Genomic DNA, 230,686 nt, shown 5'->3' on the forward strand with positions numbered 1-230,686 from the left:
CTCACGAAGAGGCTGGAGCATTCAGCTATTTTCTGTGGTGACTCAGCATCAGTCTTCGCGAGCAAGCTCGCTCCCACAGGATCTGGGTTGACTCGACATCTCGAGCACGCCGCTGCACTCGTGGGAGTGAGCTTGCTCACGAAGAGGCCTGAGCATTCAACTATTTCTTCTTCCTCGGCTTCAAATACTTCGTCAGCCCCTGGAACCACATCACCAGTCCCGCGTTGCCGGCGACCAGGATGTCCTTGTCCTGAATGCCCTGCATGAATGCGAGCTGCTTGTTCCGGGCCTGCATTGTGGCGAAGCCGTAATCGGCGTCTTTGAAAGAGATCACGAACGCAGGCGCCGCAAAGGTGCCAGCGCGACTCTTGACGCGCTGATCGCGCACGATGAAGTGCCGGGCGATCTTGCCGTCAGCCGTCTGCAACTGGAAAGCCAGATCCTTCCCCGCGAGTTGCTGCTGAAACGCGGGATTATTGCGACTGGCGCGGGCCATCAACAGGCCCAACATCCAGAGTAGAAAACGAAACTTCATGCGTGGGCCTCATGGGATCAGCGGCGGTCAGGGTGACCAGCCGCAGTGTAGCGAGCTTGATTGTCCGGCGCGCAGGCAGAACCGGTCAGTCGCAAAGTGGCGGGCTAGACGGGACGCGCAGGTCGGCGCCGGTCGATTCACAGCCCATAAAAAAATGGGCACGCCGACTGATCGGTATGCCCATTTCCATGCTGCTCGCCCTCCGCAGAGCGCTCAGCGAATTACTTTTTCTTTGCTGCGGGTGCCTTGGCCGCTGCGGCCTTGGCTGGCTTGGCATCTTTGGCGGCTGCAGCCGGCTTGGCTGGTTTGGCTGGCTTTGTCGAGTCCGGATTGACGCTGTCTTTGAGAAACTTGCCCGGCTTGAATGCCACCGTGTTGCTGGCCTTGATCTTGACGGGCTCACCGGTCTGAGGGTTCTTGCCGGTGCGGGCGCCACGATGACGTTGCAAGAAAGTGCCGAAGCCAACCAGCGTGACGCTGTCCTTTTTGTGCAGCGCGTTGGTGATTTCGTCGAGCACCGCGTTGAGTACGCGATTGGCTTGTTCTTTGGTGAGATCTGCTTTCTCGGCAATAGCCGCTGCGAGTTCTGGTTTACGCATATAAAGCCTCTTTTACGGTTTTTTGTTTTTATGTCCCGTGCAGCCCTTGCGGACAGCGAGCAGGTGCCGCAACAGCTCTACGTTGCGGCAGACAGGAATGAGAATGGCACGCCACCGGGACCCGCGCCAGTACGTGGGCCACGTTTGTTTCAACTAAAAGATGGCTTATCCGACAGAACGACTGTTAATCATGCCAGCAGCGGGGGCAAAGCCTTGTTCAGGGCGAGCTTGTCCATCACCGCCGCGCCTGTCAGCGCGTAACCCAGCAGGTTGCCGTCGCTGTCCAGACACAGTGCCTTGATGTCGGCGCCCTCACCTTCCACGGTCCAGACACCTACCGAGCCCTTGGGCGGCGGCGACACTACCAGCGGGCAAACCGGCGTTTTCACCGTGACCGGCATGGGGCCATATTTGACGGGTGTGAGCGTGCCGGCGAGGGTTTGCGCCAATGCCCGGGCGCAGTTCATCAGCGGCATGACGTAAAGCAGATTCAGGCCATCAACTTCAGCGCAGTCGCCCAGTGCATAGATATTGGCGTGGGAGGTCTGCAAATGCCGATCGACCACAACGCCACGCCCGATCTCCAGGCCGGCCGCTGCGGCGAGATCAGTGCGGGGGCGCAGGCCGATCGCCGATACCACCAGATCGCAGTGAAGCACCTCGCCATCCGACAGGTGCGCCTCGAGCCCGTCGTCGGCACGATCAAGCCGTGTCAGCAAGGGGCCGAGATGAAAACGCGCGCCCAGGCTTTCCAGCCCGGCCTGTACCGCTGCGGCAGCCGCAGGGTGCAGCAACGTCGGCATCACCTGCTCGCACGGCGCAACCAGGTCGATTTCGTAACCGCCCAGGATCAGATCGTTGGCGAACTCGCAGCCGATCAGGCCTGCGCCCAGAATCAGCACTCTCTTCTTGCCGGCGGCTGCAGCACGGAAACGCGCGTAATCCTCCAGATCATTGATCGGGAATATGGCATCGGCGGCATCACCGGCCACCGGCACGCGCACAGTTTCCGCGCCCCACGCCAGAATCAGATCGCGGTACGGGACCGCTTCCTCGCCGATCCACAGACGCTTGTGACCCGGATCGATGCCGCTGACACGGGTGTGCGTGCGCACCTCGGCCTTGAGCTGCTCGGCCATGGCGCCTGGCTCGGCCATGCTCAAGCCGTCGGCTTCTTTATTTTTGCCAAAGCCGGTGGACAGCATGGGTTTGGAGTACGAACGGCCGTCATCGGCGGTGATCAGCAACAGCGGCGTCTCGCCATCCAGCTTGCGAAATTCGCGGGCGAGGTTATAGCCCGCCAGCCCGGTACCGATGATCACGACAGGTGCGTTCATTCATTTCTCCAGAGGGGTCGTGGAAGTCGGCGGATCAGCCGATTTCGATCATCTCAAAATCCATTTTGCCAACGCCGCAGTCAGGGCACAGCCAGTCTTCCGGCACATCCTGCCAGAGCGTGCCCGGCGCGATGCCGTCATCCGGCCAACCGTCGGCTTCGTTGTAGATCAGGCCACAGACTATGCATTGCCACTTTTTCATTGGTCGGTTCTCTTGGTTTCAGGCTAGACGTCCCAGACGCTCCGCTGTCATCGCGAAGTTTATCGAATGGGTCAGGCCTTTTACTGATCACAAGGCGATGACGCAAGTTTCATTGATGCGCGACTCGCGCGCTTTTCGGAGGATTGGCTCCACCTGCGATGGCGTCGAGCGTCATGCCGCAAGATTGATAGCGCCCAAACCGGCCTCTTCCCGGCTGAAGCCGGTCCTACGAACACCGCATATGCCTGTAGGACTGGCTTTAGCCGGGAATGCGTCAAGTTTCTCAGCGCAGCAATGGGGGTGCTCCGGTCGTCGGTCAAAAATCGCAATCATGCTAAGCTCGCCGCCTCGATTGCCGCCTGTGTTTGTCTCCCGTGATTCAGCAAACCCCTGCATTTCCAGCGCCCGAGTGGCTTTTGCGCGATCAGTTGATCGAAGTACCCTCGCCTGTCGTTCTTGAGTGGCTGTTCCACGAAGATTCCCTGACCCGACGCCTGACTCGGTTCTCTGACAATCATTTCTGCGTGCAGCCGCAGTTCGAAGGCTGGCAACGCCTGCGTGATGATGAGTGCGCCGCGTTGCACTTGCCTGAGGGCAGCGAAGGCTGGGTGCGTGAAGTCTATCTGCTGGGCCGTGATGAACGATGGGTGTTTGCCCGCAGTGTCGCCGCCCGCAGCGCGCTAGAGCATGACGGCCTGCACATGGACGAACTCGGCACCCGATCGCTGGGCGAACTGCTGTTCAGCGATAAAGCCTTCGCCCGCGGCCCGCTGCAGGTCTGCCGCTATCCTGCGCAATGGCTGCCCGTGATTGACGCACAGCCGGGCTTGTGGGGACGCCGCTCCTGTTTCAGCCGGGGGATTTTGAGCATTCTGGTGGCGGAAGTGTTTCTGCCCACCGCATGGCGCGCCATCGAAGCCAACCTTCCACTGCATGCCCAAGAGGGCCGCTGATGTACCTGTCGTTGCTCAAATCCCTGAACCGTCTGCACCCACGCGCCTGGGACTTCATCCAGCTCACGCGCATCGACAAGCCCATCGGCATTTATCTGTTGCTTTGGCCGACCTTGTGGGCGGTCTGGATTGCAGGCAAAGGCTCGCCTTCCCTGAGCACGCTGCTGATTTTCGTCATCGGCGTGTTCCTGATGCGCGCGGCGGGCTGCGTGATCAACGACTTCGCCGACCGCAAGGTGGACGGCCACGTCAAACGCACCGAGCAACGGCCGTTGGTGAGTGGCAGGGTGACGTCAAAGGAAGCGCTGATTCTGTTCGCCGTGTTGGTGGGGCTGAGCTTTGTGCTGGTGTTGTTCACTAACGCGACGACGATCTGGCTGTCGTTCGGCGGTCTTGCCCTCGCGGCATGCTACCCGTTCATGAAGCGCTATACCTACTACCCGCAAGTGGTATTGGGCGCTGCGTTTTCATGGGGCATGCCGATGGCGTTTACCGCAGAGACCGGCGAGCTGCCCGCTGCCGCGTGGCTGCTGTACATCGCCAATCTGCTGTGGACGGTGGGATATGACACGTATTACGCGATGACGGATCGCGAGGACGACTTGAAGATCGGCGTAAAATCCACGGCCGTGCTGTTCGGCGACGCGGATCGGGTGATCATCCTGACGCTGCAATGCCTGGCGCTGTTCTGCCTGATGCTGGCGGGTACACGCTTTGAGCTGGGCCTGTACTTCTTCATCGGCCTGCTGGTGGCCGCGGGATGCTTTGGCTGGGAATTCTGGTCGACGCGGGACAAAGACCCGCAGGCCTGCTTCAAGGCTTTTCTGCACAACCACTGGGCGGGGCTGGCGATTTTCATCGGTATCGTTCTGGACTACGCGCTGCGCTGACCGATTCGGGCCGACGCAGCGCGCGAAGGCTCAGATCATGGCTTGGCGATGTGCCAGACGTCGCCCTTGCCGTCGCCGGTTTTGTCGCCAGCAGCCTTATCGCTTTTGAAAAAGTACAGCGGCTTGCCCTTGTAAACCCACTGCGAGGCGCCGTCATCGCGCTTGATAATGGTCCAGTCGCCCTCAGGCTTGTCGCTTGCTGTGGCAGTCAGCGGCGGCCAGTTGGTTGCGCACTGATCGTTGCAGACGGACTTGCCTGCAGAGGTGTCCTTATCAAAGGTATAGAGCGTCATGCCTTTGTGGTCGGTAAGCATGCCGTCACTGGTCATCGCCGGCGCAGCAGCGAATGCCATGCCGGAAGATGCTAACGCTGCCGCCGCCAAAAGGCGCATCAGAGCAGAAGAAATTTTAGCCATGGATGAATCCTCTTCTTGTTTGTCGTTGTATGGACATTTCTTGTAGGACAAGTCGCCAGCTTAGCGCTAGACCGGCGAATACGCCTAGCTCGAACTAACCTGTCACACGACTGCAATAATTCCGTTATCTAATGCGCCCCAAGACAGTTAAATGACATGAGGTTCGAGGCATGGTTGGCAGGAGCATTCTGATCGTCGACGACGAGGCGCCCATTCGCGAAATGATTGCCGTCGCACTGGAAATGGCCGGCTATGACTGCATTGAGGCTGAGAATTCGCAACAGGCCCACGCCGTTATCGTCGACCGCAAGCCGGACCTCATCCTGCTGGACTGGATGCTGCCGGGCACATCCGGCATCGAGCTGGCACGCCGCCTGAAACGTGACGAGCTGACCGGTGACATCCCGATCATCATGCTCACGGCCAAAGGCGAAGAGGACAACAAGATTCAGGGCCTCGAAGTCGGCGCCGACGACTACATCACCAAACCCTTCTCTCCCCGCGAACTGGTCGCCCGCCTCAAGGCCGTGCTCCGCCGGGCTGCCCCGAACGATGGCGAATCCCCGATCGAAGTCGGCGGTCTGCTGCTGGACCCGATCAGCCACCGCGTGACCATAGACGGCACACCTGCCGAGATGGGCCCGACCGAATACCGCCTGCTGCAATTCTTCATGACCCATCAGGAACGCGCCTACACCCGCGGGCAGCTGCTCGATCAGGTCTGGGGCGGAAATGTCTACGTGGAAGAGCGCACCGTGGATGTCCACATCCGGCGTCTGCGCAAAGCCCTCGGCGAGGCTTACGAAAATCTGGTACAAACCGTCCGCGGTACTGGTTACCGTTTCTCCACCAAAAGCTGAAAAAGCGTTTGGCAGCGATTCAGACCGCTGAAGACAAGGACGCGTTAATTGAATCACAACTGGCATGGCACCCTGATCCGCCACTTGCTGATGTTGGTCACAGCCTCGCTGCTGGCCGGTTTGATCAGCGGACATTACGGCGGGTGTCTGGCAATCGGTCTGGGGCTTTATCTGGCCTGGACCCTCAAACAGCTGCTGCGCCTGCATGACTGGCTTCGCCATCACAAACCCGACGAGCCGCCGCCCGATGGCTATGGCTTGTGGGGTGAAGTCTTCGACAGCATTTACCATTTACAGCGTCGCGATCAGCGCGTGCGTGGCCGCCTGCAAGCGGTTATCGACCGTGTCCAGGAATCCACCGCCGCGCTGAAAGATGCCGTGATCATGCTCGACAGCGACGGCAACCTGGAATGGTGGAACCGCGCGGCAGAAACCTTGCTGGGCCTGAAGACGCCCCAGGACAGCGGTCAGCCGGTGACCAACCTGGTGCGCCACCCGCGCTTCAAGGAGTACTTCGCGCACGCCAACTATGCCGAGCCGCTGGAGATCCCGTCGCCGGTCAATGACCGCCTGCGCATTCAGATGCTGATCACCCGCTACGGCAACAACGAGCATTTAATGCTGGTGCGCGACGTGACGCGTATGCATCAGCTGGAGCAGATGCGCAAAGACTTCGTCGCCAACGTGTCCCACGAGCTGCGCACACCGTTGACGGTCATCTGCGGGTACCTGGAGACGCTGCTGGATAACGTCGAAGAAGTGAATCCGCGTTGGGTCCGTGCGTTGCAGCAAATGCATCAGCAAGGCGGACGCATGCAGACGTTGCTTAACGATCTCCTGCTGCTGGCCAAGCTGGAAGCCACCGATTACCCGTCCGACAATCAGCCCGTCGCCGTGTCGTCGCTGCTGCAGAGCATCACCAATGATGCCCAGGCGCTGTCGGGGAGCAAGAACCAGCAGATCACCCTGGAGCTGGAAAGCGACGTCAGCCTCAAGGGCAGCGAGGCGGAGCTGCGCAGCGCGTTCTCCAACCTGATCTTCAACGCGGTCAAATACACGCCCGCAGAGGGCAAGATCCGCATCCGCTGGTGGAGTGACGGGCGTGGCGCGCACCTGAGCGTGCAGGACTCCGGCATCGGCATCGACAGCAAACATATCCCGCGCCTGACCGAGCGCTTCTACCGCGTCGACTCCAGCCGCGCGTCAAACACCGGCGGAACAGGCCTGGGCCTGGCGATCGTCAAGCACGTGCTGCTGCGCCACCGCGCGGTACTGGAAATCAACAGCGTCCCCGGCAAGGGCAGTGTGTTTATCTGCAACTTTGCCCCGGCCCAGATGACCAAAGCCTAGGCAAGCCTGTAGATAGCCGTTAAATTGCGTCCCTTGTGCCCTCCAATTGTGAGGGCTTGTTTCATTCCACACTTCAAAACGGAACCTGCAAAACCCCATCATGGACCCTTCCCCTGGTATCAGCCTGGCTTCACTCTTCGCCGATTTCGGCATGATTCTTTTCGCAATGGTGTTGGTTCTGCTCAACGGATTTTTCGTTGCGGCCGAGTTCGCCATGGTCAAACTGCGCTCCACCCGTGTCGAGTCCATTGCCGAGAAAAACGGCTGGCGTGGACGCATTCTGCGCACCGTTCACAGTCAGCTCGATGCTTATCTGTCGGCCTGCCAGCTGGGTATTACGCTGGCGTCGCTGGGGCTGGGCTGGGTCGGCGAGCCGGCGTTCGCGCACCTGCTGGCGCCGTTGCTCGAGACGGTCGGCGTGGAATCGCCTGAAGTCGTCAAAGGCGTGTCGTTCTTCAGCGCCTTTTTCATGATTTCGTACCTGCACATCGTGGTGGGTGAGCTGGCCCCGAAATCCTGGGCCATTCGCAAACCCGAGTTGTTGTCGCTGTGGACGGCAGTGCCGCTCTACCTCTTCTATTGGGCGATGTACCCGGCCATTTACCTGCTCAACGCCAGTGCCAACGGCATTCTGCGCATCGCAGGCCAAGGCGAACCCGGCCCCCACCACGAGCACCATTACAGCCGTGAAGAGCTCAAGCTGATCCTGCACTCAAGCCGCGGTCAGGACCCAAGCGACCAGGGCATGCGCGTGCTGGCCTCCGCCGTGGAAATGGGCGAGCTGGAAGTGGTGGACTGGGCCAATTCCCGCGAAGACATGGTCTCGCTGGAATTCAACGCCCCGCTCAAAGAAATCCTCGCGATGTTCCGTCGGCACAAGTTCAGCCGGTACCCGGTGTACGACTCGGACCGCAATGAATTCGTGGGCCTGTTGCACATCAAGGACCTGCTGCTGGAGCTGGCGGCGCTGGACCACATCCCCGAGTCGTTCAACCTCGCCGAGCTCACGCGGCCGCTGGAGCGCGTGTCCAAGCACATGCCGTTGTCGCGCCTGCTCGAGCAGTTCCGTCAGGGCGGCGCGCACTTTGCGCTGGTCGAGGAAGCCGACGGCAAGATCATCGGTTACCTGACGATGGAGGACGTTCTGGAAGTGCTGGTGGGCGACATTCAGGACGAACACCGCAAGGCCGAGCGCGGGATCCTGGCCTATCAGCCGGGCAAGCTGCTGGTACGGGGGGATACGCCGCTGTTCAAGGTCGAGCGCCTGCTGGGCATCGATCTGGACCACGTTGAAGCCGAGACCCTCGCAGGCCTGATCTACGACAGCCTCAAGCGCGTGCCTGAGGAAGAGGAAGTCATGGAGGTCGAAGGCCTGCGCATCATCATCAAGAAGATGAAAGGCCCGAAGATCGTGCTGGCGAAGGTGTTGAAGCTGGATTGACCTGCCCGCCAGCAGATCATCAATTGCCGCCAATCGCGAAGTTAGGCAGGCTCTGGACCGGTTGCGAGAATTCGTACGGGATCGACTCCAGCGCCAGCCCGACATTGCGCTGCACCACGAAGTGCAAATGCGGGCCGGTGCTGTTGCCGGTGTTGCCGGACCGTCCGAGCGGCGCGCCCACTGCCACATGCTGGCCTTCCTTGACGCTCACCGATCCCTGCTGCAGATGCAGATAAACGCCCATCGTGCCGTCGTCGTGCAGGATGCGCACGAAGTTGCCCGTTGGATTGGCGCCTCGACCTGACTGGGCATTCTCGGTCTTGATCACGGTACCGCCCCGCGCAGCGATGATCTGCGTGCCTTCGGGCATGGCGATGTCGATCGCGTAGCGGCTCTTGGCGCCTACGTGGCTGTAGGACCCATTGGCACCCTGACTGATGCGAAACGGCCCGCCCACCCATGGCAACGGATAGCGATAGGCAAATCCGTTCGCTGACACGCCGCGCTGCGGGTCGCCGACGATGGATCGCAGACTGGGCTTGTAGGCCATGGCCTTGCTGGCGACTTGTGGGCTGAGGGCGATAAGGCGTTCGTTGCTGCGCGCTGGAATTGTGCGGCGAATGACTTGGTCCGACACGCCCACCACGTTCTTCACCCCGGCCAGACGCAGCTCGACTTCCACGGGCGCGTAGAGATCATTGCGAACATAAAGGCTGTCACTGCCATTGGCTTTCTTCACGCTCAGGCGCACTTGGGAGTCGATGCGCTCGACCATACGCTCGCGAAGCTTCATCACCTCCGCGCCACGCACAGGCTGGTCGGTAAACGACACGACGCCATTGGCATCGGTGAACCGATAGATCGTGACGGCCCCGGCGGTCTGCGTGGCCAGCAGTAAGGCACAGACAACCAGCACGCGCTCTAACATCGGGATAGACCTGGTGAGTGGACGATTGGCGCCCAGCCTAACAGCGATGCCGACGCAATTGGACTCATCCGAATCAATCGGTAATAGACGAAGCGTCAAGGAAATCGCGTCAGCACAGGGCGCGATCGGAATTGCAATTTCTATGCTGGATAGAGTGGGAGTGAGCTTGCTCGCGAAGATGGACGCCCGACCGCACCAAATTTAGCGGATGTACCGGTCTCATCGCGAGCAAGGTGGAGCGCCATCCCGGTCGCTCCCCCAGGTGAATGCGCAGCGGATCAGGCGCCCGGCACGAAGTGCTTCTGCGCGGTGCCACGGGCAATCAGGCGCGACAGGTAATCAAGCTTCTGGGTGTCCTTGTCGACGAAGCGGAAGGTGACCTGCAGCCACTCGCTGTCCGGCTTCTGCTCGAACGCGGCAATCGCGTGCAGATAACCATTGAGACGCGCCACCTCGGCGTTCTCGCCCTGCTCCAGATCGAGCACGGCGCTTTCGAGGATCTGCGGCAGGACATCGCCGCGGCGGACCAGCAGCGAGGCTTCCTTGAGGGTCAGCGCTTTGATAACGCAGGGCTGGTTCCCGCTCGGAAGACGCAACTGACCCTGACCACGACCGGTGGGTGCGGCGGCAGGAGCCGCCTTTGCGATCGGCTGGACCATAGGCTGAGCAGCCTGGGGTGCTGCCGACGCAGTGGGTGAAGCGCTGACGGTTTCAGGGCGGTTACCTGTCAGTGCGCCAAGCGAGTCATTGGCAAACGCCGCATTGACGCGGGCCGGGCCACTGGACATCAACGCGTCGAGTTTGCCGACCTTGTGCAGCGCTTTCTTGACCTTGGTCAGCAGTTGCTCGTTGGTGAACGGCTTGCCGATGAAGTCGGAGACGCCGGCCTGGATCGCCTGGATCACGTTTTCCTTGTCGCCACGGCTGGTGACCATGATGAAAGGCATGGTCTTCAGGTTGTCCTGCTGGCGGCACCAGGTCAGCAATTCGAGCCCGGACATTTCGGGCATTTCCCAATCACAGAGCACCAGATCAAACACTTCACGGCTGAGCAGCACTTGCGCCTTGCGACCATTGACTGCGTCTTCCAGAGCGATTCCCGGGAAGGCATTGCGCAGGCCTTTCTTGACCAGATCACGGATGAACGGCGCGTCATCCACCACCAATACACTGACTTTACTCATCGACGCTCCTGATGGCGTGTTCACCGTAAATGGCGAGCATTCGCTGGCGGGTGGCCAGCTGCCAAACTGTTTGACGACACCGGGACTTTTATTCGCGGGTGACTTGAAAAATATGGGCAGACCGGAGAAACAAAAACGCCCGGCGGTCGCCAGGCGTTTTTTCTCAGGCAATCTTATTTATCGTCAGGCGTGTCCAGAACATTAATCCTTTCGGCGGTCAGGCCTTTCACTTCTTCCTGCATGCGCTTGAGGCCCAGGTGGCGGACATCGGTACCGCGCACCAGGTAGATCACCAGTTCGGAGATGTTGCGCGCATGATCACCGATACGCTCCAGGGAACGCAGGACCCAGATCACATTCAACACGCGGGATATCGAGCGCGGATCTTCCATCATGTAGGTGACCAGCTCACGCAATGCGGTCTTGTACTCGCGGTCGATGTTCTTGTCGTACTGCGCAACCGACAACGCCAGATCGGCGTCGAAGCGGGCGAACGAGTCCAGTGCATCGCGCACCATCTTGCTGACTTGATCGCTGATGTGGCGCACTTCGACGTAACCACGCGGCGACTCACCCTCTTCGCACAGCTGAATCGCACGGCGAGCGATCTTGGTGGACTCATCGCCAATGCGCTCAAGGTCGATGACCGACTTGGAGATGCTGATGATCAGACGCAGGTCGGACGCGGCAGGCTGACGACGGGCCAGAATGCGCAGGCACTCTTCATCGATGTTGCGCTCCATCTGGTTGATGCGGTCGTCCACCTCGCGCACCCGCTGGGCCAGGCCCGAGTCGGCTTCGATCAACGCGGTGACCGCATCGTTGACCTGCTTCTCGACCAGACCACCCATTTCCAGCAGGTGGCTGCGAACTTCTTCCAGTTCAGCGTTGAACTGCTGGGAGATGTGATGTGTATGGCTGTCTTTGATCATGAGTGTCCGTCCGATTGATTGCGCGGTGGTTCAAGGCTGACGAAACACGTACTAGCCGTAACGACCGGTTATGTAGTCTTCAGTCTGCTTTTTGGTCGGATTGGTGAACAACGTATCGGTGTCCCCGTATTCGACCACCTTGCCCATGTGCAGAAACGCGGTGTAATCCGACACGCGCGCCGCCTGCTGCATGTTGTGGGTAACGATCACAATGGTGTATTTGGATTTCAGTTCGTAGATCAACTCTTCGACTTTCAGGGTCGAAATCGGGTCGAGCGCGGAGCACGGCTCATCGAGCAGCAGCACTTCGGGTTCGACGGCGATGGTGCGGGCGATCACCAGACGTTGCTGCTGACCACCCGAAAGTCCGAGCGCCGACTCATGCAGGCGGTCCTTGACCTCGTCCCACAGTGCGGCGCCACGCAAGGCCCACTCGACGGCCTCATCGAGCACGCGCTTTTTGTTCACGCCCTGAATACGCAGCCCGTAGACCACGTTCTCGTAAACGGTCTTGGGGAACGGGTTGGGCTTCTGGAACACCATGCCGACCCGGCGACGCAACTCGGCGACGTCTTCACCTTTGGTGTAGATGTCGTGGCCATAGAGCTTGATCTCGCCCTGTACGCGACAGCCGTCCACCAGATCGTTCATGCGGTTGAAGGTGCGCAGCAAGGTGGACTTGCCACACCCGGACGGCCCGATGAACGAGGTCACGCGCTGTTTCGGGATGTTCATGCGGATGTCGAACAGCGCCTGCTTCTCGCCATAGAAGAGATCCAGCCCCGGCACTTCCAGCGCAACGGCTTCGTTCGCCAGATCCAGCACCTGGCGCTTGCGACCCAGGGCCGACATGTTGATGCCGTGGGCGTGGGGTTCGTGTTGCATGGTCTCTCTCCGTTCGTAGCTGCAAGCCTCTAGCCGCAAGCTGCAAATGTGGTGCTGATACGGTATGCGGCTTTTCAGCGTGCCGCTTGAAGCGTGTGGCCGACTCAGTCTTCGAAAGCCTTGTACTTGTCGCGCAGGCGGTTGCGAATCGTCACCGCCGACAGGTTCAGCAGCGCGATCACCAGCACCAGCAGCAGCGCCGTGGCGTACACCAGCGGGCGCGCGGCCTCGACGTTGGGGCTTTGAAAACCGACATCGTAGATATGAAAACCCAGGTGCATGATCTTCTGGTCGAGGTGCAGGTACGGGTAATTGCCGTCCAGCGGCAACGACGGCGCCATCTTGACCACACCCACCAGCATCAGCGGCGCCACTTCACCGGCCGCTCGAGCGACGGCCAGGATCAGACCGGTCATCATGGCCGGGCTGGCCATCGGCAAAACGATCTTCCACAGCGTTTCGGCCTTGGTCGCGCCCAAAGCCAGCGAGCCCTCGCGCAGCGTCAGCGGGATGCGCGCCAGGCCTTCTTCGGTGGCAACGATCACCACCGGCACGGCGAGGAGCGCCAGGGTCAACGATGCCCACAGCAAGCCCGGTGTGCCGAACGTCGGCGCCGGCAGGGCTTCGGGGAAGAACAGCTGATCCAGAGATCCGCCCAGCACGTAAACGAAAAAGCCCAGCCCGAACACGCCGTAGACGATGGCAGGGACGCCCGCGAGGTTGTTCACCGCGATGCGGATCAAGCGCGTCATCACGCCCTGGCGCGCGTACTCACGCAGATACACAGCGGCGAGCACGCCAAAGGGCGTCACGATGACGGCCATGATCAGCGTCATCATCACGGTGCCGAAGATCGCCGGGAAAATCCCGCCCTCCGTATTGGCCTCGCGCGGGTCGTCGCTGAGGAACTCCCAAAGCTTCTGAAAGTAGAACCCCAGCTTGGTCATCGTGCCCATGGCGTTGGGTTGATACGCGTGAACCACCTTGCCGATGCTGATCTCGATTTCTTTGCCGTTGGCGTCACGGGCCGTCAGGCTGTCGCGATTGTATTCGGCGTGCAACGCGCCCAGCCGCGATTCGACGTCCTTATAGCGCGCGTCGTATTCAGCGCGCTCAGTGGCCATGTCGGCCTGTGCGGCGGCATCGAGTTCGCCGTTGAGCTCAAGCTTGCGCGCCTGCAGCCGCAGCCGCTCGATGCCGTGGTTGATCGCGCCGATCTCGCCCTTCTCCAGGTCGTCCAGTTGATCGGAAATGCCCTGCACCCGCTCGATACGCGCCTGCAGTTGCGGCCATGCGGCTGCACCCTCGGCGACAACTTTGCCGTCTTCCTTGACGTTGACCAGATAGCCGTAGAAGTTGCCCCACTCGCGGCGCTCGAGGGTCATCAATTCCGCAGGCTTGCGCGGGTCCTTGAGCCACTCGCCAATGACCCAGTTGAAATCGCTGGGGCTGATATCCCGGTTGCCTACCTTGAACAGATCGCGGGTCATGAACTCGGGCCCCTGATCAGGAACCGGCAACCCGGCGGCCTTGAGCCTGGCGCGCGGCACTTGTTCAGACTGAACCAACTCGCCCACCAGCCCGTGGCTTTCCTGCCCGGGAACATCGTACCGGGCGGAAATGACATCGGCGGGCCAGAAATGCCCCAGCCCGCGGACGGCAATCACCGCCAGCAGGCCGATGGTCATGATCACCGCGATGGACACCGCACCCGCGCTCAACCAGACGCCGGGGCCGCCACTGTTGAACCACCGCTTGAGGGAGGTCTGCTTCATCGGTTTCAACCTGCCCTAGAGAGACGAATACTGCTTGCGCAGGCGCTGACGAATCAGCTCTGCCAAGGTATTCATGACAAATGTGAACATCAGCAGCACCAGGGCGGCGAGGAACAGCACGCGATAATGACTGCCGCCCACTTCCGACTCGGGCATCTCCACCGCCACATTGGCCGCAAGGGTGCGCATGCCTTCGAACAGGTTCATGTCCATGATCGGCGTGTTACCGGTGGCCATGAGCACAATCATGGTCTCGCCCACAGCGCGGCCCATGCCGATCATCAGCGCAGAAAAAATCCCCGGGCTGGCCGTGAGAATCACCACGCGAACCAGCGTCTGCCACGGCGTGGCGCCGAGGGCCAGTGAGCCGAGGGTCAGGCCACGCGGCACGCTGAACACAGCGTCCTCGGCAATCGAGTAAATGTTGGGGATGACCGCAAAACCCATCGCGATTCCGACCACCATTGCGTTGCGCTGGTCGTAGGTGATGCCCATATCGTTGGTGATCCACGCGCGCATGTCGCCGCCGAAGAACCAGTTCTCCAGATGCGGGCTCATGCTCAGTGAGACCCAGCCAATCAGCAGAATGACCGGAATCAGAATCGCACTTTCCCAGCCGTCGGGTACCCGCAGGCGAATCGAGTCAGGCAAGCGCGTCCAGCCAAATCCCGCCAGCAGAATGCCAATGGGGGTGAAGATCAGCAGGCTAAAGATGCCCGGCAAGTGCCCTTCCAGATACGGCGCCAGGAACAGCCCGGCGAAGAAGCCGAGAATGACCGTCGGCATCGCTTCCATCAGCTCGATGACCGGCTTGACCTTGCGACGCATGCGCGGCGCCATGAAGTAAGCCGTGTAGATAGCAGCGGCAACGGCGATCGGCGCCGCCAGCAGCATGGCGTAGAAGGCGGCTTTAAGCGTGCCGTAGGTGAGAGGCGCGAGGCTGAGCTTGGGCTCGAAGTCGCTGCTGGATGCGGTGGATTGCCAAACGTATTTGGGTTCGTCGTAGTTCTCGTACCAGACCTTGTCCCACAACGCGCTCCAGGAAATTTCCGGGTGCGGATTATTTAGGCTCAAGGGCAGCAGCTTGCCGCTGTCTTCAACGATGAGGCGATCCGCCCTCGGCGAAAGCCCCATGACAGCAGGGCCGCTGGCGATCGGGTCGATCAGCAGCGTGCGGTGGGCGGTGCTGTGAAATACGCCGAGCTTGCCGGAGGTGTCCATGGCAATGAACCCTTTGCGGCGCTGCTCGGCGGTGATCTGAGAAATCGGCGCGCCGCTCATTTTGAAGTCACGAATGTGCTGCAGACGCATCTCGCCATCGACGTCCCGCGCCATGAACCACTGCGCGACATTGCCTCTGGAACTGCCGATCACCAGCGAGATGCCGCCCACCAACTGCGTGCTGGCGGTGGTTTCGGCGTTGGCGTCTTCAAGCAGTTTGTAGCGGCCGTTCAGCGTGCGATCGCGCAGGTCGAACACATCCACCAGCGCGCGACCGTTGATCACGTACAGCCACTGCTGGCGCGGATCGACGTAGATGGCTTTGACCGCCGCCGACAGTTGCGGCAAGTCGATGCGGCTTTGCTCGCGATCGGTTTCGCCGGTCATCAGGTTTTCGGATTGGGTCAGCGACAACACGTGCAGCTCGGTACCGGTTGCACCGGCCAGAATCAGGGTCGTGTCGCTGGCATTCAGATTGACGTGCTCAAGCGCCCGCCCGCCTTCGTCCAGTACCAGCGGCGTCTCGCCGTAGGGATAGGTAATCGTGGGGGTGATGGTTTTCTTGTTGTCGGGATAGCTGATCGGATAAGCGTGCTTGAACACCAGTACCTGTCCGTTGGACAGGCCGACCGCGATCAAAGGCTTGCCGGGCTGATCCTGGGCCACCGACGTCACCTTCGCACCAGCGGGGATCGGCAAGGCCACGCGGGAAATTTCGCCGCCATCCTTGAGGTGGAAAAACAGCGCTTCGCCTTTGTCGGACACGCGCATGGCGACCTGATTCTGCTCTTCGATGACCAGCACCATCGGCTTGCCGGCATCTTGCAGCCAGGCGGGTGTTTGAGCATCGCTGCGCGTCAGTTTCGCCCCCTGAAACAACGGCGCGACGACGTAAGCCAGGTAGAAGAAGATCAGGGTGATGGCGGCCAACACCGCAAGACCGCCCACTAACACGTACCAACGCGTCAGGCGGTCTTTGAGCGCACGGATCCTGCGCTTGCGTTGCAGCTCGGGCGCATTGAAATCGATGCGCTCGGGACGGGGTTTTTCGGTCATTGATGAATTGGCCAAATCATTCATGCGCACACCGTAGCCACTCTGTATGACAAATACATGACAGCGAGGTGACGCAAAAAAGCCCGCCGCTCCTGAATCGGGGCAACGGACTGTTCAGTGTTCTGCGAGCCTCGTTCCATAAGGCCTTTGTCGTTTGTGGCGGGACGAACCTGTCACCCCGCATCAGGGTTGTCTGGGCAGCGCGCTCGCTACCGTTCTTGTAGCCCCAGATCAGCCAAGGCTTTGCTGACGACCTTGGCTGGTAACGGAATGTACCCGTCTTTCATGACAACTTCCTGACCTTGTTTTGACAAGATCAATCTGACGAACTCGGCTTCGAGCGGATTCAATGGCTTGTTCGGCGCCTTGTTGACGTACACATAAAGGAAACGCGCCAGTGGGTAAGTCCCATTCAGCGCGTTGGCTTCGTTGTCTTCGACGAACTCGCCGCCCTCTTTTTTCGCGAGGGGTACGGTGCGCACGCTGGATGTTTTATATCCAATGCCCGAGTAGCCAATGCCGTTCAGCGAATTGCTGATGGAGCTGACCACCGAAGCAGAGCCGGGTTGTTCGTTGACGTTGGGTTTGAAGTCGCCTTTGCACAGCGCCTCTTCCTTGAAATAACCGTAGGTGCCGGACACCGAATTGCGTCCGAACAGCTGGATTGCCTTTCCGGCCAGATCTCCTGTCACGCCCACATCGCCCCAGGTTTTTGCATCGGTCCTGGCGCCGCACAGCCGGGTCGCGGAGAAAATCGCGTCGACCTGCTGCAGCGTCAGGCCCTTGATCGGATTGTCCTTGTGGACAAACACCGCCAGCGCATCCACCGCCACGGGAATCGCCGTCGGCTTGTAGCCGTGCTTCTGCTCAAAGGCCGACAGTTCGCCGTCCTTCATCTTGCGGCTCATGGGTCCCAGCGTCGCAGTGCCCTCGGTCAGTGCGGGCGGCGCTGTTGAGGAGCCGGCGGCCTGAATCTGAATGTTCACGCTTGGGTATTCTTTCTTGTAGGCCTCGGCCCACATCGTCATCAGATTGGCGAGGGTGTCGGAGCCCACGCTGGATAGATTCCCGGAGACACCGCTGGTTTTGACGTAGGGCTTGATTGCCGGATCCACCGCCGCAACCGCATGGCCGGTGGCGACCCCGGCTGCCACGAGGGTGAACGCCGTCATCAAACGCTTGAGTGTCATGCCTGGTTCCTGGTGAATGGCTGGCTACGTGGATCGTGCCCGATGGCGCAATCGTATGACCGAATTATGACAAAAAAATGAATTCGCGCAGCTTTCTTGTGGGTTGAGTTATCGGCGGGTCGCATCCTCTGAACTAGCGCATGACCATATTATTCGAAATAAGGACACCGTGTTTATTTCGAATGAATATAGCCTGTTAAAAAACGCTCATCTATTATCATGAAGTGCTAACGCTATTATTTAAACTCGTTTGTTTCAGGAGATTCATCATGGACAAGGAAATGGTTGAAAAAATTCGACTGAAAGTTAAAAACTGGGAACTTGACTCTGTCGATCCTGGCAAATCAGGAAGCCATAAGACGCCGGGGGCAAAAAAACCTGACCCTTCAATTCCGTACCTTAGGCGCGATGAGACATTTGGCGATCAAGGGAAGTTGGAACTACGCCCATCACCAGAGCACTCACTTTTGACTGCGACAAGCATCGTACGTACAAATACAGATCATTCGAAATTCTGGGTAGCGGCTTTTGGAAGCATTCCAGCAACCGGAGCAAATTACGCTGCCATTGCGCGAATTACAGCAGAAGGAACAATGGATTCTAGTTTCATGCCAGAAACCAATGGATTCGCCCAAGTAAAATTTGACGATGAAAACTCCACTCGTACTGAATCGGTGCACGAAACGCAAGATGGTAGCTTGCTAGTCTTTGGCCAGCAAGTTACGGTTGCAGGTGCGACTTCGTATAGAAAGCCCATGATTACTAAAATATTGACCAACGGGCAGCCGGACAATAATTTCGGGACTGACGGAGTTGTTGATGTGGATCAAACGATCACCGAAGTTGGGCCTATCGGTTCGACTTGGTGCATAGTAGACAAAGACGATGGCATTTTAGTATTGGGACAGGTTGATAAAGAAGATTACACGGATACGGATGCTTTTTTAGCTCGTCTGACTCCGACAGGTCAAATAGATGAGAACTTCAAAATTGTCAGAATACATAAAGATGACAATTCCGTTGATCCGGTAGACATGGTAAAGGATGGTACTGGAAGAATAATCATAACTTGCAATAGCCTCAACCATCGTTACTTGTTAGGCCTGAAAAGTAACGGCACGTTAGACAGAGAATTTGGCGAGCAAGGATTCGTAGATATATCGGCCCACTTTTATGGGGTGGAAAGCAGCACTCTAACGCAAGGAAGTAGCCATGTTTTTTTATCTGGATCAAGATTCGATCCAAAGATGATGCATGCAGTGCTGGCCAACTATACGACCGAAGGCAGACTCGAACCAACCTTCAATGACGGAAAACCGGCTGAAGCAAACTTTGGGAAAGGATACGTTGAGCGCGTTTGGTATGGTGCACATGAATCAGCCAGCGCTCCTTACACAATTAAAGTTTTGGGATGGTATGCGGACAACGACGGCAGATATCAGGTTGTAGGCCGGTATCTACCTAACGGAACGGCTGATTACAGCTTTGTAAATAATCATGCGATCGGGCAGGTACCCGCCGAAGCGTATTTCGAATTTGGCAAGCAAAACTTAGTTAACGATACGTCCGGCAGATTTTTGGTAGCTGGGAGGTGGTCTGGTACGGCGGCCATATTCGCCTTTAAGGACTAGGCTGGGAACGGCGATGAGCATAGCTGTGGCATGAGCTGATTATCACCTACCTATCGGGCTAACAATCGCGGGCCAGACTATCTGGCCCACGATTATTCAGGGGCTATATCCCTTAACCTACGACTGCAGACCCGGTTTTGCTTTCAGCAAATACACGCCAATCCCGATCCCCAACACGCACAGAATCGCCACGTACCAAGCCGGGCCCATCGGGTTGGCGGCGAACATCAGGCTGACGACCATTGGCGTTAAACCGCCAAAGATGGCGTACGCCAGGTTGTAGGAAAACGACAGCCCGGTGAAGCGAATCACAGGCGGAAAGGCCTTGACCATCACGAACGGCACTGCGCCGATGGTGCCGACAAACAAGCCGGTTATTGCGTAGAGCGGATACAGCAGATCCGGGTGCGTGCCGATCATGTGGTAGAAGGTCCACGAACTCACCAGCAGACCAAGCGAGCCGAACAGGAAGACCAACCCCGCGCCGACTCGGTCCGCCAGCGCGCCAGCCCCGATACATCCCAGACTCAGCAAGACAATGGCGAGGCTGTTGGCTTTGAGGGTGTCGGCAGGTGCGAACCCGTAGGCCTTCTGCAGCAGGGTCGGGGTCATGAGGATAACTACCACCACGCCGGCGGAGAGCAGCCAAGTCAGCAACATCGACAGCACAACGGCGCCGCGATGATCACGCAATACCGCTTTGAGCGGCACTTCTTCAGCCAGTTGCTTGCGCAATTGAAGCTCGGCGAACACCGGGGTTTCGTGCAGCCAGCGGCGCAGGTAAACCGACATCAGACCGAAGACGCCACCGAGCAGGAAAGGAATCCGCCAGGCGTAGTCCGATACCTCAACGGGCGAGTACACGCTGTTGATCCAGGTGGCGACCAGCGAGCCGAGCAAAATCCCGGCCGTCAGGCCGGACGTGAGGGTACCGCAGGCGTAACCGACGTTACGGGCGGGAACGTGTTCGGAAACGAATACCCACGCGCCAGGCACTTCGCCACCGATTGCGGCGCCCTGAATGACGCGCATCAGCAGCAGCAACATGGGGGCCCAGATGCCGATCTGCGCGTAAGTGGGCAGCAAGCCCATGATCAGCGTCGGCACGGCCATCAGGAAAATGCTGAGGGTGAACATTTTCTTGCGGCCCAGCAGATCACCAAAATGCGCCATGACGATGCCGCCCAGGGGCCGAGCCAGATAACCGGCGGCAAAAATGCCAAACGTTTGCATCAAACGCAGCCATTCGGGCATGTCGACGGGGAAAAACAGCTTGCCTACCACTGCTGCGAAGAACACGAAAATGATGAAGTCGTAGAACTCCAACGCTCCGCCCAAAGCAGACAGTGAAAGGGTTTTGTAATCGTTACGGTTCAACGGGCGCGAAGGCTGGGTGGCGCTTAAAGGCACAGAGGACATGACAGTGGCTTCTCTTTTGAGGCTCTCTTTGGGCGAAAAATCAACGGTGACTCAACCGTGGGTAACGGCTTCACACGCGATTTCTCGACTCGAAAAGTTAATCGGGCATCAAAATTGCGTGCCAAAAATGGCGTAGTGCGCCAAGTCGGTCCGGCACGATAGCAAATTGCGTACAAATGCACATGGATTGCAATGACGAGAAGGCATCATGAAAAAGCGGCGGTCGTTTCATGACGGCGCGCCCGATATACTCGCCGGCCACGACTCAGCCGGTCTCTTCAGGGAAGTTGTGCGAAGCCATTTGCCCAAGTCGTTTTCGCAGAGTTTCCCTTTAAACGAAATGAAGACTACCTAGAGTCATGGGTCAGAGGGACCCAATAATGATTGAGCTCGAACAAGAAGATCCGATACCGCAGGGCGATCTTGCCCTGCAGATTACCGCCCTGCCCCGCGAAACCAACGGCTTTGGCGACATTTTCGGCGGCTGGCTGGTTGCCCAGATGGACCTCGCCGGCACTGCCATGGCGAGCAAGGTGGCCGGCGGCCGTGTGGCGACTGTTGCCATCGACCGCATGGCGTTTCTGGTGCCCGTCGCGGTGGGCGCGCAGTTGTCGTTCTACACCCAGACCCTGGAAATCGGCCGCAGCTCGATTCAGATGATGGTCGAGGTGTGGAGCGATGATCCCCTGTCCAGCGAATGGCGCAAGGTGACCGAGGCGGTGTTCGTTTTTGTCGCCATCGACGGCAGCGGCCGTACCCGTTCGGTGCCGGCTCGACGCTGATCATCAAGCCCGGGTGGGCGCCGATGTGCCCGCCCTTGGCTTTGCGCAACAAACTCATCAAGCTTGGCGCAGTCTGATTCAGTCACTGTCCTTCGAGTGAGAACCCCCATGCCTACGTCAAACGTCGAATCTTTCCAGCTCGGTGAGCTTAATTGCTGGCGCATCCGCCACGGTCAGGCCGAACTGGTGATCGCCCAGCAAGGCGCGCACATCATCAGTTACCAGGTGGACGGCGATGAGCCGCTGATCTGGTCCAACCCGGGCGCGTTGTTCAAATCGGGCAAGCCTATTCGCGGCGGCATGCCTATCTGCTGGCCGTGGTTTGGCAATTTTCAGAAAAACCCGTCCAGCGTGCAGGCCATGCGCGAGAGCGACGAGCCGGCGAAGGCCCACGGCGAAGTTCGGGCGATCGACTGGGAGTTGATGGGCGTCGGTGAAGACGGCGACGCATTGATCGTCGAATTCATCCAGCCCCAGGCCGAAGGACTTTTGTCGGGGTGGCCGCACACCGTTGGCCTGAAGCTGCACATCCGCCTGGATGCGGCGCTGAATGTCAGTCTGGTGAGCTTCAACGCTGGCGCCGAAGACGTCACGCTGAGTCAGGCGCTGCACAGTTATTTCGCGGTGAGCGATGTGAGCCGGATCAGTATCGAAGGGCTGGATGGCGTCGAGTACCTGAATACACTGGAAAGCTGGGATACCCAGAACGTACAGATGGGTGACATCACGTTCACTGGCGAGACGGACCGTATTTATCAGGACACGCCTGACCTGATTTCAGTGGTCGACCCGCAGTGGAAACGCCGGATTCAGATTCAGACGACGGGTTCGCAATCGGCCATCGTCTGGAACCCGTGGATCGACAAGACCAAAACCTTCGACGACATGCAGCCTGATGGCTGGAAGGGCATGGTGTGCGTTGAGACGGCCAACGTCCTGACCGACGTCGTGACGCTCAAGCCTGGTGATATGCATGCGCTGAGCGTCAGCATCTGGGCCGAGCCGTTGGCAGAGGCCTGACAACACTGCGCTATTTGTAGGACCGGCTTCAGCCGGGAAAAGGCCTGCGTGAGCACCTTCAACTTTGTGGTGTGACACCCGACGCCTTCCCGGCTGAAGCCAGTCCTACAATGCATCGAGCCGGACCCACCGAATATGCGCGGTGTGTAAGCGCCCTATAAATCCGCCTCAACCACCACACGCACTTTCGATGCGTCCAGCGCATAGGCGGCGTCGGCGAGATCATTGCTGACCTTCTCCACCTTCAACGTGCCGATGACCCACAACGGTGTGTAGATGTCGGCGATTTTCAGGCCTTTCGGATAACGCACCAGCACCATCTGATTCGGCGGCGGTGGCGGCACGTGGATGCAGGCGCCCGGGTACGGGACGAGGAAGAACAGCGTGCTGTGACCCTTCGCATCAGTCTCCAGCGGAACCGGATAGCCACCCAGGCGGATGGTTTTGTCGTTCATCGACGCGACGGTTTTGGTGGAATACATGACGGCAGGCAAGCCCTTGCTCTGCTTCAAACCGCCTTTACTGTCGAACGTGCCCTGGCCTTCCGGCGAGTTGTGGTCGATTTCGGGCATGGCTTCGAGGGCTTTCTGATCCGACTTCGGCATCAGTTCAAGCCAGTCGGTTTCGGGTAATTCAGCGGCGCGTACCAGTCCGCAGACCAGCAGCAGTGAAACGAAGAGGAGATGACGCATTGGAGATGCTCGGCGGGAGGAGTTGAGTGCCGGGCATTCTAGCCCTCTGCGCCGCAATAGCGCAGAGGGCCAGGCGTGCTTAACGCTTTTTAATCATGCCGTAGATCACCAGCAGGATGATCGCGCCGACAAGCGCACCGAGGAAACCTGCACCCTCGCCTGCGCGGTAGATACCCAGCGCCTGACCACCATAAGTGGCGGCCAGCGAGCCGCAGATACCGAGCAGGATGGTCATGATCCAGCCCATGCTGTCGTCGCCTGGCTTCAGAAAGCGCGCCAGCAGACCTACGATCAAGCCGATGAAGATGGTTCCGATGATTCCCATGCCATGTCCCTCTGTTTGAATGAATATGCCAAAGCCTAGCTGGCTATTGGCAACACGCTATGAGAGGTGTGGCCCGGCGAAATGGTTCAACAGGATATGAAGGACACTGTAGGAGCGAGCTTGCTCGCGATCACGCTGGGCCAGACAGCAATGATGTCGCGGACAAATGCTATCGCGAGCGAGCTCACTCCTACGGAGGCGGTCAAGACTGGCCACCGCGATGATCAGTTTTTGATCAGTGCCTCGACCTGCATCACCTGACGATCCAGCGTCGCGCGGTCTTTGCTGCGCACGGTGGCGTGGCCGACCTTGCGTCCGGCCTTGAAGGCCTTGCCGTAGTGATGCAGGTGGCAATCTTCGACGGCAATGACCTGCTCCACTGCAGGCACTTCACCGATGAAGTTAAGCATCGCGCTTTCGCCGACCTTGGCCGTCGAACCCAGCGGCAGCCCGGCAACGGCGCGCAGATGGTTCTCGAACTGGCTGCACTCGGCGCCTTCGGTGGTCCAGTGACCTGAGTTGTGCACGCGCGGGGCGATCTCGTTGGCTTTCAAGCCGCCATCGACTTCGAAGAATTCAAAGGCCAGCACGCCCACATAATCGAGCTGCTTGAGCACGCGCCCGGCGTAATCCTCAGCCAGCGCCTGCAGCGGGTGATCGGTGCTGGCGATGGACAGGCGCAGAATGCCGCTGTCGTGGGTGTTGTGGACCAGCGGATAGAAGCGGGTCTCGCCATCACGGGCGCGTACGGCGATCAGCGAGACTTCGCCCGTGAACGGCACGAAGCCTTCAAGCAGGCATGGCACGCTGCCCAGCTCGGCGAAGGTGTCGACTACGTCTTCGGGCGTGCGCAGGACTTTCTGGCCCTTGCCGTCGTAACCCAGCGTGCGGGTTTTCAACACGGCCGGCAGACCAATGCTGGCCACCGCAGCGTCCAGATCCGCCTGGGACTGGATGTCAGCGAACGCCGGCGTCGGGATGCCGAGGTCCTTGAACATGCTCTTTTCGAACCAGCGATCGCGGGCGATGCGCAGCGCTTCGGCACTCGGGTAAACCGGCACGAACTGCGAGAGGAAGGCGACGGTCTCTGCCGGCACGCTTTCGAATTCGAAGGTGACCAGATCAACATCATTCGCCAGCTGGCGCAGGTGTTCCTGATCGCCGTAATCGGCGAGCAAATGCTCGCCAAGCGCAGCGGCGCAGGCGTCCGGCGCGGGGTCAAGGAAGGCGAAGTTCATCCCCAGCGGGGTCCCCGCCAGTGCCAACATGCGACCCAACTGGCCGCCACCGATTACGCCGATCTTCATGAAAACCTCAGGCCTCGCGTGGGTCTGGATTGTCCAGAACGCTGTCTGTCTGCTCAGCGCGGAATGTCTTCAGCACTGCGTGGAAGTGTGGATGCTTGGCGCCCAGGATACTGGCCGACAACAGCGCGGCGTTGATCGCGCCCGCTTTACCGATGGCCAGCGTCGCGACCGGAATGCCGGCAGGCATCTGAACGATGGAGAGTAATGAATCAACGCCCGACAGCATGGAAGACTGCACCGGCACACCCAGAACGGGCAGATGAGTCTTGGCGGCGCACATGCCAGGCAGGTGAGCGGCGCCACCGGCACCGGCGATGATCACCTCGATGCCACGGCCTTCGGCTTCCTCGGCGTACTTGAACAGCAGATCAGGCGTGCGGTGCGCCGAAACCACTTTGACTTCGTACGGAATGCCGAGCTTTTCAAGCATGTCGGCGGTGTGGCTAAGGGTGGACCAATCGGACTTGGAGCCCATGATCACGCCAACCAGTGCGCTCATCGTCGTGCCTCTCATCGGGCGCCCGCAGGCGCGGCTAAAAACAACAAGCCACGCGGGAAAACCGGCGTGGCTTGTCGTACAAATTATGACCAGTCGAACCGGCCGAAGGCCGCGGAGTATACCGCAAAGACTCTCGTTTGACAGACTGCCCGCGACCTCCTGTCAGCCTACCAAACCGGCCCACGGAAGCCCGGGTTTACTGACTCCGAAGTCAGGCGGCTGGCGAGCTGCCGCCCGCTTCCAGCTTGCGCCACAACAGCCGGACATTGGCCTTGCGAACCAGCGCGCATCGGTACAGCCGAATCTCCAGCGGGACGTGCCACTGAGTGCCGCCACAGATCACCAGTTCTCCCCGTTCGAGCTCCGCCGTCACGCTCAGGCGCGGCACCCACGCGATACCCAGCCCCTGGAGCGCCATGCCCTTGAGGCTGTCGGCCATCGCCGTTTCGTAAATCGTCGTGAAGCGCACGCTGCGCTGGCGCAATAGCAGGTTCACCGAGCGACCCAAGAACGCACCCGCGCTGTACGCCAGCAGCGGCACGCTCTGTTCCCCTTCCAAGTCGAACAGCGGACGCCCCTCTTCATCGGTTGAGCAGACTGGCAGCATTTCGGTCACGCCCAGGTGCAGCGAAGGGAAGATCTCGGCGTCCATCTGCAGCGCGGCGTCGGGGTCGTAGAACGCCAGCATCAGATCGCAACCGCCTTCACGCAGCGCATGTACCGCGTCGCCGACGTTGGTAGCGACCAGGCGCGTGGCGATGTTCAGCCCTTCATTGCGCAGCTGCGCGATCCAGCGCGGGAAGAAGCTCAGCGCCAGCGAGTGGGCAGCGGCGATCTGCATGACCTCGCCCTGCCCGCTTTCCAGATGGTGCAAATGACGCAGCACCTCGCCGAGCTGGTCGACTACCGTCCTCGCGGTGACAAGGAATAACTGCCCCGCCGCCGTCAGCTCGATCGGCGTACGCGAGCGATTCACCAGCGTCAGCCCAAGCGCCGCTTCGAGGCTGCGAATGCGCCGGCTGAAGGCCGGTTGCGTGACGAACCGACGCTCCGCCGCCTGGGAAAAACTGCGGGTCGCGGCCAGCGCACTGAAGTCTTCCAGCCATTTGCTTTCCAGGTTCATCGTTTCTCCAGCCGTATAAGTTGCGCATTCGCGGGTACGAACGGGAGCCTCATACACTGATTCACACGCTCGTCACAATCCCCGCGTCACAGCGACATTATGCCGATTGTGCATAGGGCAGCGTTTTACAGCATTGGTCCAGAATAGCCCACAGGCCTAGTATCAAGGGCGTTCCGGCTTAGTCCGTGCCCATCTTGAGACTTTCTCTATCATGTCCTCCGCTGCATCATTTCGCATCGAAAAAGACTTGCTTGGCGTTCTCGAAGTACCCGCTGAAGCGTATTACGGCATCCAGACCCTGCGCGCAGTGCACAACTTCCGCCTCTCTGGCGTTCCGCTTTCGCACTACCCCAAGCTGGTCGTAGCGCTGGCGATGGTCAAGCAGGCAGCAGCGGATGCAAACCATCAGCTGGGCCATTTGAGCAACGAGAAGCATGCGGGCATCAGCGAAGCCTGCGCACGACTGATCCGCGGTGATTTCCACGATCAGTTCGTCGTCGACATGATTCAAGGCGGCGCCGGCACCTCCACTAATATGAACGCCAACGAAGTCATCGCCAACATCGCGCTCGAAGCGATGGGCCATGCCAAGGGCGAATACAAATACCTGCACCCGAACAACGACGTGAACATGGCGCAGTCCACCAACGACGCCTACCCGACGGCCATTCGCCTGGGTTTGCTGTTGGGCCACGACGCGCTGCTCGCCAGCCTCGACAGCCTGATTCAGGCCTTCGCAGCCAAAGGTCACGAGTTCAACCACGTGTTGAAAATGGGCCGTACCCAATTGCAAGACGCGGTGCCAATGACCCTGGGTCAGGAATTCCGCGCCTTCGCCACCACGCTGACTGAAGACCTCAATCGCCTGCGGAGTCTGGCGCCTGAGCTGCTGACCGAAGTCAATCTGGGCGGCACTGCCATCGGTACCGGCATCAACGCCGACCCCGGTTATCAGCACCTGGCCGTTCAGCGTCTGGCGACCATCAGCGGCCAGCCGCTGGTGCCGGCTGCCGACCTGATTGAAGCCACCTCCGACATGGGCGCTTTCGTGCTGTTCTCCGGCATGCTCAAGCGCACTGCAGTCAAGCTGTCGAAGATCTGCAACGACCTGCGCCTGCTCTCCAGCGGTCCGCGCACCGGCATCAACGAAATCAATCTTCCTGCGCGTCAGCCAGGCAGCTCGATCATGCCGGGCAAGGTCAATCCGGTGATTCCGGAGGCGGTGAACATGTGCGCCTTCGAAATCATGGGCAACGACCTGGCGCTGACCATCGCGGCCGAAGGCGGCCAGTTGCAGCTCAACGTGATGGAGCCGTTGATCGCCTACAAGATCTTCGACTCGATTCGCCTGCTGCAGCGCGCCATGGACATGCTGCGCGAGCACTGCATCGTCGGCATCACCGCCAACGAAGTGCGCTGCCGTGAACTGGTCGAGCACTCGATCGGCCTCGTCACTGCGCTGAACCCGTACATCGGTTACGAAAACGCCACTCGTATCGCCCGCGTCGCCTTGGAAACAGGCCGTGGCGTGCTGGAGCTGGTGCGCGAAGAGGGCTTGCTCGATGACGTCATGCTGGCGGACATCCTGCGCCCCGAGAACATGATTGCGCCGCGACTCGTGCCCTTGAAGGCTTGATCCGTCCGGCCCCTTGCGACACTTGCAACACGATCACCAGGCTGAGGGTCTAGACACCCCTCACCCTTTTGAGGGCCGGGAGCACACGCTTCCAGGCCCTTTTTTTTGCCCGGCGTCATTTGGGCATGAAACAAACCGGATAAAGACTCCAATAACGCGCGCCGGTATAGTGCGCACCCTCTAAGAAAGCGAGGAAACACCAATGCTTGAAGTCATCAACGACTTCCTCTCGGGAAAAGTACTGATCGTGCTCATTGTTGGGCTCGGTGGATATTTCACGATTCGCTCGCGTTTCGTTCAGTTCCGTCACTTCTTTCACATGTTCGCGGTGTTCCGCGACAGTCTGCGCAGCAGCGCGGGCCAATTGAGTTCGTTCCAGGCCCTGATGCTGAGCCTTGCCGGCCGCGTCGGCGCCGGTAACATCGCAGGCGTCGGCATCGCGGTCACCCTCGGCGGACCCGGTGCGGTGTTCTGGATGTGGGTCACTGCCCTTGTCGGCATGGCGAGCAGCTTTTTCGAATGCTCCCTCGGCCAGCTGTACAAACGCTGCGACGCCGAAGGCCAATACCGCGGCGGCCCGTCTTATTACATTCAGCACGGCCTGGGCAAACGCTGGCTGGGCATGATCATGGCGGTGCTGTTGCTGGTGACCTTCGGGTTCGCCTTCAACGGCCTGCAATCCCACGCCGTGACCCACTCGCTCAACGACGCCTTCAAGATCTCGCCAAGCTACGCTGGCGTCGGTCTGGCGATTCTGCTGGGCTTGGTGTTCGTCGGCGGGATCAAGCGCATCGCCAAGGTCGCCGACCTGCTGGTGCCGATCAAGACGCTGGTTTACATCGCCGTCACGCTGTATGTCATCGGCGTGCAGTTCGAACACGTTCCGCACATGCTGATGACCATCGTCAAAAGCGCGTTCGGCATGGATGAAGTGTTCGGTGGCCTGATCGGCAGTGCCATTGTCATGGGCGTCAAACGTGGCGTCTTCGCCAACGAAGCCGGCCTGGGCAGCGCACCCAACGTGGCAGCGGTGGCTCAGGTCGAGCACCCGGTGGCACAAGGTGTGGTTCAGGCGTTCAGCGTGTTCCTCGACACCTTCGTCATCTGCACCTGCACCGCGTTGCTGATCCTGCTGTCGGGTTTCTATACCCCCGGCTTCGAAGGTGATGGCATTGCCCTGACGCAGAACTCCCTCGCCGCCGTCGTCGGTGACTGGGGCAAGCTGTTCATCAGTGTGGCACTGGCGCTGTTCGTGTTCACCTCGATTCTCTACAACTACTACCTGGGCGAAAACAGCCTGCGCTTCTTGCTGGGCGAGAACCGCAAGGCGATCTTCGGCTACCGCGTGTTGGTTCTGGCGTTGATCTTGTGGGGTGCGGTCGAGGATCTGGGCACGGTGTTCGCCTTCGCCGACATCACCATGACGCTGCTGGCCTTCGTCAACCTGATCGCGCTGGCAATGCTGTTCAAAATCGCGCTGCGGGTCCTGAAAGACTACGATGCCCAGCGTAAAGCCGGCATCAAAACGCCGGTTTTCGACTCCAGCCAGTTCCCCGATCTGGACCTGGATCTGAAAGCCTGGCCAAAGCCCGATGCTGCGCAGCCTGCAGCGCACGCGGCAGCGATCGGCGGCAAACCGGTCACGGACGCGCGTTGATCATTTGAACGTCAATCAAGGGAGACAGGCATGAATCGCGAAAACCACGCATCAGCCCGCCAGGTAATGGTCCTGTATACCGGGGGAACCATCGGCATGCAGGCCAGCGAAAACGGGCTGGCACCCGCTTCCGGCTTTGAAGCGCGCATGGCTGAGCAGCTGGCTGCACTGCCCGAAATGGTGGTGCCCCAGTGGTCATTCCGCGAAATGTCCCCCCTGATCGACAGCGCCAACATGACGCCCACCTACTGGCAGCGATTGCGTGAGGCGGTGGTCGATGCAATTGAAGCGCAGGGGTGCGACGCCGTGCTGATCCTGCACGGTACCGATACCCTGGCTTACAGCGCAGCGGCCATGAGTTTTCAACTGCTGGGCCTGAGTGCCCCTGTGGTGTTCACCGGGTCCATGTTGCCAGCGGGCGTGCCGGACAGCGATGCCTGGGAAAACGTCAACGGCGCCTTGCAGGCCTTGGGTCAAGGGCTCGCGGCGGGAGTGCATCTGTACTTCCACGGGGAGCTGCTGGAACCGACTCGTTGCGCAAAGATTCGCAGCTTCGGCCGTAATCCTTTCGCGGCGCTTAATCGCGCCCGGGGTGGTGAGGCCGTATCGACATTGCCTACGGCACTGGACTATCGCCAGCCCAAGCAACTGGCGAACGTTGCGGTGCTGCCGCTGTTTCCCGGCATCGGCGCTGCTCAGCTAGACGGTTTGATCGACAGCGGTATTCAGGGGCTTGTGCTGGAATGCTTCGGCAACGGCACAGGGCCTAGCGATGATGTCGACTTCCTTGCCAGCCTTCAGCGTGCTCACCAGAAAGGCGTCGTAGTCGTGGCGATTACTCAATGCCACGAAGGCGGCGTCGAACTGGATGTGTATGAGGCCGGCAGCCGGCTGCGGGGCGTCGGCGTGTTGTCCGGCGGCGGCATGACCCGCGAAGCCGCGTTCGGCAAGCTGCATGCGCTGCTGGGGGCTGGACTGGAGGGGGATGAAGTGCGGCGGCTTGTTGAGCTGGACATGTGTGGCGAGTTGCGTTGAGCGAGTAGTGCCGCTCAGACAATCGTCTGCAGGCCTTTGTCGGCGATGAGCAAAGACATATCGCAAGGTCGGTAACCCGCAACGGGCCGCAAATTACCCGGCGTCCAGACACTTTGCTCGCGCAGCAAACCCAATCCTGTGGGAGTGGGCTTGCTCACGAAGATGGCATTTCGGCCGCTGAAGATTCAGCGCACCTTCCCACCTCTTCGCGAGCAAGGTGGAACGCCACCCCGGTCGCTCCCACAATTAGTGTATCGGCAGGTGCATTTGCGGTGGTTTCATGTTTGATGAGAGTGAGCTTGCTCGCGAAAGCGGCCTTTCAACCGCTGGATATCTCGTGGGTAGACCGTGCTCTTCGTACAGATGCGTCTCGTCAATCATGCCCTCTTACAGCAAGGGCATGACCTCATCACGAATAAGCCACCTCAACCGGCCGCTTGTCCATCGCATCCTGCAGCATTGAATTCAGATTGCCGGAGATGTTTTCGCACAGCGCTTTCATCTGGATCTCATGCTCGGAGGCTTTGAACGGGCTTTGCAAGTCGGTGCCGATTTTCTCGATTGCCAGCAGCATGAAGCCGACCACGGTGGACGCCAGCGGCGTGAACCAGCCAAGCGTTTCGACCAGACCGATCGGCACGATGATGCAGAACAGCGTGATGAACAGGCGCGGAAACGTCACGTACGGGTAAGGCAACGGGGTATTGGCGATGCGCTCCATGCCGCCTTGGTTGTTGGAGATTTCCACCAGCGTCGCTTCGAGCCGTTCCAGACGAATGCTGTCCAGGCGGCCGGCTTTATATTCCTGAGCAATGATCGCCGCGGACTCATTGAGAATCGCGTTGGGGAAGTTGTTGGTGCGCGTGCGGCGCTCATACTCTTCTCGGGAAATCATCGCAGTGACCTGCTCGCCACAATCACTGCCCTTCAAATGGGCCGACAGGCATTCGACAAAAGCGACGTGCCGGCGCAACAGCGTGGCCTTGACCGGGTTCAGGCCGCCTTCGTCATCGATGAAGGTCAGCACCTGCCGGGCGAAGCTGCGGGAGTTATTCACCAGCGCACCCCATAACGTGCGCGCCTCCCACCAGCGGTTATACGCGCTGGTGTTGCGGAAGCTGGTCAGCACGACCAGCGCAGAACCCAACAGGGTCAGGGGCATCGATGGGAGGGTGATCTTGCGATCCAGAAACAGCATGAAGTCGACGGTGACGACGACGTCCCAAATCAGCAGCCAGAACAAAGACCAGCCGATGTAGGTAAACGTCCGGATCATGGCCCGGTACTTCTTGACGATCAATTCCTGCAAAAGCCACCTCCGCAATGCGCTTAAACCGGTCGGCAAAGGCTCGACCCAAGGCTTCGAATACGTGAGAACAACTTCGTTCGTTACGCCCACAGGCTATATGTAACCAAATACGAGCGGAAAGCTGAATCGCTTCTCCACCGGGTCGACTGACAGATTGTTCATGGAACGATCACAGCCTCCGAGGGCTCAACACCTATCTGGATGCTTCCGCTACCCGTCACGAGGAGAACGTTAATGAGCTCGTCTGCCAACTCTCACTCCACCGAACGATCAGGCGCAGTGCGCACGTTTACGCCGCACACCGACCGCGACCAACTGACCATCAACACCATTCGCACCCTGGCCATGGATGCGGTGCAAAAAGCCAATTCCGGGCACCCCGGCACGCCGATGGCGCTTGCCCCTGTGGGCTACACGCTGTGGAAAGATTTCCTGCGCTACCACCCGGAACACCCTGACTGGCCAAACCGCGACCGCTTCGTGCTATCGGTCGGTCACGCTTCGATGCTGCTTTATTCACTGCTGCACCTTGCCGGTGTGATCGAGATCGACGAACACGGCAAGCCGTCGGGTAAACCTGCGGTGAGCCTTGAGGACATCAAGCAGTTTCGCCAGATGGACTCCAAAACCCCGGGCCACCCCGAATACCGCATGACCACCGGCGTGGAAACCACCACTGGCCCGCTGGGTCAGGGTTGCGCCAACAGCGTCGGCATGGCGATGGGCGAGCGCTGGCTGGGCGAACACTTCAACACGCCGGGCGCGACGCTGTTCGATTACAGCGTTTACGTGCTGTGCGGCGACGGCGACATGATGGAGGGCGTAACCGCAGAAGCGGCCTCACTTGCCGGTCATTTGAAGCTGTCGAATCTGTGCTGGATTTACGACAACAACACCATCAGCATCGAAGGTCATACCGAGCTGGCTTACAGCGACGATGTGCAGAAGCGTTTCGAGGGCTACGGCTGGAAAACCCTGCACGTCAAAGACGCCAATGACGCCAGTGCGCTGGCAAAAGCGCTGCAGATCTTTCAGCAAACCAGCGATGCACCAACCCTGATCGTGGTCGACAGCGTCATCGGCTTTGGCTCGCCCAACAAACACAATACGTCTGCCGCCCACGGCGAACCGCTGGGCGATGACGAAATCAAGCTGACCAAAAAAGCCTACGGCTGGGACGAAAACAGCAGCTTCCTGGTGCCGGAAGATGCCCGCCATTGCCTGCGTGATGCACTGCTCGACCGCAGCGGGAGCGATTACGACGCCTGGCTTGAGACCTTCAACCAGTTTGAAAAGGACCAGCCCGACCTCGCCGATCAGCTCAAGCGCATGCGTGCCGGTGAGATGCCCGAAGGCTGGCAAGACAAGCAGATGAATTTTGAAGCCGACGCCAAAGGCATTGCCTCCCGCGCGTCCGGTGGCAAAGTGCTGAACGCCTTCGCCGAGCAGATTCCTTGGCTGATCGGTGGCTCCGCAGACCTTTCGCCGTCGACCAAAACCAATCTGACGTTCGACGGAGCCGGTAGCTTTGAAGCGGGCAATTACAGCGGTCGAAACCTGCACTTCGGTATCCGCGAACATGCCATGGGCTCAATCGCGAACGGCTTGGCCCTGTCCTATATCCGCCCGTATACCTCAACGTTTCTGGTGTTCAGCGATTACATGAAGCCGCCGATTCGTCTGGCGTCGATCATGGAATTGCCGGTTATTTTCGTCTTTACCCATGACTCCATCGGCGTCGGCGAAGACGGCCCGACACACCAGCCCATCGAGCAACTGACTCAGCTGCGGGCAACACCCGGTGTGCTGACGATTCGTCCGGGCGATGCCAACGAAACGGCCGAAGCCTGGAAAATAGCGCTGGCGCAAACCAGCAGACCGTCCTGCCTGGTGCTCTCCCGCCAGCCGTTGCCGACCCTTGATCGCTCGAAATACGCCGCCGCCGAGGGCCTGACTAAAGGCGCGTACGTGCTGGCCGATGCGATAGAAGGCAAAGTGGACGTGATCTTGATCGCCACTGGCAGCGAGGTCGGCATGACCGTCGAAGCGTTCGAGACGCTCAAAGCCGAAGGGGTTGCGGCGAGAGTGGTGTCGATGCCGAGCTGGGAATTGTTCGAGGATCAGGACAAGGCCTACCGCGACGGCGTGCTGCCGCCGGACGTGAAAGCCAGGGTGGTGGTGGAACAGGCGGGGCCGGTGGGCTGGGATCGGTATGTCGGCCAGACCGGCGCGAAGGTTGTGATGAACACCTTCGGTGCGTCGGCCCCGATCGAGAAGCTGCAGGCCAAGTATGGATTCACGGCGGAAAACATCGCCAAGCTGGCGAAGGAGCAAATCGCCGGTTAATCCTGTGTAAGAGCGCTTGCCCGCACCTCGCGGGCAAGCGCCCTCCCTCCTTCAGATCCCTCGATCAGCACCCTGTCAAAACAGCCGGACGACGCTCGCCCTCAAAGAATATCGGCCGAATCCGCACACCCACTGCGTTGCCCGCAAAGGCAGCGACCAGCCAGAGCCAGCCGTGCAGGCTGCCTGAGGCGATCCCGCTGAAGTACGCGCCAATGTTGCAGCCGTACGCCAGGCGCGAACCGTAACCCAGCAACAGCCCGCCAATCACTGCAGCGATCAACGAGCGCGTCGGGATTTTCAGACTCGGAGCGAATCGTCCTGCAAGGCCTGCCGCCACCGCCGCGCCCAACATGATGCCGATGTCCATGACGGTGGTGATGTCCTCCCACACCGGCGCGGCCAGCGCCTTGGCATTCGCTGGCATCTGCCAGAACGGCCAACTGCCCACGTCCACCCCCAGACCACCGGCGACTTTCGCACCCCACAGCGCGAAGGCCGAGGTGATGCCCCAAGGGCGACCCGCCAATGCCAGCGTGGCGTAGTTGAGCAGCGCCAAGCCGACCGCGCCCCACACCAGCGGCCACGGCCCGCGAAAGAAACGGCGCACGCCAACATGCTCACTGGTGACGGCCGCTTCCAGCTGTCCGTGCCGACGCTTTTCCAGCTTGACGGTGACAAGGGAAATGATCGCAAACAGCGCCAGGCTCATCAGCAACGCAGGGATCACGCCGAAGGTTTTAACGATGGAAGTGGCCGGTAACGACGGCAACGAGAACCACCAATCGACGTGATGCGTGGCGATCAGCGAGCCAATGATGAAGAACAGCAAGGTCACGAGCATCCGCGCATTGCCGCCGCCGACGGTGAACAACGTGCCGGACGCACAGCCGCCGCCCATTTGCATGCCGATGCCGAAGATGAAAGCGCCGAACACCACGGACACGCCCGCCGGGGCCACAAGGCCGGTGACCGGCGTGCCGAACAGCGTACCGGCACCCAGCGCGGGGAAGAACAGCACCACCGCGACGGTCAGCATCACCATCTGCGCGCGCAAGCCGGCGCCGCGCCGCTCGTTGATGAATACCCGCCAGGCCGAGGTGAAGCCGAAGGCGGCGTGATAGAGCGTGAGGCCCAGCGCCGCGCCAACGATCAGCAACAGCACTTGCCTGCCGCCAACGGCGGATTGCAGAAACAGAGCGCCGACCACCAACAAGAGGAAGGCGATCAGCGGCGCGCCGAGCTTGCGCTGCGGCGCCGCGGAGAGAGGAAGACTCATGGGCGTATCTCGAAGAAGGATTGCGATGGGCGCGAGTATACGCCGGTACCTGCTGGATGACGCGCCAGGCCGCCATCGGGCTCACCAAGATCAAACCCGCCATGCACTTCGCAATCGCCCCAGCGCCGAGGCGATATCGGCCTCAGGCACCGCTGCAAACCCCAGGACCAGACCGGCCCGATCATCCACCGGCGTCTCTGACCCCGGCAGCCAATACTCACTCAACGGCGCGACCTCGACGCCGACATTTTCTGCCTTGGCGACCAGTTCCGTTTCACGCTCTAACGTATCCACTGCGACGGTCACATGCAGCCCTGCAACGGGCTTGATCATCGGGCTGCAACCCGCAAGTTCCTGGGGCCAGCCGGCCAGTAATGCATCGCGTCGACTCAACGCAGCCCGGCGCATGCGGCGGATGTGCCGCTGAAAGTGACCCGCTGCGATGAACTCGGCCATGACCATCTGCGTGCCCACCTCGGAATGACGCATGTCCACGGCCCGGCGCCGACTGAACGGCTCAACCAGGTTGCGCGGCAACACCAGATAACCCAGGCGCAGCGCCGGAAATGCGACCTTGCCGAATGTCCCGACGTACAGCACGCGACCGCTGCGATCCAGCGCTGCCAACGGCGCCAGCGGGGCGCCGCTGTAGCGGTATTCGCCGTCGTAGTCGTCTTCGACGATCCAGCTTTGATTGCGCTCGGCCCACGCGAGCAGTTCCAGGCGCCGCGCCAGAGTCATCGTCACGCCCAGCGGGTATTGGTGAGAGGGCGTCACGTACGCCAACTTGCAGCCAGAGTCACCCAGAGCCGGACTGCGCATGCCCTCGTCGTCAACCGCCATGCCCTGCAACCTGGCGCCAGCTACCCCGAAGGCATGACCGGCCGCGCGATAGCCCGGATTTTCGATCGCCACCACGTCGCCCTGCTCAAGCAGCAGCTGTGCACAAAGGGTAATCGCCTGTTGCGCGCCATTGGTGATCACAATTTGCTCAGGTGCGCAGCGCAAGTCGCGGGAAGTCCTCAAATAGGCAGCGATCAGCTCCCGCAGCCGCCATTCGCCAGCCGGGTCGCCGTAGCCAAGATGCTGGAGGCCCGGCTTACGCCAGAAAGCCGCGTGGAGCTTGCCCCACGTGTCGAAAGGGAACAGATCAAATGCCGGAACACCCGTGCGAAACGCCCTTGGCAGGCCGCTTTTCGGAGGTCGCAAATGATGCTGATCCAGCGTATGCATCGCTGTGCTGTGGATAACATTGTTGGACGATTCGGCCGCCATTATCAGGGGTTTTGTGGATAAACCTGTTGATAAGCCTGGTGATAACCCTGTGGACAGGTGTGTGGATAGTTTTTTTGCAGCCGGCGGTTTCTCTCTCAACAGTGCGACGTAAGTGCCGTCCCCGACGCGGCTTTCGGTAAAGCCTTCGGCGTAAAGCTGGTCATAAGCGCGCACCACGCTGTTGCGGGAGATGCCGAGGGATAACGCTAGATCCCGGCTCGCCGGCAAGCGCGTGCCACCGGACAAGCGACCGTCGAGGATGCGCTCGCGCAGTGTCTGATAGAGCTGGCGGCTAAGACCATGGCGGCGGTTCAGCTCAATGCCGGCAAAATCGAACGTCAGCGCGGGCGTGGGTGCGTGCATGGGATTGGCCCTATGAGATAGACCATTAATGGCTCTTACAACGAACCAATAGGCTGCCTAGGATTGACTCAGCCGCCAAGGAAAATCTCATGTACACGCCCAGTTATTTCAAAGACGAAGACTTCGCCAGCCTGCACGGACAGATAGAAGCCACACGCCTGGCTACTCTGGTCACGTTTGACGAGACCGGATTGCAGGCGAGTCATATTCCCTTGTTGCTCGAACCGACTCAGGGTCCGCAAGGCACGCTGTACGGGCATCTGGCCAAGGCCAATCCGCAATGGAAAGCCCTCGAAACGGGGGCCGAAGCGCTGCTGATTTTCCAGGGGGCGGACGCCTACATCAGCCCGTCCTTCTACGCAGCCAAGGTTGAGCACGGCAAAGTGGTGCCCACTTGGAATTACCTGGCGGTGCACGCCTACGGCCGTGCCGATGTGTTCACTGATCCCGAGCGGCTGTTGCGGATTGTCACCGGCCTGACCGATAAGCACGAAGCCAGCCGCGCCGAGCCTTGGGCTGTCAGCGACGCACCCGCCGATTACATCGAAAAAATGCTCAACGGCATCGTCGGCTTCGCGATCCCCATAGAGCGGCTGGAAGGCAAGCGCAAGCTCAACCAGAACCGCAGCGCCGCAGACATCGCCGGCGTGAGCAAAGGCCTGGCACTCAACCAGGACCCATCCGATCAGAAAATCGCTCAGTTGATGAGCCAGGGAGCACCGCGTGTCTGACCTCCACATCCGCCCGTCACCGCCGAAGATCACGACGCCTGGCTGCCGTTGTGGCACGCCTATCTGACCTTCTACAAAACCACGCTGGCCGATGCGGTTTCACAGAGCACCTGGCAGCGGTTTGTGGACAGCAGCGAGCCCACCAACGCTGCTCTCGCCTGGCAGGACGGCAAGGCGGTGGGCATGGTGCATTTCATTTATCACCGCTCGAACTGGAGCATCAGCAATGCCTGCTACTTGCAGGACTTGCTGGTGGTGCCGGAACAGCGCGGCACGGGCGTTGGCCGCCAATTGATCGAATACGTCTACGCGACCGCCAAACGGGACGGCGCCGACAAAGTCCACTGGCTCACCCACGAGACCAACGCAATCGCCATTCAGCTCTACGAGCGCATCGCTGAGCGCCCGGGCTATATTCAATTTCGCAAACCGTTGTAAGACAGGGACTCTCGACATGTCGGATCTTGAAAACTGGCAACCGGCCAAGCTGCCGGATACCCGCACACTGCAAGGACGCTTTATTCGTCTGGAAAAATTGAACGCCGCCCGCCATGGCGATGGGCTGTGGGATGCACTGGAAGGCCCGGCTGCTGACCGCAAATTGTGGGATTACCTGTTCGTGGGCCCGTTTCCAGAGCGCGGCGCATTCGATGACTATCTCGCAGGACTGGAAGGCTCGACCGATCCTTGGTTCTACACCGTCATCGATCAACAGACCGGCACCATCCACGGGTTTCTGGGCTTGATGTCGATTTTCCCGAGCGCGGGCCGCATCGAAATTGGCCATGTGACCTTCGGCGCCTCAATGCAACGCACCCCCAAGGCAACGGAAGCGGTTTACCTGCTGGCGAGGGAATCCTTTGCGCTGGGCAATCGTCGTCTGGAATGGAAATGCAATGCCAACAACGCCCGTTCCAAGCGTGCGGCGGAGCGTTTCGGATTCAGCTTCGAGGGCTCCTTCCGCCAGCATTCCGTGTTCAAGGGTCAGAATCGGGATACGGCCTGGTACTCGATCATCGACAGCGAATGGCCTGCAATACAACAGGCGTTCGAAGCATGGCTGGCTGTGGATAACTTCCAGGACGGTGAGCAAATCAGGACGCTGGAGCAACTGCGCCACCGCTGAGAGCGTCGAGTCCCACAGCCGGAGACGCTTGGCTGAAGCAAAAAAAAGAGGAGCCACGAGAGCTCCCCCAGAGGTAACTGTTCAGCCTGCCGCATCTGTGCGCGGCGGGCTGTTATCTATGCAGTGGGTTATCAGCCCTCGATCTCGACCAGAATCTCGCCCGGGTTAACCCGATCGCCTTTCGCGACATGGATGGCCACGACCTTGCCAGCGACTGCCGCCTGAACTTCGGTCTCCATCTTCATCGCTTCGGTAATCAGTACCGCCTGACCGGCGCGAACGCTGTCGCCCTTCTTCACCAGCACGTCGACGATATTGCCCGGCATCGAAGTGCTGACATGGCCTGGCTTACTGGCCTGGGCACGCTTGCCAATACCGCTGCCGACAAACTCGTTGAGCGGCTCGAACACCACTTCTTCCGGCATGCCGTCGATGGACAGATAGAAGTGACGCTTGCCCTCGGCCTTGACGCCCACACCGGTGATATCAACGCGGTAGCTTTCACCGTGAACGTCGATGACGAATTCGGTCGGGACGCCCTCGCCGCCGGCCTTCGCCACTGCGCCCGGCTCTGGAATCGGCAGCAGAGGCTCTGGCGCCAGCGTGCCCGCCGCACGTTCTTCGAGAAACTTGCGGCCGATGTCCGGGAACATGGCGTAGGTCAGCACGTCTTCTTCGCTGGTGGCCAACGCGCCGATCTCGCCGCGCAGCTTGGTCATCTCCGGCTTGAGCAGGTCGGCCGGGCGCACGTCGATCAGCTCTTCGTTGCCGATGGCCTGACGGCGCAGCGTCTCGTCCACCTGCCCCGGCGCCTTGCCATAGCCGCCAGTGAGGTAAAGCTTCACTTCGTTGGTGATGGTTTTGTAACGCTCGCCGGCCAATACGTTGAAGAACGCCTGGGTGCCGACGATCTGTGAAGTCGGCGTCACCAGCGGCGGGTAGCCCAAGTCTTTGCGCACTCGCGGAATCTCGGCCAGCACTTCGCCCATGCGGTTCAACGCGCCCTGCTCTTTGAGCTGGTTGGCGAGGTTGGAGATCATGCCGCCCGGCACTTGATTGACCTGCACGCGGGTATCGACCGCCGTGAATTGGCTTTCGAACTGGTGATACTTCTTACGCACCGCATAGAAATACAGGCCGATTTCCTGCAGCAGTTCCAGGTCCAGGCCGGTGTCGAATTCGCTGCCTTTAAGGGCCGCGACCATCGACTCAGTACCCGGATGGCTGGTACCCCAGGCGAAACTGGAGATCGCGGTGTCGATGTGGTCAGCACCGTTTTCGATGGCCTTCAACTGGCACATCGCGGCCAGGCCGGCCGTGTCGTGGGAGTGAATGAACACCGGCAGCGATTGCTCGGCCTTCAGCGCCTTGACCAACTCGCCCGTGGCATAGGGAGTCAGCAGACCGGCCATGTCCTTGATCGCGACGGAATCACAACCCATCGCTTCCATCTCTTTGGCCTGCGCCACAAACGCGCCGATGGTGTGCACCGGGCTGGTGGTGTACGCGATCGTGCCCTGGGCATGTTTGCCGGAAGCCTTCACCGCTTCCACCGCCACCCGCAGATTGCGCACGTCGTTCATGGCATCGAAGATGCGGAACACGTCGATACCGTTGTCCGCCGCCTTGGCGACGAATGCCTTGACCACGTCATCGCTGTAGTGCCGATACCCCAGCAGGTTCTGACCGCGAAGCAGCATTTGCAGACGCGTGTTGGGCAGCGCCGCGCGCAACTGGCGCAAACGCTCCCACGGGTCTTCCTTCAGAAAGCGCACACAGGCGTCGAAGGTCGCGCCGCCCCACACTTCCAGCGACCAGTAGCCGACTTTGTCGAGCTTGCCGCAGATCGGCAGCATGTCCTCGGTGCGCATGCGGGTCGCCAAAAGAGACTGGTGGGCGTCGCGCAGAATGGTGTCGGTGACGAAGATTTTCTTGGACATGTTCGGATCTCCTTTTAGCTTCAAGCGGCAAGCTACAAGCGGCAAGTCACAGCGGATCGGCTTCAACTTGCAGCTTGCGGCTTAGCGCTTGCAGCTGGCTTTTTATAAGCCCGCGTGGGCAGCGATGGCGGCGGCGATGGCCAGGGCCAGCTCTTCGGGTTTGCGCTTGATCGAGTAATTGGTGAGCTCGGGATGGCTCTCCACGAAGCTGGTATTGAACTGGCCGCTGCGGAATTCCGGGTTACGCAGGATTTCCTGGTAATACGCGGCCGTGGTCTTCACCCCTTGCAGACGCATGTCATCCAGCGCACGCAGGCCGCGGTCCATTGCCTCCTCCCAGGTCAGCGCCCAGACGATCAGCTTCAGGCACATGGAGTCGTAATACGGCGGAATGGTGTAGCCGGTGTAAATCGCCGTATCGGTGCGCACGCCGGGGCCGCCGGGCGCGTAGTAACGGGTGATCTTGCCGAAGCTCGGCAGGAAGTTGTTCTTCGGGTCTTCCGCGTTGATGCGGAACTGCAACGCGAAACCACGATGGATGATGTCTTCCTGCTTCACCGACAGCGGCAGTCCTGAGGCGATGCGGATCTGCTCGCGGACGATGTCGATCCCGGTGATTTCCTCGGTGATCGTGTGCTCGACCTGTACGCGGGTATTCATCTCCATGAAGTACACCTCGCCCTCGGCGAGCAGGAACTCCACGGTGCCGGCGTTCTCGTAGCCCACGGCCTTGGCGGCGCGCACGGACAAGTCGCCGATGTAGGCGCGCTGCTCCGGCGTCAGTTGCGGGCTTGGGGCGATTTCGATGAGCTTCTGGTTACGGCGCTGGATCGAGCAATCACGCTCGAACAGGTGCACGACGTTGCCGAAGCTGTCACCAAGGATCTGCGCTTCGATGTGCTTGGGATTGACGATGCACTTTTCGAGAAATACCTCAGCCTTGCCGAATGCCTTGGTGGCCTCGGAAATGACTCGAGGAAACGCCTGCTCCAGCTCTTCCCGGCTGTTGCAGCGACGAATGCCGCGCCCGCCGCCGCCCGAGGTGGCTTTGAGCATGACGGGGTAACCGATGCGATCGCCTTCAACCAGTGCTTCGGCGATGTCGGCCACGTTGCCTTCCGTGCCGGGCGTCACCGGCACGCCGGCCTTGATCATGCTGCGGCGAGCTTCGGTCTTGTCGCCCATGCGGCGGATCACTTCAGCGGACGGGCCGATGAACTTGATACCCCGTTCGGCGCAGATATCTGCCAGCTCTGCGTTTTCCGACAGAAACCCGTAGCCGGGGTGCAACGCGTCGCAGCCGGTTTCAACGGCAAGGTTCACCAGCTTGCGGGGGTTCAAATAGCCTTCAAGGGGCTCCGAGCCGATGCCATAGGCTTCGTCGGCACGCTTGACGTGGAGCGCGTGCCGGTCCGCGTCGGAATAAATCGCCACCGAGCGGATGCCCATTTCGGCGCAAGCGCGCACGATCCGAACAGCGATTTCCCCACGGTTGGCGATCAGGATTTTTTTTATCACTGGTATTTCCTCGACCGATTAGCAGACGGACCAGATGGCTGGCCAATACCGCGCGACATTCCGTTACTGCATGTTGCTCGCAGGTGAAGCCACCCTATGACGAATCAGCGATTAACAAAAATGAGTAAATATTGGGTGAACCATAAGCAAAACCTTATAGTTCCCGATATCAACTAAACGGCTAGGGCTGGAAAAATGCGTAAGTCATTGATGCGAATGACATTGCGTCAATTGCGGATCTTTAATGAGGTCTGTGATTTGCGCTCTTACAGTCGCGCAGCTGAGGAAATGTCGCTGACCCAGCCGGCGGTGAGCCTGCAGATGCGCCAGTTGGAAGAGTTGGTCGGCCAGCCGCTGTTCGAATACGTGGGTAAGAAGCTCTACCTGACGGAAGCCGCCGAAGCGCTGCAGCTTGCCAGTCGCGACATCTTCGGTCGGCTGGAGAGCCTCGACATGCAGCTCTCCGACATGCAGGGCTCCCTGCAGGGGCAGCTCAAACTGGCGATCGAGTCCAGCGCGAAGTATTTCGTTCCCCACCTGTTTGCAGCTTTCAAGCGCAAATACCCGGAAGTCATGCTCAACCTTACGGTCGTCAATCGGGCGCAGGTGATTCGGCGGCTGTCGGATAACCGTGATGATCTGGTCGTCATGTCGATGGTCCCACAGGACATGGGCCTGGAGTTTTTGCCCTTCCTGAATAACCCGATCGTTGCCGTAGCGCAGCCGGACCATCCGTTGACGCTATTGCACAATCCGGCACTGAAGGATCTGGAGGCAGCAACGCTGGTGGTTCGCGAACAGGGTTCAGGGACGCGCAAGGCCTGCGAGGAGTATTTCAAGGAGAAGCGCATTCATTTCGAGCACACGCTGGAGGTGTCCTCGGCCGAGGCGCAGCGCGAATGCGTGGTGGCGGGGCTGGGCGTTGCGCTGCTGACCCGCCATGCGCTGAGCCTGGAACTTGCCACTGGCACGCTGATTGAGCTGCCAGTGGCCGAATTGCCGCTGTACCGAAGCTGGTGCGTCGTACAGGCACGGGACAAACGTCTGTCGCCGGTGGCTCACGCGTTCCTGTCATTCATTCGGACGGAGCGTACCCAGATCAGCGAGCTGGTCGCGCGCTTTGATGGCCACCTTCCGAAGCGCTAGCGCTCTGCCAGAAATGGGCGCTGGCGCTGTCCAGGTAGCTTGAGAGCTCCTGATTCAGGCGGCGTTCTTCGGAATGGCTTTCGATCGCACGCCGGAACGCCATGCGGCGCTGGTCTTCCTGCTGACGGCGAGTCTTTGTGGAGGTGCTGTGCTGCTGCGAGTCATCGTAGTGCCGAGGCATATCCTGTCTCCCATTCGTGTGCGGGAGTACAGAGTGGCGGGATGCGGTGACGATCAGACGTCGGAAGCGTTACAGGTTGGTGAAGGTTTCGGCGCTACGCGAGTTCAGATCAATCTTCAGACGACTTGATCGACTTCGGCGACAACCGCAGGCTGCGCAAGCTGCGCTTCACGCTCTTGAGGTGATTGACCAGGCTCGGACCGCGCGCCATCGCAACGCCCATCGCCAGGACATCTATGACCACCAGATGCGCAATACGCGAGGTCAGCGGCGTATAGATTTCGGTGTCTTCGTGCACGTCGATGGCGAGATTGACCGTGGACAGCTCGGCCAGTGGCGTCTGACTCGGGCAAAGGGTGATCAGGTTGGCGCCGCTTTCGCGCACCAGGTTGGCGGTGATCAGCAAGTCCTTTGAGCGACCGGACTGGGAAATACACACCGCGACGTCCGTAGGCTTGAGCGTCACAGCCGACATCGCCTGCATGTGCGGATCGGAGTAAGACGCTGCCGTCAGTAACAGACGGAAGAATTTGTGCTGGGCGTCAGCCGCGACTGCGCCCGATGCGCCGAAGCCGTAGAACTCGACACGATGCGCCGCCGCCATGACCGTCACCGCCGCCTGCAAGGCATGGGGGTCGAGCTTTTCGCGCACTTCTATCAGCGTGTGCAGCGTGGTGTCGAAAATCTTCAGGCTGTAATCGGCGACGGAATCGTCTTCGTGGATGGCGAACTGGCCGAAGCTCGCGCCAGCAGCAAGGCTTTGCGCCAGCTTGAGTTTCAGGTCCTGAAAGCCGGTGCAGCCAATGGCGCGACAGAAACGCACGATGGTCGGCTCGCTGATACCGACCGCATGCGCGAGATCGGCCATGGAGCTGTGCATCACGGCCGCCGGATCGAGCAGCACGTGATCGGCTACTTTCAGCTCCGACTTGCGCAAGAGATGGCGTGACTGGGCGATGTGCTGCAACAGATTCAAAGGACAGGACTCAAGTGAAGGATGGGCCGGGCTGTAGCTTTCTTGTAGTTATACTACATGACCTGCAAACCGCACAGTTAAACGATCTCGCCGTGGCCAACCGATCGTTGCTGAAGCTCAGGTCGCTTTGTAGTGTAGGGCTTTTCGCACAGGACTCCAGGCTTCGGTCAGCCGACTGCGCAGGATGCCGCCCATAACGCTGGCCTCCACTGGCCGACTGATCAAATAGCCTTGCACCTCGTCGCAACCGTGAGACCTGAGAAACTCCAACTGTTCGCAATCTTCCACGCCTTCGGCCACCACCTTGAGGTCAAGACTGTGGGCCATCGCGATGATCGCTCGGGTAATCGCAGCGTCTTCTGCGCATTCATTCAGACCACGAATAAAGGCCTGGTCGATCTTCACGCAGTGCACCGGAAAACGTTTCAGGTAGCTCAACGATGAGTAGCCGGTGCCGAAGTCGTCGATGGCCAGTTTTACGCCGAGTGCGCGCAGTTGCTGAAACGTGGTGATGATGTGCTCGACGCTTTCCAGCAGTTGACTCTCTGTGAGCTCAAGCTCCAGGTATTCGGGCTTGAGCCCGGTCTCTTCGAGCACTTGCCGAACGAGGCTGACCAGCTTGCCCTGACGCATCTGATGCACAGAGAGATTGACTGACACCCTGATAGGAGCGAGCCCCTCCCGCTGCCATTCGCAGGCCTGATGACAGGCTTTGCGCAGTACGAACTCGCCGATGTTGGCGATCAGGCCGGTCTCCTCTGCCAACCCGATAAACTCGCCGGGCGAAATCAGACCGCGCTCGGGATGACGCCAGCGCACCAGCGCTTCCGCCGAATTCAGGCGACCACTTTCCAGCTCCAGCTTCGGCTGATAGAAAACCTCCAGCTGCCCTTCTGCAATCGCGCGACGCAGCTGGATTTCCAGCTGCAAACGACCCGGCGTGCCCGCCTCAAGGCTTTCGGTAAAGAACTGAAAATTGTCGCCGCCCAGGTGTTTGGCGTGTTGCATGGCCATATTTGCCTGGCTGACCAACGCGGCGATGTCCCGTGCAGAACCCGGCAGCAACGCGATGCCGATGGAGGCGCTGACCACCAACTCATGGCCGCAAACTGATATCGGCGAGCGCAGTTTTGCCAGCAGGCGCGTCGTGATCCGCGCCAGTGTGGTCAGGTTGCCGTGGCTGTCGAACAGCACGGCAAACTCGTCCGCCGACAAACGCGCGACGGTGTCGGCATCGGTCACATGGGCGTTGAGCCTGCGCGCGACAAGGCGAAGCAACTGGTCAGCGGTATCGTGACCCAGGCTGTCATTGAGCAATTTGAAGCGATCAAGGTTGATGTGCAGCAAAGCCAGCGTGCGCCCGCCATGACGCGCACGCTGATTGGCGTCACGCAGCCGCTCATTGAACAGCGCGCGATTGGCGAGGCCGGTCAGCTCATCGTAATGGGTCAGATAACGCGTACGTTCTTCGTACTGGCGGGTCAGTTCGCGGTTGAGCTCGTCGCTTTCGGCCTGGGCCTGTTGAAGGTGCTCGATGAGCGCCACGTTCTGAAATCGCCGGATAAGACCCCGCTCGATCAAACGGTTGACCTGCGCAGCCACCACGATAAGCGCCAGCAGGAGAATCAGTCCGAGCCAGCCCCAACCATGGCATTGGGGGTCGCCGGTCCAGAACAGATAGAGAATGGGCGGCAGCAGACACGGCAGCGTGAACGTGAGAAACGCCGGAATGCTTACCGCGTAGGCCACACTGGCAGACAGCGTCGCAGCGCCGATCAGGCCGAATACCCACGCCTGCTGGGCCAGGCTTTGCGCCGGCATCAACACCAGCGCGGCGCTGGAAAGGGTGAACCCACTGACGCAGGCGCCGGCCAGAAACATGCGGTTCCAGATCGGCTGCGATCGACGATCGAGTGATGCTGACCTGAACGCTGCGACTTGCAGCACGCGCAGACACACCAGCGCTGACAGCCAGCCCAGCCAGACGCCCACCAGCACGTAACGCTCGGGACTCCAGAGCAGCCACGCGCAGAGCAAACCATTGATGAACATGAACAGGGTCGGCAGCAGCGATCCCTGATAAAGAAGGCGGGTGCGCTCGGCGGCAAGCTGGGTCGCGAACTGCTTGCAGATGACACGACGTGTCGCCACGGAGTCTGCCGGGGCTTCGGAACTGAAGGTCATGGCGTTTCTTATAATTGGGGGCCTTGAACGTTCGCGGAGGATACACAAGGGATCGTCGAGACCAAACAGTCATCAATTAAAATCTACAGACGGCAAAAATGGGACCGGCAACATCACGACCGGCCAGCGTTAGGGTTTGCCCATGCCCTCACGGCACCCTAGAATGCCCCGATGCGCGATGACCTCTCCCTTCTGCTTAACTCCCTCAACGATGCCCAACGCCAGGCCGTAGCTGCCTCCGTGGGTCGTCAGTTGGTCCTGGCCGGCGCTGGTTCCGGCAAAACCCGTGTGCTGGTGCACCGTATCGCCTGGTTGATCCAGGTCGAGAACGCCTCGCCGCACTCGATCCTGTCGGTGACGTTCACCAACAAGGCCGCCGCCGAGATGCGCCATCGCATCGAGCAGCTGATGGGTATCAACCCGGCCGGCATGTGGGTGGGCACTTTCCACGGCCTGGCGCACCGCCTGCTGCGGGCGCACTGGCAGGAAGCGGGTCTTAATCAGAGCTTCCAGATCCTCGACAGCGATGACCAGCAGCGACTGGTCAAGCGCGTCATGCGCGAGCTGAATCTGGATGAGCAGCGGTGGCCGGCACGGCAGGCGCAGTGGTTCATCAATGGCCAGAAGGACGAAGGGCTGCGCCCCAAGCACATCCAGGCCTCGGGCGATCTGTTTCTGACGACCATGAAGTCGGTCTACGAGGCATACGAGGCGGCGTGTCAGCGCGCCGGCGTCATCGACTTCTCCGAGTTGCTGCTTCGCGCGCTGGACCTGTGGCGCGACAACCCGAGCCTGCTTGCGCACTATCAGCGTCGTTTCCGTCACGTGCTGGTAGACGAATTCCAGGACACCAACGCCGTTCAATACGCCTGGTTGCGCTTGCTCGCCCAAGGTGGCGACAGCCTGATGGTGGTCGGCGACGACGATCAGTCCATTTACGGCTGGCGCGGCGCGAAGATCGAGAATATTCATCAGTATTCCGAAGATTTCCCTGACACCGAGACCATTCGCCTGGAGCAGAACTACCGCTCCACCGCGAGCATCCTCAAGGCCGCCAACGGCTTGATCGTCAACAACACCGGGCGTCTGGGCAAAGAACTGTGGACGGACGTCGGCGATGGCGAGCTGATCAATCTGTATGCCGCGTTCAACGAACACGACGAAGCGCGCTACGTGGTCGAGACCATTGAGAGCGCGATCAAGACCGGACTAGCGCGCAGCGACATCGCCATTCTGTACCGTTCAAACGCCCAATCGCGGGTCCTCGAAGAGGCCTTGCTGCGCGAGCGCATCCCGTACCGTATCTACGGCGGCCAGCGATTCTTCGAGCGCGCCGAAATCAAGAACGCCATGGCGTATATGCGCCTGCTGGACGGGCGCGGTAACGATTCGGCGCTGGAGCGGGTCATCAACGTCCCGCCGCGCGGCATTGGCGAGAAAACCGTCGAAGCGATTCGCGAGCATGCGCGCCATGCCGACGTGTCGATGTGGGAGGCCATGCGCCTGCTGGTCGCCAACAAAGGCTTGGCCGGTCGTGCGGCTAGCGCGTTAGGCGCGTTCATCGAACTGATCGAAAACCTCGCCGCCAAGGCCGCAGACATGCCGCTGCACCTGATGACCCAAACGGTCATCGAGCAGTCCGGCCTGATCACGTACCACAAGGAAGAAAAAGGCGAGAAAGGCCAGGCCCGGGTGGAAAACCTTGAGGAACTGGTCAGCGCCGCGCGCGCCTTCGAGAACAGCGACGAGGAGGAAGACCTGACGCCACTGGCTGCATTCCTCGGCCATGCCTCCCTGGAGGCCGGCGACACCCAGGCGGATGAGCACGAAGACAGCATTCAGCTCATGACGCTGCACAGCGCCAAGGGTCTGGAGTTCCCGTACGTGTTCCTGGTGGGCATGGAAGAAGGCCTGTTTCCGCACAAGATGAGCCTGGAAGAACCGGGCCGCCTGGAAGAAGAGCGCCGTCTGGCATACGTGGGCATCACCCGCGCCATGCAGCATCTGGTGATGACCTACGCAGAAACCCGACGCCTGTACGGAAGCGAAACCTACAACAAGGTCTCGCGCTTCGTACGGGAGGTCCCGCCTAATCTGATTCAGGAAGTGCGTCTGTCCAACAGCGTGACCCGTCCGTTCGGCGGTTCCAAAACCATGGCACCGAGTCGTCTGTTCGACGGCGAAGCCATTCCGCAGAGCCAGTTCTCCCTGGGTCAGCATGTGCAGCACGCGGTGTTTGGCGAAGGCGTGATCCTCAACTTCGAGGGTTCAGGCGCTCAGGCGCGGGTGCAGGTGAATTTTTCGGAAGGCAGCAAGTGGCTGATGCTGGGGTACGCGAAGCTCGAGCCGGTGTGAGCGGTAACGGAGGATGCGTTGATGCACCCCTTGCATTCCCACATCCACCCCCCATCTTTCCTACAGAACTTTCTTCACCTGCCTACAACCCAAATAGGACAGGCAGGTGAAGATTCACGCAAAAGCCGGAAACATATGGCCGCTGGTCATCCCCATTTGTCCTGTGCAACATGGCGCGCGTGCAATCCACAAACGGGAATTCCCTTATGCAACGTTTTCTTAGCATCGCTTTGGCACTGATGATCGGGCTCACCATGAGCCTCGACGTCAATGCTGCGCGTTTCGGTGGTGGCAAGAGCATGGGCTCGGCGCCAAGTCACCAGGCGCGTCAAACAGCTCCTTCCGCTCCTGCCGCTGCACCTAACGCCGCCGGCCGTCCTGCGCCTGCTGCGGGCGGTGCTTCCAAATGGCTCGGCCCATTGGCCGGTCTCGCCGCCGGTGGTCTTCTGGCCTCCATGTTCATGGGCGGTGGCTTCGAAGGCATGCAGTTCTTCGACATCCTGATCATGGCGATCATCGCCTTCGTGATCTTCCGCTTCATCGCGGCGCGTCGACGCAAACAGCAGCCACAGATGGCTCCCGCTGGTGCTCCTTATCAGCGTGAAACCTTCGAGCAACCACAACCGGCACAGAATTCGATCTTCGGCGGTTCCGCTCCAGCAGCGGCAGCCCGTCCGGTGATCAACGCGCCAGCCTGGTTCAACGAAGAACGCTTTATTGAAGCGGCCCGCAGCCACTTCCAGTCGCTGCAACAGCACTGGGACGCGAACGAGATGGACAAGATCTCCGAGTTCGTGACCCCGCAAATGCTGCAGTTCCTGAAAAAAGAACGTGCCGATCTGGGCGACGGTTTCCAGTCCACCTTCATCGACAACCTCACCGTGCAACTTGACGGTCTGGATGATCGCGCCGACAAGACCATCGCCACGCTGACGTTTAGCGGTGTGTCGAAAACGTCGCGCTTCGATCAGGGCGAAGTGTTCAGCGAGAGCTGGAACATGGAACGCGCTCAGGGCGACAACCAGCCTTGGCTGGTGGCAGGTATCCGCCAGAACGGCTAATACCGCTGAGCTGCTGCAACTGAACCCCGGACTTGTTCCGGGGTTCTGCTTTTTATAGAAGCCAAGTTAATTTGGCGATGCCTTTGAGCTACTGTATAACCCGCGCAAATCGTTAGAGGATCCACGTCGTGGAAGAAGTCATCGAACAACTCCGTGAAGCCAATGAACCGGTCCCTGTCCCGCTTGAGCTGCCTGATGAAGATCAGTTGGTCGAGGTTGAAGAGCAGCTGTTCATCAATATCCCCTTCGTCTTCAAGGAGTTCTTGCTGACCGTCAGCGACGTGGTCTACGGCAGTCTTGAGCCTGTCACCGTCACTGACCCGGTCTCCCATACGTATTTGCCGGAAGTGGCAGCGACCGCCTGGGATATCGGCGTACCCCGCGAGCTGATCCCGATCTGCCAGGACGGCGAGGATTACTACTGCGTTGAAGAAGACGGCACTGTGGTGCTGTGGTCTGGCGAAGAAGAACTCGTCACCGAAGAAAGCTGGGAATCCGTCTGGCACTGGGCGCGGGACGTCTGGCTGGAAAGCTGAGAAGCACAACCGCTCCCCTGAATCAGCGTTGAGGCAAGCACCTCAACGCTGATTTACAACTCAGGGCTCAGGATGATTGCCCAAGGTTTCGAGCAACGCGATCTGCATGCGCGTATGCACCCGGATGAACCAGCGCCACAGGACGGCAGCCACCACAGCCGCCACAACGACAATGAGCATTAGCCATTCGCGCGTTGGCAGCATGCTGGATGACAGCAATGCGATGAGCAGAAAAATCACCAGCAAAGACAGCAGCGGGATCACTTCGGCAATCACCCGACGGACGCGCGCTGTGTGCCTGCCCGCCATCTCCGGCTTCACGCTCATCTCTGCCAGCAGCATCGACAGCGCCTTTAACTTGCGATAAGCCGCGATCAGAAACGGCAGTGAAAGCAGCAACGACGCACCCCAGATCCAGGCTTTTTGCTGCCCGAGATCGCTGACCCAGTCGCTGAAATACACGCCAATCCGCTCCGCAAAGAATGCTCCTGTAAAGAAGATGGCGATGACCAATGCCAGATTGATTCCGACTTGCAGCAGAATCTTCCGGATCATCGCTGCCAGCACTGCGCCCTGCCCCTGGGGCTGAATGCTGCGCAGCCACTCCCCGTACATTCCAAACACACGCGCCATGCGTGCAGGAACAATGGCGCCCAGCGTGTGGGACAGAGGGTCTGCTGCGCGGATGAGATAAGGGGTCAAGAGCGTCGTGATCGCGGAGACCGCCACGGCGACCGGGTAGAGAAAATCGCTGGTGACCTGCAGCGTCATCCCCAGCGCTGCGATGATGAAGGAGAATTCGCCAATCTGTGACAGCCCCATCCCCACCCGCAGCGAGGTCTTACCGTCGTTGCCAGCGATAAAAGCGCCAAGCCCGCAGGAAATCATCTTGCCCAGCACCACAGCGACGGTGATCACCGCGATGGGCCAGGCGTAATCGAGCAGAATCTTCGGATCGATCATCAAGCCGATCGCGACGAAGAAGATCGCGCTGAACATGTCACGGATGGGCTCGACCAGGTGCTCGATCTTCGCCAGTTGCCTGGATTCGGCCATGATTGCGCCGATGAGAAACGCCCCCAGCACCATGCTGTACTCAAGCTTCACCACCAGCAGGCAAAACCCGAAGCACAAGCCCAGCACGGTGATCAGCAGCATTTCGTTGCTCTCGAACTTCGCCACGTAGGCCAGCAATCGCGGCACGACGAGAATGCCGATGACCAACGCCACGATCATGAACAGCGACAGCTTGCCGACCGTTGAAAACACCTCCCCGGAACTGACCGTGCCGCTCACGGCGATCCCCGATAACAGCGCGATGATGCCAATGCCGAGGATGTCTTCAACGATGAGCACGCCGAAGATCAGCTGGGCGAAGCGCTGGTTTTTCATCTTCAGGTCATTGAGCGCCTTGACGATGATGGTGGTGGACGAGATCGCCAGAATGGCACCGAGGAACAGCGAGTCCATGGTGTTCCAGGCGAAGAACTGGCCGATTTCGTAACCGATCCAGGTCATCAGCATGATTTCGAGAAACGCGGCGATGAACGCCGTCGCACCGACCTTGAACAGTTTGCGCAGGCTGAATTCCAGGCCGAGGCAGAACATCAGAAAGATCACGCCGAGTTCGGCTAGGGTCTTGATGGTGTCCTCGTCGTGAATGAGGCCAAACGGCGGGGTGTGCGGACCGATGATGAAGCCGGCCACGATGTAGCCCAGCACCACCGGTTGCTTGAGCCGATGAAACACCACCGTTACAACGCCAGCCACGAGCATGATCACTGCCAGGTCCTGAATGAAACTGATGGCATGCATGGGCGCTGCTCCTGCTGGCAATCGATGAAATACGCGTATCCGTCTGAAAGAGAGACGACTGCTGTACGAAAACTCGCCAACGAAGCCTGAATATTCTGACTGAGACGCAGGATTTACCCCATCCAAGGGCTTCCGCAGGTTAACACCGCACAAAAGCGGGAGAAGCCAGTGCAATATATGGAAACAGATGGGTACAGGGCGTGACGGCGGAGCGGCCGTTGGCGTCCCGGTATCGATGGTTTTGTCGCCAATCTGCATTCGAGCACCCGAGCAAGGTGCCTTCTGACCCTTTCAGACCGTGAGCAACGCTATGGAACCCGGAAACGCCCAGCTGTCGATGACTGTATTGATGACCCCGGACATGGCCAACTTCTCCGGCAACGTGCACGGCGGGACGCTGCTGAAGTATCTCGACGAAGTGGCTTACGCGTGCGCCAGCCGTTACGCAGGGCGCTATGTGGTGACGCTGTCGGTGGATCAGGTGATTTTCCGTGAGCCGATTCACGTCGGCGAGCTGGTCACGTTCCTGGCGTCGGTCAACTACACCGGCAATACGTCCATGGAAGTGGGCATCAAGGTGGTGACCGAAAACATCCGCGAGCGCTCGGTTCGTCACACCAACAGCTGCTTCTTCACCATGGTGGCGGTGGATGACCAGCGCAAACCTGCCAGCGTACCGCCGCTGACACCGGCCAACAGCGAAGACAAGCGCCGTTACGTGCAGGCACAACAACGCCGCCAGATCCGTCAGGAGCTGGAGAAGCGTTATCGTGAAATCAAGGATGAGCCGGTTTAAGCAAGCACCGGTTTGGCTTACAGCCGGACCGCTTCGAACTTGACCCGCGGGTGAGCGATTCGGTCCTGCGCGCGCACCAGCTCCAGCTCGTAGCTGCCGCAGGCCTGGGTCTCCAGCAGCACTTCATGCACCGCTGAAGCCGCGAATTCGAAGGCGCTGCGCAGGTCGTCACCGAGCAGAATCCGGGACAGGAACAGCCCGGACGTCAGGTCGCCGACACCAACTGGCTGTCGAGGGAACGCCAGAAGCGGCCGGCGCAGGTGCCAGGTTTCGTCCTCGGTCACCAGCAGCATTTCAAAGCCATCCGCAGGTTTCTCCGGATAGGCCAGGTGCTTGACGACTACCGCCTTGGGACCTCGGGCCAGCAACGCCCGCGCCATGGCCACGCAGTCAAGCAACGATTCGGGTTTGCGGCCGGAGAAGCTGTCCAGCTCCAGCTGATTCGGGCAAAGGAAGTCGGCGACTGCAGCGGCTTCGTCCAGCAGGAAATCGCTCACTTCCTGCGGCACGATGCAGCCCTTCTCCGGGTGCCCCATCACCGGATCACACAAATACAGCGCGCGTGGATTGGCGCGTTTGATCTGCGCAACGGCGCTCAGAATCGCGCGTCCCTGCGCTGCGCTCCCCAGATAACCCGACAGCACCGCATCGCAATTGCCCAGCTCGCCTATCGCCGCAATCCCCTCGACCAACGCCGGAATCTGCTGCGGCGCCAGGACTTCCCCCGCCCAGTGGCCATACTGAGTGTGGTTGGAGAACTGAACGGTATTAAGCGGCCAGACATTGATGCCGATACGCTGCATAGGGAACACGGCTGCGCTGTTGCCGGCGTGACCAAACACGACATGCGACTGGATGGCGAGTAGATGGGGCGTACGTTTCATGGCAGGTTCCTGAGACCGGGAAGGCACAGTAGTGGCGATGCCGGACGAAGTGAAGCGAAATTAAACTTTAGGGCTATGGCTGTCTGTCACCCGACGCAGTTAAGCTGCAAGCCTTCTGTTGGAGTTCCTTTTCCATGCTGACCCTGGGCAACATTTTCGTCCTCATGCTGCTGGCGACTGCCGGCGCCTGGCTGTGGCACGCCCATGGCCTGCGTGAACGGGCGCTCGAACGCGTCAAACAGCACTGCGCCAAACTTGATCTTGAGTTGCTCGACGGCAACGTGGCGCTGAAGCGACTCGCGTTCAAGCGCGACAATGAGGGTCGCAAGCGACTGGCGCGGGTGTATAACTTCGAGTTCACGGTCACCGGTGAGCACCGGCATCCCGGCACGATCACCATGTTCGGTGCCCACGCGGCGCAGATCGAGCTGGCGCCCTACCCGTTCGAGATCAAAGACCCGAAACCGACCGCCGAGATCATTCAGCTGAGCCAATGGCGTCAAGAACACAACAAGTGGAAGCAGTGATCCTCTGTGGATAACTCGTTTCAGAGCAGACAGGCCGCCAGCGCTGTCTGCAAAGCGGCCTCGTCCTGAGGACCATCGAAGATCAGCTCGAGGCGAGAGTCCTTGCGCCACTCACTCGACGCCCATTCCAGCACACTCCCGTTCACCGCATTGCCTGAGATCCACCCCTTTTCGCTGTGGATAACCAGCTTGGCACGCCGCCAGTTCAAGGTTTGCAGCCAGGACTGGACTTTCGCCGCATCAAATACTCGCTCAGGGTGCCAGCGCCAGCCGATGCTCCAGCCCTCCGCCTGCTGCTGACTGAGGCATACCGGCGTGGCTGGATCCGCCCACGTTGCGGGGAGTTGCGGCAATGATTGGGGGATGGCCGGATTGGCCGAGCCAGCGTGAGCGTTGACCTCAACGCCAGGCAACGAATCCAGAGACAATACGCCGTGGTCGGTCCAGTACAGCCTGCGAGAAGGCAGCGCATCGGCGATCGCCTTTCGCGTTATGGCGTCCAGCCCTTCAGACTTGTTCAGCACCAAAAAACCCACATGGGCCAAGGCTTCTCGTTGCGTCTCAGGCAGCACTTTGCCGTGGGCGAGTGCCTGGGCGTCGAGCACCATGACACTGGGCTGGACCGACAGCACCCCGACCCAGGGCGCCTCGTGTAATTGCTTGATCAACTGAACCGGATGCCCCAGCCCGGAGGGCTCGATGAGCAAGCGGTCCGGCCTGGCCTTTCGCAAGAGCCGGCCGAGGCCAATCTGAAAAGGCGCGCCATTGACGCAGCACAGGCAGCCACCAGCCACTTCGCCAAGTGCGATACCATCATCGCCGGTCGTCAGCAGCGCAGCATCCAGGCCGATCTGGCCGAACTCATTGATCAGCACAGCCCAGCGCTCGCCCGCCGGTTTCTGCTTCAAAAGATGCCTGATCAGACTCGTCTTGCCAGCACCTAAAGGGCCCGCAATGACATGAGTGGGGATGTTCTGCAGCATGTCGGCCATTTTGAGATCGCTCCTGAATGAGCGCTGACGGAGGTAAATGATGCGAGCAATCTGGCTGCCTATGGGGCTGGCATGGGCGCTGATGGCAATGACGTCGACGCAGGTCCGCGCTGAGTCGTGCGTGGTGCACAGCCAAGGCGAGCGAGTGGACGTCAAAGTCTGTCAGGAAAATCTGAACATCCCGCCAGACCTGTTCCACGACGGATTCTGCAAACCTCAGCTCAAGGATCAGAAAACCGAGGTCACGTACTCGGAGCAGTGCCCTGCCGGGTCATTTGGCCAGTGCAGCAACGCGCAGGTGGCCAATATGCCTTATCGGCAGAACATTCACTATTACGGCGTTGCCAGCGACGCCGCGTTTCTCAAACCGTTCTGCGAGCAGCAGAGCAAGGGCATCTGGAAAACGCAGTGAGTCAGACGGGTGCTACGCCGCGTCGCCATACCAGTCGCCAAACGGATCAGGCATCGAGCGCCAGTCCGCAACGCCGCCCGCCATCTCGGCGTCAGTCAGCAGGCATTGATCAAGCTCTGCCGCCAGCCGGGCAAAGTCGATGTTCTGACCGATGAACACCAGTTCCTGACGGCAGTCGCCGGTCTCGGCTTCCCAGCTGCGCATGATCACCTGGGTGCTTTCGTCGTCCTGCGGCCACTGCGCCTTGGGCACGAACCGCCACCAACGACCGGCGAAACCGTGACGAATCAAGCCGCCGGCCTGGGACCAACTGCCGGCGTCCTCGTGCTTGCTGGCGAGCCAGAAAAAGCCCTTCGAGCGCAGCAGTCGGCCGTTTTCCCACGGCGCATTCAGGAAGTCGAAAAATCGCTGTGGATGAAACGGCCGACGCGCCCGATAAGCCGTGGACGCGATGCCATATTCTTCGGTCTCTGGCGTGTGCTCGCCGCGCAACTCCTTGAGCCAGCCCGGTGCCTGAGCCGCACGTTCGAAATCGAAACGGCTCGTGTCCAGAATCTTGCTGAGGGGCACGGCGCCCATAACCATCGGCAGAATCTCTGCCTGGCTGTTGAGCCGCCGCAAAATTGCCATCAGCTCTCGCCGGTCGGTTGAGCTGATCAGGTCGATCTTGCTGATCAGGATCACGTCGGCGAACTCGACCTGCTCAATCAGCAGATCAGTGATCGCGCGCTCGTCCTCCTCGCCCAGGGTCTCTCCGCGCGAGGCCAGACTCTCTGCAGCGTTGAAGTCCTGCAGAAAATTAAGGCCATCGACCACCGTCACCATGGTGTCGAGGCGGGCGACATCGGCCAGGCTCCGGCCCAGCTCATCGCGAAAGGTAAAGGTCTCCGCCACGGGAAGCGGCTCGGAAATGCCCGTGGATTCGATCAGCAGATAGTCGAACCGGCCTTCATGGGCCAGCCGGCTGACCTCTTCCAGCAAGTCTTCGCGCAGGGTGCAGCAGATGCACCCGTTGCTCATCTCCACCAGTTTTTCTTCCGCCCGATTGAGGCTGACGTCCCGCTGAACTTCGCTGCCGTCGATGTTGATCTCGCTCATGTCGTTGACGATCACGGCGACGCGCAGATTGTCGCGATTGCGCAGGATGTGGTTCAGCAGCGTGCTTTTACCAGCGCCAAGGAAGCCGGAGAGAACGGTAACGGGAAGGCGGTTCATGAAGGTTTCACCAGAGTACGGATGATATCGCTTTTTACGTTATAGTATAACGATACGCACACGCTAATCTTTTTTGAGGCCGCTTCATGACTCGGTTGTTTTGGCTTTTGTCAGGGTGCTTACTGGCGTTGAGCACGCAGGCCATCGCCATGCCGCCCTCGCCCAGGCTGGACAAGGCGCTATGCACACGCAGCGCGACGCTGTTGGCCTGCATCGATGCCGGCAACAACACGTACAGCGTGGCGGTCGCAGGGAACACGATGTTTGTGCGCGGCGTTGAAAGCGTGGGCAATCGCCGCTGGGCGCAGACCAACAGCCGATACGGTTCGCTGACGTTTTTTACCGGGCTCGCATCGGACGGCGAGACGTGGGTGGGTTACATCCAGAAAGTGGGCTGGACGACGATCAGTCGGGTGTCGAGCTCAAATGGAAGCCGTACCAAGATCACCTGCGACCGGGTGATGGGTTGTCGGTAAGCTGACCCCTGCAGGCATCAGGGAAGATTTCGTCGTCCATACGCCGTGCTGGCTCCCTGGCAAACACTGTCCATGTGGGAGTGAGCTTGCTCACGAAGACGGTGTTCCAGGCGCTATATATGCAGCGGATGTCGACCTGTTCTCGAGCAAGCTCGCTCCCACAATGGGCGTTTAGGCAGGTGCATCTGCAGTGGTGTCACGTTTGATGAGAGCGAACTTGTACATCCTGCGTCACGACTGAGTCCGTCAGACGACCGCCTGATTCGCCTTTTGCTCTTGCCGCCACGCCACATAAGAGCCTGCCGGCGGATTGCGCTCGAAGTAGCGCTTCATGCCGTCAAACAACCCATCGGCCACGGCCTGTTGGTGGCGCGCGGTGACAAGGCGCTGACTGTCGCGGCTGTTGGAGATAAAACCGGTCTCGACCAGAATCGACGGCACATCGGGTGATTTCAGTACCGCAAACCCGGCCTGTTCCACGCGCTTCTGGTGCAGCGTCGTGATCCCTTCCAGGCTACCCAGTACGGTGTGACCCAAATCCAGACTCGCGGCGATCGTGGCGTTCATCGACATGTCGAGAATCACGCCGGCCAGCATCGGGTCCTTGTCTTTCAGGTTCAACAGGCTGGTCGCGCCGATCAGGTCGGCGCCGTTTTCACGCTGGGCCATGAAGCGCGCCGTGGCAGATGTCGCGCCGTTCTCCGACAAGGCAAACACCGACGCGCCGGAAGCCGTCAACCGAGGGGCTGCGTCGGCATGGACCGAGATGAACATGTCAGCGTTGTATTTGCGTGCGACGTCGACGCGCTTGCGCAGCGGAACGAAGAAGTCGTCATTGCGGACCAGGCGCACATCAAAGCCCTTTTCGCGCTTCAAGCGTTTGGCGAGCAACTGCGCGATGGACAGCACGACGTCTTTCTCGCGCTCACCCTTCGAGCCAACGGCGCCCGGGTCCTTGCCACCGTGCCCGGCGTCGACGACCACCATGATGTCGCGCTTGGATCGATCTCTCCCTGCTGTCTGCACGGGTGGCTCTTTCGCCAATGGCGCAGCGGCGGCCAACTGCACCGGAGGACGGGAAAGCACGTCATGGCCCAGATCCAGCACCAGCCGGTTACCTTGGGCACCTTCGGGACCCAGCAGGAAACTGTTGAGCTGCACGGGCGATGCGAGGTCAAGGACGATGCGCGTATCACTCTGACCGAAGTGGCCGGAGCGGATGGATTTGATCGGCGTGTTTTCGAGCGCCAGCTGACTGAAGTTGCCTTCAAGCCGCGCGCCGCTGACATCGATGATGATCCGTTCAGGCGCGCTCAGCGTGAAGGTCTTGTATTGAACCGGGCCACTGAGATCAAACACGAGCCGCAGCTTGCTGTTAGTACGCCACAGGCGGGCGTTTCGGATCTGCGTCGCATTGACTGAGAATGGCAGCGTAAAGGCGGCGCTGGCCAAAAGCATGTTAAGCAGCATTTGACGTCGGTGCATGGCACGTTCCGAAGGCGAAGAGCATCCCGGCTCAGAGATGAAGGGCGATGGTTACAATATAACAGCCGGAATATCGGACGAAGATGAAGCTTTTTATAAGATCGGCGGGATTTTAGTGAGGATCTTCAACGCCTAAGGCGGAAAAGCTCATGTGAAACAACAAGATGTTCCACGTGGAACACGACTCGCTGTCAGTACAGACAAAAACGCCCTGACAAGTCAGGGCGCTTAGTAAGCAGAGAATCAGGTCCTTGGTTTTACAGTGCCGCATTGCTGACCGAGCCATACAGCGCGCGTGTCCATGCTGCCGTTCTGCTGCTGGCCTGTGGCGTTGAACGAGCCAATGACGTGGGTGTTGAACTCGCGGTCACTGAGGAACTGTGCAGTCCCAGTGCCTTGAGCGCGAGGGCAACTGAATTTGAATTTCCAGGTGGCGCCGGTGCGTTCGGTGATCTGCTGGGTGCAGCCAGACTTCGGATCTGTCAGCGGAATCTGCTCATTCTTGACCTGCTCTTGGGTCAGGCAAATACGAACGCCCTTCCCGCCCAGAGTAACGCCTTGTTTTTCCAGCATTTGTTCCATGGCTGCGCGCTGCTGCGGCGCCATCATTTGCAATTGCGACAGCATCACTTGCAGGTCCGGCATCTGTTGGCCATCTACCTGCATGTTGCTGGAGCTCAGTTCCCACAGTCCGGGCTGCAGAACCTCCGCCTGGGCGAAGGGCGCAGTCATACAAACCATCAACGCCAGTACGCGCTTTTTCATGAATCGGGTTTCCTTTAATGACTCTTGGGCATCTTGGTGCGGCCTGCACGCAGGCCACTGAACGATGACGTTTAGACGGTGGATCGAGCAGCCAGTTGCAGCCTCAATAAAATAGCGACAATCCCGGCGCCTTGTGGTCTGTTAGACACCAATAAGCTTATGGCACAAGGTTGCGCATGGATTACCACAGCCCGTATTTCTTTGGCTATTTGCTCGGTTTCACTCACTTGCTGGGCATTGTCGCAGCTATCCACGCCTTACTCACGGTGCGTACGGCTCAGGGCTCAATCGCTTGGGCGATGCCTCTCATCTTCATCCCTTATGTCGCACTGATTCCGTATCTGGTTTTCGGCAGGAGTACGTTTGATGCCTACATCAAGGCGCGGCGTCAGGCGAACACCGAAATGCGCGTGGCGATCGCCGACTTCAACTGGAAGCCATGGATTGAAGAGGCGGTAGCGGCGCGGCGCTCGGACGCTTATCGCTCCCTGCGCGCGATGCCGAAGCTGGGACGCATGCCGTGCCTGGCGAACAACGAAGTGAAGCTGTTGATCAACGGCGATGAAACATTCGACGCGATCTTCGAGGCCATCAAAAGCGCCCGGCAAGTGGTGTTCGTACAGTTTTTCATCATCCACGACGATGATCTCGGTCGACGTCTGCAAGGGTTGTTGCTGGAGAAGGCCGCTGAAGGCGTGGCGATTCATGTGCTTTACGACCGCATTGGCAGCCATGCGCTGCCGGCGCGTTATATCGAGAAGCTCCGCGATGGCGGCGTGCAGATCAAGGCCTTTGCCACACGTGGCGGCTGGCTGACACGCTTCCAGATCAACTTCCGTAACCACCGCAAGATCGTCGTGGTGGATGGCATCAAAGGCTTCGTTGGCGGCCACAACGTGGGTGATGAGTACCTCGGCCTCAAGCCGCCGCTGGCGCCATGGCGCGATACCCATGTGAGCGTCGTCGGACCTGTCGTGGCGTGTCTGCAGGAATCGTTTGCCGAGGACTGGTTCTGGGCGACTCGTGAAATCCCGCCGCTGATCCTGCCGGACAGTTACCCGGAAGACGGCGTGCTGTGCCAGTTACTGGCCAGCGGCCCGGCCGATGCGCAGGAAACCTGCTCGCTGTTCTTCGTCGAAGCCATTCACGCGGCGACCGAACGGGTCTGGATCACAACCCCGTATTTCATTCCCGATGAGCCTGTCTCCGCAGCGCTGCGATTGGCGGTGCTACGCGGCGTTGATGTGCGCCTGCTGCTGCCGTCGCGCCCTGACCACTACACGGTGTACGCCGCCTCCAGCCTGTTTGCCTTTGAAGCCGTGCGCGCGGGCGTGCGTATCTTTCGCTATAAGCCCGGCTTTTTGCATCAGAAGGTGGTGCTGGTGGACAACGCGATCTCGGCGATCGGCAGCGCCAACCTGGACAATCGTTCGTTCCGGCTCAACTTCGAACTCATGCTGCTGACCGTGGATGAAGACTTCGCTCGGGAGGTGGAAAACATGCTGATCGACGACTTCGCCCTCTCTCACGAGATCTCCAGCGAAGAGAGCAAAGAGACACATCACTTGCAGCAGCTGGGAATGCGGGTTGCTAGGCTGATTTCGCCGATTCTGTGAGTGGTATTGAAGGCCTGTGGAAGTCAGCTGACTCCCACAGGCTTGGGGCACTCACCGGTACAAATCATCCCGCGTCAGCGGCAAATGATGGCTGCCGTCTGCATACGGCTTCACCGCCAATATCTGGTGCAGGTTGATCCAGCCCTTGGAAAACGCATAGGCACAGCCGGCCAGATACAACCGAAAGATCCTTAGCGCCTGCTCCGGCACCATAGCCGCGGCGACGTCGAGTTTCTCTTCCAGACGGGCGCTCCAGTGTTCGAGCGTCTTGGCGTAGTGCAGGCGCAGACTTTCCACATCGACCACTTCCAGACCCGCCTCGCTGATGAACCCGGTGATCATCGACAGGTGCGGCAGTTCACCATTGGGAAACACATAGCGATCAATAAAGTCACCCGCGCCGCGCCCGACAGGACGCCCGTCGGTGTGCTTGGCGGTGATGCCGTGGTTCATCACCAGACCGCCCTCCTTGACCGCATCGAACAGGCATTTTGCGTAAAGCTCGAGATTGGCGTGGCCGACATGCTCGAACATGCCGACGCTGACGACCTTGTCGAAGCGGCCGTCTTTGGGCAGATCCCGGTAATCGAGCAGCTGCATTTCGACACGGTCCTGCAGACCGTCTGCGCGCACCCGCGCCTGGGCCAGCGCCAATTGCTCGCGGCTCAACGTGATGCCGAACACCTTGACGCCGTATTCACTCGCGGCGAAGCGGGAAAGCCCTCCCCAGCCACAGCCGACATCGAGCAGGTATTCCCCGGGTTTAAGGCGCAGCTTGCGGCACAGGTGGTGAAACTTGTCCTGTTGGGCCTGATCGAGCGTCTCGTTGCCGGTCTTGAAATACGCGCAGGAGTAGACCATCTCCCGGTCCAGCCACAGGCGATAGAAGTCATTGGAGAGATCGTAGTGGTAGGAGATCGACGCAGCATCGGTGGCCTTGTCGTGCTCGGTGCGCACAGGGAGATTGTCGTCGTCCTCATCCACCAGTGCCTTGGTCAGCTCGTCGCACACCCGGACCACTTCGCTGATCGAGCCTTCCAGCTCAAGCCGGCCTTCAACGAAGGCGCTGCCAAGGAGGCCAAGACTAGGGTGGGTGAAATCGGAAACGAGGGACGGGTCCTTGACCACGATCGTGACGCGGGGATCACTGCCCAAATCAAGCTCGTTGCCGTCCCAGAGCTTGAGACGCAACGGCAGATGAAGGTTCTGTAACGCCGGTGGAAGTTGCGCGAGCATATGAAATCCCCCTGATCCAGCTACATGGAAAAGGGTAGTCCATAACCGGCTCCAGATCAGGAGCCGTCAGGCGATTGGCTGGTTTGAACGACGACGAACCTACAACGGGTACGACGCTGTGCCCCCAGAATTCGAGCCAGTGTGTCGCCTGTAAATGGAGCACCCCGAAACGAGACTGGAGTTAATTTGTAACAGAGTTCTTCAAAGCTCAAGCGAATTTTAATACTTAGTGGGAGCCTCTAACCCGGCGCTTTCGGTACAAGCGCCGGGGAATCTGGCTCAGGAGGGATTGTGAAACTTCGCGATGGGCTCGTGAAAACGCAGCAGCCGCCCGGCGTTGCCCAGTACCAGCAGCGTGCTGAGGTTATGCAAGACCGCAGCGATCATGGCGCCTGCCGCGCCCAGCACGCCAAAAGCCGCCATGGCGACAATGGCCAGCGTCCAGCCGAGTCCGATGATCACGTTCACCTGCAAGGTGTGGCGGCACTGGCGGCTCAACCGCACACAGGTGCCCAGGCGGCGCAGGTCACTGCCGATCAAGACGATGTCGGCGGAGGCCAACGCGATGTCCGCCCCGCCCGCCCCCATCGCGACGCCGACAACGCCGGCCTTTAGCGCCAGGGAGTCGTTGATGCCATCGCCGACGACCATCGGGCGAAAGCCTTTTTTGATTTCGCTCATGACCCGATTGAGCTTGTCCTCGGGCAACGCCTGGGCGTGGATATCACTGATGCCGACCTCGTGGCCCAGGCTGTCGGCGACACTCTGGCGATCACCGGTCAGCAGCAACTGCCGGCCCAGGCCCAGCTCGCGCAGCTCACTCAAGGCCTGACGAGCCTCGGGCTTGAGGCTGTCCGCCAGCAGCAGCCAGGCCAGAAAGTGCCCGTTTACCGCGAGCCCGGCAATCGGGCCATCGTGGTCGGGAACCGGCGACGTCGCGATGCCCAACTGCGCGAACAGCTCAGGCCGCCCTAACGCCGCTTCACCCCGGGCGGTCTGTGCAACGACGCCCAGCCCCTGGCGCTCCCGAATGTCGTCCAGAGCAAGCAGATGATCCTTGCCGACCAACGTCGCCAGCGCGCGACTGACCGGGTGGCTGCTCGCCGAACCCAGGCTTGCCGCCAGCGCAATGACGTCGTCACCCGCGCCCTCCTCGGCCTGAACCGACTGCAAGCGCAAACTCCCATAAGTCAGTGTGCCGGTCTTGTCGACAACCAGCGAAGTGAGGTCAGCCAGCTCTTCAAGAAAGGCCGAACTGCGGATCAGAATGCCGTGGCGCGCGGCGACTGCAATACCGGCGATGGCGGTCGCCGGCGCCGACAGCACCAACGCGCAGGGACACGCAGCCACCAACACGGCCAGCATGGCCTGGGCGTTATTAGTGATGAACCAGGTCACGGCCGCAATCAGCAGCACCAGCACCATGTAGCTGCCGGCGTACTTTTCCAGCAGTCGGGTGATGGGCGGTTTGGAGCGTTCGGCGCTTTGCATCAGCGCGATGACTTTGCCCAGGGTCGACTCGTTGCCGATACGCGTCACTTCGATACGCAGCAGACCGTCGAGATTGATCGCGCCGCCAAAGACTTCCATGCCTGCACGCGCTTCAAGCGGGACGGACTCGCCGGTAATGGGCGCCGTGTCGAGGCTGGCCTGCCCCGAGATCACCAAGCCGTCAGCCGGTACGCGATCGCCAGCGCGCACTTCGACGCGATCACCTGCCACCAGCGTCCCGTTGTCGACTTCGCGGATCACGCCATCCTTGTCGATCAGCCGGGCATGGCTGCGGGTCAGACGGCCCAATGCCTGAATGGCTTCCTGGGAGCCAATCACGCTGCGCTCCTCCAGCACGTGGCCGAAGATCATGATGATGGGCAGCAACGCGGCGGTCATCAGATCGCCCGTCGCCCAGGCGCCGAGCATGGCCAGGGCAATCAGTTGATCGGTAATGCCGTGCAGGCTGGGATAACGCAGGCTGTGCCAGCCGGCGCTGACCACCGGGATGGCCACCAACAGCGAGGCGGCGCCCAGCAGCAATTGGCTGACGCCGACTTGCTCGGGCGAGACGAATCGCCAGACCAGCCCCAATGCAAGCAAGCCCAAGGCAAGCATCGCCAGCGTCAACTGACGGGCTGCGCTGCGCTGTTCGCGGCTGGTGAGCATGCTGCCGGCCGCGACTGGCGCGGCACGCGTGTGAGAAGGATCGTGGGAATGGTTATGCACGGCTTCGCCACTCATTTGTCAGCTCCCTGGATGATCAGGCGGGAATCGTCGCGGGGATCGACCGTGGTCACTGAACCCGCCTGTCTCAGGATGGCAGGCACCCGCTCGCGGTAGATACGCAGCAGCAATCCGGGATCGCTCTTGTTCTGGATCGACATCGCCAGGCCGGTCACCGCGGCGGTGTCGGTCTGCGCCTTGGCCAGCCGTTCGGACGCCTGGGCATGGGCGACCTGCAGGGTACGGTCAGCCTGCTGATTGGCGGTCTGGTTGAGTTTTTCCGCATCCGTCCGCGCGTTCGCCACGGCCTGATCGGCTTGCTGACTCGCAGTCAGTACCGCGTTGAACGCATTCACCGCTGCCGCCGGCAAACTGGACTGCACGTCGACCCGTACCACCTCGAAGCCCAAACCGACGCCGGTGGCCGTCAGCTCGCCGAGCCGCATATTGATGCCCTGCACCAGGTCTCCACGCAGGCGTTCGCGACGCTCGGCAGACTGGCTGTCGGAGCCCACCAGTTCGGGACGCGCCACCAGAATGGTGTCCAGATCCCGCGCTGCGGTGAGGCTGACGGCGCTGCGATTGACCAGACGATCCAGCGCCGGTAGCACGTGCTCGCCTTGCAGCACGAACTCCCGTGGGTCCGTCACTTTGTAGTACGCCGTCACGTCGAGTTGTACGACGCCGGCGTCGCCCGTGAGCAGATAGCCTGACCCTGCCAGCGCGTCGCTCATCGGCGTCGCGAAGCTGGTGATCTTGTCGGCCGCCAACGCAGTGGGTGAGCGCAATAGCGTTTCGACGTGCCGCTCGATCACGCGATCAGCGGAAGGCAGCAGCACCACCTGCTCGAACGGTTGCGGCCAGGCCAGCAGCAAGCCGGCGTTCTGCACACGGTCCAACTCGCCAAAGCGAAACACCACCGCACGGTTCTGTGGATCGATTTCCCGCACATTGGAGACCGCCCAGCCAAGCGCCGCCAGCAGGGTCACGACATACAGACCCAGAAACGCCAGGCGACTGGCCTGCAGCCAAGGGCTGTTCACCACCGGCCGCTCGATGTGCGCCGCGTCTTGCTCGGTCATGGCTGGGTCCCAGCCTTGCCATCAAGGGTCGGCGGGCCATCGACGAGCACCCGGAACGGTGCGGCATCGGTGCGCAGAATCAGTTTTGTGCTCGGCCCCACCACGGTCCCGAGGGTGTCCAGCGAGCGCAGCAAGTTGTACAGCTGGGGCGAACCGGCGTAGGCGCGGCCGTAAATCTGCGCCGCTTCGACGCGGGATTGCGCCTCGATGTCGGCAGCTTTCACGGTTGCATCGGCCTCGACAATCCGCGCGTCGCGTTCCGCAGCGGAGCGGATCTGCGCCGCCTCGCGCTTGCCGATGGCGGTGCGCTCGGTGGCGATCGTCTCACGCTCGGCGCGCATCCGGTCGACCGTCGCGTTGAGTGTCACCGACGGCAGCGTCAGACGCTCAACCCCCACTTGCAGGACGCGAACGCCGTAAGTGGTCAGCAGTTGCTTGTCGATCTGCTGACGCAGCTGGTTTTCGAAATCGGCGATGCGCACCTGATTGGCGTCGGTGTTGATCAGGCTCGACAGATCGAAGCTGGCGGCGGTGGTCTCCAGTGCCGAGCCGACGAAGGTGCGGATCTGTCGGGCTGCTTCGTCCGGCTGGTTTTGCACGGCGCGCATGAAGCGCTTCACGTTGTCCGGATCGCCCTGCACCTGCCAGGCCACGTACGCCTGAACGATGATGCGCAGACCATCACGGGTACCGACGTCCTGCAAGCCACTTGAGGTCGTGCGCAAACGCAGGTCGACGGGGATCGCCGCTTCGAATGGCGCCGGCCAGCGCCAGCTCAGGCCGGGATCGAGCAGCACTCGCGCCGGATTGCCGAAGCGCGTGATGACCGTTGCCTCGCCGGAGCGCACCTGCACCAGACTCGCCGCCGCGACCGCGAAGGCAATCAGCACTGCCGCCAACGCAGCACGACGCCACGGAAATACGGCCGGGCCGGAGGCTTCGCCATGGTGATGACCGTGATGATGGCCGCCATGACCGTGACCGCTGTGGTCGTGGCCAGAATGGTCGTGATGATCGTGGGAATGAAACAGGCTCAAGGGAAGACTCCTTATTCAGCCGAGGGCTGGTCAGCTGATCGGGTCGACGCTGCGGGGTCGACCGGGAGGGTAAAAGATCGCAAATCAATGGTCGGCGCGCTGGTGCCGCCGAGCCGATGATCCAGCACCAGCAACTTGGCGTGGGTCAGCCCCTGGGTCAGCTGACTGAGGTACTGCTCGAGCAGGAATGCCTGGCCCGCCTTGGCGTAGCCCTGCTGTTCAGCGCTGAAGCGCAAATCCGCCCCTTGCGCCGTGGCCATGACTTCCCGCGAGGTCGCCGCCGCCTGATCGTGGGCCATGCTGGCGTGCAGCTGCGCCACATTGGCCTGATCGGCCGCCGCGCCACGTTCCCGGGCAATCAACGCCTGAGCGCTGATCTGCGCGGCCTGGACAGCGTGATAGGCGTTGGCCGCCCCTGCTGGCGGATGAATCGACTCGACCACGGTCGCGAGAATTTCCACGCCGCTGTCGAGTTTTTTCAGGTCGCGCTGCACGGCGTCGCCGATGTCGGCCGCCAGATCGTTGCGCTGCTCACCCAGCAATTCGTCGAGGGTGCGCGAGGCAAAGTCATGCACCAGCACGCGGCTGGCGGTGCTGCGAATCAGGCTGGGAATGTCGGCGCTGTTATAGGTCGCGGCCAGTGCGGCTTCGTCCGTTAAACCGATGCGATACACAAAGCGCACGTCCATGTTGACGATCTGAAAGCTTTGCTTGTCTCCCGAGCCACTGGCGATCACTTGCGACTTGTCGTTGATGTGCGTGGCGTCCCACAGACGGTTGGCGATGGCGGGTGGCGGACCTTCGGCAGGGTCAACGGTCTGCTCGGCACCGGCTCCCTCTGAGACGCTGGTCGCCAGCTCGTGGACCACGCCATTTTCCACCGCTAGCACCGTTCCGAAAGGCCAAGGCAAACCGGCATGCAGACCCGGCTCCAGGACTTCAACCGGCTTGCCGAAGCGCTCGTAAATGCCGCGGCCCTGCATGGGGATTTCGTGAACACCGCTCAGCAACCAGCCGAGGCCGACGATGACCACCAGCACCGGCAGAAAGGCGCGGCGCATGTAGGTAAACGCCCAGATCTGACGCAGGTCGATGCCGAAGCGGTTGTGCAACTCGTTTTGCAACGCCAGCAGCGGGCGCGGCGGCCAGCGCAGCAGACCGGCGACAAAGCTGGTGGCGATCAAGCGCGGCTCAAGGCGTTCATTGCATGGACTAAAAACGGACAGCAACGCGCGGGTGAGCAACTCGACAGCAACCAGCCCTGGCAAGAGTCCGATCAACACTGCGAGCCGGGCGGGCCATACGCGGTCAACGGAGGAGAAAAACAGGCAGAACGCCGTGACCAGTAGCGTACCGATGGCGACCTTGGTCATCTGCGCCAACTGCTCGGCTTCAGGCCAACTGGCCTCGGATTCGTTGCTGAATTGCCGCTCCAGCACCAGCAGCGCAAAACCGATCAACAGGAGCAAACCGCCGACCACGTTACCGACGAGGCCGACATTGCTGCCCGACAGCGCAAGGTTCCAGATCAGGCCAATGCTGATCAGCGACAGCAACGCCCAGCCTGCCAGCCAGAACACTGGCAATCCGACCTGGCCGACCATTGAGGTGCCGGCGCCGCTGATGCGTCCGAGCACGCGGTCGTACCAGCCCTGCTCTTCGCTGTGAAGCAGCGCTTCTTCGTCTGTTCGAATCGACTCAGGCGGTGAGATGACGCCTACGCGCCATTGGCTGACCACGTGGGCCGACTGCAACGCCGCCGCCAGCACAAGCAGGCTGGCGGCGCTGTTCGTCAGCACCGCCGTCCACAGCGAGTTGGGGGAAAAGAGGTCGACGAACAGCGACACCACCAGGCCGATGACGCCCATCGCTCCTGTCAGGTACGTCAGCCGTGAAAGACGTCTCGATTGAACAACCGCCTGCTGAAATCGCGGCAGGCTCGCCGGTGCAACGCCCTCATCATCCAGATCAACCCGCATTGCAACTCCAAAGCCCGTTTAACGCTGCCATTCATCACCCTTCCCGCCCACCCACCGGCGTTGCAATTACGCGGCACAAGTGACGCTGAGACAGGGCGTTACGATATAACAGAAGTCGTGAAATTTTCGTCTGATTATTCGTTTGCGTAACGCGAGATGCGGGGTCAGACAGGCAGCAGACAGGTAGATATCGCCTGCCGTCGTATCGAGTTTAGTCACTGCACAGACGGGAAGGCGCCTACCCGGCTAAAGCTGGTCCTGCACACTTCCCGCGAGGCAGTGACCAAACTCGCTCGCTTGACTTTGAAGCGCTTCCAGGAGAAATATTACATCCATCATTTAAGCCGCCAAGTGACGCGCGACATTTGTCCAGACGCGGCTACGCTTCCCTCCATTGCTGGATTCCTTGAGGAGTACGTTCATGAGTCACTACGACGTTGTCATCATCGGTGGCGGCCCCGGCGGCTACAACGCGGCGATCCATGCGGGCCAGAAAGGCTTGAAAGTGGCGTGCATCGAAGGCCGTGGAACATTAGGCGGGACATGCCTCAACGTAGGCTGCATTCCTTCCAAATCGTTGCTTCACGCCTCGGAGCTGTATGAGGCGGCGACGGGCGAGGAATTCAAGAAGCTCGGCATCGAGGTCACGCCGACGCTGAACCTGCCCCAGATGATGGCGCAAAAGGCCGAAAGCGTGACCGGCCTGACCAAAGGCATCGAGTTTCTGTTTCGCAAATACAAGGCCGACTGGATCAAGGGCTGGGGCCGTCTCGCAGGGCCCGGCAAGGTCATCGTCACCGACGCTGAAGGTGCCGAGACCGAGCTGACGGCCAAAGACATCATCATCGCCACCGGTTCCGAGCCAACGCCCCTGCCCGGCGTGACCATCGACAACAAACGTATTCTCGACTCCACCGGGGCGCTGTCGCTGAGCGAGGTGCCGAAGCATCTGGTGGTGATCGGCGCGGGGGTCATCGGTCTTGAGCTGGGCTCGGTCTGGCGCCGGTTGGGGGCAAAGGTGACGGTGGTCGAATTTCTCGACCATGTGGCCCATGGCACTGACCTGGAGGCCGGCAAGACGCTGCACCGCTCGCTGTCGCGTCAGGGCATGGCGTTCAAACTCGGCTCGAAGGTCACCTCTGCCGTCGCCGCGGACACCGGCGTCACCCTGACAGTTGAACCCGCCGCCGGTGGCGAAGCCGAGCAGATCGAAGCGGACTACGTGCTGGTGTCCATCGGCCGCCGCCCGGTGACGAAAGGGCTGGGTCTGGAAACCGTCGGACTGGAAGTGGACACGCGCGGCGTCCTGCCCAACACGGGGCATCGCACGGCGGTGGAGGGCATCTGGGTAATTGGCGACGTGACGTCAGGCCCAATGCTTGCGCATAAGGCGGAGGACGAAGCCGGCGTGTGTGTCGAGCGGATCGTCGGCAAGAAAGGCGAGTTGAATTACAACCTGATCCCCAACGTCATCTACACCCAGCCCGAGCTGGCCAGCGTCGGTAAAACGGAAGAGCAATTGAAAGCGGAAGGTCGCGCTTACAAGGTGGGCAAATTCCCGTTCAGCGCCAACAGCCGCGCCAAGGTCAATCACGAAACGGAGGGCTTCGCGAAAGTGCTGGCGGATGAGCGAACCGATGAGATTCTCGGTGTACACCTCGTCGGCCCAAGCGTGAGCGAGATGATCGCGGAGTATTGCGTGGCGATGGAGTTCGCCGCGTCAGCCGAGGACATCGCCCTGACCTGCCATCCCCATCCGACACGGTCCGAGGCGCTGCGTCAGGCGGCAATGGCTGTCCGTGGACATACCACGCAGGCCTGAAATGCGCCGCCAAAATCGGCCGATCAAGCAGCACGTTGAAGCGAAATCGGTGATGCCCTGAAACGATTTTTTTCCCTTTGCGCGAACAAGATGCCGAGATTGTTATCTGTTTGTTGGTAATTTGCGTTCGGCAAGGATTGGGAAAGCGCACTTTTTTGTGCAGGAAGGCACAGCATCTTCAGAGGCTTCACCATATGAATCGCAGGAATCTCTTGAAAGCGTCCATGGCGCTGGCAGCCTATAGCGCGCTACCCGCCTCAGGTCTTTATGCGGCACGCGCGCTGGCTGCGGCGGCCGATGGCGACATCGAACACTTTGACTTCAAGACCTTGCAGGACAACGCCAAGCAGATGGCCGGCAAGCCTTACGTCAGCACCAAGCAGAACCTGCCGCCAACCTTGGCGAACATGACGCCCCAACAATTCAACGCGATCAAGTACGACGCCGGCCATTCACTGTGGAATGACGTGAAAGGCCAACTGGACGTGCATTTCTTCCACGTCGGCGCGGGCTTCAAGACCCCGGTGCGCATGTACAGCGTCGACCCGGCCACCCAGCAGGCGCGTGAAGTGCATTTCCGTCCCGAACTGTTCAACTACGAAGCCAGTCGCATCGACCAGAGTCAGCTCAAGGGCGACCTGGGCTTTGCTGGTTTCAAATTGTTCAAAGCCCCCGAGATTGCCATCAACGACATCCTGTCGTTCCTGGGCGCCAGCTACTTCCGCGCCATCGACAGCAACAAGCAATACGGCCTCTCCGCACGGGGTCTGGCGATCGACACCTACGCCCACAGTCCTGAAGAATTCCCTGACTTCACACAGTTCTGGTTCGAGAAGCCGACCAAAGATGCCACACGCTTCGTGGTCTACGCGCTGCTGGACTCTCCCAGTGCGACGGGCGCATACCGCTTCGATATCGATTGCCAGGCTGACCGCGTGGTAATGGACATCGACGCGCACATCAATGCGCGGGCGGACATCGAGCAGTTGGGCATTGCGACCATGACCAGCATGTTCAGCTGCGGCACCCACGAACGCCGCATGTGCGACACGCTCCACCCGGAAATCCACGACTCCGACCGGCTGGCGATGTGGCGCGGCAATGGCGAATGGATCTGCCGCCCGCTCAATAATCCGGCCAAGATCCAGTTCAACGCCTTCGCCGACAAAGACCCGAAAGGCTTCGGTCTGGTGCAGACCGACCACGACTTCAAGACCTATCAGGACACCGTGGATTGGTACCACCGCAGGCCTAGCCTGTGGGTCGAGCCGACGACGGCATGGGGCGAGGGCTCCATCGATCTGCTGGAACTGCCGACCACGGGCGAAACCCTGGATAACATCGTCGCGTTCTGGAACCCGAAAGTGCCAGTCAAGGCCGGCATGTCGATGAACTACGGCTACAAGCTCTACTGGAGCCCCCTGCCCCCGGTCAGCACACCGCTGGCTCAAGTGCACGCGACGCGTTCAGGCATGGGCGGTTTCATCGAAGGCTGGGCTCCGGGCGAGCATTACCCGGAAGTCTGGGCGCGGCGTTTTGCCGTGGACTTCAATGGCGGCGGGCTGGACCGCTTGCCGGAAGGTTCGGGCATCGAGCCGGTGGTCACTGTGTCACACGGCAAAGTCCAGGATTTCAATGTGCTGGTGCTGCCGGACATCAAGGGGTTCCGCGTGACCTTCGATTGGTACCCGACCAGCGACTCCGTAGAGCCCGTGGAGATGCGCATGTTCATCAAAACCGGTGATCGCACGTTGAGCGAGACTTGGCTGTACCAGTATTTCCCGCCCGCACCGGACAAGCGCCGCTACACCTGAGTTTGATCGACTAAGGACGTAACGGGATTCAAGCTTGCTCGCGAAACGGCGTATCAGCCGCTGGATATCCAGCGGTGGATACGCCGTACCTGTAACGAAAATGAGTCATAGATAGTGGCCAGCAAGCTAGGATTTCTTCTCCTTTTAACAGCGTCAATTTTCTATCCGCTATATAAATCAATAAGTTACGAATACAGATATTTAGCCATCATTAAATATGTCCGTAAATTTGACTAATTGATTGACAGCCCTCCAATCTGCGGCTGATATATCCCTGTCGCACCGCTCGCGAGGGGACCGAAACGCCCTCCTCCTCCCCCGCTGCGATCACCCAAATCATCGCCACTGCACGCCATCGACGGTTATCGCTGCTTGGCCGGGCGGTAGCTTTTCTTCGCCTGGCGGCCTGCTCGCACGCTGACGCTTATCACACGTACAAATGCTCCCGAGGGGCTGCACATGATGTCGACTTCCCCCGTCTACGTTGAAAAACCTTCTTTACTTTCATTCGATAAATCCACGGCGATCGCGCTGGTCGCGATCAGCCTGATGCTGGTCGAGACCTTCAACGGGGCTTTGCGTTTCTATCTGGATCAGGCAGGGATCTCCGTATTGCTCTACGCCCCGAAGGTCGCCTGCCTGCTGTTCTTCGCACTGGAGCTGCGCAGCTTCAAAGCCGGGCCGGGCGTCTGGTTGAGCCTGCTGGTGCTGTTGCTGTCAGCGGGATGGGCAGCGTTGAATGGCGCTCAGGCCGGGAATTTCGCATTTGCGCTGTACGGGATCAGCCCGCTGCTCTTCGGGATCGCCTGCGGTGACCAGATCATTCGCCACAAGCGCCTGTTCATGTGGGCGATTGCCTTCTGTCTGCTGGCTTCGCTGGGCGGCATTGCCCTCGACCGGTACGTCAATCTGCCGTGGAAGGGCTACAGCTACACCGTCGGCGGCACCGAGCTAAGCGCCAATACCGCATGGACCTCCGAAGACATGGACCGCCCGGCCGGATTTGCGCGAATCTCCAGCTCACTGGCCATCATCATCTCGATTCTCAGTCTGTACCTGATGGCGACCCTGCGCTCGAAGTTGCTGGGGCTGGTGGTCTGCGTGATCGGTCTGGCCGGGGTGATATTGACCACCAGCAAGGCGCCAGCATTAGCGTTCATCGGCGGAACGGGTCTGCTGGTGATGTTGCGGTTTCGCTGGACAGTACGGGCGACCATCGTTGTTGCGGTTGTACTCGGCATGTCACTGCCCTTCGTGGCAATGATGACCGACTTCGATGCCAACAAGATCTCGGCCACCAGTTCGCTGGCGTCCATCTACGACCGGCTGATCAACACCTGGCCCAACGTCATTCGGACGCTGATGGAGGAGGACCGAACGCTCACGGGTGTGGGCTTCGGGCTGGTTGGCAGTGCCGTCGCCGCTTTCCCCGTTGTCGGCGCCGACATCTTCATGGTGTCCGACAGCACCGTGGTGTACCTGTGGGCGACGTTTGGCCTGGTCGGACTGTTTCTCTACGCCCTGCACATCCCGTTGTTTTTCATCCTGGCCGACAGTGTCAGCCGTTATGGCAAGGCGTTGCTGGTGACGAGTTTTTGTATCTGCATTGTCAGCTGGACGACCGATACGCTGGAAGTTACCCTCGCGAACATGTTTCTGGGCATGGCAATCGGCCATGCACTGGCCATGAAATCGCGGGGCAGACTGCGGGCCCCAAAGCCCCATGAGTTGCCCACGTGGAACGGCCTCCCGGGCCTGAGTTGACCGAGGCAATCCCATGAGCTTTCGCAGCATCGGCCTGAGCGGCCTGGCACTGATGGCCGCCCTGTGCGCGGCCAATGTCGCCGTGGCCGAGCCGTTTATCGTCGGCGTCGCTACCCATTCAATGAATAACACCGGGCAACCGCTGCGCAGCCTTCAGATGGCAAGCGTGGCGGGCGTCACGTCCATTCGCGATGACGCCTTCTGGTCTACGGCCGAACCTGTGCGCGGCCAGATGCAGATCATTGCGCCTTGGCGCGCATGGTTGAGCACTGCCAAGGGACTGAATCTCACACCGATGGTCATTCTCGGCTACGGCAGCTCATATCAAGGGGGCGCAAAGCCGCGCATACCTGCGGTCAAGATTCCGTACCTGAAATACGTGGACTACCTCACCCGCCAGTTGGGCAGTCCGGTCAGGTTCTATGAGGTCTGGAACGAGTGGGACCTTGACGGCCCGACCGATCCGCGCCTGAGCAATGACTACGTCACGCTGGTCCGTGACGCGGCACCGATCGTTCGCAAGAACAATCCCCAGGCGCTGGTACTCGCTGGCGCCGTAACGACCATGGGCATCAAGAGTGGCTTCGTCGACCGTATCCTGGCTGCAGGGGTGATGAAGTACGCCGATGGCATCTCCCTGCACCCATACGTGCACTGCGAAGGCAGCTACCGCAACACGCCGGAAAGCTGGATCGGCTGGATGCGTGATCTGGACCGTCGAATCAGCACCAAGGTTGGGAGGCCGGTGCCGCTGTATCTGACCGAGATGAGCTGGCCGAGCCACAATGGCAACTGCGGCGTCAGCGCCGAGCGCCAGTCTGCGTACCTGGCCCGCGCGTACTTCCTCATCCGCACGCTGCCGAATGTCAAAGGCATGTGGTGGTATGACCTGATCAACGATGGCACCAACCGCAACGAGCAGGAGCACAACTTTGGCCTGCTTGAGGCCGATCTCCGTGCGAAACCGGCTTATTCCGTGCTGAAGGCCATCAGCCCTTATCTGCCTCAGTACACCTACGAGCCGGCAAACAGCCTGCAGTCCGACGGCGTCTTCCAACTGGCATTCAGCAATGGCCGCGAGCGCATTCTGGTGGCGTGGGTCAGCGGTCGCGAGCACGAAGTCACCATCAGCGCCCCCGCTATGAAGAACAAGCCGGTGCGCATCCTCGACACGCAGATGCCGGACAAAGGGATGACCGACTCCCCGCAGCAGTGGGTGTGCGACGCCCAGCGCTGCTCGGCCCGGCTGACGCTGACGGAGTTTCCGAAAATCATTCGCCTAAGCCCTGACGCCTGAGGTGCGACGCCTTAAGACCGCACCTGTTCCAACCCGCCTGACCTGTCAGCGCGGGTTTTTTTATGTGCGGTAGATTCAGATAGTGGCAATACGACATTTACTGGACATGTCTTACTGCTACCTTACGGCTTGGGGCAGACACGCTGCCGGAGGAACGTATGGGGCTTCGGGGAAGATTCATCGTTGGCAGTCTGCTCGGGCTGCTCATGCTGCCAGCCGTGGCTGAGCCGTACGTCGCGGGCGGAGCTCAGTGGAAGCCGTATGCCTACGAGGACAAGGACGGCCATCTGGCGGGGATCTCCATCGACATCGCGCGACGCGTGACGAAGCTGGCCAGCCTGGACGTTACCTTCGTCAGCTACCCGGTCAATCGCCTGCAGTCGATGCTGCGCAAGGGCGAGATCGATATCAATTACGCCGACGCACTGATCTGGAACAGCCCCGAGGAGCAACGTCGATACGTGTTCTCCAAGCCCTATTCCACGGTCAGGGAGCACCTGTACTTTCTGGCCGACCACCCTGCCCGCAGCCAGACCATCGCACAACTGGAACACCTGACCATCGGCATGGTTCGGGGCTACAACTACCGGGCACTCGACCCGGCCATCGAGCAGCGCCGCCTGACCCGGCTGGAAACCTCGAAGGACGAAGCGCTGATCAAGCTGCTCCAGAGCAAACGCGTCGACGCCATCGCCATGGTCGACGACATCTTTGATGAGCTGATTTCAAGCAATGATCTTGATCCCGGCCAGTTCGTCCAGGGCGCACGACTCAGCGAAGCGCCGCTGCTGTTCAAGCTTCAGCCGCAATACGCATCGTGGTTGCCGCGGATCAACAGTGCGATCGACAGCCTGAACAAGACGGGGGAGCTGGAGCGCATTCGACGCAAGTATTTGCCGGGGATGCAGGGGGCGAAGTGAAAGCAGCCCGATCGATGAGCCAGCCATTTTGTAACCTTGGAACAGTAGGCAGCGCGCATCCCAGATCTGGAAAGTACAATGCCGACCTCAAAAAAAACCCCACCGTGAGGTGGGGTTCTTGTTACTTCGTCTGTCCTCGGGGGGAGGTGCATGCACCCGCGTGTCCCGTGGCTAGTGAAAAAACTATATGGACATAGGTTTATCAAGTCAATGCAAAAAGCCTGCGCTGTCTCGACCGCCCTCTCATCGGCTCGGATGGCAACGTATCGAAGTGCGGCTGCGGCTGCCGGGTTCGGGGGTGAAGAGGCTTTGGCACTTTACGCCTGGAACGCTCGCGTATCGGGCGCACTGCTCACACCCCTGCATATATGTGAAGTCGTTGTTCGCAACGCCGTTGCTGACGCATTAGAACTAATTCACGGACCCTCCTGGCCATGGAGTTCTGGCTTCGAACGCAGCCTTCCTCGGTGCGCAGGCCCCGGCTATAACCCGCTAACAGACCTGCAGCGCCTTAAGTCGAAGCGCAGCACTGCAGGTCAGATTGTCGCCGAACTAAAATTCGTATTCTGGGAGAAAATGTTTACCAGCCGACATGACGATCGAATCTGGAACTCGTGTCTTATCCAAGTCTTTCCCAACCTGGAGCCCGCCAATACGACCTCAGAAAACCGCAAGAAGATATTTGAAAACCTGAACAACGTGCGACTGCTCAGAAATCGCATTGCCCACCACGAACCTATTTTCAGTCGAGATCTCCAAGCCGACTTCTGCATCATCATCGGACTGGTAGAAGCTCGGTGCAGAGCATCCGCCTCGTGGATGTTGAAGCAGCAGCATGCTCTAGAGGTCATCGCCACCAAACCTTTCTAGGCGTCTCTCATTCGCGGATGCGGGAGAGCGCTGAAAATAGCCTCTAAACCGTCGATTTGACCTCAACATTCAACCCCAACATCTCGCGGGCGATTCGGTCGGCGTCGACGAAGGCACGGGAATAGCTGCCCGAAGACGGGATGTAGTGGTTGTAATAAGTGGAGCCTTCGACAAGAGGGCCGGTTATCCACAGATTCGGTTGTGCTTTGCCTTCACTGTCGACGAGCACGCCCTCTCCATCTTCGGTCAGGCTGTGGATAATTCCGATGCTCTTTAACGAGCGAATGATCTTTGGCAGCGACGATTTGTCACAGGCGGCGCTAACGTGGGCCCTAATAATACAATGCAAGGGCACCGATAGATTGTCCGCGAGAACCACCTTGGGCCCTGCCCCGTCTGCACTGTGGATAACTTGAGAATGCCGCACCCAGTGGACAACTCCCGCGTCGGCCAACGCCAGCAGCTCCTGATGACGTTCCTTCTGCGGCCCGGCCACCATTCGATTGACGTGGGGCGCGTACTCTCCGAAGAAGACACGGCTTGAAGCAGCTGTAAGTCCGCGGTTGTCCACAACCCGACGCAGCTGCTCACGGCAACTTCTCCACACTTCGATCGCGGCTTTGATGGGGCTTGCATCAAGTCCTGAACAGCTCTGCCCGATATCGCGCTCGATAAAAGCGCGCATGGCCTGGGGATAATCCACAGACTCAATGGTCGACACGCGTGGGTTATGCACAGCCTCGTCCAGCGGAGGCGCATCAAAACGGGATGCCATTTCTGCCGATACGGCTTCAAGCCGGCCTGCGTGATACGCGCGCGCAACTTCCGCTTTGATCCTCACTGCCGATTCGCCTTTTTGGAAGGCGATCATCCCGAAGTATTCTGCGAGCATTTCAGCCTTTATCAACGGCAGGACCTGCTGCTCGAAATCCAATCCGGCAGGGTTTTCCGCTCGCAGATTAGCGACAGTCGACAATGTAAAAATCAGCGCCGCATTCGAGGTTCGATGGGGCACGATGTCCGGCCGTGTGCGGTACGGCAGACCGCTGCGCGAGAACATATAGATACGCGGCTCTCGTCCACTGGGCTTATAACGTAAGCCTTCCGCCCGTTTGGTGAATTGGCCTCCGCGACCAACCGTCAGATCGGCAACGACGTCCATGGCGGTCAGGCCTAATCCCTCAATGCCAACCGCCTCTGTGGATAACTTGGAACCACGCGAATTACGGTGTGCGTCCTTTGCGAACGCTCCGGGCAGTTCGTTATCATCATCCTGCAACCGCCGCGCATGACCCACTGTGATTGCCAGCCAATCCACAGAACACTCGACCTCGGCTGTGGACAGAACAAACTGGCCCATGTCGGTGTGCTCAATGTTATCCACAGCGTGCGGATGATGAACGACGCGCAAGTTCCCCGGCAGACTGCGAATGACCTCCTCGTAAGTCCACGCCAGATACTCTCCTAGCCAGCGGCGCGGCAGGAACTCATTGGGCTGTACGCTGCGTTCTTCAGGTTTATGACGCAGGCACCATTCGTAAAAATTCGGCCCTTGTCGTCCCGTATGCCCATTGAGGGCGGCCGTGTCTGGAAACATCGAGATCTGCGAGGCAACAGTGTTGAGCATCAGGTATTCAGGCTGGTCGACGGCATGGAGGCCTGGCCCCGGGGACTTCGGCTCAAATACGTTTACCTCGATGCGCCGAGCCGTGTTAATCGCCAGCGCACAGATACGCTCCAGCACTGTCAGCCCGCGTGAGCCACAACCGACGATGCCGATCCTGACGACGGGTTTGTCCAAGGTTGGGGATAACTTTTCGCCGGCCAGCGCTGCGCTCAGTTCCATCTCAGGGTTTCTCCGAAGAACGAGTCAATGGCGATGCCTCGGGATTCTGCCAGTGCGGTGTCGACGATGAATTTGCTCAAGGCCAGGTCCAACACGCCCAGGCCGAAAGGCGAGAAGATCGAGGGCTTTGAAGGATCAAGCTCGACCTCGCCACGGATGAGGCCGGCCAGCGTGCCGTTCACGAAAGCGCGGCTGCCGGTCAATTGCTCGGCCAGATGCGGCGATGTGTTGGCCTTCATGCAGTGCTCGATGTCGTCGCACAGGTTGTTGGCCTCCAGCAGCAACTGCGGCGCGATGTCCCGCAACGAAATGTTCAGCACGACCTGCCCAGCGCGAAACGCCATGGGTGGTTTGACGTATGGCTCGCCCGCTGTGGTGGCGAAGATCACCAGATCTGCCGCCAGCGCTTGCTCCAATGACCCAGTCCGGGCTGTGCATAAGTCGTTACGTTCGATAAAGCCAGTCAGAGCGTCCGCCGATGCCGCATCGAAATCATGCACAACGGCGTGACCGATGCCCCACCCTTCGACGCCGAGCATGCGCGCGATGTTGCGGGCAATGACCCCTGCGCCGATAAATCCTACCGACGCAGCCTTACGTGACTGACCGTTGAGCCAGTAAGCACCTGACACCGCCGAGGCGGCCGTTCGCACCGCGCTGATCTGCGCGCCTTCCAGGCAGGCATAGGGATAGCCGGTTTCGCGGTCGTTGAGGATCACAACGGCTGACGCCCTCGGCTTCTGCTGCGCGACATTGCCGGGAAAGCTGGAGATCCACTTGATTCCCGCCACGGCGTCCTCTCCGTCCAGCGCCGCAGGCAGGGCGATGATCCGGTTGGCAGGCTGTTGAGGAAAACGCAGGAAGTAGCTGTCCGGGTTGAGCGTCTGGCCGTCATGGTGCTGCAGATACACCTGCTCGATGCGCCGCACCATGTCGTGGGCGTGGCTGTCGAGGATGTCTTTGATGACTGCGCCGGGGATCACGTGAAAGTCAGACATTCAGCGCTTCTCCCTCGAACGTGTGGACGTACTGCTTCAGATACCGGGTGATCGGTTGCGAGCTGAGCGCAGTCAGCTCGGCGCGGCCGAACTTCTGCATGACCCACTCATCGTTGTAGATGGTTTCCAGGTAACGCTCGCCGGCGTCCGGGGAGATCGCCACGACAACGGCGTCTTTGGGAATCCCCAGCGAGGGCGAGGCCAACCCGGCCACCACGGTCCCGGTGGAGCCACCGGCCAGGACGCCATTGGATTTCGCCAGCCAGCGACACATGGCCACCGTGGCGCGCTCATCCACCACTTGCTGCTTGTGCAAGTGATGGGCGCGGAATATCGGCGGCATCTGGCTGGAGCCAAGTCCCGGAATGAAGCGCGGGCCGGGTGCCTGACCGAAAGTCACCGAACCCGCGCTGTCTACCGCGATGATCTTGGTGCGCGGCGAATGCTTGCGGAAGTACTGCACGCAGCCCATCAAGGTGCCGGTGGTGCCAGCGCCGACGACCAGGTAGTCCAGCGCCGGAAACGCAATATGAATCGAACGCGCCGTGGTGTGTTCATGGGTGCGCGCGTTGGCCGGGTTGCTGTACTGGTTGAGCCACAGATGACGGGGATCGCGGGCCACGGCATCACGGATGTAACGAATGCGCGTGCCCAGATAACCGTCGTTATCATCGCGCTCGGTGACGATGACGATCTGTGCGCCAAAGGCTTCCATCATCTTGATGTTGTGCAGGTTGGTGTTGGGGTCGACGACGCAGCAGAACTTGTAACCGCGCTCGGCGCAGATCATCGCCAACGCTACGCCGAGGTTCCCGGACGAGGACTCGATCAGCACGGTGTCCTTGTGGATAAGTCGGCGTTCGGCATAGGAGTCGATCAAGCCTATGGCGGTCTTCATCTTGATCGAGCCCGCAGGGTTGCATGACTCAAGCTTCAAATGCAGGTTTTCAAAACCCAGGCCTTTTACCCTGACGAAGTTCGAATCGCCGACGATGTGGGAGATGAAATTCATGGCCGCGCCTCGACGTGTGCGGGCCGGGTGTAGCTCGGCATGGTCACCACCGGCGCGCGCTGCCGGGGCTGGGTCGCCAGCAACGCATCGGTCAGGTGCTGCGCACGTAGGGCGACCATGGAAAACGACTGAGCGTCGCTGATGCCATGGGTCTTTTCCGACGTGCCGTTCGCCAAAATCTGCATGCCCTCGCTGTGCTGCAGGGCGACGCGGTAATGCCGGTCGACCGCAAGGGTGCCGTCCTCGTCGCGGACCAGCCAGGGTTGCAGCAGGGTCAGCAGAGGTGGCACTGCAAGCTGCTCGTAGCCTGTGCCCAAGACAATGCCGTCAACGTACAGCACGGTTTCAACGCCGGTATTGCTATCACGCAGCACCACCGAATAGGCATCGCCCACTTGTTCCACTGAGGCCACTTCGGACCAGGCATGCAGGTTCAGACGTCGGTGCCCCGTGACCTCGCCTTCGTACAGGAAGGAGTAAAGCGCCTGACTCTCGTCGACGTCGATGCCTGCGTAATTGGTCGACCGGATCTCTTCGAATACCCGATTGCGTCTGCCGGGCTCAAGGTCGTGGAAATAGTCGATGTGCTCCGGTAGGAACGCCATATTGGGGAACTGCCCCAGTTGTCCCACCTTAAAACCCACGCCGCGGTGCACCGAATGCACTTGCGTGGTGGGCGCTGCACCGAGCAGGTGGGTGACCGCCTCCCCCGCGCTTTGACCCGAGCCCAGCACCAGCCAGCGCTGCGCGATAGGACCGCCACCGAGGTGGATGTTTTTCAGATACTGGGATGTGTGGAAGACACGGCCGCCGAGATGCGGGCTGAACGCCTCCGGTATCCGGGGCAGGCTGCCGTGGGAAAGCACAAGCCGTTTGGTGCGATAAGTGCCCTTGGCCGTGACGACATCAACACCCTTCAGGATGCCCTTTTCCGCCACCGGTAATACGTCGAGCACGCCTTCGTCGTAGGCCACGTAATCCTTGAGTTGCGCAGCGACCCAGGCGATGTAGTCGGACCATTCCACCCGGCTGGCCGGACGCCCAAGCAGGCCGAACGTGTGCAGACGACCCTTCTCCTTCAGGTACATGGCGAAGGAGAACCGACTGCGCGGATTGCGCGGCGTCACCAAGTCTCGAAACACATGGTGGTTGATGTCGGTGCCCGCCAGCAGAAACGCACCATGCCAGGTCGAATCACGCCCTTTTTCGAAGAACCGCACGCGCTGGAAAGGCTTTTTGCCGTTGTCTTCCGCGTCATCTTCCAGCGCACAGGCCAGTGCGATACCGGCCGGGCCGAACCCGATCGAAACGACGTCAAGCGTTTCACGCACACCTTCGATTTCATACTGAGTCATGGTCATTCTTCCTGAAAGTTGCAAAAGATGTGGCGAGCTTTTGGGCAGGCCGCTTCAACACAGCAGACGTCGCTCGTGGACGTGCTCGTCGGTGTAGACCCACAGCGAAACCCGGGCGTGATCGTTCTCCCCGTCGCTGAAACTGACAGGGCCGGCAGGGGTGGCAAATTGATCGAAGCGCAGCGCATCAAGCAGTCCGCGCTGATCAGCGGCGGCTCGGTCGACCAGAGCAAATGCCGCAAGCGTCTCGACGGCGTAAACCGGCGCCTGTTCGGCGTAGATCTGTTGATAAGTCGCATCGAACGACTGCGCCTCAGCCAGATCTCCCGCGATGGGGAAGCTGATGACATACACCATGCCGGTTTGCGCCATCCCTTCCACCAGCGCAGGAGATGCGGCGTCGTCGGTGAAGAAGATCGGCAATTCACAGCCAGCAGCGCGGTTATCCACAAGGAACTGGCGGCTGGCTCTCAAACGTCCGCAAAACACCAGAGCGTCGGGGTTATTCACATCGTCTACCAGCTCGACGGTGGATAACTGCGCGGCTGCATGCAGCTCCTGCATCTGCTGGCGCCCGTGCAGGCTCGGGTCAGTGAACACAGCGAGCCGGCGCAAGCCTTCAGATTCGGCAAACTCGATCAACCGCGTGGCAAGGAGTCGGTCAGACGCACAAATGCGGAACGTGGTTTCTCCAGCGCGAGTCAAGGCTGCGCAGGTAGACGCGGGCAAGATCAGCGAAATCCCCGCCTGTGCATAACTTTCCACTGCTGCTGCAGCGGAGTCCGAAGCGAAGTGACCAATCACAGCATCCACTTTCGCGTCGATGAAATGCCTCGCCGCCGCCCGGCCGCCCGCTGCGCTCGCGCCGTCATCAAAGTAGAAATGTCGCGCGCGGCGCACGTGGGGAAACAGATGGCTGGACAGGTACACGCTGCGCAAGAAACCACGCGCGTGCAGTGTGGTGCCGACGTTGAGTGCCGCGCAGATACCCAGGCGCATCATGACAAGGCGACCTCGGCAAACCGCGAAGGGCGGAACGCTTCCATGACCGATCTATAAGCCGCATCCATCGACACGCCGCACATCAATCCGCTCAGCTCGAACGCCAGCAGCTCGGCAACATTAGGTGCCATTTTGAAACCGATGCCGCAAAACCCGGTGGCGAGAAACACATGGCTGTTGGCGCTGGAACGGCCGATCAGCGGGCGGCCGTCTTCGGTGTACGCGTCCCAGCCGACCTGTGTGACCACCGGCAAACTGTGGTGCCGGTCGTAGCCCAGACGAGAGACGCGGTCCATGACGTCCAGCTCGTTATCCAGCGGCGACATGTTCAGTTGGTCCGCATGTTCTGCACGCTGGCGCCGCTGGCCGCCCACTTGCACGAGATTGCGTCCCAGCGGCAGCAGGTAGGTATTCAGATGGTGAGCAATGATCGGCATGCTCGGGGCCTGATCGCAGCCGAAGCGCGTGAATGGAATCGTCCGCGCGTGCACGGCATTGTGCGGCCGGGGCAACGGGCCACTGGCGCCACAGGCATCGACGACCCACGTCGCTTCCAGGCACAGCTTGCCAGCATGAACCTGAACATAGCCGTCCAGTTCGACGCAGCGGTCGACAGCCAGGTGATCGAGGTACGTCGCTTTTTCACTGACGTAGCGGCACAGATTCGACACCGTGACGCGGGCATCCACCGTGCCGCCACTGCGTTCGATAAGCAGGCATTCGCCGACACAAAATGGCGAGAAACGCCCGTTATCCAAAGCGTCGACGCAAGCGTGCAACTCAATGCTCTCGGACCCTTCGCTGTCCACCGCTTCCAGGTATTGCCCACACACCTCGGCGCTGGCGATGTAAGCGACGCCACTGCGATTCAGTGCGCTCTCGTAGAGGGCGTGGACGATGCCGGAATTGCCGTGAAGTGATACGCGCCGGGTCAACGGACGCAGCGCGGCGTCCAGCTCCAGACCGCGAACAATGCCGCCGGTGTCCCGCGTAGCGCCCTGGGCGCCAGCGATGCCTTTCTCCATCAGCGCGACGTCGAGGCCGCTTTCGACCAGCGCCGCTGCAATCGAAGCGCCCATGATGCCGGCTCCGATCACGATCACATCAAATGAAGTTTTCATCGTCGTCGCGCGCCTCTCGGTCAGATTTCGTACTCGACCGCACTGACATACACCAGCTGCTGCAGGACTTCGTTTTCAGTGAAGCGGCAATAGCGCAGGATCTGTTTCGCCAAGTCCGGGAACACCGGCGCGCCGATGGCACCGATCAGCGCCATGTACGGCAGAATCCGCTTGCCGAGGGTCTGACGATCACGGGCGGCGTTGATGATGTCCGACAGCAGCACCGCGAGCCCCTTCATGCTGAAGTGATCCACCGACGTCACTTCGAACCAGCGCGCTACCAAAATCTTGAGGGCCGCCGCGTCCGCCGCACTGACTTTCAGGCTGTCGCCGTCCACCCGCTCGCGCTCGGCCTGGGCGGCCAGCTTGACCAGCACCTCGTTGAAGGTTTGCTCACGCCAGGCGGAGAACTTCTCGACATCGAAGTCATCGGTGTCCTGCTCCGGCGCGATCAGCGCCAGATAGAAGCGCGCGCTGTCGGTACAGGCGTCTGCCACCAGGTCTCGCGCCCAGATCGCATAGTTGCGGCTGGTGGAAAGGTTCTTGCCGTTCAAGGTCAGGAACTGGTTGGTGTAGAAGGTCTGGCGCATGCGATAGCCGTGCATGGTCTGCAGCAGCGAGGGGTAAACCATCATGTGGCTGAAGGCGCAGTCATAACCCAGAAAGTGCACCAGCCGGCCTTTGCCGGAGCGGCAGTATTCGTCGTACTCCCACGGCGCAAGCTTGTGTTCGTTCAGGTATTCGCGAAAGGCCGCCAGGTAACCGGACAGGCCCATGACCCAGGTATGTATGCGCCGGCTGCCATCCGGCTTGAGATCCAGCCCGCCGTCGTGAGGCCGGGTGATGCCCCAGTCCACCGGACCGATTTCGAATTCCTCCTCCAGGAAACGGCGGATGAAAGGCCGCAGCGGCGCATGTTCGAACGAGCTTTTGAGGTGGTTGCGAAAATTCGACAGCGCCAGAAATTCACGCTCAATGGGACGCCAGATCATGGGCGTCGCACATAACTTGCAGCGGAAGTTGCTCATCTTCGAGGCATTGGGCGTGTGCGCGCACTCTTCGCACTGGCTGGCATCCGAGTCCGAGCCACAGTGATCGCAGTTACCCCGGCCAAATGCTTCGTAACCCCACTTGTCACAGTGTTCGCAGTACGGTTCCTGGCTGACCTTTTTATAAATGGCCCCCGCCTTCACCGCGTACTCGTACATCTCCTCGACGGCGTTCTTGAAGTAACTGTTGCGATCCGGGCGCATCCAGAAGTCCACCTGGATGCCCATCTTCTTCAGCGTGTCGTTGATTTTGTCAGTGTTTTCCAGCGCCAGCGCTTGAGGCGCACGGTCCAGTTCGATACCTCGACGCAACATGTAGGACTGATAGTCATCGGAGTATGAAACGAGGGTGCAATCGTGGCCGCGTTGACGTTGGGCACGGGTGTAGATATCTGCCGCGAGAAAAGGCCCCGCCATATGACCAATATGCAAATCACCATTTGGCGTCGGCGGCGTGATCGTGACGAGTAACTTGCCCATCACGACGCCCTCTGATCGGACACGTCATGAATGGTCGCTTTGTGCAGGGCGAACTCATCGGCAGCCATTGCCTGCTGGGCATCTTCATCGAGGAAGCGGTTGGCGGAGTCACGGTCCCACCACACGACGTAGAAGTGGAAGTCTTCGTCGGTGTCGTTGAACACATAGTGATCGGTGTGTTTGGGAATGGCGGCGATGTCACCCATGGTGAACGGGTACGTCTGATCCCCCACAATCAACTGGGCGGTGCCTTTGATGCCGATAAAGAATTCCTGGTCTATCTGCGTATGCGACAAGGATTTGGTGTGCGGGCGCACGACGCACCAGCCACCACCAATGGGCGTCGGATAGCCGTTCCACGGCAGTAACCTCGCGCCATCCAGGTCATATTCATGAACCAGTTTGTCCCACGCCATCGGGCGAAAAATATCGAAATCAGTCATGAGGGTTTCCTTCAGCCAGAGCATCCTGCTCGCTGTTTTATCGGCGCCAGACTGAGCTGACGGGCACGTGCCAGTTAAGGGATAAACTGAAGAAAAGCGCGCGACGGGGCAAACTAGAAATCCGCAATCAACGGTTAAGTTTGACTTAACGGGTCTTGGCTTAATTGTCTTGATAATCAGCGAGTTGCCTGGTTTTAAAGGCGTGGGTGTATCACCCGTGGACACTGAAGCAGGACTTAACTGCCTTGATAACTAACCAAGACTTCATTACCCCGCAGAAATTGAGGGTGTAGGCACTGGCCTATTCCCGGCTGAAGCCAGTCCTACTGACACACCGCGTACACACTGTAGGACCGGCTTTAGCCGGGAAAACGTCGGTGGCTACAACGCAGACTCGGCGGTACGTAAAACACGAACTATCGCGTGGTGAATTCACGCTGACTGGCGTTGGCCTGGGACAGCAGCCAGTCCCGAAATAGTTTGCTGGATTTGGGAAGAATGGCCGTCTCGTCATACACCAGGTAATAGGCGATGGGCGTGTCGATCGTCGCGCGAAACGGCACGACCAAACGACCAGACGCCAGCTCTTCCCGAATCAGCGAACGGCGCACCAGCGCAATGCCCATTCCCGCCAGCGCTGCCTCGATGACGCCGTTGGAATCCACGAACACCGAACCTTTGTGTACGGCCGCCTCGCCGTCTTCGATACCCACTGCACGGAGCCACAACGCCCAGTCCTCGCGGTGTTCGTCGTGCAAGAGGTTGTAGCTTTTCAGGTCAATGGGCGAGGAAAGATACCGGGAATCCGGCAGCAGAGAGGGGCTGCAGACAGGCTGCAGTCGGTCGTTGATCAGCATCTCCACTTCCAGACCGGGGTAACGCCCGAGGCCGTGGCGCACGGCGAAGTCGACGCCGTCGCCGAGCAAATCAACCAGCCGGTTGGTGGTGCTGATCAGCACTTCGATGCCGGGGCAGATGGCCTGGAAATCAGGCAGGCGGGGCAGCAGCCATTGCATCGCAAAGCCGCTGGTGCAGCTGACAGTGATTGTATTGGGGCCGTTGTCGCTCATCAGACGCTGGGTGGCGTCGGATATCTGCCCGAGCGCGGGACGAATGGCCCGCAGGTAGATCTTGCCCTCGGCAGTCAGCTCCAGGCGCTTGGTGTTGCGGATGAACAGCGTGACGCCCACGGCTTTTTCGAGCTTGGCGATCTGTTGGCTAATGGCCGCAGGGGTTACGAACAGCTCACCTGCCGCGCCTTTCATGCTGGCGTGGCGCCCCGTCGCTTCAAAACACAACAGCGCGTGCAGGGGCGGGAATTTCATGCCTGACCTCGGTTAAGAAAATCTAATGTGCTTAAGAAAAGCTCGCTTGAGCACCACCCCAGACACTGCTCAAATCATCACACCCTGACTCGACGAGCGTCAATCAACAACTTTTCGGTCAGCGGATCGGCGATACGGATCAAGAAAGGAAGCGCAATGAAAGTCTCCGACTATGTTCGACTGATTGTTCTGGCTGCCATCTGGGGAGCCAGTTTTCTGTTCATGCGCGTCGCTGCCCCCGTATTGGGCGCGTTGCCTACCGCCTTCTTCCGCGTGTTGCTCGGCGCCATTGGCTTAATGGTGATTCTGGCCATTTTAAGAACCCGGCATGAGTTCAACGGCAAGTTCAAATCCACCTTGATCCTGGGCATCATCAATTCTGGCATTCCGTTTTTGATGTACAGCATGGCGGCCTTGCTATTACCCGCAGGTTATTCCGCCATCTTGAATGCGACGACACCATTGATGGGCGTGTTGATAGGCTCAGTGTTTTTCAATGATTCGCTGACACCCAAAAAAGCCGTTGGCGTATTTCTCGGTTTGCTAGGGATAACGTTGCTGACCACGACAGGCCCGGTGACTTTCACCACGTCGGTGGTCATGGGCGCAATTGCTTGCCTGGTCGCGACCAGTTGCTACGGCGCCGCAGGATTCCTGACCCGTCAGTGGATCGGCGACCGGGGAGGCCTGGACGCGAAACTCGTGGCGTTCGGCAGCCAGATTGGCGCGACGCTGTTTCTGCTGCCCTTCTTCGCTGTCTCCGCGACCGTCAACCCGCCGGCCACCTGGGGCGACTCAACCGTGTGGCTGTCCCTGGCGGCCGTCGGTTTCGTGTGCACGGCCTGCGCTTACATTTTGTACTTCCGCCTGATCGCCGATATCGGCCCGGTCCGCTCGCTGACCGTCACTTTCCTGATTCCGCCATTTGGCGTCCTTTGGGGTGTGATGTTCCTCGGTGAAAAGGTCTCCGCCGGACACCTTTACGGCGGCGGTCTCATCTGCCTGGCGGTCTGGTTCGTGTTGAGCCAAAGCAAGCCGAAGCCGGCACCTGTTCCTCAAGACCGCGCCGCCACAACCTGACAGCAACGTTATCCACAACTGTTTTCGGCGCCGGGTAAATACCCGGCAGAGCCCGGCTGTGCCTGAAATATCCAAGCTCGGGTGATAAGAACGCTTTGGGGATTCATCCGATGGCAACTCCAACACGCTTTTCCGTCAATTGGCGCACTGGCAGCACTCTCATGGCGAGGTATGCAGGATGAGCAGAGCGATCCCGTTGATAGCCCTCCGCACGTTCGTTGAGGTGTGCAAGGCCGGGAGCATGAAACGTGCAGCGGACCAGCTGTGTGTCTCACCGGCCGCCATCAGCCAGCAGATCAAAGGGCTGGAAGACCAGATCGGCAGGCGGCTGTTCGAGCGAGACGCCAAGGGCATCCAGCTTACCCCTTCCGGACGCAGCCTGTTCGACGAGCTCGCCGGCACCTTTGACGTCATCGAAAAAGCCTGGTCGCGCGCTGCACTCAAGGCGCCACGTCAGACGCGCTTGGTGATCAGCACGACGTCCACCATCGCAAGTTCGTGGCTGATCCCGGCACTGGGTGGTTTCAAGGAGCGTTGCCCCAACGTCGAAATCTCGATTCAGATTTGTAACGGTCTGTCGGAGCTCAAGCACGGCCATGTGGATATCTGCATCCAGCGCGAGATGGCCGCCAGTTGTGAAAACCACGCCACGCACTTGTGGTCGTCCTACTTGATCCCCGTGTGCAGCCCGCATCTGCTCAGCACCCAGCGCAATATCGAGAGCCCGCAGGATTGCCTGACTTTCCCGCTGCTACAGGACACCGAGCGCAACTACTGGAAGGTCTGGATGAACGCCTTCGGCATGAGCAACCGCAAGATGATTCAGGGCTCCAGTTATGGCGACGAGTCTTTGTTGATCAGTGCGGCCTGTGCGGGTCAAGGGATCGCACTGGTCAACAGCGTGTTCGCGTCCGAGGCCCTGCAGAGCAAACGGCTGGTGCAGGTCACCAATGCCACGGCGGAGCTCAAGTTCGACTATTTCGTCTATTGCGCGAAAGAGCGGCGGGAAGAATGGGCGATTGCCGAGTTCATGAAATGGGCTGTGCAGCAGGCGGGCAAGACAGCGAAGGGGCATGCCCGGGAGATTGAAAGCGCGAGCCAGGTGGCTTGATTCATGAGGCTCGGCGGGTGGGTTTCACTGGGTCATAGGTGTTGAGCTGACGCCGATCGAGCTTGTGAGATCAGCTTGGCGCAAGCCTGCTGATAAGCGTCGGGCCTTCACCAGCAGCGCGATTCTAGCAAGGCTGTCGGCGCACGCGACGGGGAAGAAGTCAGTCATAACACTCACCTGGGTTTACCTTAACTGACTTAAGGTAAACCCAGCGGAGTATTAGCGCGATGTGAAAGTCAATTAATACGCACTTAAATGCGTTTTAGGCCGCCTAAAGCTTACTGTGGTGAGTTTTATGTGTGGGTGCCTACGACTCGCACGATTTTCCGTCGGCTTGGGAATCTGCGATCCGCCGCTGGCCTGCGCTGCGAAAGCACCTTGAACGTTCGTTGCGGACATCATGGATAGCACTGCAGAGATCATTACTGCCCGGCTTGACCCGAGAACTGCTCAACGGCGACCACAACACTGTTGGCACCTTGCTGAATGTCCTTGATCACCTCGTCCGCCTCACTGGCGAAATCCAGCGCCGCCCCGGCCTGCTGCCTGCTTTTTCCGATCATGGTCACAGCGCTGGACGCCAGAACCTGATTGTTTTTCACGACCTCGAATATCTCCGCCGTCGCCTTAGTGGTTCGAAGGGCCAGGTTTCTGACCTCGTCGGCGACCACAGCAAAACCCCGGCCCTGTTCACCGGCACGTGCGGCTTCGATTGCTGCGTTCAAGGCCAACAGATTGGTCTGGTCCGCGATGCTGCCGATGGTTTTGACGATGGTGCCGATTTCCTGGCTCTGGGCATCCAGTGCTTCTATGCCATGGGCAGCATCTTCCATCAAAGCCGACAGTGTATTGAGGGTCGTCACGGTGTTCTGAATGACTTCGCGGCCTTGCTGTGCGCTGGCATTGGTTCGAACCGACGTGCCGTGGGCCATGCCGGCTGCTTCGGATACAGCGCGCTCACGGGTGACCTGGTCGGTGATAACGGTGGCTATTTTGGCAATCTTGTACAGCTTGCCATTGGCATCCACGATTGGATTGTAGGAAGCCTCCAGCCATACCTCGTTGCCATGTTTATCCACTCGGCAAAACCTTCCCGCGACATAGGATGCCTGTCTAAGGGTCTGCCAAAACCGATCATATTCTTCCGACTGAGCGTCGGATGGCATGCAAAAGATTCGGTGGTGCTTGCCCAGGATTTGGGGAAGCGTATAGCCCATAGCGTCCAGAAAATTCTGATTGGCTGCCAGCACTAACCCATCCAGAGAAAACTCGATGACGGCAGTGGAGCGCATCAGAGCCCCCACCAGCGCTTCATTCTCCCTGGAGGCCTCAATGGTCCTCGTCAGCACGCTTGAATACAAAACGATGCGTTCGACCCGCCCGCTGTCACCTGCGAAGGGTATGACCATTGCCCGTAGCCAGACGTGTCGACCTTCACGGCTGCACAGACGCAACGTGCCGCTGTAATGCTTGCCCTGGGCAACAGCATCAAGAGCCCGGCGCTGATGGACGTCTCCGCTCAGCTCTGAAGGACTGAATTCACGGAGGGCACGACCAGACAACTCAGCCTGGGTGAATCCCAGCTCTGTTTCAAACAGAGCATTCACCTCAAGGATGACGCCTGCCGCGTCCAGGGTGACCGACACGGTTTCGAGATCCAGCGTCGCCTTGACCTGCTCAAGAGCCCCCAGCCGTTTTTCCAATTGCTGGATTTTATCTTTTAACCGGGTATTGAACATGGAGGCCGCTCGCATTGACTTGACAAGCTATCGACGCGGCGAGGGAAACCTTGAGAAGCATGGCCAGCAGTCTGATGGCTGGTGCAGATCAAGCATTCGGTCCAACGTGTAGGCCCTCCTTTGCCTACACATTAACAACCTGCGACTGCTCTGATTCCCTAAGAACCAGCTGGGTCCCCACAACCTAGTTTGTCCTGAACTCTCCCAAAACGCTGGGCGAAATCGCGCCTCAAGGGTGCCTGGCATACCATCATAGTTTGTCTCGAATGCCCAATCCGCGCGAATAAAGCCATAAGCGTAAGACAACATAGTTTGTCCTAACAATTGAAAACCTCTTCCTCCGGTCCTCTCACTTATCAGAAATCGCTCAGTTGGGCTATCAGTGCCCCATGGCCCATCATGGCTAACAGATTGTCTTTATAACGAGTACAGGTTAAAGCTTGAGCAACTCATTTCCAGGTCTGGCAGAGATTAGGAAGGAAATAACCTAAGGGGTGAACCGGCTGCGCCTATGTCCCGACGTGGCTGATAAAACGGGACTAGCGCATCTATCTGACGCTTACCAAACAATTGATCACAGCGTCCGCAGGAGGTCATCCGCAAAGGCGTGGAGCGTCGTGTAGCTGCCGCCTCCCTCCCGAGCTAAGTAGAAGCCTCGCATGCCAAAGGTGGTCGGACCATCGCAGTCACATCTCTTGGAGTCGCCAACCATCCAAGCTTCGTGAGGTAGAGCACGCACTGACTGCGTAGCATGCTCATAGATTCTGCTCGAAGGTTTGATAGCCCCGACAGAAAAGCTGAAGGAGTAACCGTCCAGCGTCGGATAAATTCTTTTGATCGCTGACGCATACGGTTTCGCGAGATTCGAACACACCACCACCTTTATCCCCGCGGCCTGTAGGGCAGCGACCGAAGCTATGCCATCAGCGTACGCTTCGATGCTCGCCAACTCATCGTGAAGATCGGCCTCAAGTTGTTCCATACAGGCACGTTCGACTCGGATGCCAAACAAATCGGCAGCTTCCTTTAAGTCCAGGGGTGCGGACATCAAGACTTCTGCGTCATCGGCTTTGGGGCGTCGACCTTGCTCAATGCCAAGCCTGAAAATTTTGCGATAGGGGTGAGTGCCCTCTCTGATCTGGAGCAGTGTGCCAAAAGCGTCAAAAATAGCAGTCGTAATAGGCATGAGGGAATCTCATTGAGCGTCGCTTCGCGAACTATCTAAGACTATCATTTTCCGCTTCATCGTAGCTTGGAGCAAAGCCAACTTGATTACGCTCCTCAGAAGCAGGAACAGGCGAATCAGGTCGCCGGTCGGGTGCTTCTCGTGTTCATTTGAACCGGGACCGGCGAATTGATCACTTAACCTTGCCAAGCAACCAGCGGATGCAAGGTGTGCACCTAAGGCTGAGATTGAGCTTGAAGTGGTGGGTGATACGGTGGTCAAGCCTTCGGCCTACTCATGGCAGTCATGCGATGAGACGTACAAACACATATTTGACCTATCCCCGGACCAAAAGCTTGCGGGCATACACTCCCCCTCGCCACACTATGCTGGAGGCCTATTTCTTGGCCAGAATAGCCAGACGCAAATCTGCCTCAACATAAATATCGTCTTTTTTATTCTTGAGAGTAGTCGTTAGCTCGTACGGGCGCCCGTTATACACAAAGGTTGACGTCTTTGGAGCATTGAATTTATTAAGTGAAAAACCGTATGGCGAAGAGTCCGCGAAGCTCGCCTGAAGTCGTGCGCTAGGGCCAAATTCACCCTCAATGTAATCCTCAAACTTGAGATAAAACTCTGGATTTTTTGGATGCCACAATTGCCCAGGTATGAGCTCTTTGGTGAAGCGGTTCAAGGCAGAGTCTATGAGATCTGATTTTTCTTTTAGCTTAATGTTTTCCGTCTGAAGCTCTTGAAATTTCGCGACGGGCACATAAAGCCTAGCAATTTCTAGCCTGGAGACATATTGATCATTCACGACCTCCTTATTGAGATAACGTTCTTTCATCTCTTCGTTTGTTACATAACTTCCTTTTGGCAGTATCTTCGAGTCACTGTGGTCAATCATCCATTCTGTTTGTTTTAGCCCGGCAAAGTATGCCCCGCCAATACTTGTCATCAGGAGAAGTAATATCGCTCTTTCGGTATCTGTTGAAAACTTGTGAAGTAGACTCGTATTGCTGATACTTGATTGGTTAGCGAAGCATTGCGCAAGTTCATCTCGAGCGTGGCTGTCTTGGCGACATACATGAGATGGATAACCCGCGGCCCCCAATGCATGGTTGGATGGGCCATGACGTTTACGGCCCTCTCCTGCGCTAAGCAGATGTGACCTCTGCCGTGATGGCCGCACATGAGTCACGAGCATCTCATGGCGAGCATAGAATAGGGTTAATCTACGAAGTGTGACATTCATCACAGAGTCTTGTCGAGAAGCGCGTTAGCGCTACTACGTCACGAAAGAGCTTGCTGCATGGCGCGGTTAATTGCTTGCCTCTTGGCGCCTCAAACAGCTCGCCTGAATAGAGCCAGGCGCGGAGTACATCTTAGGGCCCTGCCAAAAAAATCAAATGACGAGGTTTTTGAGTTTCTCATGCCCCTAAGCGGTGCGTCCAAGGGCGCTCAGGTTACATAATTCTTCTAATCCTCCAAGAGTTGAGGGCGACGTCTTCGACTGTGCCAGCTACCTACTGGGAGCGGTTTACGCGAACGGCAGTTTAGTGATCGTGGTGAGCGCACCTAGACTGGTGGGATTTGCGGTTTAGCTTTCATCTCCAGCCAGGCTTTCTCGATACCGGTAGGTTTCTGAAACGAAATCAATGAACGCCACGGCAGAAGCGACAGCCAGCCTGGCATGCCTTGGCTGCAGGCCGCGATGCTGTCCATCACGGCCATGCCCGGTACCGTAGAGGCCGCGAAGCTGCGCCAGATTGCTGGTCAATTGAGAAAGGTTGCGTAGGATCATTTTGATATTCTCGGCCCCCTTGGCCGTCTCGCTAATGCCTTCTGGGACTAGCTGCAGCGCCTTCGTAACCTTCTTGGTGAGATCGCCCAAGTCGTCGGACTTCGTAAACGGGATTTCACGCTTCGTGAGGATTGACTTACAGCACGTTTCTACTAGTTCCTTAGCCGTACCAATGGCCAGAGCGGGATCTCGTTCAACCGCATTCTCCAGCCGCTCGATTTCCTTCGCCATCCAGCCGGCATTGAGCGCATCAGCTACAGTCTTGGCTCGAAGAACAGCCCGGGCCGAATTATCACGCACAGCGCGGAAAGAAAATCGGGGTCGCCCGGCGATGTGCTCTTCCTCAAACAGCTCCCAACCGGCCGCTCGGAGCTGTTGGTTAAAATGAAGTACTAGCTTGAGCGCTTCATCCCGTACGGGGCGCACCACCGGGTGAACGATCTCACACAGGAAGCGCATGAACTGCTCAGCGCTTCCATCAAGAAGCTGGAAGCGACTGTCGCTGAATACCCAATCGCTATCCCAATCATCGTTGTTGAAGCGATGCTGGTAGATATCACCTGCTGCATCTTTGTAGCGAGCGTCGGTGGACGGGAGCTTTTGAAGATCGTACATGCGGCCTAGAAACTCAATGTCGTCTAACTGGCCATACCAATTCACTTCTTCTAGGCGGAGGCCATCCAAGATATTCTGCCTAACATTCCTAGGAAGCTCGGATTTGTCCGATCGCCAATCGGCTCGGAACTCTTTGGCTGGCACAAGCCGGGCTGAATACCAATCTTGGGTCTCATGCTCCAGGATGGCTTTGAGCCTGGTGGTTATCTGCTCTTCTAATTGACTACGTCTGTTACCAAGGCGGGCAAATTCTGGTGCGGGGATTCGGAACTGGATCTCCCAAATATCTGTGCCGCCGTTCCAATTATCGTGTCCAGTCAATTCGGATTGAGCCGGATAGTCGCGCACTATAGCTGCGGCGTCGTCAGCACCCTCAGCACGCAGGAGCGCATGCGCAGTCGCGAGAAGGAGCTCCAGTTGATTGGTGTTCTCCATAGCCTTCATCCATCCTGTGTAATGACGATGAGAATAACCCAGCCTCGACACGCCGATGCATCGTCTGTGCACCCCATCAGAATTTACATTCACCGGAGCGCGGCTTCAGGCAGCAGTAGCCCAGACAAAAATAATCGGCCATTAGCGAACCTAGAGGATGCCCGCTATCGACCCATTCAGCCCTTCGCGGATGATCGCTGTTGGCTATAAACATACTGACGACGCGTTGTGGCTTCGCCCGTTGTGAATGCCTGCATCATGCCTAAACATGCCCGGACGGACCGGCAGCGAGGGGGCAAGTGCGCGACTTCTTGATCGGCTCCGCTGGGTCTTCAATTTGCAATACTACTGACTACAACTCTCGCTGCACCCAAGCCTTCGGCCTGAAAAGGCAGAGCAGAGGAAGCAGAGAAGCAGGCTTTAGCACTCCACGGATGAGCAGGAACCGACTTCCGCTGTACTCCGCAAGCCCGCCTCATTTTGGGCTCGCTCATTAGGATGGAAGCGCATGGTTCGGGTTGGGCAGTGAGGCCGTTGTTCAATTGCAACTGAAGATTTCAAAAATGATAAGCACGAGGAACATCTTCGGAGGCTAGACGAAATCGATGCCAACAACGACGAGGATTAACAATTCTGACTCAGTTCTTCTTACGTAGGCGCGTTCGAAGGACCGCTACTGGCCGAAAGCTGCCTTTCGTATTCGGCCGCTTTGGAACTTCATGCAGCCTTTGGAGGATCAGACGGATTTTGGCACATGGGAATAGGACGTGCTCTGAATCCCTCAAGGCCTCTGAGTTTCGCGAGACAGACGACCCGGCTTGCAGGACCAACAGCCGTGGTAGCCAATCACGAACTCATGAGATAATTACGAAACATCGCAGCGTTAAGCCTGGCTATGCGTTGCGGTTTCCAGAGCGTGGAATCGAAAATTGGAGTCTATCGCCGCGTAGCTGATAGATAGAAAATGTCGCTAAAACTTAATCAATGAGTGGCGTTTTTTTAGAAACTTTGAGGAGAGCCAAGCATGGCTGATGAGCCGAAAAAATTTCCCATCAGCGACGAAGAGCGTCAGCGTCGCAAAAAGGCTGCCAATTATGCGCGGGCTTCGGTTGGGCTGTCGGGTTTCGTCCTCAGCGCTGAGGCCGAGGCTCATGCAGAGCGTTTTATCAACGGTGAGATCGATCTAGCCGAGTTTGTAACGCCCAAGCCCTGACGCTCATTGCCACGCGACCCATCCTGGATACTCCATGCCGACTACCACTAGCTTCCGTGAGGACGCCGTCGCAAACGCTCTTGCAAACCAACGCCTGGAAGGCCTCGAGCCCGATGCGAAGGTAGTTCTCGATCTTCAGCGTTTTGCACGCGGCGAATGTGACATCAATGAAGTGTTGAACAACTTCAAAGCAAGGATTGCCTGTGGTGAGCTAATAAAAATGCGGTAACGATTTTACACCTGTCCAGGGTGAGATCTTTTCCGCAACGGGCCTAGACAGTACCAGGGCGTGGTTTACGCACTCGCTAGGAGAGAGCCGTTGCCCCCACCCCTGGCCTAATAGACTTTTGACCGACTAGTTTCTGTAAAGCCGTTTGAAATATGTATTGTCTTTGTATCTATTTTTGCAATATTTCATAGTCTTGATTACGATCGGTATGAATATCGCTAAAAAAACCACTGCTAGTAAGGTATCGTGACTGAACAAGTATTTATTGATGACCTGTGTGACAGACCAAGCGATTATTGTTGGTATTAGAAGTGCAATAGCTTGAGCTATCAAAGGAGGACCATAAGTGATTTCAGCATTGCACCCCCGACATACACGGGCTCCCCAAGGCACATTATTCAAGCAGTGCGGGCATGTAACGGTTCGATCATTTTGCACAGGTCATTCCCTTGATTAGCTTTCAAAGAGTCATTCTACGGCAAGTTAGCGGGCTACGCACTTCCCCGATAGGCGTAGGCTATATTTCAATTCGTATGTCGTAGGATCCTCGGGCCTTTTCTGCCGACGATCATAGATCCTAATGGTACTGATGTTCGCATGGCCAAGCCAAGCCTGGAGGTTGGCAGGTCCGCCTCATCCTCCAGGCATCAGTCGCAGCCGTTGTGAGCACTCCATGTACGCCCATACCGGCGACTTAAAGTCCCGACCAGTCCATTATTGGGTTGGGCGCGTGGGTTACACGCAAACAATGGTATGGTTTTGAGCGTATAAATCTGGTCCTGCACGGCTGTACTGTCAACCTCTGCCCATGCACGTTGAGGAATAGGACTGTGAAGAATGAACGACGGATTGAGGAATGGAACGTCCGATGGATGATCGTCGCCGGTCGCTCGGTGTGCACGGTATGCTTGGAAAGCCAAGCCCTGGAGGACTGCGAAATCCCTTTTTCACATGGCAAGACCTGTCCAGCCCGCGACGCGGAATGCCTGAATCCGTGGACAGCGCTGCATGACATTCTCGACAGTGCGCGAGGTTGAGCTATCGCTTAGGCCTCAATCCCCTCTGTTAATACTTCACTTTTGTAGGTCGGTGAATCCTCCGGCCGGTTCTCCCGGCGATCATAGATCTTGGTTGTGCTGATATTGGCATGAGCCAGCCAAGCCTGGACCTAGGCGATATCGGCTTCATGTTCCAAAGCATTGGTGGACGCAGTAGACCTGAGTCCATGGACGCCCAGGCCGTCGACCTGAATCCCAGCCATGTTTGCGTATGCCGCCACCACGGTGTAGATGCCGTTGGCCGTGATGCCGGCACCGGTCAGCTTGCCGCGTAATGGGATGAAGAGCGGCACCTTCCTGTCCGCCCAATGATGCCCTGAGCTTTCCAGGTACTGGAGAACGTGCCCGGCGGCCACTGGATACAAAGGCAGATCCGCACTTTCCCGCCCTTGCCCTGCACCTTAAGGTGCTGGATCCTGCAGCGCTTGAATGTCACACAATAAAAAACCCGCCGAAGCGGGTTTTGGTCATGTGCGCCGGGTCGCGGCCTCATACACCTCATTGTCTCGCCTAGGGCCCACACATAGGACTAGGACAACTTCGGTGCCGTTAATTCGGTAGACGATGCGCACATCGCCTGCCCGAATCCGGCGGTGACCGGCGAGAACCCCGCGAAGGGGCTTGCCGATTTTATCTGGCTCTCCGTCAGCGATACGCTCGCGTATCACCTTCAGGATCCTCCTCGCTTCAGCCGTCCCCAGCTGTTTGAGGTCTTGCTCTACTTCGGGATGAAACCGGACGCTCCAACTCATTGGTTTTGCCTACTTGAAGTTCGCCTCCATGTCCTCAAGGCTCACTGTGTTCATTTCGTTCAAGGTGGACAGGCGTTCGATGGCCATGCGCTCGGCGCGAAGGTCTTCAAGCTCATCTTGCAAGGCCTGATAGGCATCTACACCTACTAATACCGCTGCTGGCTCGTTGTCCTTGAAGATCACCAGGTGAGTTGTTATCCCACTGGTGACCTCCTTCAATTTCGCGCTGAAGCCGCGGACCATTGCTGTTGCGGACACAGCCTGTTCAGCTCGGTCAAGGAGTGCACTCATGCGCTTGATGCCTCGGTTCGGTAGTCAAATTCAGTGTCAGATTCGGTAGTCAGATTCGGTAGTCAGATTCTGTAGTCAGATTCAGTAGTCAGATATTGGCAGCGCCGTTCTATTATGCGCATTTCTATACGCATAACAATGCGCACGTCGCTGGAGTGACGAACGGTCTAATCCCGCGGCTGTGACTTGGGCCCACGATTAAGCGACAAGAGAGCAGGTGGGTTGTCTAGATCAACGTTGAAGGATCAACGCCGTTCAATTTCAACGATGGGCTGGGCGAATATACTTTTGGAGACGGTCGAGAGACTCGCGACCGAGTGGGGCTGTCACCAAGGCGTGGTGTGGCGATTACCTGAGTAGCGTTGGTCCATGTGAACGTCAACATTCGACCCATTGCAGCATTTCAAGCAATCAATGCCTCAATGTCGCGTCTCCCCTCATTGTGATGTATGCTCAGACCAGCCACTGAGCAGACCACTCCAGGCATTTTTTTCTATCAGAAATAAGCCCGCAGCACATGCAGCTCCCTTCGGGGGGTGTGTTTCGAGCATTCGTAGCTAACGCACTAACCGGTCATGCGAATGCTAACCAGCCCAGCTGGTGAAGCACATCTACGCCTGGACAAACCTATGTCCTGGAAAACCGAATTGGGAGTCTATCAATGAGCAGAACCATCATCACCGGCCCGTCCTCCGACGCGCTCGCATTCTTCAAAAATACTCCGCTAGGCAGCCTTCACTTCCGGCAATAGCACGAGCTTTTTGCTTCCTGCCTCGGATTCAACACTCTCGCTGCTGCAATCAGTTACGAGAAAGGTGCTGGCACATGCATGGATGACATGACCCGCTCCGCAGCGGTCATCCTCGATCCATCGCAAGCGTTAACTTGGCTCGCGCGAAAAGGCATCCAGGCCAACCACCAAGACCTCTCTCTGATATCTCGGTTTCTGAACGAGTATTGGTCTCATAAATGTAATCCGGCGCCAAAATTCTATTGGTCGATCCGCGACTACCTTGACGTGATCGAGATCAAGATAGCGGAAAGGACTACTGCGGGCTTGCCTCTCATTTTTCAGGCATCCTCCGTGCCGGAGTTACCGTCAGGCCCAATGCGCCCAGTTCACTCCTTGCTACTTCAAGGGAAGACTCGATGTATTGATTTTCCACTGGCGCTTCTCGAGGCGGCGGGATCATCTGAGGCTCAAATTTTGACAGGAAAAGCTAATGTCACGTTCAACTGGCCAAGAGGATTGACGCTGCATTCGGTTCGGGCTGCGCGCGAACCTGAGCAAGCCACTGATATCAGCCCCTTCTCATGGGACCATTTCATCACGAGCAGGACGGAGCGAGGAGTTAAAGGGGGCGGCATAGGCTATCAACAGATTTTTGCACGCCCAACGCTGACTACTGGATACCCGATGGTCACAATGGCGCGCGGGCCAGTCGTAGAGTGGAAAGAGGCTGTGCCAACCCCTGAACTACGTGGTGTGATCCTGGATCTAGCTCTTAGCTACATAGGCAGGCGATTTGATCGGGTGACGCTTCATTTCAACGGCGGGCTGATGCCAGATCACATACAAACGCACACTCGCGATGGTCGCGAAATCCATTGGCACCCGTCCCGCGATCGTGACCAGGCAGCAATGTTGCTGAACGTCCCGTCTGAGGAGTTGGCTGGAACCAACTGGGGGGATTTGCTGCGGGATCTTGTTTTAGTTACGGTCGGCCCTGGAATCCACGTGCCGTTTTATGGCCACCAATCAGATCTGGATACCCGGCGGGAGCAGCTTACGAATAGACCAGAGGCGTGAACCTCAAATCGTCTTGACGGCATGCAAAGCGAAGCCTTTTAAATAGATACACTTGCCCCCAGACCCCGCAATGCAGGGCACCACGTGATGGTGCCTCTCTTCGCTAAATCCGAGTTCTAGGGCTTTAGAAGCCTGCCATTAGATCGATAAAAGCCATTCGTGAGTGACCGCTTGTGGCCGGGAGCGGACGTCGGTGACAAGCCGATATAGGCCGATAACGGTCAGTCACGACCGGCTGCTATCGACCCATAGCGGCCTGTCGGCAGCCAGCAGGTGAAAACCGCTGAGAGGAAGCGAGAAAGCATCCGTCACAGGGCATTTTCAATATGCCTCACCTTCATCGCCTTCAACGCTGGCTGCGAGTGCTTTCGCAATTTCCTTGGCCTTAATGATTGCCGCATCGTTGTAGACGAAGGAAATCACCCCCTTGCGATAATCAAAGAGAAACTGTTGCTGTGTTAGTGGAGACGTCCAAATTGCCGAGTTTTTGCCGCTGGAAACAATCGTTTCACCGGTGACGGGATTTCTACGAGCCAACTCGTGTTCTAGCTTCATCGATGAATCACTTGCGCAAAGTGATTGCCATTCTTCAAGAGCTATTTCCATTGGTCTGACAATATGAAGTTCGTAGGCCATAGGTGTGCCGGCTCCTAACTTTTGGCTGCGTGTTATGAGTTTGTGAAAGACCTGAATGTCAGCGACGGCTGAGCCTAGCGACTGACGGCAGAGCTGTCCAGCGTCCGCTTTTGGCCGATTTCTGCCGTTCATGCCTCGCAGTACCGGTCAGAAACGGATTCTTCTAGCAGGAGTCAGAAGCGCCATAAGAGTATGGGTAGCAACGCTTAAGTGGCAATAAAATAGGTTATCACCAATTTTTGCCGTTTGTCGGTTTTGCAGGCGAAGGCGATGCTTGACGTTGCTTTCGTGACTGGAGAGGTGAGAAGTGGTCGAGAAAGAGCCAATAGTGAGAATGCTATGCAGGAACTGACGAAAGCCCATCAGAATGATCAGCGTCGGCTCACCTCGGTCGAATTTCAGACGCTGGCCCAGGTTCCGGCCGCGGTCGAGTGGTTTGCCAACCTGGACAACCCGCGCACTCGTCGTGCCTACCAGAATGACCTGGAAGACTTCTGTGGGTTTGTCGGTTTGGCGTCGGCTGATGAGTTTCGTGTGGTGACCCGATCGCACGTTCTGGCCTGGCGGGCCCAGCTCGAGCATCGCGGTTTGGCCGGCGCCACGATCCGGCGCAAATTGGCCGCGCTGGCCAGCCTCTTTGATCACCTCCTGGAAAGCAATGCGATCGCCGGCGGCAACCCCGTGCACGGGGTAAAAAGACCGAAGATTGAAAGCAACGAAGGCAAGACGCCGGCACTGGGTGATCACCAGGCAAAGGCGCTGCTCGAGGCGCCGGATGAAACCACGCTTAAAGGACAGCGCGACCGGGCATTATTGGCTGTTCTTCTCTATCACGGGCTGCGCCGTGAAGAAGCGGCGCTGCTGCAGGTCAGCGACATCCAGGAACGCCGCGGGATCCAGCACCTGAAGGTGCATGGCAAGGGCGGCAAGGTGCGCTACCTGCCGTTGCACCCGATGGCAGCCGGGCGCATTCACCAGTACCTGGAAAGCTCGGGACATCATCTGGTCGACAGGAAGGTGCCACTGTTCATGCCGCTGCGAGGCAAGCTGAGCGGCGCCGGCATCACGGCCAACGGCATCTATACCGTGGTGACGACCTGGGCGAAAAAGGCCGGGATCGAGGTCGACGGCCTGGGCGTCCATGGACTCCGAGCGACGGCGGCCACCAATGCCCTGGAACACGAGGCCGACATCGCCAAGGTGCAGGCCTGGCTCGGACATGCCAACATCAGCACGACCAAGATCTATGATCGCCGGGAGAACCGGCCGGAGGACTCACCTACTTTTAAGGTTAAATACTAGGCCTAGCAGCATCTGTACCAGAAGTTCAGAGTAATCACGAAAAAGCCAAAAAAATCAGGGGATAAGAAAATGCATAAGCTGGAAATGGAAGATATGCAACTAATCGAGGATGAACCGCGAGTGCTCATCGCCGATAAAGCGTCGATGATTCAAGAGGCAATAAAAAGAGCGTTTGACACTAACAAAAACTTTCACATTGAGAGCTGTGTTGCAGCAAGTGATATATTCAAAAAAATTAGAAATTTCCAGCCCACTGTAATTCTTCTTGGAAAACTTTCGGGTGATGACACAGGGCTTTCAACACTTCAGACACTACAGAAGAACATTACAACGTCTAACATACCAGTGGTGGTAATGGCGACTACGGAGTCAGCCGAGTACAAATCAAGCTGCTTTAGCTATGGTGCAAGTGACTTCATCATAAAATTACCAGACAGCGCGGAGCTATCTGCTAGAATCAAATATCACTCAGATTCGTATGTCAAGACTCTTCGGCTGGACGAAGCTTACCGTGCAATTCGAGTATCGCAACAACAACTTCTAGACACCAACTTGACGCTACAAAGGGTAATGAACGACCTGAAGAAATCTAATGAAGATCTCGGTAAAGCAAATGAAAAGCTTAAGGATTCTAATGAAAGACTAAAAGCATTGGCAAACGTTGATGGTCTCACCGGCATCGCTAATCGCGCGAGCTTTGATCGGTTTATAAACCGATATTGGGACATCATGGACCATAATAATTCTGAAATATCGTTACTGATGATCGACGTCGATTACTTCAAAAAATTCAACGATGCTTTCGGCCATGTTGAAGGCGACAGTGCCCTAATACAGGTAGCAAAAGTGCTCACCTCTGCGTCGGTTGAAAACGCCAGCTTAGCTGCAAGATATGGGGGTGAAGAATTCTGCATAGTTCTCCCCAATATCGGTTCAGATCGAGCCCTAGGGATCGCTAATAATCTGCTAACGGCAATGCAGGCGGTAGGTATCCCACATAACCACCCTAGCTCTAGCTCAGTAGTCACCCTGAGCGTTGGGGTAGCAACAACAATGCCTAGACTGCTAAAAACTCCGAAGGAACTAATACAGAAAGCTGATGCAGCTCTTTACTTAGCTAAACAGGCAGGCCGAAATCAAGCATACATTGCAATCTAGATTTTCTGTATTGGTCTTCATGTCCTTCGATAGGCTGCAAATACGACCGGAGGATTCACCTACGCTGTGGTTGGAATATTTAAGCGGCAGCCGTCGAGCCGCCAACCTCGACGAAATGATCAGCTAACCGGCTTGTCTGAAACCAACTCCACGTATCTGAATTCTTGCGAGCACCCTTTTTTGCGTCCAGCTCGCCAGCAGGCGAGTTTAAGCTCAAAGACAGCGACAGCGCATATTCAAAACCTTCTTTCCAGCGTGTTGGACTGCCGCGACGCCAATAGGTGTGGCTATCTTACAGCATCATTTCACCGTTTGGAATGAAAGCTGCCGATCTGACTTCGACTGTACTTCCTGCAGTCTTCTAACGTCAGCAGTCAGGAGGTACTGCTCATAGCGACTAACCGAGTCAATGAATCGACCGGCCAGCCAGTAGTGATCCACGAAGCGGATTTTTTCTACGGGAACACCTATGTGGATGGCGATCGGTTCAATCAATGCTAGAAGTTTGTCGTTCGGAATGCTGGCGGTATTGACGTGATAATAAATCACGCTGGCTCGATGTGCACGATAGTCACGAGACTCAGCTGCACCGGTGTGAATATTCCCACAGCGTGCCGCCCAAAGATCGTCGGCATCGAAGTTGAAAACTTCTCCATTGAAAAGAAAGGTGTGTACCCATCTCTTGTACTCTGCGCTCCCGCTCTCCTCCTTGTCGGCATCAAGCCAAGCTAATCGATCGATAGCCGCATAGATTAGCGAAATGGCCTGCATCTCTAAATTTTGAGCCAGAAGAATGGTTATGGCACGTATATCCTCAAGACTATTTTTAATGACATGTTTGGCGATCTCTTTTCTATCCATAGTCTTTTCCGTTGTTCGTAAAACTGGTAGTGGACAGGGTGACTTGTCGACCTGGGAAGCAGCAACCACCAAGCCTATGGCGCGGTAGCCAGCGCGCCGATTTGGCTACGTATCAGGTTTCAGTTCTACGTTGGCACTGCAAGCATGAGTTCTACAGACCTTACTGATCAGTAATCGCCTCGTTCTTACACCATCCGCTTTTCTTGGTGATTGCTCGGCATCGCGTGACTGAAACTGCCTCAAGGAAGACATAGTGCACACTTGTACAGCTAGGGTCGATTTCCTGCAGGGCATAACGCGCTGTTTTGAACATGAACCAGTTGAAAGGCAACTGGCGAGCTTTAACGAAAACCCCTACCTGACCATCTGCCTCCTCTGTGAGTCCTGTTCCGGTTGGCAGGTTCACAAATGGAAACACACGCATAGTCGGTACGTCCGTCAGTACCTCGCCATCATTTGGTCCACCGTGAAAAGTCAGTGTCGTCATACCTTTTGACATGCCGGTATCTTCCTGTCCGATCCTGAGGGGGAATGCCCTCTTCTATGACCTTAGCCCAGCGTTCGACGGCAGGGCTTGGGCGAGCTAGCTGCTATTTCGGGTGCCTCTCTCTTCTAGGTGTTGACCAGGTCATCCAGTCACATAATTTGCTAAGTGAACTTCACTCCTAGAGATGATTTATGGACATCGAAAACGGCTTGAACCTCATCCTGCCATCAATCCAGAAGCAGCTCAGTACGCTGACTCTCACCTTCAAATACAACAACCGCGCTAGGACCGCATCTTTCACTTTGAAGCACGCCCTAGGCGGGCTGCTAACCATTCACGTTCCCCGTCCTGACATCGTCGTGCTGAACGGACCGGACAAGCCAGCCCGGTACTTTTTAGATCAAGTCACACATAAGGGTTGGCCGTGACCCGAGCACAACATCGGCCCGCGACGTGCGGGCTTCTTTAGGCGTACCTATTTTCCTTGCTGATCAACTGCCGAGGTTGAGGCCAGCATTCGTGATTGTTGCGTCGCCTTTTTTCAGCGTCCCTGCATTATCAGAAATCACACTGTAATGCCCTGATGGGATATCCATCGTGAGCGGCCCGCCGCACTGCGGACAAGCTGGCCTCGCCAGAATCGCTAAGTCCGATGGGACGTCATCCGGCCACCAAACCTTCCGACAACTCCCGAGGCATGCGTGGCTAGGTGCTCCATGATTAGCGCTATAGATTAGGTGCCCTTTGGTTTTCACGATCTGCATTCGAAACTCCCTGCTCGATATTAGGGAGCGAAAGCTCCCTCTCCTAGCCGATGGCGACAAGCCATCTGTTGGCTCTTTGTGTAGCACGGGCGAGGCCTTTGCGCCATCTAACCTAATGTAACGATAAAAATTCTCGTTTCTATGCCTTAATTTCAGGACGGCTCTGGGTGAACCGCGGTCCTCGAACGGCGGGAGCCGCTAAACTCATCAACATCAGATCACACGGTAGTTGCGTAAAAAGACGTGACTCAATCCATGTGTCCGCAATGGCAGCCGATTGACGTCCTCCGCGAAGGGCGGCAATGGGTCGAAAGCTGCCTGTGGTTCAGATTTTGGTCGGACAGAAGCCGGCAGTCAGCTAAGGTATAATCCCCACGTCTGCATCTGACAAGAGAGACTGCCTTGAGGCAGTTGATCGATGCTCCCAATCTTCTTTTTCAACGATACTAGCCAACTCTTCAATATTCTCATCGAATTTTGGCATAAATACAAAATCGCGAAAATGCTCGGGAAAATCACATGGTACATTCTTTGGCATTTTTTTCCTTGACTTCTAAAAAATCTAATAATGTGATAGATCTGCATTAAGCTATTCAAAAGTATACTGAGCCCATCTATTCCTCGTGTTTGTAAATTTCAATAAGATCAAATTACAAGAAGACAGTGTGAATAAGGGTGCACACAAAAGCCACAACCTCCTCAAAGCCATAGAAAAATTCTCTTTTGAAAATGCAGGAGTGGAGCACTGTCGCAACGATTGCAGGGAACCATGAGAGAAATCTTAATACCATCAAAGAACGCTTGAGCTTTCTCTCGTTAATAGCTAATGCTTCTACAGAGTCTTTTATGTAGCTTCGTAAGTCTTCTGGATATTGATGTGATTTCTGCTGGTGAGCCGTAAACATTATAATACGAGAATGTTTGATCCGCTCATATTGCAATTTTTGCGCTGCTAAGGTTTCGGCTAACAAAGCAGAGGTTATTAAAATACCCAGCACCAAAATTGAGCTTTCTAAAATGCTTTCGGCTTTTGATATTGCAATAACGACAACTAACGAGATCGGGATGCCCAGAATTTTTCCACTGATATCGCTTACGACCTTTGACATTTGATCAGCTATTGTTAGCTGTGCATTTGCCACTTCCTGCTTTGCTTTGTGAAAAGAAAAGCCACTAAGATAAGTAGATAAATTATTTCCATACAAAATCAAAAACTGCGACCAAGTGGAAATTAGAAACTTGAAGCGTTCTTTTCCTCCATACTGGGCAGCCAAATATTCAATCAAGGTTGCGCGAAAAATAGTTCGTTCCTTGAAGAGCTGGGGACTTTCATTCAAATTACTCATTTGAAGGCTATCGACTAGCTCTGTGCTTATCTCAAAATCTAGCAATTCGCGATCCAGATATGGATAAAGCGTTATGGCGCGTTCGCCTTTAGCTAGATCTTCCGCAACGAAAACAAGTTTATATTCATCACTCGATTCCTTTTCATCGTGAAAATGTGCCAGATCAGCTAGATAAACGATAAGGCGACATAATGCATGAAGCGTTTTTATCCGATTATCGAGAGGCTCCTCAGAAGATAGGATGTTTTCTTCTATTATGTAAAATCTTGTCGGAACTTGCGTACGAACGAAGCTCTTTGATCGAGCCATAAGCTGATCAAAACTTTTGAAAATCGGCACCGCGCCCGAAGTATCAAGTATGAATGCAACTTCAATAGTTGACCACGAAGAAGAAGAACTGAAGGCGGATGGATCTATATCCACACCGTCAATCAGTAGCTCGTCAAACCGGCCAGCCTTCGAAATTACGAGTGCTTCAATTGCAGTATTGATTTCTGGGTTAAAAGCAGAAGCTCTGAAATCAAATGCATTAGCCGTCGCAAGAGCAGGACGACCAAGCAACCGATATGCCTCGGCAAATTTACTCACATCTACCATAGCAATTACTCTGGCTCGGCAGCATCACGTTTATCCGCAATGGCTTGACGAATGACTTCAATAGCGCCTTCAGAAAGATTGTTTATGATTAATTTTCGATCTTGCTCAACAAAACGAATTTCAGCATCCACACCCTCGCCTAGGGAATTCCGATCAAACTTCAACTGCCAGTTGTCATCCTTGTATATCACGTGAGTATACTTATCAAGTGTTACTTTGCTGATTGGAAACTCAACGGGAACTCCGACGGCTTCGCTATTGAGGTGCCCTGTAAACTCACCCGCTAAATCATCAGCCTGACCTTCCATCTCTGCCGGAAAAAATTGACGAGCAATCGCCTCAACTTCCGATAGCTTGACAGATTGTCCAGAATCGCGCTGACGCTCTAGATATCTCAAAACCTCATCTTTGAACTGAATTCTCTTGTCACGCAGATTCGGACGATCCCTAAAAAACTTAACGCTCTCAATTATAAGATTTTTCGTGGCCGCCGCTGAAGCGGTTCCTACTGCGCATCCAAGTGCTGTTACAAAATACCCCGCAGCCGATCGCCCTGCGCTTTGGCTCAAAAAGCTAAGATAGTTTAGCTCTTGCTTCGCCTCATCATCCGCTGTGGCGTGCTCTTGATATTTATTGAAATTAATACGAGCTGCGTGATACAGGCTACTAAGATCCAGCTCAATTAATTCTTCAGGCTCCAGATTTTCGTTAAGCCTCAAACCATCACGCTTTTTAAGCATTGCAATCAGCAAGAATCGTCCCTGACTGCTCTCATAGTCTACGAATAAGATATACCCCCCCGAAGAAGCAGTGGTTTTTTTCGCTGCGACATAGAGCTCCGCCATAGCTGACTCAGTAACTTCGAGAAAGGATTTTTCCGAAATAGCAATTTTTGAGTAGGCATCAAAGTCTTTCGGAAATTCACTCGCAGTTTTTTTTGCAAAAATCCCATAGTGAGTAGCGTTGTTTTTTTTTCCGTAAATTGATGTTGCGCCGATTATCAATTTGCTAACGGCTGGTTTGTCTTTATTAAGCACAACCTTGCGAATGTCGGAAGCTTGAATATCTTTAAATTGCTCTTTTACAAGCTCATGAACAACCGCGAAATTCACCTTTACGTCCATGATACTTCCTTGTCTGCATATTATAGTTTGAGGCCCTGAATCTACATCATGATATCAATGTGCCTCAAGGAATTTTTTAACCTCACTTGCCCCCATAAACTGTATGCATATACAGCCAAGATAACAATACTCCACGCTCCGATTCGATAGGCGGTGCTCGAATACATTGTGGCTGCACACGTTCACGCATGCGATCTGCGTCGATATGGCTATCGTGGTTGGTGGGGTGCGTCCACTATCTGAATTCACAGCCGAACACGCCCAATTTCCAGTGGCTGCTTCTGGCCGTTTGCTGCCCTCCGCGAAGGGCCGCTTTGGGTCGAAAGCAGCCGGTTAGCTGGACTATGACTGGTCAACGGAGCCCGGCTTGCCGGCCACTAACAACCCTCAGCCTGCTGCAATCTCGCCAGCCGGATGAAAACAGGCATTTAACGTAAACCCCGTTCCACGCAGGTAGCGGTAGCAGATGGCAAAGGCCCTCAGTCGGAGCGGCTGTTTTGGGTCGAAAAGCGGTCAGCCACGACCGTCTGCTTCCAACCCGCAGCCGTCTGTGACGAGACAGAACATAGTTCCGCTGCGCTTGGTCATTTAGTCACGATGCTTGAGGCCGATTGAGGCGTGGCAATTTCGCAATTCGATACTTCCCTGTCGGTAAGTCCAGCACGCACGTTCTTTCATGCTCGGCGACTGCCGGACGATAGTCAACTTCGGTTTCGTTGGAGCCTCTGGCCTTGGCGAAAGATCGGAGCTAACTCGAAAAGCGACCACATTGTCAGCGCCTATAGGAATGAAGTTCTGATCATTGATAGGTCAATTTTCCATACTAGATTAAACGCTAATTTCAGGTCTTGAAGCGCGCTACCATCTGATTCAAGTTCACCGCCAACTGCGAGAGCTCATTGCTGGCGGCCAGGGTTTGCTGCGTGCCTTCGCTGCTCTGCAGCGCCAGGTTGCGAATGCTCACGAGCGCTCGGTCTACTTCGCGGGCTACATGAGCCTGCTCTTCCGCGGCAGTGGCGATCTGCTGATTGCGGTCATTGATTAGTTGCACCGAGTCGGCGATGACTTTCAGTGACATCCCGGCTTCGTCGGCAGCGCGCTGCGTATTGTGTGCCTCGGTGGTGCTGCTGCTCATCGAATCCACAACCAGTGACGTGCCTGTTTGGATACTTGAAATCATCTGTTCGATTTCTAGAGTTGAGGTTTGTGTGCGATGAGCAAGTGCCCGAACCTCATCGGCCACCACGGCGAAGCCTCGGCCTTGCTCGCCAGCGCGCGCCGCTTCGATCGCGGCGTTCAAGGCCAGCAGGTTGGTCTGTTCTGCAATGGCACGGATCACGCTCAGCACCTTGCTGATGTCCTGCGCCTGACCAGCGAGGCCCTGCACCTGTTCAGAGGTCATTTCCACGCGGTCTGTTAGGCTGCGCATGGCATGTAGGGTTTCGCCGACTTTCTGGTTACCAGTGGCGGCAGCGCGTGTGGAGTCCTTGGCCGCTTCGGAGGTGGAGTTAGCGTTAAGCGCGACCTCATCGACGGCGGCGCTCATCTGGTTGACCGCCGTGGCGGCCTGCTCGATCTCACTGTTTTGCTGCTGCAGGGTGAGGCTGGCGCTCTCGGTGATGGAAGTCATCTCTACTGCGGCGGAACTGAGCTGTGCGGAAGCATCGGATATCTGCTCTATGGTGCTTCGCAGGTTGCCTTGCATGGTGTTTAGCGCGCGCATCAGCCGCGCAGATTCGTCATTACCCTTAACCTCCAGGATAAGACGCAGGTCGCCGTCGGCGATTTCCTCGGCCATTTTCAGCGAGGCGCTCATAGGCTGGACAATGCTGCGAGTCAGCAGGGTGGCAAGCACCAGCGTCAGCACCAGCGCGGCGAGTACCACACTATCGACGATGGTGATGCTGTGGGCATACACCTCAGTGGCGGTCACGCCTGCTGCTGCAGCGCCGTCGGTATTGTGCTGGCGCAACTCACTGAGTTTGACCTGGTACGCTGCGGCACGGTCGCGTTGTTCAGTGTTGGCGAATGTCACGGCCTGCTCATGCTGGGTAGCGTCAAGATCGACGACGCGTTGCAGCCCATCAAGATAGGTCTTCATCAGCGCCGCTGCGGCCTCGAATTTGGCCCCTTCTTCTGGGTCGGAAATGAGGTTATTGCGGTAGAAGTCGGTGCGCTCGTTGAGCATGCGCTTAGCGTCTTCCAAGTGCTGCACGGCGGTCGCTTGCTCTTGGGGATTCGAAGTCGCCAGAAGACGGATGCTCTCCAGGCGCGCGCCGAGCAGCGCGATCTGGATGTCGTCGGCGGTCTGCACGCTGATCAGCCAGTTCTTTTCGATGTCCTGCTCGGTGCCACGCAGCTTCCCTAGCTGCACGTATGCGAAGCCGCCGAGGGCAATGACCAGCAGCGTGATTAAACCGAAACACAAGGCGGCACGGGGCGCGATATTTAAAGAACGTAGGTTCACGGTGCAACTCCGAAGGGCAAACGCAGAAACTTTCTGCGTTCTGTACGGAAGCCATCGGCAATGAAAAACATAAATTTAGAACACGGGTCAATTACAGCGGTATCAGGGCGGCCAGGTAGCGAGCAATATCGTCGAACCGTCATTGTTGTATCCGAATGTACATCAACAAGATCAAGGTCGTGCATCAGCGTCAGGGGGTGGGCCAGGGATTGCTCTGGCACCTTTGGCAGATCCATCGACTGCCGATCGTGCCGCTGTACGAGTACGAGCTGTCATGCGGCTTCGGGGATAAAGCGCGTCTGCGGTTCGACGCTGCAGGTGCCCAACTGCTCGATCAGCTGGCCAGCCTTCCCGATACGAATTAAGAGGCGTTGCGTTGACAGCATCTAGTACCGGAATCTGACAAAACCCAAGGTCCTTGGGGCGCCGCTATCGACCCAAAGCAGCCGCTAGCTGGGCAATGGAGGTCGCGGTTTGGCGGGCGCCACGATCCGCCGCAAATTAACGGCGCTGGCCAGCCTCTTTGATCACCTGTTAGAAAGCAACGCGATCGCCGGCGGCAATCCCGTGCACGGGGTGAAACGACCCAGAATAGAAAACAACGAAGGCAAGACACCGGCACTGGGTCATCACCAGGCAAAAACACTGCTCAAGGCGCCGGATGAAACGACGCTTAAAGGACAGCGCGACCGGGCGCTATTGGCGGTTCTTCTCTATCACGGGCTGCGCCGCGAAGAAGCGGCGCTGCTGCAGGTGAGCGATATCCAGGAGCGACGCGGGATCCAGCATCTGAAGGTGCATGGCAAGGGCGGCAAGGTGCGCTACCTGCCGATGCATCCAGTGGCAGCCGGGCGCATTCACCAGTACCTGGAAAGCTCGGGGCATCATCTGGCCGAGCGGAAGGTGCCACTGTTCATGCCGCTGCGAGGTAAATTGACCGGCGCCGGTATCACGGCCAACGGCATCTATGCCGTCGTCACGGCCTACGCGAAAAAGGCCGGGATTGAGGTCGACGGCTTGGGCATCCATGGGCTCAGAGCCACCAACGCTCTTGAGCACGAAGCTGATATTGCCAAGGTTCAGGCCTGGCTGGGTCACGCCAATATCAATATTTCACTTAAAAACCTTGTGTTTCGTCGTTCTACAAATGGGCGCTTTCAGCCCGGCGTTAGTAATTGCTGCGTCATCACCTTGAGATGTTTCATAGCGAAAGGTTTGAGCAGCAATTCAGTCTGGCCGCTTTTCAAGGCGATCGCGGGGATGCTGTTTTCGGCGAAACCAGAGATGAACAAGACTTTGAGCGTCGGCCTCGCATCCAGCGCGGCCACGGCTAACTCATCGCCACTCATGCCGCCCGTCAGGCCGATATCGGTGATGAGCAAACTGACCTCAGGCAGTCTCTCGAGCTGCTGTAGCGCTTGAGCAGCGGTTGCTGCCTTGGCGACCTGATAACCCATATCCAGCAATGTTTCGCTTATCAGATCGCGGATGGCGTCCTCATCGTCGACCACCAATATGGACGCGCCCGGCGTGTGAGGCTTGTCCTCGGCCCCCGCTGGCGAGACGAGGCCGGGTGCCGGTGCCGCGCCTTGATGCAAGGGCAGAAACAGGTTCACCGTAGTGCCTGTGCCTACTTGGGACTCAATCTGCACGTCCCCGGATGACTGTCGGGCAAAGCCATGCACCATCGATAGGCCCAGGCCAGTGCCGGAACCTAAGGGTTTGGTCGTGAAGAACGGATCAAATGCGCGCTCGAGCACGCTGCGCGGCATACCGGTGCCGGTATCGCTGACGCTGAAGCGTGCATATCCACCTGCGCTGAGCGTCCCGGTGGCTTGCGCCGGCTCGATGCGCACGGAGGTGACCTCGATCTGTAGCCGGCCCCCTTGGGGCATGGCGTCGCGTGCATTGATGCACAGGTTCAGCAGCGCGTTTTCCAACTGGTGCGCGTCGCAAAAGCACAGCACCGCGTCCTTGGTCGCCAGTACCTCCAGTTCTATGCGAGGGGTCAGCGTCCTGCTGATCAGATCCTTCATCTCCTCAACCAACAATGCCGGATCTATTACCGTACTTGCCAACGTCTGACGCCTGGCGTAGGCCAGCAGGCGATGGGTGAGGGATGCGGCGCGATCGGATGCATTGCGGGCCAGAGCAACGTACCTTGGAAGTTCTCCGTGCTTACCTTGAGCAAGTCGTTGTTCGAGCATGTCCAGGCTACTGGTGATCACCGTCAGCAGGTTATTGAAGTCGTGAGCCAAACCACCGGTCAGCTGGCCGACCGCTTCCATTTTTTGACTTTGCTGTAATTGCGATCTGACCTCTTCGAAGGCTTGCTCGCGTTCTTTTTGAACAGAGATGTCTCGGGCTACTGCGAAGTAGTGCCTCCCGCGGCGTGCAATTCGCCAGTTCAAATGCAACAGCATTCCATTACTGCGCGGGCCTTGACTATCGAGTTCAGCTACCGGCACCTCGCTTAGTCTGCGCAAGGCATCGGACAATTGCGAAGGCGAGATAAAGCTGAAAAATGCCCCGTCTTTGAGTGCATGTTCGGCGTGTCCCGTCTCGATTTGCCAGGATGGATTCATCGCAACGACTTCGCCACGTTCGGACAGCATGCAGATCAGGTCGGGGGAGACGTTCCAGATGCCATCCCGCTCTTGCGTGCGGCGCTCAACCTCATGCTCCAGACGCTCATTTAGGTCGGAGAGGTCGTTCAAACTCTTCTGGAACAACGCGCAGATGACAGACATGCCGAAGGTCACCAAGACAAAACTCATGCTGCTGGCCCAGGCAACTAAGCCGTCGTTAAAACCTATTTCGCCGATGAAAAAATAGTGCGCAGCCAGAACCGCCAGCACGCAACCAAACGCGGACGGCCCGATACCGAAGCAGAAGCCGATGAACATCAACCCGGGAATGAAGAACAGGTACGGCAGGGCTGTGAAGGAAAGCGTCGAGCGAAGCGCGCAGCACAGCGTAACGACCAGGAGCGCGCCCGCGTAACGAGCCGGGTTGCCTCGACGATCGCTGGCAAATCGTCGAACCCGCTCAAGGCGTGATGACAAAATTCGGATCAAGTGGGCTCCATGGGTCAGATAAGGACTTTCGGATTCGCCTAGATTTTGGTGCGTATAAAGGATGGAATACGATGTAACGGTTATCGGCCAAAGAACGAGCTGCTTAAGCGGCCTATGGCACCCGTCTGTTATAAGCCGTATGTCACTCCATTTACAGGCTTCCGGGTAGAGTGGATAAGGTCAAACGAACGACTGTAGAAGGCGCGCGATGATTTCCTCACCATTGTCTATAGTAACCGACATGACCCTGAGCAATCTCCCATCCCCGCAGGAACGAGCGCGCCTGGCCGAGGTAGACCGGTTGACGTCAGATCTGGAAACCGGGTCTGACCCCGTGCTCAATAGCGTCGTTGCGATGGTGTCCGCTTACTTTGGCGTGCCTACCGTCATGGTTAGTATTATTGAGCGCGAGTACCAGGTCTTCAAGGCTCGGGTCGACATGGAGCCGGCGTTCACGCCGCGAGAAATGTCGTTCTGTTCCCACAGGCTGGAAGACACAGCTGTGCTGGAGGTGTGTGACCCTCTGGCAGACCCACGCTTCGCAGACAACCCGTTGGTCATTGGCGCGCCTTTCATACGGTATTACGCAGGTGCTCCCTTGATGATCCGCCCTGGACTGAGCCTTGGTAGGCTCTGTGTCATCGATCAAAAGGCCCGCCACCCGATGGACGAAAGAGGCCAAACTTTATTGCGGGATGCGGCCAAGGTGGTGGTGGCAAGATTGGAGTCTATTCCATAACCAGCATTACTTCGAGCCGTCGACCGGCCTGCCCAACCGCCAGCGTTTTGAAGCAGACCTTCTCGCTAAATCAGTGTGGGAGAACGAGGTCGCGATCCTGATCGAGCCACTTTCAGCTGCCAGAATGAACCGACTGGTCAAGGCGTTAGGTATGGAGTTTTACGTCAACTTCATGCTTGCATCTAAGGAAATGTTACTGGCCTCACTGCCCGACGGTGCGCGACTGTATGGATTTGGCAACCTCGGATTCGTTACGATTTTCAAGCCCTCGGAAGAGCTGTCGTTGCAAAGTCTACTCAGCGGACTTGTGGCAGCCTTTGCACGCCCGCTGTTCAGCGAGAATGTGCCGGTTTTCCCCGATGTGGGTATCGGTACGATACAGCTCGACCGTGATATCGGTGCACCGGGGGATATCCTGCGCTTGATGGCCAGCATCACCGATGCAGCGCGGGCGAGTGAGCAACGTTGGCTGGATTACGACCCGGCGATCGATTTGAGTCTGCGCCGCAGCACCGAGCTCCTCAATGCCATAGAAGCGGCGCTCATTGCTCCGGATCAGTTAAGACTGGTGTATCAACCTCGCGTGGATCTGGCCAGCAACCGCTGCGTGGCTGTAGAAGCGCTGTTGCGGTGGAGGCACCCAACACTGGGGGAAATCAGTCCCGTCGAATTCATTCCGCTTGCCGAAACGACCGCTTCGATACGACACATAACCCGGTGGGTGGTTAGACACGTCTGCGAGCAGTTGGCGATTTGGCATAGCCAGGGCCTGGATATAACAACATCGGTGAATGTCTCTGCTCTTGATCTTACAGACGGGCTGCTATTCGATGAGCTGGTCGCGGCTCTGCGTGAGTTCGGTGTACGTGCGCAGCACATTGAGCTCGAATTCACCGAAAGCGTGTTGGTGACCGACTTCCCTGCCGTACAAGCACAGCTTAAAAGGTTTCGTGATCTTGGCGTGGCCATCGGCATCGACGATTTTGGCAGTGGCTACAGCAACTGGGCCTACCTGCGGCAAATTCCGGCGACGAGTGTGAAGCTGGACCGTTCGCTGCTGGCCGACCTCATCCCGGGTAAAAGCGACTGGCACATCGTACGGGGACTGATCAGCCTGGTACGCGACTTGCGCCTGACTGTCGTGGCTGAAGGCATCGAAACCGAACTGCACTACCACCTGTTGCGCGGATGGGGGTGCCAGCAGGGACAGGGTTACTATTTCGCCAAGCCATTGCCCCCGGCGGAGTTGGTGGCCTTGTTGGATAACAGTAAAGGATTTTGCTGACTTTGTAGGCTGACCGATGGACTTGCAGTGTCACACTAAGCAACGTAAGCGGATGGCCAACACGTCTAGTGGCCGTCAAGACGGCTGGCAACCTGTTCGTATCACACTGTATCGCATCGCTGAACGCCATGCGCCCCAGTCGCTGATGATCAGGCAGTCGCCAGACCGCCGCTAGGGTAAGCGTGGCGATGATTTTCGAGCGGCTGAAGGCTTGGGCAGGGCTGCCCAGATCGAGCAGCCCTAGATAGAGGTTCCACAAAATGGTCTGTTCACGTGCGAGACTGGCCTGTTCCTGTTAAAGGAAGCGCTTCAGGTTTCGCTGGGCAGGCCCTGTGTTATCGCGAGAAGCGTGGCCATCAGCTGTCTTTGACCGGAGACTCCAGCAATATCAGGACTGGGAGCATCAACTCCGCCGTCCAGTGGATCAAAGTAAGGCAATTTTCTGCCTCCCAGGCAGCGGGCCTCTATCCATCTATTCAAGGCTTCTACAGAGTGAGAGTACAGACGATGTCTTCGCGCATCTTTGATATTCATCTACCCTCTGGACATCGATAAGCGCAGCGCTCGCGTAATTGAAAGTCCGATACGTTCCAGGGCAATCAACGTCAGCTCAAGGTCTCGATGGTCGTCCTCTACCAACCAGGATCGGCTTTAACATGGAAACCTCTTTATGCTTGGCATAGCTTATCGAGATACGTTATTTGGCAAAATGGATGCTGACTCCTTCAGCATTACAAGGCGATGGTCGAAGGCCCGCTGAAAGATCTCACCCAGCAGGTTGAAATGCGTACGGGTAATCGCGTTGACCATCCCGAACCCGGTGCTCAGGCCTAGGGCACGACCATGGGCATGACTCAGATCTATGATGTTCTGCGCACTCATGATCTGTTCAATACATGTCTGTAGACGCTCCTGCAACTGCAGGGGCAGCCCTATCGCTCGAATCATACGTCGGGGTTCATATCTGGAATTGAGCAGGCGGCAGACCACGGGGTTCTCCTATCATTTGGGCTCACAGGTGGACGGTTACATCACCGCAGCACATGATCTGCACTCGCTAGCCCTTTGAGGTAAAACACCACACCGCTTAAGTGTTCAGCGGTTCTGCGCAATAGATTACCTCGCGCGTTGCCGTGCTTAAATATCCCTAGCGGGGGTTAACATGAGTCTTTAAATCTCTAGCTACGATTAGTGGCCGTTTTTGAGCAGGTGCCTGGCTGTCTGCACCAGCTGATCCGCCTGAACGCCGCGTCCGAAAGAAATATGCATGCCGTCTGGAGTTCTTCAAATACTGAGGGGAAATCTATGGAAATGTACGACGAAGTCATTTTCAGCTACCGCCTGCCAAACGGACACGAAGGCGGCCACTTCCAGACGACAGACCTCGAATGCATGCAAGACCGATACGAAGTAACGACTTCAGGCCGTCTGGTCCGTGTCTGCACCCAGGATGTCTGCGAGCGGCCTGTGGGCGACTTGAGCTATACCGGATGGCTCGACATTCGCGATGCTGTCGAAGAATACCGACTGGAGTTTACGAACGGCTCGCTGCGAGCAATTCAGATCATGGACGAAGACGAATGGGTGCTTTTCGATCCGGCCAACTGCATCGAAACATGATAGCGGCCAGACTTGGTAAAGCAGAAAGCTCAGCGCTGGCAACGCAATACGTAAAATCGCGTGTCAACCGCCATCAGCGGAAAGCTCGCTGGCAACGCGTTCTTCTCGACGAGCTCGAATCCGTGCTTTTCATAAAATCGATGGGCCGCCAGAAAATTCGCCGTGGTCCCAAGATAGATCCGCTGCAATCCTCGCCGCTGAGCAGCTTCAAGCAAGCATTCCAATAACTGTCGTGCCACACCGTACTTACGGCCGCGCCAAGGCGCGGCAACGAACATCTTGCGCAATGCCGCCTCGCCGTTGCCGATGTCCTTTAAGCCGATCGAGCCAATCACTCCATCCTCACATCTTGCCACCCAGAAATCCCCCGCGCCGGTCTGATAGAACGTCTGGATCGCCATCAGATCGGGTTGCTCCTTAGCCGAGATGTTGATGCCAAACTCCTCCCTCTGAATGGGCACGATCATCTCGACGATGCCTTGCTCATCACCTTGCGCATAACGATCAATACGAATTTTGGAGTCAATCACCGCACTTTCCTCTCATAAGTTCTGGACCTCTGCAGTGGTTATACCCTGCGCCTCTGAAGTTTATTTTTCGCCGTGCAAACCTGAAAAAAATCTGATCATTCTTCGCCACATAGCCACTATATGAAGTAGCCGAGCGATGAAGTAGCCGAGCGGTTTAACAGAATCCCCGTTCCACGCAGGTAGCGGTAGCAGGTGGCAAAGGCCCTCAGTCGGAGCGGCTGCTGTGGGTCGATAGCGGTCGGTCATGGGTGACCGCTTTCGCCCCACAGCTGCCGTCCAGCACGCACACCGTAGCGGTTGCGTAAGCCAAAGTTGCGTGCTGATAGCCCGGTTGCTCAGGCAGCGTTAGCCCACGTGGTCAATGTCAATAGTGGTGTGGCCAATGAGGACCACCTCTGCCTTATCGGCAACCACCAAATCGGCATTGGTGATCAACTGCGTGTAGTCGAATCCGGCTAGCGTGACCTGGAAAGTGTGCCCATCGGCCCCCGCTTCGCTGCTGCGCAGGTAGGTACGATCAGTGTTTTCATCGTAGGTCATGCGCAAGGTACCGTCACGGCCGTCTCCCAAGCCGGTCACGCCGAGCGCAGCGACGTCGAGCTTGTCCTGGCCCCAGATGAAGTCAGTGATCAGGTCGCTGCTGCCGGCATAGCTGTCGGCGCTGCTCGTGAACACGAACCGGTCGTTGCCTGTACCGCCAGTGAGCTTGTCCGCGCCTAACCCACCGGTCAGCACATCGTCGCCGGCGTTACCCTCCAGCGTGTCGTTTCCGGCGCCGCCGGCCAGCGTGTCGTTCCCCCAGTAGCCATACAGGATGTTCGCCTTGTCGTCGCCGGCCAGATTCACTGGTGTGATCGGCTGCGGAGTGGTCACGGCGGTCGCGTCACTGGGCGGGGCGAACAGCACGGTGCTGGCATTGAGCTCACTGACGTGGTTCCCGCTGAGCAGAATTTCGAAGCGGTTGCCGTTGGCGTCGGGCTCCAGCGATTTAAGCGCGGTGGTATCGCCGGCCAAGTTGAGGACCACCTTCAGCGTGCCATTGTAGCCGTTGCCCAGCCCGGTGAAGCTCAATGCGGACACGTCGATCATGTCATGGCCGCTGCCACTGAAGTCGGTGATTAGGTCGCGGCTGCTGTAGCTACCACTGGCATCATTACGGTAGCTGTCGCTGAGCCGGGTATACACGAAATTGTCGGCACCTGCTCCGCCGCTCAGGGTATCGCCGCCGGCGCCGCCGAATAGCCGGTCATTGCCCGCACCTGCTTCGACGGTATCGCGGCCAGTGCCGGCCTTCAGGGATTCGCTGGCGTGTGTGCCTTCGAGCAGATCGTTGTGCGAAGTGCCGTTGATCAGCGGCTGGAAGTTGGCATCGGTAATAAGGCCGCTATTGGCCAGAAACTGCACGGCAAAATGTTTGCCATTACCGTCTCGCTCGTAGCTTTCCAAAATGTAAATGCCGCGCAGAGGCTCGCTACGGATGTGCAAGGTATCGCCATAACCATTGCCTAAATGGCTATAGCCCAGAGCCGACACGTCGAGGATATCGTGGGCGGGATCGAAATAGTTGATGGTGTCGGTATACTCGCCTCCGTCCTTGATATAGCTGTCGCCGAGGCGGTCGAAGCGGAATACATCATTACCGGCGCCGCCGTCCATGCCGTCGTATCCGGCACTGGAGACCATCACATCGTTGCCACCCCCGCTGACTAGGTGGTCGTTGCCGCCTCCACCCATCAGCAGTTCATTGGCCAGCCCACCACGTATGTAGTCGTTGCCAGGCGTACCCTGCACGATGAGTTCGATCGCGTTCTTGCTGACCTGGCTACTGGCACTTGTGACCTGTAAATCCGTATAGCTGGTGACTTTCTTGATGCCTGAAATTTGGGTCATACCTGCTCCTTAGGTTCCGTTGGTCCACAGCGCGTGTGGTGTAACGCTATTAAAGCCATTTCGTTGCAGGCCATGGGCCGGTATGGACGAAGACATGACGCAAACGGGCGCGCCTCCCGCAGAGGCCGTAATCAAGCACACCAACCTTTACTGGATCAATCAAAAAGCCCCGGGGTGCTTGGGCGGAGTCATGGAGAGCAAGGACGTTAATTTCGCGCTCTATGGGTCCTGAGCTCAGCACAGTGCTTAGTTCACGCTAAAGCACCAGGTCAGGTGCCTAGCTCGGATCTGAGTTTGGTGCAGTGATTGCCCTGGTGTTGATGGGCTCCCCACCGTTTCAGAGGGTGGTTGTGCATGTTCACTCTTCACCTGCAGGACGGTAATGGGTAAGCACCCTTTCTCGCTGGGCTGAGGTACGAAGGCAAAAGGCAGCTGCTATCGCGAAAAGTACTGCAAATGCTAGACTTCGCGTCTACTCCAGCTCCGGCAGAGCTGGTTTTACGATGAGGCATAAGGGTGGCTCATTCGAAGTTATCTCATGATTATCGGCCGACACGATCCTAGAGAGAGGGCGAGCCATCGAATGAAGGAGAAATATATTCTCAGTCCAAATCATCGTAAGCGTCGTCGTATTTCAATGATAAGAACTTTATCCCGACGGGCGCTCACAACATCGTCACCTTTCATCGCAGCCCCTCTAACCTTCGAAGAGATACGTTTTTGTCGGGCAGATTGAGGCTCGCCCAGCCAGGCGTAGGAGCCGCTGGGGTGCACCCTGAGAGTTTGGCAAAGGCGCCGTACCGGGTAATCAGTTGGGTGCTTCTTGATGAACGCGTACTTCAGCCGCACTCTTTTGCATAGTTGGCGGCGGCGTTTTTTAGATGTCTCGCTCTTCATTCACACGCTTGAGTTCAGAGCGAAGTTGACGCATCTAGGCTTGCTGGTCATCGTCTTGCTGACGCTGCTCTTGGGTGAGCTACGATTTCACCCAGCTGTAAGCCAAGGTACTGGCTGCTACGGTTTGACATCGCAGCAGCCAGAGGCTTGTTAGAACGCTGCCTTCAGGCGAGCGCCGGCGTAGGCCTGTGCTTCCTGAGCCTTTTCCACCACCGCAGCGGTACCGAAAAACTCGTGGGTCACGCCGTCATACAGCTTGCGCTCCACGCTTACGCCCTGGTTTCGCAACGCCTGCTCCAGTTGCGCACCGTCATCACGCAGCGGGTCGATCTCGGCGTTGATCAGAGTCACTGGCGGCAGACCGTGAAGGTTGGCGTGCACAAGATCCAAACGTGGATCCTTCAGATCGGCAGAGCTCTTGGTCACATTGGCCACGAACCAAAGCATCATGGGGCGATTGAGTGGCTTGGCGTCAGCGTACTTCAAGTACGACTCAGTGTTGGTCGTGGTCTGTCCCACTGGGTACACAGCAATCACACTCTTGGGCGAGGTCAAGCCCTGATCGCGTGCAGCCACAGCAGTGGCGAGCGCCAGATTGCCCCCGGCGCTTTCGCCGGCCAACGCTAGGCGCTTAGAGTCTCCGCCAATGCTAGCCGCGTTGGTAGTGAGCCAGCGGTAGGCAGCAACAGCGTCTAGATGGGCTGCCGGGAATTTATATTCAGGCGCGCGACGGTAGTCCACTGACACCACGATAGCATTGGCCTGCTTGGCCAGGCCGCGGGCGCCACCGTCATACACGGTGCGGTCCGCGATCACCCAACCGCCGCCGTGGAAATACAGTACTACCGGGAATGGTCCGTTACCAGCAGGGGTATAGACGGTTGCTGGCAAGTTCCCTGTAGCACCGGCTACGGTGATCTCACGGGTTGTCACGCCCGGGACCAGTGCTGTGGGGCTGCTGTCACGCTTCTGGTCGGCCAGTACCTGCTTTACACCATCTGCCACAGTAGGCTGCTTACGGGCTTCGTCCGGCGTGGTTTTTTCAATGGCTTTAGGATCGAAGGCCGCTTGGGCGTTGAGCACTTTCTGCATGTCGCTGTCAGTGCGGAACAAGCTCTTGGTCGAGCTGACAGCTAATTCCGACAAAGTAGGTTTTTCCGGATCGCGAGCGCAACCGGCCAAGGTTGCCAAGCTGACGGCGGTTACTGCAGCAACCAGGGCACAACGTATTGGATGGGAAGAACGCATGGTGAATCCTCGATGGGTGCAGCTATGGCCACGAAGTGGCGGCGGGCGCTGCAGAAGCCGCGCCTACGCTTTGTCCGAGGAAAACAAGTAGTGTTCAAGGCAGACAGCGTTTATACGGATCAGCGGTAGGGAGCTAAATCCAACGCTGCTGGCCGACTTTTCCCACTACGCGGTCGGCCACTAGTTGCCGTTTTCTAATCTTCCAATGCCAGGCTTTCCATACAGCCAGGGCATACCGCACGCCCGGTAAGCCGCAAAAGCAGCCTGCACTGAGTCGATCGTAGGCTTGATTTCGTCGGGGTCGATCATCGGCATGACATTGATCCCTTGTTACAAGGCAAGATAGAAATGCAATTTTGGTCAGGCGTTTGATCATTTTTTCTTTACTCAATCAGCACTTGAATGCGGGCCAGTACATCGTCCATCACCACCTCGGGGACCGCCTCTACGCGCTTCCCCCCACGGGCCTCAAGGTCAACGGTGCGGATTTGATTACACAACACCACACCTTGCGTCTCGGTGCCGGAACCGCTCAGTGGCACGGCAAAGCCGGCATATCGGGCAAAATCCCCGCCTTGGGTGATGGGCGCGATCAGGACCAAGCCCGACACGTTGAACGCCGCAGGCGAAATGATCAGCGCCGGACGAAAATCGCCTTGCTGCTCACGGCCAGCGGTGGGATTCATGTTCAAGCGCACAATATCGCCACGGTTTAATTTGGCTCGCTTCACGCTTCACGCCCAACGGCTGACATCGCATTCCACGCTGCCATTTCGGCAGGATCCGGCGCGCTCAAGTCACACTGCGCCATGAGCTCGGCCAGCGCGTAATGCGGCTTGGCCTTCGCAGGCTTGAGCGTCATAACCTCGGCGGATACATCGAGTTTCAACACATCGCCACTAACCAGATTCATCAGCTTAAGCACGGTTGCAGGCAAGCGTATTGCCGCGCTATTGCCCCACTGCTGCACTTTGACTTCCATAACAGCCCCCTAAAATGTATACACATTGTAGACACCAAAAACACTAACCGCAAGTTTTTGTATAAACATAGTATCTACAATGCCAGCTCCAAAGCGCGTCAGTGACCTCGTGCCTTAAGGGCAGAAATGCGCTCGATCCAGACGCCATGCACCTGAGCCTCGAGAAATAGGTACACATCGGGTTCGACTGCCTGCATGTCCTGCAGGGCCTGGATAAAACCGCGACAGAACTGATAGCCATATTCGACCTGAACCTCGGTCTGGCTGCTATACAGGTCGCGCAGGGCCACGCGCCAGGTGGCATAGGCCTGCTCACTCAAACCACGCGGCAGATCCGAGGTGTCCAGAAAATCGAGATCGGCAGGTGGCATAACCAGCTCCTAGGAGGAAAGGGACCAGGGCGCAGCAACAGGGCGGGCTTATGGTACGTCAATCCCAAGGTTTGTTACGTCTAGCAAGCAGCAAAAAAACCGCCTAGGCGGGTCCTGATGTGGGACCAACTAAACATAGTACCCGACATATCTAACCGCGATCAGTGGCCGTTTTGAGCATGTGCCTAGCTGTCTGAACCAGCTGGTCCAAACTCCAAGGCTTTTGCAGGAACGCGACTCCGGCAGACAGATCATGACTCACTTCGGCTTCGTAGCCTGTGGTCACTATAAATGAGGGACTGGCATCTGGAGATGGCCGCCGAGCTGGAACGCTGCGGTAGGTTCCAGCAGGCCCGCATTCATATAACGCTCGCCAGTCTGTTAAAGCCCGCTGTGACACTTCCTGCCGTATGAATCAGTACAGAAAGCAGGCAATCGAGGTGGCTCAGATGGCAACAAGATCCAGTATGCGTTTGCGGCCATGATCAGCAGGACAGCACGGCTCCCCTCTTCCACCCGCTGCGCGGCCGCGCAACGGGTGCAGGGATCAGCGCCGACGGCCTCTATGCGGTGGTAGGGCACTACGCCAGAGCTGCAGGGGTAGAGGTTGCGGGACTCGTACACGGGCTGCGCGCAACGGCAGCCACCAATGCCCTGGAACACGAGGCGGATATCGCCAAGGTGCAGCCATGGCGTAAGCGGATGGCGAACACACCTACCGAACTCTAGCATTAAAGGCAATCGCGTCTGCCCGAGGGGATGCGCTTTATCTGCACACCGTCTCGAACACACCGCCATCTCGGCGACTTTGCTGCATTCAGCTCCGCCATCCTGCGCAGGGATGCAGCGCTGAGATGCACCTGTTCCAGAAATTATCGGGCGCGTCGGCGGCAAGGAAAATTAATCTCACGCCCGCGCGTGGGAGGTGAGCATTATCCTCGCGATCAGTTTTTTTCTGGAGCTTTGATATACCCAGGCACAGCTAAGGATGGGGCCTGATGGCGATCTTCAGAAGCTCGGGCTTCATGAGCCTCAGCATAGTCCTTATCAGCCTGAGCCTTCTCATCAGCGGCCTGCCCGGGATTACCCTCAACCTGTTTCTGCTCAGACGCTTGTTGATGCTTGTTGGCATCTTGCGTGTGGTCTTCGGACGATTTTTCACAGCCAGGCAAGCCAAGCGCTAATGCGAAGAGTAAAGGTAAGGGAAGTGCCTTGATCATGGAAATGCCCTCTAGGTTATCAATAACCTATTGATCTGCATGGCACAATCTTAGTTCAACATACGCTTTACCTGATGAACGGAGTACTCGTAGTGCCAAACGTTCAGATCAGGCCCGATACGCTACCACGTGGTCCATTCGCACACCGCAAATCCACGGCAAAGTGCCTAGCGATCAGGCTGAGGCGGCTGAACACAAGAACCACTTCCTAAGTGATCCGGCGGTTGCACTCTCTATTTGGCATCCGATACAACAGTATGTGGGGTAGCAAAAGGAGCGGACTTTAGATTATCGATAACGTCGACTAATAATCTCAGCAGTAAGTTCAGTCAGTTACCTAACACTATATGAAGATGACAATGGGGCGCCAGCGACTGCGTGGGGGGTAACGAGTCACAAGAAAATGTATTCGGTTGAGGACGTCCAAGATAATACCCTTGCGCATGGTCATAGCCTAGAGTACGCAACAACTCGAGATCCTGAGCAGTCTCAACGCCTTCCGCTAACACTTTGAGATCAAATGCATGCCCCAGTTTCAAAAGGGCCGTCAACACCTCCTCGCGTTGGGCTTTGTTTTCAATTCTGAGTACCTGACGGTCAACCTTCAAACAATGGAATGGAAGCTTCAGTAAATAAGCCAAGTTGGCATGACCTTGACCGAAATCGTCCAGAGCCAGTCGTACGCCCAGGTTGCAGAGACCGGAAACTGTACTCAATAGTTGATCATTTATACGCAGAGGCACGCCTTCGGTTACTTCCAATATGAGCCGATGGCTCGCGAGACCATGTTTAAGTAATGCACCCGCCACTTTCATCGGAAAATCTGTGTTGGCAAGCTGTATAGGTGAAAGGTTCACTGATATGTTGACAGCGTCATGCCAGCGGCTGGCCGCCTCACAGGATTTATCCAAAACCCAGTCACCTACAGCATTAATCAGCCCGCTGCGTTCTGCCATTGCGATGAATAAATCAGGTGGCACATTTCCGAGCTTGGGATGCTGCCAGCGAATAAGGCTTTCGTATCCAGTGAGCTGATAAGGTTCGAGTTGATACAGCGGTTGGAAGTGCAGGTCGAATTGGTCTGTTGCTAACGCCTCTCGGATATCCTCCGGGGTTAGAAGCGACTCATCGTTTTGAGAAAAAATAAATCCCGTATCCTCTAGACGATTGCGGCCACCTCTTTTAGCTCGATACAGAGCTTTGTCAGCCTGATCCAGAAGTGAGGTGCTATCGGTTAGCGCACTACTCGCACTGTGCGCTAATCCGATGCTGACAGTGATGACCGAGATGCCGTCTGTACGTCCCAGATGGGCGATGTTTAGTTCACGTATGGTTTGCAATACGTGGTGAGCGATCCTGCGGGCCTCATCATGAGAGGTATCTGGCAAAACGGCAATGAACTCTTCACCGCCGAATCGTGCTACGGCGCAAGGCGAAATGAAGCAACTGCCCAGAGCCGTGGCAACAGCTCTCAAGCACTCATCGCCTATAAGATGTCCATAATGGTCGTTAAAGCGTTTGAAATGGTCTATATCGATCAAAAATAATGCGCCCTCGGACTGTCCATCCAAATGGTTTGCCGTAAGCGCATCCAGTTGCGGTTGTATGTGCCTACGGTTAGCCAGACCGGTCAGCGAGTCGGTCTCTGAAAGGCGTTGCAAATCACTATTGGCATCTGTGAGACTAGAGGCTCTGGTTTCCTCACGTAGCCAATACAGGTAACTTCGTCTGGCTTCGGCGTTGGACCAGTAGTTGCCGAGCAATGAGAAAAAAGATGAGGATCCTATAGCGGTCATTATCAAGCCGCCAGCACTCAGGGAAATCGGGGCTGTATGCACACCCCAAGCTGTGATGGTTAAGCAAAATATGTTGTATATCAAAGCAATATTAAAAGGGCTTTTCATGCACGTATTGACATAAATAAGCATCAGCGGCCAACAAAACATGAACAGTGACTGCTCACCCGAAACAGGTTGTTCACCGTTAATTACTACGTTGTAAGCGGCTATAAATCCGGTGTATGAGGGCAACATGGAGACGTATTCTCTCCAGTGCTCCGATAACTTCTTTAGAAGCAACACACCCAGTAGAGTGCTTGGTACACATGTTCCGACCATCTGCAAAATTGCTGATACCAAATCCTTCGGATTTATGATGACCATCCATAGTGAAAAACTACCGAATGTGAAACCTCCCAAGATCAAGCACAGAATCAGGTGGTGCCGGCGGGTAGTATGGATATCGCTCTGATAACGTAGCTCCAATTGCTCAGAGAAGCGTGCAGCGCTGGTTGTTTTCTCGAGTTCTCTTTCAATCTGGCTAGCGTCTAACATAGAAAATTCCACAGCATGCACTAATGAGGCCTTGTCATGGCTATAAGCCACCATTCTACCTTGCTGCGGGTGTCGAGCCACTGGAATCTGCCCGACGGTGATCTCCCGATTCATCTCCTGTGAAAACGAGCCTAGTTGAGATCTCGTCGATCAACTGACCGTCCAGGTGCACATTTCGCGAAACTGACTGAAGACACCGCCAATGATCGTGACTAATTCGAGCTGGACAATCCCCGGACAAGCCGTGCCTATCAAAATGACCTGGAAGGCTTTTGAGAGTTTGTCGATCTGGCTTTGACCGATGAGTTTCGTGCGGTGACCCGAACGCACGTGCTCGCTGGGCGCGCCCAGCTCAAACATCGCGGTTTGGCTATTACTGTAACCGTCGTGAGCGATTCATGTTTAGTCGAGAGTAGGTACGTCCCACATGACAGATGTCATGAGACGCCTGGTGATCAATTGCCGGTTCGCTGCAACCCCCGAATCGGGGGTTTTTCGTGCCTCCTAGGGGTGCAGTGGCCCAATTGCGCCAAGAAGAAATCGTGGTCGGCCCTGTGCAGGGCGCCCAGCTCGAGCGCTTCGCGCAACACCATCGTCAATCGGCTGTGCCATTCCCCGCTCTGCACTAGGGCCACGTCCATGACCTTGTCGAGGCGCATGACCAGATCCTTTCTGCAGCGACCTTGAAGCTGTTCTTTGCAGATGTAGAAAAAGTACCGAACACGCTGTGGGTACAGCACATTGGAATAGACCATCATGGCTTGCATCGCTTCACTTGCGCCGAGGTCCAGCGGGATCACAAACACGTTTGACTCCTTTGATGGGTCATTTTTCGGGCAAGTCTAACGTTTCACTGACCGACCCATACCGAGTGCGGCGCTGGCTTCAGAAAGATTGACCTTTTGGGGCTCTATTCCAGAGTGCGACCTGGCGTCAACTATAGGAACTTTGGGACAGTGCTGGACAGCGGCTGCAATCGCCTGCAGGCAGACTGACACGACGCTACCAATGATGCTGTCGTTCCTGTCGGGATGCGATTTCAAAATGCATTCATTCATTGAAGGCAAGAGTCTGCAACTGACGCTGGGGGTATTGATTATGACGTCATCTCCAAGCCTAACATTCCGACAGATCTGGCCAGGAAAGTCCCGCAAGTCATGCAGGCTCCCAACGGAGTAAGCTAAACGGAATGCTTCAGTGTTGGTAGTGTGCCCTGGAGATGCGAGCTCACCACGACCCGAAACGACCTAAGGGAGGGCAGCTCTCCGCCATAACGCCTCACTACCCTAGAGTGATCTATAGCGTTATCGGGCCTTAGCAGTACGAGACCTAGCCCGCCAGGCCTTCCTGCCTCCCCTGGCGGGCTCCTTCCTTGATGTTTCTTGCCTACAGATCCAGACATGTCGCCTGCCTGCCCTGCCCTACGTGCATGAGGTTGTTGTAGCAACACATCTCGCTATGCTTTTATCTATATAGCGATCAATTGTGGTGACCAAGACTTCGATGAGCGACAGAACCTACCCCTACACCGCATGGCTGCTGACACGGAATTTTCAGTTGCTGGAGGTCGAACTCGTGGACCAGGGATTCGCTAACAGCGCATATGACCGCACTGACAAGGGCCGCAATTACCACGTTGACGAACTTTTTCTTACGAAAGCCAAGGCCATTGCGTTCGGTGAAGCCAAGCTTGCAGCGCTTGCCAAGGAGCTGGAAAGACGTCAAAGAGGGTTACTGAAGCGACGATTGGAGTTGCAAAGATGCAAATGAAATTGTCTTGCACAAGCATCCGCAAGGGTAGATAGCGGGGCCCTTTGGTAGTCTCTGACCGGAGAGATATCTTGAGCTTGATGGCTTTGTCTAGCAATCGGGCGGTCAGGTGCGCATCTGGTCGGACGTGGTTGAGACCACGACAGTCTGCATTCACCTGCTGCGGTATCTGGAGGAAACTCCCAAGTTCCGGGCAAATCCAGTTGATCAGTGCGCGGTCAGCTTGTGGCAGATGGCTTGCAGCTGAGTCAAGGTGAAATGTCAGCAGTTTTGCTGCTTGACCAACTACACCCGCGATAGAACTGTTGAATCAGGAACTCCAGCGACGGAGCGTGAAACGTGAGCCTGGGGCCGACCGTAGTGATACCCCTGAGCATAATTACACCCATTGCTGGCCAGCCAAGATGGAAGGGAGGGTGAGTGAAAATCCTCGATGCCTTCCGCGGTTACTTTCATATTCAGGCTACGTGCCATCCCTAAAATGGCTTCTACCATTGGACGATGATCAGTCTTACCGATCTCAAAAAAAGATCGGTCTATCTTGATTTTATCAATGGACAAACGTGTCAAATGATAAAGACCTGAGTAGCCAGTGCCGAAGTCATCAAGTGCCACTGTGATGCCATGTGCGTGAAGTCTGTTCAGGTTGCGCTCGGCCGCTTCGATATTGCCGACCAAGGCCTCTTCGGTTATTTCGACCTCAAAGCGGTCAAATGGAAACTGCTCATGACGCAACTGCTCCAGGAACCGATCAGGAAAAAGCTCATCGGTGATCATCGCTGCACTGACGTTCAGCGAAAGATGAAGGTGATCGTCCCAATCCCTGGCAGCGTTACAAGCTTGCTTAACGAGAGATTGAGTCATCATGGGGATCAACCCTAGGCGTTCAAGCGCTGGAATAAAATCAGCAGGCATCCCAGTGCTCCCATCTGGCTTGAGCCATCTGGCCAAGATCTCAAATCCGACGACTTCCTGAGAAGGCAGTGCAACAATAGGCTGATAGAATGGAACGATCTCATTCAGTTCCACTGCCTGTTTAAGCGCAGCGTCTTCATCGATTTGAGCCTGATATTGGAGCCCATGCTCTGTTTCGTAAAAATGGTAGGTTGAACGACCCGTAACCTTACCCCTGTACATTGCTACATCTGCGCAGTGCAATAGCGCTGAGGTTTCGGTAGCGTCGACCCACGAACGAGAGATGCCAACTGTAGCTCCCTGTCGGAAGGGTCGAAGCTTCTCGAGCATAGGGGCCCCTATTCGCGAAATCACATCTGCGGCAATGACGCCCAGCTCGCGTTCCTCTCTACGGCTGGTAAATACGACGCAGAATTCATCGCCTCCTAGACGCGAAGCGATGCCGCCGTATTTGATTGCAATCTCCTCCAGTCGTTTTGCTACCTCAATGAGCACTGCGTCACCCGTTGCATGCCCGCGCTGATCGTTAACCGCCTTGAAATAGTCAAGGTCGATCAGCATCACAATCACAGGTTCCAGCTGAGCGAGTTGCTCGTTTACAAGCTCCATAAAGGCACGCCGATTGAGCAGGCCGCTGAGTGAGTCGTACCTTGCCAGCTTCTCTGTATGGGACTGCAACCCTTCGAGTTGAAGGTAATTGCATCGGGCATTACTGATCATTTTCATGAGCATCACTCCCGGCCCGATCAAGGCGATTAGTGAAAAACCCGTAGATGTCAGTACGAAACGTAACCTTTCTCCTTCCTCAAAAATGCCGTCATAGTGAAGGCCAAGCCCTCGCATCACCCATGCCTCCAGCTCAAACTCCCAGAGAATGGAAAGGGCCATGACGGTAAGCAGGGTGAGAAAAAGCAGCTGTATCAGACGGTATGGACTGGGTAAGCGTAAATAGGTCATGGGCAGCCTCACAGGCCAAGCTAGCAGCACGTAATATCATATAGCCATCTTCCCATAAGGCCATGGCGTCGGTTATAGAACCTGTTTATTCATTCAATAGAAAAGATTGCTTTTTCTAGGGAGCTTCATTTTTATGGGCATGCCAACGGAGGTTGGCGCTATCGCCGAAATAGCGTACGGCCCATTAGTTTGCCCTGAGATACTGCGCCTTGTGGGCAGGCCACCCAGCCGACCCGCTCTTTATTAAGCATCAGACAGCGCCCGTCGCAGCTTCCACACAATGGTTGATCGGCACTGCTGCGTCCAAGTAACCGCCATGGGTCCAAGATCCCGATTCACTCCTGACTTGCTCAAGAGTCCTCATCGGCTTTTCTCCTTGCTGGATTCTCGTTTGTGACCGGCAGATGGACATCCCGGACACTCGCATTGTCATGAAATGCTATCGACGGGACGAGGGAAACCTTGAGTATCTCCCTCAGAGCAGCGCGCTCGGCGGGCAGGTTTAGGTTTGGATCCTCTGACTCTAGCCAAGGCGCTCTTCGTAGCTCGGTACTATTCGTAGCTCAGTCTTGGCGGCTCGCCGCTGGCGGAGGGTCATGTTTGGGCGGTCGCGGCATGACTCCGTCCTTCGATTTAGTCGACGCCAAAGCGAAATGGTTCTAGTACCTCGGTCCACCGCGATGGCCTTAAGATGCTAGCTCGGCGCCAGTCCACGCAGCTCGGGTACAAAAACTGCATAGGTCATTTGACCGCCAATTTGATGACAACCTATGAAGCCATATTTTACCTTACCGAGGCTTTCACCCTCGGCGCTCACCAAGGCGCTGATTGGCTTCATCGCGCTTGTATGTTTATCGTTGATGCTTGCTACAGCGTGGCAGATGAATCAATCCAGGCTTGAGCGCATCGCTAATGCCAAAATTGCAGTTTCAAACATTGTTCTAGCTGCTGAACAGCAAGCTCAGGACACAATACGCCAGGCTGACAATACGCTGCGCGATCTTGTTGAGCGTGTGGAACACGATGGTGTAGCGGGAGAACAGTTGTCACGACTGACGAAGCTGATGGCTCAGGACGTGATAAACGTGGAAGGACTTCAAGGGCTGTTTATCTACGATGCCCAGGGTCAGTGGGTCGCCAATTCCTTTGCGCACAGTGTGCAGGAAAAAAACAACGGCGACCGCGCCTATTTTGCCTATCACCGCGACCATACCGATGAATCCATTCACGTTGGCTCAATTGTAAAAAGCCGCAGTACGGGAGATATGGTTATCCCGATCAGTCGGCGTATCAATACTCCTGATGGAGAGTTTGCAGGTGTCGCCTTGGCGACGGTCCCAGTCGCATATTTTCAAGCGTTCTTCGAGCGAATGGATGTAGACGACAAAGGCGTTATCTTTCTTGCCCTGAACAATGGTGATCTGCTGGCTCGCCGGCCAACATTGACTGCACTGATGACCACAAATGTGGCTAGAGGTGATTTATTCACCCTCTATCTGCCATACAGCGACAATGGCACTGCAGTGATCAAGTCTGTGGTGGATGGCGTGGAAAGGATATATGCCTATCGACGGGTGTCCGGCCTACCCATCGTTGCAGCTGCAGGTGTGTCGTACCAATATGTTTTCGCGCCCTGGTGGGCTTATGCATACAGATCCATGGCTTTGATCGGCATGATCACGTTGGCTCTGTGCTTGCTGGGCATTCTGCTATATCGGCAGATCCAGCAGCTAATCACCGCGGAGGGTGATCTGAACGTCGCCAGAAATGAACTGGAGATCATCGCTCAAACTGATAGCTTGACGCATCTGGCCAACAGACGGCGTTTCGATGCTACCTTGCAGCAGGAGTGGGGGCGGGCCAGGCGAAATAACTCAACCATAGCGCTTATCCTGTTGGACATTGACTGGTTCAAACAATACAACGATCACTATGGCCATCTGCAGGGTGACGACTGCCTGAGGCAGGTGGCAGGAATCATCGGGACCTGCGTCAATCGGCCGGGTGATCTTGCCGCACGGTATGGTGGGGAGGAATTTGTGGTCCTGCTGCCTGAGACGAATCTGGCCGGCGCTTTGAGCGTCGCCGAAAATGTCAGGTTGTCCATCGCCAGTGCACTCATTGATCACGCCGGCAGCTCGCTGGGCATCCTGACGATCAGTTGCGGCGTGGTGGCGATCAATTCACCTGCAAAGGATTCCTATACAGCCGCCCTGGCAGAAGCAGATCGACTTCTCTATCTCGCTAAAAGCAAAGGTCGCAATACTGTAGAGGGTCAGTCAATGCCTGATACTTACCGGCTGCATCAGACAAAAATTGTCGACCTGTCTCGATAGCCGAGCATCAGGGCATACCTGAGAAGAAGATCAACCACAACTGCGGCAGCTGAATTGGACGAGGATCGCTCATTCAGTCATCGGTCCTGTCTCGAAAAGCCGCACCTGGTGAATTGGGGTCAAAGGAAAATCAACTTGAAGCGGAGCCCTTGATGCGGCAACGATTCACGCTGCGAAAGCAACGTGAGCGTTCGTTTCGGACATCATAGACCAACTGCATGGCCTGCTCGTCAGTCACAACACCTGTTCTTCGTGCTTGCTCAATCCTGATGAGTAATGCATCACATTCATCTTCAAGGCTGGCCCAGTGAGCCAGGTGCAGATTACGAATGGATTGTTTGAGAGCATCGAGCATAGGATCACCTGGATATCGCGCCTAACCGAGTGGTAAATGCGAATTGCTGGGCAAGCCTGATTTTAAAACCATCACTATCTGGCTTGGCCCGAGAACTGTTCAACGGCTGCCACCACACTGTTGGCACTCTGCTGAATGTCCTTGATCACCTCGTCCGCCTCGCTTGCCAACTCCAGCGCCGCACCGGCCTGCTGCTTACTTTTTCCGATCATGTCCACTGCAGTGGAAGCGAGGATCTGATTCTTTTTCACGACCTCAACAATCTCTGCCGTTGCCTGAGTGGTTCGAAGGGCCAGTTGCCTGACCTCGTCAGCGACTACAGCAAATCCCCGGCCCTGCTCTCCGGCGCGTGCTGCTTCGATTGCTGCGTTCAAGGCCAACAGGTTGGTCTGGTCCGCGATGCTGCCAATGGTTTTGACAATGGTGCCGATTTCCTGGCTCTGTGCATCCAGCGCCTCAATGCCATGCGCCGCATCTTCCATCAACGCCGAAAGCGTGTTGAGGGTTGTAACGGTATTCTGGATAACGCCGCGGCCTTGCTGTGCACTGGCGTCTGTTTGAACAGACGTATCGTGAGCCATGCCAGCTGCTTCCGATATGGCGCGCTCACGGTTGACCTGGTCGGTGATTACGGTAGCGAGTTTGGCTATCTTGTACAGCTTGCCGTTGGCATCTACGATCGGATTGTAGGAAGCCTCCAGCCAGACCTCCCTGTTAGATTTATCCAATCGGCAAAACCTCCCGGCGACGTACGAGCCCTGGCGCAGGGTCTGCCAAAACTGCTCATATTCTGTTGAACCGACATCGGATGGCAGGCAAAACATCCTGTGATGCTGGCCCTGGATTTGGGGCAATGAATAGCCCATGGCGCGCAGAAAATTCTGATTGGCCGTCAGGACTACCCCATCCAGAGAAAACTCGATGACGGCAGTGGAGCGCATCAGGGCCCCCACCAATGCTTCATTCTCCCTTGAAGCCTCAATGGTCCTTGTCAGCACGCTGCAATACAAAACGATGCGTTCGACCCGTCCGCTCTCACCGGCGAAAGGTATAACCATTGCCCGCAGCCAGACATGACGACCTTCACGGCTGCACAGGCGCAAGGTACCGCTGTAATGCTTGCCTTGGGCAATTGCCTCCAAAGCGCGGCGCTGATGGACATCACCGTGCAGCTCAGCGGGGCTGAACTCCCGCAGGGTCCGACCGGACAATTCAGCGTGAGTGAATCCCAGCTCTTTTTCGAACAGGGCATTTACCTCCAGGATTACGCCTGCCGCATCCAGCGTGACCGCCACGGTTTCGAGATCCAGTGTCGCCTTGACCTGCTCCAGAGCTCCCAGCCGTTTTTCCAGCTGCTGGATTCTGTTTTTCAACCGGTTATTGAACATGACGGTCACTCGCATGGACATGAAAATACTATCGACGGGACGAATGAAACCTTGAGTATTCCCCTCAATAGCAGCATGCATTGCAATTTCAGCAACAAGCTCTGACGGCGTGGGTTGTAGGGACCAAACGCCCATGCAATGTCCGGCCAACGCTTTTACCGGCACGGCTACGTTTCGGTGACAAGCCGTGCAGTTGTTTTGAACAGGACAATCAAGTTCTTGCTTGAGCAAAACCATGGCTAGCGAACCCTAAAAATCATGTTGCATTCAAACTGGATTCGTCTTCACTGAACACGTTGGTTCAGAGGCCGGCCACCTCTGAATCAGCGGGATAGCGTAGTGCCTGCAAGACAGCTATAACCAATCTCATCGACTTGGTATTGGCCTTATCTGTACCACTTTCAAGCTCGCTTGCAGGTACTGCACATGCCCTCAGATTCTTGCCCCGGCGTGGATGAAAAGACAGCTCTCGATAATTTCGTAAGCACTGCTTCCTGCCTAGAAGCCTGTTCTGGCGCCGTTTTGGTTCTGCACGAAGGCGGGCACTGGCGCATCGCATCCACCTACGGATCCGCGCCAGACTTTAAGATCGAAAAAGCTATCGATGCCTGGCTGAAATTCGTGTTGTCTTACGACGACGTAGTCGATCTCAATGAAATTATGGTCGGCAACGCCGTTCTCCCTATAGGTTTCGAGCGGGGGATCGGCGATTTTTTTCAGGTCTGCATTGCCGTCAAAGATGCTGCTGAGCGTCTTGCTGGTGTGGTGCTGATGACAGTTCCGCTACCCCGCAAGGGACTTAGCGCCGCGCAGATCTGCCTTCTGCGAACTCACGCTGCCGACCTCTATGCCGCCCTCCAACCAACGCGGGTAAATGATTCTGCCGCACGCCTGCGCTTATTGGAGTCGGTGGTGGTCAATTCAAAGGACGCCATCCTGATTACAGAGGCCGAGCCCATCGACATGCCGGGACCGCGCATCGTTTATTGCAATCCGGCGTTTCTGGCGAATACCGGTTTTTCCCTCGAAGAGGTCATAGGGCAGACCCCTCGCATATTGCAATGCGAGGAGAGCAACCGCGACACGCTTCGGCAATTGCGAGCGTCGTTGCAGCGATGGGAACCCATCGAAGTCGAGCTGATCAACGCACGACGCGACGGGACTCGATTTTGGGTACAAATGAGCATCGTACCGGTGGCAAACGAGAACGGCTGGTTTACTCATTGGGTGTCTGTGCAGCGAGACATCACTGAGCGAAAAGAAGCTGAGGAGGCATTGCAACAAGCACAGATGGATCGTGAGGAACGCGTGGCGCTCCAGTCACGGCTGGTGGAGCGCGAGAGAATTCAGGAGGAGTTGTCCTACGCTGCATTTCACGATGAACTCACAAGACTCAAGAACCGGGCGTACTTCACAAGCCGCATCGAGGAAGCCCTAAGTAGAAAGGGCGACGGCAGCCGTAGCACGGCTACAGTTTTGTATATGGACCTCGACCGGTTCAAATACGTCAATGACGGCATAGGTCATCACGCTGGTGATGTGTTGCTCAAACGGGTTGCGGAGCGGTTGCATTATTCTATTGACGTCGAGGCGGTGGTTGCGCGGATTGGCGGCGACGAGTTTGCCGTTCTACTTACCGGCGAAGACCACCAGAAACAGGCTGTCGAGACTGCCGGACGAATTATACAAGCGCTTGGCCTACCCATCGAGATCGAAGGCCAGACGCTGTTTACCTCCTGCAGCATTGGCATCGCGACCCTGGATAATCATCACAACACAGCTGAGGACCTGATTCGAGATGCGGATGTGGCGATGTACTCGGCCAAAAAACAAGGGCGTGGTCGCTTTGCGATCTTCGATGTGTCGATGCGGCAGGCCTCGATCGACATGTTGATGCTGCAAAGCGCGCTCAAGCATGCGATCACAGCCGATGAGTTCTACCTGGTATTCCAACCGATCTTCTCTGTAGAAACTGAGGCCATCGTGGGGGTTGAAGCCTTGATCCGATGGCGCCATCCGATCTGGGGAAATGTCACACCGGATGTTTTCATCAGCGTGGCAGAGGACATTGGCGTCATTCACGACCTTGGTCAATGGGTAATGCGCAATGCTTGCCGTGAGGTCAGGAGGTGGCGCGACAGCTTCCCGAAGAAAACCATCAAGCTCAACGTCAATGTGTCGGGGGTCGAGATGAACCGCAAGGGCTTCGCTATTCAAGTTGCCCATATACTTGACGAGACCGGATTTGACCCTTGCACTCTGCAGATAGAGATCACCGAGTCAGTCTTTCTGCATGAACCGGATGTTGTGCTCCAGACTCTGGTAGCCCTTCGAGCTCAGGGCATTCGCGTCGCGTTGGACGATTTCGGCACGGGCTACAGCTCCCTGAGTTATATCGACCGCTACCCTATTGATGTCATCAAAATTGATCGCTCATTCGTCTTCCGTATGATGAGCCATGAGCGCAGCGTTGCCATCGTCAAGAGTATTTTGTCGTTGGGCCAGGTGTTGGATCTGGCAATCGTGGCTGAGGGGGTAGAGACGCAAAGCCAGATGGCTCAGCTCAGAATTCTAGGCTGTCCTTATGCTCAAGGCATTCTGCTGAGCACACCCTTGCTTGCTGAGGACATGCATGCACTGCTCTCGGATTGATGGCCCAGGGCGCTCTGTCCATAGGTCAACCGACGAAGTCCGAGCCTTGCTCGGACATGCCAACCCACATCTGACTTCCTCCCCGACATGAAGAGCGGGGATTCCTTCTGCAAGCGACTGAAGTTCCAGGCTCTTCCGTTATGCGACCTTCGCGCCGTGATTGATCTATCCGAATTTTCAGCGCATCGCAATCATCCTCCAGATTGGCACGGTTAGCTCGGTGCAATTCGCCGATGTCGGTTCTCAAAGCGTTGAACATATCCTTTGTTCTCCATACCACTTGATAAAGTATCGATCCCTGAGCGAGCTGTTGTACAGGTGCGAGGATTTCTAGCAGGTGGTTGAGTCGATCCCTATCAATGATGAGCTGCAAATACGTCCCTGACCTCAGCGCGGTATTTTCGCTCCTCAGCGTTGCAGGACCACTTATCGGCTGGCGTCATGTCCCTGCGCCGTCTGCTCAAGTAAAAAGGCCAGTTGTCGATGTGCTTAGCACAATCACCCATCGGACTCAGACATGACCTTCCGTTCATTCAGCATCGCTACGCGCAGCTTGTTATGTTTTGGCCTGTTGGCCGCCCTGGTTGCGGGCGTCGGTATTTTTGGCGTTTCGCAGATGTCGCAGATCCGTAATCAAAGCTTGGTGATCGAAACTGACAGTGTTCCGAGTATCGTGGAGGCCGACAACCTCTCCCTGCAACTGGCCCGCACCCGAATTGAGGTGCTGCGCTTGTTGGCTATGCCCGATGCCGCGACTGTGGCGAGCACGCGCGACAAGATCGATAGCATCAACGGCGATGTAGTCGCGGCATTCGGCCGCTACGACAAGCTCGTCAGCTCAGACAGCGAGCGGCAGGCCTTCGAGAGTCTTCGCCAGGTCCATCAGGACTACGTGAAGAACATAAGCCAGCTCATAGAACTTGTTGCCACCGGCAAGGTGGATGAAGCGCGTGTCCTGGTGCAGTCGGGCATGGCTCAGCTAGGCACGAAGATGAATGAAAACACCGAGGCCCTGCGAAAGGTTAGTCAGGATGACATCAAAGCAGCCGCTCAAACCGCCAGTGCGACTTATAGCCAATCCACGTCCATCACCTGGGTGACTATTGGTCTTGCCCTCGGCCTGACGCTACTGCTGGCCTGGCGCCTTACCGTAAGCTTGACTAAGCCAATCGCAGACGCTGTGAGCGCCGCCAGAACCATCGCCAGTGGTGACCTAACCCAGACGCTCGACGTCCGTGGTCAAGACGAAGCGGCTCAACTTCTTCAGGCGATGCAGCAGATGCAGACAAACTTGCGCGATACCTTGGGCCACTTGGGCCATTCCGCGACCCAACTCGCCTCGGCAGCCGAAGAGATGACGGCAGTGATGAACGAGAGCGCCCTAGGACTGCAGCAGCAGAACAGCGAAATCGAGATGGCCGCCACCGCGGTGACGGAGATGAGCCAGGCGGTCGACGAGGTGGCTGGCAATGCTACGTCTACTTCTACTGAATCGCGTAACGCCGCTGAAACGGCACGTCAGGGGCAGCAGCAGCTGGGTAACACGCTGAGTGCGATCGAAGATTTGGCTCATAACGTCCTGGGCGCAAGCGAACGCGCGCAAGAGCTGTCTGAACAGACCCGCAACATAAGCCAAGTTCTGGACGTCATCCGCTCGGTCGCAGAGCAGACAAACCTGTTGGCTCTTAACGCCGCGATCGAGGCGGCGCGCGCCGGCGACGCGGGTCGCGGTTTCGCAGTGGTCGCTGATGAGGTCCGAGCGCTCGCCCATCGCACCGGCGAGAGCACCCGGGAAATTGAGAGCATGATCGGTAGCATTCAGCAGGGTACCGGGCAAACAGTGGATGCCTTGCTGACCAGTGCCGACCAAGCCAGGCAGACTCGCCAACAGGCCCAGTCAGCCAGTTCCGCGTTGGCAGCCATTGCGCAATCGGTATCGGGCATTGATGAACGCAATCTTGTGATTGCCAGCGCAGCCGAGGAACAGGCCCAGGTGGCACGAGAAGTCGACCGCAATTTGGTACGAATTCGTGATCTCTCGGTGCAGACAGCAGCCGGGGCCGAACAGACGCGAGCAGCAAGCCAGCAATTGTCAGAACTGGCGGTCGGACTCAACGATCAGATTCGTCGATTCCGGATGTAGCCCTTTCACACACCTTTGTTCGAAGCACCTTCGCCGCTTGCAACGCCAAGCGGCAGGGCACTTCTTTAGTCGCGATCCTTGAGGCCCACTGAAAGCCGACAGTTGCGGGACTCAATACTTCCCAGCCTGAAAGGCCAGCAAGCCCGGTCCTTCAGGCTGGGACTTTGCCGGACTATCGTCAGCTTGACCTTGTGCGGAGACTCAGCCCGAGGAGAGTTAGAGGGGCTTTGACGAAAAGTGACGATGTTGTAGGCGCCCGTCGGTATAAAATTCTGATCATTGAAGCTGGTTTGCCGAGAACTGGGATTGGGACCCGTGTCCAACGGTGTTGGATTCGAGCGTATGACAGAGCCTCTGTCCGCCCCTGCGTTCAACACCTGGGCTTTGGATTCCGTCGACGGGACTTCTCGGTGGGGCTCCGATCGGGTTGCCCACAGCAAAGCGCTGACTCCAATGACACTGCCTATTGCTAGGCAGGCGACAAGACTTTGCACGCCACGCGTGCGGCCTCTTCGCGTAATTCGTTCCGGGGCATCACTGAGTTCTGCTTTCATCCATGACCTATCTGTGATCTCTTTTTGCACATCGGCAACATTCTGGAAGCGATCTTCTCGTTAAGCTCTCGGACGCGAAAGACGCGCCCTGTTACTGCCAAAGACATGTGGTGCACAACGGATCTTTTCTCTAAGTGCCCAACTTGACGCATAGCGCTTTCAGCATGACGTTGTTTTCAACTTCTAGATCGACTTTCTCAACGTCAAGTAAGCTTGTCGCCAAGCGCGCGATCATTTCTGCGTTGAGGCTGCGGTTATTCATCACCGCGCAGTGTGCCAGCCGCTCGCGCAACTCTGCCGGCAGTCGGAATGGATACGGGGCAGATTGCTTTTTCGTACTCATCGACCTTCCCTACTGATTTTTTCAAAAACAGCGGCTACCCAGCATTTTGCACCGTTGTATTCATCACCGCCTTCGGCGATGAAAATGTGATCTGTTTCATTCACAGCGTATACGCCTGGGCTCTCATCGCTCGCGTCACGCAAGGAATCCTTCCAGCCGTACACCACGCCTTGCCAGATCAGCACGACGCCGCCACGATGATCCTGGTTAGCATTTCGCCATTTTCTGGCAGTTGCACGAAGCGTTTCACTAAGATTGGTCACGGCTGATTTTCCTGCACGATCTGAGGTCCGATAATGCCCTGTTGCTACTGACAAAGCCCGCACGGGGCGGGCTTGTGGATGCAGCGACATTTTGGTTGTTTGTGTAGCTGGTGGTGGAACGGGTGACTTGTCGCCGTGGTTACCATCAGCCATCAAGCCCTCAGGCGCAATAGCCGCTTTTACTGCTCGATCGGGGTACGATCACGGTATTCTTCTACGGCCACAGCCCCACTCATGCCGGATTGGGCGTTGTTCAATTTTCTTACCTACACAGCTGCGTCGCAATGGCATCGAACTCACGGTCAAAGCTAGCTTTCTCTGCCGCGCTCAAGAAACCCTGCTGCTCGACGAACCGATTAGTTTCATTCCGGACGTTCTCTACACGCTTCACCATATGCTGTGCTTCAACCTCGGTAATACGACGGACTTTTCTTGAGGTACTGATATCGGCACTTAGAACATTGGCTCTTACTGAGATATGTGCTTGTCCTGGATCGCTGATCTGCGCTCCGGTCTCCCCGGCTATTTCTTGTTGGTTTTGGATGTCACAGCTTGGAAGATTGAGGCTTTGCTGTGCAGCTGTAGCGGTCAGGCTAAAAGCAAACAACGAAGTGAAGAAAATATGTTTCATGACTCATTCTCTTTAATCGGATGTCAATCCCGCGTGCATGGCATACCACGACCTAGACGGTGCTACCCGGCAATTGATTAAGGCGAATCTGCTGCATGGGCTCGGCTAGGATATTTTCCAGAACCGGCATAGCGTTTGTCAGGGTCGGAGCCTTCATGTGCGCTTGCAGTGCCGCTTCATTGTCCCAGCTTTCGTAGGAAACAAAGCGGGTGGGGTCTTCAAGATCCGTCAACAGCGCATAGGCCTGGCACCCAGGCTCATGCTGGAATTGCGGCAGGGCGGATTGCAGCAGGTTTTTCAATTGCGCTTCCATGCCTGGCTTGGCTTTCATGATCGCGACGACGTTAAGAGGTGAAGTCATGTGGGGAGTCCTGACAATGCCGGCGCCGGAATGGAGCCGTCAGCGCATGAGACATGCCACGTAAGATATTCATTCAGAAAAAGCAGGGAGGCTATTGAAATAGCTTTGTACCTATTGGCTAGGTGGCAAGGGATTTTTTAAGGTGCCAGCCTTCTGCACACCGCAGGCACTCCAAAAAGCCTTTGTAGGTTCCCACGCGTATGGCATTCGATGCGCAAGCCATTGGTGTAGCATGCTGGAACCCCCCTCTTGGTCCTCAGTCGCGTGACATCCATGGCTAACAGAAAAACCACTGTTTTCGCGCTTCAGAGACGTGCACATCTCTCCAGTACTTACCATTTGGCCCACTACGGTGAGTCGAAATGACCGACAAACCGTCGGAAATCGAGACCCTTCGCTCTGAGGTTGAGAGTCTCCGATCACAGCTGGCTGAGGCACGTTGTCTACGCTCACACGAGCTCCTGGCGAATAGAGGCAGCGAGCATGTACACGTTGCGCTCAAAGCAGGCGGAATCGTAGGCACTTGGGTTTGGCACCCAATCCAGGACAGTTTCTCCGTGGATATTGGTTTTACCGAAGCGTTTGGACTTGATGTAAGCCTTGTTGATAAGGAAGCGTCAATCGATGAGGTCCTCAAAAACGTTCACCCAGAGGACCGACCAGGATTAGACACTGCGATCGCTGAGGCCGTGATACGCGGTGGCGCCTATAGACATCAATACCGAGTCAAGCGCGCTGATGGTCGGTATTACTGGCTTGACGCCCATGGCAGCGTCGGCTCCGATGAACACGGTGTACGGACCAGCTTTCCCGGATTTGTGATTGACATCACCACGCAAAAAGCCGCCGAAGAACGGCTGCGGGTCAGTGAAGCGCTGAACAAAGAAAATATCCAGCGGGTGCAGCTCGCGCTCGCGGCCGGAGCCATCATCGGTTGCTGGGTCTGGGACCTGAAACTGGACCGCTTTACGGTGGACGAGGCATTCGCCGTGGCGTTTGGCTTGGACGCTGCTTTGGGCAAGGAAGGAATCCCACTGGCTCAGATCGTGGAAACGGTTCATCCCGATGATCGCCCCGGGCTGATCGAAGCGATTGATCAGGCCATTGCTCGCGGCGGCAGATACGCTCATCAGTACCGAGTCAGGCGAGCAGACGGCAATTACTATTGGCTGGAAGCAAACGGTCGGGTCGATTGCGATGCGGATGGCACACCGGCGAGCTTTCCCGGCGTGTTGTTGGATATAGAGGGTCGCCGTAGTGTTGAAGCAGAACGCGACCGCGCCATTGCTGATTTACGGTCACTCAACGAGAATCTGGAGCAACGTGTCGCCGAGCGCTCTGCTGAGTTGCAGGATGCGCAGGAGAGACTTCGGCAGTCCCAGAAAATGGAGGCGGTTGGCCAATTGACCGGAGGCCTTGCACACGACTTCAACAATCTGCTGGCCGGCATTTCCGGGTCACTCGAATTGATGCAGCATCGAATGATGCAAGGTCGTATCAACGACGCGGAACGCTATATAGGCGCAGCACAAGGGGCAGCAAAGCGTGCTTCTGCCTTGACCCATCGATTACTGGCTTTTGCGCGTCGCCAGACTCTTGACCCACGACCGACCGATATCCATCGGCTGGTCGTTGAACTGCAGGACATGATTCAGCGAACCGTCGGCCCCAGCATTCAATTTGAAGCGGTAGGCATGCCTGGGTTGTGGGTCGCGTTAGTGGACGTCTCGCAACTTGAGAATGCGCTGCTGAATCTATGTATCAATGCCCGAGATGCAATGCCTGCAGGCGGCCGTATCATCGTTGAGACAGCCAATAGGTGTCTCGATGAAAAGACTGCGAAGCAGTATCAAATTCCAGAAGGTCAATACCTGGCCCTCAGCGTAACGGACACCGGATCCGGAATGCCGCCGGAGGTGGTCGCGCGAGCATTCGAACCCTTTTTCACTACAAAACCTATTGGTAAAGGGACCGGCCTGGGTCTGTCCATGATCTACGGATTCGCCCAGCAGTCGGGAGGACAGGTCAAAATTCATTCCGAAGAGGGACTGGGTACAACGGTCTGCCTGTACCTTCCTCGTCACTATGCAGAAGCGGAAAGTGAAGTCGAACAACCAGAGCGTGCCGCCATAGCACCCAGTGACCGCAGCAAAACTGTGCTGGTGGTAGACGATGAGCCAACGGTGCGCATGCTGGTCATGGACATCCTGGAAGACCTCGGATACATGGCTATCGAGGCAGGTGACAGCGCAGCAGGGCTGAATGTACTCCAGTCAAATGCGCGTATCGATCTGCTGATCAGTGACGTTGGGCTACCGGGCGGGCTGAATGGCCGTCAGATGGTGGACGCAGCTCGCGTCTGCAGGCCAGACCTGAAGGTCTTGTTTATCACCGGTTATGCGGAAAATTCTGTGCTGGGAAGTGGTCGGTTGGCACCTGGTATGGCCGTGCTGACAAAACCGTTCTCCATCGAAACCATGCGCTTACGCATCCACACAATGGTCGAGAACGCCAAGTTACCGTGAAAGCATTTGATCGAATGGCCTAACTGATAAGTCATAGCGCCAAGGAATAACTTACAAGCGTGGTTGAGCAGGCATGGCCGTCAATAACTGGCCGCTCTCAGCGGGCTTACATGCCACCTCTACAGCCAGCGCGAATAGCTTAGTGCCTACGTGCTCGACAAAGCGTCCCACGCGAAAAGGCTCGCAGACGTGAATCGGCCTGGCCATTTGTCGTGGTGCGGACTGCCGAGCACCCCGCGCCCGGCACCACATTCGAACATGGCCTGCAACGTTTACTTGAATTCCGCTGCGCATCAGTGACCTCGTGCCTGAAGGGCGGAAATCCGCTCGATCCAGAGGCCGTGCACCTGAGCTTCAAGAAACAGATACACCTCTGGTTCAACGGCCTGCACATCCTGCAGGGCCTGGATAAAACCGTGACAGAACTGAAAACAGTGTTCGACTTGAACCTCTGCATAGGTCGCGCAGGGCCAGGCGCCAAGTGGCGTATGCCGGCTCGCTCAAACCACGCGGCAGATCCGAGGTGTCCAGAAAATCGAGATCGGCAGGGGACATAACCAGCTCCTAGGCAACAAGGGACCTGGGCGCAGGCCAGGGCAGGTTTATGGTGTTAATCCCCGGCATACTTGCGTCCATCAAGCAGCAAAAAAAACCGCTGGAGCGGGCCATGCGGTGGGGCGTACGAACAGAGCTGCCGTTATGTGCAGTGGCTCAGTTCGGCCGCTTGGGCACCCAATCGCCGTCGACATAATCGCCCTCTGACGTCGGGGCAGGTTTGCTCAGGTAAAACAGCGTGCAGGGAGTATTGTCGCTGGTCCAGCCCGGGACAATCTGCAGCAACTCATGCCCTGACTGAAGCAGTCGATTCGCTTCGATGACATCACTGGCTTCAACTATCTCTTTTACGTGGGCAAGGCTCATGTGGACTCCGAGTTACTGCAGGGTGGCCGCTCCAGCTTGGCCCGGCCGATTTCACACAGCCTAGGTCGAACGCTCACTAGGCCCGCATTTGATCTCAATCGGATTGTCGAAAGAAACCTCCTCGGGACGGCGACTCAAGCTCCACGAGTTTGGCGCTTAGCCCAGTAGCACTAAGGCGCTAACCGCCAGGATGCGAATCAAGCGCTCGCCACTTGCAACAGGTTATCTCCGCAGGCAACAGCTTCCATTCTCAAAAACGACCGATTCGCAACAGATTGCAGTACAAACCCTGCTCATACACCAGCCGTGTCAGTCAGGACAGAAACACATCGCTCCCACACAAGCTGTATGGGGATGATCACGTTAGCCCGTGGGCATCGCCATCCTGCGCCTCAACAGCTGCTTGCCGACTGCTTGTCCTTTGAGCTCGACATAGTGATAGGTCGCACTGGAAATCGTCACTACCGCCGTCAGAATCAGCAGAACCATCAGGTTATTCAGCCAGACATGGCCGGTATCCAGGTAGCGGATATCACCTTGCATGGGCGCGGCTTCAAAGCCGGTTTTTTTCTGCACCACCATAAAAGCCGAAATCACGAACAACAGTACGGCCAAGTGGGTCAAGTAGATGGAGTAAGACCACTGCCCCAAGCGAGCGAAGAATTCGTGCTTGAGCACGCGCGACAGCGCTCCGCCATCAAAAGCAAATAGCATGATGGTCACGCAGAACACCATGCTGGCTGACGCTATTTTCTGCGGCAACTCCGAGGTCAGCACCCACCAGATGGCAATGGCTGCGAAGGCTTCCAGTGCGCTCAGCAATGCGAAGCCAGGGACAACCCAGCGTCTTAGACGGCTGAAAAGGGCGTAAGCCAATGCCCCGGCAAAGAAACATCCCAAGCCTTTTTGCGCATAAACGGTCATTACATCGATATGGTTGGAAAGCAGAGCAAATCCACTGAGGGCAATGAATGTCCACAGAAGGTATCGGCGAGTCGAAGCCATGAAAAGGGTTGCGGCGAACACCATGTAGGTCCAGTACTCGATGCTGATGCTCCAGGACGCGGTATTGAATGACAGGTTTTCCGTCAAGCGCGTCCAGCTTTGCAGCAACATGAGATTGGGTAGGATCTGCGACGGCGCGTAGATGCCGGTGAAGGGTGTCTGATTGAAGGAGAAACCCTGTTTATAGGCGGCGTACTTCAGGACCTCCAGACCAATGAAGACTGCAAGCATGAACGCGTGCAGGGGTAACAGGCGAAAGGTGCGCGAAATCAGGAAATGGCTTAAGTCCCGTCCGCGCTTGCTACCGTAAGCGTGAGCCATGACGAAGCCGCTAAGGACGAAGAAAAATTCGACCAGCAGGTCGGCATTAGCGAAAAACTTCCACTCCGTAATGCTGCCTACAAGATGGGTGTGGTAAAGGACGATCGCTATCGCGCTGATACCGCGCATGCTGTCCAACGCGTGAAACCGGGTCATTTCCTGCATGTAATCCCCCAATCAGTTGCCATCGCTCGAAAGCGCCTAAAGCAACCCATGGGGGTTCGGTCGCGTCACTACCTAAGGCAATACGATAGTGCAGGGATAGTTTTGTGCAAGGGGCAGGAGTCGAGACTTACTGCGGAATGAGGCGAGGCATCGTTGGAGGCCTCCAGTCACCCGCAGGTGACTCCTGTGTAATTCAGAGAGGCGGCGTTGCTACAGGTGAGCGACATCCGGGAGCGCCGGGGGGCAAAGGCGGCAAGATGCACTACCTGCCGTTGCACCCGGTAGCGGCCGGGCGTACATAGGAAGCTCAGGACATGACAGGAAAGTGCCGCTGTTCATACCGTTGCGCGGCAAGCTGACCGGTGCCGGGATCGCCTACGGCATCTATGCCTTGGTCACGGCCTATGCGAAAAAGGCCGGTATTGAGGTCGACGGCTTGGGGGTATATGGACTCCGAGCGACGGCGGCCCTAATCCGAATAACCCGAAGCTGCTTCAGTCACAGATGAAACCGAAATTAAGGGCATTGCGTTCCTTGCCTTGTCGCGCTGAGCACCTGTTGAAGCACGCTCGATAGCTGCTCAACAGAGTAGGGCTTATGCACAAGCTTAAAACCTGTGGCGCCATTCTGCGCGAATATATGGCTGTAGCCAGTAGCCAGTACCACCGGCAAATCTGAGTACAACCGTTGAATTTCCTGGCCTAAATCGATTCCGCTCATGCTCGGCGTTTCAGACACGGCCAGTGCCATGTGCCATGGCTTCAACGGTCGCGTCTGACTCCGCGATCATCTCTGCCACTCGACTGGCAAGCACGTCTAAAGCCAACGGTTTGGTGAGTAGCTGCATGAAAGGACCTAGAAAATCGGCCCGCACCATAGCCCCCTCTGCATATCCTGTGAGGAACAACACTGGAAGACGCGGCTTACGTTGTTGAAGAATCTCGGCTAATTGCCGCCCGTTCATGCCCGGCAATCCGACATCGGTAAGCAAGAGGTCCACTTTTTGCAAATCGTTGTACACCTTCAGGGCTTCTTCACCACTGCGGGCCTCGTACACCCGATATCCAAGCTCTTCTAGCACTTCATGATTGATCAGGCGCACAGAGTCATCGTCTTCGACCAAGAGGATGGTCTGACCTTGTCCTGCGGTGACCCGCAAGGCGGCGCTCGGGTGATCTTCGTCGATCCCCTGATGCTCCGGTAAAAAGATTGAAACGACAGTTCCTGCGCCGGTTTTACTCTCAATGGAAAGACGACCGTTGCTCTGTTTAGCGAATCCATAAACCATGGATAATCCCAGGCCAGTGCCTTGGCCTATAGGTTTGGTAGTGAAGAACGGCTCAGTAACCTTGTTTAGGAGATCTTCGGGGATGCCATAACCGGTATCACGTATCTGCAGACAGACCTGCTGAAAAGAGCTCGTCCCTGTTCCCGCATCAAGGAAGGTGGCAATGGTTAACTCACCGCCATCAGGCATGGCGTCTCGTGCGTTGATCACCAGGTTGAGAACCGCGTTCTCTAACTGGTTGGAGTCCACAAAGATCAAGTGTTGGTCCACGCTCAGCTCGATTTTGAGAACGATGTTCTCCGTAACCGTACGGTTGAGTAGATCAGCGAGCGATCGGATAAGCTCATTGACCGAAACTGCTTTTGGATGCAGCGACTGGCGTCGAGAGAAGGCAAGCAGACGGTGCGTCAGAGAAGCAGCTCTTTGTGCTGAACTCTGCGCTGCGTCCATAAACCTATCGATTCCGTCCAGGCGTCCCTTGTTTATTCGAAGTTTCACAAGGTCGAGCGCGCTGATAACGCCCGTGAGCATATTGTTGAAGTCGTGAGCAATACCTCCGGTCAACTGCCCCACTGCTTCCATCTTCAAGGATTGGCGCAATTGCTCTTCGGCACGCGCGCGTTCTTCACTCTCGGCCTTGAGCTGCTCGACAGCCGCATTCAACTGACGAGTCCTCGCTTCAACCTGAATCTCAAGCTCTTCATTGAACCTGCGCAGAGTCAGTTCAGCTTGCTTCTCCTCGTTGATGTCGACGATCACAGCAGCTGCACCGATGATCGACTGCTTCTCATCGTATAAAGGAACAGCACTGACACGCATCCATGACTCTGTGCCGTCATTTAGGCGATGGTAAAAATCCAAGCCAGCTACCGGGTCTCCTCTCAGCGCTCTAGCACCCGGAAACATATCGGGCTCCAACTGCCTACCATGAGCATCAAGCCCTACCCACATAGTAGCGACTTCCGGTTGTCTGGAAGGGATGATGCCTCCCGGCACATAGCGCCGGTACAAAGGATTGCTGACGAGAGATGTACCTTGCGTGTCCATGAAGCACACACCCAATGGAATATTTTCAAGCAGGATATGTAATCGCCTCCTCTCCTCCGCCAATTGCTCAATGCTCTCGCGCATTTCGAATTGGCGCATACGCGAACGCCATGCGGCGGCGGTAGCACTCAGCAACGATGCTGAACTGAGCGGGCGCTCCAGCACGACCACGTGCCCCGCCGATTTAGGGAGCCTGCGCCGAGCGATCTCGGTGTCTCGGCCAGACCGGCTTTTATTGGACGCGAGGAGGATGATTGGAATCTCGGACCAGCGTGGTTGAAGGTCGAGTGCTGCTCCAAGGCTAAGTACCTCACCGGAAAGACTCTCCTCGGTGAGTATCACAAGACCAGTGCTTTCACCGACGGCCGCCGAAAGTGAGTGCAAATCACTATGGACTTCAATCGGGTAGGTCTGGCCGAAGAGCTTGCGCAAAGCAATTGCATCTCCCTGGAAGGGAGCCACCACAAGCAGATTTCTACCTTCAGAGAATCGCTCAGTCGACACGCTTTCGTTCTTCCATCAAGGGCAGGTCTGCGCCGAAGTACTCCGGCGTTCCAGTCAACACGCCACGGAAATTGGCCAGTGGTTCACCAACGCGCACGCCTTTCGAGTCAATGCGAAGCTCCCGAATCGCGTCTTCATGGGCGCCGCTACGGTTCTTCAGGACAGAAATTGCTTTACGCAGCCGTCCCTGCGCCTCAAAGAACCGGATAAGGATCACAGAGTCTGCAACGTAGGAAATATTGAGATTTGTTGACATTGAGCCGACCAGGCCGTGCTGAGGGTTGATCAGGAATGTGACCACACCAAGCTGGCTGAGATAGGAAAGCAATTCGTGCATCTGCAAGATCAGCTGCTGCTCCTGTGGCATCGCTGCCAAGTAGCCGTTCAGGCTATCAACCACGATCATGGTGCAATTGCGCTCTTCAACTTCGGTGCGCACGCGCCAGGAAAATTCCCCTGGTGAGATCTCTGCCGGGTCGATTTGTTGAATGACCAGGCGACCGCTGGAAATGTGACTACTCAAATCCATCCCCATGCTATCCGCACGCAAAACCAGAGTAGCGACGCGCTCGTCAAATTCGTAGATAGTGCAGTTCTCACCCCGACTGCAAGCCGCTGCAAGATAAGCCAGCGCAATAGTGGTTTTGCCAGAGCCGGCAGGCCCGGTTACCAGGGTGCTAGTCCCCCTTAGCGGACCTCCTACCAATAGTTCATCCAGGGCAGCAACCCCACTACCTACAGGCTCTGCGGTGAACGGCACATGATGGGTGGCCGCGATTAGCCGCGGATACACTTCGAGTCCGCCCCTGCGGATAGTGAAGTCGTGAAAGCCCGCAACGAAATCAACACCGCGTAATTTTTGTATTTGAAGGCGCCTGCGGGCGGCTCCGAAATCCAGAGTCAGCCGTTCAAGGGTGATGACGCCATGACAAAGACTGTGAAGGTGGTTGTCTCTTTCCCCATTCGAAGCCGTAAGATCGTCCACCAGCAGGATGGTTATGTCCCGACCAGCAAAATACTGCTTTAGGGCTAACACCTGACGGCGATAACGCAAAGGATCCTGAGCCAGAAGGCGCATCTCGGAAAGGCTGTCAAATACCACCCTTTTCGGCTTTATCCTGTCCACTCGCTCCTGGATTAGCTTGATGATGTCACCCAGTTCTGCCTCCCAAGGGTGCAGGATGGACTGTTCATAACCCGTGCCCAGCACCTCCTCGGTTGAAGAAAGCTCAAAAAGGTCAATGCCGTCCAAAGTCCAGCCATGCGACTGCGCGACGCCTTCCAACTCTTCGCTGGTTTCTGAAAGGGTAATGTACAGGACGGACTCGTCGGCTTTTACTCCCTCCAGCAAAAACTGAAGGCCAAGCGTAGTCTTGCCAGCCCCAGGCGTTCCTTCCAGAAGGTAAAGCCGATTGCTGGGTAGGCCTCCTCTCAACACTGAATCGAATCCGACATTGCCGGTTGATATCACTGGGCGCAACGAGGCCATTTTTTTAAACCTTGATAGGGAGGCAAGCGTTAAAGCTTAGGGCTTCCAGTATGAAGCCGCGTAAATACCAACGCTACGAAAACAAGCTTGCGACCGTTAAGACGGTTATTGAATATCAGTCAGTACACCAGCAGGACGGAATTTGGCATGCAACCGTTCTCTCCCCAACTAAAATACGAAGGCAAAAGCGGCTGCTATCGCGGAATGTGCTGCAAATGCTAGACTTCGCGTCTACTCCAGCGTCAGCAGAGGTCGTCATGCCCGCTCGATCTGCTCCCTCCCAGCTGGAGGCTCACCTGACCTCTTCGGTCACCGCGACAGATGTACCATCAGATATCGCGTTGCTGCACGCGATCAGTACCGAGTTGATCGGTGAACAACACCTGGAGACGCTATACGGCAAGATTGTGGACGCGGCAGTGTCCATCACCGGCTCCCAATTCGGGACAATGCAACTGCTTTGCCCCGAGGGCCACGCGTCGGGCCACGGTGGCAAACTTCAGCTACTTTGCTCGCGAGGATTGTCCCCGGAAGCGATTGGCTTCTGGCAGTGGGTCAGCCCAACGGCTCATAGCAGTTGTACTCAGGCGCTCAAGCTGGGTAAGCGGGCCATCATTCCGGATTTCGAGGAATGGGCAGAAATCGCCGGGACCGAAGACTTGTCGGCTTTTCGCAAAACGGGGATACGATCGGCGCAGACCACCCCACTGCTCTCACGCTCTGGTCAGTTGTTGGGGATGATATCGACTCACTGGCGCGATGCGCATCATCCCTCCGCGCGGGACCTGAAACTGCTGGATCTTCTGGCGCGACAGGCAGCTGACCTGCTCGAACGTACCATTGCTGAAGAAGCGCTGCGAGCGCGCGAGCAGGACCTCGAACACACCTGCCATAGGCTCCGTGACACCGAGGCGAAACTGAGGCTGCTCAATGAAGCTCTGGAGCAGCGGGAAATGAGCCGTACAGCCCTGCTCATGGAGTTGGAAGACAAGCTGCGCCAGTCACAAAAAATGGAAGCCGTGGGTCAGTTGACTGGAGGTATCGCTCACGACTTCAGTAACTTGCTCACGGGTATCTCAGGCTCCCTGGACTTGCTGAAATTGCGTGTGGCACAGGGCCGAGTGTTGGACCTCGACAGGTACATAACGATGGCACAGAACTCCACCGATCGCGCTGCTGCACTAACGCATCGGCTGCTTGCGTTTTCGCGTCGTCAAACCTTGGAGCCGCTGCCCACCGACGTCAACATCTTGATGCACGAAATAGTCGATTTCGCTCGGCGTCTGATGGGGCAAGGCATCGAGCTCGATGCTCATGGCGATCCAAATCTGTGGCAGGCTTATGTCGATGCCAGCCAGCTTGAAAATGCACTTTTAAATCTCTGTATAAACGCCCGGGATGCAATGCCGGACGGCGGTCGCATCACGCTCAATACGACCAACCAGCAGATAGACGAATACACAGCGCAAGGTGAAGGTCTCGCTGAAGGCCAGTATTTGTGCATTTATGTCAAAGACACTGGGTCGGGCATTCCGCCCGGAACCCTGGCCCATATATTTGAGCCGTTTTTCACCACCAAGCCGGTGGGCCAAGGCACCGGACTTGGCCTTTCAATGGTCTATGGCTTTGCCAAGCAATCGGGTGGTCAGGTGCGCGTCTGGTCGAGCGTGGGTGAGGGCACGACATTCTGTATCTACCTGCCGCGTTATCTGGAGGAAATTTCCGAGGCTCCGGGCAAATCCAGTTGATCAGTGCGCGGTCAGCTTTTGGCAGATCGCCTGCAGCTGGTTCAAGGTGAATGGCTTGTTCAACCAATGCACATGATCATAGTCCAACGTGTTTACCGCAGCATGAAAACCTGAGGCGACGACTACAGGCACCTGCGGTACCAGGTCATGCAGCCTTTGGACCAGCTCAAGCCCGTCGATCCTGCCAGGCATTCTCAGGTCAGTGATCAACAGATCTGCATCGAAACCATTATGCTGAATGTGACTCCAGGCTGAATCTGCCTCGCAAAATGCTTTGACTCTATAGCCTTCCGTTTCCAGAATTTCGACCATGATGGTCAATATGTCCTGCTCATCCTCGACAAGAATGATGGTGCTCATAAGGTAATTCCTGTCGTGACGATCAGACCTGTCTGAGCGATGTCTGAGCGATGTCTGAGCATTTGAGTGCATGTAACTGATTGGACAAACCAAGCTTACATTTAAGCGTTAAGTCCGATGAACGGGTCGAAAAGGTCAATGCGCCGGGACTTCCAAGTGGTGGTTTGCAACCGCCGCTACGTGGTCTTGCCTCAACAGCTCCTCTCAAGGCGTTACCGCCGATAGAGTAAAGGCCCCGGCTCACGCCGGCGCTCAGCAGCCAGCAAATCCATCGGGACGTGGGACGGTAGCCGTTTTTCCTTCCTATACGTTCGGGAGCCTCTGCTAAAGCTTGAATTGCCCCACTAAACTATTGAACGACATCGCTAGCCGCGACAGCTCTTGGCTAGAGGCACTGGTCTGATTCGCGCCTGCAGCCGTCTGCGTGGATAGGTCCTGGATGTTCACCAGATTGCGATCCACCTCCCGCGCTACTTGGGCCTGCTCTTCTGCAGCGCTGGCAATGACCAGATTACGCTCGTTGATTTGACTTACCCCATTGCTGATTCGCTCTAATGCCAATCCGGCTTCGGTCGCTAGCAACTGTGTGTTTTGCACAAGAGTCCGGCTTTTGCCCATCGCATGCACAGCTTCGTCGGCACCATTTCGCACCCGACTGATCATGGCTTCGATTTCACCTGTTGAAGTTTGAGTGCGGTGAGCTAAGGCTCGCACCTCGTCCGCGACTACGGCAAAACCTCGGCCTTGTTCGCCGGCCCGAGCAGCTTCGATCGCAGCATTGAGGGCAAGCAGGTTGGTTTGCTCGGCGATACCGCTTATGACCTCCAGAACCTTGGTGATGTCATGGATCTGTTCAGCCAATGCTTCGACACGCTGTGTCGAATCGTTGATTACCTCTGTCACGGTGTTGATGGCATTAACCGCCTGCTGAACCTGTTTTTGCCCCTTCATTGCATCTTCAGCGGTTTGATTGGATATCTGCGACGTACTGACTGCGTTTCGTGCTACTTCCTCCACAGCCGCTGTCATTTCGTTGACAGCGGTGGCTGCTTGTTGGATTTCGCCGTTCTGCGTGACTAATCCGCGCGTACTATCCTCCGTAACCGCAGTCAGCTCCTCTGCCGCCGAGGCCAACTGGTTAGCCGCATCGGCAATCTGGAGTACAGTGTTTTTGAGGCCACTCTGCATGTCAGATAGCGACTTGAGGAGCTGACCCGTTTCATCCTTACCGCGCACCTCGATGGTCTGAGTAAGATCACCAATAGCAACACGTCCGGCTCCTTCCACAGATCGATAAATCGGTCGAGTAATCATCGCCGTTACCATCATCCCAAGGGCGATCGCACACGCGACGGCCACCAAACATCCAATGATCAGAGTCCAGGTGACTTGCGAATTTGTGCTGGCAGCGGCCTGCGTCGATTCATTAGCTTGACGGGAGTTCGACTCAATGATGATCGATACCTCACTCATGAGCTTTTTGTATACCGGCGTTACCACGTCGTTGGCGATTCTTTTGGCCGATCCTGCATCACCGTTTTTGAGTGCAGCAATACCTGCGTCCACCGCCGCAATGTACGTCGGCCAATCGCGTTCGAAATCATCACCAGCTGCGCGCTCGTCAGCCTCCAGCGGCGTGGCCCGATACGCCTTGAACGAGGCCAAGGCCTCAGCTTGATTCATGCGATATGACTCGAAAACGGCGTCGATATCGGACTGTTCGGCATTTGAAGTGGTGAGCACAATCGCTTTATAGAGATCCCGATTGGTACCGATGAGGTTAGCCTTAACTGCATCGGTTTTTTTGATCGATACCAGATTATTACCGGTGATGCCTTGAACCTGTTCGTAGAGTCCGACGATACCCGACTTGCCGAGTGCCGCTACGACGACAGTGATCAACGCACACAAGCCAAAGGCGGTTAGAAGCTTGGACTTCAATTTGAGATTGGTTAACCAAGACATAACGGTACTCGCCGAAAAGGGAAGGGATTACCCAGTAATCGGCCCGCAGGTGGATAACTTAAAATAGGCGGATTACACAGAGAACGTCGGCAAGCCCTCAACAAACAGGTGATCGCTGCCCCAAATGCCCCCGCATCAAGGGTCCAGGCTTGTGGGCTTAAGGAGATTTAGCATTTCTGGAGATGAGGTAAGCGCAGTGACTTATCGCACTGGATGACAGCACCCGGTAAGGCAATGGGGCGCGCTAGTCGCCCCCTCGCTAGCCTCGATGCTTGAGACCTACTGAAAGCCGACAGTTGCGAGACTCGATACTCCCCTGCCGAAAAGGCCAGCACACCCGATCCTTCATGCTAGGCGTCTGCCGAACGATCGTCAGTTTCACCTTCTGCGTCGGTTCAATCCGATGGGTACCGTCGTAGTTTGGATGATAGATGACAATATTATGAGCGCCTGTCGGTTCAAAATTCTGATCGTTAAAGCTGGTTTGCCGGTAAGCGGAGTCCACAACAGTGTCAAGCGACGCTGGTTCGGATCGTAAGACAGAACCTGTATTGGTGTCTCCATCTAGCGCTTGGGACGTAATCCCTAATGGGGGGATTAACCTAAGAGGCTCTGGTCGGCCAATCAACAAAAAAACGGCGGCGGCCACCATACCCACCACTGCTAGACAGGCGACAAGGCTACGAATGCTACGGCTGCGACGTCGTCGGGTCACCCTTTCCGGGGCATCGCTGAAATCCGCTTTCATTCAAGATTTATCCCTGTCTGAATGTCTTTTAGTATGTTCTTAGCAATACCGGGCTTCGACCCAGCATCGCAGTCACTGTCGCTACCGCAGAACAGCCAATCGAATGAAATATCACCTGGATCACGAGGATGAGCCGGCGTCGCTGGCCGCTCAGAGCCATAGTGGCCATTTGACAATAACAGTTCTCGGAACGCTACACACCGCAGGTCAGCGAAATTCGTGAGAGGACGAAACACTTCTTCATGATAAGTGGTCTAGTCGATGGATCGTTCCATCTACGGTTTCACTTGGCCTAATCGCTGCAGTTGGACCGATCCCACCAGCCCGTTCGACGTGATTACTAGGAATCAACCACTCAAGATTCTGTCGGAACGTAACACTCCTCAGCGGGAATGCTGCGAATGGACTCCATCCTGGTTGTTGAAGACGAGCTTCTGATCCTGAATCTGGTGATCGACGTTCTTGAAATGTATGGCTACACGGCTACTCCTTTCAGCAATGCCCATGCTGCCTGGAGATTTATCGAAAGCTGCGGCTATCCTCCGCGGTTACTGATTACGGATTTACAGATGCCAGGAGAGATTGACGGCATTGAGTTGGTCAAGCGAGTTCAGCGACTTCAGCCTTCGACGCCCGTTGTCGTCGCCTCCGGCTATCACTCAACCGCTGAATCACTGGATGACCATCGCGTGCACTGGTTACCCAAACCGTTTGATGTCGACCAACTGCATGCGATATGCCAAAAACTTGCACCACAGCATTAAACACTGTTCATATATACAGACTATTCACAGATAGCGTACTGCTTGATACAGGCCGGAGCAGCGATGGCGAGCCACCCAACACGTGTAAACGATAGCTCCACCGGAGACATCAGCGGATCAGATCACAACATCTTCTTCGCTGCCGTGGAGACCACGCGCATGCCGATGATCGTCACAGACCCCAAGCGGCCTGATAACCCGATCATCTTCGCGAACAACGCATTCATCGACATGACCGGTTACAGCCGCGATGAAATCGTGGGCTCCAACTGTCGATTCCTGCAGGGGCCAGAAACCGATCCAGCTGCCGTCAAGCAGGTCCGTGAGGCCATTGCTGCCAATAACGAAGTGGCCGTTGAGTTGGCGAATTACAAGAAAGACGGTTCGGCCTTCTGGAACGCGCTTTTTATTTCGCCGGTGTACAACGAGTCCGGTGAGCTGATCTATTTCTTTGCCTCGCAGCTGGATGTCAGCCGCCGGCGTGATGCAGAGGATGGGCTGCGCCAGGCTCAGAAAATGGAAGCTCTGGGCCAGCTTACAGGGGGCATCGCACACGACTTCAACAATCTGCTGCAGGTGATGATTGGTTACCTGGACATGATTCAGCGCACCGCCGATAAACCGCATTATGATCAACAGCGGATTCTACGCAGTGCGGGTAACGCTCGAAACGCCGCTGAACGGGCGAAAACGCTCACTCAACAGCTGCTTGCCTTTTCGCGCAAACAGAAGCTTCAGGGCCGTGTGGTGAACCTGAATGCCATCATCACTTCATCGCAGGAAATGGCCGAACGCACTTTGGTCGGAACCGAAATCAGGCTGTCTCTGGCAAGTGATCTATGGAATTGCAGAGTGGACACGACCCAAACGGAGGTCGCGTTGCTGAATATATTCATCAATGCCCGTGATGCCATGGAATCACGACAGCAGCCACGTCTGACCATGGAGACCAAGAACGTACAAATTCAGAACCTCGCCTCCACGTCATATGACGGATTGATGCCTGGACGTTATGTCAGCGTGGCTATTACCGACAACGGCGCTGGTATGCCGCCCTCCATCGTCAACCGAGTGATGGACCCTTTCTTCACCACCAAAGACGAAGGAAAGGGCTCTGGATTAGGCCTTTCCATGGTGTACGGATTTATGAAGCAATCTGGAGGAACGGCCCGGATTTATTCCGAAGAGAACATCGGCACAACGATTCGGATGTATTTCCCTGTGGATGACAGCCAGCTCAATACCCTTCCCGTCATGGAGGTGATCGTCGAGCAATCAGGCCGAGAGCGGGTCCTGATTGTGGAAGACCGCCCAGACGTCGCGGAACTGGCCAGGATGGTTTTGGAAGAATACGGCTATAGGTGCGGACTGGCCTACAGCGGCAAAGAAGCGCTTGCCATTCTCAAGGGAGAGAAATTTGACCTGCTTTTCACCGACCTGATCATGCCCGGTGGAATGAACGGCGTGATGCTGGCCCGTGAAGCCAAGCGCTTTTACCCCACCTTGAAGGTGTTGCTGACAACTGGTTATTCCGAAAACTCGCTAGAGCGTACGGATGCAGGGGGCAACGAGTTTGATGTGATATCCAAACCCTACGTGCCCACCGATCTGGCGAAGAAGGTAAGGCAGGTGCTGGAGGGACCCAACGGGGTAAGCTGATTATCCGTTCTTGTTTGGTGCAGTCGCGAAAGCCCGCCAGGCTGCACTAATGGTTCTTTGAAGCGGCGTGCCAGACTGAGCATTGTCTAAGCGTGCGACCACCGCACATGGACAATACCGTGCCGCTCTGCGAGTGGTTTGCTAAAGGCCTGCACCTTGTCTCGGCGATATTTCGGGATCTGAGCAACCCCCAAATCCATTGCAGCCCAGTGCCATGCTTCAGCATTACTCATGGTCTGCGCGCTGACGTAAAAGCTCTTGTCGGCACCATCGTGAACGTAGTCGATTCGATAATGAGCGGAGTGTGGCATGGGCGATTCCTTTCCCAATATGTGACGAAATTCACTTACTCTGAGAGTTCACACGCTCCTTCGTTCCGTATCTTTGAATCACCTCGGCCGCTCTGGTGCCGGCGTCGAAGTGCGTGGTTCACACTTGGGACGCGATGCAAGTGGAGAAGCCTTGATCTGCGATCAACCAATGTTCGGGTCGTGAAGCTCCATTGCTACGGGGTCACTTTGTATGATGCTCAGCTGATGCAAGCTGACATAGCTTCCTTCTTTGTATTCGACGTCACGCAAGGTTCCTTCGTGAAGGAAACCGAGCTTACGGAGAAGATGGAAGCTAGCTGCATTTTCAGGCTCAATATCTGCGTGCACCCGATGGATGTTCATATGCCTAAAAGCATGCCGTAAAACCTCCGGCAACGCTTTCTGCATAATTCCGCGCCTCCAGTAGGCAGGCAGTAGCCAGTATCCCAAGTTGACACTGCGATGCTCGTGTATCCAGTCACTGAATCCGCAGGCTCCGATGAGCTCGTCGTCTTCATGCCTTGCAATACCCCACCAAATACCCTCACGCTCAGACAAAAGCCGCTCATACCACCGCATTTGCTCTACGGTCGCCTCAAGGCTGTGATAAGACACGCCGTAATGGCGTATGACGCTTGGGTTAGAGAGACCTGCAAAAACGGCCTGGATGTCCTCAGATCGTATCTCGCGAAGCACGTAATTTCCCAAGTCAAAACTAGGTACGCTCAATGCTGTTGATGGGTTCAAATCGATATCCATATCCGCGCTTCGTCTGATCATTCGACGGCAAAATTTACGTGTCCAGAGCGCTGGAAGTCAAAGACGTCTTGATAGGAATACCGCTCTACACGGCTAGAAACTGGCGAAGGCCTTGAGGTCGAGCGGCTGCTTTGGGTCGAATGCTGCCGGTGGCGTCAGGCCGCTACTGGACGATAGCAGTTGGTCACGAGGGGCTGCTTCCGACCCTAAGCGGCTGTTCAGCAACGTTATGAACCGACCTCAAGCAAATCTTATCTGTTTTGACAGCGATGGCGATTTGGTCTGTAAACTGCAAGCCTATGATTACTACTTTGAACCCAGATGATTGCTTAGCCTATTTCGTCGTCGTGCATGGCATTGATGTTCAAACCTACGAGCGAATGGCTCTACACTTCGGCTGCCGTCGTGGCGGTCTGCGCTCGCCAGACCAAAGCCGGTATATCTCTATTCCAGTAACAATTGCGGTCTTAGAGAGCACCCTTGCTTGGGTCAATACCGAGTTAGACGGGCGCTACCATGAGCTGTATTTAATGGTATGCGTCGCAGCAAATTTGTCTTGGAGCGAGGTTGTCATCCCTGCTGAGATAGCCTTGATAGCTGGTCAATCTGCGGCAGTGATTAAGATTGCTTTCCAAGTGAAGCGAGCGTGATCCCATGGCTGGCAATGTCTGCTTTGGGTCGATTGCCGTCGGTGGTGACAGGCAGCAATCGGCCAACAGCGGACCTTGCTAAGGTCTGGAGCCAATGCCTGCCGGGCACACAGCGTAGACATTTCCGCAGTGACGGTTACAGAACCTTTATGCTTAATACGGGTGTGCCGAGGAGCGGCGAGGGTATCGAGCCAGACTGCGGCAGGTGCCAACCAGACCAACGCACCAGTGCCTAAGGCTCACAGATCAGCACTTCAGCGTGTGGCGCTTAATCTCTCTGCGATCCCTCCGGATACTGATAATGCGATTCAGGCATCGAGGGATTAATGGAATGGTCCAAGCAAGCTGATCATTTTCGCAAGCTGATGGGCACTAGCCCTGAGTCCCGTGCCCATCAGCTTGCGAGGCGTTACACACATTTAGCCTCGGGCGGTGTCGCCAAAAAAATCGTCCTTGCCGACCAACCCAAAATCCTCGTGCACAATCCCGTTGTCCTCGCAAAACATGTTCTGGCTACGGCGTTCCTGTTTGAGGCTGGCGATCGTGTGGAAAAAGCACGCCTCGCAGAGATGGACCTCATACCGCTCACCGTCGTGCTTCGTGCCGTACCCCCAGTGGGCTTGCAGCACGGCAAACTGAAGAGTACCGCCCTCTGATCTAGTGGTGAGTAGGCAGACATCGCATACAACGTCTGTGACGGCTTCAATTTCGACTTTACCGGTGATCTTCATCGCATTCTCTCCTTAAGCGCCTGACGACAGTCCGCACACTTCGTTGTTTGTCCTTCTTGAATCGGAGTTGGTGACAAAGATCTTACCCACCAGCTTCACCTGATGCCCTACGTCACAGTATCCGCGCTTGCGGCGTGGGCGGTTCAAGGTCACAGATCACTACTTTAACTCCAGTCGTGCGCCGTAGGCATTGACTGGCTGAGATATCAAAATAGTTTCTCGCTATCTAACAGGCTCGCTAAGCTACCTTTACTCGCAGCTTTATAACGTGGCTGGATAACGCCCCTGCCGGCTCGCATACCCAAGGCCTTGGTGGCAAGCCAGATGGCGTCGATACGGATCATCGCAACAGGTCTCGAAGAAACGTCGCGCAGGCAGCAGCATTTTCAGTTGGCCAGTTCACATTTTGATAGTGCCGAGGGGGTGCTGGATATCAACGCAGGTATTCGATGACGCTAGGTGCAAGCCTGCTTCGGCCAACGGCACGGGTAGCGGAATAAACGCAGGATGCAGCCCTGTGCTTTTCTGCCCCTGCACCCGAATCCATTTGTGAGCGAGGTTTGCGTTGAAACCAATGACTGACGGCGACGCTAGCAATCGAAGCACTAGGTTGGGCGCACTTTTGAACGACCTGGGCTTTGAAGAGCTTGAATAAGAACGGCGTGTTGGCTGCATGAAATACCCGCTTACAAAGCTAGAACTGGTGCCCGCTTAAATTTCATTGCACACCATGTCTGGGTATTGCGAGGCTGGGTAGGTGACTTCGCCGGACGGTTACCCCGAATCGTCGTCCAGTGGACGTTCATTTGACTTTTCTCGCTGCTGATGGCTGTGTCAGAACCAGCCTTCCGTCCACAATCTCCATCACAGAATGGCCGGCCGCCAACGCAGTCCCATAGGCCTGCTGGGTCGCGCTCACCGCAAGCTGCGCAATAAGCGATTCCAGATGGGCGATTTCCTCTTCCGATGAGAGTTTTCACTTCGTAATTCCGCGCAGTGATGCCGATGGCTCTCATCTGCCGATCAATAAGTCACTCGCCCTAGAGGAGTTAAGCTTGCTCCGTAGCTCAGCGACAGCTCGGTCCTCGAACAGCCCAAGGGCGGGATCAACAGCGACCAATCGATAGCGATCAGCCTCAGCCCATCCCTCTAAGTCGTCGTCAATCGCAATCCAATCGGTGACCGCTGAACGGGCTACGTAGCGGATGATCTGGCCGTACCGAGAGGATTGGTCCCACCAGTCCGCGTCCGCCCATCCAGTTCCCATCGAGCTGTGCCAAGTAGCCCCCACGACTCGCTGCTGAATGACAGGGGACAACCGCTTTATTGCTCGGGAAAACCCGATATTCCGAACCCAGCTGGTGCTCAGGACGATCTGAACGCTGGGGAAGTCATGGAGCACCACCTCAAGAAGGCCTGCCCACATGAATAGCTCACCCTCGCCGCGTAGTTTCGGACCCTTGCGGGTTAAGAAAACCGAGTCAGGGTGAAGAACCCCATCAAAATCCAAAAAAAGGATCATCTTCCGCTCCTGTTGAGTCCGATTACCAGCGTAACACCCAGGCACTTCGACGGTGAAATCCTGAGCGACGGCCTGGGCTAACCTAGATGACAAGAGTGGTAGCTAAGAACGTCGCCGAATATATCACGTACATCGAGAGCGTATCGCAGCCATTTGAGCGACGGCAGCAAGCAAAAGTTGTTTGGTATAATATCACTTTATAATAATAATTAACTTTTTTGGCCTAAACTCTTCTGTTTTATAACAAATAGGACTAGGATGCCGACTCTGACCATCTCGGTTCGACACTATAGTTACATTCACAGAAGAGTGCGTTCGTTGCATCATAGTGCGGCCCCGTGCGATAAGAACTACGAGTTAGAGTTACAAAATATCTTCAGCTATCTTGTTTTTTCCATCTTCTCTCCCTGACGAGACATTGCCCTCTCGAATAACCAGGTATCATATTCTTTCTGGAAACAGAACCGAGAACGAAACCTTCAGAGACATTTTCGGCACCACGCCATTCTCCCTGAACATCATCCCCAAGAGGATGGATGACATCGCCTCTAGACTACCCGGCGATAATGATGCCAACATGGAAGAACTATTGGCTTTAAACACCATACTGCCCGTTTACAAGCCTTTTTTGGGTTTAGCTCATCGCAGCGACGGGAGTATGGCTTCGGCAACCCGCCGAATTCCCCGCCGAGAAGTCAGCAATCATCGCATGGCAAAATTTTGCCTCGCCTGCGTACGCGCGGATTTAGTGGAGCAAGGCCACTCATACTGGCACCGAGCACACCATATCCCTGGTATTACCGCATGCTGGCGTCACGGAGAAACACTGCTTCAGGCTTGCCCAGAATGCTCGCATCCTTTTTATAGGAGAAATAAATTGCTTCCCAGCTTGGCAGCAGAATGCGTATGTGGATGGAACCCGCTGCTGTCGAATCTATCTATACCAAGCTCAAAAATCGAACAAGACTTTGCACTGTTCTCAAAAACTTTGCTTGAACGAAATTTGCCAGCGATTAAAAGTGAAGTATTAGCCAGCTGTTATTCCCGCAAAAATAAAGAGCTGGGATACACCGCTGGAAAGCTACAATCTAAAAAGAAGTTACTGATTGGAGTCGAATGTCACTTTGGCGAAGAGTTGCTGGCCAAAATTGACCACGCATACGGCAAAGGAAAACATCACCAGTGGGTCAGAATGACCGCCATCGGCGGCATACTGGATATGCCCATCACTCGACACCTAATTTTGACATTCCATCTGTTCAAAACGGTGGATAACTTTGAAGAGCGCCTTGCACATGAATCGTTGATCTTTCAAAGCGCCCGGAGAAAACCTCGGTCCATGCAGGAAAAAAATACATCATCGGTTAGTAAGCGCAAGCTATATCGTCAGAAAATCACCACAATCCTCAATACTCGCTCATCTGTCGCTCTGGACTACTTGTGGGAAAATGCTTATCAAGCGACTTTATGGTTGGTCGCGAATGATAAGGTTTGGTTGAACGATGCCCTCACCAACGGAGTGGCACAGAAGGCAGTCATCCCCCCTCAACCACATCGTCGTGATGAGGAGTATGCGAACTCAATTTCTAACGGCGTGGTCGATTTGTATCTCATTCGGCCCGGCCAGATCCGGGTGAACATTACCAACATGCGACGACTCACACCGGGTTGGCTGCCTGTTTGTCCCACAGTCCGCAAGCAGCAGTTTCCTCTCGCATCGAATCAGTTAGAACATAATCTGGAATCGTATTGGCATTTCCAGTTACGCCGAGTGTTACTGGTATTATCGGAAATGTCGAAACATAAGCTTCCTCCCAACCACACGGGGCGCACACTAGTATCTTCTATCTCAAGTACTGTATGGGCTGCAGTAATCAGTTACTTCGAGTGGGATGTGGAGAGGATGATTAAAACGCAGGTCAATCCAGACGAGTTACTCATGAGGACGGGGGTGACTCGCCAGTGGGAGGGGCCACCAGGTCCACGTAAGGTAGCCGGAGGGCGTTCATATGTTCCCTTAAAATCGAGGAAACAGCTGGACGTACTCGAAAACTGATTCAGTCAGGCCAGTTCAGCTTCAGAGCAGCCAGTCAGTGCATGAGACTAGCCCATGCGGATGCTTGCCAGCCTGTATAGCCGAGATTTAGTGACCCGCACACCATCCCGCAGCAGCTGATGCTTCGCCCAAGCAAGGCGCCGACTGTGAAATTGCTGGCGACTTTCACAAACCTGGTCTAGCGCCACAGCGCACATCGGTAACTTACCCAATTGCTTTTCAAACCTCGCCACAGCGCCCAACTCCCGACCTATCCTTGATCGATTCACCCACACCGGCTTACTTGGGGAGGAGAAGAGTCTGTTCGCGCAGCTGTGGATCTCAGCAGCCAAGGATGGATCGAGGTTAACGATTACAGAGCTTGGCTTGCGGCCAAATCTTCGCGAGCCGCTCAAGTCGCAGTGCCCTGACAGCCAGTCGTGGTCATTTCTGTACAGCCACGCATAGTCAGCGCAGTCATGAGCGAAACGGTCCTTATATTGGCGGCTAAAGCGCTCCCGGCGAAACTCCAGCGCCCTGTTAAACCTGATCTCTTTCCAGCATTCTACCCCACAGGGGGTCGCACGGATCGTTCGATAGATGGTGGCAAGCGAAACACCACGCTTTCCAGCAATTTCGCCCGCACTCATACCTTTCTGGGCATCCTTCCAAACCAGCCGCCGTAATCCGGAGAGTCTTTCCACGGCAGGGTGTACGTGGAAGGCTAGATCACTGCAAACGCCTATCACCGGCATCGGCGATCGGCCGCCAATTAGCTCCGCCTGAGTTGCGCCAACTGACGGTCTGAGGCCGTCGATCAGTAAGTCGCGGATATCCAGACCGAGAGCGTTCGTGAGAACGATGTACTTCAGCGGGTGATGAGAATGTCTGGGCTTTCTGAGGAGCTTGGTCACCCAAGTAGGAGCTGAACCCTGAGGACGCTCTGCAAGGGTTTGGAACTCCCCGGAGTCGGGGAGGAGGTCGAAATAGGTCTCGATGACTCTGGCCAACTGATCTAACCGCAGCCGATCACCGGGGCTGGCAATACCTGAGTTAGCCGCAGCCCTCAGCATTAAACTGCGGATATTGGTAGGGTCAAGAGGCAGGGCCAAAGCCTGAAGCAGCGTATTTGAGTATCTGGCGAGGTCGAGCAGCGTTGAACGGTTCATCGAGGGTATTTCGAGCGAATATGCGCATGAACCGACAGGGTCATCGTCGGGAAGCATCAGCCGTCTTCTGAATTGGCTGAAAACGCGATGCTCGACAACCCTGAGCGGAACCTCGTGAAACGGGCACATGTAGACGCCCGGTAGCTGATGAATTCGATGCCAGTAAGCCGCTCCCAAATGGGCTTGGTCATTAGCGATGCAATGGGAACAGAACCGGGCACATGACGCATGTTCCAGCCTGCTGGCAATCAACCCCATGCTCAGCTTCAGACCAGCGCCGGTACCAAACTCCATTTGATATCGTGCGTGGTGAAATTGGATTTCAGAGAGGAACGGCTGGTAATACGGCAGTAGTGTGTGCTCGTCAATCATGCGCGCCACTGTTAGCCCAGTCCCATGCGGCAGTGCTTGTTCGAGCTCATTGAGTCGACAAGGGAAAGGCACATTATCCGAAAAGCTCCCCCTCCATGGGGGCAATGCCACCACCTTAGGTGCCCCGCAAAAACCTGAGAGACGAACATATCTAGACAGAACGCTATGCAGCGTCTCGTCAGGAAAAGGCTCAGGAAAGAAATGAAACCGATGTTCCATATCCGACCTCTCTGTCAGCTAATCCCTACAGCGGTAAAGGGGTGAAAACTCGAAAATATCGTTGTTTATCCATCCTGCTTCACGCAGTGCCTCCACCCGGTTCTCGGTATTAACCAACTGCTTGGCCATGGACTGCTGCGTGGGCACGGCTACAACCGAAGGCGCTACCTTTGCCCGTTCAGCCCCAGCTGCGGAAGGTGCATCAGCGACGTGCCGTCCGGCCGAGCGTAAAACCTGCAGGCGGCCAGAGCCTGGACTGAAGTCGAAGTCCATCATACCCGCGATCTGCTCATCTACCGGAAGGAGGTCATCAAACTGAGCCATTCTATTAGGAGAGCCGCTGCGCAGTGCGTCAAGTGCGGGCTTCAGAATCTGCATTTTGGAATCGCTCACAATTCGAATTGCTGCCGCAGTGACGCTTTCCAGCCCACTTTGGATGACATAACGCTGTGTAAGGATCAATAGCTTAACCAGAATGTCGGTAACACCTTGGGTGTGCTCATAAATCACGTCATAGATGTCATCCGTTAGCTCACCTTGCTGCTGACACCATTGGTAGCTCCAGAGGTTTTCGACAAGCATCCGCCATTCATCACCGTCCTTCTCGAACCTCTTGAACTCGATAATCCCGTTGCCACAACAGCGGCGAGCGTTGCGCATAACTCCAGAGAACAGACTCACCATCGAATTGGTACCGATGAAAACAACGGGAATACCAATGTTGTTGACCAGGTGAAGGAAGAAATTGAGAACGCTGTCCTTGCCGCCTGTTTTGGCTGCATGAAGGTTTTGAATTTCGTCGATTAGAAGCGCACCGATAAAGAAGGTACTCGCCACCTGCGCCATCTGCTGCAGCGAGTCGGTGATATTTCTGGCACGAAATCGCCTGTGGTATTCCTCATCACCCAACGCTTTGCCCACTGCAATGAAGAACTCCTGACAGAAGCCTGCCAAGGATCCATCTCTGGGGCAGTCGAGCTTGAGCCACGTAATCTGCGTCTGGACGAACGCGCGACCTTCGAAGCGCTCATGTCGAATGGTTTGAGGATACAGGCTGAGAATGGCCCAGAGCGCCGTAGATTTACCGATGCCGCTTAATCCGACCAAGCTAAACGTCTCTGCGGTAGACCTGAACCCCTCATGGAACCGCGAAGCTCCGGAGAGTGAATGGAGGTGTCTGACCGTTTCGGGAGAGTGAGGGTTGCGGCCGACGTAGCCCCTTCGAATAAGCATCGAAAAAACGGACTCTAGCTCCAGGTGTATCGACATAGGCTGCACGATCGAACGTAGTCGATCTACACAATGAATCCGAACCCAAGGCTCAAGCACAAGCTCTTCAGGCGTAGCATCTCCAGGCAGGTTAGCGATCAGGCCCGCCGCCGCTTCCCAGGACAAAATAGGCGGCAGAGCCTCAATGAGAGGATTGCCTGCGTAGTCAGAGATGACCTGCTTCATGTAGCTGGCAAAGGTAGGAGTGCTCGTCATGGTTTCTTACCTGGCCGAATTCGCTTCAGCATATCGATGATCACAGCACCACGCGCCCCGGCAAAATGCTGGGAATGATCAGTTTTCTCAGGCTCTTGCGCCGCAGCTTTTGTTGGGAGAACGCCGTCGGGGATCTGAGCCGAGGCGCGCTCGCGAACCAGCTCTTCTGATCTTTGCTCGCGAATATTACCTATAGCCTCTGCCTTGGTTCTCGGCGCCGGAGTCTGCTTTTTGTCCAACGTAGCAGTACGAAGCGTTCCCTCAATTTCATCCAACAGAGCAACCCTGCTTTCAATTTCTGCTCTCGCATGTGAAGGCGGCACCTGTCGGTACGCCTCAAGCATGTCGTAAACTTCATCGGATCGATAGTCAGCATATTTCATATCCGACTTTCGTAAATCGCATCTTACGAATTGCTTATTGGCATCCTGTATCCATATGTGGCTTGCCGCCTCGTGAAGATGCCAACACTCTATTGGCCAACTACCTTGATTTCTGGCAATAGCAGTCCAATTGTTTAGAGCCAGATACTCACTCACGTAGTACATACCCCGAAATAAAATACCGCCCTTTCTGACAGACCCGGTTTCTCTAGGGAGTAAATTTAAATAAACAAGCTCCTCACTTTTATTATTATCTCGCATAAAATCATTCTCAGTGGCCCATCTCCAAATAGCGATTGGAGTTGGCTCGACCTGACCATCGATCATCAGTTTTGAAAGTCGAGCAGGTTGCCTGTTGAACTTGTTGTAATGAAGCACGCATTTGATGATTATCTTTGTGAATTCGCGCATGTTCATCGTGGCATCCAAGCGATAATCACGCTCTCCGCGCTCTCTATTACGCGAGGCTACCCCACCTGGCAGCCACCGTATACCGGATAGACTGTTCAGGGTGTTGAATCGACTTTCTACCATGGACTTCCAGTCTGGTCTGAATGGAGGTGCGATACCTATATCAATCCCTAGGCCGGATGAGAGACCTTCCGCCGCTTCACTGAGCATTTCAGCGCGGTCAGCGAACACTTCGTAAGGCATATGGTGGCAGGGCCACTCATCCTCGCTGATGCTGACATCATTCAAGGCGCAAAACTTTTTCTTCGGTGAAAAGGCATTGAAAAGCGCTTGGCGAGCACCATTCCAGCTTGGCCCTTCTAATCCTATGTATAAACCAACAATCATGCCAGAGTAGCTGTCTATCACCACATAGATTATCGGGCGCCCAATGAGCATGTGTCGCGAGTAGCTGTTAACCAAGTAGATGTCGGCAACCGTTGAATCGATTTCAAACTGGTGACATGGTCCCCGCAAATTATCCCTGACGGTGCCTTCCAAGCCGCGACCATCCTTTTGCCATTTTCGATCTCCCATCCTCCCTTTCGCGGTGGTGGTTTCATCAAAGAAATTTTTTCCATGATGGACAAACTGTCGGTAAGAAGGTGTTTCAGATGTAGGCAGCAGCTCCCCCAGGGACTCTGGTTGTTTGGACAGATCTTTGACTTTGTAAAACATAGACAGCATTTTGTCGTAGGCCGCACGCCGTGAAGCAGCTTCGTCGTCTACGAACAGCGCATATCCCGCTTTTATACATTTAAGATCAACGGGTCTTAGTAATTTATATTGATCAACCAGCTCACCTTGGTAAGTGGCTTTGCGCCCCGGCCTTTTTCCCTCCACAAAAACTTTGGGAGTTTTCCCTACCGTCGTATAATCTTTTAAAAGAGTATTTCTGACCTGGCCGTTGATCCAGTATCGGTAAAGCAATCGCAAAATTTTCCTTTTGTACACGCCTAATTCTAAAGCTCGTGTAGCTACTAACGCATCTAGCTCCTTTGGGAAAAATACGTAGCCCGGTATCTCGTGGTTGACTATAGGTGCAATCATCTCCCACTTAGTATCACGGTCTCGTTTCTGCTCAAGGCTGAGCGCTTCTTCTAAAACAAGGATGTACTGAGGCGCTTTTACTTTCGCCAGTTTGATGTCACCTGACTCAGCAGAGCGCCTGAATTCTTCTAAACCAACAAGAAAAGGGGGCTGTGCCAAATTTGATGCGATGTCTATTAAGGCAATTGCATTCTGCTTTCGGTCTATCCACAATATCCGAGATAAAGCACTAATGACGGCATCTCCAGTCACCGGCTCGAAAACGTCATTAATCTGAATGTTCATATTGCTTCTCCAAAACTAGGAGCCAGCATCTGTATCGTGCCCGCGACTTCAAATGGGGGAAGTGGGAGCCCTGTTTGGATAGGTGCAACAGCCAAATCTAGTTTGATTCGCTTTGACCAAATCAAATAATGGTATAGCTTTTTCGCATCACCATAAGGAATATAAAGTCTGGACGCAATCTTTCTTAGCGCGGCATCGGTTCTCCAGCCGTGTCCAGTACACTGTTCTAATCTAATTAAAAATCCATCAACCAAATCAGATTGAAGTAGCGATTTAGGAATATTCGCGAATTTCCTGAGGACTCCTAAATTGTTGATTAGATCGATAGTAAACCGTTCTTCAGTCACAATTGACCATTCCACGCCTTGCGAATTCCAGAACTCTTTTTCGACCTGAAGCTTCTCAACGGTTCTGAGGTCAGTTAAATCTTTAGCATACTTAACCGACCAAGCAACTTGTTTATGGCTTCCATTAGCCTCTCGCACAGTCAGCAGCAAATCCGTTGTCATCACTACCGGCAATGAGGTTCTGGGATATAGCGGGTAGCGAATACCCAAAGTACTGGCGATAGCCTGGGCTTTTCCACGCGGAAGCAGAGGAAACTGCTCCCGAATGTCCACAACCTCTTCCGAAAACTCGGAGGCCAAAAAGGCAGCGTGCTCTAGGTTAGAGAGAAGGTGATGAGTTCGATCGACTTTTACCCCATGGACCTTTCGAGAGTGTCCAAGTGAAGGTACATCCTGCACACGCAACCAAGGCTTATAGCTGATCCCTGCACCGCTTCCGAAGCCATTGGAAATGTGCCGATTGATGTCAGCTTCTGTGGCAAATCTGCGACCGCGCAACTGGACCTCCTGAGCCCCCGCCGCATCGCATACCTTCACCCCAAAAAAATATGCTTAGGAAACTAGTGAGCTCATCCCGAGGAATTGCCCCCAATTCCCAAGCATACTCCCTCAACGCAACGTGACTGCAAATCCGGACAAGCGGCGAATCGTGCAAAAGGAAACCCCCTGAAATCAAGGGGTTGTCCATTGTGACAAACTATGTTGTCGCGAGACAAACTATGTTGTTTTTGGACAAACTATGTTGTTACAAACCACCAGCGCAGTACGCTGTGGATAACTTATTCCACCGTCACGGACTTCGCCAAATTACGCGGTTGATCCACATCCGTACCCTTGAGCACTGCCACGTAATACGAAAGCAGTTGCAGCGGAATCGTGTAAAGGATCGGCGTCAGGGCGTCGAGGATGTGGGGCATGGAAACCACGTGGGTCCCCTCTCCGTTGACCAGCCCGGCCTGTTCGTCAGCGAAGACGATCAGCTCGCCGCCCCGTGCACGCACTTCCTGCAGGTTGGATTTCAGCTTCTCCAGCAGCTCGTTGTTAGGTGCGACGGTGACAACAGGCATGTCACCGTCCACCAGTGCCAAAGGGCCGTGTTTCAGTTCGCCGGCCGGATAGGCTTCGGCGTGGATGTAGGAGATCTCCTTGAGCTTCAACGCCCCTTCCATCGCCACCGGGAATTGCGCGCCACGACCCAGGAACAGGGTGTGATTCTTCTCGGCGAACAGTTCGGCGATTTTCTCCACCGTCGTGTCCATCGCCAGTGCTTCACCCAGGCGGGTCGGCAGGCGGCGCAGCTCTTCAACCAGTTCTGCTTCCACGCCAGCGCCCAGCGTGCCCTTGACCTGACCCAGTGACAGCGTCAACAGCATCAGCGCGACCAGCTGCGTGGTGAACGCCTTGGTCGACGCGACGCCGATTTCGGGGCCAGCCTGAGTGAGCAGGGTCAGATCGGATTCACGCACCAGCGAACTGATGCCTACGTTGCAGATCGCCAGGCTGGCGAGGAAACCCAGTTCCTTGGCATTGCGCAGCGCGGCCAGGGTGTCGGCCGTCTCGCCGGACTGGGAGATCGAAACGAACAGCGTGTCCGGCTGAACCACGACCTTGCGGTAGCGGAATTCGCTGGCCACCTCGACTTGGCAGGGAATGCCGGCCAGGCCTTCGAGCCAGTAACGAGCGACCATGCCGGCGTGATAGCTGGTGCCGCAGGCGACGATTTGCACGTTGCGTACTTTGGCGAACAGCTCCGCCGCTTGCGGTCCGAATGCCTGCACCAGAACCTGCTGCTGACCGAGGCGGCCTTCCAGGGTGCGCTGCACGACTTTTGGCTGCTCGTGGATTTCCTTGAGCATGAAGTGGCGGTACTCGCCTTTGTCCGCTGCTTCTGCGCCCTCGTGGTACTGAACGATCTCACGCTCGACGGGCAAGCCGGATGCGTCCCAGATCTGCACGCTGTCGCGACGGATCTCGGCGATGTCACCCTCTTCCAGGTACATGAAGCGGTCAGTGACCTGACGCAAGGCCAGTTGATCGGAGGCGAGGAAGTTTTCCCCAAGGCCCAGACCCACAACCAGCGGGCTGCCACTGCGAGCAGCAATCAGGCGATCCGGTTGTTGTGCGCTGATGACCGCAAGGCCATACGCGCCGTGCAGTTCCTTGACCGTAGCCTTCAGAGCCGCAGCCAGATCGGGCGTGTCCTGCAGTTTATGGTGCAGCAGGTGGACAATGACCTCCGTGTCCGTGTCAGACGTGAACACATAACCCAAGCCCTTCAAGCGCTCGCGAAGCGGCTCATGGTTTTCGATGATGCCGTTGTGCACCACCGCCAGTTGCTCGTTGGAAAAATGCGGGTGAGCGTTGCGCTCCAACGGTGCGCCATGGGTCGCCCAACGGGTGTGGGCGATGCCGAGGCGGCCTGTGACAGGTTCGCCAGCGAGCGCCCGCTCCAGTTCGCTGACCTTGCCGACCCGACGACAACGCTCAAGCACGCCGGCGTTGTTGAATAACGCCACGCCAGCGCTGTCGTAGCCGCGGTATTCCAGGCGCTTGAGGCCCTCCAGCAGGATGGCAGTGACATTCCGTTCAGCAACAGCGCCGACAATTCCACACATGGTTCTTCTCCTAGGAAACAGCAGCGCAAATCAAGGTTACGCCGCGAGCCTGAATTTGTTCGCGTGCCTCTTGAGGCAGGCGGTCATCGGTAATGAGGGTATGGACGCTGCTCCAGGGCAGCTCCAGATTGGGAATCTTGCGACCGACCTTGTCGGCCTCGACCATCACGATCACTTCCCGGGCAACTTCGGCCATCACCCGGCTGAGCCCAAGAAGCTCGTTGAATGTGGTTGTACCGCGGGTCAGATCAATGCCGTCGGCGCCGATGAACAGCTGATCAAAGTCGTAGGAACGCAGCACCTGCTCCGCCACCTGACCCTGAAACGACTCTGAATGCGGGTCCCACGTGCCGCCGGTCATCAGCAGGACCGGTTCGTGCTCCAGTTCACCCAGCGCGTTGGCGACATGCAGGGAATTGGTCATTACCACGAGACCCGGCTGCAAACCCAGCTCCGGAATCATTGCGGCCGTGGTACTGCCGCTGTCGATGATGATCCGTGCGTGTTCCCGGATGCGGGCAACAGCAGCGCGGGCAATGGCTTGTTTGAACCTGGAAACCGGCTGGCCGGGTTCGCCGATCAATTCTTGGGGCATGGGGATGGCGCCGCCATAACGACGAAGCAGCAACCCATTGCTTTCGAGCGCAGCCAGATCCTTACGGACCGTCACCTCGGAGGTTTCGAAGCGTTTGGCCAACTCGTCCACGCTTACCTCCCCCTGCTCGTTGAGCAGAGCAAGAATGTTGTGGCGGCGTTGAGGCGTATTACGTTTCGACATGATTGGCTTAAGTTTCGTTTCGAAAGTTAACGAACGCAATGAAAGCTCATCGAAAGATATACGTCAAGGGGGAGTTGGATTTTTGGGGAGGATGGTTAAGCAATTTTGTAGAAGGGTTGTTGTTTAGCGACTCGGGATCAGCTGCCTGCCTGGCAAGCAGCCGATGTGACCGGTGGATAACTTAGTCTTTCTTGATTTTCACGGGTCGTTTCCAGCCTTCGATGTTGCGTTGGCGCGCACGGGCAACCGCAAGTTGTTCGGCCGGCACATCCTGACTGATGGTAGAGCCAGCGGCAGTGCTAGCGCCTGACGCGATATGCACAGGGGCGACAAGCGAGTTGTTCGAGCCGATGAACACGTCTTCGCCCATCACCGTCTTATGCTTGTTCGCGCCATCGTAGTTACAGGTGATGGTGCCAGCGCCAATGTTGGTGCGCGCACCGATCACTGCGTCACCCAAATAGGTCAGATGGCCTGCCTTGGCGCCCTCGCCCAGATGAGCATTCTTCAATTCGACGAAGTTACCCACATGGGCACGGGCGTCGAGCACGCTGCCCGGGCGCAAACGAGCAAAAGGTCCTGCATCCGCGCCTTCGCCAACGATCGCCCCTTCAAGGTGACTGTTCGCCTTGATGATTGCGCCCTTGCGCAAGGTGCTGTCCTTGATCACGCAGTTCGGCCCGATGGAGACGTCGTCTTCGATGACGACTCGCCCCTCAAGGATGACGTTCACGTCGATCATCACGTCGCGGCCAACAGTAACGTCGCCACGAACGTCGAAACGCGCCGGGTCGCGCAACGTGACACCCAGCGCCATGAGTCGGCGAGCCTCCCGCTGCTGGTAATGACGCTCGAGCTCGGCAAGCTGTTTACGGTCATTGGCGCCCTGCACTTCCATGGCGTCGTCGGGCTGAGCAGTCGCGACCACGAGGCCATCATTGACGGCCATGGCAATAACGTCAGTCAGGTAATACTCACCCTGGGCGTTTTTATTGGAGAGGCGGCCCAGCCAGTCCGCAAGGCACTTGCCCGGTACCGCGAGGATTCCGGTGTTACCTTCCTTGATAGCCTTCTGCTCTTCAGTTGCATCCTTGTGCTCGACGATAGCGCTGACGCGATGCTGCACGTCACGGACGATGCGGCCATAACCGGTCGGGTCTTCCAGCGTGACAGTCAGCAGACCCAACTGCTGATCATTTACCAGCGCGAGGAGGCGGTGCAGGGTCTCTACTTGTATGAGCGGGACGTCGCCGTAAAGAATGAGTACCGTCTCGGCTGTCAGCGCTGGCAACGCCTGAGCAACGGCGTGGCCAGTGCCCAATTGTTTGTCTTGGAGCACGAAATTCAGATCATCGCTCGCCAATTGCTCTCGGACCTGCTCTGCTCCATGGCCTATGACCACGTGAATGCCCTGGGGCGAAAGCTGGCGTGCGCTGTGAATAACATGGCCGAGCATCGATTTACCGGCTACAGGATGCAAGACCTTGGGCAGAGCGGAACGCATGCGAGTGCCCTGACCCGCGGCGAGAATGACGATATCGAGAGACATGAAGGGATTCCAGACGAGCAGGCCACATTAGCCGGGCTGATGATTCAGGCGAGAAGCCGAAAAAAGAAAAAGGGTAGCCGAGGCTACCCTTTTACTCAATCGCGCAACGGGTCGCCGGGGTTAGCCGCCGAACTTCTTGCGAATTTGCTGGACGGTGCGCAGCTGAGCTGCGGCCTCCGCCAGACGTGCAGCAGCAGCTCCGTAATCGAAATCTGCGCCTTTTTCATTCAGAGCACGCTCGGCAGCCTTGACGGCTTCCTGAGCTGAGGCTTCGTCCAGATCTGCAGCGCGTTGCACGGTATCGGCAAGCACTTTGACCATGTTCGGTTGAACCTCAAGGAAACCACCGGAGATGTAAAACACCTCGGCTTCGCCACCCTGCTTGATCAGGCGGATCGGACCTGGCTTCAGATCGGTGATCAACGGTGCGTGACCTGGAGCAATACCGATATCACCCAGGTTACCGTGTGCAATCACCATCTCGACCAGACCGGAGAAAATCTCTCCTTCCGCGCTGACGATATCGCAATGGACTGTCATAGCCATTTGCATGCCTCAACCTGATTAGCGCCCGTTGCCGGGCGCCTGGATTACAGTTTCTTGGCTTTCTCGATCGCTTCTTCGATGCCGCCGACCATGTAGAACGCCTGTTCAGGCAGATGGTCGTAGTCACCGGCGAGGATGCCTTTGAAGCCAGCAATGGTGTCTTTCAGGGAAACGTATTTACCCGAGGCACCGGTGAAGACTTCAGCCACGAAGAACGGCTGCGACAGGAAGCGCTGAATCTTACGAGCGCGGGATACCAACTGCTTGTCGGTTTCCGACAGCTCGTCCATACCCAGGATCGCGATGATGTCTTTCAGCTCTTTGTAACGCTGCAGAACATACTGAACACCGCGAGCGGTGTCGTAGTGGTCCTGACCGATCACGTTTGGGTCCAGCTGGCGCGAAGTCGAGTCCAGTGGATCGACCGCTGGGTAGATACCCAGGGAAGCGATGTCACGGGACAGAACGACGGTGGCGTCCAGGTGAGCAAACGTTGTGGCTGGCGATGGGTCGGTCAAGTCGTCCGCCGGTACGTATACCGCCTGGATCGAAGTGATCGAGCCTTCCTTGGTCGAAGTGATGCGCTCTTGCAGCACGCCCATCTCTTCAGCCAGCGTCGGCTGGTAACCTACTGCAGAAGGCATACGGCCCAGCAGTGCGGATACTTCAGTACCGGCCAGTGTGTAACGGTAAATGTTGTCGACGAACAACAGAACGTCGTTACCTTCGTCACGGAACTTCTCAGCCATGGTCAGGCCAGTCAGGGCGACGCGCAGACGGTTACCCGGCGGCTCGTTCATCTGACCGTAGACCAGCGCTACTTTGTCCAGAACGTTGGAGTCCTTCATCTCGTGGTAGAAGTCGTTACCCTCACGGGTACGCTCGCCCACACCGGCGAACACGGAATAACCGCTGTGCTCGATGGCGATGTTACGGATCAGTTCCATCATGTTTACGGTCTTGCCGACACCGGCACCACCGAACAGACCGACTTTACCGCCCTTGGCAAACGGGCAAACCAGGTCGATGACCTTGATGCCGGTTTCCAGGAGGTCGTTGCCGCCAGCCTGATCAGCGAACGAAGGTGCAGGACGGTGAATGCCCCAGCGCTCTTCGGTTTCGATCGGGCCCGCTTCGTCAATCGGGTTGCCCAGTACGTCCATGATCCGGCCCAGCGTCGCTTTACCGACTGGTACGGAGATGGCTGCGCCGCTGTCGATAACGTCCAGACCGCGCTTCAAGCCTTCGGTGGAACCCATCGCAATGGTACGAACTACGCCGTCGCCCAGCTGTTGCTGAACTTCCAGAGTAGTTTCCGCGCCTTGTACTTTCAGCGCGTTGTAGATGCTCGGTACGCTGTCGCGTGGAAATTCCACGTCGATCACGGCGCCGATGATTTGAACGATACGTCCGCTACTCATTAGCTGGATCCTCTGAATATTTGAACCGTTAAACCGCGGCAGCGCCGCCGACGATTTCCGAGATCTCTTGGGTGATCGCTGCCTGACGCGCCTTGTTGTAGATCAGCTGCAAATCGCTGATCAGGTCACCGGCGTTGTCGGTGGCGTTCTTCATCGCGATCATCCGCGCAGCCTGTTCAGCCGCGTTGTTCTCGACCACCGCCTGATAGACCTGCGACTCCACATAACGGACCATCAAGCCGTCCAGCAGCTCTTTGGCGTCGGGTTCGTACAGGTAATCCCAGTGGTGCTTGAGTTCTTGATCCTGGGTCGCGACCAACGGAATCAACTGCTCGACCGTTGGTTGCTGAGTCATGGTGTTGATGAATTTGTTGGACACCACGGACAGGCGATCAATACGGCCCTCCAGGTAGGCATCCAGCATCACCTTGACGCTGCCGATCAAATCGTTGATCGACGGCTCTTCGCCCAAGTGACTGATCGCAGCGACGACGTTACCGCCGAAGTTGCGGAAAAACGCCGCACCTTTGCTGCCGACCACGCACAGATCGATCTCTACGCCGTTTTCACGGTTCTTCGCCATGTCCTTGACCAAAGCCTTGAACAGGTTGGTATTCAAGCCACCACACAGACCACGGTCACTGCTCACCACGACGTAACCGACGCGCTTTACTTCGCGTTCGATCATGAAGGGATGACGGTATTCCGGGTTAGCGTTGGCGAGATGACCAATCACCTGGCGGATGCGCTCCGCGTAAGGACGGCTAGCAGCCATGCGCATTTGAGCCTTGCGCATTTTACTGACCGCCACTTTTTCCATGGCGCTGGTGATCTTTTGCGTGCTTTTGATGCTCGCAATCTTGCTGCGAATCTCTTTTGCGCCTGCCATGTAACACCTATCAGGTTAGCAAGCGGGAGCCTCGCGACTCCCGCTGCGGCTTACCAGGTTTGGGTGGCCTTGAACTTCTCGATGCCGGCTTTCAGGCCAGAATCGATTTCGTCATTGAAGTCACCCTTCACGTTGATCTTCGCCATCAAATCGGCGTGATCTCGGTTGAAGTAAGCAATCAGCGCTTGTTCAAAGCTGCCAACCTTGGCGATTTCGACGTCAGTCAGGAACCCACGCTCAGCGGCATACAGCGACAGCGACATGTCAGCGATCGACATTGGCGCATATTGCTTCTGCTTCATCAGCTCGGTAACGCGCTGACCATGTTCAAGTTGCTTACGGGTCGCTTCGTCCAGGTCAGAGGCGAACTGGGCAAACGCTGCCAGTTCACGGTACTGAGCCAGAGCGGTACGGATACCACCGGAGAGCTTCTTGATGATCTTGGTCTGAGCAGCACCACCCACACGGGATACCGAAACACCGGCGTTCACTGCCGGGCGAATGCCGGAGTTGAACATGGCCGATTCCAGGAAGATCTGACCGTCAGTGATGGAAATCACGTTGGTCGGAACGAACGCGGAAACGTCGCCAGCCTGGGTTTCGATGATCGGCAATGCGGTCAGGGAGCCGGTTTTGCCGGTCACTGCGCCATTGGTGAACTTCTCTACGTACTCTTCCGAAACGCGGGATGCACGCTCCAGCAGACGGGAGTGGAGATAGAACACGTCGCCTGGGTAAGCTTCACGGCCTGGTGGACGACGCAGCAGCAGGGAAATCTGGCGATAAGCCACAGCCTGCTTGGACAGATCGTCATAGACAATCAGTGCGTCTTCACCGCGGTCGCGGAAGTATTCGCCCATGGTACAACCGGCATACGGAGCCAGGAATTGCAGCGCAGGCGATTCCGAAGCACTGGCCGCCACGATGATCGTGTTGGCCAGAGCGCCGTTTTCTTCCAGTTTGCGAACAACGTTGGCGATGGTCGATTGCTTCTGACCGATTGCAACGTAGACGCAGAAAATACCGCTGTTTTTCTGGTTGATGATCGCGTCGATCGCCAGAGCGGTTTTACCGATCTGACGGTCACCGATGATCAGCTCGCGCTGGCCACGGCCGACAGGGATCATCGCGTCGACAGCCTTGTAGCCAGTCTGTACAGGCTGGTCTACCGACTTACGCCAGATCACGCCTGGAGCAACTTTCTCGACCGCGTCGGTCTCGGTGTTGTTCAGCGGACCTTTGCCGTCGACAGGGTTACCCAGTGCGTCGACTACGCGACCCAGGAGTTCCTTACCAACCGGAACTTCGAGGATGCGGCCTGTGCACTTGGCACTCATGCCTTCAGCCAGAGAGGTGTAAGCGCCCAGTACGACAGCACCCACGGAGTCTTGCTCCAGGTTCAGTGCCATACCGTAAACGCCGCCCGGGAACTCGATCATTTCGCCGTACATAGCGTCGGCGAGACCGTGAATCCGCACGATACCGTCAGACACGCTGACGACTGTGCCTTCGTTTCGGGCTTGGGAGGCAACATCGAGGTTCTCGATGCGGCCCTTGATGATTTCACTTATTTCGGAAGGATTGAGTTGCTGCATTGCTCTGCTGCCCCTTCAAACTCAAGATTTCAATGCTTCGGCTAGTTGCGCGAGTTTGCCGCGAACTGAGCCATCGATAACCAGGTCGCCGGCGCGGATGATGACACCACCTATCAGGGCGGCATCCTCCGCAGCGTGCAGGCGCACTTCCCGGCCGAGCCGTGCACTGAGAACCTTGGCGAGTTTGTCTTGCTGTTCTTGGTTCAATGCAAAAGCACTGGTCACATCCACATCTACCGATTTTTCCTGCTCGGCCTTGTAAAGCTCGAACAGTTCGGAGATCTCCGGCAGAAGCTGGAGACGGTCGTTTTCAGCAACGACGTGAATGAAATTCTGTGCCTTGGCATCGAACTTGTCGCCGCACACTTCAATAAAAGTGGCGGCCTTGTCTGCGCTCGTCAGTCGCGGGGCCTTGAGCATGCGCTGCATCGTGTCGTCTTGCGACACTGCAGCAGCCAGGCCGAGCATGGCTGACCAATTGGCCAGTTGCTGGTGCGCCTGTGCATGCTCGAAGGCTGCCTTAGCGTAAGGTCGGGCCAACGTGGTCAGTTCTGCCATGATCGCCCTCGCTTAAATTTCAGCAGCCAGTTTGTTTACCAGCTCCGCGTGCGCGTTTTGATCGATTGTGGCACCCAGGATCTTCTCTGCGCCGTTGACTGCCAGGCTACCCAATTGGGCGCGCAGCGCGTCTTTGACGCCGTTCAGTTCCTGTTCGATCTCGGCCTGAGCCTGAGCCTTGATGCGGTCAGCTTCAACGCGAGCCTGTTCACGGGCTTCGTCGACAATCTGGGTACCGCGTTTCTTGGCTTGCTCAATGATCTCAGCTGCCTGAGCCTTAGCTTCGCGCAGTTGCTGACCCACTTTGTCTTGGGCCAGCTCCAGGTCGCGAGCTGCTCGTGTAGCAGCGTCCAGTCCATCCGCAATCTTCTTCTGACGTTCGTGCAAAGCCGCGATGACCGGAGGCCACACGAACTTCATGCAGAACAGCACAAAAATGAAGAACGCAACGGACTGGCCAATCAGGGTTGCATTAATGTTCACGCCAACACCTCGCTCGTTCGTTGTCCATCACACCAATCAACTCGAAAATTCGAGTGATCAGCCAGCGAGTTGACCAACGAAGGGGTTCGCAAAAGTGAAGAACAGAGCGATACCAACACCGATCATGGTCACGGCGTCGAGCAGACCAGCCACGATGAACATTTTAACTTGCAGCATTGGAACCATTTCCGGTTGACGCGCAGCGCCTTCCAGGAACTTACCGCCCAGCAGGCCGAAACCGATTGCAGTACCCAGTGCGCCCAGGCCGATCAGCAGTGCAACAGCGATAGCAGTTAGACCAACTACAGTTTCCATCTTTCCTCCCGACTTTTACGTCGTATTGGTTAGGTTTTCTTAGATTAAAGCGGTAAAGCAAAATCGTTTCTTACATCAAGCCCTCGCGGGCACCCCCTCACCTAAGCGAGGGGATCATCAGACTCGCCAGGCGGGTCTCAATGGTTATCTTCGTGAGCCATCGACAGATAGACGATGGTCAGCATCATGAAGATGAACGCTTGCAGGGTGATGATCAGGATGTGGAACACAGCCCACGCCCATTGCAGGACCACGCCCAGACCGCTAAGCCACAGCAGGCCGCTGCCGAACATGACCGCGATCAGAATGAACACCAGTTCACCCGCGTACATGTTGCCGAACAGTCGCAGTGCCAGGGAGATCGGCTTGGCCACCAGAGTCACGAATTCAAGCAGGAAGTTCACCGGAATCAACAGCGCCTGAACGAAAATGTTCTTGCTGCCGAACGGGTGCAGGGTCAATTCGCCGATGAAGCCGCCGATACCCTTGATTTTGATACTGTAGAAAATGATCAGGGCAAACACGGACAGTGCCATACCCAGCGTCGCGTTCGGATCGGTGGTCGATACGGCGCGGAAAGGAATGTGGTGATCACCGGTGATCATGATCGCCAATTGCGGGATCCAGTCGACGGGAATCAAGTCGACGGCGTTCATGAGGAACACCCAGGCGAAGATGGTCAATGCCAGAGGAGCGATCACGGCGCTACGGCCATGGAAGCTGTCCCGGACGCTGCCGTCGACGAACTCTACGAGCACTTCAACGAAGTTCTGCAACGCGCCCGGCTGACCGGAAGTCGCCTTTTTTGCGGCCATGCGGAAGATGAGGACGAAGATCAGACCCAGTGCGACCGACCAGCCGAGGGTATCGACGTGGAAAGCCCAAAAGCCCATTTCTTTTGCTTCCGCTGCGGAATGCGCGAAGCCCCAACTGCCGTCAGGCAAATGACCAAAGGTCAAGTTCTGCAAGTGGTGCTGGATATAGCCCGAAGCTGTTTGCTCTGCCATGGTTGCCTCAAACGCCCTAAGGTCTCGAAAGTCTTGTTCTCAGTAGCAGGGGCGCAAACCAACTGACCAGTTGGGTCAGTATGAAAACGCCAAAAACCGCCAGCGGAGCCAGCGGCTTTACTCCTGCAAACGTCAGTGCAAAGAGCACTGCCGTAAAAATCAACTTGCCTGCCTCGCCGGCGTAGAACGACCGAACGATAGCCTGCGCTGCCCTGGCCCCGGAGTACCGGAATGCCTTATGAGCAAAATACACATTCGGCAGCCAGGCTATCAGGCCACCGCAAAGCCCCGAATACCCGGCTACAACGCCGTGCCACTGCCAAAGCGCCAGCGCTGCCCCCAAGAGGACAATCAACTGAGCCAGCAAGATCGGGAAAACAGCCAGGCGATGGAATGGCAGGCGGTTTGGCGTGCGTGTCTCCATCACATGGGCTCCTCGTGAGCCGGCCGCCAAAATCAACAACTTGGCATAAATTGTGCCGACAAAATGCGCGCAGAGTATAGGGGCGGTTCAGCCCCTATTCAACTGCCAGGTAGTGATTTCCGACTACGCGCTACGCATGATTTGTTTCAGCGAATGTGAGCGAGCACACCCTGCAGCTCATCCAGCGAGTTATAACGGATGACCAACTGACCTTTGCCCTTCTGTCCATGGCGGATTTGCACCGCGGAGCCCAGCCGCTCGGCCAGGCGCTGCTCCAGGCGAGTGATATCAGGATCGGCCTTCACAGGTTCCGCAGCCTCCTGTTTGCCGCTCAGCCACTGGCGAACCAGTGCTTCAGTCTGGCGCACGGTCAAACCGCGTGCGACAACATGTCGCGCCCCTTCAACCTGCTGATCTTCGGGCAGTCCCAACAACGCACGGGCATGGCCCATTTCCAGATCTCCATGGGAGAGCATGGTCTTGATCACTTCCGGCAATGCGATCAGTCGCAGCAAATTGGCGACGCTGACTCGGGACTTGCCCACCGCCTCGGCAACTTGCTGCTGGGTCAGCTGAAATTCCTGCTGCAGACGCTGCAGGGCAATCGCCTCCTCGATCGGATTCAGGTCTTCGCGCTGGATGTTCTCAATCAACGCCATCGCGATGGCCGCTTCATCGGGCACATCACGCACCATGGCAGGAATCGACTCGATCCCGGCCTGCTGGCTGGCGCGCCACCGGCGTTCACCGGCGATGATCTCGAAGCGGTTGTCGGCAATCGGGCGGACCACGATCGGCTGCATAACCCCTTGCGCCTTGATCGAGTTAGCCAGTTCTTCCAGCGCCTGGGGATCCATATCACGACGCGGCTGGTATTTACCTCGTTGAATCAGGTCCAGCGGAATGTGTTGAAGCTCGCGCTCACTCGCCTTCACCGCCTGTTCTTCCAGTGCGGTGACGGTGGGGCTGCTCAGCAGTGCGTCCAGCCCACGTCCGAGTCCACGTTTCTTGACGGCCATGGAATTTCCTTAAGTGGGCTGAGCCGCGGTGCGACTGCCGCGACGTTGGCGACGGACCATTTCGCCCGCAAGCGCCAGGTAAGCCAGCGCGCCGCGAGAAGTCTTGTCGTACGCCAATGCCGGCATACCGAAGCTAGGCGCCTCGGCCAGACGAATATTGCGCGGAATAACGGTGTCGTACAGCTGCTCGCCAAAATGTTCTTTGAGCTGCGCCGAAACATCGTTGATCAGGCTAAGCCGCGGGTCGTACATGGTCCGCAGCAAGCCTTCGATCTTAAGTTGAGGATTGAGCAGTTCACCGATGCGCTTGATGTTATCCACAAGGTCGCTCAAACCTTCGAGCGCAAAGTATTCGCACTGCATGGGGATAATCACGCCGTCGGCCGCGACCAGCGCGTTGAGCGTCAGCATCGACAAAGATGGAGGGCAGTCGATGAGAATGTAATCGTAGTTCTCGCGGATGGGTGCCAGTGCTGCTCGCAGACGCGATTCCTTCATCTGCATTTCCAGCAGGACCACCTCGGCAGCGGTCAGATCGCGGTTTGCCGGTAGCAGCTGATAACCGCCGTGCTCAGAAAAGTGCATGGCCTGATTCAGGTCGCACTCGCCGATCAGCAAGTCGTAAACCGAATGCTCAAGCCCGTGCTTATCCACACCACTGCCCATGGTGGCATTGCCTTGCGGATCGAGATCGATCAACAGCACCCGACGCTTGGTTGCCACCAGCGAAGCCGCGAGGTTGATGCAGGTTGTGGTTTTACCCACACCCCCTTTTTGGTTCGCTATCGCGAATACCTTAGCCATTCTTGCGTGTGTTCCCTGTCATGCCGTGCGGCGCAGTATCAGCAGATGCCGTTGACCTTGGCAACCGGGTACGGCCAAGGCTTGCGCGCTTTCCAGATGAAAATCTGCGGGCAATGCTACCAGTTCATCCACTGGATGCAGACCCTTCATTGCCAACCAGCGTGTTTCGCCGTCACCCATGTGCCGAGTCCACTGGGTAAAGTCTTCCAAACTGCTGAAGGCGCGGGAGATGATGCCGTTGAACGGCAGCGCGGGCTGGAATGCTTCGGCACGGCTGTGGATAACTTCGAGGTTGGTGAGCGCAAGCTCGAGTTTGACCTGTGTCAGAAACCGGGTCTTCTTGCCGTTGCTGTCCAGCACCGTGACTTTCATCTCCGGAAACAGGATGGCCAGCGGAATGCCGGGCATCCCGCCGCCGCTGCCGACATCCAGCTGACGCTCACCCTCGATAAAACGCACCACGCTCAAGCTGTCCAGCAGATGGCGAGACACCATCTCATCCGGATCACGAACGGCAGTCAGGTTGTAGGCCTTGTTCCACTTGATCAGCAAAGCCAGATACGCCAGCAACTGACGGTGTTGGCTCTCGCTCAACTCGACGCCTAGCTCTCGAGCGCCAAGGGTCAGTTCTTCTGCATGCTGCGGGGTAACCATCGAACTCAAGCGCTTTGCTCCAACTGACGGCCCGCGCCGCGTTTTTTCAAATGAATCATCAGCAGAGAAATCGCCGCTGGCGTGACGCCGGGAATCCTCGAGGCCTGGCCCAGCGTCTCCGGACGAGTTACCCCCAGCTTGCTCTGGATTTCCTTGGACAGACCGGAAATCCCGGTGTAATCGATATCCGCAGGGAGCCGGGTGTTTTCGCTGGCCCGCAGACGAGTGATCTCGTCTTGCTGACGGTCGATGTAACCGGCGTACTTGGTCTTGATTTCGACTTGTTCAGCGACCTGCGGGTCAGGCGAGCCGTTACCGGTCAGCGCAACCAGACTGGTGTAGTCCACTTCGGGACGGCTCAGCAGATTCAGCAGATTGTATTCGTGGGTCAACGGGGTACCAAAGTGAGCCGAGACTGCGTCGCCCTGCTCGGTACCCGGACGAATCCAGGTGGATTTCAGACGCTGTTCTTCCAACTCGATGCCTTCACGCTTGGCACAGAACACCGCCCAGCGGGCATCGTCGACCAAGCCGAGCGCCCGACCTCGTTCGGTCAAACGCAAGTCCGCATTGTCTTCCCGCAAAATCAAGCGGTACTCGGCACGCGAGGTGAACATCCGGTACGGCTCCTGGGTGCCCAGCGTAATCAGGTCATCCACCAACACGCCGATGTATGCCTCATCGCGACGCGGACACCAGCTGTCCTTGCCTTGAGCCCGAAGCGCTGCGTTGGCGCCCGCGAGTAAACCTTGGGCACCGGCCTCTTCGTAACCGGTTGTGCCGTTGATCTGTCCTGCGAAAAACAACCCACCGATAACCTTGGTTTCCAGGCTGTACTTCAGGTCACGCGGATCGAAGTAGTCGTACTCGATGGCATAGCCAGGCCGCACGATGTGGGCGTTTTCCATTCCACGGATAGACCGAACGATCTGCAGTTGGACGTCAAACGGCAGCGAGGTCGATATACCGTTTGGATAAAGCTCATGGGTCGTCAAACCTTCCGGTTCGATAAACACCTGATGGCTTTCCTTGTCGGCAAAACGATGGATCTTGTCTTCAATCGACGGGCAATAACGCGGCCCGACCCCTTCGATTTCCCCGGCAGCGGAGTACATCGGCGACCGATCAAGATTGGCCGCGATGATTTCGTGGGTCCGAGCGTTGGTGTGGGTAATCCAGCAGCTGACCTGGCTCGGGTGCTGAGCCTTGGAACCCATGAACGACATCACGGGAATCGGCGTATCCCCCGGTTGTTCAGTCATCACCGAGAAATCCACAGATCGGCCATCGATGCGCGGAGGTGTTCCCGTTTTCAGGCGGCCCACTCTCAGCGGTAGTTCACGCAGCCTGCGTGCAAGCGCAATGGACGGCGGATCACCGGCGCGGCCGCCCGAATAGTTCTGCAGACCGATGTGGATAAGCCCGCCCAGAAAGGTACCGGTGGTGAGAACCACAGAGTCCGCCAGAAAACGCAGGCCCATCTGGGTAACGACGCCGCGCACCTGGTCCTGCTCGACGATCAGGTCGTCGCATGCCTGCTGGAATATCCACAGGTTCGGCTGGTTTTCGATTATTTCTCTGACCGCTGCCTTGTACAGCACGCGGTCCGCCTGGGCACGGGTCGCCCGGACTGCTGGGCCTTTACGGCTGTTGAGCACGCGAAACTGGATGCCGCTTTTGTCAGTGGCCGTTGCCATCGCACCGCCCAGTGCATCGATCTCTTTGACCAGATGACTTTTACCGATGCCACCAATGGCCGGGTTGCAACTCATTTGGCCGAGGGTTTCCACGTTGTGCGTAAGCAGCAGGGTGGTAGCACCCATACGTGCGGACGCCAGTGCTGCCTCGGTACCGGCATGACCGCCGCCGATGACGATCACTTGAAAACGGGAAGGGAAATCCACCACGCACCTCGTGCCTGTTATTTGGGGGAATAGGAATGGCGGCAAGTATAGGGACTTACCCCCCCTTAAGAAACCCGTTGCGCAAAATCTAACCAGCTGTGGATGAATGGCGGTTATAGAAATTAAAAAGAAAGAAATTTATAAGATCTTTGTTTTTATGTTTATTTCTACTGAGCCACATTTCTGTGGATAACGCTCTGAAAGCCTTTTATTTCCTGATGTACAGAGAATCAAAAGGCTGTGTCCATGTGCCAAAGAGCCCCTTGGATAACCTGCCGGAGCCTGTGGATTAAAACGATGGTTGTCCACAGGGCGGATTATCCTCAGCTCAGATGCCTGCTTATCAACCGAGCTTAACCGCGGTTATGCACAGGGCTTATCGGTGGACACAGGTGCTGAAGAGTGGAACTTGAGGCGCAATTGCGCCCTCCCGCCATTGATTGGGAGCCTGGAAAAGTCAGAAGAATGAATCGAGATGGGGCAGATCCGGAGAGATTGACCTGCCTGGGGAAAGAGCGGACCGTTATTTGCCGATGCAGAAGCTGGAGAAAATCCGTCCCAGCAAATCGTCCGAGCTGAATGCGCCGGTAATTTCTCCCAAGGACTGCTGCGCCTGGCGCAAATCTTCGGCAAGCAACTCACCGGCGCCCGCCAGGGTCAGCTGCGAGCGACCATGCTCAAGAGAGGCGCTTGCCTTGTGCAGCGCCTCGAGGTGGCGACGTCTTGCACTGAAGCTTCCTTCAGCGGTTTGCTGATACCCCATGCACGCCTTGAGATGCTCGCGCAGAAGCTCCACGCCATCCCCACCAGCCTTGGCGCTGAGACTGATGGTCACGTGGCCATCGATGCTGGTCACCAGTTCTACCGGCTCATCACTCAGGTCGACCTTGTTACGAATCAAGGTGACATGGGCAGGATCAGGTCGTTGATCAAGGAACTCTGGCCACAACGCGAAGGGATCGCCCGCCTCTGGCGCTGTCGCATCCACCACCAGCAAGATGCGGTCTGCCTGACCTATCGCCTGAAGTGCGCGTTGTACGCCTATCTTCTCCACCTGATCGTCGGTGTCGCGCAACCCGGCCGTGTCCACGACGTGGAGAGGCATGCCATCAATGTGGATATGTTCGCGCAGGACATCACGGGTTGTGCCCGCGATCTCAGTCACAATCGCCGCCTCTTTGCCTGCAAGTGCGTTCAGCAGACTGGATTTGCCAGCATTGGGTCTACCCGCAATGACTACATTCATGCCATCTCTGAGCAAAGCGCCTTGGTTGGCTTCGCGCAGCACTGTGGATAACTGACTGCGAACGTTGTCCAGCATAGCCAGAACATGGCCGTCCGCGAGAAAGTCGATCTCTTCCTCAGGGAAGTCGATTGCTGCTTCGACATAAATGCGCAGGCTGATCAGTTTCTCCGTGAGCTCATGCACTCGCTGGGAAAATGCCCCCTGCAGCGATTTCAACGCGTTACGTGCGGCCTGTGCAGAACTCGCTTCGATAAGGTCAGCGATGGCCTCGGCTTGGGCAAGGTCGAGCTTGTCGTTGAGAAATGCGCGCTCACTGAATTCCCCGGGACGTGCCAGACGGCACCCCAACTGCACGCAATGTTGCAGCAACATGTCCAGAACCACGGGCCCGCCATGCCCTTGAAGCTCGAGCACATCTTCTCCGGTGAATGAGTTAGGGCCGGAAAAGTAGAGAGCAATGCCTTCGTCGATAACTGCGCCGTTTTCTCCCTTGAAGGCGCCGTAATGCGCGTACCGAGGTTGTGGCAGTTTGCCGAGAATCGCCTCTGCACACTTGCCGGCCTGGGGACCGGAAATGCGGACGATACCGACGCCTCCTCGTCCGGGAGCCGTTGCAATGGCCGCAATGGTTTCAAAACGTACGTTCATGGGCCGACTCCTGGACAACCGACGGATAGCAAAACGCCCCACGAGGGGGCGTTTTGAATGACTTGTTAACAGGGTAGATCAGGCTTCAGCTTTCTTGGCTTTCGCTTCGATGCTGCGGGTGATGTACCACTGTTGAGTGATGGACAAGGTGTTGTTCACCACCCAGTACAGCACCAGACCGGCCGGGAACCACAGGAAGAAGAACGTGAAGATGATTGGCATCAGCTTCATGACCTTGGCCTGCATAGGATCCGGAGGTGTCGGGTTCAAACGCTGCTGGATGAACATGGTAGCGCCCATGATGATCGGCAGGATAAAGAACGGGTCCTTGATCGACAGGTCGGTTATCCACAGCAGCCAGGGTGCCTGGCGCATTTCGACGCTTTCAAGCAGTACCCAGTACAGCGACAGAAACACCGGCATCTGTACAAGGATCGGCAAGCATCCACCCAACGGGTTGATCTTCTCTTTCTTGTACAGCTCCATCATCGACTGAGAAAGCTTCTGACGATCGTCGCCATGTTGTTCTTTCAGCGCGGCCAAGCGCGGAGCGACAGCACGCATGCGTGCCATGGATTTGTAACTGGCCGCCGACAGAGGGAAGAAAAGCCCCTTGATCAGCATGGTCAGGAAGATGATCGACCAGCCCCAGTTACCCACGATGCTGTGGATATGTTGCAGCAGCCAGAAAATAGGCTGGGCAATGAACCACAGAATCCCGTAATCCACTGTCAATTCCAGACCTGGGGACAACTCCTTCAGGACTGCCTGACTCTTCGGACCGGCGTAAAGCGTTGCAGTCGTCTCGGCTTTCGCGCCAGGTGCGACCGTCAATGCCGGGCCTGTGAAACCGATGATGTAATTGCCGGCACTGTCCTTACGGGTGGTGACGGTGTTGCTGTCAGTCTTGTTCGGAATCCAGGCGGTCACGAAGTAATGCTGCAACCAGGCAACCCAGCCACCCTGAACAGTATCCTTCACCGACCCTTTGTCGATGTCCTTCATGGAAACCTTTTTGTAGGGTTCCGAAGGTGTCCACATGGCAGCACCCAGATAGGTTGCGGTACCAGTGGCAGTCGTCGAAGAAGGATCAGCGCTCGCATCGCGTTTCAGCTGTGCGAACAGGTTACCGTTCCACGGCTGAGCGCTCTGGTTGTCAATCACGTAAGAAACGGTCAGGTCATACAGGCCGCGTTTGAACGTGAAACGCTTGATGTAGTTAACGCCGCCGTCGCTGAATTTCAGGTCGACGACCAAGTCGTTCTGACCGTCAGCCAGTTGAAAACTTTTCTGCGTAGCCGAATAAACAGGACGACCGGCGGCACGGGCATCAGGACCGTTCGCGCCAGTCAGACCGCTCTGAGCCAGGAAAATCCGCTCGCCGCCGTTATCGAACAGTTGGAAAGGAATCTCGGGGTGATCCTGACGGCGTGGATAAAGTGGCAAACGAAGCTGCACCACGTCGCCGCCTACCGGATCAATCTCCAGATTGAGGACGTCTGTCTTCACCTGGATCAAATCTTTGCTGGTAGCCACCGGCATTTCCGCCGGCGCAGCCACTTCGCCGGTCGCGCTAGGAACGTCCGCATTGGCAGTCGCTGAACCTTGCGGAGCATCAGGAATAGCGGATGTATTGGTGTTGGCAGCAACATTCTGAGTCGGCAAGGCAGCCTGACCGTAGTCCTGGTTCCATTTCAGGACACCGACATAGGTCACGATTGCCAGGGCGACGATCAGGATCGTGCGTTTAATATCCATGATTACTCGGCCATCGAAGAGGAACGGGAGGTGGGAGCAGGTGGAACCGGGTCATAACCACCGGGATTCCACGGATGACACCGACCTAAGCGACGTAAGGTCAGCCAGCCACCGCGCACCAGACCATAATTTTCAATGGCCTCGTACGCGTAGCAGGAGCAACTGGGGTAGAAACGACAGTGACTGGCCATCAGAGGACTGATGGCATAGCGGTAAAACTGGATCGGAACGAGCGCCAGTTTACGCATCAGGACTGTCTACCCCCGCAGTTTCGGTTTTAAGTTCGGGATCGGGCCGGCTGCGCGCCAGACGTTTCCAGAGCTTGCCGAAATGCTGAATCAATTCGGGGTTTTCAATATCACCCAAGCCTTTGCGTGCGACGACGACGATATCCCATCCGACCAGTTTGTCCTGGTGAAGGCGAAACGACTCACGCATCAGGCGTTTCAAACGGTTGCGCTCGACGGAGAGCTTCACGCTCTTCTTCCCGATCACCAGCCCGAGACGGGGATGATCAAGGTCGTTGTTGCGCACAAGGAGCAGGAGATTTTTCCCCGGAACCTTGCCGGTGGGGGAGTCAAAGACTGCCTTGAAATGCCGGGGTGTCAGCAAACGCTTTTCCCGACTGAAGTCCTGACTCACCACCTGTGCCGATTAATCAAACTGCCAGACGCTTACGGCCTTTGGCGCGACGACGCGACAGAACTGCGCGACCATTTTTGGTGGCCATACGAGCACGGAAACCGTGGGTGCGAGCGCGCTTGATAGTGCTGGGTTGGAAAGTACGTTTCATGGCGTGTTACCTGGTTCGTCCACAACGGGCCGGAATGGCCCCCGTTTTAAGAGACCGGGGATTCTAGAGAAAGCGGGCACGCAGGTCAATTTCCAACCAACGTTTCTTGCATTTACTTGCTGAGTGCATTCCATCGACAGCGAGCGATCGGACGAGGCATTCTTGAAACGTAAATAATATAGAAATAAAGAAGGAAGGTATTTAAAGCTTCTTTGTAAAGCTTATAAATGCTTAGGGCGAGAATTTCTGTGGATAAGGTTCTGCAGGCCACGTAGCGCTTGATGTACAGAGCGAAGAAAGTCTGTCCACAAGCGGTGCTGCGGATGTGCGGCAGCTGGCTACAACCTGTGTATAGAATGTGTAGTTATGCACAGGTGCTTTATCCACAGATTTCAGGCGGGGGTTATGCAACGAGCTGAGGATGGGTTATCCACAGACCTTAACTATCCACCGGCGATCGTTTTTTTCAGGGATTTCTGTCGGGTTTGATGCCTTGGTGCCCTACCTTCATGTGGATAAGTCCGCTACGGGTGGTTACAATGGCCGCTTGTTTTTGCCGCGCCGGCTTCAGAATCTAGGGGATATTTGTGTCAGTGGAACTTTGGCAGCAATGCGTTGAGCTTTTGCGCGATGAGCTGCCTGCCCAGCAATTTAACACCTGGATCCGTCCGTTACAGGTTGAAGCCGAAGGTGACGAACTGCGCGTGTATGCGCCCAACCGATTTGTGCTGGACTGGGTAAATGAAAAGTACCTGGGTCGATTGCTCGAGCTGCTGGGCGAGCACGGTCAGGGAGTCACACCGGCGCTTTCCTTATTAATAGGCAGCAAGCGTAGCTCGGCGCCACGTGCGGCCCCGAATGCACCGCTCGCTGCAGCCGCCGCCGCATCTCAGGCCGCTCAGCTGGCAACCACCAGCGAAGCGCCGGTGGCCTCACGGGCACCGCAGTCCGTCGTGACGCCTGCTCCGATGATTCAGACCTCTTTGAATGTCGAAGACGAGCCCTCCCGGGCGAGCTTCGATCCAATGGCTGGCGCCAGTTCCCAGCAAGCCCCTGCTCGCGCCGAGCAGCGTAATGTTCAGGTTGAAGGCGCGCTGAAGCACACCAGCTATCTGAACAGGACATTCACGTTCGAAAACTTTGTCGAAGGTAAATCCAACCAACTGGCCCGGGCGGCCGCCTGGCAGGTAGCGGACAATCCCAAGCATGGCTATAACCCTCTCTTCCTGTATGGCGGCGTGGGCTTGGGTAAAACTCACTTGATGCACGCTGTGGGTAACCACCTGCTCAAGAAAAATCCGAATGCCAAGGTTGTGTATCTGCACTCCGAGCGTTTTGTCGCGGATATGGTCAAGGCGTTGCAGCTCAATGCAATCAATGAGTTCAAGCGCTTCTATCGCTCAGTCGATGCACTGCTGATCGATGACATTCAATTCTTTGCCCGCAAAGAGCGTTCCCAGGAAGAATTTTTCCACACCTTTAACGCCCTTCTCGAAGGGGGTCAGCAGGTTATTCTTACGAGTGACCGCTACCCTAAAGAGATCGAAGGCCTGGAAGAGCGCCTGAAGTCTCGGTTCGGTTGGGGCCTGACGGTCGCGGTCGAGCCGCCTGAGCTGGAAACACGGGTGGCGATTTTGATGAAGAAGGCGGATCAGGCGAAGGTCGACCTCCCTCATGACGCCGCGTTCTTCATCGCGCAGCGCATCCGATCCAATGTGCGTGAGCTCGAGGGTGCGCTGAAGCGCGTCATCGCTCACTCACACTTCATGGGCCGGGACATCACGATCGAGCTCATCCGGGAGTCGTTGAAGGACTTGCTTGCGTTGCAGGACAAGCTGGTGAGTGTGGATAACATTCAGCGGACTGTTGCTGAGTACTACAAGATCAAGATCTCCGACCTGCTGTCCAAACGCCGTTCCAGATCTGTCGCGCGACCGCGACAAGTGGCAATGGCATTGTCCAAGGAACTGACCAACCACAGCCTTCCCGAAATCGGCGATGTGTTTGGCGGCCGCGACCACACAACCGTGTTGCATGCGTGCCGGAAGATCAACGAATTGAAAGAATCCGATGCGGACATCCGCGAGGACTACAAGAACCTGCTGCGGACTTTGACAACGTGATGCCAACGCAGCTTATCAAGGCAAGGGACTAGACCATGCATTTCACCATTCAACGCGAAGCCCTGTTGAAACCCCTGCAACTGGTCGCGGGCGTTGTCGAACGCCGTCAGACCTTGCCGGTTCTGTCAAACGTGCTCCTGGTCGTAGAGGGCCAGCAGTTGTCTTTGACGGGTACTGACCTGGAAGTCGAGCTGGTCGGCCGCGTCCATCTGGAAGAACCTGCAGAGCCGGGCGAAATCACCGTTCCTGCGCGCAAGCTGATGGACATCTGCAAAAGCATTCCCAATGACGCCCTTATCGACATCAAGCTCGATGAGCAGAAGCTGATCGTTAAAGCAGGCCGTAGTCGCTTCACGCTGTCCACCCTGCCTGCCAACGACTTCCCAACCGTCGAGGAAGGCCCGGGTTCGCTTACGTTCAGCCTTGTTCAAAGCAAACTGCGCCGGTTGATCGAGCGCACCAGCTTTGCCATGGCTCAGCAGGACGTACGCTACTATCTAAACGGCATGCTGCTTGAGGTCCAGTCTGGCATTCTCCGCGCGGTTGCAACTGATGGTCACCGTCTGGCGATGTGTTCCATGGCTGCAGAGATCGAGCAGGCTGACCGTCACCAGGTGATCGTCCCGCGTAAGGGCATCCTTGAACTGGCACGACTGCTGACCGAGCAAGATGGTCTGGTCAGTATCGTGCTAGGTCAGCATCATATTCGTGCGACCACCGGTGAATTCACGTTCACATCGAAACTGGTTGACGGTAAATTCCCTGACTATGAGCGAGTCTTGCCCAAGGGCGGCGACAAGCTGGTTGTAGGCGATCGTCAGGCGCTGCGCGAGGCGTTCAGCCGGACCGCGATTCTCTCTAACGAGAAGTATCGGGGTATCCGCCTTCAGTTGGCGAACGGTCAGCTGAAGATTCAAGCGAACAACCCGGAGCAGGAAGAAGCCGAGGAAGAAATCAGCGTCGACTACAACGGCAGCACACTCGAGATCGGATTCAACGTTAGCTATCTGCTCGACGTATTGGGTGTCATGACCACAGAGCAAGTCCGTCTGATTCTTTCGGATTCGAACAGCAGCGCCTTGGTGCAGGAGTCCGGCAATGACGACTCGGCCTATGTCGTTATGCCGATGCGTCTGTAACAGCAGTTGATTAATGTCTCTTAGCCGCGTCTCGGTCACCGGGGTGCGCAATCTGCACCCGGTGACCTTCTCCCCTTCTCCCCGCATTAACATCTTGTACGGCGCTAACGGCAGTGGGAAAACCAGTGTCCTGGAAGCCATCTATCTGCTCGGTTTGGCGCGCTCCTTCCGCAGCGTTCGGCTGCAACCGGTCATTCAATACGAACAACCTGCATGCACGGTCTTTGGCCAGGTTGAACTCGCTGAAGGTGGCCACAGTAGTCTTGGCGTCTCACGTGACCGTCAGGGGGATTTTCAGATTCGCATCGATGGTCAGAATGCGAAAAGTGCCGCGCAACTCGCCGAGACGTTGCCACTGCAGCTGATCAATCCCGACAGCTTCCGGCTGCTTGAAGGTGCTCCCAAGATCCGGCGTCAGTTTCTGGATTGGGGAGTGTTCCACGTGGAACCTCGTTTTATGTCGACTTGGCAGCGGCTTCAGAAGGCCCTCAGGCAGCGGAACTCGTGGCTTCGCCATGGTACACTTGACGCCGCTTCACAGGCCGCATGGGACCGTGAGCTCTGCCTTGCGAGCGATGAAATTGACGAGTTTCGGCGCGCCTATATCAAGGCGCTGAAGCCGGTGTTCGAGCAAACCCTGAGTGAGCTTGTTCAGATCGATGGGCTGACGCTTAGTTACTATCGAGGATGGGACAAGGAAAAAAACCTGAGTGACGTACTCGCATCGTCCCTCTACCGTGATCAGCAGATGGGTCACACCCAGGCAGGGCCTCAACGCGCAGATTTACGGCTGCGACTCGGCGGTCACAACGCGGCGGACATTCTTTCTCGCGGGCAACAGAAACTCGTGGTCTGCGCCCTCCGCATTGCTCAGGGACATTTAGTCAGTACGGCCCGTCGTGGCCAATGTATTTACCTCGTCGACGATCTGCCATCAGAGCTCGATGAGAATCACCGCAGTGCGCTATGTCGCCTGCTGGAAGAATTACGCTGCCAGGTATTCATCACCTGCGTAGATCATGAATTGTTGAGGGAAGGCTGGCACACGGAAACGCCAGTTGCTTTGTTCCACGTGGAACACGGCAATATCACCCAGACCCACGGCCACCGGGAGTGAAGGCATGAGCGAAAACCAAACGTACGACTCGACCAGTATCAAAGTGCTGAAAGGGCTCGATGCCGTACGCAAACGTCCTGGTATGTATATCGGCGACACAGACGACGGCAGCGGCCTGCACCATATGGTGTTCGAGGTTGTGGACAACTCGATCGACGAGGCGTTGGCCGGTCACTGTGACGACATCAGCATCATCATACATCCGGATGAGTCGATCACTGTTCGCGACAACGGTCGTGGCATTCCGGTTGATGTGCACAAAGAAGAAGGCGTGTCCGCTGCCGAAGTCATCATGACTGTGTTGCACGCAGGCGGTAAGTTTGACGATAACTCCTACAAGGTATCCGGCGGTCTGCACGGTGTGGGCGTGTCAGTTGTCAACGCGCTGTCCGAGGTTTTGAATCTCACCGTTCGCCGTAGTGGAAAAGTCTGGGAACAGACTTACGTACACGGTGTTCCACAAGAACCGATGCAAATCGTTGGCGAAAGTGACACCACGGGTACTGAGATTCACTTCAAGCCTTCCTCTGAAACCTTCAAGAATATTCACTTCAGCTGGGACATCCTGGCCAAGCGGATTCGTGAGCTGTCTTTCCTGAACTCCGGCGTGGGTATCGTTCTTAAAGACGAGCGTAGCGGCAAGGAAGAACTGTTTAAATATGAAGGTGGTCTGCGGGCATTCGTTGAATACCTGAACACCAACAAGACGCCTGTGAACCAGGTCTTTCACTTCAACATCCAGCGTGAAGACGGCATCGGCGTAGAGATTGCTCTGCAGTGGAATGACAGCTTCAACGAAAACCTGCTGTGCTTCACCAACAACATTCCGCAGCGCGATGGCGGTACCCACCTCGTGGGTTTCCGTTCTGCCCTGACGCGTAACCTGAACAACTACATCGAGCAGGAAGGTCTGGCGAAGAAGCACAAAGTCGCCACCACTGGTGACGATGCGCGTGAAGGCCTGACGGCGATTATCTCCGTCAAAGTCCCTGATCCAAAGTTCAGCTCGCAGACGAAAGACAAGCTGGTGTCTTCGGAAGTGAAGACCGCGGTTGAACAGGAGATGGGCAAATACTTCTCTGATTTCCTGCTCGAGAACCCGAACGAAGCGAAAGCTGTCGTCGGCAAGATGATCGACGCAGCACGTGCTCGTGAAGCTGCGCGTAAAGCCCGTGAGATGACTCGCCGCAAAGGTGCGCTGGATATTGCCGGCCTGCCCGGCAAACTGGCTGACTGCCAGGAAAAGGACCCTGCCCTTTCCGAACTGTATCTCGTGGAAGGTGACTCTGCTGGCGGCTCCGCCAAGCAGGGACGGAACCGTAAGACTCAGGCCATCCTGCCACTCAAGGGCAAGATCCTGAACGTGGAAAAGGCGCGCTTCGACAAGATGATCTCGTCTCAGGAAGTGGGCACGTTGATCACGGCACTTGGCTGCGGTATCGGCCGTGACGAATACAACATCGAGAAGCTGCGCTACCACAACATCATCATCATGACCGATGCCGACGTCGACGGTTCGCACATCCGTACCCTGTTGCTGACCTTCTTCTTCCGTCAATTGCCGGAACTGGTTGAGCGTGGCTACATCTACATTGCCCAGCCGCCGCTGTACAAGGTGAAGAAAGGCAAGCAAGAGCAGTACATCAAAGACGACGAGGCCATGGAAGAATACATGACCCAGTCGGCCCTGGAAGATGCGAGCCTGCACCTGAACGAATCGGCCCCTGGCATTTCCGGTGCAGCACTGGAGAAACTGGTTCACGACTTCCGCATGGTCATGAAGACCCTGAAACGTCTGTCCCGCCTGTACCCGCAAGAACTGACCGAGCACTTCGTCTATCTGCCGGCTGTGCCAATGGAGCAGTTGTCGGATCACGCAGCCATGCAAGACTGGCTGGCGAAGTTCGATGAACGTTTGCGTGTGGGTGAGAAATCCGGCCTGGTCTACAAAGCCAGCTTGCGCGAAGACCGCGAGCGTAACGTGTGGCTGCCAGAGGTCGAGCTGATCTCCCATGGTCTGTCCAACTACGTGACGTTCAACCGCGATTTCTTTGGTAGCAATGACTACAAAACAGTCACTGCGCTGGGTGCTCAGATCAGCACGCTGCTGGAAGAAGGCGCTTACGTCCAACGTGGCGAGCGCAAGAAAGCGGTCACCGAGTTCAAGGAAGCGCTGGCCTGGCTAATGGCAGAGAGCACCAAGCGCCACACCATCCAGCGCTACAAAGGTCTCGGTGAAATGAACCCGGATCAGTTGTGGGAAACCACGATGGACCCAAGCGTGCGGCGCATGCTCAAAGTGACGATCGAAGACGCCATTGGCGCTGATCAGATCTTCAACACCCTGATGGGTGATGCAGTAGAACCACGCCGCGACTTCATCGAAGCTAACGCACTGGCGGTGTCGAACCTGGATTTCTAAGGTTCACCCGCTATCAAAACAGCCCCAACGATGCGAATCGATTGGGGCTTTTTTTGTCTAGAGTTTCAGCTCACGGTCTTCACTGGACTAATCGGCGATCGGGTCCGCCCTCTCCTGCTCAAGCGTTTGCCCCATTCGATACCGCGCTGTTCAATGAGGCGGTAGCTGACCGCAGAGATGCCCACGATGATGATTAACAGGCCAAGCAGCAGGAAGTTATCGGCCATTGCGTTATTGAATGAAAGCGTCGGGCCTGGCGCCGCAGCAGCGTAAGTGACAAAGGTGTGGCCGACGACTTTTCCTAAAAGAAGCATAGCCAGGGTGAAAGCGAACAGTACCATCGCATGGGTCATGTAGATCGAGTAGGACAGCACGCCCAGCTTCTCGAACTGGCGAGCTTTCAGCAAGGTCGAGATCACCCCTCCCTCGAAGGAGAAAATCAACATGACCGCGCAGAACACCAGCATCAGGCCGATCTGTTTGTGATCGATGTTACTCACCAGCACACTCACTGTAAGGCAAATCCCGACGACTTCCAGGCCAGTGTGCAGCCAGCGCGAAATGCTCTTGGTGTGGATAACCTGATAGAGGTGATAGGTCATCACCCCTGCAAAGAAACAGGACAGTCCCTGCAATGCGGGCTCCACCAGAGAGCCAAGTCCCAAGGACAAACAGACCACAGCTACCAACGAGATCATCAGAAATATCAGCGTGGCAAGGCGTGGCGTACACAAGAGTATCCCCGCGAAGATCATGTAGATGTAGTACTCGACACTGATGCTCCACGCCGGAAGTTGAATGACTGCGGATTGAATCCCGGCCACCACGATTGCAACAGAAGCAGGTTGGGGATGATTTCCCGGGGCGCGCGCTGTCCGGTGAAGCTCGGCTGATTGAACGCTATGCCAGCATGCTCTGCGGCCAGCTTCACCACCTCCAATGCGATGGCGAGCACGAGCACAAAGACGTGCAGGGGGTACAGTCGGAAGGTGCGGGTGATAAAGAACTGCCTAAACTGGTCCGTCGTTGCGAGCCGCTGTCCGTAGGTGTGGACCATGACGAATCCGCTCAGGACAAAGAAAAAGCTCACCAGGTAATGAGCATTCCTGAAGAACGCCCACTCGCCGAAGCTCTGTGGAATGTGGATGTGATAGACCGCAACGCTGAGCGCGCAGATGCCCCTAAAGCCGTCCAGCACTTGAAACCTCTTCATCCCCAACTCCCTGTTGAATCGATACTGGATGCGTTAATCGGTTCTTTCGGTACGCAGGTCGTTATGCAGTGCGCTTCCCGGTCCTTTCCCAGCGGGTTTTCAAGGTGTCCATTCCACTACCCAGAACCGTAGTCAGCCCACGGCGCCAGGCCATAGCTGGCTTCTCGATGAAATGCCAGGAGAAGACCGCTGCCACTAACGCAAGCGGGAACGCGAGCAGCATCATGCTGGCGGGGCCGATACCTTTGAGCAGGTGGGCGAGGATTTCCTGAATCGGGAAGGCATAGATATAAACGCCGTACGAGTAATCACCCAGCTGGTTGTAACGGTCGACCACGGGGTGGGTTGCAAACCCGAGGTAGAAAATCAGATACGTCCACGCCACGGTAAAGCACTCGAAGAAATACGGCGTGCGCCATGTGCAGGCGGCTAGTACGGCAAAAGGCAGAAAGCCGATAAATCGATGCGCGATGTGATGACGATATCGATAGAAGGACATGCCCAGCACAAACGGTAAACTCCACCTGAAGAAAAACTCGGCACGGTGGAAGTCATTGAGCAGAGCGCTGCTCAACATCAAGCATTTGAAGGCGACGTACAGCGCCGCGTAACACAGTAGAAAGCCGGCGAACTTACGCCCTTCGCTGAAAAAGGCTAATGCGCCAAGCGCGCCGACCAGAATGTAGAGAGCGACCTCATAGAAGAGCGTCCACAGTGACCCATTGATGCCGGGCCAAGGGGTATTCTCGAACACGCCCGGGAGCTGGAATTTCATGCTGAAGAGCGTCAAATTGTGGGTCAGATAACCGTATGTTTCACCTGACCGGAAATATTCCGACGCACTCAGTGTCGTAAACAACGGCCCGATCAGAAACGCGCTGAGCAGCAGCACGAGTGTCAGACCAGGGTAGATGCGCAGAAACCGAGCAGTGAAGAAATCCACCGTACTGCCGGCACGATCACGGCTAAGCGAGATAAAAAAGCCGGAGACGCAGAAGAATGTGATTACTGCCAGTTCCCCGAGGGAAAGGCCAATCCAGTCCGAGAGCGGCTCGACCGCATCATGGCCGAGTGCGAGAGGGTAACTGTGGGAGATCAGTACCGCAGTGGCGGCAAGCATTCTGATCAGGTTGAAGTTGTTGTTTCGTCTGGACGCCAGGTTACCCAACGTATTCATACTGCCTCCGCGCGCGATCAGGGTCATGTCGGTTCGATCCATTCACCGCTGTGACGCTCACGCTGTCGGAGACGCGCGATATCGCGAGGGTTGGAAATGGTGTTGAGCCTGAACGATACACTGGGCGTGGCGCGCGTCTAATTGGCATCCCTAATCGGGACGCGGATTACCTGCATGCCCTGTCAGCCAATAATTTGGCCCTGAAACTCGAACGATAGTTTTTGTTGGGCAGGACAGTGTCACTGCGCCTCGATTGGGCGATGACAGCGGCAAAAACTTAAAGAACCCGTCGAATGACCCGTTGCATCAGGACAGATGTAAGACCAAGGAGCCTCAGTTATATGTCGATTCGCAAATACCAGAGAGTGCTGGCCATCCCACGAGTGCTGCCCGCGACATTGTTCATGTTCGTTGCGGGTTTGCCGCTGACCATCATGGGGCTAACGCTCAGCCTGCATGTACTCAACGAAATGGGCGGTAGTTATTTTGATGCGGGCGTGGTGGGGACAGCGACCGCCCTCGGGTTTGCGGTGGGCTCTCCCCTCCTCGGCCGAATGATTGACCGTCATGGCCTGCGTCCGGTGGTGGCCGTGTGCGGGACACTGTCGACCCTCGCCTGGGTGTTGCTGCCGATGGTGAGTTACTGGCTCTATGTCTTTCTGGCTTTTGTTGCCGGTCTCTTTACTGTGCCAACGGGCTCGCTCGCCAGGCAGTTCATCGCCAGTCTGGTGCCGGAGGATCAGCGCCGGCCTGCGTATTCTCTCAACATGATGCTTATGGAACTCTCATTCGTCATTGGGCCGGCGAGCGGCATTTTGCTCATCACCACGTATTCGGCGACGGCCACGCTGGCGGGCATCGGCCTCTGGCGGGCGCTCTCCTATGTCGTGCTCTATGTGTTGAACTGGCCGACGCGCAATGTTGACGAAGTCGCCGCAAATCCTGATCGCGTCCGACCCAAACTCCGCACATGGATGAGCGGCCGTCTGCTGGCCGTGATGTTTGTCAGTGCGGGTGCGTTGTTCGTGCTCTACGGCACCGAGCTGGCACTGATCGCTGTGCTGCGCGCCAGTGACCAGCTTGCCTTCACTGGGTATGTCATCGCCGCCATGTCCATCGCGTCCATTGTGGGTGGATACGTTCATGGGATTGTCCACAGGTCGTGGTCGCAGATGAAACTCGCCTTGGCAATGAGCCTGCTGCTGCTGCCCGTAGTGTTTTTTGATGACGTCTGGTGGTGGCTGATGCTCGCGCTGCTGCCCACCAATCTGCTGTGCACACCGACGCTGGCCGCAGGTTCTGAAGCCGTCGCCAAGCTAGCGCCTTCCAGCGTGAGAGGTGAAGTAATGGGGCTGCACGATTCGGCGTATCGAATAGGCCAAACATTGTCCGCGCCGATTGTGGGATTCGCGATCGACAGTGTGTCCCCTGCCATGGGATTTGTCGCAGCGGCGTGTGGAGGGATTGTGCTGGTGGGTCTAGGAGCGCTCTGCAATCTGCGGATATCAGCGCCGGCCAGAGCGGCTTGATCCACAGATCGGTCTCGGCCGCACAGGCTCAAGACCGGTCTTTTCAGGTCATCGGCAGACGATGAGAAAAAACTTATGCACGTATTGGCGTTTTAAGCGCTCGAAGAAATAAGCATTAAAATTAATGAGTTAGAAGTGAATTTCTCGAATTTCTACTTATTCGTGCACAGGTTATCCACAATTCACACCGGTGATTTCTCGGGCGCAGGCGCAGGCATTGCGGGCGATCCCAAATTACGCTGGGTTTGCTCGTTCCAGGCCGAGACGCGATCGTTCAGCGCAGCGATTGCGCGAGGGCCAGTGCCCTCTGCGTACATCGGTTTGCCAATCACGACTTCGATGGTCCCCGGCTTTTTACCCCAGCCCTCTTTAGGCCAATAGCGGCCGGCATTGTGGGAGATGGGCAGGACGGGTAGGTCCGCGTTAACAGCCAGTGCCGATCCGCTGCGCGAGAACTTTCCGATCTGGCCGTACGGCACGCGTGTGCCTTCAGGGAAGATCAGCACCCAGACGCGATCTTTGAGCAACTCATCGCCTTTCTTCGCCACGACCTTCAGCGCCGCTTTGGGGTTATTGCGATCAATGGCGATGGGACGCAGCATCGCCATCGCCCAGCCGAAGAAAGGCACGTACAGCAACTCCCGCTTGAGCACTTGGCTCAACGGTTGAAAGTGGGCCGAGAGAAAAAACGTTTCCCACGTGCTCTGGTGATTGGAGACGATCACGCACGGCGTCTCGGGAATGTTTTCCTGGCCGGTAACATTGACCTTGATGTTGAGGAACACGCGGGTCAGCCACAAGGCGCAGCGGCACCAGTACACATTGATGAAGCGATAACGAAGACGGAACGGCAGGAAAGGTGCAATAAAGAAACTCAGCGAACACCACAGCAGGGCGGTAGTGCCCAGCAGCAGGTAAAAGAAGAAAATCCTGATGGCCTGCACAATCGACATAGCTGCTTTTACCGTTACGGGGCAATTGCCCGAATTGAGCGAGCCGTTGAATAGCCGTTAGCCGTTCAACGGGGCGCTGTTGTGGATTAGTTCTGCGGCAACCGCCGCCAGATCATCGAAAACCAACGTGCCTGCGGGCAATGCACCGCTTCGCGTCTTCTGACCTTTACCGGTCATGACCAGAACAGGTTGTGAGTCGACGGCCACCGCCGCCTCCAGGTCACCCTTGCTGTCGCCCACAAACCACACGCCGCGTAAATCGACGGCGTAATGGCGGGCAATGGTCTTCAGCATGCCCGGTTTTGGCTTGCGGCAATCGCAGCCGGCGTCCGGGCCGTGGGGGCAATAAACAATCAGTCCGATCTCACCACCCTCCTCCGCCACGAGTTCACGCAAGCGTGCGTGCATGGCATCAAGGGTGGCGAGATCGTAGTAACCGCGAGCAATGCCGGACTGGTTGGTGGCCACTGCCACCGTCCAGCCGGCTTTACTTAGTTGCGCAATGGCCTCGATGGAGCCGGGAATCGGAACCCACTCGTCCACCGACTTGATGTAGGCGTCGGAGTCCTGGTTGATCACCCCGTCTCGATCGAGAATCAGCAACTTCACTGGCATGCGCTCCGCTGTCAGCCCAACAAGGAGATGTCGGCGACGCCGAGGAACAGATTGCGCAAACGAGCGAGCAAGGCGTAACGGTTGGCCCGCACGCTGGCATCTTCCGCGTTGACCATCACGGCCTCGAAAAACGCATCCACAGGCTCGCGAAGTGCCGCAAGACGCGTCAGCGCTTCGTTGTACTGACGGCTGGCGGACATCGGCGCGACGGCCTGATCTGCCTGCTGAATCGCCGAGTACAGCGAGAACTCGTTGGCGTTATCGAAGTACTTCGGCTCGACGGTCTGGGCGATGTTGCCATCTGCCTTGCTCAGCAGATTGGAAACCCGCTTGTTCACGGCGGCCAATGCTGCAGCCTCAGGCAATTTGCGAAAGGCCTGAACAGCCTGAACACGTTGATCGAAGTCCAGCGCCGAAGCGGGCTGCAAAGCGCGCACCGACAGGTAGACAGAAACGTCGACGCCTTCGTCTTCATAGCGCGCGCGCAGACGATCGAAGATGAATTCGAGAACCTGCTCTGGCAGACCAGCAGGCTTGATCTTCACACCGAACTGAGCGACGGCGAACTGCACGGTTTTGACCAGGTCCAGATCCAGTTTTTTCTCGATCAGGATGCGCAGGATGCCCAGCGCGGCCCGACGCAAAGCGTACGGGTCTTTGCTACCGGTCGGCAGCATGCCGATGCCGAAGATGCCCACGAGTGTGTCGAGCTTGTCGGCAATGGCAACAGCGGCGCCAGTCAGAGTGCCCGGCAATTCAGCACCAGCGCCACGTGGCATGTACTGTTCGTTCAACGCCAGCGCGACGTCTTCGGGTTCGCCGTCGGCCAAGGCGTAGTAGTAGCCTGCAACGCCCTGCATCTCGGGAAACTCGCCAACCATTTCGGTCGCCAGGTCGCACTTGGAGAGCAAGCCTGCACGCGCGGCGCGCTGAGCATCGCCGCCAATGCGGGGCGCGATGAACGCAGCGAGCTTGGAAACACGTTCGGCTTTGTCGAATACCGTGCCCAGTTGCGCCTGGAACACCACGTTCTGCAGACGCTGGTTGAATGTCTCCAGCTTCTGCTTCTTGTCCTGCTTAAAGAAGAACTCAGCGTCGGTCAGACGCGGGCGAACGACTTTCTCGTTACCGTGGACGATCTGGGAAGGGTCCTTGCTGTCGATGTTCGCGACAGTAATGAAGCGCGGCAGCAGCTTGCCTTCGGCATCCAGCAGGCAGAAGTACTTCTGGTTGTCCTGCATCGTGGTGATAAGGGCTTCCTGCGGTACTTCAAGGAAACGCTCCTCGAACGAGCACACCAGCGGCACGGGCCACTCGACCAGCGCAGTCACTTCATCGAGCAATGCCGGCGGCACGATGGCGGTGCCTTCGTGTTGCGTGGCGAGCTCTTCAACGCGCTTGCTGATCAGCTGACGACGCTCGTTGAAGTCCGCGAGCACGTAGGCCGCGCGCAAGTCGCTGGCGTAGTTGGCCGGCGAGGTAATGCGCACGCTGTCCGGATGATGGAAGCGATGACCACGGGATTCACGGCCGGACGTCTGGGCAAGAAGGGTGCAATCGACGACTTGATCGCCAAACAGCATCACCAGCCACTGGGTCGGACGTACGAACTCTTCCTTGCGCGCACCCCAGCGCATACGCTTCGGAATCGGCAGGTCGTTGAGCGAATCTTCAACGATGGTCGGCAGCAGGCTCAACGTTGGCTTGCCAGGGATGCTCTGGCTGTAACGCAGCTTCGGGCCGCTCTGGTCGATCTCACTCAGGTCGACGCCGCACTTCTTGGCGAAGCCCAAGGCGGCCTGGGTCGGATTGCCATCGGCATCGAACGCGGCCTGGCGTGGCGGGCCGTCCAGATTGACGCTGCGATCCGGCTGCTCGGTGGCGAGCTGAGTAATCAGCACGGCGAGACGGCGTGGCGCGGCATAGACCTGCTTGGCGCTGTAGGTCAGACCGGCAGCCTGCAGGCCTTTTTCGATACCGGCCATGAACGCGTCGGCCAGGGTATTCAATGCTTTGGGTGGCAGTTCTTCGGTGCCCAGTTCAACCAGAAAATCTTGAGCACTCATTGCGCAGCCTCCAGCTTGGCCAACACTTCATCGCGGATATCGGGCGCGGCCATCGGGAAGCCGAGCTTGGCCCGGGCCATCAGGTACGCCTGGGCCACGGAGCGAGCCAGGGTGCGGACGCGCAGAATGTACTGCTGACGCGCCGTCACGGAAATCGCGCGACGGGCATCCAGCAAGTTAAAGGTGTGAGAGGCCTTGAGGACCATTTCGTAGCTCGGCAATGGCAGCTCGACTTCGATCAGGCGTACGGCTTCGCTTTCATAGAAATCGAACAGCTCGAACAGCTTGTCGACGTTGGCGTGCTCGAAGTTATAGGTCGATTGCTCCACTTCGTTCTGATGGAACACATCGCCGTAGGTGACTTTGCCGAACGGGCCGTCAGTCCAGACCAGGTCGTAGACCGACTCGACGCCTTGCAGGTACATCGCCAGACGCTCGAGGCCGTAGGTGATTTCGCCGGTGACCGGGTAACACTCGATGCCGCCGACTTGTTGGAAATAGGTGAATTGCGACACTTCCATGCCGTTCAGCCAGATCTCCCAACCCAGGCCCCAGGCGCCGAGGGTTGGGGATTCCCAGTTGTCTTCGACAAAGCGGACGTCGTGCACGAGCGGGTCGAGGCCCACGTGCTTCAGGGAGCCGAGGTACAGCTCCTGGAAATTGTCCGGGTTGGGCTTCAGAACGACCTGGAATTGGTAGTAATGCTGCAGGCGATTCGGGTTCTCGCCATAACGGCCATCGGTAGGACGACGGCTTGGTTGTACGTAGGCGGCGTTCCAGGTTTCCGGGCCGATGGCGCGCAGAAACGTAGCGGTGTGGAAAGTGCCGGCGCCCACTTCCATATCGTAGGGCTGAAGTACCACACAACCTTGCTCAGCCCAGTATTGCTGGAGGGCGAGGATCAAGTCTTGGAAGGTACGCACGGCTGGCGTAGGCTGGCTCACGAAATTCACCTGTACTGGGGGGCTGCGATTTAAAGAGCGGGAGTATACCCGATTCGGCCGCGCCTCCACCCTTGGGAGCCCTATGCCACGCTGCTTTTGGTGCAACGAAGATCCGCTTTACATGGACTACCACGATCAAGAGTGGGGTGTGCCGTTGCGCGATGCGCAGATGCTGTTCGAGTTCCTGTTGCTCGAAGGGTTCCAGGCCGGGCTGTCGTGGATCACCATCCTGAAAAAGCGTGAGCGCTACCGCGAAGTGATGTTCGGCTTCGACGTCCAGCGCATCGCCGCAATGACCGATGCGGAAATCGAAGCCCTGATGCTGGAGCCCGGCATTGTGCGCAACCGTCTCAAGCTCAACGCCGCGCGCAAGAACGCTCTGGCCTGGTTGCGGCTCGAGGATCCGGTCGCGTTTGTCTGGTCTTTTGTCGGAGGCGAGCCGAAGGTCAATCACTTCAAGGACCGCAGCGAGGTTCCGGCCATTACGCCTGAGGCCGAAGCGATGAGCAAAGCGCTGAAGAAAGCCGGCTTCACCTTCGTCGGCCCGACCATCTGTTATGCCTACATGCAGGCCACCGGCATGGTGATGGACCATACGGTTGATTGCGACCGATACGCCGAGCTGGTGGGTGATGTGGATAATCAGCTCCCATGAATGGTTACAATGGCCGCCTCATGTATTCGGGAGTGATCTGTGGATAAGTTCAAAGGCGCCTTGATGGTTGGGGCACTGCGCCTGTTTGCCCTGTTGCCGTGGCGCGCAGTGCAATGGGTCGGCACCTGCATTGGCTGGCTGATGTGGAAGTTGCCTAACCGGTCTCGCGACGTCGCGCGCATCAACCTGTCCAAGTGCTTCCCTGAACTTAGCCCTGAAGAACTCGAAGCACTGGTCGGCCGCAGTCTGATGGACATCGGCAAGACCCTGACCGAAAGCGCCTGCGCGTGGATCTGGCCGGCGCAGAAGTCGATCAATCTGGTTCGCGAAGTCGAAGGGCTTCAGGTGTTGAAAGACGCTTTGGCGTCGGGGAAGGGCGTCGTCGGTATTACCAGCCATCTCGGCAACTGGGAAGTGCTCAACCACTTCTACTGCAGCCAGTGCAAACCGATCATTTTCTACCGGCCACCCAAGCTCAAGGCCGTGGACGATCTGCTGCGCAAGCAGCGCGTACAGTTGGGGAACCGCGTCGCAGCGTCCACCAAGGAAGGCATTCTCAGCGTCATCAAGGAAGTGCGCAAAGGTGGCTCGGTCGGCATTCCGGCGGACCCGGAACCCGCTGAGTCAGCAGGCGTCTTCGTGCCCTTCTGCGGGACGATGGCGCTGACCAGCAAGTTCGTCCCGAACATGCTGGCGGGCGGCAAAGCGGTGGGCGTGTTTCTTCACGCGATGCGTCTGGAGGATGGCTCTGGTTACAAAGTCGTACTCGAAGCCGCGCCGGACGACATGTACAGCACCGATACCGCTACGTCGGCAGCTGCCATGAGCAAGGTGGTTGAGAAGTACGTGCGGGCCTATCCAAGCCAATACATGTGGACCATGAAGCGCTTCAAGAAACGCCCCGAGGGCGAGAAGCGCTGGTATTGAGCTTTTAAAAAAAGCTCAAACCCACCTGAAACAGTCGCTCGACGTCGCGGATGTACTTTTTATCCACAAGGAACATGACCACGTGATCGCCTGATTCGATCACCGTGCTGTCATGGGCGATGATCACCTGATCGGCGCGGGTGATAGCGCCAATGGTCGTGCCGGGCGGCAAGTTGATGTGCATGATGGCTTTGCCGATCACCTTGCTGGATTTGGCATCGCCATGGGCGACGATCTCGATGGCTTCCGCCGCGCCCCGACGCAACGAATGCACGCTGACGATATCGCCGCGCCGCACATGCGCCAGCAACGTACCGATGGTGGCGAGCTGAGGACTGACCGCGACATCTATCTCCCCCCCTTGCACCAGGTCGACATAGGCCGGGTTGTTGATGATCGTCATCACCTTCTTTGCACCGAGACGTTTGGCCAGCAACGACGACATGATGTTCGCCTCGTCGTCGTTGGTCAGCGCCAGAAACAGGTCGGCGTTGTCGATGTTCTCTTCCACAAGAAGGTCGCGATCCGAAGAGCTGCCTTGCAGGATCACCGTGTTGTTGAGCGTGTCTGACAGGTGACGGCATCGGGCGGGATTCATCTCGATGATCTTGACCTGATAGCGGTTCTCGATGGCCTCCGCCAGCCGCTCGCCGATCTGCCCGCCGCCGGCAATCACGATGCGCTTGTAGCTCACATCCAGACGACGCATCTCGCCCATAACGGCGCGAATATCCGCTTTGGCAGCGATGAAAAAGACCTCGTCGTCAGCCTCGATAACCGTATCGCCCTGAGGAATGATCGGACGGTCGCGACGGAAAATAGCCGCGACGCGAGTCTCGACATTGGGCATGTGCGTGCGCAGTTGACGCAGTTGCTGCCCCACCAGAGGGCCGCCGTAGTACGCCTTGACCGCCACCATCTGCACCTTGCCGCCGGCGAAGTCGATGACTTGCAGCGCGCTGGGGTATTCGATGAGCCGCTTGATGTAATGGGTGACCACTTGCTCAGGGCTGATCAGCACGTCCACGGGAATGGCGCCGTTGGCGAACAGGCCTGAGCGGGTCAGGTACGCCGACTCGCGAACACGGGCAATCTTGGTCGGGGTCTGGAACAGCGTGTACGCGACCTGGCAGGCGACCATGTTGGTCTCGTCGCTGCTGGTGACGGCCACCAGCATGTCGGCGTCGTCGGCGCCGGCCTGACGCAGCACGGTTGGAAATGAGCCGCGACCATGAACGGTGCGGATATCGAGGCGATCACCCAACGCTCGCAGACGATCCTGATCGGTGTCCACGACGGTGATGTCGTTGGCTTCGCTGGCCAGGTGCTCGGCCAGCGTACCGCCGACCTGCCCTGCGCCGAGAATGATGATCTTCAATCAGTCTCTCCTTGAAATGATGATTCCGTCACACCGGGTACTTGTCTTCACGCCGCCGCAATCTTGATCAGTTTGGCGTAGTAAAACCCGTCATGCCCGCCTTCCTGGGCCAGCAACTGACGGCCGTGGGGCTGCTTTAGGCCGGGAGGCGGATTGCCTTGCTGACCGGCAATGTCCAGCTCCCGAGCCCCCGACGTACGCGCCAGGAATGCATCAATGACTTCGGTGTTTTCAGTCGGCAGGGTCGAGCATGTGGCGTATAGCAAAATCCCGCCGACCTGCAGCGTCGGCCACAGCGCGTCGAGCAATTCACCCTGCAGCGCGGCGAGGGCAGGAATATCATCGGCCTGACGGGTCAGCTTGATGTCGGGGTGGCGGCGAATGACGCCAGTCGCCGAGCAAGGCGCGTCCAGCAGAATGCGCTGGAACGGTTTGCCATCCCACCATAGATCCGTGGCGCGGGCGTCGGCGGCGATGAGTTCGGCACTCAGGCCCAGGCGATCCAGGTTCTCTTTGACCCGCACCATGCGCTTGGCTTCAAGGTCCACCGCAACGACGCCTGCCAGGCCCGGTTGGACTTCCAGCAGATGGCAGGTCTTGCCACCCGGTGCGCAACAGGCGTCCAGCACACGTTGACCCGGCGCCAGCTCCAACAAGTCGGCGGCCAGTTGCGCTGCCTCATCCTGAACGCTGATCCAGCCCTCGGCGAAACCCGGCAGCGAGCGAACATCGCCCGGTTCGGTAAGCACGATGCCGTCCTGGCTGAACGTGCTCGGCGCCGCTGCGATGCCTGCGTCCAGTAACAGCTGAAGGTATTGCTCGCGGGTTTTGTGCCGGCGGTTGACCCGTAAAATCATCGGCGGGTGGGCGTTGTTTGCCGCACAAATCGCTTCCCAATGCTCAGGCCAGGCGGCTTTCAACGCTTTTTGCAGCCAGCGTGGATGAGCAGTGCGCACCACCGGATCGTGTTCAAGCTCCGTCAGCAGTGCCTCACCTTCCCGTTGGGCTCGACGCAGCACGGCGTTGAGCAGCGCTTTTGCCCACGGTTTTTTCAGTTTGTCGGCGCAGCCCACGGTTTCGCCGATAGCGGCGTGGGCAGGAATCCGCGAATAGAACAGCTGATACAGGCCCACCAGCAATAAAGCCTGCACGTCGTTATCAGCGGTTTTGAAGGGTTTCTGCAGCAGCTTGGCCGCCAGCGCGGAGAGCCTTGGCTCCCAACGCGCGGTGCCAAATGCCAGATCCTGGGTCAGGCCGCGGTCGCGGTCTTCAACCTTGTCCAGTTGCGTGGGCAAGGAGCTGTTCAGCGATGCCTTGCCACTCAGTACGGCAGCCAGGGCCTTGGCAGCGGCCAGACGCGGGTTCATTGAGCATCCACCGCTTGGCCGAGGACGGTGCCGACGGCGAACTTCTCGCGGCGGCTGTTGAACAGGTCAGCGAAGCCCAGCGGTTTGCCGCCGGGCAGTTGCAGACGCGTCAGACGCAGCGCGCCGTCACCGCACGCGACCAGCAGGCCGTCTTTGCTTGCGTCGATGATGCTGCCGGGCGTGCCCTCCCCGTCGGCGATCTGCGCGGCCAGAACCTTCAGCGCTTCGCCGTTGAGCGTGGTGTGGCAGATCGGCCATGGGTTGAAGGCGCGTACCAGTCGCTCCAGCTCGACGGCCGGGCGGGTCCAGTCGATACGTGCTTCATCTTTGTTCAGTTTGTGCGCATAGGTGGCGAGGCTGTCGTCCTGTACTTCGCCCACCAGCGTACCGTCTGCCAGGCCGGCAATGGCATGAATCACCGCAGGCGGGCCGAGCTCAGCGAGACGATCGTGCAGCGTACCGCCGGTGTCGTCGGCCGTGATCGGGGTCGTCACCTTGAGCAGCATCGGGCCGGTGTCCAGCCCCGCTTCCATACGCATGACCGTCACGCCGCTTTCGGCATCGCCGGCCTGCACCGCGCGCTGGATCGGCGCAGCACCGCGCCAGCGTGGGAGCAACGAGGCGTGGCTGTTGATGCAGCCCAGACGCGGAATATCCAGTACGGCCTGCGGCAGGATCAGGCCATAGGCGACCACGACCAGCAGGTCCGGTTGCAACGCGGCCAGCTCGGCCTGGGCTTCGGGTGCGCGCAAGGTGGGCGGCTGCATGACAGGAATGTTGTGCTGGAGGGCAAGCTGCTTGACCGGGCTCGGCATCAGCTTCTGACCACGACCGGCCGGGCGATCTGGCTGGGTGTACACCGCAATGACGTCGTGGGGACTGTCGAGCAGGGCTTTCAAATGCTCGGCGGCGAATTCCGGGGTGCCGGCGAACACGATGCGCAGTGGCTCAGTCATGGGCTTCTCTTGAGTATGACGGTAGAAACGCACTTGCCCGCGATGGCGTGGTGTCAGCCGAAAAATGCGGCAGAGGACAGGTCGCTATCGCGGGCAAGCGGGCTCCTACGGTAGAAAGGAGGATGGCGGGATCAGGCGTTTTGCTTGTGGAGTTTTTCCAGCTTCTTCTTGATCCGGTCGCGCTTGAGATTGGACAGGTAATCGACGAACAGCTTGCCGTTCAGGTGATCGCATTCGTGCTGGATGCACACGGCGAGCAGGCCTTCGGCGATGAACTCGTAGGGCTGGCCCTCACGGTCCAGCGCCTTGACCTTGACCCGTTGCGGGCGATCCACGTTTTCGTAGAAACCTGGAACAGACAGGCAGCCTTCCTGGTACTGGTCCATCTCGTCGGTGAGCGGCTCGATCTCGGGGTTGATGAAAACCCGCGGCTCGCTGCGATCTTCGGAGAGATCCATCACCACCACGCGCTTGTGTACGTTAACCTGCGTCGCGGCCAGACCGATGCCAGGCGCTTCGTACATGGTTTCAAACATGTCGTCGACCAACTGGCGAATGCCGTCGTCCACTTCAGCCACCGGCTTGGCGATGGTGCGCAGGCGCGAATCGGGAAATTCGAGGATGTTTAGAATGGCCATATGCGTAAGGGATGCACTGTAGGGTAAAGTCAAAATCGGCTGCTAGGCTTGGGACGTCACAAGCTGCAGCCCTAGTAAAACCGGAAGTCTCGCAAGACTCAGCGTTTCACGCGAAGCCAACATGATAAAGGGATTCACCGCATGAGGAAATCACTACTCGCCCTGCTGCTGTTGGCCGCGACAGGCCTTGTCCAGGCGCAAGTACAGCTCAGGGATGGCCATCCACAGAGTTACGCCGTCGTCGCCGGTGACACACTTTGGGACATTTCCGGAAAATTTCTTAACCAGCCGTGGAAGTGGCCCCAACTCTGGCGCGCCAATCCGCAGGTTCACGACCCTGATCTGATCTACCCCGGCGATACGCTCAACCTGATTTATGTCGATGGTCAGCCACGCATCGTCGTTAATCGCGGTGAGTCTCGCGGCACCATCAAACTGTCCCCGCGTGTGCGCAGTACGCCGATCGCCGAAGCGATTCCCACCATCCCGCTGGGCGCAATCAATGCGTTTCTGCTGAACAACCGAATCATTGATAACGCCAGCCAGTTTGAAGTCGCGCCTCACGTCGTGGCCGGCCCCGGCGAGCGGGTGCTCAGTGGCGCGGGTGATCGCATCTATGCGCGCGGGCAGTTCGAACCGAGCCATGTGTCGTACGGCATCTATCGCAAGGGCAAGACCTACGTCGATCCGGTGAGCGGCGTGGTGCTGGGCATCAATGCCGATGACATTGGCAGCGGCCAAATCGTTGCCAGCGAAGGTGACGTGGCGACGTTGCAACTGCAGCGCTCGACTCAGGAAGTACGCCTCGGCGATCGGCTCTTCGTCAGTGAAGAACGCGGAATCAATTCCACCTTTCTCCCTAGTGAGCCCCAGCAACCGATCAGCGGCACTATCATCGATGTGCCCCGGGGCGTGACCCAGATCGGCGAGTTCGACGTGGTGACCATCGACCGTGGCCGACTGGATGGCTTGGCCGAAGGCAACGTGTTGGCAATCTACAAGACCGGCGAGACGGTGCGTGACCGGGTCAACGGTGATCAGGTCAAAATTCCCGACGAGCGCTCAGGGCTGCTGATGGTCTTCCGCACGTACGAGCGACTGAGCTACGGCATGGTGCTGCACGCAACCCGATCTCTGGCGGTTCAGGACAAAGTCCGCAATCCGTAATGCTATGTATCAGCTGCAAATCACTTTTCTCCACCGGCATGCTTCACTTATCAAATTGTTGTTAACAGACTTATCCACAGCTTGATCCACTGATTAAGGTGGGTCTCGGATCAAGGAAGATGACATGCCGTTGTTCGAAAAGGCCGGTCAGTCGCCGGCTGAGCTGGAAGCCCGTTTGCGTCTGCATCGGCTGCCGGAAGTCGGTCCAAAACGTTTTCATACCCTCATCGATGCGTTCGGCAGTGCCTCTGCCGCATTGAGTGCGCCGGCTTCGGCCTGGCGATCTCTCCGGCTGCCGGCGGCCAGTGCCGAGGCCCGTCGCAGTGCCGAAGTGCGCGACGGTGCCAGTGCTGCACTGGCCTGGTTAGAGCGTCCGGGCCAGCATTTGCTGATGTGGGACGACCCTGACTACCCCGCGCTGTTGGCAGAAATCCCGGATCCACCGCCCCTGCTCTTCATCGCCGGAAACCGTGCATTGCTCGATCGTCCGCAGTTGGGAATGGTGGGCAGTCGACGCGCTTCCAAGCCTGGACTCGACACCGCTGCGGCGTTCGCGCGGAGCCTGGCCGGTGCCGGTTTTGTCATCACCAGCGGGCTGGCGCTGGGTATCGACGGCGCCGCGCATCAAGGTGCTCTGGACGTAAAAGGCGGGACAATCGGCGTGCTGGGCACCGGCATCGAAAAACTTTATCCACAGCGGCATCGTCAACTTGCAGCGCGTATGGTGGCCGAGGGCGGCGCAGTGATTTCCGAGCTGCCGCTGGACGCAGGCCCCCACGCCAGCAACTTTCCCCGGCGCAATCGAATCATCAGCGGTTTGTCCCTGGGCGTGTTGGTGGTCGAGGCCAGCGTTGCCAGCGGATCGTTGATCACGGCACGGCTTGCCGCCGAGCAGGGCCGTGAGGTCTATGCCATCCCCGGCTCGATCCATCATCCGGGCGCCAGGGGTTGTCACCAGCTGATCCGTGAGGGGGCAGTGCTGGTGGAAACCATCGACCATATTCTTGAGGCGCTGCAGGGCTGGAAAAACGTCGCGCCGAGTTCGGACGTCGTTGATAAACCGTCGACCCCGCTTCATCCGCTGCTCGCCCTCTTGCACGCAGCGCCGCAAACCGGCGAGGCGCTGGCCCACAACAGCGGTTGGCCGTTGCCAAAGGTCCTGGCGGCGCTGACCGAGCTTGAACTCGACAGCAGCGTGACCTGTGAAGCCGGGCGATGGTTTGCCCGGGCACGCTGAGGTTAAACTGCCCGCCTGCGTAATTTGGGAGAACGGACGATGGTCAGCAGTTGGCGAGTGCAGCAAGCCGCACGAGAAATTCGGGCCGGGGCGGTGATTGCCTATCCAACCGAAGCGGTGTGGGGGCTGGGTTGTGACCCCTGGGATGCAGAGGCGGTGTATCGCCTGCTGGCAATCAAGGCGCGGCCTGTTGATAAGGGCTTGATCCTGATCGCAGACAACATCCGTCAGTTTGGTTTCCTTTTCGAGGACTTCCCTGAGCTGTGGGTCGACCGCATGGCCAGCACCTGGCCGGGACCGAACACCTGGCTGGTGCCACATCAAGGCCTGTTGCCGGACTGGATCACCGGAACGCACGACACCGTCGCCCTCCGGGTCAGCGATCACCCGACCGTACGCGAGCTGTGCGCCTTGACCGGTCCACTGGTGTCGACCTCCGCCAACCCGACCGGCCGCCCCGCAGCCCGCTCACGACTGCGCGTTGAGCAGTATTTCCACGAGCAACTGGACATGGTGCTGAGCGGCAGCCTTGGCGGGCGTCGCAACCCGAGTGTGATACGGGATCTGGTCACCGCTGAGGTGGTAAGGGCAGGTTAATGCCCTTCCACTGTTTCGCAGGTTGAGATCAAGGCACCAGAATGATCGACCCAACCGTTCTGCGCCCTGCCAGTTCGGTATGGGCCTTCGCGGCATCCTTGAGGGGAAACTTCTGGATGTCGTCGACTTTCACCTTGCCGCTGGCGACCATTTCAAACACCTCATCCGCCATCGCCTGCAAGGCTTCCGGGGTGTTCGCGTAGGAGCCCAACGTCGGCCGGGTGACGTACAGCGAGCCTTTCTGAGCGAGAACCCCCAGGTTCACCCCGGTTACTGCGCCTGACGCATTGCCGAAGCTGACCAGCAGGCCTCGCAATTCCAGGCAATTCAGCGACGTTTCCCACGTGTCTTTGCCCACGCCGTCATAGACCACCGGGACCTTCTTGCCGTCGGTCAATTCCAGTACACGCTGGACCACGTCTTCCTTGCTGTAATCAATCACTTCCCACGCGCCGAGCGCTTTGGCGTGCGCGGCCTTCTCTGCCGAGCTCACCGTGCCGATGAGCTTGACGCCCAAGGCGTTGGCCCACTGGCAGGCGATCGATCCCACGCCGCCGGCAGCGGCATGGAACAGGATGGTTTCTTCAGGGCGGATTTCGTAGGTCTGACGAAACAGGTATTGCACGGTCAGGCCCTTGAGCATGACGGCGGCGCCCTGCTCGAAGCTGATACCGTCAGGCAGTTTGGCGATGTTCGCTGCCGGCGTTACGTGAACGTCCCCGTAGGCACCCAATGGACCGGTGCCGTACACCACCCGGTCGCCGACTTTGACGTGGGTGACTTCGCTGCCGACCGCTTCAACCAGTCCCGCGCCTTCGTTGCCCAACCCCGACGGGAACGAAGGCGCCGGGTACAGGCCGCTGCGAAAGTAGGTCTCGATGAAGTTGACGCCAATCGCCTTGTTACGCACGAGCACGTCTTTGGGGCCTGGTGCCGGGGGTTCGAATTCTACGTACTCGAGGACTTCGGGACCGCCATACGCCTTGAACTGGATACGTTTTGCCATTTGCTTTCTCCGTCATGGATCGGACTTGCAGAGGATGACTGTCGATGCGAAAGGGCTCTATCGGACTCCTTCGTTGGCGCTTCGTCAACTGCGGCAGCCGCCATGCCGGTGATATGCTACGGGCCGAATTTCGCCGACGGGGTTTGCTGAGCGAGGCGTGCTATCAACGCCAAGCCCGGTCGAATCCCGCTCCCGACGCACGTTTCAGTTTATGCAGGTACCGCCATGTCCTTTCGCACCGATGCCGTCAAAGCCTACTTGCTCGATCTTCAGGACCGCATTTGCGCCGCGCTGGAAACCGAAGATGGCAGCGCCCGTTTCGTCGAGGACGCCTGGGAGCGGCCTGCCGGGGGGGGCGGACGGACCCGCGTGATCGAGAATGGCCATATCCTCGAAAAGGGCGGGGTCAATTTTTCCCACGTCTTCGGCGCCGGCCTCCCCCCATCGGCCAGCGCCCATCGACCGGAGCTGGCAGGACGTGGTTTCGAAGCACTCGGCGTGTCGCTGGTGATGCACCCGCACAATCCTCATGTGCCGACTGCCCACGCCAATGTGCGTTTCTTCATCGCAGAGAAAGAAGGCGAAGAACCAGTGTGGTGGTTCGGAGGCGGCTTTGACCTGACGCCCTATTACGGCGTCGAGGAAGACTGCGTTCATTGGCACCGCGTCGCCGAGCAGGCCTGCGCGCCGTTCGGCGCTGACGTCTATCCCCGTTACAAGGCGTGGTGCGATCGCTACTTCCATATCAAGCACCGCAATGAACCGCGCGGCGTGGGCGGCCTGTTTTTCGATGACCTCAACGAGTGGGATTTCGACACCAGCTTCGCCTTCATTCGCGCCATCGGTGATGCGTTCGTCGAGGCGTATCTGCCCATCGTTCAGCGCCGTAGAGACACTCCGTACACGCCGCAGCAACGGGAGTTTCAGGAGTTTCGCCGTGGGCGTTACGTTGAATTCAATCTGGTGTACGACCGTGGCACCTTGTTCGGGCTGCAATCGGGTGGCCGGACCGAATCCATCCTCATGTCGCTGCCGCCACAAGTGCGCTGGGGCTATGACTGGAAAGCCGAGCCGGGCAGCGAGGAAGCACGCCTGACCGAGTATTTTCTGCAGGATCGCGACTGGCTGGCTGAGGCGGCACAGTGATGACTGATCAGTACGTTGTCTTCGGTAACCCCATCGCCCACAGCAAGTCGCCGCTGATCCATCGCCTGTTCGCCGAGCAAACCGGTCAGGCGCTCGACTACCAGACCTCACTGGCCCCGCTGAACGGCTTCACCGCGTTCGCCAAGGCATTCTTCCAGACCGGCCGTGGCGCCAACGTCACCGTGCCGTTCAAGGAAGAAGCGTACCGGATGGCTGATCAGCTGACCGAGCGCGGCCGTCGTGCCGGGGCGGTCAACACGCTGGCGCTTCAGGCGGATGGCAGCCTGCTGGGCGACAACACGGACGGAGCCGGTCTGGTTCGGGACCTGACGGTCAATCATGGCGTAACGCTCAAGGACAAACGCATCCTTGTGCTCGGAGCGGGCGGCGCGGTGCGTGGCGCGCTGGAACCCTTGCTGGCGGAAGATCCCTACGTGCTGGTGGTCGCCAATCGCACGGTGGAAAAGGCCGAGCGATTGGCCGAGGAGTTTGCCGACATCGGCCCGGTGCTGCCCGCCGGCTATGACTGGCTGGAAGAGCCGGTGGACATCATCATCAACGCCACGTCGGCGAGCCTGTCGGGCGAAGTACCGCCCATTGCGCCCAGTCTGATTCAGCCGGGCGTGACCATTTGCTACGACATGATGTACGCCAAGGAGCCGACCGCCTTTTGCCGCTGGGCCACGGAGCACAGCGCCGGACAGGCAGTGGATGGTTTGGGGATGTTGGTCGAGCAGGCCGCCGAGGCGTTTTACCTGTGGCGCGGCGTGCGACCGGAGTCAGCGCCGGTTCTGGCGGAACTGCGACGGTTGATGGTGCAGAACGGATAACGCTCACGTTCCAGGCTGACACTTATTTTGTGGTGGATGCCTGGTCGTCCAGACGCCGCACTGTCACGCTGCAAGCGCGCCCCCACAGACTGATGTTGGTCCTGTAGGAGTGAGCTTGCTCGCGATGCTTCTTGTCGGCGCTTACAACTTGGCCTTAACCGCTGGCAGCGCGTCTTTGTCGTCAACGGTTTTCAGGCCGTCGAGCCATTTGTCCAGCACCGCCGGATTGGCTTTCAGCCACGCTTTCACCGCCTCGGTGTTGCTGACCTTCTTGTCCACCACGGTCTGCATGATCGAGTTTTCCATGTCCTGGGTGAACACCAGGTTGGAAAGCAGCTTGGCCACATTCGGGCAGGCGTCGGCGTAACCTTTGCGCGTCACGGTGTAAACGCTGCCAGTATCACCGAAGTATTTCTCGCCGCCTTTCAGGTAGTGCATGCCTTTGATCTGCACGTTCATCGGGTGTGGCGTCCAGCCGAGGAACACCACGAATTCCTTCTTCTTCACGTTGCGCTGCACTTCGGCCAGCATCGCCTGCTCGCTGGACTCAACCAACTTCCAGTCACCCAGCTCGAACTCGTTCTTCTTGATGATTTCCTGAATCGACGCGTTGGCCGGAGCGCCCGAGCCGATGCCGTAGATCTTCTTGTGGAACTTGTCGGCAAATTTGTTCAGGTCGGCGAAGTCGTGAACGCCCGCGTCATAGACGTAATCGGGAACCGCGAGGGTGAACTCGGTGCCTTCCAGGTTCTTCGCGTATTGCGTCACGTCACCGGTGGCGATGAATTTGTCGTAGAAGCCCTGCTGCGCCGGCATCCAGTTGCCCAGAAAGACGTCGAGTTGCCCGTCCTTCAGACCGCCATAGGCAATGGGCACCGCCAGTGTGTCGATCTTGGTTTTGTAGCCCATGCCGTCGAGCAAAAAGCCTGCGGTGGCGTTGGTCGCAGCGATATCGCTCCAGCCTGGATCGGCCATCCGTACAGTGCTGCAGCTCGCGTCGGCGGCATAGGCCACGACGCTGCTCAAGCTCAAGACCCCAACCGCCAGCGTGGTGAACAGCTTATTCATGGTGTGCCCCTTTTTGATTTTCTAGGTGTTGGCAGGGTTCAAGGTTGCGGATAACGGGCCTTGCGCTCCAGATCGTCCAGATCAATATGGTTGCGCATGTACTGCTGACTGGCGTCGACCAGCGGCTGGTGATCCCAACTCTTCAGCTTGCCGATGGCCAGCGACTCGGCGACAAAACGCCGGCGCCGCTGACTGGCGAGCACCTGGTGGTGTATCGCCGGAATGTCCCACTTGGCCTGTGCTTCGGCCAGGAACGCAGCGAACAGGTCGCGATGAGCCTCGGATCGACTCAGCTCTTCCTGCTCCTTCGGATCGTTGCGCACGTCATACAGCAGACATGGGTCCCGTTCCGAATAAATGAATTTGTACGCGCCGCGACGAATCATCATCAGCGGACTGTTGGTGCCTTCGGCCATGTACTCGCCAAACACCTCGTCGTGACCGCCCTCACCTTCCAAGTGCGGCAACAGTGAACGGCCATCGAGCGGCAAACCGGCGTCCAGTTGACCCTCAGCCAATGCCACAAAAGTCGGCAACAGGTCAGCGGTGGACACTGCGGCCTGCACACGGCCGGCCTTGAATTGCCCCGGAGCGTACACCAGCAGCGGGACCCGCGCCGACATCTCGAACCAGTGCATTTTGTACCAGAGCCCGCGCTCACCCAGCATGTCGCCATGGTCGCCGGAGAACACAATGATCGTGTCGTCAGCCAAGCCTGTTTCTTCCAGGGTTTCCAGCAGTTTGCCGACATTGTCATCAATGTAGCTGCATGCGCCGAAATAGGCGCGGCGCGCATCGCGAATCTTTTGCTCGGGCAGCGGCTTGTCCCACAGGTCATAGACTTTCAGCAGGCGCTGAGAATGCGGGTCCAGTTCGGACTGGGCCAACGGCGCGTGGGGCATCGGAATGTCGTCGTCGCTGTACAGATTCCAGTAGGACTTGGGGATGGTGTAAGGGTCATGGGGATGGGTCATCGACACCGTCAGGCAAAACGGCTGATCGCCGTCTTCGCGCACATGGTCGAACAGATACTGCTGCGCCTTGAACACCACTTCTTCGTCGAAATCGAGCTGATTGGTGCGTACGCAAGGACCGGCCTGCAGCACCGAAGACATATTGTGGTACCAGGTCGGGCGCACATCCGGCTCGTCCCAGTTCACGGCCCAACCGTAATCGGCCGGATAGATGTCGCTGGTCAGGCGCTCTTCGTAGCCGTGCAATTGGTCAGGGCCACAGAAATGCATCTTGCCGGACAGCGCCGTGCGATAGCCAAGACGACGCAGGTAGTGGGCGTAGGTCGGCACATCAGCGGGGAAATCAGCAGCATTATCGTAAGCGCCGATCTTGCTCGGCAACTGACCGCTGACCAGAGTGAAACGCGACGGCGCGCACAGCGGACTGTTGCAGTAGGCGGCGTCGAACACCACGCCTTCAGCGGCGAGGCGACTCAAGTGGGGCATCTTGATGGGAGAAGAGGCGTACATCGGCAACATGGGCGCGGCCATCTGATCGGCCATGATGAAAAGAATGTTCTTGCGCTTCATGTTTTCGCGGCATCCCATAGTCATTATTTATGCGAAAGTGCTTTGACCGAGGATGGTGCCCATGCAGTCCACGGTAAAGCCCATGTGCGGCAATGCTTAGGATAAGTACAGCTTATGTTTGAATCCCTTGGTGCCATGTCACTGGATTTGCTACGCGGCTTTGAGGCCGCCGCACGGTTGCGCAGTTTTACCGCTGCGGCTATCGAGCTCGGCACCACTCAGCCGGCCATCAGCCAGCAAATCAAGCGACTGGAAGAGCAACTGGGGACGCGGCTGTTTGATCGCATCTATCGCGGCATTGAGCTGACGGACGCCGGGCAGATTCTCTTCAATCACGTACAGACCGGGCTCGAATCGATGGACGCGGGCCTCAGCGCAATCACCGAGCAGCATCAGCACGAGGTTTTGCAGGTGGCGACCGATTTCGCCTTCGCCGCCTATTGGCTGATGCCGCGCCTGCACCGCTTCCACAAGGACAACCCCGACGTCGACGTCAGCCTGGTCACCAGCGAGCGCAGTCACAGCATGCTGCGCGCGGATATCGATGTGGCCGTGTTGTTCGGCGACGGGCGATTCAAGCAGGGAGAGAGCCACTGGTTGTTCAGCGAGGAAGTGTTCCCGGTCTGTAGCCCGCGATTGCTGAAGGGGCGCGACCTGCCCTTGCCCACCAAGGCGCTGAAAGACTTCGCTCTACTGCACCTTCGTGGCGAAGGCGGCAACAACTGGTTTGACTGGAGTGGCGTGTTCCGCGCCCTGAATATTCCCCAGGCACCCGCGCCGGGGCAGCTGAGATTCGATAACTACACGCTGCTGATTCAGGCGGCGATCGGCGGCCAGGGCGTGGCCATCGGCTGGCGACATCTGGTGGATGATTTGCTGGAGCAGGGTTTGCTATGCCGCCCGATCGAAGCGAGCGCCGTCTCCGGATACGGTTATTACATCGTCCTGCCGCAACGCAAACGGCGCGTGCAGATCGTGCAGCGATTCGTGGACTGGTTAAGAAGTGAACAGGCGTTGAGTGGAGATCTTTTGAAGGGCAAGTCGCTGCCGTCGATTGCGGTTTAGGGCCTTCGTGACAAACATTGACGCTGATATGGCGGCCTATCGATGGTGCCGAAGTTGTAGCTGCGACGCACGACTTGTGGGAGCGAGCTTGCTCGCGAAGAGTCCGGTAGATCCGCTAGATATCCAGCACCGGAAATGCCGTATTCGCGAGCAAGACGGAGCGCCACTCCGGTCACTCCCACATGGACGTGCCTTAGTTCAGCACGCCATCCAGAATTTCATAAACAATCCCGCTGCCGATCGCGATCAGCACAACGTCCGGGCCCAGGCGGCGCCATTCGTAGCCATCGTATTGAGGCAGATATTGCAGCGAGCGTTGGTCCAGTCGACGGCCATAACCGCGTGGCAGCGGGTGGCCTTTGACGATGTGGACGCCGGGAGGCAGTGGCTGACCGCGACCGATGACTTCCCGGTGCTCGCTGATGGTCCGGCGCACATCGCCGAAGTCGGCAGGAGGACGCCCGCCACGCTGGTTGTTGCCACGGTTATCCGCACGCGGTTCGTTGCGATGGTCGTTGCCGTTGCCGCGATCGCCCTGCGGACCGCCTTGCGGACCATTGGGTTGGCCGTGGTCCTGATGCTGGCCCGGGCCGTTGTCATCGGCCCCGCGTTGATCCGGTGGTGCAGCCTGAACCAGCGCGCTGGCGCTGAGCATCAACACGCCCAACCCGGCGATCAAACGATTCGAGACTTTCATGTAGCGCACTCCTGAGCAAATACGGGCAGCAAAAAGGGGTTCAGGACGTGGTCCTGAACCCCTTCGCTGTACGGCTTAGTGTGCTGCCAGAGACCGAGATTCCTCTGTATCAGAAACTTTACCTTCGGCTACGCGGGCTTTACGCACGCCTTGGGACAACTGCGCGCACAAACCCAGCACGCCGCTGACCGCATGTTCCGGCGAAGACGCGTTGGCGATCTGATCGATCAGTGCCGAACCGACGACGACACCGTCGGCCACGCGCGCAATGGCGGCCGCTTGTTCAGCTGTGCGAATACCGAAGCCGACACTGATTGGCAGATCGGTATGGCGGCGAAGGCGTTGCACGGCGTCCTTAACGTGATCAATCGTTGCAGAGCCCGCGCCTGTCACGCCCGCCACCGACACGTAGTAAACGAAACCGGAGCTGCCGTTGAGCACAGTCGGTAAACGAACGTCATCAGTGGTCGGCGTGGTCAGGCGGATGAAGTCCAGACCTGCGTCCTGCGCTGGGTCGCACAACTCGGCGTTGTGCTCCGGCGGCAGGTCCACCACGATCAGCCCGTCGACACCCGACGAATGAGCTTCGGAGATGAAGCGGTCAATGCCGTAGTTGTGGATGGGATTGTAGTAACCCATCAGCACCAGCGGAGTGACGCTGTCCTCTTCACGGAATTCGCGAACCATCTGCAGCGTCTTCGCCAGGTTTTGCTTGGCGTTAAGGGCGCGAATGTTCGCCAGCTGAATTGCCGGGCCGTCGGCCATCGGGTCAGTGAACGGCATACCCAGCTCGATTACATCGGCACCTGCCTTCGGCAATCCCTTGAGGATCGCCAGCGAGGTGTCGTAGCCCGGGTCGCCTGCCGTGATGAACGTCACCAAGGCTGCGCGGTTTTGTTCTTTCAGTTCAGCAAAACGCGTTTGCAGGCGGCTCATCAGTGTTTCTCCTGCTGGGACAGATCCAGGTGGTGCATTACGGTTTGCATGTCCTTGTCGCCACGACCGGACAGGTTGACCACCATCAGGTGATCCTTCGGCAGGTTTGGAGCGCGTTTGAACACTTCAGCCAGGGCGTGGGCGGTTTCCAGCGCCGGGATGATGCCTTCGAGGCGGCAGCACTGGTGGAACGCAGCCAGGGCTTCATCGTCGGTGACCGAGGTGTATTCGACGCGACCGATGTCATGCAACCAGGCGTGCTCAGGGCCAATGCCTGGATAGTCGAGACCGGCGGAAATCGAGTGGGCGTCGATGATCTGGCCGTCGTTGTCCTGCAACAGGAAGGTGCGGTTGCCGTGCAGTACGCCCGGTACGCCGCCGTTCAGGCTGGCGGCGTGCTTGCCGGTCTCGATGCCGTGGCCGGCCGCTTCGACACCGATGATGCGCACACTCGTGTCATCCAGAAACGGATGAAACAGCCCCATTGCGTTCGAGCCACCGCCGATACACGCCACCAGACTGTCCGGCAGACGGCCTTCGTGCTCTTGCATCTGAACGCGGGTTTCCTTGCCGATCACGGACTGGAAGTCACGAACCATTGCAGGGTAAGGGTGCGGACCTGCAACGGTGCCGATCAGGTAGAAGGTGCTGTCGACGTTGGTAACCCAGTCGCGCAGTGCCTCGTTCATGGCATCTTTCAGCGTGCCGGTGCCAGCGACCACCGGAATGATCGTGGCGCCCAACAGCTTCATGCGGAACACGTTGGCTTGCTGACGCTCGATGTCAGTGGTGCCCATGTAGATGACGCACTCCAGGCCAAAGCGTGCCGCCACGGTAGCGGTGGCAACGCCGTGCATGCCGGCGCCGGTCTCGGCGATGATGCGCTTTTTGCCCATGCGCCGCGCCAGCAGGATCTGGCCGATACAGTTATTGATTTTGTGCGCGCCGGTATGGTTGAGCTCTTCGCGCTTCAGGTAAATCTTCGCGCCGCCACAATGCTCGGTCAGGCGCTCGGCGAAATACAGCGGGTTTGGACGACCCACGTAATCGCGCTGGAAGTACTCCAGATCTTTCAGGAACGAAGGATCATTCTTTGCGATTTCGTATTCGCGGTTCAGATCAAGGATCAGCGGCATCAAGGTTTCAGCGACGTAACGGCCGCCGAAGGCACCGAACATGCCACGGTCGTCCGGGCCTTCGCGGTATGCAGTTTGGGTCTGGGTCATGTGGACCTCCGGAGATACGAATAGAGTTAGCCGTCAGGCAGTGATCACACTCTAACCAGCGCCAGCGACGATGAAAACCGATAAGATCGGGGCAACCTGTCAGGAAAACTCACAAATCCCATGAGCCGAGACCTTCCGCCCCTCAACGCATTGCGTGCTTTTGAAGCCACCGCCCGGCTGAACAGTGTCAGTCAGGCGGCTGAGCAATTGCACGTCACCCATGGTGCCGTGAGTCGCCAGCTGAAAGTGCTGGAGGAACACTTGGGTGTGAGCCTGTTCAGCAAAGATGGACGTGGCCTGAAACTCACAGATGCAGGCATTCGGTTGCGGGATGCGAGTGCCGAAGCATTTGATCGTCTGCGCGGTGTCTGTGCTGAGCTTAGCCAGGGCAGCGCGAATGCGCCGTTCGTATTGGGCTGCTCTGGAAGCCTATTGGCACGCTGGTTCATTCCAAGGCTGGGGCGCCTGAATGCTGACCTCCCCGACCTGCGCCTGCACCTCTCCGCAGGAGAAGGCGACCTTGACCCGCGACGTCCCGGGCTGGATGCCCTGCTGATTTTCGCCGAACCGCCATGGCCTACGGACATGCAGGTCTTCGAGCTTGCCAGCGAGCGCATCGGGCCGGTGATGAGTCCACGATTCGCGCGGTTCGACGAGCTGCGACACGCCCCGGTCCATGCGCTGTTGGGCGAGCCATTGCTGCAGACCACATCGCGGCTGCAAGCCTGGCCGGCATGGGCGACGCAAAACGGCATCGAGCTCGACGCGCTGAGCTACGGACAGGATTTCGAGCATTTGTATTATTTACTGGAGGCGGCTGTTGCAGGGCTTGGCGTGGCGATCGCGCCGGAGCCGTTGGTGGCTGACGACTTGAAAGCCGGACGCCTGGCCGCGCCATGGGGTTTCAGTGAAACCCCGGCGCAGCTGGCGTTATGGGCACCAATGCGCGCCGCGGATGGGCGCGCTCAGCACCTGGCTCGATGGCTCAAGCAGGAACTCGAGCGATCGGGGCAGGCTTGATCAGCCGCGCTTGCACAGCAGGTAAGCTGCCAGCAGGCCGATTGCGCCAACGGCGACGCCTGCGGTAGTCCAAGGGTGCTCTTGGGCGTAGTCACGGGTCGCAACGCTGGTTTCGCGAGTTTTGACTTTGACGTCTTCGTAGACATCGCTCAACAGACTGCGCGAATGGCTCAGCGCGCTTTCAGCGTTGGCTTTCAGGTTTTTCAGAGTCTTGCGCGACTCGTCGGAAGCGTCGGACTTCAAGCCTTCCAGCGACTTGAGCAGACTCTCGATCTCGGCTTCCATGCTTTGCAACGACGCTTTACGGGATGACGTGAATGCCATGATTTGACTCTCCTGCTGTGATGAGTGGCGTGTGTTGTTTCCGACTACAGGGTTTCGAGAAAGTGCAGTGCGTAATGCGAAGTGCCGTTTCTTCTGAACTTTTAGGCCGCATTTCGGCACAGAGATAGTGAACACAATCACTGCGGCGCTGCCACCGCGCAACACCTTTCAGGAGAACTGCCATGTCTGATCATCACACCTACAAAATGCTGGAGCTGGTCGGGTCATCGACCGTGAGCACCGACGACGCGATCCAGAACGCTATTGCCCAGGCTGCCAAGTCCGTGAAGCTCATGGAATGGTTCGAAGTGCTGGAAACCCGCGGCCACATCGAAGACGGCAAAGTCGGTCACTTCCAGGTGACCATCAAGGTTGGCTTCCGCATCGACAACAGCTGAGTCGCTGAACTTTTAGAGTGGCCGAGTGCCACAACCTTCGCTATACATACCGCGCAGTCGTGACTTTTTCCAAGGTTCATGACGCTGGTTCATGTAGTCAGGCCGCCCCGATTGGAGCGGCCTTGTTGATCCGAAAATGCGCCTGACGAGGGGATGTACCGATGAAAAAAGTTCTGTTGGCCATAGGCTTGTTGAGCATTGCGGGCACTACGATGGCCGCTGGTAAATCGTGCGATGACGTGAAAGCCGACATCGACGCGAAGATCAAAGCCAAGGGCGTCGCCTCCTACACGCTGGAAGCTGTAGAAAAAGGCAGCTCGGCGGACGGTAAGGTTGTTGGCACCTGCGAAGGCGGCAACAAGGAAATCGTTTACAAGCGCGGCTGATCTCGGCCCGCTGATACAAAAAAACCGGCGCATATGGCGTCGGTTTTTTTGTTTATGGCAGGACAGGTTTCAGCGAAAGGCCGTGACTCAGCCCCTCGCCGCTTGCGCCAAGATCTCGTAAGAGCGTAGGCGATCGGCATGTTCGTACATGTCACAGGTGAAGATCAGCTCATCTGCGTCGGTCTGCTCAAGCAGCACATCCAGCTTCGCACGAATCTTCTCCGGACCGCCGACGACCGCCAGCCCCAGGAAATCCATCACCGCATCACGTTCATGGGGCAGCCACAAACCATTCATGCTCTCGACGGGCGGCTTCTGCATCAGACTCTGCCCACGCATCAGGCTCAGGATGCGTTGGTACACCGACGTCACCAGGTATTCAGCTCGCTCGTCGGTCTCTGCGGCGGCCAACGGGACGCCGAGCATCACGTAGGGCTTGTCGAGGACGTCCGAAGGTTTGAAGTGACTGCGGTAGACCCGAATCGCTTCGTGCATGAAGCGTGGCGCGAAGTGCGACGCGAATGCATAGGGCAGCCCCCGCTCACCGGCCAGTTGAGCACTGAACAGGCTCGAACCCAGCAACCAGATCGGCACATTGGTATTGGTGCCGGGCACAGCGAGAACGCGCTGATGGGGCTGACGCGGCCCGAGGTAGTTGACCAGTTCGGTCACGTCATCCGGGAAATCATCGGCACTGCCTGAGCGCTCGCGACGCAGGGCGCGGGCCGTCATCTGATCGGAACCCGGCGCGCGGCCAAGACCGAGGTCGATCCGCCCCGGAAACAAGCTTTCCAGCGTGCCGAACTGCTCGGCGATTACCAGCGGCGCGTGGTTGGGCAGCATGATCCCGCCCGACCCGACCCGAATGGTCGACGTGCCGCCGGCCAGATAGGCCAGCAGAACAGAAGTTGCCGAACTGGCGATGCCGTCCATGTTGTGGTGCTCGGCCACCCAGAAACGGTTGTAGCCCCATTTCTCGACGTGTTGCGCCAGGTCCAGCGCATTACGCAGCGATTCCGCCGGGCCTTTGTCTTCGCGGACGGGCACCAGATCGAGCGTCGAAATCTTCACATCAGCTAATCGTTTCATAGGCCGTTGTTGATCCTCTTGAGGCTTGAATCGGCGCATCCGTCGGGGACATCACGCGAGCAAACCGGCATTAAGACTAAATATTTGCGTTAAGCCATAGGATAAGGGCGGATTTCAGAGTTGCAATGGGTAAGGCGAAATTTCCTACTAATTTGGTCGGATTTAACGTTGCGCCCGTCCGCAAAAAAGCACATGGGGCATAAGCGTTGAACTAAGTCCCGCCTACACTCCTCAGAACTTTGGTCCGCGTGCGGGCGAAATCGCACTTTTCATGAGGAGACACCATGAGCATCGTCAAGAAAGCATCCGCCCACTGGGAAGGTGACCTGAAGTCGGGTATCGGCAGCATCTCTACTGAAACCGGCGTCCTGCGCGAAGCGCCGTACGGCTTCAAGGCCCGCTTCGAAGGCGGCAAGGGCACCAACCCGGAAGAACTGATCGGCGCAGCCCACGCTGGCTGCTTCTCGATGGCACTGTCGATGATCCTCGGCAATGCGAATCTGAAAGCTGACAGCATCGACACCACCGCTGACGTCACCCTGGATCAAGTTGATGGCGGCTTCGCGATCACTGCCGTGCACCTGACACTGAAAGCCAAAATCCCTGGCGCAACTCAGGAGCAGTTCGAGAAACTGACCAACGATGCGAAGGAAGGCTGCCCGGTTTCGAAAGTGCTCAACGCCAAGATC

At 57.3% G+C, this 230,686-nt stretch carries 199 protein-coding genes and 11 pseudogenes (1 of these 210 cut by a window edge); 74 read left to right on the forward strand and 136 right to left on the reverse strand.

All coding sequences use genetic code 11. The annotated features are described in order from the left end of the window. Positions 1–160: 160 nt before the first annotated feature. The 4 genes and pseudogenes from AC07RO_RS13105 to AC07RO_RS13120 all read right to left on the reverse strand — a co-directional run bounded on the left by AC07RO_RS13105 (position 161) and on the right by AC07RO_RS13120 (position 2,673). Positions 161–535, reverse strand: coding sequence for a helicase (locus AC07RO_RS13105; protein ID WP_282365388.1), 375 nt, complete (start codon positions 533–535; stop codon positions 161–163). A 329-nt stretch (positions 536–864) separates the two neighbouring features. Continuing rightward, positions 865–1,134: pseudogene (locus AC07RO_RS13110) on the reverse strand (HU family DNA-binding protein); the annotation flags it as partial. Between the two features lie 188 nt (positions 1,135–1,322). Continuing rightward, positions 1,323–2,471: an NAD(P)/FAD-dependent oxidoreductase gene (locus AC07RO_RS13115; protein ID WP_282365389.1), complete on the reverse strand. Its 1,149-nt coding sequence runs from the start codon at positions 2,469–2,471 to the stop codon at positions 1,323–1,325. 34 nt (positions 2,472–2,505) lie between these two features. Further along, positions 2,506–2,673 carry a rubredoxin gene (locus AC07RO_RS13120; RefSeq protein WP_002555879.1) on the reverse strand — a complete coding sequence of 56 codons (168 nt, stop codon included), beginning with the start codon at positions 2,671–2,673 and terminating at the stop codon, positions 2,506–2,508. Between the two features lie 374 nt (positions 2,674–3,047). On the opposite strand from AC07RO_RS13120, the gene AC07RO_RS13125 reads away from it, so the two are divergent. Both AC07RO_RS13125 and ubiA read left to right on the forward strand, forming a co-directional pair. After that, positions 3,048–3,626 carry a chorismate--pyruvate lyase family protein gene (locus tag AC07RO_RS13125; RefSeq protein ID WP_495086234.1) on the forward strand — a complete coding sequence of 193 codons (579 nt, stop codon included), beginning with the start codon at positions 3,048–3,050 and terminating at the stop codon, positions 3,624–3,626. Then, positions 3,626–4,516 carry a 4-hydroxybenzoate octaprenyltransferase gene (gene ubiA, locus AC07RO_RS13130; RefSeq protein WP_192174554.1) on the forward strand — a complete coding sequence of 297 codons (891 nt, stop codon included), beginning with the start codon at positions 3,626–3,628 and terminating at the stop codon, positions 4,514–4,516. Before AC07RO_RS13125 ends, ubiA begins: the two co-directional genes overlap by 1 nt. 35 nt (positions 4,517–4,551) lie before the next feature. Here the strand turns inward: ubiA and AC07RO_RS13135 are convergent, their stop codons facing one another. Further along, positions 4,552–4,932, reverse strand: a complete 381-nt coding sequence (locus AC07RO_RS13135; RefSeq protein ID WP_122534187.1) for a COG4315 family predicted lipoprotein — start codon at positions 4,930–4,932, stop codon at positions 4,552–4,554. A gap of 170 nt (positions 4,933–5,102) precedes the next feature. Here AC07RO_RS13135 and phoB point away from each other — a divergent pair, with 170 nt between their 5' ends. The 3 genes from phoB (at position 5,103) to AC07RO_RS13150 (ending at position 8,583) form a co-directional block, all read left to right on the forward strand. Continuing rightward, complete coding sequence (gene phoB, locus AC07RO_RS13140) at positions 5,103–5,792, forward strand: phosphate regulon transcriptional regulator PhoB (RefSeq protein ID WP_037016751.1); 690 nt, start codon at positions 5,103–5,105, stop codon at positions 5,790–5,792. 90 nt (positions 5,793–5,882) lie between these two features. After that, on the forward strand, positions 5,883–7,142 hold the full coding sequence (gene phoR, locus AC07RO_RS13145; RefSeq protein ID WP_244656054.1) for a phosphate regulon sensor histidine kinase PhoR: 1,260 nt from the start codon (positions 5,883–5,885) through the stop codon (positions 7,140–7,142). A 100-nt stretch (positions 7,143–7,242) separates the two neighbouring features. After that, the gene (locus AC07RO_RS13150) at positions 7,243–8,583 is read left to right on the forward strand and encodes a hemolysin family protein (RefSeq protein ID WP_192174552.1); all 1,341 of its coding nucleotides are present in this window, start codon (positions 7,243–7,245) and stop codon (positions 8,581–8,583) included. 19 nt (positions 8,584–8,602) lie between these two features. Here the strand turns inward: AC07RO_RS13150 and AC07RO_RS13155 are convergent, their stop codons facing one another. The 7 genes from AC07RO_RS13155 to AC07RO_RS13185 all read right to left on the reverse strand — a co-directional run bounded on the left by AC07RO_RS13155 (position 8,603) and on the right by AC07RO_RS13185 (position 17,754). After that, entirely contained in the window at positions 8,603–9,511 is a 909-nt protein-coding gene (locus AC07RO_RS13155; protein ID WP_495086235.1) for a peptidoglycan DD-metalloendopeptidase family protein, read from the reverse strand. Positions 9,512–9,789: 278 nt separating this feature from the next. Then, positions 9,790–10,695, reverse strand: a complete 906-nt coding sequence (locus tag AC07RO_RS13160; RefSeq protein ID WP_423571990.1) for a response regulator — start codon at positions 10,693–10,695, stop codon at positions 9,790–9,792. 173 nt (positions 10,696–10,868) lie between these two features. Beyond that, complete coding sequence (gene phoU / locus AC07RO_RS13165; protein WP_133773894.1) at positions 10,869–11,627, reverse strand: phosphate signaling complex protein PhoU; 759 nt, start codon at positions 11,625–11,627, stop codon at positions 10,869–10,871. A 51-nt stretch (positions 11,628–11,678) separates the two neighbouring features. Then, the gene (pstB, locus tag AC07RO_RS13170; RefSeq protein WP_065988194.1) at positions 11,679–12,512 is read right to left on the reverse strand and encodes a phosphate ABC transporter ATP-binding protein PstB; all 834 of its coding nucleotides are present in this window, start codon (positions 12,510–12,512) and stop codon (positions 11,679–11,681) included. A gap of 104 nt (positions 12,513–12,616) precedes the next feature. After that, entirely contained in the window at positions 12,617–14,287 is a 1,671-nt protein-coding gene (pstA, locus tag AC07RO_RS13175; RefSeq protein WP_495086236.1) for a phosphate ABC transporter permease PstA, read from the reverse strand. Between the two features lie 15 nt (positions 14,288–14,302). Then, positions 14,303–16,588 (reverse strand): ABC transporter permease subunit, encoded by a 2,286-nt coding sequence (locus AC07RO_RS13180; RefSeq protein WP_346627392.1) that lies wholly within the window; start codon positions 16,586–16,588, stop codon positions 14,303–14,305. A gap of 185 nt (positions 16,589–16,773) precedes the next feature. Next, complete coding sequence (locus AC07RO_RS13185) at positions 16,774–17,754, reverse strand: phosphate ABC transporter substrate-binding protein PstS (protein ID WP_346627391.1); 981 nt, start codon at positions 17,752–17,754, stop codon at positions 16,774–16,776. A gap of 269 nt (positions 17,755–18,023) precedes the next feature. On the opposite strand from AC07RO_RS13185, the gene AC07RO_RS13190 reads away from it, so the two are divergent. After that, complete coding sequence (locus AC07RO_RS13190) at positions 18,024–19,385, forward strand: hypothetical protein (RefSeq protein ID WP_495086237.1); 1,362 nt, start codon at positions 18,024–18,026, stop codon at positions 19,383–19,385. 117 nt (positions 19,386–19,502) lie between these two features. On the opposite strand, the gene AC07RO_RS13195 is transcribed toward AC07RO_RS13190, so the two are convergent. Then, complete coding sequence (locus tag AC07RO_RS13195) at positions 19,503–20,804, reverse strand: MFS transporter (RefSeq protein ID WP_346627389.1); 1,302 nt, start codon at positions 20,802–20,804, stop codon at positions 19,503–19,505. Positions 20,805–21,184: 380 nt separating this feature from the next. Here AC07RO_RS13195 and AC07RO_RS13200 point away from each other — a divergent pair, with 380 nt between their 5' ends. Together AC07RO_RS13200 and AC07RO_RS13205 are read left to right on the forward strand one after the other, a co-directional pair. Then, entirely contained in the window at positions 21,185–21,586 is a 402-nt protein-coding gene (locus tag AC07RO_RS13200; RefSeq protein WP_093466337.1) for an acyl-CoA thioesterase, read from the forward strand. Between the two features lie 108 nt (positions 21,587–21,694). After that, positions 21,695–22,606 carry a D-hexose-6-phosphate mutarotase gene (locus tag AC07RO_RS13205; RefSeq protein ID WP_346627388.1) on the forward strand — a complete coding sequence of 304 codons (912 nt, stop codon included), beginning with the start codon at positions 21,695–21,697 and terminating at the stop codon, positions 22,604–22,606. Between the two features lie 155 nt (positions 22,607–22,761). Here the strand turns inward: AC07RO_RS13205 and AC07RO_RS13210 are convergent, their stop codons facing one another. The 5 genes from AC07RO_RS13210 to AC07RO_RS13230 form a co-directional block, all read right to left on the reverse strand. Beyond that, positions 22,762–23,298 carry a DUF3299 domain-containing protein gene (locus tag AC07RO_RS13210; RefSeq protein WP_346627387.1) on the reverse strand — a complete coding sequence of 179 codons (537 nt, stop codon included), beginning with the start codon at positions 23,296–23,298 and terminating at the stop codon, positions 22,762–22,764. 79 nt (positions 23,299–23,377) lie between these two features. Further along, positions 23,378–23,623 carry a GlsB/YeaQ/YmgE family stress response membrane protein gene (locus AC07RO_RS13215; protein WP_037016790.1) on the reverse strand — a complete coding sequence of 82 codons (246 nt, stop codon included), beginning with the start codon at positions 23,621–23,623 and terminating at the stop codon, positions 23,378–23,380. 224 nt (positions 23,624–23,847) lie between these two features. Beyond that, on the reverse strand, positions 23,848–24,930 hold the full coding sequence (locus tag AC07RO_RS13220) for a 5-(carboxyamino)imidazole ribonucleotide synthase (protein WP_346627386.1): 1,083 nt from the start codon (positions 24,928–24,930) through the stop codon (positions 23,848–23,850). Positions 24,931–24,937: 7 nt separating this feature from the next. Then, positions 24,938–25,429 (reverse strand): 5-(carboxyamino)imidazole ribonucleotide mutase, encoded by a 492-nt coding sequence (gene purE, locus AC07RO_RS13225; RefSeq protein ID WP_065988179.1) that lies wholly within the window; start codon positions 25,427–25,429, stop codon positions 24,938–24,940. Between the two features lie 211 nt (positions 25,430–25,640). Then, positions 25,641–26,552 carry a LysR substrate-binding domain-containing protein gene (locus tag AC07RO_RS13230; RefSeq protein ID WP_192174542.1) on the reverse strand — a complete coding sequence of 304 codons (912 nt, stop codon included), beginning with the start codon at positions 26,550–26,552 and terminating at the stop codon, positions 25,641–25,643. 211 nt (positions 26,553–26,763) lie between these two features. Here AC07RO_RS13230 and AC07RO_RS13235 point away from each other — a divergent pair, with 211 nt between their 5' ends. From AC07RO_RS13235 to AC07RO_RS13245, 3 genes are all read left to right on the forward strand, one after another. Next, complete coding sequence (locus tag AC07RO_RS13235; protein WP_282365398.1) at positions 26,764–28,188, forward strand: aspartate ammonia-lyase; 1,425 nt, start codon at positions 26,764–26,766, stop codon at positions 28,186–28,188. A 202-nt stretch (positions 28,189–28,390) separates the two neighbouring features. Then, positions 28,391–29,845 (forward strand): alanine/glycine:cation symporter family protein, encoded by a 1,455-nt coding sequence (locus AC07RO_RS13240; protein WP_192174540.1) that lies wholly within the window; start codon positions 28,391–28,393, stop codon positions 29,843–29,845. 30 nt (positions 29,846–29,875) lie between these two features. Then, entirely contained in the window at positions 29,876–30,880 is a 1,005-nt protein-coding gene (locus AC07RO_RS13245; RefSeq protein WP_423572000.1) for an asparaginase, read from the forward strand. A gap of 409 nt (positions 30,881–31,289) precedes the next feature. On the opposite strand, the gene AC07RO_RS13250 is transcribed toward AC07RO_RS13245, so the two are convergent. Continuing rightward, positions 31,290–32,156, reverse strand: a complete 867-nt coding sequence (locus AC07RO_RS13250; protein ID WP_423572150.1) for a bestrophin family protein — start codon at positions 32,154–32,156, stop codon at positions 31,290–31,292. 267 nt (positions 32,157–32,423) lie between these two features. Between AC07RO_RS13250 and tkt the strand changes: the two genes are divergently transcribed. Further along, a complete protein-coding gene (gene tkt / locus AC07RO_RS13255) occupies positions 32,424–34,535 on the forward strand; it encodes a transketolase (protein WP_495086238.1) in 2,112 nt (703 codons plus the stop codon). Positions 34,536–34,599: 64 nt separating this feature from the next. Here the strand turns inward: tkt and AC07RO_RS13260 are convergent, their stop codons facing one another. Together AC07RO_RS13260 and pdxR are read right to left on the reverse strand one after the other, a co-directional pair. Then, positions 34,600–35,811, reverse strand: coding sequence for a YeeE/YedE family protein (locus AC07RO_RS13260; protein WP_423572004.1), 1,212 nt, complete (start codon positions 35,809–35,811; stop codon positions 34,600–34,602). Between the two features lie 90 nt (positions 35,812–35,901). After that, entirely contained in the window at positions 35,902–37,449 is a 1,548-nt protein-coding gene (gene pdxR, locus AC07RO_RS13265; protein ID WP_495086239.1) for a MocR-like pyridoxine biosynthesis transcription factor PdxR, read from the reverse strand. 89 nt (positions 37,450–37,538) lie between these two features. On the opposite strand from pdxR, the gene AC07RO_RS13270 reads away from it, so the two are divergent. Genes AC07RO_RS13270 through AC07RO_RS13280 form a run of 3 tightly spaced genes read left to right on the forward strand, consistent with a single transcriptional unit; the run spans position 37,539 to position 39,306 of the window. Next, positions 37,539–38,180 (forward strand): FMN-binding negative transcriptional regulator, encoded by a 642-nt coding sequence (locus tag AC07RO_RS13270; protein ID WP_495086240.1) that lies wholly within the window; start codon positions 37,539–37,541, stop codon positions 38,178–38,180. A gap of 42 nt (positions 38,181–38,222) precedes the next feature. Next, positions 38,223–38,618, forward strand: coding sequence for a GNAT family N-acetyltransferase (locus tag AC07RO_RS13275; RefSeq protein WP_495086339.1), 396 nt, complete (start codon positions 38,223–38,225; stop codon positions 38,616–38,618). A gap of 16 nt (positions 38,619–38,634) precedes the next feature. Beyond that, entirely contained in the window at positions 38,635–39,306 is a 672-nt protein-coding gene (locus AC07RO_RS13280; RefSeq protein WP_495086241.1) for a GNAT family N-acetyltransferase, read from the forward strand. 131 nt (positions 39,307–39,437) lie between these two features. On the opposite strand, the gene oadA is transcribed toward AC07RO_RS13280, so the two are convergent. Together oadA and AC07RO_RS13290 are read right to left on the reverse strand one after the other, a co-directional pair. Next, a complete protein-coding gene (oadA, locus tag AC07RO_RS13285) occupies positions 39,438–41,246 on the reverse strand; it encodes a sodium-extruding oxaloacetate decarboxylase subunit alpha (protein WP_495086242.1) in 1,809 nt (602 codons plus the stop codon). Between the two features lie 102 nt (positions 41,247–41,348). Then, entirely contained in the window at positions 41,349–42,764 is a 1,416-nt protein-coding gene (locus tag AC07RO_RS13290; protein ID WP_074885974.1) for an acetyl-CoA carboxylase biotin carboxylase subunit, read from the reverse strand. A gap of 195 nt (positions 42,765–42,959) precedes the next feature. Between AC07RO_RS13290 and AC07RO_RS13295 the strand changes: the two genes are divergently transcribed. Next, a complete protein-coding gene (locus AC07RO_RS13295; RefSeq protein ID WP_495086243.1) occupies positions 42,960–43,910 on the forward strand; it encodes a LysR family transcriptional regulator in 951 nt (316 codons plus the stop codon). Here AC07RO_RS13295 and AC07RO_RS13300 read toward each other — a convergent pair. From AC07RO_RS13300 to AC07RO_RS13310, 3 genes are all read right to left on the reverse strand, one after another. After that, complete coding sequence (locus AC07RO_RS13300) at positions 43,864–44,091, reverse strand: PA3496 family putative envelope integrity protein (protein ID WP_463584319.1); 228 nt, start codon at positions 44,089–44,091, stop codon at positions 43,864–43,866. The two genes, AC07RO_RS13295 and AC07RO_RS13300, sit on opposite strands and share 47 nt — an antisense overlap. Positions 44,092–44,200: 109 nt before the next feature. Next, positions 44,201–45,067 carry a transcriptional regulator HexR gene (gene hexR, locus AC07RO_RS13305; RefSeq protein ID WP_065988147.1) on the reverse strand — a complete coding sequence of 289 codons (867 nt, stop codon included), beginning with the start codon at positions 45,065–45,067 and terminating at the stop codon, positions 44,201–44,203. A gap of 117 nt (positions 45,068–45,184) precedes the next feature. Next, positions 45,185–47,251, reverse strand: a complete 2,067-nt coding sequence (locus AC07RO_RS13310; protein ID WP_192174527.1) for a putative bifunctional diguanylate cyclase/phosphodiesterase — start codon at positions 47,249–47,251, stop codon at positions 45,185–45,187. Between the two features lie 171 nt (positions 47,252–47,422). On the opposite strand from AC07RO_RS13310, the gene uvrD reads away from it, so the two are divergent. The 3 genes from uvrD to AC07RO_RS13325 all read left to right on the forward strand — a co-directional run bounded on the left by uvrD (position 47,423) and on the right by AC07RO_RS13325 (position 51,203). After that, complete coding sequence (gene uvrD, locus AC07RO_RS13315) at positions 47,423–49,606, forward strand: DNA helicase II (RefSeq protein WP_282365412.1); 2,184 nt, start codon at positions 47,423–47,425, stop codon at positions 49,604–49,606. A 206-nt stretch (positions 49,607–49,812) separates the two neighbouring features. Then, positions 49,813–50,667 (forward strand): Tim44 domain-containing protein, encoded by an 855-nt coding sequence (locus tag AC07RO_RS13320; protein ID WP_192174525.1) that lies wholly within the window; start codon positions 49,813–49,815, stop codon positions 50,665–50,667. Between the two features lie 128 nt (positions 50,668–50,795). Next, the gene (locus tag AC07RO_RS13325; RefSeq protein WP_192174524.1) at positions 50,796–51,203 is read left to right on the forward strand and encodes an SMI1/KNR4 family protein; all 408 of its coding nucleotides are present in this window, start codon (positions 50,796–50,798) and stop codon (positions 51,201–51,203) included. 60 nt (positions 51,204–51,263) lie between these two features. Here the strand turns inward: AC07RO_RS13325 and AC07RO_RS13330 are convergent, their stop codons facing one another. Then, positions 51,264–53,018 (reverse strand): cation:proton antiporter, encoded by a 1,755-nt coding sequence (locus AC07RO_RS13330; RefSeq protein WP_495086244.1) that lies wholly within the window; start codon positions 53,016–53,018, stop codon positions 51,264–51,266. Positions 53,019–53,328: 310 nt separating this feature from the next. On the opposite strand from AC07RO_RS13330, the gene AC07RO_RS13335 reads away from it, so the two are divergent. Further along, positions 53,329–53,814 carry an acyl-CoA thioesterase gene (locus tag AC07RO_RS13335; protein ID WP_122534219.1) on the forward strand — a complete coding sequence of 162 codons (486 nt, stop codon included), beginning with the start codon at positions 53,329–53,331 and terminating at the stop codon, positions 53,812–53,814. A 17-nt stretch (positions 53,815–53,831) separates the two neighbouring features. Here AC07RO_RS13335 and pdxY read toward each other — a convergent pair whose 3' ends face one another. After that, positions 53,832–54,698: a pyridoxal kinase PdxY gene (pdxY, locus tag AC07RO_RS13340; protein WP_192174523.1), complete on the reverse strand. Its 867-nt coding sequence runs from the start codon at positions 54,696–54,698 to the stop codon at positions 53,832–53,834. Positions 54,699–54,832: 134 nt separating this feature from the next. Between pdxY and AC07RO_RS13345 the strand changes: the two genes are divergently transcribed. Continuing rightward, complete coding sequence (locus AC07RO_RS13345) at positions 54,833–55,225, forward strand: DUF3301 domain-containing protein (protein WP_074886003.1); 393 nt, start codon at positions 54,833–54,835, stop codon at positions 55,223–55,225. 20 nt (positions 55,226–55,245) lie between these two features. Here the strand turns inward: AC07RO_RS13345 and AC07RO_RS13350 are convergent, their stop codons facing one another. Then, on the reverse strand, positions 55,246–56,208 hold the full coding sequence (locus tag AC07RO_RS13350; RefSeq protein WP_192174567.1) for a CobW family GTP-binding protein: 963 nt from the start codon (positions 56,206–56,208) through the stop codon (positions 55,246–55,248). A 49-nt stretch (positions 56,209–56,257) separates the two neighbouring features. On the opposite strand from AC07RO_RS13350, the gene AC07RO_RS13355 reads away from it, so the two are divergent. Then, positions 56,258–56,629, forward strand: coding sequence for an NADH:ubiquinone oxidoreductase (locus tag AC07RO_RS13355; RefSeq protein WP_192174566.1), 372 nt, complete (start codon positions 56,258–56,260; stop codon positions 56,627–56,629). A gap of 12 nt (positions 56,630–56,641) precedes the next feature. On the opposite strand, the gene zigA is transcribed toward AC07RO_RS13355, so the two are convergent. Next, positions 56,642–57,844: a zinc metallochaperone GTPase ZigA gene (gene zigA / locus AC07RO_RS13360; RefSeq protein ID WP_495086245.1), complete on the reverse strand. Its 1,203-nt coding sequence runs from the start codon at positions 57,842–57,844 to the stop codon at positions 56,642–56,644. A gap of 86 nt (positions 57,845–57,930) precedes the next feature. Here zigA and AC07RO_RS13365 point away from each other — a divergent pair, with 86 nt between their 5' ends. After that, positions 57,931–58,320 carry a glutamine synthetase gene (locus AC07RO_RS13365; RefSeq protein WP_495086246.1) on the forward strand — a complete coding sequence of 130 codons (390 nt, stop codon included), beginning with the start codon at positions 57,931–57,933 and terminating at the stop codon, positions 58,318–58,320. A 246-nt stretch (positions 58,321–58,566) separates the two neighbouring features. On the opposite strand, the gene AC07RO_RS13370 is transcribed toward AC07RO_RS13365, so the two are convergent. Beyond that, positions 58,567–59,805 (reverse strand): N-acetylmuramoyl-L-alanine amidase, encoded by a 1,239-nt coding sequence (locus AC07RO_RS13370; RefSeq protein WP_346627375.1) that lies wholly within the window; start codon positions 59,803–59,805, stop codon positions 58,567–58,569. Here AC07RO_RS13370 and AC07RO_RS13375 point away from each other — a divergent pair. Then, positions 59,804–59,941 (forward strand): hypothetical protein, encoded by a 138-nt coding sequence (locus tag AC07RO_RS13375; protein ID WP_346627374.1) that lies wholly within the window; start codon positions 59,804–59,806, stop codon positions 59,939–59,941. The genes AC07RO_RS13370 and AC07RO_RS13375 overlap by 2 nt on opposite strands. Before the next feature lie 107 nt (positions 59,942–60,048). On the opposite strand, the gene AC07RO_RS13380 is transcribed toward AC07RO_RS13375, so the two are convergent. Beyond that, positions 60,049–60,570, reverse strand: a complete 522-nt coding sequence (locus AC07RO_RS13380) for a DUF3617 domain-containing protein (protein ID WP_346627373.1) — start codon at positions 60,568–60,570, stop codon at positions 60,049–60,051. Between the two features lie 176 nt (positions 60,571–60,746). Between AC07RO_RS13380 and cls the strand changes: the two genes are divergently transcribed. After that, positions 60,747–62,186 carry a cardiolipin synthase gene (cls, locus tag AC07RO_RS13385; RefSeq protein ID WP_282365421.1) on the forward strand — a complete coding sequence of 480 codons (1,440 nt, stop codon included), beginning with the start codon at positions 60,747–60,749 and terminating at the stop codon, positions 62,184–62,186. A gap of 51 nt (positions 62,187–62,237) precedes the next feature. Here cls and cfaB read toward each other — a convergent pair whose 3' ends face one another. The 5 genes from cfaB to hflK form a co-directional block, all read right to left on the reverse strand. Beyond that, positions 62,238–63,422, reverse strand: coding sequence for a C17 cyclopropane fatty acid synthase CfaB (cfaB, locus tag AC07RO_RS13390; RefSeq protein WP_346627372.1), 1,185 nt, complete (start codon positions 63,420–63,422; stop codon positions 62,238–62,240). A 279-nt stretch (positions 63,423–63,701) separates the two neighbouring features. Next, complete coding sequence (locus AC07RO_RS13395) at positions 63,702–65,657, reverse strand: cation-translocating P-type ATPase (RefSeq protein ID WP_495086247.1); 1,956 nt, start codon at positions 65,655–65,657, stop codon at positions 63,702–63,704. Beyond that, positions 65,654–66,721 carry an SPFH domain-containing protein gene (locus AC07RO_RS13400; RefSeq protein WP_346627371.1) on the reverse strand — a complete coding sequence of 356 codons (1,068 nt, stop codon included), beginning with the start codon at positions 66,719–66,721 and terminating at the stop codon, positions 65,654–65,656. The genes AC07RO_RS13395 and AC07RO_RS13400 overlap by 4 nt, the downstream gene beginning before the upstream one ends. Next, on the reverse strand, positions 66,718–67,758 hold the full coding sequence (gene hflC / locus AC07RO_RS13405; RefSeq protein ID WP_192174514.1) for a protease modulator HflC: 1,041 nt from the start codon (positions 67,756–67,758) through the stop codon (positions 66,718–66,720). The genes AC07RO_RS13400 and hflC overlap by 4 nt, the downstream gene beginning before the upstream one ends. 11 nt (positions 67,759–67,769) lie before the next feature. After that, the gene (gene hflK, locus AC07RO_RS13410; RefSeq protein WP_495086248.1) at positions 67,770–69,737 is read right to left on the reverse strand and encodes a protease modulator HflK; all 1,968 of its coding nucleotides are present in this window, start codon (positions 69,735–69,737) and stop codon (positions 67,770–67,772) included. Positions 69,738–70,158: 421 nt separating this feature from the next. On the opposite strand from hflK, the gene lpdA reads away from it, so the two are divergent. From lpdA to AC07RO_RS13440, 6 genes are all read left to right on the forward strand, one after another. Next, a complete protein-coding gene (lpdA, locus tag AC07RO_RS13415; RefSeq protein WP_495086249.1) occupies positions 70,159–71,559 on the forward strand; it encodes a dihydrolipoyl dehydrogenase in 1,401 nt (466 codons plus the stop codon). Between the two features lie 194 nt (positions 71,560–71,753). Continuing rightward, a complete protein-coding gene (locus AC07RO_RS13420) occupies positions 71,754–73,373 on the forward strand; it encodes a glucan biosynthesis protein D (protein WP_282365426.1) in 1,620 nt (539 codons plus the stop codon). 459 nt (positions 73,374–73,832) lie between these two features. Beyond that, on the forward strand, positions 73,833–75,137 hold the full coding sequence (locus AC07RO_RS13425; RefSeq protein ID WP_244656050.1) for an O-antigen ligase family protein: 1,305 nt from the start codon (positions 73,833–73,835) through the stop codon (positions 75,135–75,137). A 13-nt stretch (positions 75,138–75,150) separates the two neighbouring features. Next, the gene (locus AC07RO_RS13430; RefSeq protein WP_495086250.1) at positions 75,151–76,434 is read left to right on the forward strand and encodes a hypothetical protein; all 1,284 of its coding nucleotides are present in this window, start codon (positions 75,151–75,153) and stop codon (positions 76,432–76,434) included. A 158-nt stretch (positions 76,435–76,592) separates the two neighbouring features. Further along, positions 76,593–77,354, forward strand: a complete 762-nt coding sequence (locus AC07RO_RS13435) for a substrate-binding periplasmic protein (RefSeq protein ID WP_495086251.1) — start codon at positions 76,593–76,595, stop codon at positions 77,352–77,354. A gap of 150 nt (positions 77,355–77,504) precedes the next feature. Then, complete coding sequence (locus AC07RO_RS13440) at positions 77,505–78,224, forward strand: hypothetical protein (RefSeq protein ID WP_244656049.1); 720 nt, start codon at positions 77,505–77,507, stop codon at positions 78,222–78,224. Positions 78,225–78,267: 43 nt separating this feature from the next. Here the strand turns inward: AC07RO_RS13440 and AC07RO_RS13445 are convergent, their stop codons facing one another. From AC07RO_RS13445 to gcvA, 9 genes are all read right to left on the reverse strand, one after another. Next, complete coding sequence (locus AC07RO_RS13445) at positions 78,268–80,070, reverse strand: FAD/NAD(P)-binding protein (RefSeq protein WP_495086252.1); 1,803 nt, start codon at positions 80,068–80,070, stop codon at positions 78,268–78,270. Next, complete coding sequence (sbnB, locus tag AC07RO_RS13450) at positions 80,061–81,068, reverse strand: 2,3-diaminopropionate biosynthesis protein SbnB (protein ID WP_495086253.1); 1,008 nt, start codon at positions 81,066–81,068, stop codon at positions 80,061–80,063. The genes AC07RO_RS13445 and sbnB overlap by 10 nt, the downstream gene beginning before the upstream one ends. Next, the gene (gene sbnA, locus AC07RO_RS13455; RefSeq protein ID WP_336620209.1) at positions 81,061–82,080 is read right to left on the reverse strand and encodes a 2,3-diaminopropionate biosynthesis protein SbnA; all 1,020 of its coding nucleotides are present in this window, start codon (positions 82,078–82,080) and stop codon (positions 81,061–81,063) included. Before sbnA ends, sbnB begins: the two co-directional genes overlap by 8 nt. Continuing rightward, positions 82,077–83,435: a SidA/IucD/PvdA family monooxygenase gene (locus AC07RO_RS13460; protein ID WP_346627362.1), complete on the reverse strand. Its 1,359-nt coding sequence runs from the start codon at positions 83,433–83,435 to the stop codon at positions 82,077–82,079. Before AC07RO_RS13460 ends, sbnA begins: the two co-directional genes overlap by 4 nt. Before the next feature lie 54 nt (positions 83,436–83,489). Continuing rightward, entirely contained in the window at positions 83,490–84,437 is a 948-nt protein-coding gene (locus AC07RO_RS13465) for an ABC transporter substrate-binding protein (RefSeq protein WP_495086254.1), read from the reverse strand. After that, positions 84,434–85,558 (reverse strand): NAD(P)/FAD-dependent oxidoreductase, encoded by a 1,125-nt coding sequence (locus tag AC07RO_RS13470; RefSeq protein ID WP_495086255.1) that lies wholly within the window; start codon positions 85,556–85,558, stop codon positions 84,434–84,436. The genes AC07RO_RS13465 and AC07RO_RS13470 overlap by 4 nt, the downstream gene beginning before the upstream one ends. 20 nt (positions 85,559–85,578) lie before the next feature. Then, on the reverse strand, positions 85,579–87,087 hold the full coding sequence (locus AC07RO_RS13475; RefSeq protein WP_495086256.1) for a methionine--tRNA ligase: 1,509 nt from the start codon (positions 87,085–87,087) through the stop codon (positions 85,579–85,581). Continuing rightward, entirely contained in the window at positions 87,087–87,530 is a 444-nt protein-coding gene (locus tag AC07RO_RS13480; RefSeq protein ID WP_463584339.1) for a cupin domain-containing protein, read from the reverse strand. Before AC07RO_RS13480 ends, AC07RO_RS13475 begins: the two co-directional genes overlap by 1 nt. A gap of 416 nt (positions 87,531–87,946) precedes the next feature. Further along, positions 87,947–88,855 carry a transcriptional regulator GcvA gene (gcvA, locus tag AC07RO_RS13485; RefSeq protein WP_192174502.1) on the reverse strand — a complete coding sequence of 303 codons (909 nt, stop codon included), beginning with the start codon at positions 88,853–88,855 and terminating at the stop codon, positions 87,947–87,949. Between the two features lie 156 nt (positions 88,856–89,011). On the opposite strand from gcvA, the gene AC07RO_RS13490 reads away from it, so the two are divergent. Together AC07RO_RS13490 and AC07RO_RS13495 are read left to right on the forward strand one after the other, a co-directional pair. Beyond that, positions 89,012–89,935 carry a DMT family transporter gene (locus tag AC07RO_RS13490; RefSeq protein WP_192174564.1) on the forward strand — a complete coding sequence of 308 codons (924 nt, stop codon included), beginning with the start codon at positions 89,012–89,014 and terminating at the stop codon, positions 89,933–89,935. A 178-nt stretch (positions 89,936–90,113) separates the two neighbouring features. Beyond that, positions 90,114–91,046 carry a LysR substrate-binding domain-containing protein gene (locus AC07RO_RS13495; RefSeq protein ID WP_282365435.1) on the forward strand — a complete coding sequence of 311 codons (933 nt, stop codon included), beginning with the start codon at positions 90,114–90,116 and terminating at the stop codon, positions 91,044–91,046. A 422-nt stretch (positions 91,047–91,468) separates the two neighbouring features. Here AC07RO_RS13495 and AC07RO_RS13500 read toward each other — a convergent pair whose 3' ends face one another. The 5 genes and pseudogenes from AC07RO_RS13500 to AC07RO_RS13520 all read right to left on the reverse strand — a co-directional run bounded on the left by AC07RO_RS13500 (position 91,469) and on the right by AC07RO_RS13520 (position 96,804). After that, the gene (locus tag AC07RO_RS13500; RefSeq protein WP_495031053.1) at positions 91,469–91,978 is read right to left on the reverse strand and encodes a methyl-accepting chemotaxis protein; all 510 of its coding nucleotides are present in this window, start codon (positions 91,976–91,978) and stop codon (positions 91,469–91,471) included. A 30-nt stretch (positions 91,979–92,008) separates the two neighbouring features. Next, positions 92,009–92,800: pseudogene (locus AC07RO_RS13505) on the reverse strand (PAS domain-containing protein); the annotation flags it as partial. Between the two features lie 559 nt (positions 92,801–93,359). Next, positions 93,360–93,971, reverse strand: a complete 612-nt coding sequence (locus tag AC07RO_RS13510) for an HAD family hydrolase (protein WP_495086257.1) — start codon at positions 93,969–93,971, stop codon at positions 93,360–93,362. A gap of 376 nt (positions 93,972–94,347) precedes the next feature. Then, positions 94,348–95,205 carry a hypothetical protein gene (locus tag AC07RO_RS13515; RefSeq protein WP_495086258.1) on the reverse strand — a complete coding sequence of 286 codons (858 nt, stop codon included), beginning with the start codon at positions 95,203–95,205 and terminating at the stop codon, positions 94,348–94,350. A gap of 345 nt (positions 95,206–95,550) precedes the next feature. Next, positions 95,551–96,804: an abortive infection family protein gene (locus AC07RO_RS13520; RefSeq protein WP_495086259.1), complete on the reverse strand. Its 1,254-nt coding sequence runs from the start codon at positions 96,802–96,804 to the stop codon at positions 95,551–95,553. 1,024 nt (positions 96,805–97,828) lie between these two features. Here AC07RO_RS13520 and AC07RO_RS13525 point away from each other — a divergent pair. Both AC07RO_RS13525 and AC07RO_RS13530 read left to right on the forward strand, forming a co-directional pair. Then, positions 97,829–98,017, forward strand: coding sequence for an antitoxin VbhA family protein (locus tag AC07RO_RS13525; RefSeq protein ID WP_495086260.1), 189 nt, complete (start codon positions 97,829–97,831; stop codon positions 98,015–98,017). A gap of 34 nt (positions 98,018–98,051) precedes the next feature. Next, positions 98,052–98,246 carry an antitoxin VbhA family protein gene (locus tag AC07RO_RS13530; RefSeq protein ID WP_495086261.1) on the forward strand — a complete coding sequence of 65 codons (195 nt, stop codon included), beginning with the start codon at positions 98,052–98,054 and terminating at the stop codon, positions 98,244–98,246. A 483-nt stretch (positions 98,247–98,729) separates the two neighbouring features. Here AC07RO_RS13530 and AC07RO_RS13535 read toward each other — a convergent pair. The 4 genes and pseudogenes from AC07RO_RS13535 to AC07RO_RS13550 all read right to left on the reverse strand — a co-directional run. Beyond that, positions 98,730–98,940, reverse strand: a pseudogene (locus AC07RO_RS13535) (hypothetical protein); the annotation flags it as partial. A gap of 351 nt (positions 98,941–99,291) precedes the next feature. Further along, positions 99,292–99,731, reverse strand: a pseudogene (locus AC07RO_RS13540) (tyrosine-type recombinase/integrase); the annotation flags it as partial. A 40-nt stretch (positions 99,732–99,771) separates the two neighbouring features. Further along, entirely contained in the window at positions 99,772–100,056 is a 285-nt protein-coding gene (locus AC07RO_RS13545; RefSeq protein WP_495086262.1) for a type II toxin-antitoxin system RelE family toxin, read from the reverse strand. 9 nt (positions 100,057–100,065) lie between these two features. Continuing rightward, complete coding sequence (locus tag AC07RO_RS13550; RefSeq protein WP_495086340.1) at positions 100,066–100,299, reverse strand: type II toxin-antitoxin system Phd/YefM family antitoxin; 234 nt, start codon at positions 100,297–100,299, stop codon at positions 100,066–100,068. An 877-nt stretch (positions 100,300–101,176) separates the two neighbouring features. Here AC07RO_RS13550 and AC07RO_RS13555 point away from each other — a divergent pair. Further along, positions 101,177–102,157: a hypothetical protein gene (locus AC07RO_RS13555; RefSeq protein ID WP_495086263.1), complete on the forward strand. Its 981-nt coding sequence runs from the start codon at positions 101,177–101,179 to the stop codon at positions 102,155–102,157. Positions 102,158–102,478: 321 nt separating this feature from the next. Here AC07RO_RS13555 and AC07RO_RS13560 read toward each other — a convergent pair whose 3' ends face one another. Then, positions 102,479–102,793 (reverse strand): hypothetical protein, encoded by a 315-nt coding sequence (locus tag AC07RO_RS13560; RefSeq protein WP_495086264.1) that lies wholly within the window; start codon positions 102,791–102,793, stop codon positions 102,479–102,481. 339 nt (positions 102,794–103,132) lie between these two features. Between AC07RO_RS13560 and AC07RO_RS13565 the strand changes: the two genes are divergently transcribed. Then, positions 103,133–104,095, forward strand: coding sequence for a tyrosine-type recombinase/integrase (locus AC07RO_RS13565; RefSeq protein WP_495086265.1), 963 nt, complete (start codon positions 103,133–103,135; stop codon positions 104,093–104,095). A 69-nt stretch (positions 104,096–104,164) separates the two neighbouring features. Further along, entirely contained in the window at positions 104,165–105,253 is a 1,089-nt protein-coding gene (locus AC07RO_RS13570) for a diguanylate cyclase domain-containing protein (protein WP_423574441.1), read from the forward strand. A gap of 300 nt (positions 105,254–105,553) precedes the next feature. Here the strand turns inward: AC07RO_RS13570 and AC07RO_RS13575 are convergent, their stop codons facing one another. Further along, positions 105,554–106,114, reverse strand: coding sequence for a hypothetical protein (locus AC07RO_RS13575; protein ID WP_495086266.1), 561 nt, complete (start codon positions 106,112–106,114; stop codon positions 105,554–105,556). Positions 106,115–106,274: 160 nt separating this feature from the next. Then, positions 106,275–106,613: a hypothetical protein gene (locus AC07RO_RS13580; RefSeq protein WP_495086267.1), complete on the reverse strand. Its 339-nt coding sequence runs from the start codon at positions 106,611–106,613 to the stop codon at positions 106,275–106,277. A 179-nt stretch (positions 106,614–106,792) separates the two neighbouring features. Here AC07RO_RS13580 and AC07RO_RS13585 point away from each other — a divergent pair, with 179 nt between their 5' ends. Further along, entirely contained in the window at positions 106,793–107,029 is a 237-nt protein-coding gene (locus AC07RO_RS13585) for a hypothetical protein (RefSeq protein ID WP_495086268.1), read from the forward strand. 694 nt (positions 107,030–107,723) lie between these two features. Here AC07RO_RS13585 and AC07RO_RS13590 read toward each other — a convergent pair. From AC07RO_RS13590 to AC07RO_RS13605, 4 genes are all read right to left on the reverse strand, one after another. Next, a complete protein-coding gene (locus AC07RO_RS13590) occupies positions 107,724–107,903 on the reverse strand; it encodes a hypothetical protein (protein WP_495086269.1) in 180 nt (59 codons plus the stop codon). A 112-nt stretch (positions 107,904–108,015) separates the two neighbouring features. Next, positions 108,016–109,308 carry a hypothetical protein gene (locus AC07RO_RS13595; protein ID WP_495086270.1) on the reverse strand — a complete coding sequence of 431 codons (1,293 nt, stop codon included), beginning with the start codon at positions 109,306–109,308 and terminating at the stop codon, positions 108,016–108,018. Between the two features lie 5 nt (positions 109,309–109,313). Beyond that, entirely contained in the window at positions 109,314–110,432 is a 1,119-nt protein-coding gene (locus AC07RO_RS13600; protein WP_495086271.1) for a nucleoid-associated protein, read from the reverse strand. Positions 110,433–111,273: 841 nt separating this feature from the next. Beyond that, positions 111,274–112,899 carry a methyl-accepting chemotaxis protein gene (locus tag AC07RO_RS13605; RefSeq protein WP_495086272.1) on the reverse strand — a complete coding sequence of 542 codons (1,626 nt, stop codon included), beginning with the start codon at positions 112,897–112,899 and terminating at the stop codon, positions 111,274–111,276. A 155-nt stretch (positions 112,900–113,054) separates the two neighbouring features. Between AC07RO_RS13605 and AC07RO_RS13610 the strand changes: the two genes are divergently transcribed. Both AC07RO_RS13610 and AC07RO_RS13615 read left to right on the forward strand, forming a co-directional pair. Then, complete coding sequence (locus tag AC07RO_RS13610) at positions 113,055–113,264, forward strand: hypothetical protein (protein WP_495086273.1); 210 nt, start codon at positions 113,055–113,057, stop codon at positions 113,262–113,264. A 103-nt stretch (positions 113,265–113,367) separates the two neighbouring features. Continuing rightward, a pseudogene (locus AC07RO_RS13615) lies at positions 113,368–114,009 on the forward strand (tyrosine-type recombinase/integrase); the annotation flags it as partial. Between the two features lie 47 nt (positions 114,010–114,056). On the opposite strand, the gene AC07RO_RS13620 reads toward AC07RO_RS13615, so the two are convergent. Next, a complete protein-coding gene (locus AC07RO_RS13620) occupies positions 114,057–115,976 on the reverse strand; it encodes an ATP-binding protein (protein ID WP_495086274.1) in 1,920 nt (639 codons plus the stop codon). A gap of 388 nt (positions 115,977–116,364) precedes the next feature. On the opposite strand from AC07RO_RS13620, the gene AC07RO_RS13625 reads away from it, so the two are divergent. From AC07RO_RS13625 to AC07RO_RS13635, 3 genes are all read left to right on the forward strand, one after another. Beyond that, a complete protein-coding gene (locus AC07RO_RS13625) occupies positions 116,365–116,715 on the forward strand; it encodes a GAF domain-containing protein (protein WP_495086341.1) in 351 nt (116 codons plus the stop codon). Further along, positions 116,612–118,000 (forward strand): putative bifunctional diguanylate cyclase/phosphodiesterase, encoded by a 1,389-nt coding sequence (locus tag AC07RO_RS13630; protein WP_495086275.1) that lies wholly within the window; start codon positions 116,612–116,614, stop codon positions 117,998–118,000. Before AC07RO_RS13625 ends, AC07RO_RS13630 begins: the two co-directional genes overlap by 104 nt. 1,305 nt (positions 118,001–119,305) lie before the next feature. Next, positions 119,306–119,620 carry a hypothetical protein gene (locus tag AC07RO_RS13635; protein WP_495086276.1) on the forward strand — a complete coding sequence of 105 codons (315 nt, stop codon included), beginning with the start codon at positions 119,306–119,308 and terminating at the stop codon, positions 119,618–119,620. A 29-nt stretch (positions 119,621–119,649) separates the two neighbouring features. Here AC07RO_RS13635 and AC07RO_RS13640 read toward each other — a convergent pair whose 3' ends face one another. The 7 genes and pseudogenes from AC07RO_RS13640 to AC07RO_RS13670 form a co-directional block, all read right to left on the reverse strand. Continuing rightward, complete coding sequence (locus AC07RO_RS13640; protein ID WP_346627964.1) at positions 119,650–120,150, reverse strand: GNAT family N-acetyltransferase; 501 nt, start codon at positions 120,148–120,150, stop codon at positions 119,650–119,652. A 345-nt stretch (positions 120,151–120,495) separates the two neighbouring features. Beyond that, a complete protein-coding gene (locus tag AC07RO_RS13645) occupies positions 120,496–122,040 on the reverse strand; it encodes a M10 family metallopeptidase C-terminal domain-containing protein (protein ID WP_495086277.1) in 1,545 nt (514 codons plus the stop codon). A gap of 717 nt (positions 122,041–122,757) precedes the next feature. After that, positions 122,758–123,010: pseudogene (locus AC07RO_RS13650) on the reverse strand (IS3 family transposase); the annotation flags it as partial. 77 nt (positions 123,011–123,087) lie between these two features. Next, the gene (locus AC07RO_RS13655) at positions 123,088–124,185 is read right to left on the reverse strand and encodes an alpha/beta hydrolase (RefSeq protein ID WP_346631559.1); all 1,098 of its coding nucleotides are present in this window, start codon (positions 124,183–124,185) and stop codon (positions 123,088–123,090) included. Positions 124,186–124,568: 383 nt separating this feature from the next. Further along, positions 124,569–124,916, reverse strand: coding sequence for a type II toxin-antitoxin system ChpB family toxin (locus AC07RO_RS13660; RefSeq protein WP_083232973.1), 348 nt, complete (start codon positions 124,914–124,916; stop codon positions 124,569–124,571). Then, positions 124,913–125,167, reverse strand: a complete 255-nt coding sequence (locus tag AC07RO_RS13665; protein ID WP_192175070.1) for an AbrB/MazE/SpoVT family DNA-binding domain-containing protein — start codon at positions 125,165–125,167, stop codon at positions 124,913–124,915. The genes AC07RO_RS13660 and AC07RO_RS13665 overlap by 4 nt, the downstream gene beginning before the upstream one ends. A 98-nt stretch (positions 125,168–125,265) precedes the next feature. Beyond that, positions 125,266–125,538: a hypothetical protein gene (locus AC07RO_RS13670; RefSeq protein WP_192175071.1), complete on the reverse strand. Its 273-nt coding sequence runs from the start codon at positions 125,536–125,538 to the stop codon at positions 125,266–125,268. A gap of 477 nt (positions 125,539–126,015) precedes the next feature. Between AC07RO_RS13670 and AC07RO_RS13675 the strand changes: the two are divergent. Continuing rightward, positions 126,016–126,231: pseudogene (locus tag AC07RO_RS13675) on the forward strand (tyrosine-type recombinase/integrase); the annotation flags it as partial. Positions 126,232–126,482: 251 nt separating this feature from the next. Here AC07RO_RS13675 and AC07RO_RS13680 read toward each other — a convergent pair. Continuing rightward, on the reverse strand, positions 126,483–126,758 hold the full coding sequence (locus AC07RO_RS13680; RefSeq protein ID WP_282372379.1) for a hypothetical protein: 276 nt from the start codon (positions 126,756–126,758) through the stop codon (positions 126,483–126,485). Positions 126,759–127,087: 329 nt separating this feature from the next. Next, positions 127,088–129,205, reverse strand: a complete 2,118-nt coding sequence (locus AC07RO_RS13685) for a putative bifunctional diguanylate cyclase/phosphodiesterase (RefSeq protein WP_495086278.1) — start codon at positions 129,203–129,205, stop codon at positions 127,088–127,090. Positions 129,206–129,313: 108 nt separating this feature from the next. Between AC07RO_RS13685 and AC07RO_RS13690 the strand changes: the two are divergent. After that, positions 129,314–129,463 (forward strand): annotated as a pseudogene (locus AC07RO_RS13690) (tyrosine-type recombinase/integrase); the annotation flags it as partial. An 83-nt stretch (positions 129,464–129,546) separates the two neighbouring features. On the opposite strand, the gene AC07RO_RS13695 reads toward AC07RO_RS13690, so the two are convergent. Further along, positions 129,547–129,897 (reverse strand): hypothetical protein, encoded by a 351-nt coding sequence (locus AC07RO_RS13695; protein ID WP_065986122.1) that lies wholly within the window; start codon positions 129,895–129,897, stop codon positions 129,547–129,549. A gap of 697 nt (positions 129,898–130,594) precedes the next feature. Here AC07RO_RS13695 and AC07RO_RS13700 point away from each other — a divergent pair. Further along, on the forward strand, positions 130,595–130,861 hold the full coding sequence (locus AC07RO_RS13700; RefSeq protein WP_282372381.1) for a hypothetical protein: 267 nt from the start codon (positions 130,595–130,597) through the stop codon (positions 130,859–130,861). Between the two features lie 285 nt (positions 130,862–131,146). Here AC07RO_RS13700 and AC07RO_RS13705 read toward each other — a convergent pair whose 3' ends face one another. Further along, positions 131,147–132,733 carry a putative bifunctional diguanylate cyclase/phosphodiesterase gene (locus AC07RO_RS13705; protein WP_495086279.1) on the reverse strand — a complete coding sequence of 529 codons (1,587 nt, stop codon included), beginning with the start codon at positions 132,731–132,733 and terminating at the stop codon, positions 131,147–131,149. Positions 132,734–133,503: 770 nt separating this feature from the next. Between AC07RO_RS13705 and AC07RO_RS13710 the strand changes: the two genes are divergently transcribed. Next, a complete protein-coding gene (locus AC07RO_RS13710) occupies positions 133,504–135,069 on the forward strand; it encodes a sensor domain-containing diguanylate cyclase (RefSeq protein WP_495086280.1) in 1,566 nt (521 codons plus the stop codon). Between the two features lie 130 nt (positions 135,070–135,199). On the opposite strand, the gene AC07RO_RS13715 is transcribed toward AC07RO_RS13710, so the two are convergent. The 3 genes and pseudogenes from AC07RO_RS13715 to AC07RO_RS13725 form a co-directional block, all read right to left on the reverse strand. Next, positions 135,200–135,424, reverse strand: a complete 225-nt coding sequence (locus AC07RO_RS13715; protein ID WP_495086281.1) for a hypothetical protein — start codon at positions 135,422–135,424, stop codon at positions 135,200–135,202. Positions 135,425–135,498: 74 nt separating this feature from the next. Continuing rightward, positions 135,499–136,005 carry a methyl-accepting chemotaxis protein gene (locus AC07RO_RS13720; RefSeq protein WP_410110747.1) on the reverse strand — a complete coding sequence of 169 codons (507 nt, stop codon included), beginning with the start codon at positions 136,003–136,005 and terminating at the stop codon, positions 135,499–135,501. A 30-nt stretch (positions 136,006–136,035) separates the two neighbouring features. After that, positions 136,036–137,049: pseudogene (locus AC07RO_RS13725) on the reverse strand (PAS domain-containing protein); the annotation flags it as partial. Between the two features lie 189 nt (positions 137,050–137,238). Here AC07RO_RS13725 and AC07RO_RS13730 point away from each other — a divergent pair. Continuing rightward, positions 137,239–139,464, forward strand: a complete 2,226-nt coding sequence (locus AC07RO_RS13730; RefSeq protein ID WP_346627950.1) for a putative bifunctional diguanylate cyclase/phosphodiesterase — start codon at positions 137,239–137,241, stop codon at positions 139,462–139,464. Positions 139,465–139,981: 517 nt separating this feature from the next. Next, a complete protein-coding gene (locus AC07RO_RS13735) occupies positions 139,982–141,607 on the forward strand; it encodes a methyl-accepting chemotaxis protein (RefSeq protein WP_346627949.1) in 1,626 nt (541 codons plus the stop codon). Between the two features lie 684 nt (positions 141,608–142,291). On the opposite strand, the gene AC07RO_RS13740 is transcribed toward AC07RO_RS13735, so the two are convergent. From AC07RO_RS13740 to AC07RO_RS13755, 4 genes are all read right to left on the reverse strand, one after another. After that, the gene (locus AC07RO_RS13740) at positions 142,292–142,504 is read right to left on the reverse strand and encodes an Arc family DNA-binding protein (RefSeq protein ID WP_346627948.1); all 213 of its coding nucleotides are present in this window, start codon (positions 142,502–142,504) and stop codon (positions 142,292–142,294) included. After that, positions 142,501–142,767 (reverse strand): hypothetical protein, encoded by a 267-nt coding sequence (locus AC07RO_RS13745; RefSeq protein WP_346627982.1) that lies wholly within the window; start codon positions 142,765–142,767, stop codon positions 142,501–142,503. Before AC07RO_RS13745 ends, AC07RO_RS13740 begins: the two co-directional genes overlap by 4 nt. Before the next feature lie 262 nt (positions 142,768–143,029). After that, a complete protein-coding gene (locus tag AC07RO_RS13750; protein WP_346627947.1) occupies positions 143,030–143,398 on the reverse strand; it encodes a hypothetical protein in 369 nt (122 codons plus the stop codon). A gap of 52 nt (positions 143,399–143,450) precedes the next feature. Continuing rightward, positions 143,451–143,759, reverse strand: a complete 309-nt coding sequence (locus AC07RO_RS13755) for a putative quinol monooxygenase (RefSeq protein ID WP_346627946.1) — start codon at positions 143,757–143,759, stop codon at positions 143,451–143,453. 557 nt (positions 143,760–144,316) lie between these two features. On the opposite strand from AC07RO_RS13755, the gene AC07RO_RS13760 reads away from it, so the two are divergent. Next, complete coding sequence (locus tag AC07RO_RS13760) at positions 144,317–146,284, forward strand: PAS domain-containing protein (protein ID WP_346627945.1); 1,968 nt, start codon at positions 144,317–144,319, stop codon at positions 146,282–146,284. A 711-nt stretch (positions 146,285–146,995) separates the two neighbouring features. Here the strand turns inward: AC07RO_RS13760 and AC07RO_RS13765 are convergent. Both AC07RO_RS13765 and AC07RO_RS13770 read right to left on the reverse strand, forming a co-directional pair. Further along, positions 146,996–147,205, reverse strand: coding sequence for a hypothetical protein (locus AC07RO_RS13765; protein ID WP_346627944.1), 210 nt, complete (start codon positions 147,203–147,205; stop codon positions 146,996–146,998). A 363-nt stretch (positions 147,206–147,568) separates the two neighbouring features. Further along, entirely contained in the window at positions 147,569–148,696 is a 1,128-nt protein-coding gene (locus AC07RO_RS13770; RefSeq protein WP_495086282.1) for an acyltransferase family protein, read from the reverse strand. Between the two features lie 198 nt (positions 148,697–148,894). Here AC07RO_RS13770 and AC07RO_RS13775 point away from each other — a divergent pair. Continuing rightward, a pseudogene (locus AC07RO_RS13775) lies at positions 148,895–149,165 on the forward strand (tyrosine-type recombinase/integrase); the annotation flags it as partial. Between the two features lie 261 nt (positions 149,166–149,426). Here the strand turns inward: AC07RO_RS13775 and AC07RO_RS13780 are convergent. Further along, complete coding sequence (locus AC07RO_RS13780) at positions 149,427–151,535, reverse strand: ATP-binding protein (RefSeq protein WP_346627942.1); 2,109 nt, start codon at positions 151,533–151,535, stop codon at positions 149,427–149,429. Continuing rightward, positions 151,525–153,024 carry an ATPase domain-containing protein gene (locus AC07RO_RS13785; protein WP_346627941.1) on the reverse strand — a complete coding sequence of 500 codons (1,500 nt, stop codon included), beginning with the start codon at positions 153,022–153,024 and terminating at the stop codon, positions 151,525–151,527. The genes AC07RO_RS13780 and AC07RO_RS13785 overlap by 11 nt, the downstream gene beginning before the upstream one ends. Before the next feature lie 50 nt (positions 153,025–153,074). On the opposite strand from AC07RO_RS13785, the gene AC07RO_RS13790 reads away from it, so the two are divergent. After that, positions 153,075–154,772 (forward strand): GAF domain-containing hybrid sensor histidine kinase/response regulator, encoded by a 1,698-nt coding sequence (locus AC07RO_RS13790; protein WP_495086283.1) that lies wholly within the window; start codon positions 153,075–153,077, stop codon positions 154,770–154,772. Here AC07RO_RS13790 and AC07RO_RS13795 read toward each other — a convergent pair whose 3' ends face one another. The 3 genes and pseudogenes from AC07RO_RS13795 to AC07RO_RS13805 all read right to left on the reverse strand — a co-directional run. Beyond that, positions 154,773–155,132, reverse strand: a complete 360-nt coding sequence (locus AC07RO_RS13795) for a response regulator (RefSeq protein ID WP_495086284.1) — start codon at positions 155,130–155,132, stop codon at positions 154,773–154,775. Between the two features lie 324 nt (positions 155,133–155,456). Next, positions 155,457–156,320: a methyl-accepting chemotaxis protein gene (locus tag AC07RO_RS13800; protein WP_495086342.1), complete on the reverse strand. Its 864-nt coding sequence runs from the start codon at positions 156,318–156,320 to the stop codon at positions 155,457–155,459. After that, a pseudogene (locus AC07RO_RS13805) lies at positions 156,315–157,097 on the reverse strand (MCP four helix bundle domain-containing protein); the annotation flags it as partial. The gene AC07RO_RS13800 and the pseudogene AC07RO_RS13805, both read right to left, overlap by 6 nt. A 1,149-nt stretch (positions 157,098–158,246) precedes the next feature. Between AC07RO_RS13805 and AC07RO_RS13810 the strand changes: the two are divergent. Both AC07RO_RS13810 and AC07RO_RS13815 read left to right on the forward strand, forming a co-directional pair. Then, positions 158,247–158,609: a response regulator gene (locus tag AC07RO_RS13810; RefSeq protein ID WP_495086285.1), complete on the forward strand. Its 363-nt coding sequence runs from the start codon at positions 158,247–158,249 to the stop codon at positions 158,607–158,609. A gap of 63 nt (positions 158,610–158,672) precedes the next feature. Further along, complete coding sequence (locus AC07RO_RS13815) at positions 158,673–160,268, forward strand: histidine kinase famiy protein (protein WP_495086286.1); 1,596 nt, start codon at positions 158,673–158,675, stop codon at positions 160,266–160,268. Between the two features lie 86 nt (positions 160,269–160,354). On the opposite strand, the gene AC07RO_RS13820 is transcribed toward AC07RO_RS13815, so the two are convergent. After that, positions 160,355–160,579, reverse strand: coding sequence for a DUF6555 family protein (locus AC07RO_RS13820; RefSeq protein WP_463584067.1), 225 nt, complete (start codon positions 160,577–160,579; stop codon positions 160,355–160,357). 162 nt (positions 160,580–160,741) lie between these two features. Beyond that, the gene (locus AC07RO_RS13825) at positions 160,742–161,338 is read right to left on the reverse strand and encodes a GNAT family N-acetyltransferase (protein WP_495086287.1); all 597 of its coding nucleotides are present in this window, start codon (positions 161,336–161,338) and stop codon (positions 160,742–160,744) included. 299 nt (positions 161,339–161,637) lie between these two features. Here AC07RO_RS13825 and AC07RO_RS13830 point away from each other — a divergent pair, with 299 nt between their 5' ends. Beyond that, positions 161,638–161,988 carry a hypothetical protein gene (locus tag AC07RO_RS13830; RefSeq protein ID WP_495086288.1) on the forward strand — a complete coding sequence of 117 codons (351 nt, stop codon included), beginning with the start codon at positions 161,638–161,640 and terminating at the stop codon, positions 161,986–161,988. Positions 161,989–162,407: 419 nt separating this feature from the next. Here AC07RO_RS13830 and AC07RO_RS13835 read toward each other — a convergent pair whose 3' ends face one another. Together AC07RO_RS13835 and AC07RO_RS13840 are read right to left on the reverse strand one after the other, a co-directional pair. Then, positions 162,408–162,719, reverse strand: a complete 312-nt coding sequence (locus tag AC07RO_RS13835; protein WP_495086289.1) for a hypothetical protein — start codon at positions 162,717–162,719, stop codon at positions 162,408–162,410. Positions 162,720–163,731: 1,012 nt separating this feature from the next. After that, entirely contained in the window at positions 163,732–164,241 is a 510-nt protein-coding gene (locus tag AC07RO_RS13840; protein WP_495086290.1) for an HAD domain-containing protein, read from the reverse strand. Between the two features lie 385 nt (positions 164,242–164,626). On the opposite strand from AC07RO_RS13840, the gene AC07RO_RS13845 reads away from it, so the two are divergent. Further along, the gene (locus tag AC07RO_RS13845; protein ID WP_495086291.1) at positions 164,627–166,297 is read left to right on the forward strand and encodes a TniQ family protein; all 1,671 of its coding nucleotides are present in this window, start codon (positions 164,627–164,629) and stop codon (positions 166,295–166,297) included. Between the two features lie 47 nt (positions 166,298–166,344). Here the strand turns inward: AC07RO_RS13845 and AC07RO_RS13850 are convergent, their stop codons facing one another. From AC07RO_RS13850 to rpmH, 25 genes are all read right to left on the reverse strand, one after another. Beyond that, positions 166,345–168,036, reverse strand: coding sequence for a TnsD family Tn7-like transposition protein (locus AC07RO_RS13850; RefSeq protein ID WP_495086292.1), 1,692 nt, complete (start codon positions 168,034–168,036; stop codon positions 166,345–166,347). An 18-nt stretch (positions 168,037–168,054) separates the two neighbouring features. Continuing rightward, positions 168,055–169,521, reverse strand: coding sequence for an ATP-binding protein (locus AC07RO_RS13855; protein WP_495086293.1), 1,467 nt, complete (start codon positions 169,519–169,521; stop codon positions 168,055–168,057). Further along, positions 169,518–171,689: a TnsB C-terminal domain-containing protein gene (locus AC07RO_RS13860; RefSeq protein WP_495086294.1), complete on the reverse strand. Its 2,172-nt coding sequence runs from the start codon at positions 171,687–171,689 to the stop codon at positions 169,518–169,520. Before AC07RO_RS13860 ends, AC07RO_RS13855 begins: the two co-directional genes overlap by 4 nt. After that, positions 171,686–172,534 carry a TnsA endonuclease N-terminal domain-containing protein gene (locus tag AC07RO_RS13865; protein ID WP_495086295.1) on the reverse strand — a complete coding sequence of 283 codons (849 nt, stop codon included), beginning with the start codon at positions 172,532–172,534 and terminating at the stop codon, positions 171,686–171,688. Before AC07RO_RS13865 ends, AC07RO_RS13860 begins: the two co-directional genes overlap by 4 nt. A 281-nt stretch (positions 172,535–172,815) precedes the next feature. Further along, on the reverse strand, positions 172,816–174,651 hold the full coding sequence (gene glmS / locus AC07RO_RS13870) for a glutamine--fructose-6-phosphate transaminase (isomerizing) (RefSeq protein WP_495086296.1): 1,836 nt from the start codon (positions 174,649–174,651) through the stop codon (positions 172,816–172,818). 10 nt (positions 174,652–174,661) lie between these two features. After that, positions 174,662–175,432, reverse strand: a complete 771-nt coding sequence (locus AC07RO_RS13875; RefSeq protein ID WP_206079319.1) for a DeoR/GlpR family DNA-binding transcription regulator — start codon at positions 175,430–175,432, stop codon at positions 174,662–174,664. Positions 175,433–175,610: 178 nt separating this feature from the next. Continuing rightward, the gene (glmU, locus tag AC07RO_RS13880) at positions 175,611–176,978 is read right to left on the reverse strand and encodes a bifunctional UDP-N-acetylglucosamine diphosphorylase/glucosamine-1-phosphate N-acetyltransferase GlmU (RefSeq protein ID WP_495086297.1); all 1,368 of its coding nucleotides are present in this window, start codon (positions 176,976–176,978) and stop codon (positions 175,611–175,613) included. Positions 176,979–177,098: 120 nt separating this feature from the next. Further along, positions 177,099–177,524, reverse strand: a complete 426-nt coding sequence (locus tag AC07RO_RS13885) for a F0F1 ATP synthase subunit epsilon (RefSeq protein WP_133774003.1) — start codon at positions 177,522–177,524, stop codon at positions 177,099–177,101. Between the two features lie 44 nt (positions 177,525–177,568). Further along, positions 177,569–178,945, reverse strand: a complete 1,377-nt coding sequence (atpD, locus tag AC07RO_RS13890) for a F0F1 ATP synthase subunit beta (protein ID WP_037016914.1) — start codon at positions 178,943–178,945, stop codon at positions 177,569–177,571. Positions 178,946–178,973: 28 nt separating this feature from the next. After that, the gene (gene atpG / locus AC07RO_RS13895) at positions 178,974–179,834 is read right to left on the reverse strand and encodes a F0F1 ATP synthase subunit gamma (RefSeq protein WP_037016916.1); all 861 of its coding nucleotides are present in this window, start codon (positions 179,832–179,834) and stop codon (positions 178,974–178,976) included. A gap of 50 nt (positions 179,835–179,884) precedes the next feature. Beyond that, complete coding sequence (gene atpA / locus AC07RO_RS13900) at positions 179,885–181,429, reverse strand: F0F1 ATP synthase subunit alpha (RefSeq protein ID WP_065988057.1); 1,545 nt, start codon at positions 181,427–181,429, stop codon at positions 179,885–179,887. A 21-nt stretch (positions 181,430–181,450) separates the two neighbouring features. Further along, on the reverse strand, positions 181,451–181,987 hold the full coding sequence (locus AC07RO_RS13905) for a F0F1 ATP synthase subunit delta (protein ID WP_037016920.1): 537 nt from the start codon (positions 181,985–181,987) through the stop codon (positions 181,451–181,453). 12 nt (positions 181,988–181,999) lie between these two features. Beyond that, on the reverse strand, positions 182,000–182,470 hold the full coding sequence (locus AC07RO_RS13910) for a F0F1 ATP synthase subunit B (protein ID WP_065988056.1): 471 nt from the start codon (positions 182,468–182,470) through the stop codon (positions 182,000–182,002). 57 nt (positions 182,471–182,527) lie between these two features. Further along, complete coding sequence (gene atpE, locus AC07RO_RS13915; RefSeq protein WP_002555987.1) at positions 182,528–182,785, reverse strand: F0F1 ATP synthase subunit C; 258 nt, start codon at positions 182,783–182,785, stop codon at positions 182,528–182,530. Between the two features lie 137 nt (positions 182,786–182,922). Further along, positions 182,923–183,792 (reverse strand): F0F1 ATP synthase subunit A, encoded by an 870-nt coding sequence (atpB, locus tag AC07RO_RS13920; protein WP_074886103.1) that lies wholly within the window; start codon positions 183,790–183,792, stop codon positions 182,923–182,925. Between the two features lie 16 nt (positions 183,793–183,808). After that, positions 183,809–184,216: a F0F1 ATP synthase subunit I gene (locus tag AC07RO_RS13925; RefSeq protein ID WP_172610187.1), complete on the reverse strand. Its 408-nt coding sequence runs from the start codon at positions 184,214–184,216 to the stop codon at positions 183,809–183,811. Between the two features lie 146 nt (positions 184,217–184,362). After that, a complete protein-coding gene (locus tag AC07RO_RS13930) occupies positions 184,363–185,235 on the reverse strand; it encodes a ParB/RepB/Spo0J family partition protein (RefSeq protein ID WP_282365441.1) in 873 nt (290 codons plus the stop codon). A gap of 9 nt (positions 185,236–185,244) precedes the next feature. Further along, positions 185,245–186,039 carry a ParA family protein gene (locus tag AC07RO_RS13935; RefSeq protein WP_192174386.1) on the reverse strand — a complete coding sequence of 265 codons (795 nt, stop codon included), beginning with the start codon at positions 186,037–186,039 and terminating at the stop codon, positions 185,245–185,247. 18 nt (positions 186,040–186,057) lie between these two features. After that, on the reverse strand, positions 186,058–186,693 hold the full coding sequence (gene rsmG, locus AC07RO_RS13940) for a 16S rRNA (guanine(527)-N(7))-methyltransferase RsmG (protein WP_495086343.1): 636 nt from the start codon (positions 186,691–186,693) through the stop codon (positions 186,058–186,060). A 5-nt stretch (positions 186,694–186,698) separates the two neighbouring features. Then, positions 186,699–188,597, reverse strand: coding sequence for a tRNA uridine-5-carboxymethylaminomethyl(34) synthesis enzyme MnmG (mnmG, locus tag AC07RO_RS13945; protein ID WP_495086298.1), 1,899 nt, complete (start codon positions 188,595–188,597; stop codon positions 186,699–186,701). Positions 188,598–189,120: 523 nt separating this feature from the next. After that, a complete protein-coding gene (gene mnmE / locus AC07RO_RS13950; protein ID WP_495086299.1) occupies positions 189,121–190,491 on the reverse strand; it encodes a tRNA uridine-5-carboxymethylaminomethyl(34) synthesis GTPase MnmE in 1,371 nt (456 codons plus the stop codon). A gap of 78 nt (positions 190,492–190,569) precedes the next feature. Further along, positions 190,570–192,249: a membrane protein insertase YidC gene (gene yidC, locus AC07RO_RS13955; RefSeq protein WP_192174389.1), complete on the reverse strand. Its 1,680-nt coding sequence runs from the start codon at positions 192,247–192,249 to the stop codon at positions 190,570–190,572. A gap of 2 nt (positions 192,250–192,251) precedes the next feature. Continuing rightward, positions 192,252–192,497 (reverse strand): membrane protein insertion efficiency factor YidD, encoded by a 246-nt coding sequence (gene yidD, locus AC07RO_RS13960; RefSeq protein ID WP_074886126.1) that lies wholly within the window; start codon positions 192,495–192,497, stop codon positions 192,252–192,254. Continuing rightward, positions 192,490–192,891 (reverse strand): ribonuclease P protein component, encoded by a 402-nt coding sequence (rnpA, locus tag AC07RO_RS13965; protein WP_192174390.1) that lies wholly within the window; start codon positions 192,889–192,891, stop codon positions 192,490–192,492. The genes yidD and rnpA overlap by 8 nt, the downstream gene beginning before the upstream one ends. Positions 192,892–192,907: 16 nt before the next feature. Next, entirely contained in the window at positions 192,908–193,042 is a 135-nt protein-coding gene (rpmH, locus tag AC07RO_RS13970; protein WP_002551315.1) for a 50S ribosomal protein L34, read from the reverse strand. 587 nt (positions 193,043–193,629) lie between these two features. Between rpmH and dnaA the strand changes: the two genes are divergently transcribed. Genes dnaA through gyrB form a run of 4 tightly spaced genes read left to right on the forward strand, consistent with a single transcriptional unit; the run spans position 193,630 to position 199,843 of the window. Then, on the forward strand, positions 193,630–195,165 hold the full coding sequence (dnaA, locus tag AC07RO_RS13975) for a chromosomal replication initiator protein DnaA (RefSeq protein WP_282365444.1): 1,536 nt from the start codon (positions 193,630–193,632) through the stop codon (positions 195,163–195,165). A gap of 35 nt (positions 195,166–195,200) precedes the next feature. Then, on the forward strand, positions 195,201–196,304 hold the full coding sequence (gene dnaN, locus AC07RO_RS13980; RefSeq protein ID WP_495086300.1) for a DNA polymerase III subunit beta: 1,104 nt from the start codon (positions 195,201–195,203) through the stop codon (positions 196,302–196,304). 13 nt (positions 196,305–196,317) lie between these two features. Next, positions 196,318–197,421, forward strand: coding sequence for a DNA replication/repair protein RecF (gene recF, locus AC07RO_RS13985; protein ID WP_495086301.1), 1,104 nt, complete (start codon positions 196,318–196,320; stop codon positions 197,419–197,421). A gap of 4 nt (positions 197,422–197,425) precedes the next feature. Then, positions 197,426–199,843, forward strand: a complete 2,418-nt coding sequence (gene gyrB / locus AC07RO_RS13990; protein ID WP_192174394.1) for a DNA topoisomerase (ATP-hydrolyzing) subunit B — start codon at positions 197,426–197,428, stop codon at positions 199,841–199,843. A gap of 65 nt (positions 199,844–199,908) precedes the next feature. Here gyrB and AC07RO_RS13995 read toward each other — a convergent pair whose 3' ends face one another. From AC07RO_RS13995 to AC07RO_RS14005, 3 genes are all read right to left on the reverse strand, one after another. Then, complete coding sequence (locus AC07RO_RS13995) at positions 199,909–200,541, reverse strand: acyltransferase family protein (protein ID WP_495086302.1); 633 nt, start codon at positions 200,539–200,541, stop codon at positions 199,909–199,911. A 53-nt stretch (positions 200,542–200,594) separates the two neighbouring features. Further along, complete coding sequence (locus AC07RO_RS14000) at positions 200,595–201,056, reverse strand: acyltransferase family protein (RefSeq protein ID WP_495086303.1); 462 nt, start codon at positions 201,054–201,056, stop codon at positions 200,595–200,597. Positions 201,057–201,117: 61 nt separating this feature from the next. Beyond that, positions 201,118–202,260 (reverse strand): acyltransferase family protein, encoded by a 1,143-nt coding sequence (locus AC07RO_RS14005; protein ID WP_346631417.1) that lies wholly within the window; start codon positions 202,258–202,260, stop codon positions 201,118–201,120. 314 nt (positions 202,261–202,574) lie between these two features. Between AC07RO_RS14005 and AC07RO_RS14010 the strand changes: the two genes are divergently transcribed. Further along, on the forward strand, positions 202,575–203,762 hold the full coding sequence (locus AC07RO_RS14010; protein ID WP_197984121.1) for an MFS transporter: 1,188 nt from the start codon (positions 202,575–202,577) through the stop codon (positions 203,760–203,762). Between the two features lie 182 nt (positions 203,763–203,944). Here the strand turns inward: AC07RO_RS14010 and AC07RO_RS14015 are convergent, their stop codons facing one another. The 4 genes from AC07RO_RS14015 to glyQ are packed head-to-tail and all read right to left on the reverse strand — an operon-like array spanning position 203,945 to position 208,340. Next, positions 203,945–204,715 (reverse strand): lysophospholipid acyltransferase family protein, encoded by a 771-nt coding sequence (locus tag AC07RO_RS14015; protein ID WP_346631418.1) that lies wholly within the window; start codon positions 204,713–204,715, stop codon positions 203,945–203,947. Between the two features lie 57 nt (positions 204,716–204,772). After that, a complete protein-coding gene (gmhB, locus tag AC07RO_RS14020) occupies positions 204,773–205,345 on the reverse strand; it encodes a D-glycero-beta-D-manno-heptose 1,7-bisphosphate 7-phosphatase (RefSeq protein WP_495086344.1) in 573 nt (190 codons plus the stop codon). Continuing rightward, entirely contained in the window at positions 205,342–207,396 is a 2,055-nt protein-coding gene (gene glyS, locus AC07RO_RS14025; RefSeq protein WP_346627344.1) for a glycine--tRNA ligase subunit beta, read from the reverse strand. The genes gmhB and glyS overlap by 4 nt, the downstream gene beginning before the upstream one ends. After that, a complete protein-coding gene (gene glyQ, locus AC07RO_RS14030) occupies positions 207,393–208,340 on the reverse strand; it encodes a glycine--tRNA ligase subunit alpha (protein ID WP_065988033.1) in 948 nt (315 codons plus the stop codon). The genes glyS and glyQ overlap by 4 nt, the downstream gene beginning before the upstream one ends. Positions 208,341–208,422: 82 nt before the next feature. Between glyQ and AC07RO_RS14035 the strand changes: the two genes are divergently transcribed. Both AC07RO_RS14035 and AC07RO_RS14040 read left to right on the forward strand, forming a co-directional pair. Beyond that, positions 208,423–208,995: a DNA-3-methyladenine glycosylase I gene (locus AC07RO_RS14035; RefSeq protein WP_495086304.1), complete on the forward strand. Its 573-nt coding sequence runs from the start codon at positions 208,423–208,425 to the stop codon at positions 208,993–208,995. 39 nt (positions 208,996–209,034) lie between these two features. Next, a complete protein-coding gene (locus AC07RO_RS14040; RefSeq protein WP_282365452.1) occupies positions 209,035–209,922 on the forward strand; it encodes a lysophospholipid acyltransferase in 888 nt (295 codons plus the stop codon). Between the two features lie 4 nt (positions 209,923–209,926). Here the strand turns inward: AC07RO_RS14040 and trkA are convergent, their stop codons facing one another. The 4 genes from trkA to def all read right to left on the reverse strand — a co-directional run bounded on the left by trkA (position 209,927) and on the right by def (position 214,261). Then, complete coding sequence (gene trkA / locus AC07RO_RS14045) at positions 209,927–211,300, reverse strand: Trk system potassium transporter TrkA (protein ID WP_172610176.1); 1,374 nt, start codon at positions 211,298–211,300, stop codon at positions 209,927–209,929. Between the two features lie 47 nt (positions 211,301–211,347). Continuing rightward, complete coding sequence (gene rsmB / locus AC07RO_RS14050) at positions 211,348–212,667, reverse strand: 16S rRNA (cytosine(967)-C(5))-methyltransferase RsmB (RefSeq protein ID WP_346627342.1); 1,320 nt, start codon at positions 212,665–212,667, stop codon at positions 211,348–211,350. Further along, positions 212,664–213,623, reverse strand: a complete 960-nt coding sequence (gene fmt, locus AC07RO_RS14055; protein ID WP_192174404.1) for a methionyl-tRNA formyltransferase — start codon at positions 213,621–213,623, stop codon at positions 212,664–212,666. Before fmt ends, rsmB begins: the two co-directional genes overlap by 4 nt. A gap of 131 nt (positions 213,624–213,754) precedes the next feature. Further along, positions 213,755–214,261, reverse strand: coding sequence for a peptide deformylase (def, locus tag AC07RO_RS14060; RefSeq protein ID WP_172610173.1), 507 nt, complete (start codon positions 214,259–214,261; stop codon positions 213,755–213,757). Between the two features lie 141 nt (positions 214,262–214,402). Here def and AC07RO_RS14065 point away from each other — a divergent pair, with 141 nt between their 5' ends. The 3 genes from AC07RO_RS14065 to tsaC all read left to right on the forward strand — a co-directional run bounded on the left by AC07RO_RS14065 (position 214,403) and on the right by tsaC (position 217,262). Beyond that, the gene (locus AC07RO_RS14065; RefSeq protein WP_495086305.1) at positions 214,403–215,428 is read left to right on the forward strand and encodes a LysM peptidoglycan-binding domain-containing protein; all 1,026 of its coding nucleotides are present in this window, start codon (positions 214,403–214,405) and stop codon (positions 215,426–215,428) included. 124 nt (positions 215,429–215,552) lie between these two features. Next, positions 215,553–216,665, forward strand: coding sequence for a DNA-processing protein DprA (gene dprA, locus AC07RO_RS14070; protein WP_282365456.1), 1,113 nt, complete (start codon positions 215,553–215,555; stop codon positions 216,663–216,665). 39 nt (positions 216,666–216,704) lie between these two features. Beyond that, positions 216,705–217,262 carry an L-threonylcarbamoyladenylate synthase type 1 TsaC gene (gene tsaC / locus AC07RO_RS14075; protein WP_495086306.1) on the forward strand — a complete coding sequence of 186 codons (558 nt, stop codon included), beginning with the start codon at positions 216,705–216,707 and terminating at the stop codon, positions 217,260–217,262. Positions 217,263–217,290: 28 nt separating this feature from the next. On the opposite strand, the gene AC07RO_RS14080 is transcribed toward tsaC, so the two are convergent. Beyond that, the gene (locus tag AC07RO_RS14080) at positions 217,291–218,268 is read right to left on the reverse strand and encodes an NADPH:quinone reductase (RefSeq protein WP_192174408.1); all 978 of its coding nucleotides are present in this window, start codon (positions 218,266–218,268) and stop codon (positions 217,291–217,293) included. Between the two features lie 225 nt (positions 218,269–218,493). On the opposite strand from AC07RO_RS14080, the gene hemF reads away from it, so the two are divergent. Both hemF and aroE read left to right on the forward strand, forming a co-directional pair. After that, positions 218,494–219,414: an oxygen-dependent coproporphyrinogen oxidase gene (gene hemF / locus AC07RO_RS14085; protein ID WP_346627338.1), complete on the forward strand. Its 921-nt coding sequence runs from the start codon at positions 218,494–218,496 to the stop codon at positions 219,412–219,414. Next, a complete protein-coding gene (gene aroE / locus AC07RO_RS14090; protein ID WP_495086307.1) occupies positions 219,414–220,244 on the forward strand; it encodes a shikimate dehydrogenase in 831 nt (276 codons plus the stop codon). The genes hemF and aroE overlap by 1 nt, the downstream gene beginning before the upstream one ends. 141 nt (positions 220,245–220,385) lie before the next feature. On the opposite strand, the gene choX is transcribed toward aroE, so the two are convergent. Beyond that, complete coding sequence (gene choX / locus AC07RO_RS14095; RefSeq protein WP_495086308.1) at positions 220,386–221,312, reverse strand: choline ABC transporter substrate-binding protein; 927 nt, start codon at positions 221,310–221,312, stop codon at positions 220,386–220,388. A gap of 38 nt (positions 221,313–221,350) precedes the next feature. Further along, entirely contained in the window at positions 221,351–222,856 is a 1,506-nt protein-coding gene (gene betC, locus AC07RO_RS14100; RefSeq protein ID WP_495086309.1) for a choline-sulfatase, read from the reverse strand. Between the two features lie 114 nt (positions 222,857–222,970). Between betC and AC07RO_RS14105 the strand changes: the two genes are divergently transcribed. Continuing rightward, on the forward strand, positions 222,971–223,921 hold the full coding sequence (locus tag AC07RO_RS14105; RefSeq protein ID WP_423572095.1) for a choline sulfate utilization transcriptional regulator: 951 nt from the start codon (positions 222,971–222,973) through the stop codon (positions 223,919–223,921). A 193-nt stretch (positions 223,922–224,114) separates the two neighbouring features. Here AC07RO_RS14105 and AC07RO_RS14110 read toward each other — a convergent pair whose 3' ends face one another. The 3 genes from AC07RO_RS14110 to trpB all read right to left on the reverse strand — a co-directional run bounded on the left by AC07RO_RS14110 (position 224,115) and on the right by trpB (position 226,780). Further along, on the reverse strand, positions 224,115–224,618 hold the full coding sequence (locus tag AC07RO_RS14110) for an anti-virulence regulator CigR family protein (protein ID WP_495086310.1): 504 nt from the start codon (positions 224,616–224,618) through the stop codon (positions 224,115–224,117). 75 nt (positions 224,619–224,693) lie between these two features. Beyond that, the gene (gene trpA / locus AC07RO_RS14115; RefSeq protein WP_192174415.1) at positions 224,694–225,554 is read right to left on the reverse strand and encodes a tryptophan synthase subunit alpha; all 861 of its coding nucleotides are present in this window, start codon (positions 225,552–225,554) and stop codon (positions 224,694–224,696) included. Beyond that, positions 225,554–226,780, reverse strand: a complete 1,227-nt coding sequence (gene trpB / locus AC07RO_RS14120) for a tryptophan synthase subunit beta (protein ID WP_192174416.1) — start codon at positions 226,778–226,780, stop codon at positions 225,554–225,556. The genes trpA and trpB overlap by 1 nt, the downstream gene beginning before the upstream one ends. Before the next feature lie 120 nt (positions 226,781–226,900). Here trpB and AC07RO_RS14125 point away from each other — a divergent pair, with 120 nt between their 5' ends. After that, the gene (locus AC07RO_RS14125; protein WP_346627333.1) at positions 226,901–227,800 is read left to right on the forward strand and encodes a LysR family transcriptional regulator; all 900 of its coding nucleotides are present in this window, start codon (positions 226,901–226,903) and stop codon (positions 227,798–227,800) included. On the opposite strand, the gene AC07RO_RS14130 is transcribed toward AC07RO_RS14125, so the two are convergent. Beyond that, positions 227,801–228,124 (reverse strand): ElaB/YgaM/YqjD family protein, encoded by a 324-nt coding sequence (locus tag AC07RO_RS14130; protein WP_037017008.1) that lies wholly within the window; start codon positions 228,122–228,124, stop codon positions 227,801–227,803. A 182-nt stretch (positions 228,125–228,306) separates the two neighbouring features. Between AC07RO_RS14130 and AC07RO_RS14135 the strand changes: the two genes are divergently transcribed. Beyond that, positions 228,307–228,522, forward strand: coding sequence for a dodecin (locus AC07RO_RS14135; RefSeq protein ID WP_065987998.1), 216 nt, complete (start codon positions 228,307–228,309; stop codon positions 228,520–228,522). Between the two features lie 161 nt (positions 228,523–228,683). After that, entirely contained in the window at positions 228,684–228,908 is a 225-nt protein-coding gene (locus AC07RO_RS14140; protein WP_192174418.1) for a DUF1161 domain-containing protein, read from the forward strand. Between the two features lie 87 nt (positions 228,909–228,995). On the opposite strand, the gene AC07RO_RS14145 is transcribed toward AC07RO_RS14140, so the two are convergent. Beyond that, a complete protein-coding gene (locus tag AC07RO_RS14145) occupies positions 228,996–229,997 on the reverse strand; it encodes an LLM class flavin-dependent oxidoreductase (protein WP_192174419.1) in 1,002 nt (333 codons plus the stop codon). A gap of 284 nt (positions 229,998–230,281) precedes the next feature. On the opposite strand from AC07RO_RS14145, the gene AC07RO_RS14150 reads away from it, so the two are divergent. Beyond that, on the forward strand, positions 230,282–230,686 hold the 5' portion of the coding sequence (locus AC07RO_RS14150) for an OsmC family protein (protein ID WP_037017022.1). Its footprint extends 27 nt past the window's final position; the window shows 405 of its 432 coding nt (coding positions 1–405); it begins with the start codon at positions 230,282–230,284; the stop codon falls past the right edge of the window.

It is taken from the genome of Pseudomonas sp. GW821-FHT07F05, assembly GCF_059418765.1.

Excerpts from the sequence above, each read along its gene's own strand:
- AC07RO_RS13720 (WP_410110747.1), bottom strand. The coding sequence starts at position 136,005 with ATGGCTCACGATACGTCTGTTCAAACAGACGCCAGTGCACAGCAAGGC.
- AC07RO_RS13350 (WP_192174567.1), bottom strand. The coding sequence starts at position 56,208 with ATGCTGCAGAACATCCCCACTCATGTCATTGCGGGCCCTTTAGGTGCT.
- betC (WP_495086309.1), bottom strand. The coding sequence starts at position 222,856 with ATGAAGCGCAAGAACATTCTTTTCATCATGGCCGATCAGATGGCCGCG.
- AC07RO_RS13195 (WP_346627389.1), bottom strand. The coding sequence starts at position 20,804 with ATGTCCTCTGTGCCTTTAAGCGCCACCCAGCCTTCGCGCCCGTTGAAC.
- AC07RO_RS13420 (WP_282365426.1), top strand. The coding sequence starts at position 71,754 with ATGAATCGCAGGAATCTCTTGAAAGCGTCCATGGCGCTGGCAGCCTAT.
- AC07RO_RS13705 (WP_495086279.1), bottom strand. The coding sequence starts at position 132,733 with ATGACCTATTTACGCTTACCCAGTCCATACCGTCTGATACAGCTGCTT.
- cfaB (WP_346627372.1), bottom strand. The coding sequence starts at position 63,422 with ATGCTCGCGCAACTTCCACCGGCGTTACAGAACCTTCATCTGCCGTTG.
- AC07RO_RS13590 (WP_495086269.1), bottom strand. The coding sequence starts at position 107,903 with ATGCCAAAGAATGTACCATGTGATTTTCCCGAGCATTTTCGCGATTTT.
- AC07RO_RS13270 (WP_495086240.1), top strand. The coding sequence starts at position 37,539 with ATGTACACGCCCAGTTATTTCAAAGACGAAGACTTCGCCAGCCTGCAC.
- AC07RO_RS13655 (WP_346631559.1), bottom strand. The coding sequence starts at position 124,185 with ATGCGTTCTTCCCATCCAATACGTTGTGCCCTGGTTGCTGCAGTAACC.
- ubiA (WP_192174554.1), top strand. The coding sequence starts at position 3,626 with ATGTACCTGTCGTTGCTCAAATCCCTGAACCGTCTGCACCCACGCGCC.
- AC07RO_RS14015 (WP_346631418.1), bottom strand. The coding sequence starts at position 204,715 with ATGTCGATTGTGCAGGCCATCAGGATTTTCTTCTTTTACCTGCTGCTG.
- glyS (WP_346627344.1), bottom strand. The coding sequence starts at position 207,396 with ATGAGTGCTCAAGATTTTCTGGTTGAACTGGGCACCGAAGAACTGCCA.
- AC07RO_RS13245 (WP_423572000.1), top strand. The coding sequence starts at position 29,876 with ATGAATCGCGAAAACCACGCATCAGCCCGCCAGGTAATGGTCCTGTAT.
- purE (WP_065988179.1), bottom strand. The coding sequence starts at position 25,429 with ATGAGCGCACTGGTTGGCGTGATCATGGGCTCCAAGTCCGATTGGTCC.
- AC07RO_RS13860 (WP_495086294.1), bottom strand. The coding sequence starts at position 171,689 with ATGAACATTCAGATTAATGACGTTTTCGAGCCGGTGACTGGAGATGCC.
- AC07RO_RS13670 (WP_192175071.1), bottom strand. The coding sequence starts at position 125,538 with ATGCCACCTGCCGATCTCGATTTTCTGGACACCTCGGATCTGCCGCGT.
- AC07RO_RS13470 (WP_495086255.1), bottom strand. The coding sequence starts at position 85,558 with ATGAAAACTTCATTTGATGTGATCGTGATCGGAGCCGGCATCATGGGC.
- AC07RO_RS13445 (WP_495086252.1), bottom strand. The coding sequence starts at position 80,070 with ATGGAACTGAGCGCAGCGCTGGCCGGCGAAAAGTTATCCCCAACCTTG.
- pstB (WP_065988194.1), bottom strand. The coding sequence starts at position 12,512 with ATGCAACACGAACCCCACGCCCACGGCATCAACATGTCGGCCCTGGGT.
- AC07RO_RS13765 (WP_346627944.1), bottom strand. The coding sequence starts at position 147,205 with ATGAGCCTTGCCCACGTAAAAGAGATAGTTGAAGCCAGTGATGTCATC.
- AC07RO_RS13835 (WP_495086289.1), bottom strand. The coding sequence starts at position 162,719 with ATGAAGATCACCGGTAAAGTCGAAATTGAAGCCGTCACAGACGTTGTA.
- AC07RO_RS13680 (WP_282372379.1), bottom strand. The coding sequence starts at position 126,758 with ATGATCAAGGCACTTCCCTTACCTTTACTCTTCGCATTAGCGCTTGGC.
- AC07RO_RS13115 (WP_282365389.1), bottom strand. The coding sequence starts at position 2,471 with ATGAACGCACCTGTCGTGATCATCGGTACCGGGCTGGCGGGCTATAAC.
- AC07RO_RS13430 (WP_495086250.1), top strand. The coding sequence starts at position 75,151 with ATGAGCTTTCGCAGCATCGGCCTGAGCGGCCTGGCACTGATGGCCGCC.
- hflK (WP_495086248.1), bottom strand. The coding sequence starts at position 69,737 with ATGCGGGTTGATCTGGATGATGAGGGCGTTGCACCGGCGAGCCTGCCG.
- AC07RO_RS13380 (WP_346627373.1), bottom strand. The coding sequence starts at position 60,570 with ATGAAAAAGCGCGTACTGGCGTTGATGGTTTGTATGACTGCGCCCTTC.
- AC07RO_RS13790 (WP_495086283.1), top strand. The coding sequence starts at position 153,075 with ATGAAGCCGCGTAAATACCAACGCTACGAAAACAAGCTTGCGACCGTT.
- AC07RO_RS13665 (WP_192175070.1), bottom strand. The coding sequence starts at position 125,167 with ATGGAAGTCAAAGTGCAGCAGTGGGGCAATAGCGCGGCAATACGCTTG.
- AC07RO_RS13995 (WP_495086302.1), bottom strand. The coding sequence starts at position 200,541 with ATGATCTCGTTGGTAGCTGTGGTCTGTTTGTCCTTGGGACTTGGCTCT.
- AC07RO_RS13230 (WP_192174542.1), bottom strand. The coding sequence starts at position 26,552 with ATGAACCTGGAAAGCAAATGGCTGGAAGACTTCAGTGCGCTGGCCGCG.
- AC07RO_RS13545 (WP_495086262.1), bottom strand. The coding sequence starts at position 100,056 with ATGAGTTGGAGCGTCCGGTTTCATCCCGAAGTAGAGCAAGACCTCAAA.
- AC07RO_RS13440 (WP_244656049.1), top strand. The coding sequence starts at position 77,505 with ATGCACCCGCGTGTCCCGTGGCTAGTGAAAAAACTATATGGACATAGG.
- AC07RO_RS13310 (WP_192174527.1), bottom strand. The coding sequence starts at position 47,251 with ATGACCTTCAGTTCCGAAGCCCCGGCAGACTCCGTGGCGACACGTCGT.
- AC07RO_RS14010 (WP_197984121.1), top strand. The coding sequence starts at position 202,575 with ATGTCGATTCGCAAATACCAGAGAGTGCTGGCCATCCCACGAGTGCTG.
- AC07RO_RS13510 (WP_495086257.1), bottom strand. The coding sequence starts at position 93,971 with ATGCCTATTACGACTGCTATTTTTGACGCTTTTGGCACACTGCTCCAG.
- AC07RO_RS13345 (WP_074886003.1), top strand. The coding sequence starts at position 54,833 with ATGCTGACCCTGGGCAACATTTTCGTCCTCATGCTGCTGGCGACTGCC.
- AC07RO_RS13785 (WP_346627941.1), bottom strand. The coding sequence starts at position 153,024 with ATGGCCTCGTTGCGCCCAGTGATATCAACCGGCAATGTCGGATTCGAT.
- glmU (WP_495086297.1), bottom strand. The coding sequence starts at position 176,978 with ATGTCTCTCGATATCGTCATTCTCGCCGCGGGTCAGGGCACTCGCATG.
- AC07RO_RS14035 (WP_495086304.1), top strand. The coding sequence starts at position 208,423 with ATGCCACGCTGCTTTTGGTGCAACGAAGATCCGCTTTACATGGACTAC.
- AC07RO_RS14110 (WP_495086310.1), bottom strand. The coding sequence starts at position 224,618 with ATGAAAGTCTCGAATCGTTTGATCGCCGGGTTGGGCGTGTTGATGCTC.
- AC07RO_RS13575 (WP_495086266.1), bottom strand. The coding sequence starts at position 106,114 with ATGGATAGAAAAGAGATCGCCAAACATGTCATTAAAAATAGTCTTGAG.
- AC07RO_RS13515 (WP_495086258.1), bottom strand. The coding sequence starts at position 95,205 with ATGAATGTCACACTTCGTAGATTAACCCTATTCTATGCTCGCCATGAG.
- AC07RO_RS13205 (WP_346627388.1), top strand. The coding sequence starts at position 21,695 with ATGCCTACGTCAAACGTCGAATCTTTCCAGCTCGGTGAGCTTAATTGC.
- AC07RO_RS13475 (WP_495086256.1), bottom strand. The coding sequence starts at position 87,087 with ATGGGCAAGTTACTCGTCACGATCACGCCGCCGACGCCAAATGGTGAT.
- AC07RO_RS13570 (WP_423574441.1), top strand. The coding sequence starts at position 104,165 with ATGCATAAGCTGGAAATGGAAGATATGCAACTAATCGAGGATGAACCG.
- rsmG (WP_495086343.1), bottom strand. The coding sequence starts at position 186,693 with ATGGTTACCCCGCAGCATGCAGAAGAACTGACCCTTGGCGCTCGAGAG.
- atpD (WP_037016914.1), bottom strand. The coding sequence starts at position 178,945 with ATGAGTAGCGGACGTATCGTTCAAATCATCGGCGCCGTGATCGACGTG.
- AC07RO_RS13850 (WP_495086292.1), bottom strand. The coding sequence starts at position 168,036 with ATGGAACATCGGTTTCATTTCTTTCCTGAGCCTTTTCCTGACGAGACG.
- AC07RO_RS13715 (WP_495086281.1), bottom strand. The coding sequence starts at position 135,424 with ATGCTCGATGCTCTCAAACAATCCATTCGTAATCTGCACCTGGCTCAC.
- AC07RO_RS13815 (WP_495086286.1), top strand. The coding sequence starts at position 158,673 with ATGGCGAGCCACCCAACACGTGTAAACGATAGCTCCACCGGAGACATC.
- pstA (WP_495086236.1), bottom strand. The coding sequence starts at position 14,287 with ATGAAGCAGACCTCCCTCAAGCGGTGGTTCAACAGTGGCGGCCCCGGC.
- AC07RO_RS13625 (WP_495086341.1), top strand. The coding sequence starts at position 116,365 with ATGGTTAGTATTATTGAGCGCGAGTACCAGGTCTTCAAGGCTCGGGTC.
- AC07RO_RS13365 (WP_495086246.1), top strand. The coding sequence starts at position 57,931 with ATGACTCGGTTGTTTTGGCTTTTGTCAGGGTGCTTACTGGCGTTGAGC.
- tsaC (WP_495086306.1), top strand. The coding sequence starts at position 216,705 with ATGGTCAGCAGTTGGCGAGTGCAGCAAGCCGCACGAGAAATTCGGGCC.
- AC07RO_RS13490 (WP_192174564.1), top strand. The coding sequence starts at position 89,012 with ATGAAAGTCTCCGACTATGTTCGACTGATTGTTCTGGCTGCCATCTGG.
- AC07RO_RS13580 (WP_495086267.1), bottom strand. The coding sequence starts at position 106,613 with ATGTCAAAAGGTATGACGACACTGACTTTTCACGGTGGACCAAATGAT.
- AC07RO_RS13830 (WP_495086288.1), top strand. The coding sequence starts at position 161,638 with ATGATTACTACTTTGAACCCAGATGATTGCTTAGCCTATTTCGTCGTC.
- AC07RO_RS13925 (WP_172610187.1), bottom strand. The coding sequence starts at position 184,216 with ATGGAGACACGCACGCCAAACCGCCTGCCATTCCATCGCCTGGCTGTT.
- pdxY (WP_192174523.1), bottom strand. The coding sequence starts at position 54,698 with ATGAAACGTACGCCCCATCTACTCGCCATCCAGTCGCATGTCGTGTTT.
- hemF (WP_346627338.1), top strand. The coding sequence starts at position 218,494 with ATGTCCTTTCGCACCGATGCCGTCAAAGCCTACTTGCTCGATCTTCAG.
- AC07RO_RS13905 (WP_037016920.1), bottom strand. The coding sequence starts at position 181,987 with ATGGCAGAACTGACCACGTTGGCCCGACCTTACGCTAAGGCAGCCTTC.
- AC07RO_RS13935 (WP_192174386.1), bottom strand. The coding sequence starts at position 186,039 with ATGGCTAAGGTATTCGCGATAGCGAACCAAAAAGGGGGTGTGGGTAAA.
- AC07RO_RS13370 (WP_346627375.1), bottom strand. The coding sequence starts at position 59,805 with ATGCACCGACGTCAAATGCTGCTTAACATGCTTTTGGCCAGCGCCGCC.
- trpA (WP_192174415.1), bottom strand. The coding sequence starts at position 225,554 with ATGAGCCGCCTGCAAACGCGTTTTGCTGAACTGAAAGAACAAAACCGC.
- AC07RO_RS13750 (WP_346627947.1), bottom strand. The coding sequence starts at position 143,398 with ATGAAACATATTTTCTTCACTTCGTTGTTTGCTTTTAGCCTGACCGCT.
- AC07RO_RS13180 (WP_346627392.1), bottom strand. The coding sequence starts at position 16,588 with ATGAATGATTTGGCCAATTCATCAATGACCGAAAAACCCCGTCCCGAG.
- AC07RO_RS13755 (WP_346627946.1), bottom strand. The coding sequence starts at position 143,759 with ATGACTTCACCTCTTAACGTCGTCGCGATCATGAAAGCCAAGCCAGGC.
- AC07RO_RS13240 (WP_192174540.1), top strand. The coding sequence starts at position 28,391 with ATGCTTGAAGTCATCAACGACTTCCTCTCGGGAAAAGTACTGATCGTG.
- AC07RO_RS13135 (WP_122534187.1), bottom strand. The coding sequence starts at position 4,932 with ATGGCTAAAATTTCTTCTGCTCTGATGCGCCTTTTGGCGGCGGCAGCG.
- AC07RO_RS14005 (WP_346631417.1), bottom strand. The coding sequence starts at position 202,260 with ATGACCCTGATCGCGCGCGGAGGCAGTATGAATACGTTGGGTAACCTG.
- AC07RO_RS13280 (WP_495086241.1), top strand. The coding sequence starts at position 38,635 with ATGTCGGATCTTGAAAACTGGCAACCGGCCAAGCTGCCGGATACCCGC.
- rsmB (WP_346627342.1), bottom strand. The coding sequence starts at position 212,667 with ATGAACCCGCGTCTGGCCGCTGCCAAGGCCCTGGCTGCCGTACTGAGT.
- AC07RO_RS13520 (WP_495086259.1), bottom strand. The coding sequence starts at position 96,804 with ATGGAGAACACCAATCAACTGGAGCTCCTTCTCGCGACTGCGCATGCG.
- AC07RO_RS13610 (WP_495086273.1), top strand. The coding sequence starts at position 113,055 with ATGTACATCAACAAGATCAAGGTCGTGCATCAGCGTCAGGGGGTGGGC.
- AC07RO_RS13820 (WP_463584067.1), bottom strand. The coding sequence starts at position 160,579 with ATGCCACACTCCGCTCATTATCGAATCGACTACGTTCACGATGGTGCC.
- AC07RO_RS13770 (WP_495086282.1), bottom strand. The coding sequence starts at position 148,696 with ATGCAGGAAATGACCCGGTTTCACGCGTTGGACAGCATGCGCGGTATC.
- AC07RO_RS13250 (WP_423572150.1), bottom strand. The coding sequence starts at position 32,156 with ATGATCCGGACGTTTACCTACATCGGCTGGTCTTTGTTCTGGCTGCTG.
- AC07RO_RS13295 (WP_495086243.1), top strand. The coding sequence starts at position 42,960 with ATGCGTAAGTCATTGATGCGAATGACATTGCGTCAATTGCGGATCTTT.
- AC07RO_RS13200 (WP_093466337.1), top strand. The coding sequence starts at position 21,185 with ATGATTGAGCTCGAACAAGAAGATCCGATACCGCAGGGCGATCTTGCC.
- AC07RO_RS14000 (WP_495086303.1), bottom strand. The coding sequence starts at position 201,056 with ATGAAGAGGTTTCAAGTGCTGGACGGCTTTAGGGGCATCTGCGCGCTC.
- atpE (WP_002555987.1), bottom strand. The coding sequence starts at position 182,785 with ATGGAAACTGTAGTTGGTCTAACTGCTATCGCTGTTGCACTGCTGATC.
- AC07RO_RS13400 (WP_346627371.1), bottom strand. The coding sequence starts at position 66,721 with ATGACCGAGCAAGACGCGGCGCACATCGAGCGGCCGGTGGTGAACAGC.
- AC07RO_RS13220 (WP_346627386.1), bottom strand. The coding sequence starts at position 24,930 with ATGAAGATCGGCGTAATCGGTGGCGGCCAGTTGGGTCGCATGTTGGCA.
- phoR (WP_244656054.1), top strand. The coding sequence starts at position 5,883 with ATGTTGGTCACAGCCTCGCTGCTGGCCGGTTTGATCAGCGGACATTAC.
- AC07RO_RS13210 (WP_346627387.1), bottom strand. The coding sequence starts at position 23,298 with ATGCGTCATCTCCTCTTCGTTTCACTGCTGCTGGTCTGCGGACTGGTA.
- choX (WP_495086308.1), bottom strand. The coding sequence starts at position 221,312 with ATGAATAAGCTGTTCACCACGCTGGCGGTTGGGGTCTTGAGCTTGAGC.
- AC07RO_RS13855 (WP_495086293.1), bottom strand. The coding sequence starts at position 169,521 with ATGACGAGCACTCCTACCTTTGCCAGCTACATGAAGCAGGTCATCTCT.
- lpdA (WP_495086249.1), top strand. The coding sequence starts at position 70,159 with ATGAGTCACTACGACGTTGTCATCATCGGTGGCGGCCCCGGCGGCTAC.
- AC07RO_RS13565 (WP_495086265.1), top strand. The coding sequence starts at position 103,133 with ATGCAGGAACTGACGAAAGCCCATCAGAATGATCAGCGTCGGCTCACC.
- AC07RO_RS13560 (WP_495086264.1), bottom strand. The coding sequence starts at position 102,793 with ATGGCCTACGAACTTCATATTGTCAGACCAATGGAAATAGCTCTTGAA.
- AC07RO_RS13550 (WP_495086340.1), bottom strand. The coding sequence starts at position 100,299 with ATGGTCCGCGGCTTCAGCGCGAAATTGAAGGAGGTCACCAGTGGGATA.
- uvrD (WP_282365412.1), top strand. The coding sequence starts at position 47,423 with ATGCGCGATGACCTCTCCCTTCTGCTTAACTCCCTCAACGATGCCCAA.
- yidD (WP_074886126.1), bottom strand. The coding sequence starts at position 192,497 with ATGCGTAAACTGGCGCTCGTTCCGATCCAGTTTTACCGCTATGCCATC.
- AC07RO_RS13160 (WP_423571990.1), bottom strand. The coding sequence starts at position 10,695 with ATGAGTAAAGTCAGTGTATTGGTGGTGGATGACGCGCCGTTCATCCGT.
- AC07RO_RS13500 (WP_495031053.1), bottom strand. The coding sequence starts at position 91,978 with ATGGCCCACGGCACGTCGGTTCGAACCAATGCCAGCGCACAGCAAGGC.
- AC07RO_RS13480 (WP_463584339.1), bottom strand. The coding sequence starts at position 87,530 with ATGACTGATTTCGATATTTTTCGCCCGATGGCGTGGGACAAACTGGTT.
- AC07RO_RS13330 (WP_495086244.1), bottom strand. The coding sequence starts at position 53,018 with ATGCATGCCATCAGTTTCATTCAGGACCTGGCAGTGATCATGCTCGTG.
- AC07RO_RS13840 (WP_495086290.1), bottom strand. The coding sequence starts at position 164,241 with ATGATCCTTTTTTTGGATTTTGATGGGGTTCTTCACCCTGACTCGGTT.
- AC07RO_RS13425 (WP_244656050.1), top strand. The coding sequence starts at position 73,833 with ATGATGTCGACTTCCCCCGTCTACGTTGAAAAACCTTCTTTACTTTCA.
- AC07RO_RS13530 (WP_495086261.1), top strand. The coding sequence starts at position 98,052 with ATGCCGACTACCACTAGCTTCCGTGAGGACGCCGTCGCAAACGCTCTT.
- yidC (WP_192174389.1), bottom strand. The coding sequence starts at position 192,249 with ATGGATATTAAACGCACGATCCTGATCGTCGCCCTGGCAATCGTGACC.
- AC07RO_RS13435 (WP_495086251.1), top strand. The coding sequence starts at position 76,593 with ATGGGGCTTCGGGGAAGATTCATCGTTGGCAGTCTGCTCGGGCTGCTC.
- AC07RO_RS13525 (WP_495086260.1), top strand. The coding sequence starts at position 97,829 with ATGGCTGATGAGCCGAAAAAATTTCCCATCAGCGACGAAGAGCGTCAG.
- AC07RO_RS13355 (WP_192174566.1), top strand. The coding sequence starts at position 56,258 with ATGCGAGCAATCTGGCTGCCTATGGGGCTGGCATGGGCGCTGATGGCA.
- AC07RO_RS13105 (WP_282365388.1), bottom strand. The coding sequence starts at position 535 with ATGAAGTTTCGTTTTCTACTCTGGATGTTGGGCCTGTTGATGGCCCGC.
- AC07RO_RS13190 (WP_495086237.1), top strand. The coding sequence starts at position 18,024 with ATGGACAAGGAAATGGTTGAAAAAATTCGACTGAAAGTTAAAAACTGG.
- AC07RO_RS13635 (WP_495086276.1), top strand. The coding sequence starts at position 119,306 with ATGGAAATGTACGACGAAGTCATTTTCAGCTACCGCCTGCCAAACGGA.
- AC07RO_RS13150 (WP_192174552.1), top strand. The coding sequence starts at position 7,243 with ATGGACCCTTCCCCTGGTATCAGCCTGGCTTCACTCTTCGCCGATTTC.
- dprA (WP_282365456.1), top strand. The coding sequence starts at position 215,553 with ATGCCGTTGTTCGAAAAGGCCGGTCAGTCGCCGGCTGAGCTGGAAGCC.
- AC07RO_RS14065 (WP_495086305.1), top strand. The coding sequence starts at position 214,403 with ATGAGGAAATCACTACTCGCCCTGCTGCTGTTGGCCGCGACAGGCCTT.
- atpA (WP_065988057.1), bottom strand. The coding sequence starts at position 181,429 with ATGCAGCAACTCAATCCTTCCGAAATAAGTGAAATCATCAAGGGCCGC.
- tkt (WP_495086238.1), top strand. The coding sequence starts at position 32,424 with ATGAGCTCGTCTGCCAACTCTCACTCCACCGAACGATCAGGCGCAGTG.
- AC07RO_RS13585 (WP_495086268.1), top strand. The coding sequence starts at position 106,793 with ATGGACATCGAAAACGGCTTGAACCTCATCCTGCCATCAATCCAGAAG.
- sbnB (WP_495086253.1), bottom strand. The coding sequence starts at position 81,068 with ATGTCTGACTTTCACGTGATCCCCGGCGCAGTCATCAAAGACATCCTC.
- AC07RO_RS13495 (WP_282365435.1), top strand. The coding sequence starts at position 90,114 with ATGAGCAGAGCGATCCCGTTGATAGCCCTCCGCACGTTCGTTGAGGTG.
- mnmE (WP_495086299.1), bottom strand. The coding sequence starts at position 190,491 with ATGAACGTACGTTTTGAAACCATTGCGGCCATTGCAACGGCTCCCGGA.
- AC07RO_RS13555 (WP_495086263.1), top strand. The coding sequence starts at position 101,177 with ATGGATGACATGACCCGCTCCGCAGCGGTCATCCTCGATCCATCGCAA.
- AC07RO_RS13120 (WP_002555879.1), bottom strand. The coding sequence starts at position 2,673 with ATGAAAAAGTGGCAATGCATAGTCTGTGGCCTGATCTACAACGAAGCC.
- fmt (WP_192174404.1), bottom strand. The coding sequence starts at position 213,623 with ATGACTGAGCCACTGCGCATCGTGTTCGCCGGCACCCCGGAATTCGCC.
- AC07RO_RS13740 (WP_346627948.1), bottom strand. The coding sequence starts at position 142,504 with ATGAGTACGAAAAAGCAATCTGCCCCGTATCCATTCCGACTGCCGGCA.
- AC07RO_RS14130 (WP_037017008.1), bottom strand. The coding sequence starts at position 228,124 with ATGGCATTCACGTCATCCCGTAAAGCGTCGTTGCAAAGCATGGAAGCC.
- AC07RO_RS13800 (WP_495086342.1), bottom strand. The coding sequence starts at position 156,320 with ATGCAGAGTGGCCTCAAAAACACTGTACTCCAGATTGCCGATGCGGCT.
- phoB (WP_037016751.1), top strand. The coding sequence starts at position 5,103 with ATGGTTGGCAGGAGCATTCTGATCGTCGACGACGAGGCGCCCATTCGC.
- rpmH (WP_002551315.1), bottom strand. The coding sequence starts at position 193,042 with ATGAAACGTACTTTCCAACCCAGCACTATCAAGCGCGCTCGCACCCAC.
- oadA (WP_495086242.1), bottom strand. The coding sequence starts at position 41,246 with ATGTCCAAGAAAATCTTCGTCACCGACACCATTCTGCGCGACGCCCAC.
- AC07RO_RS13465 (WP_495086254.1), bottom strand. The coding sequence starts at position 84,437 with ATGATGCGCCTGGGTATCTGCGCGGCACTCAACGTCGGCACCACACTG.
- gcvA (WP_192174502.1), bottom strand. The coding sequence starts at position 88,855 with ATGAAATTCCCGCCCCTGCACGCGCTGTTGTGTTTTGAAGCGACGGGG.
- AC07RO_RS14105 (WP_423572095.1), top strand. The coding sequence starts at position 222,971 with ATGTTTGAATCCCTTGGTGCCATGTCACTGGATTTGCTACGCGGCTTT.
- phoU (WP_133773894.1), bottom strand. The coding sequence starts at position 11,627 with ATGATCAAAGACAGCCATACACATCACATCTCCCAGCAGTTCAACGCT.
- AC07RO_RS13685 (WP_495086278.1), bottom strand. The coding sequence starts at position 129,205 with ATGAATCGGGAGATCACCGTCGGGCAGATTCCAGTGGCTCGACACCCG.
- gyrB (WP_192174394.1), top strand. The coding sequence starts at position 197,426 with ATGAGCGAAAACCAAACGTACGACTCGACCAGTATCAAAGTGCTGAAA.
- recF (WP_495086301.1), top strand. The coding sequence starts at position 196,318 with ATGTCTCTTAGCCGCGTCTCGGTCACCGGGGTGCGCAATCTGCACCCG.
- AC07RO_RS13375 (WP_346627374.1), top strand. The coding sequence starts at position 59,804 with ATGGCACGTTCCGAAGGCGAAGAGCATCCCGGCTCAGAGATGAAGGGC.
- AC07RO_RS13810 (WP_495086285.1), top strand. The coding sequence starts at position 158,247 with ATGGACTCCATCCTGGTTGTTGAAGACGAGCTTCTGATCCTGAATCTG.
- atpG (WP_037016916.1), bottom strand. The coding sequence starts at position 179,834 with ATGGCAGGCGCAAAAGAGATTCGCAGCAAGATTGCGAGCATCAAAAGC.
- AC07RO_RS13885 (WP_133774003.1), bottom strand. The coding sequence starts at position 177,524 with ATGGCTATGACAGTCCATTGCGATATCGTCAGCGCGGAAGGAGAGATT.
- AC07RO_RS13735 (WP_346627949.1), top strand. The coding sequence starts at position 139,982 with ATGACCTTCCGTTCATTCAGCATCGCTACGCGCAGCTTGTTATGTTTT.
- zigA (WP_495086245.1), bottom strand. The coding sequence starts at position 57,844 with ATGAACCGCCTTCCCGTTACCGTTCTCTCCGGCTTCCTTGGCGCTGGT.
- AC07RO_RS14135 (WP_065987998.1), top strand. The coding sequence starts at position 228,307 with ATGTCTGATCATCACACCTACAAAATGCTGGAGCTGGTCGGGTCATCG.
- AC07RO_RS13260 (WP_423572004.1), bottom strand. The coding sequence starts at position 35,811 with ATGAGTCTTCCTCTCTCCGCGGCGCCGCAGCGCAAGCTCGGCGCGCCG.
- AC07RO_RS13300 (WP_463584319.1), bottom strand. The coding sequence starts at position 44,091 with ATGCCTCGGCACTACGATGACTCGCAGCAGCACAGCACCTCCACAAAG.
- AC07RO_RS13460 (WP_346627362.1), bottom strand. The coding sequence starts at position 83,435 with ATGACTCAGTATGAAATCGAAGGTGTGCGTGAAACGCTTGACGTCGTT.
- AC07RO_RS13600 (WP_495086271.1), bottom strand. The coding sequence starts at position 110,432 with ATGGACGTAAAGGTGAATTTCGCGGTTGTTCATGAGCTTGTAAAAGAG.
- AC07RO_RS14145 (WP_192174419.1), bottom strand. The coding sequence starts at position 229,997 with ATGAAACGATTAGCTGATGTGAAGATTTCGACGCTCGATCTGGTGCCC.
- dnaN (WP_495086300.1), top strand. The coding sequence starts at position 195,201 with ATGCATTTCACCATTCAACGCGAAGCCCTGTTGAAACCCCTGCAACTG.
- AC07RO_RS13795 (WP_495086284.1), bottom strand. The coding sequence starts at position 155,132 with ATGAGCACCATCATTCTTGTCGAGGATGAGCAGGACATATTGACCATC.
- AC07RO_RS13235 (WP_282365398.1), top strand. The coding sequence starts at position 26,764 with ATGTCCTCCGCTGCATCATTTCGCATCGAAAAAGACTTGCTTGGCGTT.
- sbnA (WP_336620209.1), bottom strand. The coding sequence starts at position 82,080 with ATGAATTTCATCTCCCACATCGTCGGCGATTCGAACTTCGTCAGGGTA.
- AC07RO_RS13595 (WP_495086270.1), bottom strand. The coding sequence starts at position 109,308 with ATGGTAGATGTGAGTAAATTTGCCGAGGCATATCGGTTGCTTGGTCGT.
- AC07RO_RS13730 (WP_346627950.1), top strand. The coding sequence starts at position 137,239 with ATGCCCTCAGATTCTTGCCCCGGCGTGGATGAAAAGACAGCTCTCGAT.
- AC07RO_RS14140 (WP_192174418.1), top strand. The coding sequence starts at position 228,684 with ATGAAAAAAGTTCTGTTGGCCATAGGCTTGTTGAGCATTGCGGGCACT.
- cls (WP_282365421.1), top strand. The coding sequence starts at position 60,747 with ATGGATTACCACAGCCCGTATTTCTTTGGCTATTTGCTCGGTTTCACT.
- AC07RO_RS13320 (WP_192174525.1), top strand. The coding sequence starts at position 49,813 with ATGCAACGTTTTCTTAGCATCGCTTTGGCACTGATGATCGGGCTCACC.
- AC07RO_RS14125 (WP_346627333.1), top strand. The coding sequence starts at position 226,901 with ATGAGCCGAGACCTTCCGCCCCTCAACGCATTGCGTGCTTTTGAAGCC.
- aroE (WP_495086307.1), top strand. The coding sequence starts at position 219,414 with ATGACTGATCAGTACGTTGTCTTCGGTAACCCCATCGCCCACAGCAAG.
- AC07RO_RS13825 (WP_495086287.1), bottom strand. The coding sequence starts at position 161,338 with ATGGATATCGATTTGAACCCATCAACAGCATTGAGCGTACCTAGTTTT.
- AC07RO_RS13930 (WP_282365441.1), bottom strand. The coding sequence starts at position 185,235 with ATGGCCGTCAAGAAACGTGGACTCGGACGTGGGCTGGACGCACTGCTG.
- AC07RO_RS13185 (WP_346627391.1), bottom strand. The coding sequence starts at position 17,754 with ATGACACTCAAGCGTTTGATGACGGCGTTCACCCTCGTGGCAGCCGGG.
- AC07RO_RS13700 (WP_282372381.1), top strand. The coding sequence starts at position 130,595 with ATGAGCGACAGAACCTACCCCTACACCGCATGGCTGCTGACACGGAAT.
- AC07RO_RS13335 (WP_122534219.1), top strand. The coding sequence starts at position 53,329 with ATGGAACCCGGAAACGCCCAGCTGTCGATGACTGTATTGATGACCCCG.
- AC07RO_RS13215 (WP_037016790.1), bottom strand. The coding sequence starts at position 23,623 with ATGGGAATCATCGGAACCATCTTCATCGGCTTGATCGTAGGTCTGCTG.
- trpB (WP_192174416.1), bottom strand. The coding sequence starts at position 226,780 with ATGACCCAGACCCAAACTGCATACCGCGAAGGCCCGGACGACCGTGGC.
- pdxR (WP_495086239.1), bottom strand. The coding sequence starts at position 37,449 with ATGCACGCACCCACGCCCGCGCTGACGTTCGATTTTGCCGGCATTGAG.
- AC07RO_RS13645 (WP_495086277.1), bottom strand. The coding sequence starts at position 122,040 with ATGACCCAAATTTCAGGCATCAAGAAAGTCACCAGCTATACGGATTTA.
- def (WP_172610173.1), bottom strand. The coding sequence starts at position 214,261 with ATGGCCATTCTAAACATCCTCGAATTTCCCGATTCGCGCCTGCGCACC.
- AC07RO_RS14080 (WP_192174408.1), bottom strand. The coding sequence starts at position 218,268 with ATGGCAAAACGTATCCAGTTCAAGGCGTATGGCGGTCCCGAAGTCCTC.
- atpB (WP_074886103.1), bottom strand. The coding sequence starts at position 183,792 with ATGGCAGAGCAAACAGCTTCGGGCTATATCCAGCACCACTTGCAGAAC.
- AC07RO_RS13155 (WP_495086235.1), bottom strand. The coding sequence starts at position 9,511 with ATGTTAGAGCGCGTGCTGGTTGTCTGTGCCTTACTGCTGGCCACGCAG.
- AC07RO_RS13395 (WP_495086247.1), bottom strand. The coding sequence starts at position 65,657 with ATGAGTGGCGAAGCCGTGCATAACCATTCCCACGATCCTTCTCACACG.
- AC07RO_RS13710 (WP_495086280.1), top strand. The coding sequence starts at position 133,504 with ATGAAGCCATATTTTACCTTACCGAGGCTTTCACCCTCGGCGCTCACC.
- glmS (WP_495086296.1), bottom strand. The coding sequence starts at position 174,651 with ATGTGTGGAATTGTCGGCGCTGTTGCTGAACGGAATGTCACTGCCATC.